The following is a 230,686-nucleotide window of genomic DNA, read 5'->3' as shown; positions in this document are numbered from 1 at the left end:
CAGAATCCTGTTCGTGCCCGGCGGCAAATCCGCTGCTGCTCCAATCACATGTCTTCCCATCTCTGAACGTCCTCCCTGCAGTTTGATTATAAATTGTACAGCTCTCTGGCATTTTCGAAAAATATCCGTCTGTGCATCGCTTCAGGCAGCTTTGGAAAAGCGTGCGTCGGCGAATCGAAATCCCAATGCGGATAATCGCTGGCAAACATCAGAATATGCTCGGCATCCATCATCTGCAGCATTTGAAGAAGCTCCTTGTCGTCGTCAGGACGCTCCAGCGGCTGGGAGGAGAGCCGTACATGATCCCGCAAATAATCGCTGGGGCGGCGCTTCATCCATGGCACTTCGAACCGCAGCGCCTTGTATTCGGCATTCAGACGCCAGATTAAGCCGGGCAGCCATGAGACGCCGCCCTCTGTCAGGACGATCTTGAAGTTCGGAAATCTCTCGAATACGCCCTCCGTCAGAAAGCTGACGAGATGGGCTTGAAAGCCCAGGGACAGGCAGGTATGCCATTCGATATAATGAGTCGGATATCCGGGGGTAGGCTGAATATTAATGCCCATTCCGTCCGTACCCGGATGGATGGCGAACGGTAGGCCGTGGCGTGCGCACGCCTCATAAATCGGATAATACTGCCGCTGGCCGAACGGCGCCCGCGCACCGGAATCAGTCATGACCTGGACAAAATGCGGATGACCTGCCCAGCGCTCGATTTCCCGTGCCGCCGCCTGCGGGTCCTGGTGATTGACTGTAATCGAGCCTTTGAATACGCCGTCATGATTGTATTTGCTAAGCCAGGTATCGGCCAGCCAGTCATTATAAGCAGCCGCGATAGCGGTTCCAAAATCAGGGTCAGGCTGCAGGTTGCAAAAAGCCCGCGGCAGCAGAATGGCATGTGCGTGACCATATTTATCGATTAACTGCTCCCGCAGGAAATCGGGATCCGATCCCGTTGGGCCCCCCTGCGGCGGGGTAGCGTCCAGGCGGGCGCCATGTACAGGATTGCCGAAGAAACCGCGCGTGCTTCCATGATAGCGGTCCCTCCATGGCTGGGCCATGTAAGAACGAATCTCTTCTGTATTTCTGGGAGAAGGATGTACGTCACAATCAATCACGCCATACTTCTTGTTCTCTGTCCTCTTCGTCACACCGGTCTCTACCTGCTGCTCCATTGAATTCCCAACCTCCTGATCAAAATAGGGTTCATCCACAATCTTGCAAGCGTGTACCAACAAAATGAATCACAACGAATACCATTGCCTTGCGTTCTCGAACAGCATCTTCGATTCCCACTCGGCCGGCAAGCGCGGCAGCGAGGCTTCAGGCGATACGAAGTCGCTTTCCGGATAATCGGAGGAAAACATCAGCAGATTATGCGCATCCATCATGTCCAGCACCGCGAGCAAATCCTCGTCCTTTTCAGGCCGCTCCAATGGCTGCGTCGTGAACCGGACATGATCCCGCACATATTCCGAAGGCGCCTTCATCACCCAGGGCACCTCCGTACGAAGCCCCTTCCACTCCTGATCCAGCCTCCACAGCAAAGCCGGCAGCCAGGTGACTCCTCCCTCGGCAATGACGATCTTTAGCTTCGGGAAGCGTTCGAAGATACCTTCCGTCAGCAGGCTGACCAGATGGGACTGTACCGCAAAGCTGAAACCCGTGTAATATTCCGTGTAATGCGCGGGATACCCGATCCATACGGGCTTGTTGACACCAATGGACTCTCCTCCGGGATGGATCGCCACCGGCAGTCCATTCCGCTCTGCCGCTTCAAAGATCGGGTGATACTGCCTTTGTCCGAACGGTGCCATCGCGCCGGTGTCCATCTGGATCTGAACGAAATGCGGATGATCCGCCCAACGGTCGATTTCCCTGGCCGCCGCCGCGGGGTCCCGGTGGTTGATGACAATGGAGCCTTTAAATACGCCGTCTGCATTGTACTCACCCAGCCAGGTATCGGCCAGCCAGCTGTTGTATGCGGTTGCAACCGCGCTTGAGTAGTCCGGATCATGATCCGCCGTCAGATGCGCCTGTGTCATGATAATAGCCCGGTAGATGCCCATCCGGTCAATCAGCTGGCTCCTCAGAAACTCGGGATCGCTGCCCGCAGCGCCTCCCCCCGGGGGCATCTTATCGACAGGCGGGTTTGGGTTCTTGTAGTAAGTGTTTTTACGGATGCTGAATCGGTGCTTCCATGGCTGCTCCAGATACGCTTTGATCTCGTCCGCGCTGCGCGGACAGACATGGACGTCGCAATCGATCAATTTCAACGGGCTGCTGCTCATAGCTGGTTCTCCCTCCTTCACTTGCCTACAAGCGATAAAGCTCACGGGCATTTTCATGATAAATGCGGCTCCGCAACGGTTCAGGCAGCTTCGGGAACGCAAGCCGCGGGCTGTCGAAATCCCAATGCGGGTAATCGCTGGAGAACATCAGTATATGCTCGGCGTCCATGAGCTCCAGCATCTTCAGCAAATGGCGGTCCTGTTCCGGCCGTTCAATCGGCTGCGAGGTGATGCGCACATGATCGCGTATATACTCGCTTGGTTTCCTGCTCAGCCAGGGAAGCTCCTTCTTGAAGCGCCCATACTGCGTGTCGAGGCGCCAAAGCAAGGTTGGAAGCCAGGACACGCCGCCTTCGACCAATACGACTTTCAATTCCGGGAAGCGTTCGAACACGCCTTCTACCAGCATACTGACAAGATGCGTCTGATAGGACAGAACATGCAAAGTGCTCCATTCGATATAATGCGTCGGATACCCCGATGAGGGGATGGAGGTGATGCCGGTTCCGTCAGCGCCCGCATGCATGGCAAACGGCAGACCCTGCCGCTGGCACGCTTCATAGATAGGATCGAACTGCCGCTGCCCGTATGCGGCTGCCGATGCGGAATCGGTGACAACCTGCACGAAATGCGGGTGGCCCGCCCATCGATCGATTTCCCTCGCGGCTCCGGCCGGATCTTGAGTCGAGACACAGATCGATCCCTTAAACACATGATCATGATTGTAGGCATCAAGCCAGGTCTCGGCAATCCAGCCGTTCCATGCCGCCGCAAGCGCAGTGGCGAATTCGGGATTCGGCTGCGGATTGGTGAACGGTCGCTGGATCAGAATCAAATGATCCATCCCATATTCGTCAACCAGCTGCTTCCGCAGAAAATCCGGGTCCGAGCCGACTGGCAGTCCGCTTGGCGGATTGGCATCCGTCCGGTTGACATAGGTGGGATGTCCGTACAGATCCCGTCCGCTCATGGCAAAGCGGTCCTGCCATCCGGGTGCAATATGCCTGCGGATTTGATCGGGATGCTGCGGTGAAACATGTACATCACAATCGATTATTCCCTGCTTCTTCGGAGAAACGGTCTCTGGCGCGGAAGGCTCATGAGCGGTTTGCTGATTCATACCGGTACGTCCCTTCTTCCTTCATTGATCAGCCTTTATTGTTCTCTTTGGCGTATTCAGCGGCATATTCGTCAAGTATATTTTGTCCGCCGCTCTTTAACCATTTATCCACTTCCTGCTTAAATCCTGCTTCATCCAGCTCGCCGAGAATAAATTTAATCTTCGCATCATCGATAATTTTGGTTAACTGCGCTCCTTTTTCCGTCATGGTTTGCGAGATTAACGCAATTGCCGGGTCCTGCACGGATATGCTCGCCATATCGGCATAGGTCTCGTTCACCTTCGTATCCAGCGGGGAATTGCCCGTCAAATCGGCATTCTCGCTGTCGAGCCTGAGAAACTTGAGCGGTTCGACCTCTTTATTATACAGCACTTCATCAATGCTGACGTTCTTGCCGTTCTCAACCTTGTAATGGACACCCTCGATGCCCCACTTCAGCAGCGTTACCACTTCCGGAGTCTGCATCTTTTCGAAGAAGGCAAGAATATCCCGCAGCTGCGCCTCCGTCTTCACGCTTGTTTTGGAAAACATATATCTGGCGTTGTAGCCGAGCGCGGCGAGCAGCCGTTCTCCCTTGGGGCCCTGGATGCGATAAGCGATGTCGATCTCCGCCTCCGGCGTATGGGTTCTGATATCGAGCTGGCGCTCGGCGGAGTTGAAGTTGGCCTCAAAATACATCCCCGCTATGCCCTTCCTGATCAAGTCGACCTTCTGCGCCGTTTGAGTCAGCACAAAATCCGTATTCATCACTTTATCGTCATACATGCGTTTGAAGAATTTCAAGGCTTCCACATATTCCGGGGTCATAAAATCTGTCGTGAATTTGCCGCTCTCTTCCCTGTTGAACTTGTTGGGCGCTCCGTACCAGGCAAGCACAATATTCAAACCGGCAAGCGAAGTATCCGTGGCAAACCCGATCGTGTCGTCCTTGCCATTCCCGTCAGGATCACCCGTTTGAAACGCTTTGGCCATCTGATAGACATCCTCGATCGTCTTCGGCTCCGAAAGCCCCAGATTCTTCATCCAGTCCTTGCGGTAAATGACCGTATCAACCCCAATGGGCTGCGGGCGCGGAAGGCCGTAATCCTTTCCGTCGATCTTCAAATTATGATAAGCCAGCGGATCGATCTTGCTCAGCAGGGGATAATCCTTCAACAGGGGTCCGATCTCCCAAAACATCCCGCTTCGCGCGCTGCTGACGATGGTTGCATTCATCGGCTGGCTGACGAACATCGCCATCGGCATATCCCCTGATGTGACGGACACATTCAGCTTTTCGGAATAAGCGGAGCTTGGAATCCAAGTGATATCCAGCTCAGTGTTTGTCAGCTCCTGCAGCTTCTTGAATACAGCTGCGTCGGGCTTGGGCGGTTCGGCCGCGTAATAGATGACCATCATGCTGATCTTCGTCGGGCCTTTCTCTCCGGCGGGCTGGTTCCCCTCCGCAGGCGCATTGCCGTTCCCGCTTGAACAGCCTGCAATCATCATCGTGACAGCCAGCATGAACAAACAAATACTCCTCATGAATTTTCGTGGCATACGAACAACCTCCCTAATTGATATGCGTAAAGATGATGCCGTCCGCAAGCAACGTCATCCTTTTACCGAGCCTAACATGACGCCTTTGGCAAAATGCTTCTGCAAAAACGGATACACGCACAAAATAGGAACTGTGGCTACGACAATGACAGCCGTCTTGACGGTATCCGGAAGCGTATACATGACATTGGTCGTCGCGACCGAATCCCCAATCCCTCCCTGAGAGAGAAGGACGATCTGCCTGAGCAGCACCTGTATCGGCCATTTGGACGAATCGTTGACATACAAAATCGCCTGAAAAAAGGAATTCCAATGCGCTACGGCATAGAAGAGAGAAAAGGTGGTCAGCGCCGGCATCGACAGCGGAATGACAATCCGGAATAAAATGCCGTAATCATGGCAGCCATCTATTTTGGCCGATTCCTCCAGGCTTTCGGGCAGCTGCTGAAAGAAGTTCTTGAGCACGATCAGATTAAAGGCGCTGATGGCTGTAGGAATGATCAGTGACCAGTATGAATTCAGCAGCCCCAGCCATTTGACGATCAGGAAGGTCGGAACTATCCCGCCCCCGAACAGCATGGTGAAGGTCACAAGAAACAGGATGGTGCTGCGCAAGGGAAGGTCCTTGCGGGCAAGCGGGTAAGCCATAAGCGATGTCAATAGAATATTGACAAACGTGCCGACCACGGTAATCAGAATGGTGTTGATCAGGCTGGTGAACACCGTATCGGTGGAAAATATATACCGGAAGGCGTCCAGCGAGAAATCAACCGGGAATAAGACGAATTTGCGGTCAATGATGGCGTTCTCGTCCGAGAACGAAACCGCCAATACATGAATAAACGGGATGATCGTAATCAGGGAGATGAGAATCAACAGCGTCTGGTTCGCGGCATTAAACAGCCGGCTGCTCCAGTTCTTGTTTTCGATCAACTGCGGCGACCTCCTTTCGACAGGCAGCGGGAAGATTAATAAATGCCTTCTTCACCAAACTTCTTGGCGGCATAATTGGCGCCAATGACGAGAATCAAAGCAATCAAAGATTTGAACAAGCCGACAGCCGTGCTGTAGCTGAACTGCCCTTGAACGATGCCGTACGTATACACATAAGTATCGAAGACTTCTGCCACCTCCCGATTCATCGCATTCATCATCAGGAAGATTTGCTCGAAGCCGGAGTCCATGAAATTCCCAAGCCTCAGAATAAGCAGAATCACAATGGTGCTGCGTATGCAGGGCAGGGTGATATGCCATAGCTGGCGCATCCTGCCCGCCCCGTCGATCCTTGACGCCTCGTAGAGCTGAGGGTCAACTCCGGCAAGAGCGGCCAGAAAGATAATCGTTCCCCATCCTGTTTCGCGCCAGATCACCTCCAATATAATTAGAGAACGAAACCAGTCGGAGCTGGCGAGAAAATTGATTTTGTTCCAGCCCATGGAGGCAATCAGCTCATTCACAATTCCCGCCTCGGGTGTCAATAAAATGTATACGATTCCAGAAATAACGACCCATGACATGAAATGGGGAATGTAAATCAGACTTTGCACCCAGCGCTTGAGAATCTGATTCCTCAGCTCATTCAGCATCAAAGCAATCAGAATCGGCAGCGGAAAGAAGAAAAACAGATTATACAGGGCAAGCAGAATCGTATTGCGGAACAGCAGCATGAAATCGGGATCATTGAAGAAGTTGACAAAATGCTTGAATCCGACCCACTTGCTGCCCGTTACGCCGAGGAATGCGATATAGTCCTGGAAGGCGATGACCATCCCCCACATCGGCAAATACTTGAAGATCAGAAAATAGATCAACCCCGGCAGAATCATGGTGTAAAGCCAAAAATACTTCTTAAAGGCAGCGAGCTTTCTTCCGGTAGTACGCTGCGGTCCCCCGCCGTAAACAGCTGCAGCTTGCGAGGATAAATTGGCGGCTTCGTTCTTCAATACGGGTCCCCCTTTCTAATGAACAGCTGGGCTTTGCTTGAAGGAAGAATTTGGTCCATCATAGTCAATATGCCAAATTATCGTCAATAATCATCTGGTAACCTGTTTGGCAGGACCGGCTAAAAAAGCCGCTGGCGGCTTTAATGGGGCAAAAATATGTTTTTTCCTTCACATTGATCGAGTTGATGTGAAAATAAACGTACGACAAATATCCCTGTATCCGAAAGATACAGGGACCATTTATTTTATTAAATTGTCATCTTGATCTCATGTCCCGTCGGCCCAGCAAGGAACGTAGTTATGCCAAGCCCAGCGGAAGCCTATGTTCCCAGATACTTTATTTTTCATCCAGCTTTTTTATGAATGGTTTCCCGGTACAGCCCCATCGGCACCCAACGTGACGGTATCCTTCTGCTTCGCCGAAGCATAGGCTGCAAGCGCAACCTCAATGGCGCGCATCCCGTCAACGCCGGTCACGGAAGCCTGCTTGCGCCCTTCTCCGATTCCGGTTATGAAATCCTCGACAAGGCCTGTATCCATGTCGTCACCCCAGAATGCATGCTTAAAGCCGTTATTATCCGAGAATACGTTGATTTTCTGGTTCATTGCATCGAGGGAAAGCGTGCCTACCGTACCAACGATCTCCAGTGTGACATCCCCCCAGGTGGGGTAGCTGCGATTGCGGTTCCAGCTGCAATCAAGCGTCGCAAATATGCCGTTATTGAAGGTCATAGTAATGATTCCGGTATCGTCAATCGGCGTATCGTATACGAGATTGTCAATTTCAGCATAGACCTCTGTGATCTCTGCACCGGTAAACCAGCGCATGATATCAACGACATGAACGGTATGATCGATAACGGCGCCGCCGCCGGACAAGGCAGGGTCGATGAACCAGCCGCCGGGATTCTGTCCCCGGTTGGTGCCCTTCATGGCAATAATGTCACCCAAGCTGCCGGAGTCGACAATCTCCTTGGCCCGCCGGACTGACGTGCTGAATCGGACCGGGAAGGCCGTCTGGAGCATGACGCCATTCTCCTCACAGACCGCAATCATCTCGCGGGCATCCTCCAGTGTGGTGGCAATCGGCTTCTCGCACATGACGTGAATACCGGCTGCAGCCGCCGACACCACATGCTCCTTGTGACGGATATTCTCCGAAGTTACGATAACGCCGTCCAGCCCCTGCTTCAGAAGCTGCTTGTAATCGGAATAATAGACAGTCCCGAACTCGGCCGCGTATTTCTCGCCGCGCTCCCTATTGTCATCTGCAATCCCCGCCAGATTGACACCCTCTATGCCTTTAAGGGCGTGTGCGTAGCTGTAGGCATGCATATGGGCGAAGCTGATAATCCCTATCTTCATCGTGAACCCTCCCCGTTCCGGATGTTGATTGCCGACTCAGCACCAAGCTTAACCGGTTTGCCTGATTTCATGGATTCGATAGCTGCAAGCGCGATTTCCATCGCCTTGAAGGCATCCTCGGCCGACACACGCGGCTCGTCGTTGTTCGCAATACAAGCCAGGAAATGCTTCAATTCTTTATAATAAGGACTTTCTTTGACAGGGCTTTCCGGCACGGCAACGCCACCGATGCCTTCCTTAGCCACGCGGCTTAAAGCGATAATTGGCTTATCCCTTGAGCTGTCATAGTCGATGACGCCTGTTTTGCCCGCCAGTTCGAACTTCATCGCGAAGCCGTCATGGGCCCAGGACCCCTCAACATGGGCGATTGTGCCGTTCTTAAACCGCAGCGTTACGAGCGAATAATCCAGCTTATCCGGCGCTGTGGGATAAAGGCCCTTCGCGTATACCCGCTCAACCTCGCCAAAATACCATCGCAGAATATCAAAATCATGAATGATCAAATCAAGCGTCAATCCTCCGCTGAAAGAGAAATCGTTATACCAGTTGTTCCAACCCGCAGGGAAGCCGCCGCCCCTGCTCGTCCGGGCTACGGCCACAGGACCGACGGTGCCTGCATCGAGCAATTCCTTGGCCCTTTCATATTCATGGAAAAAGCGCAGCACATGGCCGACGAACAGTCTGACGCCCTTGCCCTTGCAGTAGTCGATCATCTCTCGCGCAGACTCGAGCGTACCCGACAGCGGCTTCTCACAGATGACATGCTTGCCTGCATCCGCCGCTTTCATCACATATTCTTTATGGAGAAAAGTAGGCAGGCAAACGTCAATAACATCAACCTTGTCCAAGTGATTGAGCGCCTCTTCCAGTGAAGGGAATACCCTGGTACCGACACGTGCTGCAAGCTCCTCGCCTCTCTGCGGCCTTATTTCCACGATACCGGCAAGCGTTACGCTCTGCATCTGCGAGTAACAAATCGCATGGTTGCCGCCCATGGAGCCCGCCCCGATTAATAATATATGCATCATTGCCCTTGTCTCCTTTATGGTCAGATGAGACTGCTTTTCCAGCAGTAGATAGGATTTTATCCTTTAATACCGCTCATGGCAATCCCTTCAATGAAATAACGCTGGAAGAATATAAATATCAGGATAATGGGGATGGTTGCCATTACGGCCGCGGCCATCAGCAGCGGATAATCCGTTGAATGCTGTCCTTGAAACGTTGAGATTCCTATCGAGAGCACCCGCATTTCATCCTGACTGGTCATAATCAGCGGCCACTGCAGATCATTCCAGGAGTTCAGAATCGTGAAGATCGCCAGTGATACGAGTGCCGACGTTGACAGCGGCAGATAGACTCTGCTGTAAATACCGAAATAGCTGCAGCCGTCAATCTTCGCAGCTTCTTCCAGCTCGCGGGGAAGACCCATGAAGAACTGGCGCAGCAGGAAGGTACCGAAGGCGCTGAAGATGCCTGGAATAATCAGCACGTAGAAGCTGTCCAGCCAGTTCAAATTGCGCATGATAACAAAGCTTGGAATCATGATAACCTGGGAAGGAATCATGAGAACCGACAGCATGATAACGAAAATGACGGATTTGCCGGGGAATCTCATGCAGGCGAACGCATAGGCGGCCAGAGAGCACAATACGAGCTGGCCAGCGGTTCTTCCAGTCGTCATCAGAAAGGTATTGAGATAATAGCGGCCAAAGTTCACCTTATCCATGACGTTCGCGTAATTTTCGATATGCAATTTGAAAGGGAACCATACCGGAGGAACCTGCATGGATTCCGCAAACGATTTGACTGAAGTGGAGATCATCCATAGAAAAGGGAGTATCATGAACACCGCACCGATGATTAGCACAATATGAACGGCCAAATGTCCGGAACGCCGGGGTTTGGCTTGGGATTGAACAGCCGTTTGGGCCAGAGCCATTTCGATCCCCTCCTTTATTGGTAATGAACCCATTTCTTCTGAAGATACATCTGGACAATGGTGAAAATCAGAATGACAAAAAACAGGATGAATGCTTCAGCAGATGCGTAACCCATGTTGAAAAACTTGAAGCCGTTCTCCCATATGCTATAGACGATCGTCCGCGTGGAATCGAGCATGGAATCGTTCTTTCCAACAAGAATAAAGATCAGATCGAATACCTGAAACGAGTTGATAAACGAAATGACCGTGACGAAGAAGAGACTCGGTCCGAGCAGCGGGATGGTAATACGGAAGAATTGATACACCTTGCTGGCTCCATCAAGAGAGGCCGCTTCGTAGTAAGAGGCGGAGATGCCCTGCAGGCCCGCAAGCAGAATAACGGCGCTGTATCCGATTCCGCTCCATACACTGATCATGATAATCGAGAATAATGCGATCTTATCATCGAACAGCCAGTTCGGCTGCGGAAGATGCAGGCTGCCGAGCACATAGTTAATCAGTCCGTACTCCGAGTTGTACAGCCATTTCCAGACCATGCCGACGGCAATCGGCATGGTGATGACAGGGATGAAATAAATCGTACGATAGGCGATCATGCCGCGGATCTGCGAATTCAGCAATGCGGCGAGAACAACCGCAAAGGCACAGGTAAGCGGTACAGTCCCGATCGTATACAGCAGCGTATTCAGCATTGCTCGCAGGAACACCTCATCATGCGCAAGCGCCGTGAAGTTATCGATTCCGATAAACACCGGCGTCGACAATCCGTCCCACTGCGTGAAGGACAGATAGAGCGATACCAGAGAGGGCGCAATATAGAAGATGCCAAGTCCCAGCACAACCGGTGCAATGAATAAATACGCCCACATGGCTTCATGTAACGCCAGTCCGGAGAATCCGCGCTTCCGGCGCATGCTTTCCCGCACGTGGCCCTTTGCCTGCGCGTCCAATTCCATCATGCAATCGCCACCTTTCCGTTTGTGGTGAAACAGGTGAAAAGAGAGGTCCTTTCACCTGTCCGACAGCAGTATCATTGTTTCTTTTCTTCGGAGAGAATCTTGTCCATACCCTGACCGATGGCCTTCAACGCGTCTGCCATGGATTTCTTGCCGAGGAAAGCATCCTGGATTTCCTTGGTTTCAATTGCCTGCCACTCGGCTGTTTTCTCCGATACGGGATAAGGCACACCGAAGGTCAGGGAGTCGACGAATACCTTAAGGTCCAGGGAAGGAATCGACTTCAACCAGCCTTCTTCCGTTCCCTTGAGAGCGGGGATACTGAAGCCGGAATCGGCAAGATTCGTATTTCCTTCTTTACCGGTCAGGACTTTAATGAGATCCCATGCATCCGATTCATTCTTGGTGTTATTGTTGATGGTCCAGCTTAGACCGTGCACGATGGAAGCCTTTTGTTTGCCGGCGGGCAGTGCAGCAACCGCCAGCTTGTCGCCAAGCAGCTCGTAAAGCTCGGGACCATTAACGGACAGCCCCGGGTACATAGCCGCCTTGCCGGATCCGAAGAGCTGGATGGCCTCCGTCTCCAATTGCTGCTGTTGGTTCGGCGAGTAACCGTTCTTCATGAAGCTGTCCATCCATTCAAAGGCGGATAGGGCTTCGGGCGTATCAAAGCCGGATTTGGTTTTGTCGGGATTCAGCACATAACCTCCTGCCTGGGAGATAAAGTTGTAGTAACCGTTCTGGCTGGAGGCAGGTGCGATAAAGCCGTAAATGCCGTTCGCTTTATCCGTCAGCTTCGGGGCGTTCTCCGTAATAGTGTCCCATGTCCAGGTTTCATCTGGATATTTGACTCCTGCTTTGTCGAAGATTTCTTTGTTGTAATAGAGGCCTACGGAATCCAGGAAGTAAGGAACGCCATAAAGATCGCCGCTGTACGTGTATAGATCTACCAGTGCAGGCGTGTAAACGGAAGTATCGAAACTATCTTTTTCGATCAAAGGCTTCAAGTCTTTAATAAGGCCGGCGGAGGCATAGGCATAGATGTTCGGACCATTCATCCAGAAGACATCGGGGCCGCCCTTGCCAGCCAGACTGGTTTTCAGCTTTGTCCAATAATCGGCAAATGGCGTATATGTCACTTTGACGTCGACATTAGGATGGTCTTTCTTATAGAGGGCGATAGTCTTGTCGATGAAGCCTTTGGCATTCTCATCCCACAGTGCAACGTTAAGCGTCTTTTTGCCATCGGTTCCACTGGAACTGCCGCTGGAGCCGTTACCGCTGCAGGCAGCAAGAATAGAACCCGCCATCACAAGCATGACCAATAAAGAAATTGCTTTCTTACTCATTTGAATACCTCCTATAAAATAGAATTAAGGCAGTTGAAAGCTAATGAGAAAAAAAGTTGCTGCACCCGATGTATGCCGGATTTTCACCTCCTTAAAAAGGATGAAATCATATCTTTATCCTCCCATTGGATTAAGTGGGTGGTTGTAAACAAATAACGAGCAAATACTTCACTTCGATTGCGGAAGAATGTAATTGATCCTAAAATAATTTCATTATTCGGAAAACTAAGAAAATGGCAGCTTGCCGTCACATTTATGCCAGCCGGGATTCTATCGTCGCATCATGAAGAGCTTAGCTGAATTATATGCCTTTCAGGAAATTCATGTCAATATATTTTACATAAATACCCTTATAAGCTTTTTTTTAAGATATAGTTCACATATAATTGACATTGAAAACTTCTGTTTCTATCCTGAAGTTCTGCCAGGTTTCGTAGGTAAATGTCATGTATATGGTCTGGACGGGAGTCAAGCCATTGAATATTTTCCCTTTAACATGCTAATAGATAGGATACAAACGATAGAAAAAGTAAAAAAGATACGGGAACTCTATGGAGTAAGATAAGCAGACAAATTATGAAACAGCATAAGTTAATCCATTCATTGGATTATGTATTTAAAAAAAATAAAGCGCTTGCAAGATATTTTATCGGCAATTCCCTCTATTGTCAATATTTTGATTTCCATCCAGTTTCAATTTGTTATTGCCGATATTCTTCCCTATCGGCTACTATTGGCTGTAACACGAATGCAGCATTTTCACTATACACTCATATTCCGGAGGTACTGCCATTGAAGAAAATCCGAACGGGCGATTTAAAACTAATTCAGGAATTGAATCGCTTTATTATCCTGAATATGATTCGGGAGCATGGCCCGATCTCGAGAAGCGAGATTGCCAAACGTAATAAGATCAGCCCGACTACCGTTGCTTCGGCAGTTCAGGAGCTGATCAAGGAAGGCTTCGTGAACGAGATCGGCGTCGGCGTGTCCAACGGAGGGAGAAAACCAATTCTTCTCACCTTCTCGCCTGACAATCATTTTATGATATGCGTATCGATTGCGAACTCGCAAATTGAGGTTGCCAAGATGAATCTGGCCTTCAAAATTATCGAAAAACAAACGATGCCAAGCCGGGAGCTTCAAGGTGATAAGGTGATCTCGGCAATGCATGAAATGATTGACCGTGTAATCGCAAACATCCCCGATATGCAAAAATGCATTGGTCTTTCCGTCGTTACACCGGGCATTGTCGACAAGGGTACTGGAGTTATTCATTATAATGCTAAATTGAGTCTGATGAACGTTCATCTTAAAGCCTCTCTGGAGGAACGTTACAGACTCAAGGTGTGGGTGGAGAATGACACGAATGCCACTGTGCTCGCGGAGAAAAAAACAGGAAAATATGGCGGAGCCCGTGACCTGTTGTATATAACCATCGGTGATGGAGTCGGTGCGGGTATTATTCTTAACGATACATTGCTTAGCGGAGCGCGCGGTGGCGCCGGGGAATTTGGTCATACCAGCGTGGACCGGAGCGGAATCCGATGCGAATGCGGCAATGTCGGCTGCCTTGAGAATTACGTGAGCTGGCCAGCGGTATACTGGAGGATCGTGACGTCGATATCAAGGGGGAGGGCAACGTCAATGATGGAGATGGCAGGCGGCGACCGCAATGCCATTACACCTGTCATCTTCAATCAGGCGCTTGATGCCGGGGATGCTCTGGCATCCGATATCGCTGACGAAATCACGGGTTATTTGGGTGCAGGTATCGTTAATCTCGTAAACCTGCTCAACCCCGAGGTAATCATTACCGGCGGCGAGCTGATCGATAATTCCGGTGTCCTGTTCGAAAAGCTCAAGGCCTATGTATCCAAGCACGCGCTTTATGCACTTTCGGACAAGCTTCAAATCTGCACTTCTTCCCTCGGCCAGGAAGCCAAGCTGATTGCTGCTGCCTCCGTTCTTCTGCAGGATGTGTTTCATTTTTCACTCGCAGAGTAAACAAGGAAGATTGCCAAAGGTTGGTTCAGCAGTCTTCCTTGTTTGCAGACAATGATATTCTACCCCCAGGCTGCCACGGCAGCCTGTTTCCCGATTAAGAATCGTGAATCCTGATTGTTTATAACGCCTGGCCGCTATACGCAAAAAGATGGTCGGGAGCTCCCGCAGTCGATACGGATCCAGAGGGCTCTCACAGCAATCTTCCGTCCCGGCCGCCTCCTGTTCCTGAATAAGGAATTCCCGCTTCCCAATCGCGGGCGCCAGCCGGAACTTCAAAGTCATCGACGGGGAACGTGACCCGGCATCCGGTCCGGGCGGACAGATATGCCCCTTCGACGATTTCCAGCGCGGCCAGCGAGCTGTCCGCCAAGGTGAAATCGGACTTGCCAGCAGCGATCAAATCCGCCATATTCTCCAGATGAAGCTGATGTCCCGTTACCGGAAACTCATGGGGCTCAATCAGCTCCCCGGCAGGATGCTCATGGTTGAGGAGCCAATAGCCGTTTTCCCAGCCCCAGAATTCGATCAGTCCATGCGTACCGACAAGCCGGAACAATGTCTCTTTGCCTTCACGGGCCACGAGCACATCATCGCCTGTGTTCATCACAACACGGATGCCGCTGCGCGTCTGCGCATAAGTAATTGCAGCTGTCTCCACCTGCATGCCGTCCCGGTAAGTGCGTGTGGAGGTGTCGCATTGGCCCATCACCCAGTCCATCGGCTCGTTGCCAGTCAGCTTGACGAAGAAATTGAGCCAATGAATTCCGGCGTTGATTATATCCCATTTGGCATTCTGGATTTCCACCAGCTTAAGGGCTCCGATCTCCCCTTTCTGCACCCGCTCGATAATCGCAACTGGCGTCGCCTTCGCCAGCAGCCCATGCGGCACCGCGACAGGAAGTCTCCGGGACTTGATTGCCTCGAGAATCCGGCGGCCCGAAGCCGCCGTGTGGCCGAGCGGCTTTTCAACCAGAATCCCTCTTAACGGCAGCATGGCCAGCGCATCCATCGCAACCTCTTCATGGGAGGGCGGGAATGTGCTGACACAGACGATATCCGTTTTGCATGCTTCGAACATCTCCTTGTGATTCGTGAACGTAAGAATTCCCGGATACTTCTCCTTCAACCGCTCGCAGACATCCGGCCTCAGATCGGCCGCCGCCTTGAGCTCGAATCTGTCCGACGATTCCAGCGCCTTCATACTCAGCTGTCCGCCCTGCCCCCCTCCGACAACAGACGCAGTTAATTTATTCATGTTTGTCCTGCTCCCTTCCCAATTACCAGATTGGTATCATCCATTTCTAATAAATCAGAACCTCCGCTATTGCTCCTTCTGTTTACGGTAATCACCCGGCGACACCGATGTCACTTTTTTGAAAGCCCGCGTAAAGGAAATGACGCTCTGATAGCCGGCTTTTCCCGCGATGGACTGGATCGGTTCGGGCGTAGTCCGAAGCAGCTGCTTGGCATATTCAATCCGCAGGCGGATCAAGAAATCCATGAAGCCTTCACCGAACTTTTCTTTGAACAATTGGCTGAGGTATTTCGGATTCAAGCCGAACTCTTCTTTGAGACGCTCAAGGGAAAGATCCGGATTGGTGAAATTCATTTCTATATATACCCGCATCTCCAGCAGAAGATGATGATGATTGTTCGCGCTGTGGGCGCTGCCAATCTTCTCTCCGATCTCATATAAAATACTGAAGAACGGAAGCTGGATATCCTGCAGCGTCTCTGCCGTATCGAGTACATCCGTAAGGAGCGACATTCCCTTGTCTCTCCATGGCTTCTGATATTCCGGAGATAGCTCGCTGATTGTTCTGTCCAGCTGGAAAATCAGATAGTTCAGCAGGCTGATCACATCATCCGCCGACAAGTGATCAGAATGGAAATCATCAAAAAGCTGCTTGAAGGTCTGGCCCCATCCGGCCGCGCCAATTCGAAAGTCCTGGGCCAGCGAGCGGATCGGCTGCAAATAGGAGAACAGCTCGGCACCCTGCCTGACATTCGTTTCCGCAAGCAGAATGACCGTGCCCAGCCCTCTGAAAAATTTGGTTTTGAGCGCCTGGAGCGCTTCCTGGTACGATTCCGCGATTTGATCATGATGACTCACCATAGCGCCCATGCCTACCGTAACGGTTAAGGGCAGATGATGGGTCACCCACTCGAGGAATTCCCCGCAGGCCTGCCGGGTTCTCTCCGTGCCCGCATGCTCGGACTGGAGCACGATGCAGATCAGCCTTTTGCCGGATACCCATTCACTCCAGCAGGACAAGGAATAATTATAGAAGATCTCGGTGGCGCTGTTATGAATGGCGTATTTAAACAGAAATTGATCCCGTTTGGTAAAGCTGTGGTTGAATACGGCATAGTTGTCGATCTCAATGGCGAGCACCTGGGCTCCCTGGAGCGCCTCCGGCAGATTGTACTTGGCCATCTCGTCAGCCCATTCGTCTTCACGGATGTGGCGGATCCCTTCAATCACTTCATATAGAAAATGTTTCTTGCGGAGTGTAATCTCTTCTTCCTGCTGCTTCTCCATTATTGTGGAACGTTTCTTTAAATCTTCAATGGCGGATTCGATCAGCATAAACTCATTGGTTCCTGTTTTGATCGGCTTGCCGGTGCCAAGAGATTGGATTTGGGATACGACATTCTCCAGCGGCCGGTAATTGCGCCGGGTTACATAGACAATCGCAACGAGCCCGAGAATGACCGTAATCGCACCCAGGATAATCCAGAATTTCGATGCCTCGAAAGCAAATTTGCTAAAAGCGCCGTTCACCAATCCGCTGCGGAATGTCCAATTCAGATAGTCGGACCTGGTTTCCGACAACATCTGGTGATCATTCAGATTGCCGCCGTTCCCAAGGATGTCCGTATCGTCGGCGCCGGTGACGGACACGAAGCTGACCTCTGGGTTATAGGTTTGCTCCACCAGTGAGCGCAGCGTATCCACCTTCACATTGGCGACGACGAGACAACGCTCTCCAAGAGGAGTAAAATAGCTTCTTGCCAGTGTAACCATATTTTTCGGCGTGGACTGGGCAAACTCCTGGTAGCTGTGGGGAGATGTCCATTTCATGGAGCCTGTGGACTGCTCCATCTCACGAATGTACGCGTTTTCCGGGAAATCATCCTGACGGAACATATATCGCTCCGTCAGAACGATTTCATCCTGGGAGCGGACCAGATAAATCGAATCAACAAGGGGATTCTGCCTTTTGAACGTCTCGATTTCCTTCAGCATGTCCTTATTCAGCACCACATTCTGCTTGCTCTTCGACTGAAAGAACAGATTCAATACCTTATTGTTGAGCGTAAAGTCAACAAGCGCATAATCGATTCCATTGAGCGAATTCTCGACTTTATTCATCGCCAGCAGATTCAACACATGGTTCGCCTTTACTGCATCCCTCTTCGATTGCGCGCCCAGTTCCTGAAAAAAGATAAAAAACAGGAAGGATGAGATGAAGAGAAGGATCGGCAAATACGATAAGAGCATGCGGTAATACCAGGGTCGTTTCATCGGCGCACCTCATAAGGGAATGAATGCGGATAACGAGTCTGTCGCGCGGCAGACCCGTTATCTCTATTTTTTGCTGTTATGATTTATACTGCTCATCATATGCTTTTTGATTGGCCTCGATATATTTCTCCAGTCCGAGACCATCGAAGCCTTTCACGTAGTCGTCCCAGCTTTTATCCAGATCCTTATTGCCCGTAATAAATTGAAGCGCATTCGTGCTGATATAGCTCATGATATCGGTCTTCATCTGTGCAATATTCTGCGCTTCCTCAGGATTGTACCAAATCGCTTGCGGGAAGGTCTCCTTCGGCTTGAACGGCACGAGCTTGTCGGTCTGAAGGGCGAGATATTTCTCGAAACCGTCCGGCTTGGTGATATCCTGCCCCTGAACGTTGGCATTGAAGAGATCGGCAGGCGTATACTTCAAGTTGTTATCCCAGGTTACGCTGCGTTTATCCTTGCGCGTGTAAGCCTCGATTCCTTGATAAATGGCGGGGTTGCCGTCAATTCCCTTCTCATCCGGCTTGGCGTCGAACCAGCCGATATCCTTGGGACCGTACATGGAATCAAGCGCGCCTTCCTGCGAGTAGAAGTAATCCACGATTTTGATGGCGGCAATCTGCTGCTCTTCACTGGCAATATTCGTGACCGCAAACTGCGCGTCACCGACACTTCCGCCAAAATAACCGGTGAGCTGAACGCCGCCCGGCCCCTTGATCGGAGGAACGACTTCATACTGCGTCCATCTGGCGTCATCCGTTATGGTAGGAACGCAGCACCCGCCGGTGAACGCGCCTAAAATTATCGTGTCGGGATTGTCTGCCACCTTCTGCAGGCCTTCCAAATTCTGCGTATACGCCTGCGGGTCGATCAAGCCTTCCTGGTAAAGCTTCCTGACATAGGCCAAGCCTTCTTTCCACTCCGGCTTGTTGGCGGAGATATCCACGACTCCATCATTGAGGGTCAGGAAGTTCTCATCCGTCGCATAGATGAATGCATTCATCAGGTAATAGGTAGGCTCGCCATGCCACCACTTCGTGGCACCCGTAAGCGGGATTTCGTCTTGGAGCCCATTGCCGTTCGGGTCCTGCTCTTGAAACGCTTTCAATACCTTGTACAGCTCATCGGTTGTCGTCGGCATTTGCAGATTCAGTTTCTGAAGCCACTCTTTATTGATATACATTTTCTGCGAGTAATCGCAGTGGTAGCATTCCTCGAGTCCCGGCAAAGCATAGATATTTCCGTCCGGAGCGGTCACGCCCTTAAGCAGATAAGGCGATTTCTCGAATGCGGCCTGGATGTTAGGTCCATACTGCTCAATCAGCTTGTTTAACGGAAGCAGGATACCGCTTTGGCCATACTTGATTTGATCGTTCTGGTTAAATTGGCCTCCGAAGAAAATCGGCGGGTAGTTGCCGCTGGCCAGCAGCACATTTTGTTTCTCTAGCACCGCATCGGCCGGCGCAAGGGTCCAATTGATATCCACATTGAATTTTTCCGCAATCAGCTTCGTCAAGTCATTATCATCATAATCCTGAATGGCGGAGGACTGCAATGTAAACGCGGGAAGCGAAATCCTGCCCTCTGCAGAAGCCGGAGCGTTGCCTCCTGTGTCCTCGCCGGTGCCGGCTCCTGAATTTGAGCATGCGCTTAAGACCAGAATGGCAGCCAGTAACAATCCGAATATTTTGGTCATGAACTGTAACCCTCCCTCTCAAATTAACCCTTCAAAGAGCCGATCATCATGCCTTTGACGAAATATTTCTGGATAAACGGATAGAAGATCAGGACGGGCAGGCTTGCCACTACAATCAGCGCATATTTAAGCAGTGCCGCGATCTCCTGCAGAGCCATCATGCGTTCGGGATCAGCAATTATCTTCCCGGGCTGCGTGTTCAGAATCAGAATATTCCGCAGAATCAGCTGGAGCGGAAACAAATGATCCGAATTCAGATAGATCATCGCATCGAAATAGGCGTTCCAGTTATTTACCCCGTAAATCAGGACGAGCACGGCAAGAATGGGCTTCGCAAGAGGCAGCACAATGCGCCGGAATATGCCGATTTCACTGCATCCATCCAGTTCAGCGGCTTCATATAGTTCATCCGGAACGCTCGTCTGGAAGAAGGTCCGGGCGACGATAACCTGGAACACCGCAAGCGCTCCCGGAAGAATAAGCGCCCATCTCGTATCGAGTATGCCAAGTGACTTGACAACCAGGTACGTCGGGATCAGGCCGCCGCCGAAAAACATGGTGAACACCAGCAAGCCCGTGATCAGTCCCCTTCCATAAAGCTGCTTGCGTGCCAGCGGATAAGCGACCATGACGGTCAGGGAAACCTGAAACAGCAAACCGGCTATGGTGTAAAAAATAGAATTCAGATAACCCGTCAGCAGCTGTGAGCTTGCAAAGATCGCTTTGTACGCGGCAAGTGTGGGCTCAACCGGGAAAATGGAGACCCTTCCGGCAACAACCGCATTGGAATCGCTGAACGATGAGCTGAGAACATTGAGCAGCGGATAAGCAATAATAATCAGAATCAGAATCAACACGGCATAGATAAGTCCCAGAAAGATCCGGTCAGACGGGCTTTCCTTGATTTTAATGCCAGACATCGATGCGCCTCCCTTCACCATCTACCATAAACTGTGCTCCGAGAACCGCCGGGCGATCCAGTTAACCAGAATAAGAAGAATGAATGTAATGACCGAGTTGAAAACGCCGATTGCCGTGGAATAGCTGTAATTGGCATTCATTAATCCTACTTTGTAGACGTAGGTTGCGATCACTTCCGAGCCTGGAAGATTAAGCGAGTTTTGCAGCAGATATGTCTTCTCGAAACCGACATTCAGCACATCCCCCGTACTGAGAATCAGGAGGACGATGATCGCCGGCATGATCCCCGGAATATCCACATGAAGCATTTTTTTGAAACGCGACGCCCCATCCACTCTCGCCGCCTCATACAGATCGGGATTGATGCCCGATAGTGCCGCCAGGTAGATAATGGAGGCATAGCCCATATGCTGCCACATATCCGTGAGGGCATAGACATATTTGAAATCCTGGGCCAGCCCCAAATAATTGACCGCCTTCATGCCAAGCAGCTTGAACAGCTTGCCAATCTCTCCCGTTGGCGCAAGGAAGAGCAGAATCATGCCGGACATGACGACCGTTGAGATAAAATGGGGGGCATATGTGACCATTTGAACGGTTTTCTTGAAAAAACCGGTCCGGATTTCATTCAGAAATAAGGCCAGGATAATCGGTGCCGGAAAATTGAACAGCAAGGTGACCAGGCTGATCTGCATGGTGTTCCTCAGAATCGGCCAGAAATTGGGGGAACCAAAGAACTGCTGAAAGTGCTGCAGCCCTACCCAATCGCTCCCCCACATCCCCTTGGCGATATTGTAGTTTTTGAAAGCGATTTGTACGCCCAGCATGGGAATATATTTGAAGATGATAATATAAGCCAGCGGCAAAAGCACAAGCAGATATAGCTGCCAGTACCTCGCAAGCCTTTTCTGGATCAGATTGGTCTTCCCGGTGCCGGGATTAACGGCGGTGATGCCGGCATGGTCCGCATTTGCTGCCATCGCTGCTCCTCCCCTCGAAGAATTTCTTGTGCGGCCTGCCTAGCGAAGCGCCTCTTGCATATATCTTCCATTCTGGACAGCGGCCCTGTCCGGATCTGCTTCCGCCTGTCCGGATTCTTCTTCAACCATAATCCAGCCGTCATACCCGATCTCTCTCAGGAAAGACGTGATTCCGGGATGGTCAATAACGCCCTCTCCCATGGCCCGCCACTGCCTGCCCCGGGAAATATCCTTGAAATGCACATGGCGGATCAGAGAAGCATGTGCGCGGAATACGTCCAATACCTCCATTCCGCCATTGGCAATATGACCGGAATCCGGACAATATCCCACATAGCGGGTATCCAGGCCGGCAAACATGACCGCATAATCCGCTTCCGTGATAAAGACCGAGCTAGGCGGAGAATTGGGATGGAACGCGCAGATAATTCCTCTGCCGCTGGCCCGTTTGGCCACAGCGTTGATGCACTGGAGCGCATTATGGCGCCGTTCGTCGAGGTTGGAGCGGTCAGTGCCGGGAAGCTGAACGAGAATGAGTTTGGCCTGCGGAAAATGGTCCAAATAATCAAGCAGCCTCTCCGTCTCCGCTGCTTCCTCCTCCGTCTCTTCGGGGTGAAGCCAGGGAAGCGCCAGCGTGAGAGCCGCGAGCTTAAGCCCTCTGTTCCCCAATGCCTCTTGAAGCAGCCCCGGGTCCTCATAGAACGAACCGAGCATACAGACCTCCGCTTCGACTCCGCTGAAGCCGGATTTCTGGATGGTATCCAAAATCTCGGCGAATGAATTCTTGTATCTGTCATACGACATCTGCCAGGTATAGGTCTGGCATCCGAATTGAACCGGCATCTTATCCCGCCTCCCTGATACGTTCCCGGATGAAGGCTATTGCCTGCCTTCCCCACTCTTCCACTTCCGCATTAAAGCAAAAGTCCACGCACCACCATTCCATAGTCTCAATGGCAGGCTTCAGTTCAGCGAGGATTTCGGGGAAGTAAATCAGGCCTGCGCCGAAGGCGGCATGCGTACTGGTCTCATCGTCATGCAGAGTGCCGTCCGAGTCGATCAGGTGAAAATGTCCGATATGGCCTTTCAATAACCGGGCATATTCGGCTATCCCGCCGGGAAGAAGCTCCTTCGCTCCAGCGTGCCTGGCTCCAACTGTGCCGCTCATATAAGCATGACTCGTGTCAAACAGGACCTTGAAGGCCGGGTGATCCACCATCTCCACCAGCCGCCTGACTTCGCTTGGCTTGTTCAACCAGAAGCCGGGCTCGAATTCCCAGACGATCCGCATGCCCGCTTCCTCTGCTAGTGCCCCCGAATCACGCCATGTCCCGGCAAGCCGCTGAAACCGCTCCTCATATTCCCGCTCGTCAAGAGTACCGGGAGGGCTGACCGTATCGACCCGGATGGTCGAAATCCCCAAATCTCCGGAGAAATCAATATAGCTCTTCAAACGCTCAAGGTATGACTCTCTCGAGACAAGCGCCGGGGAAACCTTGGTAAAATCGGGCGCATAGCCGGAGATACCCAATCCGCAAGCTTCGATTTCATCGAGCAGTTCAAGCCGGCTCCCGCGGGTGGGGTGACTCTCAGGTGTCGGATGGGGAGCGAAGCCGTTGATTTCCACGCCGTCGAAGCCGGCTTCTCGGGCATACTGCAGAATTCTGCTGAACGGCCAGGGCGACGACGCGAACGGTCCGAACGCGAATGCCCATGAGCCGATTGATAGTTTGGGATGCAAGAGCTTAACCTCCTTTGCCGTTATACTTTGTGCTTGAGAAGAAATGCCAGCGTGGTCCGGTTGAATTCGTCCAGCTTCTCCCAGTGGTGGGTGTGGCCGGCGCCTGCGAATACGGCGAGCTCGGCGCCGGGAATGCCCGATGCAATCGCTGCGGAATAATGAAGCGGTGTGAACAGGTCGATATCACCCGAAGTGACCAGCACGGGAGCCTCAATCGCATGCAGGCGGTCCCGGGTGTCGTGGGCGATACAAGCGTCGCATTGGGCCTGAAACGAGTGAAGCGGCATGGGATTGGGATCGGTCAAGCCCGCCTTCTCTCTTTGCAGCAGATCGTAAAGCCTGTTATTATGCCACTCAGGCGTAAAGATCCAAAGCTGCAGCAGACGATTGAAAGCGACCGGATCGCAAGCGGCCCGAAGCGAGCGGAAGGCTTCGAAGATCCGTCGGGTGTAGACGTCGCAACGGTCCCAGGATGCGATAAGCGTAAGCGAGCGAATTCTGCCAGGCTCGAGCAGAGCCAGCTCCTGGGCAATTCCGCTGCCCATCGAAATGCCGGATACATGCGCTTTCCCGATCTGCAGCGCCTTCATCAGACCGGCGGTATCCTCCGCCATCATCCGGGTACTGTATGGACCTTCCGGATTGCCGGACCGGCCTGCCCCGCGGTTATCCACGAGGATGCAGCGGAAATGGCGTTCGTAAGCCTTCACATGATCCTCCCAGACCGATCCGTCCGCACCCAGGCCCATAAGCAGAATCAGCGGCTCGCCGCTTCCCCGCTCCTCGTAATGCATATCGATGCCATTCGTTCTCACGCTGGGCATAACCGTTCACCTCGCTTTCAATTGATTGCGGATAAAGTCAATTCCGAGTCTTGCCGCGTCATCGTTATGCTCGGAGAAGGAGCGCCACAGATGCAGTCTGGAGATCAATCCGGGCACGGTCATCCCGAATGCTTCAATCGTCAGCCAGCCATCGTATCCAATCTGTTCAAGCGCCTGGAAGACCTCCGGTCTGATGGCGTGACCGCTCCCGGGTACACCGCGGTTGTTCTCCGATATATGGACATGTTTGATCGACGGCCCCGTGTTTCGCCAGGCTTCGGCTACGTCATTCTCTTCGATATTGCCGTGATGGGTATCCGCCAGCAAGCCTACATTCGGAAGACCCACCTCACGGACGAACCGGGCTCCCTCCGCCATTGTATTGACCAGATACATTTCAAAACGGTTAAGCGGCTCCAGGGCGAGCGTAATCCCAAGGGAATCGGCATACTCGCCGGCTTCCCGCAGCGTCTCCACTGCGAAGCCCCATTCGTCCTTCTCCGGAGTGCGTCCGGTAAAGCGTCCGAGCCCTTGAAACAGAGGGCCGCACATCAAATCCGCACCGGCGGCTTTCGTATGATCGATGCTTCGCTTCAAGGCATCCACAGCAGCCTGCCTGAGTGGCGCAGCCCGGCTTGCCGGATCGGCCTCTGCCGCATCCAGAGCGGAGATCGTGGTCCGCTTCAAGTCCAGCTCATCCAGCGCTGCACCCAATGCGATGGCGGTCTCATCAGTCAATCCGTCGACCGGGATTTCGACGCCGTCGAAGCCCCATTCCTTGATTTGGCGAAATAATGCGGCATGCCGGACCGCATCGGGTGAATCTGTCCACAGCAGCAAATTGACGCCGATTTTCATCGAATCACTCCCAGGGCTTCAGGATGATTTTGCCGTTAAGCTGGGAAGCCGACACTTCGAAGGCTTCCTGGATATTGCTCATCGGAATGACATGGGTAATGAATGTATCCAGCAGCGGCGAGTTTTGAATCACCTGCATGATTTTCGGGAAATGATTGATGTTGTAGTGCCAGGAGCCCGTTAGGGAAATGCCCTTGCGAATCAGGTCGGGACTGATCCGGATCGGTGTCTCCGCCCCGCATTCCCCGACAAAGCAGACCTGGCCCATTCTCTTGACGGCGTCGATCTGCAGGCGGTGCGCCGCGACAACGCCGGAGCATTCAATTCCACAATCAGGCCCTCTGCCGCCGGTTAACGCTTTAATCTTCTGCACAGCTTCAGGATCGCGCGGATCGATAATGTGATCGACGCCCAGTTCTCTGGCCAGATTGATCCGGTATTCCTGCATTTCAACGGCAATGGCGGTCGCCCCGCGGTACTTGGCGTTCAGGACAGAACCCAAGCCTACCGGACCAAGCCCCGTTATCAATACCGTTGTGAACGCATCCACACCCATGCGCTCGAACGCGCCGTGAGACGGGCCCAGCCCGCAGCAGGCGAGACTTGCCTTTTCGTAAGAAACGCCGTCCGGGATTTTGGGCAGCAGCGCGGAAGGCTTGGCGATATACTGGCTCATGGTTGCCGCATGGACATCCAGATTATGCTCGCAATGAATGTAATCCCCCTGCACGCAAAGCCCGCATTCTCCGCATGGATACTGCGGCATGACGACGACACGGTCGCCCGGCTTCACCGTACTCCCCGGAGCTGCCTGAACGACCTCGCCCGCAGCTTCGTGGCCAAGACAATCGCTCTCATGCCCATGCACGAAGCTCTTGTACTCGGCGCACATCGGCGCGGCGTGAATTTTGACCAGCGCCCACCCCTCACGGAGCTCAGGCATTTCCTTATCCACCAGTACCGCTTGCCTTTCACTTATGATTGCCGCTTGTTTCATCTTTGCTCACTCCCCCTCATGTCGGTTAGGTTCATCGCGTGTTATCGTTTGGCCGAAGAGCTCCCGCTTCTCCCCGTACTTGAATGTGAGTCCGAGCTTCTTTGCTTTGCCGAAAATATAGTCCAATGCAGCAGGGAGCTCATCTTCGCTTAAATGCTCGATCATGAGCGGCGGCTCCTGCGGCAGCCTGCTCAGCTGCGTTAAATATTCATCATAATCCAATGTCCCGTTTCCCAAATACGTTTCCGTGATCTGAGTTGTGGCATGATGGACCAGGTTGGTGTCTTTGGCATGGCAGCTGACGATGTAAGGGCCAAGCTTTTCGAAGCATCCGCGGATAAAATCTCCATTGTAATAAACTCTTCTCGGGTCGGAGGTCATATTAACCGGATCCAGATGAACGGCAAATGCGTCGCGGTTAATTTCTTTCATCATCCGCAAGTACAAATCCGGATTATCCGGCAGCACGTAGGACTCCGTCTCCAGAACCAGCTTGGTCCGGCGGGGCTGCACTTCATCGATGATGCGCTGGATCACCCGAATGTTATGCTCAATGTTCGCCTCCGCGAAATTGTCCTTGTGGCTCATTACGCATCCCATATTGTTGTAGCTGCCCCCGTGCATGACACAGCAAACCGTTTCCATTTCCTCCGCCTCACGGAGGCGGGTCATGATTTCGGCAATGTTCTTCTCCTGTCTGGCAATATCGGGATCGGAAATATTGATGCAATACGCACCTAACTCCGCCAGCACGATATCCGCCTCTCTAAACGCCTGTTTGTACTCTTCCCGTTCGTTACCGTCTGCAATGTAGCTGCAGTATGCGGCGGAATAGCCCAGCCGCTGGTGAATCTTCACAAGCCTGGCCGGATCTCTTTCTTCATGCTTGAAGATTGGACCGCCTAATCGCATTCGCTCATCCCCAGTCCTATATATCGTTGTAACCGCTTGCAGATTGAGTATAGTGGGAAGCTCCGCATAAAAACAATTATCAATTTTCTGTTTCGAATCTATTAGTCAAAACCTTGCCGCGCAAGGCTTTCCCCTGGCAAACAAACCGATTTCCGCCGCTTAACAATTTGGCAAAAATATCCCTGGAGCTCGAGCAGGGTCCGGCAGCAGCAGATCATTTTCGGAAATGGAGGCAGCCCGGTTTCTTTGTAACGGTCAGCGTATTATGTCTGTCGAGGTCTGAAACCAAGTGCAAGTGGAAATGTTGTATATAGGGTATGAGGTATCTGCGTCTGCATTTTTGGTATCCGCAGCCTCTAAGAAGATTGTCAAGGAGTGAGCGGGAATTGCCGGCAAGCATTGAAGTTATTTTAAGAACCATCCTCACCGTTGTTATCGTCATCGTGATAGCCCGGGTCGTGGGGAAACAGGCCATTTCCCAGATGGGCTCTTATGATTTTGCCTTTGTCATTATATTGGGATCGATTGCGGGCAACCTGGCCTTCAACCTCAAAATAGGCACATGGTATTTTGTTGTTTCCTTGATCACATTTGGCGCAGCGTCCTTTCTGCTGTCATTATGGATCATCAAATCAAGAACTGTAAGAAAATGGATATCCGGACAACCGACCGTTGTCATTGAGCGAGGTAAGATTCTCGAACAAAATCTGAAAAAAATCTATTATTCATTGGACACGTTGAGCCAGGAATTAAGACTGAAGGATATCTTCAATATCGAGGAGGTGGAGTACGCGGTCCTTGAATTGAACGGGGAGCTGTCCGTCCTGAAGAAGCCGGAATTCCGCCAGGTTGTCCAAAAGGATTTATCCCTTGCTCCACAGCCGACTGCAAACTTCCCCATTGAATTGATTATGGATGGGGAACTGATCGGGCAGAACCTGAAGGAGAATGACTTAAAGGCATGGCTGGATCAGGAGCTGAAGAAGCGTAAGCTGAAAATCCCCGATATTTTCTATGCCGTGAAGAGCTCTAGCGGAAATTTCTATTGGGATGTCTATCGGGACGGTATTAAGAATCCTGTTGATACAGAGTAGCCTATGCATCCGGCTGCGGTTCCTGCAAGACTTGGCCCGAACAAGCCCATTTTCGAAAATATTGTCACGAATCGCTTCCAGGGTAATATCTTATATAGTCAAATGACTATTTTTTGGAGGTTATCTTAATGGATCGTGGATTTTTTCCTGGTGGTGGTTTTGGTGGAGGCTTTGGCCGTCGTCCTTTCTTTCGTCCGTTTCCTCATCCCTTTTTCCCTGGACGTTCCCTGTTTCCGTTCTTCTTCCTGTCTCCGTTCATCTTTCCTTTCTTCAGGGACGGTAACCCGGATGACATGTTGTTCGCGCAGCACCAGGCTCAGCCTGGAGACACATTAGCCGCTGTCGGCCACAAATACAACATGCCTCATTCCATTATGGAGGAAGCCAACCCGCATATTACCAATCCTAACCAATTGCAGGCCGGCGAAATGGTGAATATCCCCCGCATCTCCCATATGGTTTGTCAGAAGACCTACAATGAGATGCCGACTCCCATGAATCAAGGCTAGTATTCGGATCCGCTGAAAATGTCAAACAAGACCTTGCCGCCAAGTCTTGTTTGACATGATTCAGGGATCAAATGCTCCGAGCACCGGTTCTAGCAATGCTCGCGGGGAACGAAACCGGTATAGACGGATTTGCCGTCCTTGGCTATCAGCGGACCGTTATTAAACACATGGCCTGTTTTCGGATTCTTCGCGCCGTCAACCGAGTATTGGACGACATAGGCTTTACGGGTTGCGCTGCTGAGATTGGGCCTGCTGCGGTGGAACAATAGGGAATGGAACACCACCATGCTGCCCTTCTTCAATTCGACCGGTTCGCCTTCAATATCGCCATAGTAGCAAATCCAGCCGAGATCTGTTTTGATATGGGGCACAAAGCCTTTCTTATGCGTACCCGGCTGTATCCAGATGCAGCCGTTCTCAATCGTCGCGTCATCGAGCGCAAGCCAGCAGGTTACATAATGAACGGGATCGGTCGGGACGTACCCGTTGTCCTGATGCCAGGGAAAATCTTTGTCGGCTTCCGGCCTTTTGTAGACGGATTGATCCCAGTACAGCTTCGTGTCAGGCCCGAGAATCGTTGTTGTAATATCGACGAACCGTTGATCGGCTGTGAAGCGCTGCAGCTCAGGGCGGAGAAAATTGATATTTCCATTAAAGTTGATCTTGCCTGCCACATTGATAAAGTCCTGCCCCTTCTCGAGCAGCGCCTTCTCCGATTCCGCATCGAGCTCATCGATAATGCCGCGGATCTCATCCATTTCATTACCGGAGAATAATTGGTCGAAAATGATAAAGCCTTTCTCCTCGTACTGCTTCATCTGCTCTTCCGTAATGCTGACGGTCCTGCCTGGATCGACTGATGCCATTGCGCGCTCGCTCCCTTGTCATGGATAGAATTTGTTTCATGTCCTCATTATCCCCCCCTGCCTCTTTGTTCTCAATGAAGCGGTTCCGCCTCTTCTTGTATTTTTTCCTCCTTTTACATGCCTCCCCCGCCCGTAGTCCCGTATGGATTCTCCGCCTGCAAACTGCGGACGGATTCACGGTACTCGCCGGGCTGTACCCCATATGCGCGCTTGAACTGTCTGGACAAATATGATGCGTCTGTCATTCCGCATTGCGATGCGATGGATTCAAGCGTGGCTTCGGTCCGTTCCAGCAGCTGCCTGGACCGTTTCAATCTCATGTCGCGGAGCATCTGCATCGGCGTCAAGCCATACTGCTGCCCGAAAGCCTTATCCAGATAATTGGGACTGAGACGTACCACCGCGGCCAGCTCCTCGCGCCCGAGCTTCTCATGCAGCCGGTGCGTCATCAGCCCGATGAGCCGGCCGAACCGGTCCCTCACGGAATCGTAAGCCTCGGGACGCTCCGGACAGCCGGCCCGCTCCCAGCCGGCCAGAATCAACTCTGTCAGCTGCAGCATGCAGGAAGACAGCTTCAGCTCCCAGAACGCCTGATCCTTCTTGTCCCAGATCTGCTGAATCCGGTGGAACAGCGCTTCGAACCGCCCGGGATCGGACAGGGTGATGACCGGCGCAATCCGGGACAACTGCAGCAGATCCAAATGATGCGAACAGAAAACAGCGGCCTGCATCCACAAATGAGTCCCTTTTGTCTCCGCCTTCTCCGAAAACGGCAGATCGGGCGGATGGAGCATCACATCTCCCGCGCGTGCCGGATACGATTCGGCTCCTGTTCCCGTGATGACGCCGCCTTCCTTGATATAACTGATGATCCAATTGGGAAATTGGCGGTCAATCAAATCCAGACTCGAATAAGAGGCGGTATTGACGGAATAAAGCTTCACAGACCAGGGTCCCTGCAGCCATTCCATCTGCTTCATGGACATTGCAAATCAGCTCCATTCTACACCGCCTGCTGAAAGAGGCGGGTACTCCCGTCCATAAATGGTTTTTATTCGTTCAATGAATGATAAATATGTTCAGTATACCTGGTAATGGCTTCATCATAATCCGGATACTTATATCCGAGACTTTCCCCCACGGCTTTTGAGTATTTTCTGAACAACCCGTAACAAGTGAATAAAGACTTCCACATGTTTTGGCAGCCGTTCCCGGAATAAGTGGACAGCAAAGCTTCCCAATCTTCTTTGGGAAGATAACGGTCAATAAATTTATAGTTTTTCCCCACGCTGAAGGAGTAACCTTGCTCCGAACCGATTTGCCAGGACATCATTCTTAACAAATTAGGCCGGGCAATCCCGTTTAAGTGGTCAATGGCAAAAAGGATTTCTTTTCGCGCCAAACCTTTTACAACGTAAGTCGAAACCATCCAGAATTCATTACAGCAATCATCAAATTCTCTTGCGGTGGGCTTCTTGATCCAATATTGACGGTCACTTACGGGCGGCGCTCCCATTTGGACGACACCATCCTTATCAAGCAGAACCTCTGCTAAACCGTCGCCATTGGTAAAATAACCCTCGGCTTCGTTTATTGGAATCAGGGTCAGATCTAATTTGTTGCCGTCTTCAAAAAGAATGATATACGAAAACCAATTGCCTAATTCTGCGGGAAAAAGCTCCATATCCTCGGGTTTTTGCATCATGGCGCGATTTCCGAATATATTCAGCCATTGATCATCTTCTTTGAAAGCTTCCATATCCGTCACAAAATATGAAATATCATAATCCTGGAAGGTATCGAGTGGAATGTTTTTGTTCGTACGCGATCCTTCCAGCGTCACCAGTCGGATTCTGTTATCATTCGCAGCATAATCAACAAGCATATTCATCATTTCTTGTTCACTTCTCATTGCATTCACCCTCCATCGATGACCGAACTTCAATAAAGGCCGTCCTCGTGCTTCCCGATAAATTCATCCTTCGTCAGTCCGAACAAAATGACATCCAGGTATTGGCCGTTTGAATAGATGGCCTGCCTCCGTATGCCTTCCTGCGAGCAGCCCAGCTTCGTCATCATTTTGATTGAAGCTTCGTTTCCCTGAAGCACATAATCGTTGAATTTATTCAGCCTCCGTTCGAGAAAGGCATACCGCAGAAGAATGATCAACGCCCTCGTGCCGTAGCCTTTGCCGCGGTGATCCCGGTCAATCTGGATGCCGATACTGAATGTCCCGTTTCGCTCGTCGATGCTGTTCAGGTTGATGCCGCCAACATTTTCATTGTTCAAGGTTTCAATCGTAAACATGATGCGTTGATTGTCCGGGGAGAAATCGGCGTTGGAATCCGCGAATTTCCTAGCCTCGGCAATCGTCGGCGGCAGCTCGACGGCACACTCAATCAGACGCCTGGCCCTGGTATCAAACCGGTTGATATAATGCCCTTCCCAGTCTTCAGGCTCTATGCCGCGCAATCTGATTTCCTCATCCTGCCAAAAATAACCTTCATATTGTATTTCCCGCATGGCTTCCTCCGATCATGGATCGTAAATGTAATTTTGTGATTTATACAAAATTCAATATTGAATTTGCAAACCCTGCTTCCCTTTTATGGATAGGTGGATGGATTAAGGGCAATAAAAGAGGATAGGAAAGTAAAATATCAACAAATAAAGGAGCTTGTTTACATCATGTCTATGGGTCCTGCACCGTCCCGTTCAAAGGATAAAACATATGCGGCACGTTCTGCCCGTAATTTATGGTCAGGTGTTTTATTCGGTTTTGGCATTGTCGCTTTTATGGATGAGACTGTATTTCATCAACTCCTCCACTGGCATCATTTTTACGATAAATCGACGACGGGGGCCGGTCTGGTTTCAGACGGTTTCTTTCATGCATTCAGCTGGTTCGCAACGATTGCCTCTTTGTTTATGCTGGCCGATCTCAGGCGGCATCAAGCCTTGCGGGCCAAACGCTGGTGGGGCGGCGTGTTCCTGGGTGCGGGGATTTTCCAACTCTATGATGGACTGATTCAGCACAAACTTATGAAACTGCATCAAATCCGGTATAACGTTGACATTGCTCCTTACGATTTGACATGGAACATCATTGCCGCGCTGTTGATAGTAACCGGCATTCTGCTTATTGTCCGAACAAGAAACACCTCCCATGCTCCGGAGGGATGATGCTAATATGTACAATATGATCAAACATCATGAGCAAAGCGGAGATTTTTCGTATAAACCGATGCTCTTCGCCTTGATTTTTTTCGCCATTACGATCCTGTATATCGGAGCTGTTGTTGTTTCCAATCGCCATTATCGCAAATGGCCGAGGTACCGTACTTATTGCTGGTGTGCGGGTGTATGGTGTGCAGCATTGGCTATTACCGGACCTTTGGCTGATCGCGGGCATACGGATTTTACGGCACATATGTCGGGTCATCTGCTGCTGGGCATGCTGGCTCCCCTGCTTATGGTACTGGCCGCTCCCGCTGCATTGGTATTGCGTTCTATAAAAATATCGTCAGCCCGGCGGTTCTCCCGTATAATGAAAAGCCGGTTTATGCATTTTTTTATGCATCCTTTTACTGCTTCCCTCCTCGACATTGGAGGACTATGGGTGCTTTATACAACCGGCTTGTACGAGGCCATGCATAAAAATATGCTTATTAATATAGCCGTACATTTCCATGTTTTTCTGGCCGGTTATCTGTTTACCGCGTCGATTATTTATATGAATCCCGTTTCGCATCGTTTCAGCTTTAAATACCGGGCAGCCGTGCTGATTATGGCGTTTGCCGGACATAGTATACTATCGAAAATCATATATGCTTCCCCTCAGGAGGGAGTGCCGATTGAGCAGGTCAAAACGGGCGCGCAATTCATGTATTTCGGCGGCGACGCCATCGAATTGCTGATGATCACGATTTTTTGCTATCAGTGGTATAAAGGAGCCGTTCTCCGAAATCAATGAAATGGCTGCCCTGTCCGCCCGCAGCAATGGCTGCCGGCAAGAAATCTCCGGCAGCCATCAGAAGGCTCTGTTAAGCTTGTGTTCTCGCATGGAATCATAGCCTGGAATGGACAATACGGCTGGAGCTTCCCTTTACTCGTCCATTTTCACAACCGATTTGATAAAGCCTTCCGGCTTCGTTCTTATCGCTTCGAAGGCTTGATCGACCTCGTCCAACCCGTAAACATGGGTAACCAAATCCCTCATGTTCAGCTTGCCGCCAGCAATAAGCTTGAGTCCCGCTTCCATCTGCCTGATCAGGACGTGGTCCCTGCGTTCATGCGCATTAATAACGCTAATTGCCTTCCAATTCCATAATTCCATATTCACATTGCGCATTCCGCCATGCCCCTGATGATAGCCAACAACGGAGAGCACCCCATGTACGGCTGTCATGTCTCCCGCCAGCTGCAGACCGCCCTGCGATCCCGTAGCTTCAACTACTACCTGAACGCCCTTGATGCCTTGCCCCATATGGCCCCACTCTGTCACTTTATGTTCCGCTTTTACATGCTGCGGCATATAGATCTCGTCGGCACCGAAGCGTTTGGCATGCTCCAAACTTTCCTCGCGCATATCCACGGCCATAATACGGCCTGCGCCCTTCAAACGCATGAGCTGCAGGAAACCAAGCCCCATATAGCCGGCACCGACCAGAGCAGCGTCGTCTCCCAGCGCTACCGGGGTACGATCGGCTCCGCTCATCAGACAGGCAAGGGGCTCTCCCAGCGCTTCAAGATCATCCAGCACCTCTGGCACCTTGACAATCTTCCTGTAGTCTGCCTTCGCATATTGGGCAAAAGCGTTCTGAATCAGTCCGGTTACGCGGTCGCCCGCCTTGAAGCCCTGAACCAGAATGCCCGTCTTCTCAACGATGCCCACCGGTTCATGGCCAAAGACGGTCCGGTGTCCCGAAGACTTGATCCGGCCAGATTCGTCCATCCACGGATGGAGCTCGGAAGCGCATACGCCGCAGTACCTGATGCGGATCAGCACCTCTTCGTCGCCTATGGCAGGAACAGCTACATCCATAACCTCGCTTTTCTGCGGCCCCAACATCACACTGGCTTTCATCGTCATCGAATGACCTCATTTCCGCATATGCTTCGTTGACTACTTATTGACTGTTTTTCATCAATGCATCACAAATCATTTTAAAGATCGTTAAATCCTCCTTGTAATCCTCCGGTGTCGTCTTAACCGCCTTGCCTTCAGTCACAACCTTGTAAAATTCCTCAAGCTCCACCGTATACGGGTCCTTGAAGGTTGGACGGTGGACGGACTCCTGAAACTCCTCCCCTATGGTCTCGGTAATCTCCAGAGTAGTGGGAAGATGTCGGATATACGGCGTATCGTATTGAACTTTGATCTGCTTCGATTGTCCGAAGACCTCGATATGGGCGTCAAATCTCCTTTGATGATCCACGCCCGTCTCGAACGTGGCATGGTAGCCTTCGTATTCAAATGTGGCGGTTATATAATATCCGTCATTCCAATGGGAGGCGGAGATCACACGCCTGGGCATGCCGAGCAGCTCGCGCATCGCCGAGAGATCATGGCTGTTCAGGCCGCATAATAACCGGTACGAATTTTTAACCTTCTGCGGCGCGTCCGGGAGCACCTCGTCGACCATCCGTTTTGCGCGCGCGCTGCGGTCTTCCATGGCCTCGCCCGGTATATCCTGAAATCGCTGCACAACGCTGGACTGCTCAATAATGAGACGGTTCTGCCCGATAATATCGCGGACCTTTGCATACTGGATCGTACCCAGCGTCGGGATCTCCTCCAGCGCCTTGGTGAAAGCGGGGGCATAGCGGCGCATATAGCCGACCATCACCTGAACGCCTGCTTCATCTCTCGCCTGTATGAGCGCATCCGCATCCGATGGGGTCAGCGTCATCGGCTTTTCGATCAGAACATGCTTATGGTTTCTGACAGCGGCAATGGCGCATTCCGCGTGGTATTCATCGCTGTTCAGGACGAATACGGCGTCCAGATCCTCCTGCCGCACAAGCTCGGCGGCATCCAGATACAGATTGGCCACGCCGTAATGGTCGCCTGCCCATGCCAGCAGCGATGGCGAGATATCGCATAATGCCGATATTTCGTAGCGGTCGCATAATGATTTCAGGATAGGAAGATGAATGATTTGGGCGACCTCTCCGAGTCCGATCAATCCGACTTTGACTTTTTTCATTGCGGCATCTCCTCGTTTTTTATTCCCATGGCTTCAAAATGATTTTGCCGCTCATTTGAGAGACGGATTGGGTAAAGGCGTCCTCGATATGGCTCATCGGAAATTCGTGTGTAATCAGCTTGTCGACCAGCGGCGATGTCTGAATGACCCGCATCAGCTTGGGAAAATCGTTCAGATTGTAATGCCAGGAGCCGATCAAATGAATCCCTTTGCGGAGCAGGTCATTGCTTATGATTACAGGTGTTTCCTTGTGGCTTTCTCCGACAAAGGCTACTTTCCCCTTGTTCCTTACGGCGTCTATGCAAAGTCTGTGGGCCGGAACAGCGCCGGAGCAATCCAGTGCCGCGTCAGGACCGCGGCCGCCGCAGAGCGCTTTGATTTTACCTGCGGCATCAGGATCGGCAGGGTCGATAATGGCTTCCACGCCCAGCTCCTTCGCCAGCGCGATCCGGTACTCATTTGATTCCACCGCGATAACCCGGGCTCCCCGGAATCTGGCATTGATTACAGCCCCCAGCCCAACGGGACCGAGCCCCGTAATGAGGAGCGTGTCATATGCCGTCAGCCCCAGTATCTGCATGGCTCCGAAGGATGCGCCCAGACCGCAGCATGCAAGCGACGCCTTCTCGTAGGATACGTCATCGGGTATTTTCTGCAGCAGGAATGCAGGCTTGAGCACGTATTGCGCCATCGTCGCATCCTTCATCTCATTGCGCTCGCAGTGGATGTAATCGCCCGACAGGCATAATGGGCATTTGCCGCAGCCATCGAGCGGCATAGCCACTACACGGTCGCCCACTTTAAGCGGTCCTGGACGGGCGATCTCCACCACTTCCCCTGCGGCTTCATGCCCCAGGCAGTCCCGTGGGGTGCCATCCAGGAAGTGCTTGAATTCCGTGCACATCGGAGCCACATGAATTTTCACAAGAACCTGGTTGCCTGCCGGCTTAGGGATAGCAACCTCCGATAATGCGGCCTTGCGTTCACCGGTAATAACGACTTGCTTCATGGACGGGTCCCCCAATGCTAATTAGATGAAAGGATTCAAGACACGGTCAACCGCTTGTTTTGTTTTCACTGCCGCTGCCCGGGCACCAAGCAGGGGCAGATCGTCGCTGAACGTCTCGACGGACACATAGCTGTCGTAGCCAATTTCCTTCAGAGCGGACAGCATGCCGCCCAGGTCGATAATGCCCTCCCCCGGCAGAAGCCGCTGATCATCCATCTGCTCGTCTGCCGGAAGGTCCGGAGCGTCGTTAATATGAACCAGCACGATCTGGTCCGCGTCAAGCGCCAATATATCCTCTCTCGTTGCCTTGGAGGTGAACCAATGGAAGCTGTCGAACAGCAGTCCGACATTAGGCTGGTCAATGGCTCCAATCAGCTCGAGCGCCCCGGGAATCGTATGAATAAATTCATGCTTCATAGTCCGGAGCGTCTTCGGTCCCACCCATTCTATGCCAAACCGTATGCCATACACATTCAATATCTTGGCGCACTCGCGGAGCCTTCTGATGAATCTGCTTGTGTATTCGGCAACAGGCTCGTCCGTCGCCGGATACAGCCATGTGCAGCAGCGTGTAACCCCCATGCGCCGCGCCAAATCCGCCATGGCCGGGAGCTCACGCAATTGCTCCTGAAATATGCCTTCGTCCTTGCGGAATTCAACGGGCAATTCAAAGGAGCCCAGCGTTAATTTCCTCTCCTCCAGCAGCTGGATGGCCGCATCGACCGACTTCTCTTTTGCCATCAGGGCAAAAGGCGCGATGTAATAATCGAGCGATGGAAAGCCTGCTGTGCAAGCCGCGTCCAGGAATTCCAGGAAAGGCACGTTTCTGCCGGTTGTCACCGGATTCAATGCCGGGATCATGCTTGCGACCTCCTTTATTGGTTATTTTATCAAGCAGCCAGCCTCTGCTGTCTGATGCTGCAGCAATCCCCCGGCTTTCAGGGAAACGCTTACAAGCAAGTGCGGGCCGCTTCCATAAATATATCCCGGGCGGCTCTGCTGCGTCTTCGTTCTGATTGATCTTTTTTGTTCTATTCTGATCCGTTCCTAGGGAAAACTATCTGGGAATAATGATCTTGCGGTGCAGCTTCCGGTACTGGGCCGGCGAGGAGCCGAAGTACTCCTTGAACCGGTGATAGAAATGACTGAGATTCTCAAAGCCGACCTCCATGCTGACGCTGATAATGGGGTCATCCGTATGAACGAGAAGGTTGGCGGAATACTGCAGCCTCATCTCATTGATCCACTCCGTGGCGGTTCGTCCGTAATGCTTCTTGATCATTCTGCTCAGATGCTCGGGAGATTTGGGGGAAATTTCGTATAATCTGCTTAATCCCACGGTAAAATGCTCCTTGTTCTTCATCATTCTTTGCAGATTTTCCAGCCAATCGGGAATGGAGGATACGGCTTGAAGCGGGTATTGCGAAATATACCGGACGAATATTTCTGCCAGCAGCGCTCTGACCTCTGTCTTGATTTTCAGCTTCTCGTCGGACGGGATGAGCGTCAGTACCTGAAATCTCTCTTTTACCCCGTCGATTTCATTCTTGTCGACAAAGGTGCTTGGCGGATCCTCAGCTGACAGCAGGCTGTCGGCATCAAACCCGTCTCCAAGATATTGAGCCAGCGCCTCCATGGTGGAGGAGGTAAAAGCCAGATTGAGCAGCTCTCCTTCGGAATCCCCGTCGTTTTCATAGAAATGAACGTCGTGGGGACGGATAAATACAAGCGTTCCCTCGCGCAGCAGCACCCTTTTCTCATTAATCTGATGATACAGCGAGCCCTTCGTGATCAGGAAAAATTCATAAAAGTCATGAGTATGCTTGCCTGTCACGGTCTTCAGCGATTTGTGATAGGCATAATGCGCTTCTGTTCCATTATCCAGCAAGTCTTTTTCGAGCAGTCTGATCATGGGGCATCGTCTCCCTGCAGCGAGGTTGAATATCAATATAGAATATTTTTCAAAGCAGCATGCCTTTGCTTGTTGTAAACGGTTACCTGCTATTTTACCAGAACATTTAGGGGATAGGAATCATAAGAATAGAAACGCCAGCCAGACTTGCGGAGGACGGCATTTTTCTCCAGCTTTTATCAAAATGAAACAAAATCATCTCAATATACAGGAAGAACGAAAGGCATTGTTTTTTTATAATTATGGTAGTTTCACCACTAACGACAAGGAGGGATATATCATGGCAGCGTTAACGAACGAGGAAATTGCTTTTTATCGCGAGAATGGCTATTATCTTTACAAAAAAAGCCTGTTCCCTGTTGAAAAAATGAGCAAATTAACAGAGATTTTCGAAGATCAGCTGGCCTTGAAGGGCGATAAATTGTCGGATGAGCTGGATACCCCGCATTTTCGCGATGAGCGTCTGTTGGACTTTTTATTAAGCAAGGAAGCTCTTGATCTTGTTGAAGGGCTTATCGGACCGGACATTATTTTATGGTCCAGCCATTTTATTTGCAAGGATGCCTTCACAGGACGACAAACCCCTTGGCATGAAGACTCGGCCTATTGGGAAGGTCGCTTCGACAAGTACGATGACATTGCCACCATCTGGCTTGCACTGGACCGCAGCAGCAAGGAAAATGGGTGTATGAGAGTTATCCCGGGCACGCATCATAACGGATTTTCGGAATATGAAAGCGTCGATAAGAAAATAAATACATTCCATGCCCAAATCAAAAATCTGGACGAGTCCAAGGCCGTTTATTTCGAGCTGGAAAAGGGCGAATGCTCCATCCATGATTCCCGCATCATTCACGGAGCTGCGGCCAATAAAAGTCCGTACCGCCGATGCGGTTATACGATGCGGTATATTTCAGCTTCAACGAAAATAAACCCGGAACGAAATCAGGGCTGGAAGTTTTGGCTCGCCCGCGGAAGGAACATTGCCGGAAACCCTTGTGAGAATGTTTAAGTTCAGTGGGAAGCCTTGCGGCGCATTCGTGGGATAGGCGAATAAACAACCAGGCGGGAGCGGCAATCAGGTGATCACCTGGTTGCCGCTCCCGCTTATTATTTTTCTATTCTTATTTATTCGCTTCAAAAGCCTTCTGGTATATTTGCATATACTGGTCCACGTTCAGGTCCTTGATCCCCTTCACATAGCCATCCCAGTCCTTATCGAGATTTTTCTTGCCGATAATGAATTGAACCGCATTCTGCTTGATGTAGTTGTCGATAACGGTAGACAATTCCGAAACGGTCTGCGCATCCTCCGGATCGATAAACAGGTCGGGCAGCTTCTCATCGGCTTTCGGCTCATGCCCGGCGTATTTCTGATTTTCCTGGTACAGGCGCGTTTCGTTGCCGTCCTGCGTCATTGTGTCCTGTGAAACAGCCTGACCGAGGTACAAGTCCTTGCTCATATAATAAAAACCGTTTTCCCACAGCGCTTTGGTCGGCGCATCCCAGTCGTCAGAGGCCGGGGTCGTATCGAAGACAGCCGGTTTGCCGTTGATCCCCTGCTGCCCCTCTTTGCCATTGACCCACGAGTTGACACCGAGGAACGCATCCAAGGCGCCCTCCTGGGAATACAAATAATCAGCAATTTGGATGGCGGCGACCTGCTGGTCTGCCGATGCTTTGTCCGTAATCGTAAACGCGCCGTTAGGCACCCTGTCTTCCGTATACGTTGCGAATTGGGCGCCGCCGGGTCCCTTAAGAGGCGGAACGGCCACATATTGGTTCCAGCGCTGGTCCGCTGCCTCGCCGAAGATCGTCATCACATCGCCGTTCCACAGATTCGCGTAGCTTCCCAGGACGATATCATTCTCGTTCATGGCGAGCTGCTGAATGCCGCTCATGTTCTGGGTAAAGGCCTGCTGATCGATCAGCCCTTCTGAATATAATTTCTGCAGGTATGCAAGTCCTTCTTTCCACTCCGGATTATCCGCCACCAGGTCGACTTTCCCACCGGCAACCTCCAGATAATTGGATGGATCCGTATACACAAACGCGTTCATCAGGAAAAGCAGGATGTTGCCGTATTCATTGCCTGTTTCCGAATACCCGCTCAGTGGAATTTCATCCGCTTTCCCGTTGCCGTTCGGATCATTGTTCTTGAAAGCGGATAATACCTTCTCAAAATCGTCCGTTGTCGTCGGCAGCTCCATATTCACCTTTTTCAGCCATTCTTCATTGATCCACATTTTTGCAGGATACATGCAGTGGGAGCAGCCATCAAGGCCCGGCAAAGCATAAATATTGCCGTCAGGAGCGGTAATGCTGTCTTTCAGCCAAGGGTTCTCGTCGAATGCCTTCTGGATATTCGGCGCGTATTTGTCGATCAGGTCATTCAGCGGAACAAACACGCCCAATTTGCCGTATTTCAGCTGGTCGACTTTGGAGAAATCGCCGCCGATGAAGGCTGAAGGATAATCGCCGCTTGCCAGCAGCAGGTTCTGCTTATCCTTGGCCCCGTCCGTGGGGGCGGTTTGGAAATTGATTTTAATGCCGAGCTTCTTCTCTATTTTTTGCGTCAGCGCATTATCATTAAAGCTTTCAATACGCGGCCCCTGGCTCGAAAATGCGGTGACCTCGACTTCCTGCCCTGCCGACTCTCCATCCGTCTGCTCGCCTGATGGATTCCCTGCATTATTCTCTGTGTTCTTGCTGCAGCCCGCGAGCACGATAATCAAGGCCATCCATACGAACATCCATTTAGGCAGATTTTGCTTCATTCAGAATCGCTCCCTTTTTCTATTTTTTTATACTTCACTAAACTATCCTTTCAAGGAACCGATCATCATCCCTTTGACAAAATGCTTCTGGATAAAAGGGTAAAAGGCCAGGATCGGAACGCTCGATACAACAATCAGGGCATATTTCAATAAATCGCTGAGTCCCTGCATCTTCCGCATCCGGTACACGACAGACGGTGACAGATTGGACGTCTCATTCATGACCAGAATATTGCGAAGCACCAATTGCAGAGGATAGAGTTTGGAGGATTGCAGATAAATCAGGGCGTCAAAATAGGAGTTCCAGTTCGAAACCGCATACATCAGAATCAATACGGCGATAATCGGTTTGGACAAGGGCAGCACCACACGCCACAAAAATCCGGAATCGCTGCAGCCATCCAATTGGGCGCTTTCATAGATTTCATCCGGGATTGTGGTTTTGAAGAAGGTGACTGCGATAATGACCTGCCAGACGAATAGGGCCTTCGGAATAATAAGCGCCCAGCGGGTATCCAGAATTCCCAATTCCTTGACGATCAGATAGGAAGGAATAAGTCCCCCCTCGAAGAACATGGTCAGCAGTATGGCCATCATGAGAAAGGTTCTCCCGACGAACTCCTTCCTGGAGAGTGGAAAAGCGAGCAAAATCGTCAGCGTTACCTGGACAAGCGTTCCGACTACGGTGTAGAAAAGCGTGTTGCCAAAGCCAATATAAATCTGCTTGTTGGAAAAAAGCGTTTTATAGGCAACAAGCGTCGGGTTTACCGGAAAAATCGTCACTTTGCCCTGGATCACATCCTGCGAGCTGCTGAAGGATGCGGCTACAATATGAAGCAAAGGATACAGAACCACGATCAATATGAACGCTAAAATCACGTACAATACAGCCATAAAAAACCGGTCGCCTGGCGATTCACGAATAACATGACGTTTTATCATCTGGCATTTTCCTTTCGATGCGTAATTACCATAGACTGTTATTCGAAACCCTGCGGGAAACCCAATTCACCGCAACCAATAAAATGAAATTAACAACCGAATTAAAAATGCCTATGGCTGTGCCAAAGCTGTAATTGGCATTCACAAGTCCGACTTGATAGACATAGGTCGCGATCACTTGAGAACCCGGCTGATTGATTGGATTCTGGAGCAATAATATTTTTTCGAATCCGACGCCGGTCAGCTCGCCGATCTGCAAAATCAGAAGTATGGTGATGACAAGAGCGATTCCCGGAATATCGATATGCAGGATTTTCTTCAGCCTGGAAGCGCCGTCAATTTTTGCAGCCTCATACAGCTCCGGATTAATTCCGGCCAGGGCGGCCAAATAGATGATCGAGGCATAACCGGCATTTTGCCATACCTCGGACAGCGCATAAACATATTTGAAGCCGACGGTGCTTGCCAAATAGTTGACCGGATCGAATCCGAAAAACTGCAGAATATTCGGAATCATCCCGTTTCGGGGATCCAGGAACAAAATAATCATCCCGGCCATGACGACGACGGAAATAAAATGCGGCGCAAGCGTGATGGTCTGACTGAACCGCTTGAAAAGTCCATCCCGTATTTCGTTCAAAATCAATGCCAGAACGATCGGAGCCGGAAACGTAAAGATCAAGGTTGTGACGCTGATATTAATGGTGTTGCCAAATATATCCCAGAAGAGCGGAGAATTGAAAAAGCTGATGAAATAATGCAGGCCTACCCATTCGCTTCCCCACATGCCATCCCGGACGTTGTAGTCGCGAAAGGCCATCTGCATGCCCACAATGGGGAGATATTTAAAAATAATAATGTACAGCACGGGCGGAAAGACCAGGACATAAAAGTGCCAGTGCTTTCTCATCAATCGTAAGTTATTCAAGGACCCATTCCCCCCTTATTCCCGGAACGTTTCAAAACAGGATGGTGCATTTGATAAAACATGGCGCAATTCAAAATGAGAGCCGGCAATCGTTGCGATCCATATTGAATACGCTTTCAATAACGGCAGGCTTGTCATTCTCTACGGGCATCCTCCCCTTCGAACTCTCATTTGATAAATGTCGGATTGCTTTCATTCTATAATCTTTCTAATTAAAATTCTTCTATAACTTTGATGCAACTTATGGTATTTTGATATCTCTGTTCAGGTACGCAAGGCCAATAAATGAATAAAGAAAGTTAAGCTCTGTTAGGTGGATGTACATCCCTTTATTCCGCAAATGACATAGTATAAAAATATATGGGAGTTTTGGCCAGTTCTGGATCCGAATCAAGGACAGGAATGGAATCTTAATTCTAGGAGTCATCAAGATCCTTTAGGGAGGTGCCCTGAAATTGAAGTCCAAAATCTTCACTCCGAAAAGAACAGGAAAAAATAAGGTTTTCATCATGACGCCAATCGCAGACAGGATGCCTTCAGCGCAAAAGGTACTTCCCATTTCTCACAAATGGAAAGATGATCATAGCTCCGTTACCACTCATCCTGGAAAGAAAAAAAAAGAACGCAAAAAAGCTATTGCAAAAAGGAAGAAAAGAAATTCTGCAGGTACATCATGCCCAAGGCTGTCAGGAAAATCACGATCATCCAAAGCCTCCGGAACCTCAAAAGTCAGCTGGACTTCCGGCCCAGCCAAACATCAGGGACTTCCTGGACTTCAAGGATCTTCTGGGCCTCAGGGACTTCAAGGACCCCGGGGACTTCAGGGACTTCAGGGACTTCAGGGACTTCAGGGACTTCAGGGACTTCAGGGACTTCAGGGACTTCGAGGACTTCAAGGACCTTCGGGGCTTCAGGGGTCTCCTGGGCTTCAAGGACCTCCTGGACTTCAGGGTCCGCCAGGACTTCAAGGGCCGCCTGGACCTCAAGGGGCAACCGGGCCCCAGGGACCTCCCGGGTCGGGAACTATTCCAGGTGTCACGATAACTCCGCTCGTTGAACGATATTTTTATATTGTGCAGACGGATACTGGTCTTCCAGTGATTTTTCCAGCCACTCTGTTCACAAACGACAATCAGGAGCCCGTGACGGCATTTGTTGAAGCGGGTCAAAATGGCTACGCTAACCTCTACATCAACGGCCTCATCCAGGAAAGCAGTATGTATAATGCAAACCAAATAGATTTGCGTATAGAAGCGGATAATCAGACAATTTTTGCAGGTACGCCCATCCTTCTTGAAATCATTCGGTTCTTTGCCCGGATAATCTCTTAAAATCAAGTAGTCCTCCCTCATCATTAGAACTTCCTTAAATTCTAACTCTGACATTTATTGATAGAGGTGATGAAGGAGGTGATATTGATGCCAATTACAAAACCATTTATGGCGGCAAGAAGATTCAGTGCCACAATAGGAGACGGAACCGGGGTAGGCGCAGCCTACAATATTCTGGCAACGGCCACTATTGATGACAAAGGAGTTGCTGCAACAGCTTTCCCAACTGCACCGGCCTATTACAATCTTTACATCAATGCGCAGATTCAAACAGCTGATACTTCAAGCGTTACCGTTACTGCGATCACCATTCCTGGCGGTGATGCGCTTAATCCTGGAACACCTGTAGTAATCGAATTTGTTGTAAATTAATCTTTTGTGATGACCTGATGCCGACAATTCTTGCTTCCCGGGATTGTCGGCATTATCATTTCTAATGCAGAAAGGAAGCGGAACATACAGGTTCCGGGCCAAAGATACGATAGCCGCGCAAAAGCCAAGGTGTTTTTCAGCTTGACCCTCCGGTTGAGGTTACGGAGTTTCTGTTGGTTGGGATATCCTTTTTATTCGATCGCGGTGTCTTCAAATGGTCCGATGAGGAAATAGCAAAGAAGTATAAAGCTCTGGGAAAGATTGTAGACTCTCTGCTGGGAGGAAAGAATATTATCTCGGTATCAGCATTCCTGGGGAACACCAATCACGGATAGAATATTGCTTGCAGCCGATGGCAAAAATCAACAAACAGGAGGGCTTGATTGCCTCCCTCCTGTTTGCCGATGCCTTATGCGCTATTCTAGCGAGCCTTATTCAGCTGCACTTGTCCGCGCAGCGCCGCCATACATTCCGGACCCGCGTCGATGCTGCCAAGCGGCCATCCCGAATCGCCGTAGCCGCCATGAAAATCCGCTCCGCCGGTGACTATCAAGCCATGCTCGGCAGCAGCGTGAAGCGCCCTGCCCCGGTCCTCCACGTTGTGCGATGGATGATAGACCTCGATGCCCTGCAGGCCGCAGTCAACCCAGCCGGGGATTGCCTCGAAATTGCCCAGCTGGCCCGGATGAGCGAGCACTGGCACCCCGCCCGCCTCCAGCACGGCGCGGATTGCGTCCCGCGCATCGACGTAGCGCATCGGCATATAAGCAATGCCGGGCTCGCCCCGCTCGCCGCGGGAGAACAGCTTGCGGTACAGGTCGCCGAACAGCTCGTCCGCATAGCCCAGATCCACCAGCGCATTCATAATATGCTGTTTGTAGACGGACGAGCCGTCCGCCGCATAACGGCGGACGCCCTCCCACGTGATGCGGTAGCCCGCAGCGGCCAGCCTTTGCGTCATCTCCTGGGACAGCCGGCTGCGCAGCTCCACGGTCGGAGCGCACAGCTGATTGAGCGAAGAATGCTCCGGCCGGACGAACAGGCCGAGAATATGAGCCCGCCGCTTGCGGTCGAAGTCGTAGGCGGATATTTCAATGCCCGGCACGATTTCCACGCCAAGCTCCGCGCCAAGACGAAGCGCGGCCGGAACCGCGGCCGTCGTATCATGGTCGGTGATCGCGAGTGTCGCGACCCCCGCTTCCGCAGCCTGCCGGACCACTTCCTCCACGGAATAAGTATTATCCGAGGCGTTGGTGTGGCAGTGCAGGTCCGTTATACCCGTCGTTGCCTTTATCATAAGCGAATCACAGTCTCCTTTTCAGCCGATTGCCGTATTGCGGTCCGGCATTTGCTCCGCCTGGGGCAGCAGCCGCTCCACCCGTCCGATCAGCTGCGGCCATTCCTGTTCATACACTTCGCGCACCTCATGCATCAGGAAGCCCTTGAAGTACGGAGCCAGATGCGACGCAATTTCACGGAACGGCACCTCGCCGCTGCCGATCGGCATATGCATATCGCCGCGGCCATGCGGAATCAGATCATACTGGTTCTTCTCCAGCGAGAAATTCGGCTCTCCGAAGTTGTCGTGGACATGCAGATGGAATACGTAAGGCGCCATCGCCTCAAGCTCCTTCTGCCGGTCAAGCCCATACATCCGTTCTGCCAGCAGCAGATGTCCCGTGTCCAATGTAAGACCGACGCTGGCATGATCGATAAGCTTCATCTGCTCAGCCAGCAGTGCAGGCCGCACCGCATAGCAATAATGCGGGCAATCCAGATACGGCCGCATATTCTCCATCCCGATTCTCACGCCGTTCGAGCGGGCCAGATCGCCGGCTATCCGCAGCTCCTCCCGCTCCCGCTCCAGCAGCAGCTCCTGCTCCCCCGCTGTATAAGCCGGCCATTCATGCCGGTATACCAGCTCTTCCTCGCCGACAAACCGGGCGGGATGGTAGGCCATCGCCGAAGCTCCCAGAGCGCCGCTGATCTCAATCGCAGCATGCAGCACCTGCCGCTCCTTGAGCAGTTCGCCCCTGCGGAACAAATTAATTTCGAACGGGGCATGGGTTGTAACCTGCAGGGAGAATTGCCTGAACAGCCGGACATAACGGTCCAATCTGTCTGTATTGAGCCGGCCGTTGACGATAATGTTCATTCCATGAATGGGCACCTCAACGGCCCCGAAGCCGAGCTCCTGAATTTTCGCCAGCTTTGCCTCCAAGCGGTCCGGAGCGTTCACCGTATCATTGGACAGCAGGCTGACGCCCATCGCTTCTATATGCATCTTCATGCACTTCCTTCCCTACAGTGAAGAGACTGCCAGTCCCTGGCGATAAGACATCTGACACACAATATTGCCCTCGACAAACACCTTCTCAATCATCGGACGGTCGCGATGCAGGCCGACAAGCAGAATATCCGCCGACTTGCCCGGCTCAAGCGATCCGGTCCGGTTGTCGATGCCAAGCGCGACGGCCGGGTTGCGCGATACCAGATTGACGGCGTAAGGCAGCTCATAGCCCAGGCTGTGAAGCAGAAAGACCGACTGCAGCAGCGACGGCGGATAATAGTCCGAGCACAGCATATCGACCACGCCTTCACGGATCGCATCAAGTGCCGACAGATTGTTGCTGTGGGAGCGGCCAAGCAGTACATTAGGCGCTCCCATGACAACATGCAGGCCGCGGCGCTTCGCTTCCACCGCTACTTCCAGCGTGATCGGGAACTCGCTGATCGTCGCGCCCCAGCCTGCAACGCGGTCCAGCTTCTCCAGCGTGTCGTCATCGTGGGAAGCGAGCGGAATACCCTGGCTGCGGGCCAAATCAGCCAGCCGCTGCAAATCCGCAGGATCGGCTTTGGGGAATTTTTTTCTCTCCTCCAGCTGGCGGAGCACTTCCTCCTCGGTCTTGTTCTGCTTGCCCATGATATATTTGACCTGAATGTCAGGCTGGCGGTATTGCCCCTGACCAGGCGTATGATCCATGAAGGACAGCTGCTCGATCTCCCCATTGTTCAGAAACTCCTCTACGAAGGGAACACCGGCCAGATTCGTCATTTCGTAGCGCACGTGGATGCAGTGCCGGAGCATATGCTTCTCCTCGCGCAGCTCGCGTATATTACGGATATATTGCTGGACGCTGGCATTCTTCCGCGCTTCGTTATTGCGCTCGTCGCCCCATAGGCTGAACGAATGGTAAATCGTCGTCACGCCTTGTCCGGCCAGCTTGCGTTCCAGCTCATAAAATGAGATGTCTACGGGCAGACAGCTCGTCGGACGGGGAAAAATTTCATGCTCGATAGCATCGCTGTGCGAGTCAATCATGCCCGGAAGCACCCACAGCCCCGTGGCGTCGACATCGCCCGGAAGCGGCAGACCTCCCGAGCCGGCACGCACCTCGGTGATCGTATCGTCCTCGATTGTGATGGTGCCTCCATGAATGACACCCTGCGGCGTCACGATGTTTCCGCCGTAAATCCGTTGCGTTCGCTTCATTGCCAGATCTCCTCTCCAGTGTCAGTCGGTTCACGTACGGCTCGCCGTAACGGCAAGGGCATAAAACTCCACCCTGTCCGCCTGGGCAGCGGGGCTTCTACTCCGCCCCGGCAGCCGCGGTTACCGCATCCGGCACGGCGTCATCGCCAGCGGAGCGGCTAATATCCAGAATGTCATCGGCCACCTGCTCCATAACATCCCAATCGTGAAAAATACCGACCATCGTCGTGCCTTCCTGCTTCATCGCCTGCAGCATCTCTATGACCGCCGTAGTGGTCTCGCGGTCAAGAGAAGCGGTCGGCTCGTCGAGGATCATCAGCCGCGGCCGGACGATAAACGCCCGCGCCAGATTGACCCGCTGCTGCTCGCCGCCGCTGAAGGTGGCGGGAAAAGCCTGCCACAGCTTCTGCGGAATGCGAAGCCGTTCCAGCATCTGCTCCGCTTCCTTGCGGGCATCGGTCTGCGACCATCCAAGAGGAAGCAGCTTCTCCGCGACCACGTCAAGCGCGGGAACGCGGGGAATGACCTTGAGAAATTGCGAGACATAGCCAAGCTCCCGCTCGCGCAGCCGGATCATTGTGCGGTCGTCGGCCTGCGCCAGATCGATGCGGCCTTCCTGCAGCGAGTCGTACCAGATTTGGCCGGAGCTTGGAACATATGTGCGGTATATGCATTTGAGAATCGTTGATTTGCCGACGCCGCTCGGACCGGCAATGCCTAGAAAACGGCTCTGGCGGACATTGAACGACAATTCCCGGATCGGATAGACCTTGCCGACTTGCGAGACGTGAAGCTCGAAGGACTTGGTCAGGTTGATAACCTCCAGCATCTGTGATGCCCTCCCTTACAGCAAGGAATGAACCAGCAGCTGCGTGTACGGATGCTGCGGGTCCTCCAAAATTTGATCAGTCAAGCCCATCTCGATCATTCTTCCCTGACGCAGCACCATCGTCCGGTCCGCCAGCATGCGGATAACGCCCAGATCATGCGAGACGACAATCATCGCGACCTTCAGCTCGCGGCGCAGGCTGCGGATCAGATCGAGCACGCGCGCCTGAACGGACAGGTCGAGTCCCGTTGTTACTTCATCAAGCAGCAGCAATGGCGGGTTATTCGCCAGCGCCTTGGAAATCTGCACGCGCTGCTGCATCCCGCCGCTGAAATGCTTCGGCGGCTCGTCCATCCGGCCAAGCGGAATTTCCACCCGTCCAAGCAGCTCGGCAGCCCGCTCGCGAATTTTGCCGACGTGGAAATAGTCGGCGGCAAACAGCTTCTCGGCGATATTGCCGGAGCTGGAGTAGTTCATGCGCAGCCCGAGATAAGGGTTCTGATAGACCATGCCCATAACGTGGTTGCGGATATAACGCTTCTGCTGCGCCGATTCAGTCAGCAGATTGGCTTCCCCGCGCTTATAGGAATCCACGAACATCTCCCCGGATGTCGCATCCTCATCGAAGTAGAGGCTGCGCACCATCGTGCTCTTGCCCGAGCCGCTCTCTCCGACAACCCCGAGAATTTCTCCCGGATACAGGTCGAAATTAAGATCGATGCAGGCCATGACCGAGCCGCAATGCTCGCAGCGGTTGCTCTTGTCTTCAGGGCCTGCGTCCCTGCAGCGGTCACAGCCGCTTCCGAAACGTTTATTCATATTCCGCACCCGCAGCATCGGCCGCTCACTGGCGGCGGCGATTGCATCAGTGTCCTGATTCATTTCAAGCGTGGATGGAAGCGGCATGGGATCCCCCTCTTTCTATCGTTTTCCGGCAAAATGCCGTATCCGAGCATTGGTGCAGAATCTGCCCTGTCGCGCCGTCCGTCACCTCGTCGAGGAAGGAATGAACGCTGCCGCAGCGGCAGCATGCTTTGCCCGCGAAGCTCTCGACCTCGAACGGATAGTCCTCGAACTGCAGCGGTACGACATTCGTATAAGGCGGCACGGCATAAATCTTCTTCTCCCGGCCCGCTCCGAGCAAAGTCAGATGCTCGGCCTGGTGCAGCTTCGGATTGTCCCAGCGTGGAATCGGGCTCGGGGCCATAATGTAGCGGTCATGCACGAGTACGGGATAATCGGCGCCGAGCGTAATGCTGCCCCACTTGACGACGCTCTCGTACAGCGTCAGCCAGATCGCGCTGTAATCCATCTCCGCATGCAGCCTGCGGGTGAGCTGCTCCTTCCGCTCCACCTTGCGCAGCGGCTCCGGCTGCGGCACCTGCAGCACCAGCACCTGACCGTTCTTCAGCTTCTCCTCGGGTACACGGTGGCGCGATTGAATGAGCGTCGCCTCCTCCGTATCCTCGGTTGTTGCGATATCGCTCGTATCCTCGATCAATTTGCGTATGCTGACGGCGTTGACGCTGTCGTCGTTGCCTTGATCAATAACCTTGACGGTATCGCCCCGGCCGATCAACGACAGCGTCAGCTGCAGCCCGCCGGTGCCCCAGCCCCGGCCGATCGGCAGCTCGCGGGATGCGAACGGCACCTGGTAGCCGGGAATGGCGACTGCCTTCAGCGTCTTGCGGCGGATTTCGCGCTTCGAGCCTTCGTCCAGAAAAGCAAAATTATACTTCGACGGCTGCTTTATGCTCTGTTTGTCCATCTTTGACCTCCGTACTCTTCGTTGACGTTGGATTCTCATTCTGAGCCTTTCGGATCCGGTCCAGCGACGACTGGAAGGTGATGTAATGCGGAAGCTTCAGATGCGATACGAAGCCAGTTGATTCCAGGCTGTCGATATGCGTAAGGACGAATTCCTCGTCCTGCGTCGGCGAGGTGCCTTCCGTCTCCAGACTGCGCTCCAGAATCGACATGGAGATCGCCTTCAGCTCGTTTTGTCCCAGAACCAGCCCGTAGCCCATCACAAAATGAATCTCGCCCGTCTCTGCGTTTTGCTTGAAGGAATTGATCGACTCGACCTCGGTTACCATCATTTCGCCCAGATACAGGCTGTCATCCGGATCGCCTGCCCCATATGGATGGGCAATTGTCACCTCGGCGTAACCGACGCGCAGCTCGCCGATCGTCGGATGCACCGCGCCATAACCGCGCATCGAGCTGTAAGCGAGCGCCGTCATCGCCCCCGTCTCGCCGCGGGCCAGCATCTGCAGCCTCGCCGAGCGCGTAGCAGGAAGGATCACCTTCCGCCTCGTAATATCGAATGGCTCGCTGTCGCGACGCTCCTTCATCTCCGGCATCAGCCCCTGCTCGCGGAGCAGATCGGCGACCTTGCGGAAGGTCGGCACCTCGGTCAGACGTTCTCTGGTCTCCGATTGCACGAAATCCTCGAGAAACGCTTGAATATCCTCGCTGCTCTCCTGCCGCAGCGTGAAATTAAGCAGCCGGTGCGTATAATCGTAGGTCGGTCCAAGCACCTGTCCGCCGGGCAAATCCCGGAACGACGAGGAAATACGGCGGATAATCCGCATCTCCGACGTGTCCGTCACACGCGACACATGATTGCGCGCCAGGGTGGAGCGGTACGCCCTGAGCAGAAATACCGCCTCGGCGGGATCGCCTTCCGCCTGCTTTAGCGCAAGCGCCGCGTATTCCGGCGCATACAGACCGGCTTCGCCCATGATCCGGTCGATCAAGAGGCGCATCTGCTTCTCAATCATGCCGAGAGTCAGCGCGGTCTCCGATTCCTTCAGCCGGTAATAATGATTCAACTCGTTTGCTTTCTCGATTGCTTCTCTTCCGCCCGTTACGGCAACATAAGCCATGCGGTCTCAACCTCCCATATCGGAACTTTCCTTATCTGACTTTCGTCGTCCGCGGCAGCGCGGCAAGCTTGCCCGATTCCGTGTACAGCACCACGTCGGCTCCAAGCGGGTACTCGGCATTCCACAGCCGGCGCTGCTCCAGCCACTCTGCTGCAAGCCCGGCGGCAAGCATCTTCCGTTCTCCCGGCACACCAGGTCCGGACAGCGTAAGCATCTGCATATCGGCGGCATGCCCGGTTCCCTCATCCTCTGCCAGTTCATCCACCTGCAGAAACAGTGTAGCTCCATGCTCCGGCTCCAGAAGCGTGCCGAGCATGACATGGGCTGTCCAGTCAGGCAGCGCGCCGCGTCCGTCAGCGAATAGATAATCCGCTTCAGCTGGCAGCACCGCCCTTGCAAAAGTATGCATGCGGATAAAAGCGCTCGATTGCTGCGCATCGTCATTGTCCACCGCGAAGCGAACCTCGCTGTCCAGCAATGTCAGCGCGAGCGCAGCGATCATGCGGCTGCCGGGCTTCAGCTCCGCCTCGCCGGCCGTCAGCCGGGCGGCCTTCTTCACCTTGCCGGGTTCGGCAAATGCATCCAGCAGCTCGCGGTACAGCTGCTGCGTATCATGAACGGGATCGAACAGCGTCTCATTTTGCGCGGTCATACGATTCCTCCATCGTCTCAAATTGCACCTTCGTAGCCATGGCCAGCTCCTGCTCGCGCAGCCTGCGGTCCAATAGCGCCCGCTCCTCTTCCAGCAGCAGCGCCTCCCATCCTTCCGTTTCCGGCAGCTGCCTGTTGAACGCCGCGTCCACGATCGCCAGATAATAAGCCAGCTCAGGGCGGTCGCCCATCAGAATTCCGTAGCCGAACGTACCCTCGATCGACACCGTGCATTCCGTCACCAGCACCTCTGTCAGATAAAACGGCTCCTGCGAGACCGAATCCCGCGCCTTGGCCAGCACCAGACTGTTCTCCGGCGTCTTCACGACGGCAACCGCGTAGCGCTCCTCCACGTACTTAGCCAGCTTCTCCGGCAGCAGCGCCGAGCCCTCAATCAAAATGCGGGTAATTTGCGATTTTTTCATGCCTGCTCCCCACTTTCCTACTTGACGTTCAGTTTCATCCGATTGCTCAGCCATTCCACGCTGAATACCATCACGAAGATGACCAGCGCCGCAAAAAAGGTTTTGTCGAATTCGTACATCCGCATCGCATTGGCGATTTCAAAGCCGATCCCGCCGGCTCCCACCGCTCCAAGAATCGTCGACTCCCCGATATCGATTTCCAGCCGGAACACGCTCCACGCCACGAACGAAGTCGCAACGCTCGGCAGAATGCCCTGGGCGATGATTTGCAGCTTCCCCGCTCCGGTCGCCTCAAGCGCCTCGATGACGCCGGGATTGACCTCTTCGATTGACTGCGCGAACATTTTCACCAGCATTCCGACCGCATGGGTCCCGATTGCCAGAATGCCCGGGAGCGGTCCCATGCCAACGGCGACGATATACAGGAGCGCCCAGACCAGCGTCGGAATCGCCCGGATGAGCGAGGCCGCGCCCTTGACCGCCCACGCTGTGCGCGGCGACACATTGGCCGCTGCGGCAAAAGACAGGAAGAAAGCCAGAACGACTGCGAGCGCCGTACCGACCAGCGCAATCTCCAGCGACTCCAACGCCGCTGCGAGTACATAATTCCAGTCTGCCGCGTTGGGCGGGAACATCTGGCCAAGAAGCGAGAACAGCTTGCCCGTCCCATGCATCAGCAGCGAGTAGTCGAAATTCATCTGCACCAGGCAGAAGACGAAGAACACTGCGCCGAACACTGCCGCCGCCACCAGCACGGGATCGCGTTTCTTGCGCGTTGGCTTGCTTTCCTGCTGTGAAGCCAGCCGTCCTTCCCGCTCCAGCAGCTTCGGTCCTGTCACATATTCCGTATTCATATGATCCTCTCCCTGATTTTACTGGTCACAAATTCCGTACCGGCCACAAGAAGCAGCACCAGGATGATAGCCAGACTCACTTCCTTGAACTGAAACAGCTTCAGTCCCTTCTGTATGACAAAGCCCAGTCCGCCGCCCCCAACCATGCCGATGATCGTCGAGGACCGCACGTTAAGCTCCAGCTTGTACAGCGACCAGGCGATGAAACCGGGAAAAAACTGCGGAAATACCGCCTGCGACAGCACTTGAAAATACGAGGCGCCCGTCGCGCGCACCGCCTCCACCTGGCCCATATCGATCTCTTCCAGGATTTCCGCGTAGGCCCGCGTCAGCGTGCCGATAGCCGTAATAATAAGCGCCATTGTGCCGACGAGCGTACCGAGCCCGTAGGCGGCGACAAGCACGATGGCCCAGATCAAAGTCGGAATATTGCGCATGACCGAGGCGAAAGCCCGCGTCGCCACCTGAATGCCGCGATGCGGCGAAGTCGTCTGCGCAGCCAGAAAAGCGAGCACAAGCGAGATGACCGCACCGATAACCATGCCGATATAGCTCATATATATCGTATCGAGCGCAGGACCGAGCAGCTCATGCAGTGTCGAAAGATCGGGCGGTAAAAAGTCGTTGAAAACGAACTTGAACATTTCGCCGATCCCTTCGAACAGCGTAAACGCCGTAAAATGGGTGCGCACGGCCGAGCCGATCACAAGCGCCAGACCAATAGCGATGGCTATCAGCGTCTGCAGCTTCTTTTGGCGTCTAAGCTCGAGCAAGCGCTTCTCCATCCTGCTCCCTCCGATCCGGCGCAGCGCCGTAAATGCGGTGAATCACATCCTCCGTCAGTGCGGAAGGAGCACCGTCGAACACGACCTCGCCCTTGTGGATGCCGATAATTCTTGTCGCGTAATCGCGGGCGATCTCTACCTGATGGAGATTTACGATACAGGTGATGCCGTCCTCCCGGCAAATCGCGCTCAGATGCTCCATGATCGTCTTGGACGTCACCGGATCAAGGCTTGCAATCGGCTCGTCGGCCAATATAAGCTGCGGCTTCTGCGACAGCGCCCGGGCGATGCCGACCCGCTGCTGCTGTCCGCCGCTAAGCTCGTCGGCCCGCTTGTAGATCTGCTGCGACAGGCCGAGCCGGTGCAAAATCGCTTTGGCATCCTCCACGTCCTTCCTGGAGAAAAGGCCGAGCGATCCGCTGACCGCGTTCATATAGCCGAGCCGTCCGTGCAGCACATTGCGCAGCACCGTAACCCGCTCGATCAGATTGTAGCCTTGAAAGATCATTCCCGTCTGGCGCCGCAAATTGCGCACCTGCCGGCGGGTTGCCCCGGCGGCGTCGATATCCTGGAACCGGATCGCGCCCCCGCTTGGCTTGACCAGCCGGTTGATGCAGCGCAGCAGCGTGCTTTTGCCCGCGCCGCTTGGACCGATAATGGCCACGAACTCTCCACTGCTTACGGAGAAGCTGACGCTCTTCAGCGCGGCCGTTCCGTCCGCATATACCTTGCTCAGCTCTTTGATTTCCAGTAAAGAAGACATTCTTTCGCACACCGCCCTTTTTTAAAAGCCCAGATCGATCAAGACGTCAAATCTGAACCTTTTTAAAGTGAGACTAACCTCGCCGCCAGGCAAAACCTCATTCTATTTCAGCAGCTCTTCGGGGCTCATATTCAGCGCCTTTGCCGTATCCTTGACAACCTGGTAGTCCGAGTCATCCACCGGGAAATAGGCAGTGGTGTTGCTGTCCTTGAAGAAATCCGGATTCTGTTTGTCATAGCCGAACACAAAGTCTTTGATCTTCTGCACCAGATCAGCCGGCAGATCGCCGCGATACGCAAGCGGAGAGCCTGGAATCGGATCGGATGTCCCGATGACGCGGTAATCCGTCGCCTTGACCAAGCCTGCGTCGACAACGCGTTGAATACAGGTATCGCATACGCCGGCGCCATCGGCTTGTCCTTTGGCAATGGCAATAATCGATTTGTCGTGACCACCGGAGAACGATACATTGGAGAAATAGGACTCAACCTGATCATTGGTAATGCCAAGCTCTTTAATCATCATCATCCGCGGGAACAAATGGCCCGAGGTCGATGCCGCGTCGGCAAACAGGAACGTCTTGCCTTTCAGATCCGCGATTGACTTTGCCGGGGAGTTAGCGGGAACCACGATCTGGCTGTGATAAAACGCTGATTCCTTGCTGAGAGCCTTCACGGCGAATGGAATCGCGCCGCTGCGCTCGGCGGCAATGATGTACGAGAACGGGCCGAATCCGGCGATATCGATTTTTTTCGTGCGCATCGCTTCAATAACCGCCGTGTAATCCTCGCCCACATACAGCTCCGTCTTGATGCCTAGCGCTTTGCCCATATCCTCGGCAAACTGCTTGTTGCCCCGCGACAATTTGCCTTCTTCCTCGCCGGGGAGCACGCCCAGACGAAGTACCTCCGGCCAGTCCTTCTTGCTGTCTTCTGCAGCAGGCGCCGCGTTCTGACCGCCGCTGTTTGCAGCATCTGCCGTGGAATCGGCCTTGCCGCAGCCGGCTATCATCAATAAAATGGACATAATCGTCAGAATAGTCAGAAAAATATTCGTATAACGCTTTTTCACTTTATAAGCACCTCCGAATTTTTGGACCAATCCTTACTCTTCAAACTGTATCGATACCTTGCATAAATCGCCGCGATATTTGGCGGAGGTCAATTCGACCCGGCGGCCGTGCTGATCTCTCATGACGCTTTCGATATGAAGGATGCTTGTGTTGGGCGAAATTTGCAGCATGCCTGCTTCAGCCAAGGTCGGGTTCCCCGAACGGAATGAGGAGCAGATGCGGAAGAGCTGCATGCCATACTGCTGCTCCAGCAAGTAATACAAAGAAGTCATATTGGCGAGCGTCTCCAGCAGCTCCGGGAAATAAGCGGCCGGCAGCCATGTTTCATTCCATGACAGCGGCACATCGTCCGCAAGCCGCAATATTTGCAAGCGGTATACCGGATCACCCTCCTGCAGATCAAGTCCCTCGGCAACAACCGCCGGTGCTGCCATCCATTCGCGGTTCAGCAGCTGCGCTTCCGGACGGCGGCCAAGCTGGCGGATAACGTCAGAGAAGCGCATCGCCGGAGTAATCGTATATTGAATGTCCAGCGGTTTCTCGCACAGGAAGTAGCCTTTTCCCTGATGAGGACGCAGGACTCCGGTATGAACGAGCAGATCAAGCGACTGGCGGATCGTATAACGGTTGGCGCGGAATCTCTTGCAGAGCACCTGCTCGGAAGGCATCCTTCCCTCTTCGCGGTATTGGCCGGCCTGAATTTCCGCGAACAGCCTGTCGGCAATGATCTGGTATTCGGGAACCTGCTGCTTAACGAATCGTTGCATGATTGGCGTTTCACCTCCTTTTGATACGACTTGTTTCATTGAACCTAACTTGTAAACATCATGTGAATGTTAAATGTTTATATCGTTTTTATGAAGATGCATATTTTCCGAGAAATTGTTCGAGGTCATAAAAGTCGGCAAAGCGCTCCTCCAGCTGTTCTCTGGTCCAGTCCCACCAGGCGATTCGCTCCAATTTTTCAACAATTTCCTTCGGAAAACGCTCGCGGATAGGCTTGGCGGGAACACCCGCAACAATTGTGAACGCCGGTACATCTTTCGTCACAACCGCCCCCGATCCGACCACTGCGCCATTGCCGATGGTGACGCCGGGCATGATCGTGGCGCCGTGGCCGATCCACACATCATGGCCAATATGGACAGGATGCGAGCGGCGCCAGTCGAAGAACTGCTCGTCGTCCGTCTCGGCGAAGCCGTAGGAAACGCGGCGGTAGGTCGCATGGTGCAGCGTGACGCGCCACATCGGATGGTTGCCCGGATTGATGCAGACATGGGAGGCGATATTGCAGAATTTGCCGATCTTCGCGTAATGGATAATCGCCTCATCTACGCAGTAGCTGTAGTCATCCATCGTGCTCTCCATCATGCGGCTTCTGGCGCCGACAGCTGTCCACTCTCCCAGACGGCTGCGCTGGACGACCGCTGTCTCATCGATAACCGGCTCCGGGGACAATGGCTTGCGCTTTCGCGCTTCTTGATTAATGTAAGTAAGCGTCATAGCTGTTTCTCTCCTCTCATTCCGTCCTGTAATCAAGCTTATCTTGTCGATATGTAGCGCGTGTTAAGGTTTGCTTAAGTTCGTGTAAGGGTCTATGAAAATGGAAAAGACTGCTTCTTCCTTTTTCGGGGAGAAGGGTACGGCATTCTCCCGCTCTGAACATCATTATTTTCGAAACAAAAGACGCGGACCACAGGGGATCCGCGTCTTTTGCCAACTGTCATGTCCAATCTCTGTGTTCCTGTCTGGTTAACCGGATCAATGGCCGTCAAATTTGATCACCATCAAATCCTCATCCCAATATTGACCCTTCCATTTTGAGGCGTTCCTTTCCGTTCCGTATGTAGCAAATCCTATTGATTCATACATCCTTTTTGCCTGCGTATTGGATGAATTCACGGTTAAATTAACTTGCTCCAGACCGTCGCAATTTTTCGCCTTTCTGAGTAGTTCGTTCAACAAAGCCTTGCCGATTCCTTGCCCGCGATATTCAGGCGAGACATACATCGCGTAAACATTTCCCTTATGAGCTGTTTTTATATGGCTTTCCCGCACAAAGGTGACTACCCCGATCAGATCGTGATTCTTAAATGCGCCCAACGTAAATATGCTATCCGCTGCCTGAAGCCTTTGCCGGGTTTGTTCAATGGGTCTTTCTCCCTCGATTTCATATGTGGTTAAAAATGATTCCGGACTTTCCACTAAGGAATTGAGCCGCAGCTCACGGTAGATCTCTGCATCTGCTGGTTCCAGCACCCGAATTTCCATTATCCATAACTCCCTCACCATGTTGTTTGCAACCATTATACAGCATGAATTGGCGTTTTAATCGAAATTTGGAGCCGTTTAATCTGAATGTAAGGATTCCGGGTAAAAATATACGGAAATGGAAATGCTAAATTTTAGGAAAGGTGGGAACGGCATGATTATTCTGAAAAATATTCACAAGGTATACGACGATGATTTTCAAGCCCTCAAAAATATTAATCTGGAGTTTCAAAAAGGAGAAATTTCGGTCCTGATCGGTCCGAGCGGCTGCGGCAAATCGACGACGATGAAGCTGATCAACCGCCTCATCTCCCCTTCCAGCGGCTCGGTGCTGATCAACGGGCAGGATGTTAAGGAAATTGATCCCGTGCAGCTGCGCCGCAGTATCGGATATGTCATCCAGAGCATCGGGCTGTTCCCGCATATGACGATAGGCAGGAATGTTGCCGTCGTCCCCCGGCTGAATAAATGGGACACCGCCAGAATCAACCGGCGTGTGGATGAGCTTCTTGGGCTTGTCGGGCTGCCGCCGGAAATGTACCGGGAACGCTACCCGTCGGAGCTGAGCGGCGGGCAGCAGCAGCGGATCGGCGTTATCCGCGCGCTCGCTGCCGATCCCGACGTCATTCTGATGGATGAGCCGTTCAGCGCGCTCGACCCGATCAGCCGCGAGCAGCTGCAGGACGAGCTTATCCGGCTCCAGCAGGAGCTGCACAAGACGATTATCTTTGTCACGCATGATATGGACGAAGCGATTAAAATAGCCGATACCATCGTACTTATGAAGGATGGCGAAGTGGTTCAGACCGGCAAGCCGGAAGCCATTCTCCGCCATCCGGCGAACGACTTCGTCCGTTCCTTCATCGGCCAAAAGCGGCTCCATGCCGAAAGTATGAATGATATCCCGCTCGTCGACGAGGTGATGGTCACAAGACCGGTGACGGCGCTGCCCAAACGAGGGCTGGCCGAAGCCATCGCAATGATGGAACGGCGCAGGGTTGACTCCCTCTTTATCGTGGACAGGGATAACCGGCTGCAGGGCATTGTCTCCATTTACCGCGTGCTCGATCAATACGGCGAGGAGAACAAGACGGTGTCCGATGTCATGCAGCCGGTGCTGTACTCTGTCCGTACGGGAACTCCGCTGCCCGCTGCCGTCGAGCTGCTCAGCCGTCACCAGCTGTCCAACCTCGCGGTAGTCGACGATAACAACCGTTTGGCGGGTCTGATCACAAGGGGCAGCGTCGTTCGCCATCTGGCTGACGGCTATCTTCAGGAAGCAGCCGAATCGCCGGTAGAGGAGGTATAACAGGTGAACGACTTGATCGCTTTTTTCGATGAGAGATGGGCTCAAATTGCCACTGCCTTACAGGAGCATCTGACTATTTCGGCGCTTGCCGTCGTCCTGGGAAGTGTGGTCGCCATACCGCTCGGCATCGTGCTTGTTTATAACAGGATTTCGTGGATCAACAGCATCGTTTTCTTTATCGCCAACATTCTGCAGACGGTGCCAAGCCTGGCCCTGCTGGCCATCCTGATCCCGCTGATGGGCATCGGTACGAAGCCGGCGGTCTTTGCCCTGCTGCTTTATGCGATCATGCCGATTCTCCGCAACACCTATGACGGGTTTCATTCGGTCGATCCAAACGTCCTCGAATCGGCCCGGGGGATGGGCTATGGCACGCTTCAGCGCGTTTTGAGCATTCAACTGCCGTTGTCGCTGCCTTACATCATGTCGGGAATCCGGGTAACGACGGTATATATCATCAGCTGGGCAACGCTCGCCACCCTTATCGGCGCCGGCGGGCTCGGCCAGCTGATCGTATCGGGCCTCGGCGTCAACAAACCGGAGCTGATCGTGACCGGTGCGCTTGGGGCAATCCTGCTCGCGCTCGTCGCCGATGTGCTGCTGGGGCTATTGGAGAAATGGCTGACGAAGCGCTACCGGTCAACAGGGCGGATAACGGTGTGAAGGGAGTATGGCAAATGAGAATAGCAAGAGCGTCCGCAGCCTTGGCCTGCCTGCTTCTTCTGGGTACGCTGGCAAGCGCGTGCACAAGCCGCAATACGGTCGTTATCGGCGCGCAGACCTATTCGGAAGCCAAGATCCTGGCGGAGATGTATAAGGCGCTAATTGAAGACCGCACTGATCTCAGTGCTGAGGTCATACCCGATTTGGCAGCGAGCCCTGTCGTCATACAGGCGATGAAACGAAACGAGCTGCAGATGGCTACTTTGTACACGGGGGAAATTTTCAATAATCATTTTCCGATCGAGCAGACAAAGGACCGCGCGAAGGTCCTGGAGCAGGCCAAGCAGGGTTTTGACAAATATTTTCATTTCAAGTGGCTCGATCCCCTCGGGTTCGAAAACACTTATGCGTTTACTGTCTCCAAAAAGCTGGCCGATGAGAACGGTTATGAGAAAATATCCGACGTCGGCCCGGATGCCTCCAAACTCCGTCTCGGCGTCGACACCACATGGCTGGAGCGCGACGAGGACGGCTACGGAAGCTTTACCAGAACCTACGGTTTCAAGTTCGGGAGTACTTTCCCAATGGAGCAAAGTCTCGTTTATCAGGCGGCAGCGAATAATCAGGTTGACATCGTCCTGGCGTATTCCACCGATCCGCATCTGAAATATTACAACCTGCAGACGCTTGCGGACGACAAGCAGTTTTTCCCGCCGTACGACGCATCAACCATTATGCGCAATGATTTGGCCGAAAAGCATCCTGACGTGGTTGAAGCCGTGTCCGTTCTGATCGGCACCCTCAGCGTGGAGAAGATGATCGATTTGAACTACCAGATGGACATCGAGAAAAAAAGCGAACGCGAAGTCGCGCTGGCATACCTGAAACAGACCGGTCTGCTGAAATAGGGGGGAACTGACATGGAAGACAACCACTTGACCATCGTCGATCTGCTTGATTATATGGGACGCAACATCGGCTTGCTGTGGGAATATCTGCTTCAGCATATCAGCATGGTGCTTACAGGGGTAGGGCTCGCTTTCGTCGTCGGCGTTCCGCTCGGCGTGTTATGCGCGGGAAACGAGATTCTGGCGAGAATTGTACTTACGATAACCAAAGTTCTTCAGGTTCTGCCCAGTCTGGCGATGCTTGTGCTCCTGATGCTTTGGCTAGGCCTGGGATCGGATACCGTCATCGTGGGCTTGTTCCTCTATTCGCTCAACCCGATCGTGCGCAATACTTACGTGGGCATGAAGCAGGTCAATCCGAGCTATGTGGAAGCCGGACAGGGCGTCGGCATGAGCGCCTTGCAAATCCTGCTCAAAGTACGGCTGCCGCTCTCGCTCGCTTATATCATGAGCGGACTCCGAATTGCCGCAGTCATCGCCATCGGGGTCGTGACCATCGCGCCGCTGATCGGCGGCGAAGGCTTGGGACGCGAAATATATGCCGGCCTTAACGGCCAAAATCCGCTGCGGATATTCGCCGGAGCGATACCTGCCGCTCTGCTTGCCATTGTGGCGGACATCATTCTCGGCATACTGCAGAGGAAGCTTCGCCTGGAGAACCGGCTGTCGGGAAAATAACGAAATTGGAATTCCGGGAATTCCTGAAACAAACAAAACGAGCCGGGGACTAACTCCGAAAGGCTCGTTTTGTTTGGCATGTTCAGCCTGTACTATATAAAGTTAGTACGACTCGAAGCAGACCCGTTTCCTTAAGATATTCCTAAAAAAACAGGAAGAATGAATATCAAACGGGGAAGAACAAAATTTGCGGAAATTCCATTAACATTGCCTGCCGTACATGGGTACTATGATTTCTTACGGAACTGAGAAGCAGTTTCCGTATTTTCCCGGACTTATTTCAGAAATTTGGAGAACAGCTGGCTGATTCGCTGCGCGAAATCGTCAAGACTAAGGTTCGCCTGATCCAGTCTGGCATATCCGTTCTTGATCGCATCAAGCAGCCAGGCCGGAATTTTCTTGCCTTCAAAGCCTGAATAACAGACGCGGTATGCCCACACCAGGTGCTCCCAGCGCTTGTCGTCACCCTCCAGTACGTATTCGGACACGTCCAGCACTTTACCGCGCCCGTTCTGCAGGATGACATTTTTCAAATGAATGTCGCGCGGATTCAACCCGCGGCGGCGCACCTCCGCGCGCGCCTCCTCCACATCCTGAATAACTTGCTCCGGCACCGGAATGCCCTGCAGCAGACAATCCTGCAGCGTGACGCCCGGTTCATGGCTGATCACCAGGTAGTTCCGGCCCTCCCCGTAATACTGGGGAAAATAGGGGATCCCCTCCAGCCGTTCGTATACATGCCTCTCGGCCGCTTTCTTCTCAAGCGCCAGATCCGAGTACACTTTATATGCAAATCCCGGCGCAGGCTCAAACGTGAATACTGCCGCATCCGTTCCTACCCCAATGCAGTGTAGGCCTTCCGAATAGCCGGAAATAACGACCATATCATTCCGCTCGCTTCCGGTCACCGTTATACATTGAAGCGGATCATCCGCCTTCATCCAATCCGGACTCATCTTAAGGATTACCCCCTTGAATACATGCAGCGGTTGAAGTTATCGTCCATTTTGGGCGTATACTTTCGAAACCACTCGTCTTTTATTTCGTAAAGTGTAAGAAGAAACGGCTTCGCCGTCCTCTGGCGGCATCGTTAGTTTCTTCCCCAAAAATATCAGAAAGGATAAGATACCTTTTATACCTGCTGATATTTCAAGAAGAAACGGCTTTCGCCGTCCTTTGACGGCCGAAGCAAGTTTCCTCACTTCAAAAAAATATAGCCAAAGTAGACAGAAGCTTATACTTTGTTATATTTTACAAAAACCAAAGGAGGAATGAGAAATGCTCAGGCGTTTGCTTAGTAAAATCTTTGGTTCCGTTCACCATTCCAGACACAACCAACACTATAACAGCAGCAGTGGAACGAACCGCCATGGCGGCCGCTCCTACTCATCCGGTCACCAATCTGGTTACGGACACAAAAATCAGGGTCAAGGCTATTACAAAAACAGATACAAAAGATCCAGCTCCTGATGCAAAGCCGCGCTAAGCGGCTTTTTTTCTAGCCTTATAGAATGTATAAGTTTCACGACGGCGCAGCCGTTTCATCTTGTGTCATCAACGAGTCATCCAATTCCCGCACAAACGCTTGGGCATCCGCATAGGGCTGATCGATTTGGAGCAGCTTACGGATCATCTGCTTGGTCTTTGCCGATATGCTCAGCTCCTCCTCCCATCCGGCTGCAGAATCCTTGTCCGGTTCGTCCGGTTCATAGGCGGAATACAGCATAAAGAGCAAAAAATGGCCTATGGCGTACAGATCGCTCGTCACATCGGTGGTTCTTCTCAGCCTTGTTTCCTCATCCGCTCCGGGCTCCACACGGGACGGCTCCAACAAGCGCGAGGCCAGACCAAAATCAATGAGGCGGATCTGTTCCCCCTGCAGCATGACGTTGGGAATCCGGATGTCCAGATGGACAATTCCTTTCCCGTGAATAAAGCACACAATCTCCATCAATCTGCGAATGAAGCCAAGCGCCTCGCTTTCCCGGAAGACCGCTCCCTTCTCAAAAATCAAATCTTCCACAGTCCGTCCCTTCACATATTCGGTCACCATATACAGCCGCCTGTTATGGACGAATGATGACAGGCAGCCCGGAATGGCCGGATGCCTCAGCTGTCCCATAATCTCAATCTCGCGGCGCAGGAGCTCCCGGCCCAATTGCCCCTTGCTCGGTCTGGCTTGCTTGACTGCAATCTCCTCACCCGACTCCACATCATGACACAAGTAGGTCAACCCATAGCTTCCCATCCCGAGAAATCGGCAAATCCGATATTTGCCTCCGTGAAGCAGCTTCCCTTCCCGTTCGGGATGGTCGATCCAAGCTTCATATAAGCCCTTAAAGGTTCCCAACACGTTTGCCGTGCCTCCTTCACACAAAGCAATACGTAGCGGCGGCACGCAGGTTGCGGATGGAAGCACAACAAGCCGAATTTCCCTTGGAGCAGGAAAATTCGGCTTGCCAGTGTCATTTATCTCCATAAAAGCTGGTTCATTCCCCGGATCTTAAATTTGTTACCGGAACAGGGGAATATTCGAGGTAATCAAAGGATGTTCTGCAGCCATTGCCCGCAGGTGACTGCGCCGCTACTCCAACCTTGATTTCGGCCGGAGCATCCATATAGAAATATCTGACCAGAGTCCAGTAGTTTCCATCTGTTGAATAGGAGAAGGCAAAGCAGTTTCCGAACCGGGTAGCTCTTAGATATGGCTTCTTCACGCTTACTGTCTCCGAATTGCAGTCATCCGAAGTACCTTTCGTCACTACACTTACCATGGTCGGAATTTTATTGGGATATTCAAAACACAGCTTTGCCCAGTTTTGGTCATCGACCATGAACATGATGCATGCGGAATCGAAATCTTCAATCATGTCTACCTCGACCCGGGTCGATACTGTAAAATCGCCCTTCAGAACGGTGTAAAGGTAAGGAGCCGATTCCCTCGCATTTCCTCCCTTCGGGTCGCGGAAGAAATCTGCCAGAGGCGGTGCGATTATTGTCAGCTTGCCGTCACCGTCAAATCCCCAGGATTCAGGTTTATTAATCCAGTGAAAGCTTGCTGCTGATTGCTCACCCTGTTGATTTTCAAAAAGATTCATTATTATACCTCCTCATTTTTGCAAAGCTTCCGAAATAGCCTCAACCGAACGCTTGAACGTGAGCGCTTTCTCCGGATCATGAAACAGCGGGGCGCCTGCAAACAGCTGAATACCCCATGATGGCACCTCCGAAGCCGCAGCATCCGTCAGGCTCTCTGGATAATCCAAGGCATCCAGAATCAGCTGAACCTTGCGTTGTGCCGGGACGAATCCGGCCGACTGCTCGAGCCACCAGCGCCCCCAGCCCGGACTGCGGCCGCTTTTTGAACAATAAATAAGCGGGGTATACACATCAATAGCTTCTGCCAGCCATTCATAATGCTGAGCGAATATTCTGGTCAGGGCGCCATTGAATTCATCAGGGGTCCATGGACACATATACGCACCCACTACGCAATCCGGATTAGCGGTTTTGATCAGATTTGAATAATGAAGCGCCAGTCCGGCAATCTTACGGCATTTATAATTCTTCCATTCCTCCGGATAGCCGGTCAATATTTCTTCCGGTGTACGGGCGTCAACATCTGCAAAATGACAGAAATCGGCAATACAGTCCCGGCAAAAGCAGCTTTCCTGCAGATCGGGCTGGGATGTTTCGAACCAGCCTGCATAGGTCAAGTAATCGAGCCATATACCTCTAGGTTTGAATTGCTTCATGCCGGCCAACAGCTGCTCTTCGATTTCGTCCAAATAGTCCTTTTGCGATAAACAGATCCCCTGGACCAACCGGCCGTATCGAATGGGTTTTCCGTCTACCCCGATAGGAATGAGCTTGGGATGCTCTTCAAAATCGGCGCGGAACGTTTTGAATTCTACGCAGGCTTCCAATTTCTGCTCCGCACAGGCTGCGAAGGATTCTTCATTAAATCCGTGAAACCATCTGGCGTTGACACCATAATCTTTAATGTTGGCGGGCAGCTGCCCGCTTCCATATGGGCCGAACAATAAGGGTACCGACATCTCGCATTCTCCTCGCCGCACATATTCTTCCATCCCTACTTGTTATACCATGATCAGGCAGGCTGATACCATAATTTCATAGATCGCTTCATGGATTACCAGGATGCTTCACCCATTAACCTCTTGCTCTCAACCTAACATCCACAGCACGAACCCTGGTTTCAATGCTATCCCATCGGTCCATACAATGATGCACAATCATTTCCAAATCATTCTCATTCTGGGCTTCTTCCGTATTCCGATAGAGGATATTCATTAACCAGTTGGCCAAATTCCGGAGATGATGGCGGTAGGAGTAGAAACGTAATAAGTCAAGGTTTACTGTCATCTGTTGACCGAGATGCCGTTCATAAGCGGCCAGGAAAACATCGAACTCCTCACCAATGTAGCCAATCAGATCCAATTCCGGCGGGGCCAGGATGGCGGATTCCCAATCAAGAAAATAAAGCCTGTTATCATGACGGATCAAATTGCCTCCCCAAATGTCACCGTGGCATAACACCATTGCTTTGGTCTCCGATACTGTCATGCCCCGAAGTTCACGAACGAGCTTCAACAGGGCAAGAATTTGCTCTTTCCTGGGCAATACCTGCGCTCTTGTATCCCGTTTAATAGAGCTGTCTGCGATTTGGATGCTTTCAAGCGCTGCAAGACACTTCTCAAGTTCAGACGCGAAGGAAATATCGAATGTTTCGGTCAACAGCATGGAATGGTCGATGTAAGGCGTAATCCGGTGAATGGCAGCCAATGACTCCGCAATCACTTCCAGGATCTCTTTCGAGAACGGATATGACTCTGCCAATGTCTCCCCCTCGATGAAATTAAACAATACCACCGTAAAATTGGACAGCGTTGTTTTAAAATCACCGTTTAATGTTTGGATCGGATAAGTAAGATTGGTGAAAAGCTTCTGTTCATATATGCTCCAAGTCAGCGGCAGATAGTAATCCAGCCGATCCATACCTGCCTTTTGCCGGTCATGATGATGATCAAACAGTTTCATATAATACCGTTGTCCGTCCGCACAGGTGATCCCGTACGAGTATGCCGAATCCCCTGCGGGAATAAAATCGATCCTTTCAATTTCAATGCCGTACTCTTTGTTCAGGTGAATCATAAGAACGCTGTCTTCGATCTGGTATTTGACCTCCAAATTTTTCACTCCCTCAAGTGATATATTGGATTCCGGTACGACAAAGGCTGCCGGGAACAATCATCAGCAGCCTTCCGGGTTGTCTATTAATCTCTTGCAGCTGTCGGTAGATGCTATCACCTATGGGGCAATCACACCATCTCTTATGTATTCCTGCATGAAAGTGCCAAAATTATACTTGGGCGAGTAGCCCAGCTCCTGTTTTTCCTTGGACAAATCGGGAATCCGGATTTCGGATGGCAGCTGTAAATGGTAAGCTTCAATGATCTTTTTGGTGCCGGGGTAAAGCCTGTCCCACACCTCCAACGGAGATTCCGGGTAGGCTTCCACATCATCCTCGGTAAAACGATCCTCACGGACAATGCGGTATGCTCCGAAAGCCGCCGTACCTTCCACAGCCAAGGCAACAGCCGCGATCACATCCCGGCGATCAACGCCGCCATGCAGCAATCGTTCGCCATAATGCCGGATATCCGGATAAGGCGTGAAGTCTGCAGGACGCAGCATGATAACTTCAATGCCATGGGATTCATGATAGAACCGGCATAGCTGCTCGCCGATTTTTTTGGTGTAGGCATAGAAATCGTCCCCGTAGAAGGACATGCTCGAAAGCCATACGACGCGCCGGACTTTATTGCGGACAGCCGATTGGAACATTTGGAACGTGCCCGTAATATTCAGATCATAGAACTCCTGCTCGGAGTGCTTCCCCATATGGATGCCATGAAAGGCAGGGGTATGAATGATGACGTCCATCCCTTCAGAGGCTTGATCCAATGCGCCGATCTGACGGACATCAGCCCGGTGGAAAGGGAGCGGCGTGTCAACGGCTACAACATCGGACAAGGTGATTTCATGCTTCCGGTCCAATTGCCCGATTACGCCGGAGGCTACACTGCCGGAAGCTCCGGTAATCAAGATTTTCATGCTCTCATCCTCCTGTTTCCTAATCGTTCAACTGACAACACACATAATTTTAGTGTACCACATTTGCATGTTGATGCGGCTCGCCAGCCTTTCTTTATTCACTTTCCCGCTGAATGCCATTAATCACGAAAAGCACCCTCAACTCCACCATAATAGTGGTTTTGAAGGTGCTTTTCTCTTGCGCAGCATGGTCCCTGCGGCCAATTAAGGCCTAGAAATTATTGCTTCGCCTCTTCCCCTGCTTCCCATCTTGCTATCTCTTCGCGAACCAGCGGTGCGACCTTGGTTCCCAGCAGTTCTATGGCTCTCATGACTTGCTCATGCGGCATGGTGCCAACCGGCACATGCAGCAGGAAGCGGGTTACGCCCACCTGCTTGCGCAGATGAATGATTTTTCGGGCTACCGTCTCCGGATCGCCTACGTACAGCGCTCCTTCGAAGCTGCGTGCGGAATCGAAGCTTGAGCGGTCGTATGGTCCCCATCCGCGCTCCTTCCCCAGCGCGTTCATCGTCTGCCGGGTGGAAGGATAAAATTGGTCTGCCGCAAGCTCGGTGCTCTCCGCAATGAATCCATGCGAGTGTGACGCGACCGGCAGCAGCGATGCGTCGTGGCCTGCGTGCGCAGCCGCCTTTTTATAAAGCTCCACAAGCGGCGCAAATTGTACGGGGCTGCCTCCAATGATAGCCAGAACGAGGGGCAGTCCAAGCAGCCCTGCGCGTATCACCGATTCCGAATTGCCCCCGCTGCCAATCCATACTGGCAATGGATTCTGAACGGGCCGCGGATAGACGCCCAGATTCTGAATGGCCGGCCGATGCCCGCCTTTCCAGGTAACTTTCTCAGATTCCCGTATCTTTAATAGTAACTCCAGCTTCTCATCAAACAGCTCATCGTAATGATCCAAATCATATCCGAACAGCGGGAAGGATTCGATAAAAGAACCTCTGCCTGCCATAATCTCTGCCCGTCCATTCGAGATTCCGTCAAGTGTGGCAAAATCCTGAAACACGCGCACCGGATCTGCGGAAGAAAGCACGGTGACCGCACTGGTCAGCCGTATCCGTTTGGTTTGCGGCGCAGCCGCAGCCAGTACGATGGCAGGAGAAGACGCGGCATAATCCTTGCGGTGATGCTCGCCCACGCCAAATACATCCAGCCCGACCTGATCCGCGAGTACAATTTCCTCGACGACTTCTCGCAATCGCTGCGCGTGGCTGATCACCTCTCCGGTCTCCACGTCCGGCGTTGTTTCTACAAAAGTGCTGATCCCAATCTCCACTTACAATACCTCCTAATCAATGTTCCATTCTTACCGGCAGCTTTGTAAGCAGACTTATGTCCAACAACCGCTATCTATATTTTGATCGGTCACGGTGTTTTTTTCAAGTTCCCAGCTGTTGACCGCCGCAGCGGGTGAACCGCGATAATGAGTGTATTTATTTCCTCCCTCCTTCATGCACTCATCCGGTAAAGTATGGCTAAAACCATTTCTGTCCATAAACTTACTTAATTGTAGTATTGTATAATTAGTAAGTCAATTACTTAATATAACTAAGTAATGATAAGTACATTTGAATTCAGTTGAGGTCAAAGCCAGCGTTTGGCGCACTCGCAGCGGGAGCGGAACTGACGTCATGCGAACGTTAAAAACCAGTCATTCGCTCCGGTAATGGTCCCCCGCTCCGCTTCTTTTTTTGTCTTGTTTGCGTTTGCCCCTCATAATGCGATACCTGATCAACAACAGCGCAACCGCAAGGGCAGCCGATCCGATAAAGATGAACTTTAAATAGTGTTCAACGATACGAAATATATATCCCCACTGATCCCCAAAAAAGTAGCCGATTGAAAAAAACACAATGACCCAAAGAGCGTCTCCGGTATATCCATATATCCATACCTTGCGATATGGCACCCGTATAATGCCGATAAAATATCCAACAAACTGCCGGACTCCGGGAATGAAGAAACTGACCAGCAGCAATCGGTCCCCATATTTGTCATAGTAGCGTCGCGTCCTCTCGACAAGCTCCGGCTTGAGAAAAAGCCATCTTCCGTAACGCTCGATTAGAGGCATACCTGCCTTGTACCCAATCATGTACGTGATGGTGACCCCTATAATGGATCCAGCCAAAGCCATCGCAATAGCCGGTCCCCCCTGCAGCACTCCTTTATAAGATAAGTAACCGGTATAGGTTAAGGTGCTGTTTCCCGGCGGGATAGGAAGCGCGATAAAATCCAACGGCAGGCCAAGGAGCAGGACCAGATATCCATACTGCGCAAACAACTGTTCAACTACCCCGATCAGGCTCATGAGAATTCTCCTTCTTGTGCTGCGAAGTCCCGTAAGCCGAGACAAGCTTGTTTTGCGGTAAAATCAAATAAAAAAGTGCAAGAATAGCAAGCAAAGCAGCGCTAATGCTGATGGCGGCGGCATTCGTATACTGACTGGCGATCCATCCCCCGATGACCGGGCCGATCATAATGCCGAGCCCTTCAATCCCGGAAAGAACTCCCCAACCTGTACCTTTCTGATCATCCGGGACAAGGTACGACAGCACCGCATTCCAGGCCGGAAGCACCGCTGAATAAGACAAGCCCAACATAAATGCAAGCAGCATCGTTAACGCAGGCGGCGGCATGGATACGGCAAGTAAAACCAATATGGCCGTAAGCGATACGAAGCCCGCGACCAGCATTTGCTTATGTCCCCATCGATCGGCCAGTTTCCCCATGGGAACGAGAAACAGCATCGCGCCGGCTCCGCCAAGCATCAGCATGAGAGAATATTGCGGCTGGCTTAAACCGAGATGGTCAGCGGCAAAGCCGGGCATTATCGGAAGCAGCAGTCCCGCAGCGGTCATCTGAAGGATCATGCCAGGCAGCAGCCATTTCAACTGAACGAGCTTCTTCCGTAGTCCTGCTGCCTGATCGGCAAAGCTGACGTTCAGGAGGTGAAACGGGGTTGCTCGGTTAATCGCAAACGATGCGATACAGCCGACGGCGAGAAGCGCAAGCATCAGCCGGAACGCCGGTTCGAAGCCATAATCGAATGTGAGATTGATTGTGACCGGACCCAGTCCCATACAGGCCAGCCAAATCGTGTAGATCGCACCCATCTGGGCCGCGCGCTCCGTCATTCGGATTTTTTCCATGCAAATAAGCCAGATGGGCGACGCCCCCATTCCAAGCATAACGGACCCGGCAACCAGCCACCAGACATGCGGACTGAAGAACACGGCAGCTAGCCCCGTCAGCATCAGGACAAAAGTAGCGGGCAGCAGCCAACGCAGCGAAAACCTGTCTAGCAAATATCCTGCAATCGCCTTAATCAACGTATCTGCTGCATAATGAAGCGAGACGGCGAGACCGACCAAAGCAACGGTATGCCCTGACTGATTGACTGCAAAATTGGGCAGGAACGAGAACAAGAAAGCGCTTCGAACAAATTCTGTGCAGAAAAGAACCGTGAACAGCGTCAGAGTAGAAAGCTTGAACGCGCTCCTCCCGCTCATCATCTTCCACTCCTTCTTAATGAGCTTGCCTCGGGAAACAAATGTCTGACAATGTGGTCCGCAGCCGCATCCTGTCTTGCCGAGAGCAGCCCGTTCCTCATGGACTGTTTCATGGACTCAGAGGAAATCATCGTTTGGATCTGCAAGATCAAATCGTGAATCGTAAAGGATACGACTGCCGCTCCTCTGCGCTGCAAATAAAGGGCATTCTCCTTCTCCTGCCCCAGAAACGGCTTTAATATAAAGATCGGGACCCCGGCCTGAATCGTCTCGGATAGTGTAACGCCACCAGCTTTCGTGACGATGCAGCATGCGCTCTTCATCAGCACATGCAATTGATCGGTAAAACCGAATACATATACTCTTGCATCATCCGCCCAAACTTCCGCAAGCTTCCGTCGCCAACCCTCCTGTCGGCCGCAAATAACTTGAATGCGGACGTTTGACAAGAATAGCAGCTTCCCGATCAGATTCATGAGCGAACGCAATGTGCCGCAAACATTAGCCATGAGCAGAATGACATTCTCGTCTGTTGCTTTGCCGGAACCGATAACTGCCGCATCGTGAAACGATTCCCGGACCGGAATTCCAGTAACGGCAATATAGCTCTCAGGGACACCCTGCCTGACCAGCCTCTCTTTCACGTCGCTGGCAGCCACAAAATAATGGTCCGGCCTGGAGAACAGCCATCTGAGGTGAACGTCAAAGTCCGTGATGACAACAGCTGTCCGGGGACGGATTGCGGATACATCTTCCCTGATTGGCAAACTGCCGAATGGGAATGTATAGATGAGCACATCCGGTTTGTACTGGTGAATGATCTTCATGAGCCTAACGCCGCCAAGACTGTTCATCCAGGCTGCGATCCTTCCTTTGAGGGGAAGCCGATTGGTCAAATAGTAGGACCATCCGTAATACGGAATTCCAAGGCTGGCTGCATACTGGCTTTGCCGGTACAGATAACGGATGAGCTTGTTCAGCACAGGATAAGCTTCCCGGAACAAGTCGATAATCTCCACCTGGTTATAACCATGGTGAACAAAGCTTTGCTTCAATACCTTGGACACTTGATGGTGGCCTTCGCCGTAATCGGCCGTTAAAATTAAAATATGTTGTTCCTGCCTCATTGCGGTCACCTCTTTCATTCGTCAAGCCCTATCATCCAGACGAACGAATTGCAAGTTGTATAACTTAAGCACATTGCTGCAAGAAGGAAGCGTCTTTCTTCCAGAGTATTGCGCTGCATATTCAAATTTGATGAAGTCAGTTTGCCCGGCTTGGTGATCAATACGTCTCTGCCGCCATCGCGGTATTCGTCAAAAATCTACTGCTTCATGAAATTTCAACTATTCATGAACCAGGCAACCAGCAGCGCGGTTATAAACCCGACCAGCCCTCCTGCCACACAATCAATCGGGTAATGATAGCCCCAATAAACCCGGGATATTGCAACTAATAAAGCCAGACCAATCAAGACAAGCATAACCGCAGGCGATGAAGCCAGTATAAAAGGTGTAACAAGAGCGAAAATGGCGGTTGTATGGCCGGATGGAAAGGAATAGTCCTTGAGAGGGAATTTGCCTACCTTCACATGTTCCAGCTTGCGAAAAGGCCGGGCTCTGCGCACCTTTTTCTTAATAAGGACGGCAACTATATGGCTAACGGCCAAGGCAATCAAACTTTGCAGCCCGGCTCCGTTGAACTCACCCGCAGCGAACCATGCCAGGGAAACTGCGCAAATAATAGTAAACAAAGCTCCGCCCAAATGGGTAATCCATCCGAACAACCGATCCAGGGCCCGACTGCTTAGCCGCTGGTTGCACCAGAAGAACATCGTTTGATCAAACCGCCTTATCCACTGCATGCTGTTTCCCGTCTCCGTCCCCTGCTTTATCGATCGGTTGGTTCTTGTCATTCATCTTCCTCCGTTCACGCAGCTTCCGTATCAAGAACCATCCAGCCGCTATGAGTATTCCAACTGCCACCAGCGTGATCGTGAGAACGCGATCAACCATGTGCTCTGCCGCACGGCCATACATATAGAAAAGAAACCCGACTGCATAAAACTTCACTGACCGTCCAATCGCTGCATAACTGAGCAGCTTCCATAACGGATAATTCATGCATCCCGATAAAATCGTGAATATTTTAAACGGGATCGGAGTAAAAGATCCGATCAATATTGCAGCCTCGCCACGGCGGGAAAATAATTCGGCTGCCGAGTCCAGCCATTTTTTCTTCATCACCCTGCCCAGAACATGCTTTCCCGACACTTTGCCGATCCCATAACCGATTGGCGTCCCAAGCAGGCTTCCGGCAAAACCAAGGGTAGCGAGCCATAAAGCCGATTCCGGCTGCATGGCGCTTAGAGAAAGTTGAAGGAAGAACGCCGGGATTGGAAAAATAATCGCATCCAGCATGGCATGAATGAAAAGTCCCGTCGCTCCGAAATTCTGTAAAAAGTCCATGATTTTATCCATGATGCTTATCCCCGCCCTCGTATCAGAAGCGTGATGAAAATAGGTTGCCTACGGCAATATATTCACCATACTTTTAGTGTCTGTCGTTGTAATCCAATTAACAGGAGCTCGCTTCGGGTAAACCTATCTCATCTTGAATGGGCAACCTCTTCACCGCCGTAAATCGGTTCTTGAGCGATGCGCGGGAATGAATCAGCATCATCGGTATCAGTTGTTCGGTCTTTCGGCCAATCCGCTTCTTGCCCTCAGGGTGCATAACGGATAACAATAATCGAAGATAGACGGTTGTGATTCTCTGGAACAAATCGGATTTCATGGGTTGTTGTTCAAAACCAAGACCATGTGTCAAACCACGGTGAAGAAGCGTAATTCCGATTAACGCTTTAACTTCATTGAACTCCGGCTGACTTGCAAACGCATCACTAATTTGCTGCATGGATTTCCGTGCAAGCCGGGCCGTCATGAGCGCCGCGCGGTCCGAGCCTTCGGATTTGATCAGAGTCAGGATCGCTTTATTATTGAGATGGAGTTCCCCAACCCAATTTCCTTTATGGATGATGGTGGAGTCCGCACATACGATACTCTCTCCGTGATGCTTCTTAATCATTACTTTGCAAATTCCAAAGTGCGATGTATGCGAGCTGCGGAAATTTGAAATCCATTCGAACCCTCTTTCCCACATCATCCAGGCAGTCTGCAAAGAGGATTTGCGTAAACGTAGCAACATGAATACCAACCTTCCCTCATTCTTATTTTAAAATAGTAAGAAAGTATAAATTTCGGCCTATACTTTGCTTATAATTCACCGGAATGAAACGCGCCCCCCGCCAAAAGACGGCGACAGCCGTTAAACCTTGATTGACTTATTTATTTGAAATCGTCTAGAAGAGCATACTCTTTCTATTCGAAATCCTTTTTTTGTTAATTTCATGATAGATGATTTATTAGGAAGCGCAAACAGACTGAGGTACTGAATGGTGCCCCGTCTGGAGACGGAGTCTGGTACGCCGAATGACCGGATTGCGCAGTTGGAACCGCTATATCTTGCGCAATGGAAAATTTGTAGTCTTGGTCTACGATACACTGGAACAAGATGATCCCCTGAAGCGACTCCGACAAGTGGAGTACGCCGCCTATCTTGAGAAACGTACGCACGGAGGGAACAAACCTAACTTCGCTTCCGCCGGAATCCCAACATGTGCCTGCAGTGTCTCGAACAACGTATTTGTTCGTTAATTGGGCAAACGCAGAAAAAAAGCAGCTGCCCCGCGGCACGCTGCTTCCTATCGCGTATTAAATTATGTACGTCTGTCCGTCCTTCGGCCACTCCACTTCTCCAGAAAAAATTTGCTTTGCGGCCTGAACGCAGGGCTCCGCGATTTGGGCGGATCCATGAAGCAGCAGCAGCTTGCCGACCTTGGCCTCTTCCGCGATCGTAGCCGCATCGATAGCACCGGAATGCAAGTAGTCATTTTTATCCGGGTTTGCGGCAATGGGTCCGAGCGCCGATTCGTGAATAAGCAGGGCGCTTCCTCTTACATGTTCGATAATCGGCGGATGGAACGCCGTATCGCCGGTAAAAGAGAACATCCGTCCACTCTTCTTATCCAGGAAGCGGTAGCATAAACCCTGAACAGGGTGAGCGGTCGGGCATGTATCGAGCCTGAAGTTCTCCTCTTCGTAGGCTTCTCCCGGCGCGAGCGGGATCAAGACCGGAGAGAGATTGGCCCAGCCATAGCGTTCGGCATGCAGAAAATCGATCGCCCGTCTCACGATAAGTTGCAAATCTTCCGCCGGTCCGATGATTTTGAGCTCTTCCAGCGGTCTGCCGCGCATCAGATAATAAAACAGCAGGGACGGCAGCGACATGTAGTGATCATGATGAAAATGCGTAAAAATCAGATACTCCAGCTGCAGCGGGTCATGGCCTCTGCTTCGCAGGTTGTCGATAACCGACCAGCCGGTATCGACCAGATACTTGTCGTTGATCAGAAAGGTCGGCGAGTCCCCGCCAACCTCGGGAACAGCACCGGAAGTGCCAAAAAAAGTAATCTTGGTCTGCTCATCGTGCATCATCATTAATTCCCCTCCGTCACAGGATGATTCTCATAAGATCATGAGCCACTTGAACTTCGCCTGGGTGCCCCGCCCCGACGATTCGCTGCAGCTCTTCCGTCTTCAAATCCCACTCATGGTGGATATGGGTGATGAGCAGATTGGAAATTTGCTGTTCTTTCAGGAAATGATTCAGCTTCTCCGGATGAATATGCCCAAACTCATGAATGACCAGATCGGCATCATGCAGGACGTGAACCAGATCCTGGGAGGACAATATATCCCCGCTGACGACTATTTTTTTGTTGTCCATATGAATCACCAGGCCGTATGCGACTGGAGCAATTTCATTGCCATGCTTATCATCTATTTTTCTCCAGGCTTCCTGAGCGAGATGCTTCGTTTTGAAAAAATTGATTTTCAGCCCGTCGCGCTCAAACAGCGTATCCTCATTATATTCGACCGCCTCAAGCTGATAAGGATAAATGTCCTGAGGGATGATGAATATGTTCTGCAGCAATTTCACTTTGCGTATCGTGCCTTCGGGGCCGTAAACCGGCAGATGCTCCGACCGGTGCGTCAGCTGCAGATCCTGAAGCAGCATCGGCAGGCCGCTTGCATGATCGGGGTGCCAGTGCGTCAGAAACACCGCTTCGATATTTTTCGGATCTTCTCCCATTTTCTTCAGCAGCATGCTCACCGGGCAGCCGCAATCGATCACATACAGCCGTCCGTCCTTCTTGATCGCCATGCTGAAATGATGGCGGTTGGCTGTCGACACCCCCGCGCTTGTACCCAATATCAATAATTCCGGCATGGCCTCCACCACTTTCGTCGGTATTTTGCTGGACGTTACGAGTCTGAGCTAAAGATTTTCACCCCGCATGATCCTTAGATTAGTTAACATCCAATCAAAAGTCAATGCATTTTATGATATATAAGAGTCAAATATTTTCATTTATTGATCATAAATAATCATTTTTTCAAAAAATTCATTTTTCCCTCGATGATTTGGCATAAATCAGTTGAATTTCATCATGGCAATGGTATATTTAATTAATCTGTTGTAAATTCGGTAACAATCAATCGTTTTGAAATCCATTTATTGAATTAGGAGCAGCCACGAAATGAAAACAAGAACCAGACATACAGAAATCATCGGGATTTTGAAGCATGAGCCGTTCAAAACCATTGAAGAGCTGTGCAGCGAGCTGAGCGTTTCACCTGCAACCGTGCGCCGCGACTTGACGATACTGGAACAATCCGGTGATATCGTTCGAATCAATGGAGGGGCGATCTATAAAAAAAAGGCGGAAGACGGCCGTCTGGAAGAAAAAAAGCCTCCCCTGCCCTTCCTGAACGAAAAAATCCGGATCGCCAGGGCTGCAGCAGAGATGGTTAAGGATGGCGACACCATCTTTATGGACGCAGGCTCGACCAATCGGCAAATCGCCGAGCATCTTGTAGGAAAGACCAATATAACCGTTATAACGAACAGCCTGGAGATCGCCTACAAGCTGCATTCCGTTAAAAATAAGAAGGACGTTTCCGTCGTGATTTGCGGAGGGACGCTTGGCGAGACGAATATGGACAGCATTGTGGGTCCTGTCGCCGAAAAAATGATCTCGATGTTCCGCGCCAATATTTGTTTCATTGGCACATCCGGCATCGACATCAAACAGGGCGTTACCGATGCCTATCTCTCGACGGCACGGATCAAGGAAAACATGATTGAACACTCCAATAAAGTGCATCTCGTTGCCGATCACAGCAAATTCGGGGTTATTACTGCCGCGTTTGTCTGCAGCATCGATAAAATCGGCCATATTATTACCGACAATTCGGCGCCTGAGGAAGACGTCCGGACTCTCAGGAGCAGAGGCATTTCGGTGACGCTTGTCTGATTGCATGATACGGTTTTCCTGCGCTTTGCGAGCCCGGTCGGGCTCTTTTTATTTGCGGTTTTTCTTGCGCAGCCAACCTGATATAGAGCTTGACCCGAGCCTGCTTGCGAAAATCGCAGCCCGGGTCAAAGCCTTAATTACGCAATCATATGGATATCAAAATGAGATGATGATCAAGGCGTATTCGGCCAGGACGCTGTATCCTTAATGCTGCTGAATACAGCCGACACCGATTTACCGGCTTCCGCGGCTGAGACGAACACACCGGCATTCAGCTCCGTACCGGCTTCATGCCATGCCCAGAAGTTAGCCGTGGTATCCTGTGTTTCGCCGGACTTGGTCGTGACGTTCAACGTCCAGTTGATTCCGTCTGAAGAAGTATACGTCCGTATCAGATTTAATGCCGGTTGACGTTCGACTTTGAGCCAAATCGGCCCCGTGACCGCCTTGTTCAGTACCTCCTCCGACCAAGGCCCGCCTTTGCGGTACTGGGCGATGAGTTGCCCATTGCGAACGAATAGTGCCGCATACACATCATCAACCCCGGTACCCTGCCGTATCATGACACCTGCGATGCCTTTCGCCGGATTGTCAGCATTGACCGATTCAAGCTTGGCCGAGATGGAGAAGGCGCCTGTCAAATCATTCCGATAGACGTAGCGCAAGCCATCCGGTGTTGTTGCGAAGCTATCCCCGCCCCCGGTTACTGTGTATTCGCCGCTGTTCACGAAAGTCGTTCCGGGCACAGCGGCGGCTGTCCCGATATCTATGCTGGACACCGTGCCGCCAATATCCGCTTCCGGTACAGCCTGTACTGCCGCAGAATGCGCCGATTCGTTGCCGCTTTGATCCACGGCGGTTATGGTCAAGGCATACGTCGTACCATTAGCAAGCCCGGCAGCTGTATAACCGGTTGCTGTTAACGGGCTGGCATTCTTTTTGACACCATTAACATACACATTATATCCCTCTAGATCGCTCTCGCTGCTCGCATTCCAGCTCAGCGTGATTTGGGAATCTCCAGCATCTGCCGTAAGTCCGGTCGGTACCGCCGGAGGTGTCGTATCTCCGGGGTCTCCCCCATCAACAGCGATAAGCGGAATAATGGAAGCCGCATTATGGGCAATATTGGCGATAACAAATTCATTTTGTACATTCCAGGAGTCGGAATAACGGTACAGAGCAGGATAACTTCCAAGTGCCGGAAACCATTTCTCACGGCGCGCGTTGTTCCATGGGTCATTAGCGAAATATGCCGGGAAATTGCCCTGCTGCAGGTCGCTGTTGGGAATACCCGGAATCATCTCGCTCCATCCGCCGTTGCCCAAGGAATATTGCGCATAATTGTACTGGGATATTTCATGCACCAGCCAGCGCGGCCTGTGCCCAGGGTCGCCCATTCCGCTTATGAAAGACTCGCTGAGCGGATTGGAGCCGAGCAGATAATTCCACGTCGTCGCGATTTGGTTTTTATATTTCTGCAGCCGGCTGACACCATAAGCCACACTCATGGGAAAAGCAACTTGACTGCCTGAAAAATACCATCCTACGCTCGTATACGTGGAATCCACCATCGGCACTCCGTATGGAGCCTGATTGTTCGCACTCATGATCGTATCAGCCCATTCCAGAATGGCATTGTAAGCGTTCTGGCGGACAGCGCCGCTCAAATTGGAATCGTTGTACAACCCAAGAAAAGCAACTAACCACGGTCCTTGATTATCCCAGGACCAACGTTTTTGTTCAGCGCCGAGATTAGCGGGAAGCTCGCTGTTGATCCATGCCAAATATTTGCTCTCTCCGGTTATTTTGTGCAGATTGGAAGCAGCAAACAGCATTTCATCGGACCAGGTGTGAATACCGGCGGTATAGACGTCATAACCCAGATTGTTGTTCCAGAATGCGTTGTCGTTTGCATGATTTTCAAAAGCCCCAAAGGCCTTCAAGGCCGCTTGTTTATAACCTTCCAGCTTGGCAGCGGGATAATATTCATGCAGCAGCGGAGTGTTGTAGGCCATAGCCAGGGCACCTGCAGCGTACAACGTTTCGGCTTTCAACGGACCTTCGGTTGCGGAGAAGAACACCCGGCCCGTCGCGCCTTCAGGAGCTAAGCCCTGTTCATATCCCCCGCCTGCCGGACGCAGGAAACGCGGGAGTGCGCCTTCTTTGGAGGTGTTCATGACGGCTTTTCTCAAATAATCCAATTCGTACACGAGCTCATCCAGGAAGTCCGGAGCGCCATTGTCCGATTCCGGAATTTCCAGAGATTCGCCAAGCGTTTCGATCTGATCAGGAAATAATTGGGCCGCCGCAAGCAGCGTGCTGGAAGTTGTCGCTACATTGATGGGATATTTGCCGCGGTCTCCTGCGTCCATATGACCGCCTACCAGATCGACACGCTGCCCCGTTGCCTGGTCGACAGCATCGTCCAGATGCGCAGCAGGACGGGTCCAATGGGTGACAGCCGGATCGTCCAAGCCATGGTCGCCGTCACGCTGCATGGTCAAACCGCGGATTAGGGTGTAACCGATATTGTCCGAATAGATGGTGCTGCTGATCTCAAAAGGAAAAGACACGCCTACACCCGGAATATACAGATGGAAGGTTCCTTCCTGTTGAAAATCAGAGAAATCCATTTCATACACATCGCTTTTGGACCATTTTTCCTGGGCGGCTGTTTTCTTCAACTCAATGTCACCGCTGTATACAGAACTGCCGTTTTGTTCATTGATGATCTGAAACGGGATCGCGTCATTGAAGGAAATGGAGCCTTGACCGGTCCACCAGGACATATAGGCTACCTTCGGGCTTCCATCTCCATAACCGACCTGGTTGACATGAATAACCGGATTCGGTTCAGACAAGTCAAAATCGGCCGGCATACCAGGGACATTAACCACAGCAGGATTTACCGTTACATTGTAGGAATGGCCTTCCTTTAAATTCGATCCGCTTGGCATCTGCAAATAGATCCGGTAGATCATGTTCAGACGCGGCGTGTCTGTAGTGGACAGATAAGGGGCATCCTCGGGGTAGTAACGATTCTGGACGGCAGCCGGGTGTATCGCGGATGAAAAATCAGGGTCGGTGCTGCTGCTGATCGAATAATAAGCGGTATTGGATACATTGGAGCTGTTATACTCTTTCTCACGCAGGTAAACTTCAATCCACTGCGAATTCATGATGGTTGCCTGGGAGCTTACCAAATCCGGCTGCGTCATTGCCTGCTCCTGCAAAGCCATGGCATTAAGAGGCACGGTTGTTGCCCCTACTGCAAGCACAACCAGGAAAATAACAGGTCTTCTTAATGAGTTCAATAACCGGTTAATCAACATTCACGATTCCTCCCGCTATAAATGAATTTTCTCACCAATCGAGTTCTTCCCCATACCTTCTTTCTTTTCCTCAAGGTGTCACATCCGAATAAAATGATCGATATCAATCACAACCTTCCATTTTTTATAATAAATGCTGAATTCCGAGTAGAATATATCAAACAAAACAATTAAGTTCAATAATAATGATTGAATTTACAATATCTAATAATCTTCTCTAACAGTTTTTGATCCAGTTTGATCATTAAGCGCAAAAAAAGCCCGCATTTATGCGGACTTTCATTAAACTCTGTATATGTTCAGCTGTTATTGGGGTCCGGGCGCCCTCCAAAAATAGGATCAATATAAATCTGGAACAGCTTGCTTCTGATTTCCTCCGCCGAATAGTTGCGATGCTGCCGGTGAAACAGATAAACATCCGGTCGAAGCGTCGCCATGATGGAGTCCGCCATATAAACGGGATCAAGCTGTTTTTCGCCGTCCGTCTCGATATACTCCTGAAACAAGCCATGGATGACTGAATGCATCAATTCATAATGCAGGGTATGAAAGGTCACGTTCTGCCGTTCCTCGGAAGTCGGCGCTTGTATGGCGGCCAGCACATGGGAATTTTCCTGAAGTGATATAAGGTGATATTCCAGAATAACCTCCAGTCGCACCCGAAGAGATTCATCGTTGTTCTCCTTAAGGTAACCTACCATCTTCTCATGATTGCGAATGCATTGCTCCTCTGATCAAATCCAGGCACAGCTCGCATTTATGGGCATAGCTCCGGTACAAGGTGCCTTGTCCTACTCCTGCCTCCCTTGCGATTTGCCGCATGCTGACATTTTCGACTCCATGTTCGGCAAACAGCTTAGACCCTTCTGCAAGATCAGCTGCCTGCGTTCCCGGGCATCCCTTCGTTCTACACGCTCCTTACGTTCCAGCAATCGCGAGCACCTCATTCCCGCACAATAGTATTGGTTCATGACCGTTCTTTCGTCCATTCACAAGAATCATCAGTTTTCCCCCTGCTCTTATCGTACAGCTGAAATTCTATTGCATCATACTCATTAATTTCTCTTGGTTAACCGACTGAAGATCAGGTGTATAAACAGTCAGCATCAGATCTGGCTCCTCCGCTACAAGGAAGCTGTTATACTCCAGTGTCAGCAGGCCCGCTGCAGCTCCTTCTTATTATACAAAATATCTCCTGGTATAAAACATGACCCCACCTCATGATGGACAAGGCGGCTGATACGGCCGATCCAAAAACGGAAAGCCCATGGTTAGCTGGACTCTTCTTGTCAGCTTGCCAGCAAAAAAGCAGCCGATTTGGCTGCTTTTATCGTATCTGTTTTATTCAAGTCTTCAAGTCAAATAAAACGATGCTCCCGGAAAGCAGCAGCCTGCCCATGGATTATACCCTTGTCGTCAATAAGATTCCACACAGTCGCCTGCATGATGTAGAATCTCCGGCCATTGCTGGAAATCCGGATTCCCGTGTAATTGTCGACATAGCCATTTTCACTGACGGCTTTAAGAAAGCTTGCCCGCTCCTCGCGCTCCATCGGCTCTGCAGTCAGTCTCGACGGGGTGATTGTAAACATGTCCCAGTCCATCTCCCACAGCTCCTGTGCCGCCAGGTTGCCGAAATTCAAGATTGGATCGGTCTCCAGCCCATGGGACAATATCACGAACGGCCCATTATACAGCTGATCGAATTCCTTGCCGGATTCGGGTGCTTTGTCCAGGAGAGATTTGCCCGTTAATCTCTCATAGCTGTCCATGATTAACCGAGCATGCTCATTCGTTGCTCCAACACCGGTATATTGCGTCATTATTATGTCCTCCCTATCCTTGCCGGTATTTGCTCAAAAAAGATTTAATATTCAAGACAAGCCTAACTCATGAACCAATGACCAGAATACAGGATTTAACGACATCGAATCTATTTCATCCCGCAGAATCAAATGTTTTATCATTTCCGGTGGTGAATAGCCCAGCGGCCTGCTCTTTAACGTGTCAATCCGATTGACATTAGGAGGAACAGTTACTATTAAAGCCCTTCACGTGACTTGTTAATCCAATTAATGAGCCACGCATTACCCCTGGATTTTTCCTCTGCAATATCCAGGTATCGTCGGGCCTTTACTTTGTCGAACGGCTTCATCTCACGCCCAAGCTGCATCCAGAGTCTTGCGTTATCCTTATCAGCCTTGAGTGCTCTTTGCATAAGAATCAGGTTTCGTTTAGTTTTTTGCATGGTATCTGTAACATCAGGATCATAGCCATCATGCAGCAGATGTATGTCCGATTTCATCTTTCGGATCTGCCCGGTATCAACATACTCATGAATCGGATCGATGTACCGCAACCCAGCCGGAAAAATCCGGAGATATGCATCCTCGTAAGTCGATGTAATCCGCCCTCCAACTGTGTTGTCATAGACGATGTATAAAGCTGCCCGATCTCCAGTCCGATCCATTCGTTCGGTGTAGGCTCTTGGTTTATCCCGGTGCTCCAGTGGCAAATAATCGTCTGCATCCACTACGAATACCCAGTCATGTGATACCAGAGAGAGAGAGAGAAGTTTCTTGCGGCGGAAAAATCCTCGATCCATTTGTAATGAAAAAGCCTGACATTTTCATGCTGTTCGGCAAAGGATCGTGCAATGTCCGTTGTCCGGTCGGTCGATCCGGTGTCCACAATAATAATTTCATCGACAGCGTCTATAATACTTTCAAGCGCCCTTAATAGGCAGCGCTCAGAATCCCTGACGATCATTGCTGCAGATATGCCCATTCTAAGCCCCCCATTTTAGCCAATCATCTAGCATGGCCTAGTTTATGTTAATGACTTGAGTCCTATTTTTTTATAAACCTCGCCAGCCACGAGGACAGCAGGTTTTCGTTTGAATCAGAATGATTTTCATGAATTGAACTGAATCAAATTTTATAACAATCTTACCATATGCTGGACGCGATGCACAGATTGGCGCTGTACTGCCGCCCCCGAGATTTACGAATAACAACAATATACTCTGTAGTGGTTATGAATGGCTCTATGTTTACGGAATCCAGATCTTGACGGTCTGTTGCCTGCTTCTCCTGCATCATAACCATCGAGAAATGCATTTAGCGGCCGCTATTTGGCACATCGGGTACTTCTATAATTGCGAGGCTTAGTTTGAATTCACTTGGAGCGTTTACAACTAGTGATATCAGGAACTTCAATAAATAGTGGCTACTCTTTTTTCACTGGCATTAAAAATGCGCCCCTTAGATTTCATCGGATAACCCATGGGATTAATCCAATATCTATTCTAAGGGGTGCACTTGTCAGTAGATAAGGAGCAGAGCCTTCCAGGTGCGCCATTTTGTCCGGGTAACGTTATATCTGATTCTATCCAATCAATGGAGCCGCTTGTCCTAAACTTCCTTCTACTTCATTGCCTTCCCTCCGCCAATATTCGATTCCGCCGAGCATCTCTTTGACTTTAAAACCAAGTCCGGAGAGGCGGGCAGCGGCTTTTGTCCCGCCATTGCAAGCAGGACTCCAGCAATAGACAACAATCACCAGATCTCTGGAAAAAGATGCGGTTGTCTCTTCATTGATTTGGTTGGAAGGAAGATTGATGGCACCCGGAATATGGCATTCCTCATAAGCCTTGGTGCTGCGGACATCGATCAGCCGGAAGCCGTTAATGCCAAGCTGTAAATCATGGCGGACATCTGCTACGTCCGTTTCGACCGATAGCTTGTTCATAAAATGCCGATGAGCATCCTCCGGCAAAGCAGCGGGCGTTTCAAGTATAAGAGATACATGGGGGGTATTATTCATATTCGTTGCCTCCGTCAGGGATTTGCATTCAAGCCGGCGAATGACTTGAATTAACTATAGCACAGCCCCTGCAAATGGAGTTATCGATAGAAATCGAAATCATAGTTCAATGATTTTGATAATTGGTTCCGAAAATAATTTCCAGAAACCCGAGAAAAGCTTTGGATTTCCACTTTTTTTTGGAGTAAACAAGCTGTGAATAGAATTTAAAATCCGGATGGACAAATGGGATGGCCGCAACCTGACCCTTCTGAATCTCTTCAACAACCACGACACGAGGCAGCAAAGCAATTCCAAGTCCATAAATGACGCACTGCTTGATCGCCTCCAAATTACCAAACTCGTAGGATAATGTATAATTTACCTGATTGCTTTTTAACGTTTTGAGCAGCAATGCCCGATACGTACAGCCATCTTCGGTCAAAATCAAAGATTCGCTTTCGAAATCTTGAACCTGAATTTCGCTATTACCGGCAAGCCTGTGGGTTGGAGCAACAATTACGACCAGTTCCTCTTCTCTCAGGATGCTGCTGTGAAGCTCGGGATCGGCAAAAGGCGGATCCATAATAATTCCGATGTCCAGAGCGCCTTCTTTTACGGCTTCAATAATAAAGGGCTCGTTTGCCGGTTGAATCGTCACACTGATTCCGGGATATTGCTGGCGGTACGATTGAAGATGGGGAGGAAGAACATAAGCTGCCAACGTTTCGATCGTTCCAATGGAGAGTGTCCCTCTGGATTGTTGTGAAACAACTTCCTTTGATTCCTCGTGAAGTCTTAATATATCGTTCACATACAACAGAAGAGCCTCTCCGGCAATCGTCAGCTTCATATTTCGTCCGAATCGCTCTACCAGAACCGTCCCATAGGTTTCCTCAAGCTTCTGGATCTGCATCGTAATGCTCGATTGGGCGTATCCCAATACTTCGGCGGCGCGTGTATAACTTCCCCATTTTGCTACCTCGCGAAAGGTTTTCAGATACGTAAATTCCAACAGCAATCACCCTTCCATGCAGCTTTTAACGTAATTAGATAATACCATTGATAGATATCCATGGTGCAATACCTGTTTTGTAAGAGTCTCTCCCGCATCGCAATTGCCGTTTTGAGAGAAGCAAAAAGCTGCCTCGCGGCAGCCTCAATTGACTCACACTATATCCGTTGAAGTAACAACAAGGGCAGCTGCTGAGCGTTACGTTAAATCATACTACAATCCCGCCATTTGAAAATGATGCTGCAGAATCAAGTTTAAAGAGATTATTTTCTTTTGGTCCGGAACTTCTTCTTATTTGTTGGAACTCCACTGGTGCAGCAGCAGGCATCCTGATCATTGCTTGTATCCGTATCCGTATCCGTATCTGTATCCGTATCTGCATCCGAATTCTCTTCATCGGAACCGGAATTCGAAGATGTAGAAAGGTTTTTGACATTTCCAAAAACGACCGTTCCTTCGTTCTTAACGATTATCACCAGCCCAATATGACAACTCATGGCAGTATCAGCGTCCTTTTCATAATATCATCAGATAATATATATATGAAAAGCATGTTTCATGCGCCATGGCTGATTCAGGAGTTACAAGAGCCCTTTTTTAATAGATATATATATGGAAGACAAAGTTTACCCTCTAATTTGCTCATATTTCTTAAGAAAATCAAGCCTTAGCCGTTTCTTCTTGTTTCAAACAGCACTTCCTAGCAGTCTTCTTCCCATTTGCCAAATGACCACACTGGTTCCCCACAGGATCAAGGCAGAGCCCAGGCCAACCACAGACATAAATGCACGGATCTGATGATCTCCCAGCATCACGTTCACCGGCACAAACAGCCAGGTTCCAATAGCGAGCAAGCATAGAAGTGCGCCTGTAACATGATAGAGTCTGACCTTGAAAAGAGAAGCCAACGGGAAGAAATGAACACCGACAATAATGGCTGTTACAAGAGGTATAAGTTCCGTGTGATGCATATTACTGCAGATGGCTGCCGAAATCCCTATTGCCGCACCCTCGGCGGCGAAAATAATATTAAACCAGATCCCTACGCGCTTGCCTCTCCTGGAATCACCTTTCATAACTTGAATGGTTAGTTTCCACGAGGCGCGTATCAACGAACCGCCGCCAACGCAGAGCACGATGCCTACGGTTACGGCAGCGGCTAACAGCACCAAAGACATTCCCCATCCTTGCAGCCCCATAATTCCCGTGTACGCCCAGAGTGTGCCAAAAACCGCCATAAATAGAACGCCCGATGCAGTTCCGCGTACTGCGGCTCCGGGAATGGTACTTGATGCTTGTGTCATAATTGAAAATCTCCCTTCGGTTTAAGTGTTTCCCGCAAAATTTCATAATGCTTGCGGTGCCTCTCTACTGACTTCATCTTACCGAAACAAGCATCACGCCGGTATTCATGAATGTAATGTCTTGCGGATGACAAATGTCATATAACGAAAGCCTTCGGTGAAGAGCCGAATTGAAGCTGACGGAACCGCTGGGCGTTTGTAGCATATGATGGAATATCAAGCGGTTGAAGAAGGAGTGAAGAATAATGCCCGTTGTAATTGGAATTTCCAATATTAATAGCGTAAGCTCCAGTTCTGTTGTTCAATACGGCGATGCTGTTCAATTGTCCCCATCCAGTACATCAAAGTCATATGCTGGTTCCGGCGCATTTTTAACTGGCTGTGTGGCCATATCCAATAACGCCCTAAGCGCCACGAACACGAATGACCCTGATGTTATAGACAACTCACAGAGCGAAATAGCAAGCGGTGTAAATTAGTTTGAACTGCATTTAGATCCCCAAGAAGAAATGGCTGAAGCTGTCCCTTGGCGGCAAAGTTAGTTTCTTCCCATAAAATATCAGAAAAGATGAAGACAAATTTATCCTTTCTGATATTTCAAGAAAGTCTGATATTATTCGGGCTTTTTTTTGTTGCACATCAAATACCCCATCAGCGGAATGGTCAAGAACCTATTCAGCGGACAATGAAAAACCTCCTGGACAGCAAAATGACGCCGGTACGGAACCGGCGTCATCCCTTCAATCGGTGGATTCTATATCTCGCAGGGAGCAGGCGCTCCTTCATACGTTGTAACGCCGTCTCTGACGACCTTGCAATATCCCGGTCTCATATGAACATCAACGAGCTGTCCCCGGTAACGGTAGCCTGTTATCGAAATGCTTCCTTCTTGAGAAGGCTGCGGGAACACGGTGAGCGTTCCGTCAGGCTTGGGCGTCAAGCCGGCCATACCGAATAAAATGGCTTCAGCTCCGCCCAGCCCTGCGATGACGTTCGCACGCTTGTGACCCGGCACGGCAGGACGGTCGCAATAATGCTCCTGAGGGTAATAGGGCAGATGCCGCCCCATCCAGAACAATCTTTTCAGCACATCCCAAGCCAGCTCAGGCTTGCAGATTTCCCACAAAGTAAGGGCAAGAACGGTGCTTTCTCCGGTATAGCTGCCTCCGCCGGACCAATCCGGATCATTCAGCTCGTAATGAACCGTATCCTCTGCCGATATGCTGCTTACGCCGTACGGCGCCAGAAACGCTCCATCGCGCAGATGAGTCAGCAGTGCGTCTGCCATATTTTCGGTGCATGCCCCCATTCTTAGCGTATCGTAAGCCTGGATCGAATATACTTCTTCCATATGTCCATCCGGATACCGGCAGAGGAACCAGCCGATTTTCTCATCCCACAGATGCTCCTTGATCGAGCTGCGGATCCGTTCCGCTTTTTCACGCCACTGGGCGGCCTCGCTATTATCCAGGTCCAGCCCTTCCGCCAGATCGGCTAACCGGTCATAGCACCACGCCCGTTCGGCATTGGGACTGGAGACCACATGCTCGTGTGCGGCGCTTCTCATTTCCAGCAAATTATGCTGCTTTCCGTAATCCAGCAGTTCATTCCAGACAGGGAGCCTTTCTTCGTCATCCAGCAGCAGCTTCCGCAGCACATCATAGAGCTCATGTCCCTCTCCATGCTGCTGCAAATTGCTCCATACCAAATTGAAGAACGACCAGAGACTGTACGCATACGGGACATCCCTGCCCTGGCCGTCAGGTGAAAATCTTGAATGCCGGGCAATCCCGCTATTAGCCATAAGCCTCGCAAACTCCAGCAATTTATCGCTTCCCAGCATCATCGCCAGCGTCCTGCCGGCATATCCTCCGGCATCCCATGGATAGCAGCAGATCCCGGCTCCCTCTATGCCCGACACGACCGGAAACGGCTGCATGGCAAATTCCGGATGCTCCCACATGCAGACCAGGCCGCTCACCAGCGAACGGCGGTAATAATCCTCAAGCCCGGGAATATCGCTGGTGAGCCGGGGGATGGATCCGCACATTCGATCGATGCGTTCCTGCCATACCGATTCCGTTCTCCGCTCCCACCGGGAGAGATCGTCGGGAGCAGCGCATGCTTCGCCGCAGGCCGACAATACGACCGCCAGCCGGAAGACGGCCTCTTGTCCGGGAAGCAGGGATGACGGTTGTATTTCTTCATTAAATAATGTCATTCGCACCTGCTCATTTTCCCAAATCCCCGTATCGACTGGCTGGACAGGCTCACCTGGGGAAGGATGACCATAATCCCAATCGCCAAGCGGCTGATAGCCGAGACGGCCGGGCACAAGCTTCGGCTTGACGCTCACTTCTATACTTCGATCGGTACGATTGCCGATCCTCACCGTCATCATAAATCCCGGCCGGTCCGCCAGCGGGACCAGAGAACTGTGCGCAGACAGCGATATTAACCGGCCGTCGACAAAGTAGTGATAGGTTCCGGTACGCTCAATCCGATCGGGACGCCACTGCGCGCCCGAATATAGAAAGCCGCAGTCCCCTTTTCCCCGATTTCCCGTATCGCTGACGAGATGGGCGTCCGCTTCAAAATCCAGCAGCAGCTCCACATCGCCAGCCGCAAACGGAGGCGAATATAAGCCTTTAATTCCCGTTACGGTATTCGCCATGGGAGCGACGGTGCTGTAACCGCTGCAAACCCATATATGATTCTCCGGAGCCAGGCTGGCCCGCAGGTCAAAAGCAAAGTCATTTAATTGATAATTCATCATGTCACCTTTCCATTTCGTATGAATGTTCGCAATCGTTGTGTACCTATACACCGAACTAGCCTTTCACCGCTCCTACCGTCAATCCTTTTACAAAATATTTTTGCAGGAACGGATAAACGAATATGATCGGACCGATACCGATGATAGCCATCGCCATCCGCACCGTTTCTGTAGGCACCTTCGCCAGCTCTCCTCCGGCTACCGAGGCATCCACCATGCCGGAATTCAAATACTGGATCTGTGTAATTACTTTGTACATCAGGTACTGCAGGCTGACCAGTTTGTCGTCGTTAATGAACACCATGCTCGTATACCAGTCGTTCCAATAGGCCAAGGTCTGGAAAAGACCAATCGTCGCCATAACCGGCAGGGACAAGGGAAGAATAATTCTGGCATAGATTCTGAATTCCCCCGCGCCGTCGATTTTGGCCGATTCGATGAGCGAATCCGGTATTGTATTCATGAAGAAAATACGCATAATGATGATATTAAAAGGCGCGACGAGCAGCGGAATAATCAGCGCCGCCAACGTGTCCTTCAATCCGGCAGCAGAGTACGTCAGGTACCAGGGAACAAGTCCGCCGTGGAAGAGCATGGTGAAAAAAACGAAAAACGCCAGGAAGTTGCGGTAAGGCATATCTTTTCGGGAAATCGGATAAGCGAACAAGGAAGTAACAATCAGGCTGATCACCGTGCCGATGACGGTCACGAGGATCGAAATTCCGTATCCGCGGACGATCTTCTCCGCATCCTTGAACAAGTACTCATATGCATACAGGGTGAAATCTTTTGGAATGATATTATAGCCGAATTCCACAATGGACCGTTCGTCCGTAAAAGATACGGACACCACCAGCAGCAGCGGAAACAAACAAGCGAGGCTGATTAACCAGAACATAACGTTCAGCGCCACATTCGAGCCTGTCGAGATTTTGTTGCTGTAATTGTACGATTGCGATTCATTGACGCGCCCTGCGGCTTCATGACTGTTGGTAGACATTCTCTTGTTCCTCCTAAAAGCTTGTGATCTAATAGCAGATAGCGAAGCGGGCGGAAGACGTTTCCGCATGCGCAGCCTGATCTATTTCAGCGGAATTTAAAACATCGCGTTTTCTTTGCTGATTCGACGTACCGCCATGTTGGTCGCAAAGACGATGATCAAGCCCACGATTGACTGGTAGAATCCGGCGGCTGCCGACATCCCTACATTTCCGGTCAGCAGGAAGGACCGGTAGACAAAGGTATCGATGACATTGGTCGTCGGATAAAGCGGTCCGGAGTTGAGCGGAACCTGGAAGAACAATCCGAAATCCGCATTGAAGATCCGGCCGACCTGCAGAATGACCATGACGATAATAACCGGAAGCATGAGCGGAATTGTGATTTTCTTGATCTGCTGCCATTTTGAAGCGCCATCAATGACGGCTGCCTCATAATATTCATGATCGATTGCGACAATTGCGGCAAGATAGACGACCATGGTGTAGCCGACGTTTTTCCACAGATTCACAAGCGGTAAAATGTAGACCCAATATTTGGGCTCGCTGTACCAGGAGATGGAATCAAACCCGAGCGGTTCGAGGATCGCTTTGTTGAGAAAGCCGAAGCCTCCGCCAATAAAGGCATATACCAGATAGCTGACGACGACGAACGAAAGGAAGTAGGGAAACAGCAGGCTGCTTTGAAAAAACTTGGCCATTTTGCGGTTCCTTAATTCATTCAGCGCGATCGCCAGGAAAATGGCGACTGCCGTGTTCAGGAAGATGAATACCGCATTGTACAGAACCGTATTGCGGGTCGCGTTCCAGGCGTCTTCCGTCTGAAACAGGTATTTGAAGTTCTCCAATCCGACCCATGGACTCCCCAATATGCCGCCGTCGAAATTATAGTTCTTGAAGGCGACAATGACCCCGAACATCGGTATATAATTGTTGAAAATCAATATTGCCGCTGCAGGAAGCAGCATCAGAAATAAAGCGCGGTATCGGAAGATTCTAAACAGAAAATTGCGTCTCATGCAGTCAAGCCCTCTCCTCTTTTTATATGTTGTACTTTCATTTTATAATTCAAGGTCAGCTTCTTGAATAAAACAATCTATGAAAGCTTTAAAATATCTATTGCCTTTCCGGGCATGCAAAAACAAGCATCCCAAACCGGCTATTGGCTGCCGGCCTGAGATGCTTGCTTGTTCAATGGAGCATTATTTTATTTGGCTGCCATGAATGCGTCAACCTGTTTTTGTTTCTCGGCCAGCACTTTATCCGAACCGGCTTTTTTCATTTTATCGAGGAAAACCGGAAGATCTTTGGCCGGGTCCATGACACCAGTCGTCAATCCGTCAATATAAGCTTCGAAAATATTAACGATAGCCGACTCTTCATTTTTTACAGGCTCCGCATCGTAGCTGAAGCCAAGCAGCGCCGACTGCGTTGCAGAGTCATTGAATGCCTGGAATTTCTCCCATTTTTGCGGGTCTTCATTATCCCACAGATAATTAAGGAACTGGTTGCCGAACATATAGTTGATACCCGGTGAATAACCGCTTCCTCCTGCCTGTACGCCATCAGGCAGTTTAATAATATTGTCGCTGGACTTCACATAGTGCTTGCCTTCAACGCCGTTAACCAGTGTATTTACCAGCTTCGCGTCCGTATGCAGCAGGTTGATGAGCATCATGGCGCGTTCGGGATTTTTGGATGTCCGGGAAATCGCGGTCATCGATCCGTTAAGGTCGCCATTGGTCGTATAAGGAGGGGTGAGCTCTACCTGTACAAGCTCATGTCCGAAGCTCGTGCTGAGCTCTGCAGCTTTGCCCGGCTTGAGCTGCTGCCACTGCGCGAACACTTTGCCTGCTTTATTCGCTGCTGCGGCGTCCTTCTTCGTAGCAGGGTCCTCCTGGAAGAATCCTTTTTGGTTCCAGCTGCGCATAAGGTTCAGTAAATCCTTCATTTCAGGCGTTTCAAACTGATTGATGATCTTCGCATTGGTGTCGCCGATCATTATTGCGCCCGGGACCTGGTTATTGCCGACAGGTTCAATCGGAAGATCGCCGACAACGTTGCGGTTGGCCCAGAACGGCGTTACATCCGGTTCATTTTCTTTGATCGTTTGGAGCATCGGCTCAAGGTCGGCAAATGTTTTGATTGTAGTCAAATCAAATTTGTATTTGTCGACCATCGATTTATTCAGAACGATGCCGAACTGGCTGGCAAGCTCTTTTTCAACCGGAATCGCATAATTTTTTCCTTTTACAGCCGTGCCCGTCAAATAAAACGGATTGATTTGCTTTTTCGTTTCCGGCGCGTACTGATCAATCAGGTCGTTCAGTTCAAGGAACGCTCCTTTGGCCACATTACCGCTGAAATTATCCCATCCTGCTGTAAACATCAGATCAAACGGTTCGCCGGAGGATACCATCAGGTTGATTTTCTGAGCCCAGCTGCCCCAGTCGATCGCATGAATTTTGACCGTTGCGTTGATTTTGTCTTTCAGCTGATTGTTTAATTCCTCTTCAACTGCTGCTGTGTCTTTTTGCTCGGTGCCCGGGTAATAGATCGACAGCTCTACCGGCTCCAGTGCCGGCTTCTCCGGTTCAGCCGCTGGCGCATTAGCATTATTCTGCGTATTGTCGCTTGGCGTATTGCTTTGTCCGCTCTCTTCCGCATTGCTGCCTGACTTGCCATTCTGCGAGCATCCTGCAAGCACCATCGTCAATACGATTACGAGAGCAAGCATACTGGTAAAAAGCCTTCTTCTTTGTTTCATTGGAACCCCTCCAGCTATGATGTAAATGATTACGGTTTCAGTATAGGTTGTTTTCCTCGGAAACTGAATTAAATAATCTATGACTACTTTTGATAATCTATTGTGTTTCGCCTAATGGCTGCCGTGGATCGAACTTGGGGTTCACATATTCGTTAAAGCTGATCAGATTTTTAGAGACGGCGTCGTCCAGCGAATGATTATATTGCCGCGACAGCTCCTCCAGAATTTCCTCCGGCGGACCAATCCCCTGCAAAATATCCCTGTACGCCTTCATGCGCAGCCCGTCGCCCAAATTTTTCGGTGAGAACGGAGTCTGCTCATTCTGCAAAATAAACTTCGGTTCCTTCGGATAAGGCGATTCTTCACGGCCGGGCAAAAATAGATCAAAGTTGTCCAGTGTCGGCTGGTACCCGGGGTCGTCGATAATTTCTTTCAAAACCGGTATCGTGTAGCCTTGCTTATACTGTGCGCCCATGAACGAGCTTGAATGGAGAAGCTTCCACAGATCAGCCGCCTCCTTCTCATGCTCCGTGTACGCATTGATGACGAACGGCGACTCCGGCGAGACCATCAGGGCTCCTTTTCCTTTATCCGACGCGGTCAATAACGGCGGCATCGCGATGCCGAGCGGAAAATTCATCGTTCTCATGCCGCTTAGAAGCGCGAAGTCGCGGTCGGTCACGAACATCATCCCGATATTCCCTTCCGAGAATTGGGTTAAAGCGGTGTCGCTCTGCAGCGATGTTTCCCCGGGAAACAAACCGCCTTCCTCTTTCATCGCCAGCATGGTTTGAAACCAGGACTCATAAACGGTGAAGTCGTAGCTTCCCTTGCTGAAATCATAATGATAGACGCCGCTGTACGTGCCCGCCATTTCCAGCGCCTTGCGGAATGCCCCGTCATCGCCAGCCGGGAGCGCAAAACCATACCTGCGGTATCCTGTTCCCGCCTTGGAAATTTGATTGGCATCGCTTCTCAATTGTTGTAAAGTAGTCGGGGGACTGTCCGGATTCAAACCCGCGCTCTTCAACAGCTCCTTATTGTAAATAAGCCGGAGCGTCATGATTTCCGATGGAATCGCATAGAAGTGGCTGTTCTCCCTTGTGTAATCCACTACCCATTTGGGGAATGGGTTCAGAAATTGGCTGTCTACGATAGTCGACAAATCGACCAGCCAGTTTTTGAAAATGTACGTTGCAAGCCACCCTGTATCGAGCTGAAACACATCCGGTCCTTCGCCTGAGGTCATCCGCATGTTCAGGATTTCGTCATACCGGTCGAGCGGAAGCTTCAATAGCTGGACGGTATAGCCGGGGTGAGCCGTATTGAATTGATTGATCAGGCTTTCCATCGGCTTCGTCTCCACATTTGATTGAACGGCAAGGGTAATCGTTTTGCTTTGCTCGTCCGCTCCTGCCTGATCTGCCGGCTGAACGGCGTTCTCCTTCTGTGAGCATCCGCTCGATAAGACAGCAGCCGTAATGACGGCAAGGAACCATTTCGATAATCGCATACGAAAGCTTTTGTTCATTTATTCGGTCCCTTCTTTTATAATATGGAGACAAGCAGACGGTAAAACGCTTTCAATCAGCATAAAATTGCTTATTTACTGACGAAGGAGGCATTACATATGTTCCGGAAATTGGCCGCCTATTATCCATTCTACCCGATCAGCTTGAAATACCGGCTGCTGCTGTACTTCCTGCTGCTGGTCATTCTTCCGACATCCATAATCTCCGTGACGATCTACAACGAATCCTACCAGACGATAACGGAAAACATCAAGGTATCCGTGCAAAAAAACTTGAACATGGTCGAAACGATGCTGCTCAAAAAATTCGAAGAGATGAACGGCATCGCCGATTCGATTTATCTGAATCCGGATATGACCGACATCCTTTCCGCCGAACGCCCCATCGATCAAGTCGGGATCTTGAATGAGCTGACCAACTTGAACAAAATCATCAACAGCTACGATTTGCCCAGAGATGACCAGCATCAATATATATCAAAGCTGTATATGATGGACAGGCCGGAATATTTGCAGTACAATTTCTCCCGGAATGTGTCCATCATCAGTCAAATCGAGACGGAGCAATGGTATGTCAAGCTGCCTCAAAAATCGCGTTATTCCATTATCGGACTTCATGCCAATTCACCCGCACAGCCCAATGTGTACACGATCATGCTGGCCAAGCGGCTGTTCGGCCTGAACAATGCGATCATTCCCTACGTCGGCCTGCTTACCATTGAAGACGACGTAGACGATTTCAACCATATACTCGACCAGCTGAAGCCATCGGTCAATAGCTCGGTGCTTATCATCGACAGCAAGGGCAGCGTCGTCGTAAGTCCCGATATGTCGCAGTTGAACCGCAACCTGTCCTCCGAGCCGTATATCCGCAAGCTGATGAACGATAAGCTTGGCCAGCAGTCCGAATCCTTCGAAGAGCAGATGGACGGCAAGACAATGCTCGTCTCCTACCGGCATATCGGAGAGTTCGACTGGACGGTCGTATCCATATCCCCCATCAACGACTTGAACGGCAAGCTTGTCTCATTCCGCAAGGTGATGTATGTCGTATTGGCGCTGTGCATGATTCTGGCCTTTCTGATCGCCCTGCTGCTGTCCAATAACATCACGAGTCCGATCCGCAAATTTATCAAATCGATGTCCTATGCGCAGGAAGGCAATTTCGATCTGCAAATCCAATATTCGCGAAAGGATGAATTCACCTACTTATTCAGTCAATATAACAAGATGATAAAGCAAATCAAGGAACTGATCAATAAATTGTACGTAAGCGAGGTCAAGAAGAAGGAAGCGGAGCTGCAGGCGCTGCAGGCGCAGATCAATCCGCATTTCCTCTACAATACGCTGGACTCGATCAATTGGATCGCGCTGCGTCACAAGGTGCCGGAAATCAGCCAGATGGTCACCTCCCTCTCCGATTTCTTCCGTTACAGCTTGAGCAAAGGGCGCAATGTCATCCGTGTCGAGGATGAATTCCGCCAGGTGGAGAGCTACTTGTCGATTCAGCAGGTGCGCTTCAAGGAGCGTCTGGAATATTCGATCGAGGTGGAGCCGGAGGTGTACGGCCATTATGCCGTCAAGCTGATTTTGCAGCCTCTTGTTGAGAACTCTCTCCTTCACGGCATTGAGAGAAGGCGCGGGAAAGGCATGATTGCCATTAAAGCCCGCAAGTCGGAGAATTGGATCATCATCGAAATCAGCGACAACGGCATTGGAGCGGATGTCGATGCGCTGAATGCCATGCTTGAAGACGACGGAAAAAGAAGCGGCAGCTCATTCGGCATGATTAATGTGAACCGCCGGATTAAACAGCTGTTCGGCGCGGAATCGGGGATTCATTACAGCCGTCATGAGGGTCCGGGAGTGACCGTCACGGTCAGGTTTCCGTGTCTGACGACATTGGAGGGAATAGTGGAAGATGCTGAAGATGATTATAGCGGATGACGAATACAATGTGAGAGAAGGCTTGAAGGAAGTCGTTCCATGGGATGAGATGGGCATCGAAATCGCGGCAGTCGCCGCCGACGGCCAGGAAGCGTTCGATCTGTGCCTGGAGCTGAAGCCGGACATTCTGCTCACCGATATCCGCATGCCGATGATCGACGGTCTCGAGGCGGCGCTGAAGCTGAAGGACCTGGGCGATCCGGTCCGGATTATTATTATCAGCGGGGCGCAGGATTTTAATTATGCGCAGACCGCTCTCAACCTGAAGGCGGACGGATATATCCTGAAGCCGATCAAAATTCCCGAGCTGCAGGAGACGGTCAGCAAAGTCGTCGCCTCCATTGCGGCCGAGCGCAGCCGGGAGGAGCTTGCCATTCGCCTCAAGCGTCAGCTGCAGGAAAATATGCCTGCGCTGCGGGAGAAATTCTTCGCTAATCTGATGCTTGGCATGTACAAGAGCGAGCTGGAGGTGCTTGACAAGCTGAATTTTTTCGAGCTTCCTCTTGATTTGTCCGGCATGCGCTGTGTGGCGGCATTCCAAATCGACGAATACGGGAAGGCCATCGAGCGGTACAACGAGGAAAACAGGCAGCTGCTGAGCTTCTCCATCAACAACATCATGGAGGAAATCGTCAACCGGCATGATGCGGGGATTGCATTCTGCATGAACGAGAATGAGTTTGTCGTCCTGTTCGATCCGGTCGCCCCCGGCACCAGCCGGCATCTCGATATCTGCCAGGAGATGATCGGTTCCATCAACGAATATTTGAAAATTCCCATATCCGCAGGGATTGGCGAGCCTGTGCGCAGCATGCTTGAACTGCACTATTCGTACCGCGAAGCCCGCTCGGCCATCGAATACAAATTTTTTACCGGCAAAAATTCAATTCTGCAAATCAGCGATTTCAAATCCAACCGTTTCGTCGTGGAATATCCCAAGCTGTACGACGACCAGAACAAGCTCATCAATGCCATGAAGCTGGGCAACCGGGAAGAGGCGACTCTTAAGGTGAACGATATTTTCGACTCTGTATGCGCAGACCGCAATTGCCCTGTCGGATATGTACAAAGCGTATGTATCGAGCTGATTAATATGGCTTCCAAATCGTTCTACGAAATGGGCGAAAGCATCGAGCTGGCCGGGGCCGACTTCTCCGCCAGATTCGGCGAGGTTTATGCGAAACGCGATGTTTCGGAGCTGCGTGCGATGCTGCTGTCGCTGTTCGGGGAATTGACCGGTTATTTTGCCGCCAAGCATAACCAGAAGAACAGCCACATGATCAATAAAATTAAAGCCATCATCTCGCAAAATTATATGGAAAACATTACGATTGCGCGGTTATCGGAGGAGGTCTTCCTGTCTCCGAACTATATCAGCCTGATCTTCAAGCAGGAGACCGGTGAAAACATTACGGAATATGTGATGAAGGTGCGGATGGAAGCGGCCAAGGAGCTGATGAAGTCGCCAGATCTGAAAATCCTGGAAATCGCCGAAATGGTCGGCTATGAGAATGCGACTTATTTCAGCACCGTGTTCAAGAAATATACCGGTATGCATCCGCAGAAATACCGGACGCTTATTCAGTCGCCTTAGAAGAGAAAATTCAAGGGCCGGCTGCGCGTACGGAAGCTGCTTCCAATGGCTGTTGTCACCAGTTTTGCTCAAAGCGAAAAAGGCCGGGTGTCGAATTGATCGACACCCGGCCTTTCCTTGTTAATTATTTACAATGCGGATATCATCGACGTATGGATCATAATAGCCGCCTGTAACGGTTGAAGCATAGAATCCTATGCCCTTGACCCGATTCCACTGGAAAGGCATGGATGTCGGCAGGCCTGTCGCGCTGTCATAGTAAACGCCCATATCCGGAAATGCGGAGAACGGAATCGTCACTTCCACCCATTTGTTGCCGTAATCGGCTGCTGTCAAATAATTGGAAAGCGGCACCCTGCTCTCCACCAGCTTCCCGTTATTGTCGCTTGTAAGCTCAACCGACAAGCTTTCGACTTTTCGCTTCGTGTACACCCAGAAATGAATTCCCGCTGTATTTTCGAGCGATGTATAGTCCATGAGAACCGATTTGGAAGCCGAATTTGTAAAATTAATGCCGACAAGCGAAGGATCGAAGCCTGCCGTAAATTTCAATCTCAGCGACTTGGTTCCTTCCGCCGGGGTAAATACGGTGCTGCTGTCGATCGCGTATCCCGAATTCATCGAATATCCGCCTTGGGCGGTCCCCAGAACGCCGGAGATGAGAAAGCTGTCGTCAAACACCGGACGGATCAGATCGCCGGGTTGAACGGAGGATTGACGGGTTGGCAGGCTTCCGATCGGCGCGTATTCCAGCTCGATTTCATGCCAGGCGTCGGCTGGAAGGTTCAGCTCTCCCGGTGTCGTCATGGCCAGCTGCTCATAGCCTGTCTCGCCCCGCGGACGCGTCCGTTTGATATACCAGGCCTTGGTGCCGGTAGACGCTTTAAGCTGCTTCAGCTTGATTTGCGGGCCGGTAATTTCATTATTCGCCGCATCCAGAGCTGTTCTGCTGACGATCAGCTTCTGGGCATCCGGGAAATCGTTCCCGTCGTTCGAAACCATGATCACCGTGGCGGACCCGCTGCTGCCTGTAATTTGCAGCCGGTTTAACAGCGCGGGGGGCTGGCTGTCCAGCAATCCGCTGAACGCTTCCGCCTGCGGCGCAGCGATAGTCAGCTGTTTGCGCTGCGTATTCTTGACGATTTGCCCCGTATCGGAAACAAGCGGGTTCGCAGGAGCAGTTGTCATATAAGGAGCCGTGGGCTGAGAGGCTGGAACAGGGCCAAAGGTCCGCCGGAAGCTGTTTATATTTTGCCATCCCGGCTTGATGGAATATTTGGGCGTCATCAGCGAATTATAGTCTGTCGCCCCCGTCGGATCATCCACATAAATCGTCTTTGGATTTGTGCTTTTTGCAGTCAAGCCCTGCTTGAACAGGATGCCCGATGTGCGCAGATGATCCAGATTCATGCCGTCCGATTGCATTTCGCCGACCATATCGCCAAGGACATTGGGCTGGCGCTCCTCCCACATCGACCATCCGTCCTTGCCGAGCATGCGGTCGCCGTGCTCCCATGCGAACCAATCGACGCCGCTCCAATCGTTAAACGATCCGTATGCACTGGCAGCCAGTAAAAGCATGCTCCGGTACGGCGCATTGACAGGCAGGCTGGCTGCCGCTTCCTGCTGGTTGATTTCACCGATAAAAAACGGCTTGCCTGCTATTGTGGATTTGGTAAATGAATTGAATACATCGTCGAAATCCTTCACAATCAGCGGGTTGACATAATTGTGGTCCTCAATCAAATCCGATACGCCGGCCTGCATCTTCTGAAAGCTTTCTCCCCGCCACAGATTGGAGAAGATCATCGGCTTCTGGACATTCAAGCCTGTCACATAGCTTTTGATCCGGTTAAAATAATTCTGATCGAGCTCCCGCAGGAAATCGCCGCGTGCAAGCTTCTGCGCTGTCGCCGTCGGGGCATAAAAGTCGCATGGCGCAACGCCGTGAGCCGCGGTATAAGCCGCCCACTTCGTATTCAGAATCGTTTTCCAGTATGAAACGGCCGGAAACGCCGTACTCTCGAACTTGTTGCCGGCAGTGACGCCGTATTCCGATGAGGTCTCATTCATCGTCTCCAGATAAAGCACCTGCGGATCGCTGCCATAAGCAATGCCCGTATAGGGATTGACATGCGTCAGCAAATTCCCCGCAAACTCCTCCATGAGCCGCGCCGCACGCTCGTCAATCATCGGAAGAAGGCGCACCAGATCGACGTTGCTCGGCATCTTGTTCAGAGCATCCATGGCCGCCATCCAATCCGTACGGTCCTGGGAGGTGGTTTGCATAATGTCCACATCGCCTGGCAGATACTTTCTGGATGAATCCAGGCTCAGCTGAATATAGATGCCGCGGGCGCGCAGCTGCGCATTAAGATAATCGAACCGGTCCCAGGCTTCCAGGTTCGGGTCACGCGTATTCGTGGTATACGTCGTCAGGGCGCCGATTTTGGAAATCGGGTTCCAGTCCAGACTGTTTCTCATCAGATGATGAAGCCGGACGACGTTAATTCCGAGGGAATCCAGATTGGCCGCCAGATGGTCCGCCTGTTCGTGGGTCGGGTAGGTCGATACCAGATTCATCCCCCAGAAGCGTACCGGATCTCCGGCATCTGTCACCATATGCTCCCCTTGAACAGTGACCGGCTTGATAGTCGAGGTAATAAAACGGATATTATCGACGCTGGGGTCATAGTACCCGCTCGCAGTCGTATCCGCGAAGAAATTCAATCCCCGTACTTGGCTCCAGTCAAACGCTGCGGAGGTGGACAGATGGGTAACGGGATCATAATAAAAGCCGGTATCGGAAAAGTCCTGGAACGGGATGACGATCCGCGTCCATTTGTCCGCATAGTCGCCGCTCTTCAAATATTTTGAAACCGGAAGCCGCGTTTCGATCAGATTCCCGCTGCTGTCGCTGACGAGTCCGACCGAGAAGCCCGGCACCCTGGGAGACGCTTTCGGGTTCACCCAGAACTCCAGCCCCCCGGTGATTTTCATTTGCGGCGTTACAGCGAATGTGTCCGCCGTTGAATCAGGCTTGATAAACCGTAAGCCGACAATATCGCGGTCAAAGCCCGCAGTAAATTTCAAGCGCAGAGCATATGGCGCACTGTGAAACGTCGTTGTGCTGTTCGACACCGACTGGGCATTCTCGAAGCCGGCTGCAGCCGTCAAATAAAATAAATCGTTGCCCGCCTGCGTGCTGTAAATATCCCGCAGCGTGTCAGACGGACCATCGGCATGCGACGGCTGTACATCCAGTAAGCCGAGTGCACTTAAGAACAGAACGACAGCCGCGCCGATCCACGCTAACCTGATACGTTTTCGCTTTTTCATTAAACTTCCTCCCATTTCTTTTAGAATCGAATACCTCACTGCCCTGCCCCATGCCAATCCGGTAATCCGCTTCATCGCCTCCTTTCAGAAAAAAACGGGCAAGTTGTTGTCTATCTTAACCCCGGTTTTTGCGGGCAAGAGACCACTCCACTCTCAACTTTGTCAAGTGACCAAGCCTCCCCGTCACAAGCTTTATTGTATCCGCTTACAACAAAGGGTAAATAAAATAATCTACGGCGACATTTCATTTTCTATCGGCTATCGGGCAAAAGCAGCCAGGCCGGGTGTATTTAAACCACATGCTCTGGAAGATCCGGGTTTCTCCTGCACAATCCGACGAAAAATTAAACAATCCCGCTTTTTCTACCATGCAGGCTGTATTATTTATTATGATAGGAAGAGAACATCCAAGGAGAATAAACATGCCCCTACTAAACTTGAAATGGCTCAAGAAGCTGCAGATTACGCCCAAGGTGTTTCTTATCACATTCGTTTGCTTCGAGTCTCTCATTTTGCTGCTGGGCTATTCCTATCACAAATATTCCTCAGCCATCCTCGTCGATTCACAAATGAACTATGCCGTGCAGATGGTGCAAAAAGCGGACAGCTACCTGGAAATGAATATGCAGCATATCCGCACCAACCTGCTTACAATCGCCCACGATACCAGGTTTGCCGAAGCGCAGTACGAGCAAATCAATCAATGGCTGAACGGCAATCTGATCCATTTCATTCCGAACGTAAGCAATATTCACGTCATGTCCGGCCGGGAGGTCCAGGCCAGCACATCGCTAAACAGCTGGGAGCTGCCTAAAAATGCGTATTTAATGAAACAGCTTGAACAGATGACGGAATTCAACCGCATCTACTGGATCGGGCCGTACTTCTCCAACGTCTCCCGGCATACGCTGACTGCTGCGCTGGCCATTCCTTCCGCCGCAGGAAATCATGATATCCTCATGTTCGACGTCGATCTGGACAGCCTGTACCAGGCGCTGCTTCCAACCGACACCCCGTCCGCGAGCGGCGAGCTGGTACTGCTGGACAGCCAGCGCAGCCCGGTCTTCGGCAGGAAGCCGTACATGCAGTATGATTACCGGGCGCACAGCTTCGCGCTGAGCGGCATCGATCCGGCTTTGTTCCAGCAGGATTGGATTCAGACCGAGACGGAGGATGCGGCAGAACGGGAGATTATTATTACTCGTGGACTGAACGACATTACCGGCTGGCAAATTGTCTGGATCATGAACAAAAGCGATCTGCTGAAGCCCCTCGATTATTCCGTCCGGCTCTCCTGGTGGCTGGCGCTTGCTTCCCTGCTGCTCTCGACTGCTCTTTCGTTTTTCATCTCCAGCTTCATCAGCCGTCCGATCCGCAGGATCGCCGCCTCGATCAACGAGGTAAGCTCTGGCAACCTTAACGCCGAGGTGCGCTTGAACCGCCAGGACGAGATCGGGTTTCTGGCCATGCATTTCAATAAAATGACCAATAAAATCGGCGATCTCATCGATGAATTGAAGGAAACGGAGGAACAGAAGAAACAATCCGATTTCAAGGCGCTGCATATGCAAATTAAACCGCATTTCCTGTACAATACGTTGAACACGATCAGCATGATGGGCAGGCAGGGAAAGTCCGAGCAGATGGACCGGATGATCTCTGCTTTGACGAATCAATTGCATTATACGCTTGATGCGTCTCCGGCTCCTGTCACCTTGCGGGAAGAATTGAATGCGGCCCGGAACTACGTCCAGCTTATGAAAAGCCGCTATCCCGGCCAATTCGAATTCGACATGGATATCGATCCGCTGTCGCTTGACCGGCAATTGCCCAAATTCATTTTGCAGCCCCTCGTTGAAAATGCCATCTTCCACGGCCTCGTTCCAAATAAAAGTGAAGGCCTGCTGTTTATCAGCACCTCCCTTGAGGACCATTATTGGGAGCTGCTCATCGAGGATGACGGCGTTGGCATGAACGTACAATCGCTGAACGAGCTGACGGCCCGCATACACTACCGCGGGCGTGAGGAACAGACGGGCGAACATATCGGTCTGACCAATGTACATGAGCGGCTTCGGCTAATGTTCGGGGCAGAATACCGCATTGAAATAAACAGCGAGGAGCACCGGGGGACCCGTATCACCATCAAATTGCCGAACGGCCCTTAGCAGCATACCCATTTGATATGAAAAAGGAGAGGCTCCTGCATGAAACGAATCATTCTTGTCGACGATGAGCCAATCGCAAGACAGCACGTGAGGGAAAGCTTTCCATGGACGGATTGGGGCTATGAAATCGTTGGAGAAGCCGGGAACGGGGCCGAGGCGCTTGAATTATGCGGCGGCCTGAAGCCCGATATGGCACTAATCGATATCACGATGCCTGTCATGGACGGTCTCACGCTGCTTGACCATATGGCCGCTTCGTTCCCGGATACAAAATGCATCATCCTCACTGCGCACCGGGATTTCTCCTATGCGCAAAGAGCCGTACAGAAGGGAGCCTTCGGTTATATATTGAAGTCGCCGATCGATCCGGCTGAGACGATGGCTGCATTGGAGCGCGCCTCCATGGAACTGGAGAAGGAGCGCAGATGGGTTGTCGCATTGGACCGCGAAAGGCGGCTGGTCGAGTCGAGCCGGTACCCGCTGCGCAGACATTTTTTCCAGCAGCTGCTCACCTCCGTGCTGACCCAGGAGCAGGAAATTATCCAGCGCAGCAGCGCGATCGGAATTTCGCTTGCGGCCGATCATTTCCTGATGATTGTGTGCCAGGCCGATCCGCTGCCCCTGTTTGTCGCCAAATATCCCGAGAACGACCAGTCGCTTGTAGAATACAGCATGCTGGAGATTGTGCGCGAATCGCTGCTTCCGCTGCTGCCCGGGCAGTTCGAAATCATTCCCGCCTTTTTCGGCCGCTTCGTTATCCTGATTACCTTTACCGGTCCAGTGACAAGCCAGGATTATTACAAGCAGCTGTGCCGGCAGATCGAGATCCGGCTGGAGGAGCCGCTGTCGAATTATTTGAAGCTGCAGCTTGCAAGTGCCGCCAGTCCGCCTTTCAGAGAGCTGCACAAGCTGAAAGCCGTCTATCAGAAGACCGCCAGGCTGATTATCTACCGGTTCTATCACGAACGTCCGCGCATCATTCATGCGGAGGATTGTTTCCCGTTTCAGCCTTTGTCACGCGAAGACGCCGTATGGCTGAACGGGCTGGCCGCACAAACCGCGTCCGATCCGAATCCGAAAACGCTCCAGCGGTTTCTGAATAAAGCGAAAACCTTTTTTCTGCAGATGAAGCAGCAGCCGGGCGATGTTACCGATTGGCTTACAGAGCTGAAGACGATTTTTGTGAATGACAGCCATCTTCCGCCATGGCCGGACTTCCGGGAAGCGGGCAGCTTATTCGACGCCATCCAGAGGCTTGACGGCTGGTTTCAGCGGATGCTGCGCATCCAGAGCAGCAAGCTCTCCATTCGTCCCGAGATTGCCCGCGCCATGCAGTACATTCATCTGCATCTGCAGGATGAATTGTCGCTGGACACAATTGCGCGTGAGGTGGAGCTCAGCCCATCCCACCTCGGCCATCTGTTCAAGAAGGAGGTCGGCACTTCGGTGATCGATTATGTGCTGGAGCAGCGGATCGAATTAGCCAAGAGATATCTGGAAGAAGCCCGGTTCCGCAATTACGAATTGGCAGAGAAGGTCGGCTTCCGCCATTATTCCTATTTTTCCACCATGTTCAAGAAAATGACAGGAATGGGACCGAATGAATACCGGCGCTCGGTGAAAACCTCCATCCTCCCCCCTGCATACGACAAAGAGAAAGGGTGACTCCCGTCACCCTTTCTCCCTCTTCAAGCGATTTATTGGCCGCTGTCCGTGCTTTTGATAAATTCATTCATCTCCTTCACATAGTCCCCGCCGCCGTTGTCATACCATCCGGCAAGCAGCTTATCGAATTCATCGACCGGCGTTTGGCCAAGGACAATCTTCATGATCGTCTGATCCCAAACTTTTTTGTAATCCATATAATCCGGCTTCTTCGCTGCCTCCGGCGTGAAATCCAGATTTTTGGACAATACGACAGATTCGACCGATTTGTTCAGCCAAGGCGTGCTCATGTCGATAATGTCCTGAGGCGTCGTGAGCGAGAAGTAGATTTCCGTGTCGCCCGCGCGACGCATCGTATTGCGCCGGATCGGCGCTTCTTCCTTGTCTTCAGCCGCTGTCAGCTTGTCACCCTGCTTGTTGTAGTCAACGCCCTCGTAACCGATCAGCATCGTCGGATAGACATCATCCTTTAAATAATAGTTCAGCACATCGATTACCTTTTGCGGATTTTTCGCATTTTTGGTCAATCCCCAGAAGCCCCACAGGCCTACTCCGTATCCGGCTCCTCCTACTTTGCCGTCTTTCTCGTTCTTCACGAACAAATAGGTGATGTCCGCATCCGGATTAACCTTCTTGAGATCGCCTGCATGCCATTCATAATGACCGGCGAAGCCGGACATTACACCTGTAATACCCCGGATGAACCGCTCCCGCGCCGTTGTTGAATTATTGACGGCGGAATCCGGATCGAGCAGTCCGTCCTTGTTCAGCTGCGCGGTATAAGCCAGCGATTTCTTGTAGGCGTCGCTGCTGCGGTCGTACATCGCGTCCATATATTCGAAATCGCCTCCCTCCGACTTCTGCCAGCCAATCTCGCCAAACTGGCTCGTCAGAATAGGCTGCAGCACCTTGTTCGGATCGGCGAACGCCGCATAACCATACGTATCGTCCTTGCCGTTGCCATCGGGATCGTTCTTCGTGAATTTCGTCAAAATTTCCGTAAACTGGTCAATTGTAATTTCCGAATTGTCAGGAATGGCAAAGCCGATATTTTTTAGCCAATCCTTGCGCACCCAATATGCGTCATTACGGATTACCGTCGTTCTTGGAATGCCGTAAATCTTCTCGTCCTGCTGCACTTTGAGCGCATTCCAGGACACATCGTAGGTATATTTCATCAGGCTTTCCTCATTTTTAATGTAATCGTTCACAGGCACGATCAGGCCGTCCCGGACTGCATTAAGGAAGCTTTGATCATTGGCGGCCGGGAAATAGACCAGATCCGGGTAATCTCCGGACGCCAGCATAAGCTGCACCCTTTCCTGGTATCCGGTAACCGGCGGGATATCAAATTCCAGCTCCACATTCAGATCCTTCTGAACCTGCTCCACCCATTTCTTGTCCGTAGCCGACAGGTTTGCCTGCTCATGATTCGCCATGATTTTGATCTTGACCGGCTCCTCCTTGCCGCTTCCCGTTTCCGTCGGGCCGCTGCTTCCCGAAGTGCCGCCTTCATTCGTTCCGTTCCCGCCTTTTCCGTTGCCGCTTCCGCTGCAGGCCGCCGTAAACAGGAGTACCGCCGCGATGAGCGCAAGCAGTGTTCCCCTCATGGTCTTGTTCATTTTCATTACCCCTCTCCTGATTGAAAAAAATATATAAGAACACTCCTGTCGGAGTCATTCTAACCCTTCACGGATCCGAGCATAATGCCTTTGACGAAATATTTTTGCACAAAGGGATAGACGCACAGAATCGGAATCATGACCACCATCAGCGTTGCATATTTGAGCGTTTCCGGCACGACCGCGTTCCGCCCGGCCTCTGCCATATTCCCGCCCCCGGAAATCTCCTGCATCCGCGTTCCTTCGATAATTTCACGCAGGAAAAGCATCAGGGGCCAATTCTCCACACTCCGTATATAAATAATGCCGTTAAAAAAATTGTTCCAGTAGCCGACCGCGGCAAACAGGCATAATGTGGCAATAATCGGCTTGGACAGCGGGACAACAATCCGGAACAGAATGTACGGATCGGACGCGCCGTCGATTCTGGCCGCCTCCTCCAGCTCCTCGGGCAGGCTTTCCATGAAGTTTTTCATCAGAATAAGACTGAAGCCCGACAGCAGCAGCGGCAGAATGAGCGCCAGCAGCGTATCGATCAACCCAAGCTCCCGGAACAGGTAGAAGTTCGGGATAATCCCGCCGTTGAACAGCATGGTGAAGATAACGATCAGCAGAAATGCATTGCGGCCCTTCAGATGCTTTTTCGATAAGGGATAAGCCGTAATGATATACAGAAGCATCCCGAGCGCCACGCCGCTGATCGTAACAATAATGGTGTTCATATAGCTGCTCAGCAGGATTGGATGCGACAATATTTGTTCGTATGCGGAGAAATTAAGCTGATGCGGCCAGACCATCATCGGATTCTCGACAAAGGCGTTGTAAGAGCTGAGCGAAACAGCTGCCACATTAACGAAGGGATACAGCATGATAATGCAAACCATAACCAGCAGCGTATAATTTGCGCCATCGAACCATTCAAGACGTCTGAGTCTGTGCATTGAATTCCCACCTACCATATCTGATTTCCGAATATTCGCGCGATCCGGTTCGCAATGATGATCAGCACAAATCCGACCAGTGATTTGAACAAGCCGACCGCAGCCGCAAACGACAATCTGCCGTCGATCAGGCCGATCCGGTACGTATAGGTTTCGAAGACATCGGCCACATCGTACGTCAGCGGATTATACAGCAGGAAGACCTGCTCGAACCCATTGTCGAGAATATTGCCGATCCGCAAAATAAGCAGCACGATAATCGTGGTCACAATGCCCGGCAGCGTGATGAACCGGATCTGCTGCAGCCGGCCTGCGCCATCCATCCTGGCCGATTCGTACAGCGTCGGATCGATTCCCGTCATGGCCGCCAAGTATATGATTGTGCCCCAGCCGATCCCTTTCCACACCTCCGCCGAAATGATGATCGAACGAAAATAAGCAGGGTCCAGCAGAAAGTTGACCGGTTCCATATCCAATGACTTGATCACGTAATTGACCATCCCGGTCGATGGGGACAGGAAGTTGACGATCATCCCCGCGAGTACGACCCAGGAGATGAAATGCGGCAGGTACATGATCGTCTGGGATACGCGCTTGAACACCATACCCCTGACTTCGTTCAGCATAACCGCCAGAATGATCGGCGCGGGAAATTCCCAGAGCAGCTGGTACACGCTGAGCAGCAGCGAGTTCCGCAGCACTTTATAGAAGTCTTTGGCCTGGAATAAATATTCGAAATGCCCGAATCCGACCCAGGGACTGTCCCAAATCCCTCTGACGAGGCTTAATTCCTTGAAAGCAATGACAATGCCAAGCATAGGCACGTATTTGAATACCAGCAAATATAAAAAACCGGGGATCAGAAATATGTACAGCCATTTATTGCGAATCATATACTTCTTCAGTGAATCCCGCCTGAGCGAGCGCGGCTTCTCCTTCATAACGCTTTCGACGCTTGCCTGCATGGGCCGCACCAGCCTTTCCATCTTTCTTAATCGTCCTCGAAGACAAGATCCGATGCCGTGTTGTCATCAAGCCTGTACCTTGTACGGACGTCTTCATAACGATTGCGCCGCAGCTTCACAAAAGCGCAGTCCGCCGGCCGATAACCCGTTCAGCACAAGAAACATGCTGCATATTTTTGACCGTTCAATACGCACGCCACGTACATATCGGCGCGCGCCGAATTGACATACATGTACGGGGGTATCCTGCTCCATCTTGCCTCCAAATGTCTGCGGTCAAACTTCATAATTCTGCTTTGCCGATGCTCTTTCCTGTGGCTACGTGCTCAGTATAAACGGTGCGGCAGACGCGGAGCCATTCATAATACGACGAAAAGTTTCGTTATACGGCGAAGCGGCAGGTTCATGTACTCCCTTCATGCTCCTATGTGCATACCTATATGTACCGATTACAAATGGCTATCTGCTATCCGCAGCCGCCTTTCCAGTCGTACCGCCCAAAGCAGAAACCAGACACAAGCACCCAGCCAAGGCAGTGGTTAAAGACTTCCTTGGCCATTTCCATTTTCCTTCCATCCTTTAGATGGAATACGAATCATGTTCACGACCCCGGGAGGTGGTCACTCTCGGCAATACGCTCACAGCAAATAAACCTTGGCGCGCATGGCGTCAAGGTTTACAATTGGCAACGCCATCAAGCGGCCTGCCAGGGCTGTTCATCATTCCAAATATACGCGAATACTCCTGAGGATAACTTCCGATGGCTCATTAACTTGAGCCACATAACGCAGCCGTTTCTATATCGAACATCTCATCAACACAAAAGGAATCTGATGCTCATCAGCGCCGCTTTCAAATAATTCTTCCTGCCGGAACCCGGCCTTCTCATAGGCTTTAATGGCTCGCTCGTTAAAAGCCACGACTACCAGCTGAAATTTCGAGGTTTCAAATTGTCTGCTCATAAATTGAACGCTTTGCGCAAGAAAATCGCTTCCGAGTCCCTTTCCGGTTCGATCGGGGCGTAAACCCAATCCGATATCAAGCCTGTCCGGATCATTATAAATCCCTGCCGCATACCCGCCCGGTACACGTGCGGAATGGCCGCAGCAAGCAAAACCAATCAATGGATTGAACGTATCCATGTCCTTTGCGCAAAAATAATCACCGTTCATTAATTCCCCTATGCATTCCTCACTTGCATCCATACTATAGATGGAGTACGGATGCGGATAGGTCCAGTCCGATATGATTTCAGCCGTCTGCCGGGTCATGGGAACAAAATTATACATGGATAATTACCGGGATAACAGAGATTTATAAAGTTTGATGACGCTCAAATGCATCCCCTCATGATACAGATTGAAGTTGAGAAATTGCTGCGGCGTTTCCAGGGTCATGCCGGAAGACGTCGTGTAAGGCGGAACAATCTTCTCGGACAGGCGGTCTCCCAACACCTCGCGAATCCGTTTCTGCTGCTCTTTCAGCAAAGCTTCCAGCTCGGGAAGTGTCGGAACGCTTGCGTCAGCCGGAGTGTTTAACGGTGAAGTGCCATATTCGAACTGCTCTTTGAACCCTTCGGGCAAATGCTGCGGAAGCCTCATGTGTTGAAAGGCGAACCGCTCCAGGACCACATAGATATGGCCCAAATTCCAGCGGATCGTATTCCGGAATCCTCCAGGAACCAGGTCTGCGGTCTCCTCCGTGACTCCCTCCATTAATTTCAAGGTTTGGCCCCGAACGAATGCCAGCTGGCTGAACAAGAAATTTTCCATCTTTATCACTCCTGATTTTTATTATTTTTATACAATTTATACCATATAATATTCAAATACATCATCTTCTCCTACTTATGCCAGTTACATTTCAGCAAAATGATTCTGAATCGCTCCTGCGGCATGAAGCTCTGCCCGACTGGCGTAAACTCACATAGTTAATGAATTCACCCACGAAATTAGCCTTCTCCTGACATATGATGCATAAACGAATGCCTTTAAAGCTGTTATGGATGGTTGAAGGAGGAGAACCGTGTCCCTGAGGAAAAAAAGGAAACCTTCAAGAAAACCAAAACCCGGCCGTGCAAGGAATAAGAAGATAAAGCGAAACGGATCAAGAAAGAAGAAAGCGGCGGTACGCAATCGGCTTCTCAAGAGAAGAAAGCCACGTCGGATGAGAAGGAATCGGGCTGGTAAGCCTGAGAGGAAAAAACTGCTGAACATCCTGTACATCGTCCATTCCTTTTATCCCGAATCCTATACAGGAACCGAAAAATTCGTCTTCAATATGGCCAGATCGATGCAAAGCAAGGGGCATCGTGTTAAAGTTGTCGCCTACAGTAAGGGTGCTCTGGAGAGCTACCCGCATGCTGTCGGTGAAGTGGTTTACCGGGAGTATGACCATGAAGGGATACCTGTTCTTGCTTATCGTCATAAGCATATGGACCCTGCCGATACTTTCGAGACCGGCAATCCGGATTTAACTTTATTCGCGAGAAAAATGATTGAAACGGAAAAGCCCGACCTTATTCATTTCGGACATCCGATGCGGGCAATGGAATTCATGCAAACCAGCGCGCTTCTCGGGATCAAATATGTGATCACCTTAACCGACTTTTGGTTCATATGTCCCAAGAGCACTTTGCTGCAAACGAGCAACGCGCTATGCCCGGGTCCCGAAATGGGCGAGAACTGCCGCATCCACTGCCTGCTTCCTGATGTTCAGCAGCGGCTTGGCACCCACATCCCGCTGCTGCGATCAGCCGGCAGAATTATCTCCCCCTCCGCATCCTTGGCCAGCCTGTTTCAAAACAGCTTGCCGGATCTTAACGTGGAGGTGCTGAATCATGGGATGAAATATGAAACCATCCGTGCCAATGAACGGGTATACCAGGCCGGCGACCCGCTTACTTTATTTTACGGTGGATCTCTCAGCCCCCATAAAGGCGTTCACCTGATTCTCGAAGCTATGTCCATGATTCCGACTGATCGGCTCAAATTGAAGATCTATGGATCCGGACCTTCAGATTATACCGAACTGCTTGAGCAGGCCGCTGCTGCGGACGACCGCGCCGCCTTATGCGGACTTTATTCGGAACAGGATATCCAGCAGCTCTATCAGGAAGTGGATATCGCCGTTGTTCCATCGATCTGGTATGAGAATTATCCGCTGGCCCTTCATGAAGCCCTTGCAAGCCGGGTACCGGCTCTGGTATCCGATATAGGAGGCATGGCTGAGAAAGTGAAGGACGGTATCAACGGCTTCACATTCCGTGTCGGGGATGCCGGCCACCTTGCTGAACGCATACTCGAAATACTGGATAACCCTTTGTTATTGAATGAATTTAAAGCCAATATGAAACAGGTTCAAATTCCTGCGATTGAACAGGAAGCTGAAGCATACGAACGCATCTATTATTCGCTTGTCCGCAGCATGGTTAAAACGAAGCGGCGTAAGAGATAACATCAATCAAAGCCTGCCGCTTCCGGAAGGCTTTGATTGATGGCTTGACCTGCTAGATGGCCCAGTTCCCGTTCCGGAAGATTGGCTCTCGGGCGCCATCCTGCGTCACACCGTCAATATTCATTGCCGGTGATCCGATCATGAAGTCTTCATGAGTCAGGCTTCTGTTCGCTCCATGAGCGAGAAGCTCCTCCGGCGACATGGCGGTGCCGCCATTGATGTTAACGGGATATGCCTGACCCAGCGCCAGATGGCAGGAGGCGTTCTCGTCAAACAACGTATTAAAGAAGATCACATTGGAATTGGAGATAGGTGAGTCATGAGGAACCAGAGCGATTTCACCCAAATGCCTTGCCCCTTCATCCGTGTTCAACAGATTGGACAGCGCCTCGTAACCCTGCTCAGCGGAATAATCGATGACTTTGCCGTCTTTGAAGGTTAAGGAAAAACCGTTGATCACCTGACCGTTGTAATTTAACGGCTTCGTGCTGCGAACAGTCCCGTTCACTCCATCCCTATGGGGCATCGTGAATACCTCTTCGGTCGGCATATTCGGGTTGAAGAAGACACCCTTCGCGTTCGCTTTGGAACCCCCGAGCCAGATATGGCCTTCCGGCAGATCAACGGTCAGGCTCGTTCCCGGCGCTTCGTACTGAAGCTGTCTGTAGCGCTTGCCGTTCAGCAATTCAACCATTTGAAGCAGCTTCGCATTATGCTCCTTCCACGCTTGAATCGGATCCTCCAAGTCGATGCGGGTAGCATCGATAATCAGTTTCCACAGCTTCTGAACGGCCTCTTCCGGCGTATTGTCCGGGAATACTTTGGCCGCCCATTCCGGTGTCGCATAGGAAATGAGCGACCAGGCATTGGTATGATTCATCAGAAAACCGCGGTAGCCGCTGAGAGCAGCAGATGCTGCCTTGGACGCTGCCGCGACCCGGGCCGGCTCTACATCATTCAGCAGGTTCGGATTCGGAGAGTAGATCTGGATGAACGCTGCGCCGTTCTCCGCGAATTCTTCCCAAGCCTTGGCGCGCCACATCGGATATTCCGTGAGAGCCTCCTCCGGCGCTTGCTTGTACTTAATGCGGGACAGCTCCTCATCGTTATATTCCACATGCACGTTTTTTGCTCCCGCATCATAAGCCTTAGATGCGATAAGACGTACAAGCGGAGCGGCGGTAATCGGCGCCATGACGACAACCGTCTGCCCCTGCTGAACATTGACGCCGACGCTGACCGCAAGCGCCGCGTATTTCTCTAATTGCTGTTGTGTAGGATACATATAAACCGATCCGCCTCCATTTTGATATTATGTAACTTTCTTTGCCTTGCCAGGATGAGCTGCAGGGGAGTCCTAACGTTTTACGTGGGCGTAAGGAGCTTTATCCGATACAAGATTTAGAGCGATGCCATGCTCCAGAAAAGCCTTCAGACCGCATAGAACGATCGTAAACCCTTCCGTTGAATCCAAGGCTTGTTTTACGATATCATCGCCATCTCCCTCAAACCCTGTGTTTGTAATCGTGACGAAAGTTTCGTTCTCTGACTGAGGAGTAAAAATCCACTCGGCCGCGGTGCCTCCGAAGTCGATGAGAATCCGCTTGTTTTCCTTGATTTCTTTGACATCCACGTCAGTCGAAGCACCATACATCTCCCAGACCCACTGCACGCGTTTTCCCGCTTCCAGTCTCCCGCTGCCCTTGGTGAACCAAAACCTTGAAGTAATCGCCGGGTCGATAAATGCTTCAAACACCTCTTCAACCGGTTTTCTAATTAGCATTTCGGCCTTTACAGCCGGTACGTGATTCAAGGTTGTCATTATCATTTCCCCTTTCGAATTACAAGTTTTTTCTATCATAACATAGCATACCAACTCCAAAAAGACCTCCGCTTGAATCCTCGTTCAGCGAAGGCCTCTCTCCGTTCAACTGCTACACCAGCTCTCTTCTGATCACCTCTGCGATATCGTTCGCGTATGCCTCCACCTGATTCTTGTCCGGTCCTTCAACCATTACCCGAACCAGAGATTCCGTCCCCGAAGGACGAACCAGCACACGGCCATTGTCGCCCAGCTCCGTCTCTACCTTGCGGATCGCTTCCCTCACCGCGAGGCTGCCTTTCAGCCTGCTTTTGTCCGCTGCTTGAACATTCACGAGTATTTGCGGATATTTGCGCATGATTCCTTTCAATTCGCTGAGCTTGCGTCTGGTCTGAACGATCGTCTCCATCAAATGCAGGGCGGTTAGCATCCCGTCACCGGTTGTACTATGGTCCAGGAAAATGACATGTCCGGATTGCTCTCCGCCCAGATTGTAGCCGCCCCTTCGCATCTCTTCCATGACGTAGCGGTCGCCCACGGCTGTTTGCTTGCCTTTCAGTCCAGCTTTATCCAGGCCTTTGAGGAATCCCAAATTACTCATTACGGTCGTTACAATGGTGCTGTGATTCAGCTTGCCGGCTTCGTTCAAAGCACTCCCAAGAATACTGAGAATAAAATCCCCATCCAACACTTCGCCCTTATCATCTATAGTGACCAGTCGGTCGGCGTCTCCGTCAAAGGACAGTCCAAGATCAGCATTGCAGCTCAACACAACCGCCTGCAGCACCTCCGGATGAGTGGAGCCGCAATTCTCATTGATGTTATATCCATCCGGGCTTGCACCGATTGTGACAATCTCCGCCCCCAGTTCTCTGAACAGCTGCGGAGCGATCTCAAATGCAGCTCCGTTTGCACAATCCAGGACCACCCGCAAACCCTCGAACCGGCTTCCGATCGTCATCCTCAAGTAGTCGCCATACTGCCACTTCGCCTCAGGAAGCTCTGTTGCTCTGCCGATTGCCCTGCCTGTCGGACGCGGCAGCTCATCTGCCGCTGCGTCCATCAGACGCTCGATCTCAAGCTCCGTCTCGTCGGACAGCTTATAGCCATCGCCCGTAAAGTACTTGATCCCGTTATCCTGAAAAGGATTATGTGAAGCGGATACCATAATGCCTGCATCGGCTTTCAGCTGCCGCGTTAAATACGCCACACCCGGTGATGTAATGACGCCCAATTTGACCACGTCCACCCCAATGGACAGCAGTCCCGCAGTTAATGCAGCCTCCAGCATATGCCCGGAAATCCGGGTATCAAGCCCAATGACGACCTTCGGCGCGCTGGATTGCTTCGTCAGCACATAACCGCCGCAGCGGCCTATTTTAAAAGCCAACTCCGGGGTTAACACCCCGTTCGCCACAAACCGCACCCCGTCTGTTCCAAAATATTTTCCCATATTTGAATTCTCCTCTTTCATATCCTGAAGGATTGGAATAATGTTGTTCACTGTCTGCCCGCCAGGTTCTAAGGTTAAAAGGTATTCCCGGAATGAAGCCCCCGGTCATTTTGTTCAACCTATCATAGTGCAGCCAGTCTCTTCGTTCAATGGAGAAAGAATCATAACATAATGATAATATGAGGATATTATTGGGATTAGACGGAAGCCGGACGCCGGAATTAGTGAAAATACAAAAGAGATGACTCCTGAAACGCCCGGAAAGTCATCTCTATAAGTCTTCTCTTTGTCCTGATTGATCCGTTTTGTTTATGATCCGGTCATTGTCAGCAGCTTATAGATGACATTGGCTGCTTCAGCCCGGGTGGTGAACATGCCGGGAGCGAATTTTCCACCCCCGATTCCGTTCATGAGGCCGGAGCTGACTGCTGTACGGACATCCTTGGCCGCCCAGAGAGAGACGGAACCGGAATCGTCAAAAGATGACATCGTGTCACTTGTGACTTTGCCTGATCCGTATTCAAAAGCGCGAACGATCATGACGGCTATTTCTTCGCGGGTGATGCGTTCATTTGGGGCGAAAACCTCAGCAGATCTGCCTTGAATCAGCTTCGCATCGTAGGCGGCCGCAATTTCTTGCGCATACCACGCCTTATCGTCAACATCAACGAATGATACGGGGGTTGCCGGCTTCAAGCCAAGCGCGCGCGACAAAAGCGCCGCAAATTCCGCCCGGGACACCTCGATGCCCGGACCAAACTTCGTTGCTGAAACACCATTCACCACATGCTTGGCAGACAGCGTCCGGACCGCATTGAAGGCCCAATGGGCTGCAGGCAGGTCTTGGAATGCTTTATCGTATTCAAGCACGGCATAAGTGCTGAAATGGCTCAGCTTCACCTTGATCACTTTGCCGGCCCCGTCGACAGTTCCTCCTGCATATTCCCAGACTTTGTCGTTCTCGTTCAATAAATAAACGCCCAGCGTGCTTTCGTCCGCTTCGTCATCGTAAGGCAAGACCAGCTCAACCGGTTGTTCAAACACGGCAAGCTTTCTCGCTGCCCCGTCCTTCGTGACAATCGACAAGCCAAAATGATAGATTGTCCCGGCTGCTTTCAACGTTCCCATGCCTTCTTCCGTTCCGGCAAGCAAAGAAACTGCCTCCTCCTGCGAAGCCTGCTCAATCGTTATCGATATAGCGGCATCGCTTAACTCGCCGCCGCCGACCAGCTTCGTCAGCTCTTTCAGCACAACCGGGTCAATTGCGAGGGAGAACATCCCGCTTCTCAGCTCAAGCTTCTTTATTCCCGCGATGTCTGCAGTATTGGCCGGAAGCAATATTTCCTTGATTCCGTCTGCAATCTTGACAACGGTGCTGCCCTCTTCATCCGGCTTCATGCTTGCCTCTGTTACAGCTTGCTGATGTGCTTCATCTGATTGACCGCTTTTACCGTCAGCGGTAATTTCACTGCTAACCGGCGGCCTTGGAGGCGGATTTTGTTCGCCATTGCTGCCGTCGCTGCTGCCATTGCCGATGTTATTTCCGCTGCCGTCCGGGCTGCCTTGGCTATTGTCATTGCCTGCACCATCCTCATTGCTGTTACTACCGCTGGATCCATCGTTCCCGCTGTTGCTGCCGCTGGTCTCATCGTTCCCGCTGCTGCTTCCGTTATTGCCGCTGGTTCCTTCGTTTCCGTTGCTGCTGCCGTTACTGCCGCTGGATCCTTCGTTCCCGCTGCTGCTGCCGTTATCACCGCTGCTTCCATCGTTCCCGTTCCCATTGCCAATCGCGTCAACCGCTGCCGCAAGTTCCGTGTCCGGCGTATAATTCGAGGCTGCAAAACGGGAATCCACCAGGCGGATGCCTGTCAATTGAATCCGGTCGTTTCCGGGTGCCTTCGCTCTCAAAGTCACGTGGCCCAGATGGACGCTGCCGTTCTCTCCAGCCGACTTTCCAATTTTCGCAAAAGCAAATGTAACGATGCCGTCTGCCTGCAACTCCTTGAGCGGCGTTGCCTTGTAGCCGGCAAGGTCCGTGGTGGCCGCGACAAACTCCCACATCGCAGGGTCATATTCGAGCGTAAATTCGTACGCGATCAAGCCGCTTGCCCCGTCTACGTCGATATCGACTATCTTATTCCCGCCCACTGGTGTCAAATTCGTATCATCGCTTGTCAATGAAAACATCGGTGTAACCGCCGCTTGTGCGGATTGCGGATGCCATAGCGGAATTAGAACCAGCAGTAATAGAACCCCTATCATTTTACCTGTCATCCTTCACAACCTCCATAAAATGAAAGGGAGGGACGGCCCATGTCGCATCGAACCGCCCGCCCTCCCTGCCGCCAATATGACTAATCCAATATTTTACTTGCCAGCGCGGCCAAATCAATGACGTCAATCACGCCATCCTGATTGATATCCGCACCTTTATATGCATCCCAGTCAGGATCTGTCGATTGTTTGCCGTAATAGCCGATAAGTCTGCCCAGATCACCGACGCTGAAGCTTCCGTCTCCATTCAGATCTCCCAGCTGAATCACCGATTGGGCGAAAACGCCGACAGCTGCTTGAAGCGTCTCTACAGCCTGATCTACCTGCTGCTGATCGGCAGCAGCGCTTTCCTTGACAGACTGCGCTGCTTGGATTGCCGTCTGCAGCGCAGACTTGGCGCTTGCCGGATATTGGCCCGGCTGCGTTCCTTCAACGGCAGCTGCGAATGTGCTTTGCGCCGCCGTAATCAGCTCTGTCAGTATGGATTTGTCGGTTGTAGCAACATGAACAGAAAGCGCTGCCGCCTGAACCTGTGCTTCGGTTCCTTCGATATCGGAGATCACATTGTCCGTAATCGACAGGGTTGAATCGGCCGGCTCGGCAAGCGGTTTGGCTTTTAGGCTGAACGACAGCAGATCGCCATCTCCGCTTACCGCATCGGCAGCTTCGGGTCCGGCCAATATGAGATGGACAACTCCCGGAGCTTGAGTTTGGCCGATAACGCTGAATCCATCCTTCAATTCATTCACCGAAACGAACTCAAATACGTCAGGATTGTAGAGAAGCTTCAAATCTTCTGCAACAATCCGGCCCGCAACATCAGCAAGTCCGAACGTCAGCTCATAGGGCTGCCCTGCGGCAGCGGTCGGCTGTCCGGTCAATGTGGCTGATGCCGACAACTGCCCTTCCTCCGGATCAGTATCCGTAACGCCATAGGTGTACGTTACCTTATTGATCGTGCTGGTCCAATTGTCGCAGGCCGGGTCCCCGTAAGGGAATTCAATTTTCAAATATTTGATGCCGCCAGCCAGGCTGTCTGCCTTGATGCTGAGCGTATCATAACCCGACGAGGTGCTCAGGAAGGCCGGACTTACCGGAATATTGGTGAAATTCGTCCCATCGGCTGAGCCGTATACGGCAAAATCCACGGTTGCAGGCAATCCGGTCCAGGCGGTTACGTTAACATCGAACGAGCGGATGTCGCCATCCGGAGACTTGTAAACGATGTATTCCGGCTCCAGACTGTCGTCATTGGTGTGAATAATCCGGGTGCCGTCGCCGGCGTATTTGTCCAGCTGCCCGCCAAGCGAATTCCCGATATGTCCCGATTTGGCGTGAAGCTTGGACAAGTCTCCCGCTTCATCCGTAAATACCGCTGTCTCACCTTCTTCAGGCGGTACTGTCGTATCCCCGAAATACTTAAAGGAAGTATGGAGCAGTTGTTCCTTCCAGTTTTCCAGACCAGGGAATTCGATTTTCAGGTATCTGGTTCCCGCTGCCAGACCGCTGGCCGTATTGCTGAAGACGGAATATCCGTTTGCCCCGCCCGTGAGCGTGGTTTTCGTTGTTATTTTCGCAAAATTCTCGCCATCGGCCGAGCCGTAAATGGTGAATTGCGGTGTGCCCGAGAACAATCCCGTTGTAATATCGAAGGAATAGATGTCTCCGACCGGCGATTGATAGACAACATATTCCGGACTTGTTACGACGTCGTTGCTATGCGTCATTCTGCCGGAATCGTCGGCAAAATTCTCCGGGTGCCCGCTGGAATTAACGATATGCTCCGATTTTGCGAACAGCTTGGACAAGTCTTGCGCCGTATCCGTAAACGCCGTCAGCCCATCCGGTTCCGGATCCGTCTCATCCGGCAGAGAAAGACTCAGGTTGTGGTTCAACAAGTTTCCGAAGCCGGACGTATCTCTCCAGTTATCTCCTGTTCCATTCCACATCATCTGGCTTTCGCGGTTTCCGGCGTTATGACCGTCATCGTCGTTGACGCCCACATCCAGCCCCAGCGTAATATCGCGGGCCGGCGCAACCGCCAGACTGGACCAGGGAATAGCCATCTCCACCGTATAGCCTCCGGCGATATCTTTTTGTGCAAATTGAATATTCGCCAGATCGCCGATTATGGAAAGCTGGGTATCATGCCAGCCTAACGTGATCTGGTGATCCTTCGCATCATAAGCCGTGCCTTGATTATGGTCGGCATCCAGGTAGACCTCCACCGAATCGTCCTGGTAGCTGAGCGCCGAATCATTATGGAGGTCTGCATCCAGCACCTCAACGCCGACATACAGATTCTGAGTATCGCTGAGCGTACCGAATCTGACGCTGTTGTTGGACGGGCCGGTAATCGCTTTGGTTACCTGGCTTCTAAGCGCCCAATACGGTTCGTCAAGCGCGCCGTCCACCGTCAATGCGCCGGAGGGCTCCAGAGCAACAGCCGTATTCTTGCCGTCGTTCAAATAAAGGCTTCCGAATGCGGCGGTGCTGCGCCAGTTGTCCCCGTTGCCGCGCCACATTAATTGACTTTCGCGGGAACCGTTATTGTGGCCGTCATCGTCGTTATATGCGGCGTCGAAACCAATTACTGTATTGGCTGCAGGCGGTTCAATGCCCATGCCGCTCCAGGGGATGGCCATCTCCACCGTAAATCCGCCTTCGATATCATGCTGGGCGTACTGGATTCCGGCGATACCGCCGCCCACAGAGAGCTGCTGGTCATGCCAGCCCAAGGTGATTTGATGATCATCCGTACCGTACACCGCACTCCTGCTGTTATCGCCATCGACATATATTTCCACGGAATCGTCCTGATGGGTTTGTGCCGGGTCCGAATCGTTGACCAGATTGGCGTCCAGCACCTTCACTGCCACGTACAGCTTATCGGCATCCCACATTGTTCCGAACGTAATATTGTTGTCGGAGGTGCCGGTAATCCTTCTTTCCACCCGGTTATCGATGCTCCAGCCCGATTCCGTCAGCTCCCCGTCAATCGCGGGGGCAGCCGCCGTTTGGTCGGCAGTCGTCACTCCCGGAGACAGCGAGCCGTCCTCGACAGGATTGGAAGTCACGTTTACGACGGATTGCGATACGTTTCCGGCAGGATCCTTTGCCGCAACGGTAATCGCGTTCACTCCTTTAACGACCGGTACAACGGCAGTAAATGTACGGTCAGGCTTCAGTGTGACAGCAACTCCGTTAACGGTGACCGCGGCATCTTCATTTACGCTGCCGTTCAATACATAGCTGGTGCCTGTTGTCTCTCCGTCGGAAGGTACGCTCAACACCGGAGCATCGGGATCATACATCACCACGATTGTCGCAGGTACAGCCTGTTGGCCATAATCGTTGTAAGCCGACGCCGTAACGGTATTCTCGCCGACGCTCAAATTCAATTGTCTGCTGAACAGAGGCTGTGCCGAAGGATCGCCGGACTCCTCTGAAGTATTGGTATATACAATTTGCATGCTGTCTATATGGGGATCATAGTAAGCGGCTGCCGAGCTGGAAAGCCCGAATCCCTTGATCCGGCTCCACGCGACCGGCAGATCGGTGGCCTCGTTCGTTGCGGCATTGATATGCGGGGCCGCATCAAAATCGGAGAGCGGAACCGTCACTTTCACCCACTTCGCCCCGTAATCGGCCGCCGCGATATAATTCGACAGCGGAACTCTGGATTCCACAACCGTCCCGTTATTATCCGACTGCACAACCGCGGACAAGCTGTCCTCCCGGTTTTTGGTGTAAATCCAGAATTGAAGTCCGGCATCGGACGAACTGGCGGAGAAGTTCTCCAATGCGGCGCGGTTCGCAGCATCGACAAAATTGAATCCGACGCGGGCAAATCCCGGCGATAGCTTCAATCGCAATGATCTGGCTCCTTCGGCAGGCGCAAAGGTGGCGCTGTTGTCCCAAACGACCTGCGCGTTGGTGGTGAAGCCGCCTTGAGCGCTTGTGAGTCCGGTTGTCGTGGAGACATAATTGTCATCAATGATGGCCCGGATAATATCTCCTGCCTGATGGCCGCTCTCATGCCCGCCTGTGACAGGGTAGGTTGCTTCTGTCACCGTCTCGCCGTTATGCTGCTGCTTGATCGTTACCGCGGCGGAGCCGTTCGTCCTGCCCGAAACGGTAAAGGGGGTCTCCCTGACGTAAGTCAGGCTATCCTGATCCAGCGTCAGGCCCAAATAAGCCGGGTCATGCCGGATGATCAGCTGCACTGGGTCGCCTTCATTTCCGAGTTCATCCGTGGCGACTGCCGTAATCGTATTGCTGCCAGGCTGCAGGGCAACCGTCGTGCTGAAGCTCAGATCGGCCGCAATAGCTGCCGGCTGCCCGTTGATCAGCAGTGTACCTGCTTCATCCAGGCGGCCGGAAACCGTAAACTGCGAACTGCGCACCGCGTAATCGGCATCAGGCGTGGATGTACTGGCCGATTGATCGAACGTAATATGCGGTGGTGAAGTATCCGAATTGGTGGTCACGATAACGGATACGCTTTTCGCCGGCAGATTGATTGCCGAAGCCGTTCCGTTCTGGATATTTCTCAGACCGGCAAGCTTCATATCCTGTCCGAGCGGGATATCCGAGGTGAGCTGATGAACGCTTGCGGTTGTTCCAGTCAGACCCTTCACATTCACCGTCTTGGATTCACCAGTCGGGTTAACGAGCATGGCAACAGTGGAATCGCCGTCCACAAAAGCGACCGCATCCATCCATACCGCATCCGACGTAGTGAGTCCGGAAGCAGGATCTGCGCTGACCCGTCTTACTTTGGAGCCGACGGGAACATTATTGAAAACATTGCTCAGCGCATAGAATGCTTTCGATTTCGTTACGGTATATCCGTCTCCGTCAAGCAGCACCTCGCCGACATCGGTCGGATGCCGTCCGTTGGCCCAGCCCAGCCACCAGAACCAGTAATTGTTCCCGATCAGCGCCATATCGCCGGCAAGACGCTGGGCAGCGTTGATCGCCATATCCATTTCGGATATGCCGCTTATCAGCGTGCTGTACTCCGTTTGCCATTTATCCTTCTCCGGGAAAAGATCAACAACCTGCTTATAGGCCTGGTACACGCCGTCGTTATCGTAGCCTTTGGCAAAATAACTGTGCGATGCCAGCCCGTCAATGGCCTCATTCAATTCCGGATCCTGATTGAGCGCAGAAAAATTCTGACCGATCAGCAGCTCATTCTCGTGATAGGCTGCACCCTCCGGACCGAGAATTTGAACGTCGGCGAGTCCGGCTGCATCCAGCTTGGAGCGCAGCAGCTTGGCTACGCGCTGGTACTGGGTTCCGTTGTCGCCTCCCCAGTAGCACCACTCGCTGATGATTTGCGACAAGGGCTCATTCTGAAAGCTTATCGCTTTGGGCACACTTGCTCCCTTATCCGTCAGCCAATGAATCGCATCGACAAGATAAGTGGTGTATGCGCTTTCTTTATCAGTACGAAGCCTCACATGCTCGCTGCCTGTCCACCCGTTTACAGTCGGAAGCGTTTTCATTCCAATCGGAGGAGACCAGACCGAGATGATATAATCATGCATTCCTTTTGTTTCGCCGACATGGACGAGATCATAAATTTCCTGCATTTTCGCATCGATCAAATTCCCGTTTCCGTCGCCGGTAACGGCGGGGATCATTACCCTGAACATCGTGGCTCCCAAATCATTGAACAGCGCCTGCTGCGCTCCGGTCTTATCAATAAAACTCCGGTTCCAGTCCGCTCGGTTCCAGGACGGGAATATCCCCCACCCCTTAACTGTCTGCTGATCGACATCCGAAATGTTGACGTCGTATACTGGCTGTGCCGCGTCTGCACTGGCATGCCGGAAAGGTACGAGCGACAACAATATCGCGATTGAGATCGCCATACTGACCGTCTTCATTAACGTCTTCTTCATGAACATTCTTCCCCCGTTTCCTGCAAATGGTCTGACAACTATCATTGTAGATGCTTCGTTGTCCGCAAAACATAAAATAATCTATGCCGACGTTCAAATTTCTCTCTATTTTCATAGAATGCTATTCTTGGTGAAGGCAATCGAATATAAAAAAAGGCCATTCCAGTATAAGATTGAAAAAATTGGAGGTCATCCGTTCCAGGAGGATATGAAAAAGACCTTAGAGCGGTGAAGCGCTCTAAGGTCAATCAAATGTTTTTTTGCGTTTACGCCTTTAATATAGCCTCTATCGAACCGAGAACATCGGCCGACAAGACAACATCGGAAGCGGCGCAGTTCTCAATGACCTGCTCGGGGCGACTCGCACCCACAAGCGCGCTGGCCACATTGTCCTGCTGCAAGATCCAGGCAAGCGCCAATTGGGAAATCTTGATGCCAAGCTCGCCTGCGATTTTTTCCAGCTCCTCGACCTGGATCAGCTGGCTTTCCTTGAGGCGTTCCTCGCCCCAGCTTTTGCTGGCCGCGCGGCTATCGGATGGAATGGATTGCCCTCTCCGGTATTTGCCCGTAAGTACGCCTTGAGCCAGTGGTGAGAAAACGACCTGGCTGATCCCTTTTTCAATACCGGTCGGGATGACTTCCTTTTCAATGTAACGGTTGAACATATTGTATATCGGCTGGTTGACGACGATCCGGTCCAGCAGGTATTTGTCGGCAATAGCCAGAGCTTCGACCATCTGCGCCGCCGTCCATTCGCTTACGCCTACATACAGTACTTTACCTTGTGTAACCAGGTCGTCCAACGCGCGAAGCGTTTCTTCCAGCGGAGTTTCGGTATCAAATCTATGGCAATAATAGAGATCCACATAATCGGTTTGCAGGCGTTTCAAGCTGGCGTGGCATTGCTCAAAGATATGCTTGCGGGATAATCCGCGGTCATTCGGGCCATCGCCCATCTGCCCAAATACTTTCGTAGCCAGCACATAGGATTCGCGCGGATAAGCTTTAAGCACTTCGCCCATGACCTTTTCCGCTTCGCCGCGTTCATACACATTGGCGGTATCAAAGAAATTTACACCGAGATCATAAGCTTGTTCGATCGATCGAATTGATTTTTCATTTTCCACATATCCGCCGTAAGTCATCCAGCTGCCGAGGCTTATCTCGCTTACCTTTAACCCGCTTTTCCCCAATTTCCGGTATTTCAAGAAAAACACCTCCAGATAATTTTCGAATCCTTTTGCATAGTATCCATCCCTCGATAGTATAGAATAGAATCCTGCTTCTGGTAAGTACTGAAATGCTTTAGCGTAAGTTACCTAAAGGTTAGTGAGAACGCATTCAGACTAGTTTTCAGGCGCAAGGGCTTTCCAGTAATCCCATGCTTGCAGGTACTCCTTCAGGTCATGCGGATGGTGTTTCAAACAGACTCCGATACGGCAATAAAGCTGGATAATCACCTCTTCAATAAGGCCCGATCTTTCTATTTGTCTATGATTCAGCAGCTCGAATGCAGGCAGCAGAGTCTCCAGGTTCAAATCATCCGGCGAGGAGCAAAAAGCAAAAATAAAATCATAGATTACAGGTCCGGCAATCGGGGATGGATCGATAACCCCAGTCAATGCATTCCTATGAAACACGAAATTATGCACGCCACAATCACCGTGAAGCAGGAACCGTTGTCCATCCTCACCTTCCGCAATATTCCCAACCAAAGCCTTCACTTGATTATAATCCTCAATCGGCAGCAGGTTTCCAATAGCAGTCCGGGCATATTCCACGCCTTTATCTATAAAATCCCGCCAGGTCAAACAAGGATCCTCCAGCCAGAAGCCCCATCCTTTCATTTGCAGATTGTTCTCATAATGATTAAGTAGACCGTTGATTAATATTGTCAGCCAGTTTAATTTTGCTCCTCTTTCATAATGCGTCGTACCCTCGATGTAGGTATAGACAATATAGTCTTTAGCAGGATCGGTGTAGAGAAGTTTAGGAAGCAGCGGGCTGCTCCGGTAGGTTTGGAATAATTGTTCAACCGGGATGATTTGCTGTGGAAGATCAAGCTTCAACACATATTTAGTCACCTTATTTGCTGTGAGCATATAGACAAGCCCCTCCGTTGTTCCAGCCACAATGTTGGCAGCATAGAGAGTGTTATCTATCACACCCTTTTTAATGAGATCACTGATGATGCCAGAGGTATCTTTCATTGGGTCTCCTTATTCCGCATTTATTGGAGCCTGCAGCTGATCATTTGTTTATTCCAGAATGCGATAATTATTTTTGATATAGTTATAGCCCGAATACAGGGTAAGGATTAACGCGGCGTACATAAGGATCTGGTCTATGGGAATGTCTGTGAAAAAGCTGAATGGACGGTTATTCAACAATACAGCTGCAATGGCTGCGACTTGAAATACCATCTTTATTTTCCCGTATTGATCCGCCTGCAGAGCGATCTTCCGGGAGGAGGCCACAATCCGGATTCCGTTAATTATAATCTCCCTCGCTATAATCGCAAACGCAATCCAGGAATAAACCAGATGCTGGCTGACCATCAGGATCAAAGCTGCCGAGATGAGCAGCTTGTCCGCCAAAGGATCCAATAGCTTTCCGAGGTTGGTGATCTGATTATATTTTCTGGCAATATGCCCATCCAGCTTATCCGTTGCCGAGGCGAGTATAAATACGGCTGAGGCATAATATAACCCATAGGAATCAATATGCTGGATGAAATCCGCTTTTTGGGCAAGCCAATCCGGATACAAGGGAAAAAACAAGATAAAAACAGGAATTAATAAAATTCTGGCAATCGTAATTTTATTGGCTGTATTCATAGGATTCCTCCTTGGAGCGCTTATTTGCAAATGGGTGTCAAATCAGTGTTCAATCATGCGTTCTTCCGTTGAAATCATGAATGGCGGATCTAATTTCCTGTATTTTACCACATGCAGGTTTTAAAATGTATTCCATACCTGTCGTCGGATTCCTGCGCCATCCCTTCAAAATAAAACAATTGACTTCTGTCCATTACACTAATATTATTATAAATAAATATATTTTAAATAACATTACCGATATGGAGGAGAGTTTTAGGATGGATACTTTATCAATCGTACTGCAGATCGTTCTGGCATTGGGTTTTCTCATGTTTGGTTTTATGAAATTTGGTTCGAAGCAAATGGTGGATGAATTCGCACGCTATCAGCTGTCGTCCGGATTCCGTGTATTTACGGGGCTGGTTGAGGTTGCAGGCGCGGCGCTGATGATTATCGGCATCTGGTACGATCAGATCGCTGCGATAGGCGGACTGGTTCTGGCCGTCACGATGATCGGTGCAATTATTACCCATCTGCGCGTTAAGGATCCTGCGTCCAAAACAGGAATGCCCATTATTTTGCTCATTCTCGCACTTGTGGTATTATTTTTAAATTGGGGTGCTTTATTCGGCTAATCGAAGCTTAATTTGCCCCTTTAGCTCCTGGCAGAGGCGGTGTACGAAATGAATCAAAGCGGTAAGCAAACTGAGCTTGACCTGCGGTTGCTTCGGGTATTAATGAATTCATCAAAATCCTTGTTCGAATTAATAAAGTCTGACGTCAACAACTATGGTCTTGATCTCGATACGTTTCAAATACTGGAATTTCTTTATAATAAAGGCCCTCATCCCATTCAAAAAATAGGCGAGAAGTTCGCAATTCCAAGCGGCAGTGTAACTTATGTAGTCGATAAGCTTGAGAAAAAAGGCCTCATCCGCAGAGAGCCAAGTCCATGTGACCGAAGAGTCATCATTGCCAAGCTGACGGATGCCGGGCAGTCTCTATTCGATGATATCTTTCCCAGACATACAGATTCAATTGCCAACGTGTTCTCGGTCTTGACGGGTGAGGAAAAACATCAGCTGACCGAATTGCTGAAAAAAATGGGCCTTAACGCCGCGGATAAGCTATCCGGATAGCAGGCAGCTGCTATCAGGATTCCTGTCATGACCGATGAACCCGTATATTGTCCTTTTTACCGGTGCTATTGCCGAAAAATGCCGGGCAGGACGGAAGCTCGCGGATGCGCGCTCTTCGTCCTGCCCGGCATTTTGTATCTCATCGTACAATTCCGATATGCTGCTTGCCTTCGCTTATTTCACTCCAATCCGCGCCAGCCGGCGCCAACCGCTGTCTCTTCCCACTTGCTGCGAATAGACTGGAACTGATTCTCCGGCAATTCCCCCCGCCTGGCAAGAGCTGCATTCACAGCCCACCGTGCAGGATTGACGGTACCGACAATAGCGGTATGAACGCCGGGTACAGACAGCGTGAACCGAAGCGCGGCTCCAATGGATTCCTGCTCATCCGCTTCGAGAAAGTCATAGTCCAGCTGCCGCATCCGCTCCCAGTAGGCGTGAAGATACGGATTATCCGGCTGATTGGCGAATTTCCATACGGCATTGGCAATCGGCCTTTTGGCGGTAACGCCGAGACCGCGTTTCAACGCTTCCGGAATGGTCAGCTGGACCGCTTCCTGATCTGCGATATTGACCGAGGTCATGAGCGAGTCAAACGCGCCGCACTTGACGGCATACAAAGCGGCATCCTGGTCTCCGCTGTAGCCCATATACCTGATTTTCCCTTTCTCCTTTGCCCGCTGCAGCACTTCGATCACTTCACCGCTGCGCAGCAGCTCCTCCGAGCAGGTATGCAGATGGATCAAATCGATGTAGTCTGTCCGCAGACGCCGAAGGCTCCGGTCAATGCTGAGCTCCAGCAGCTTCGGGTCCCAATGCGGGAGGTCGAAGCCGCTGCTGTGGCCGCATTTTGTAAACAAGTAATAATCCCCGCGCCTGTGCGACACCGCGCTGCCAATAAGCTCTTCGCTGTTATTGTAGCATTCCGCCGTATCGATCACGTTCAAGCCCGAATCGAGCGCGATGCCCAGCAGCTTCCCCACCTGTTCGACGGTTGCTCCAGGCGATCCCCGCTCAGGACCGCCCAGCCCGCCGATCTCGCCGCCGCCGAATCCGAGCACGCTGACGTCCATGTCCGTATTGCCGTATCTTCTCTTCTCCATGACGGATTCACCCCTCTTCCATGCCGATATATGCGATCAACAAGAAGAAACGGCTTCGCCGTCCTATGGCGGCAAAGCTAGTTTCTTCCCTCCGAAATAGAAGCAAAGTACAGAGGAATTTTAACCTTTCTTATATTTGCAAAACACCTTACTTGTCGTTTTCCAGCAGCTCCAGCACGACTTTCAAATCCTCATTGGCATCGATATATGCATATCTGCCCCCGGTATACTCGCCTTTTTGCAGAAGCGGCATATTATTTCTCTCCAGCACAAGTATCTTTTCCTTCATTCCTTCCACCACAAAAGCAATATGATGAACGCCTTCCCCGTTCTGATCCAGGTCGTTCCTCCACGTGCTCGGCTCAAGATCCGGCTGAATCAGCTCAAGCTCAAGGGATGGACCCACCTTGAAAAAACAAAGTCTCGACCGGGCCTGCGACGGTTTGCCCAAGTACTCCGTCTGCGCTTCCTCATACGTCCCTGTTGTAACGAAACGGGGTTCGATTCCCAGAAATTTGGAATAGGCCGCTGCCGTCTTCTCGATATCATGCACCAGAATACCGATTTGTGTCACCGTGTTTGTTCCGATAAGTGGATTTCCCATAATAAGCTCAGTCTCCTTTTATTGGTCTTATTCAAGATCCGATGATTAATAAGCGCCAAAATCCGGTGAATCCAAAAACTTTCAGACGCTTGCCCGTCAATGGACTTATGATTGCGCGCCGGGCTTGATATTGAGAATGACGCCAAGCTCCTTCACGCTGTCCATAAACGTATAGTTGCCCCCCGGGTATTCGCCGTAATGTCTGATCGGGACGCCCTTGCGGGCAAAATATTCGATGACCTTCTCCCGGTCGCTGACCGTAAACCCGATATGGTGCACCCCTTCGCCGTTCGTCTCCAGAAATTCCTTCCAGGAGCTTGGTTCATCGTCAGGCTCGGTCAGCTCAAGCACGATTTGACCCAAATCAATGACGGCCAATTTAGCGCGGGTCTTGGTCGGGTTGCCTCTATACTGCGTGTGCGATTCTTCCTCCGGCAGCGTGCTGAAAATTTGCGGCACCTCTATGCCGAACAGCTCGGCATAGTTGGCGGCTGTCCGCTCGATATCCTTCACGACCAGCGCAATCTGGCATACGGCATCTTTATTGATGATTCCCATGTCAATTCCTCCTCGTCTTGCAGTGCTCCATACTTGATAGTCCGATAACGTGCGCTGTGCCGCTTCAATAGAATGGCTTGTTTCCCTTGACTAGCACCACTCCGGCACTTCCGGGTTGGCGTACTCCCGGTAGCGATCCTTCACTTTGCCTGCCTCCACATCTCCCAGATGCAGATAGATGCGCTGCCGGAACCCGAGCGAATCGCCCGATGGAAGGGTATGGCCGCCCCAGAAATGAAAGTTTGAGGGTGTGAATGCACCCGCATCCCGCACAAACCATTTGGTCGAGAACGCCCGGTAATCCGGGTGGACCATTATGGCGATTCCGCCGTTGAAAAATCCTTTGTCCGGTATGCCGTTATTCCAGGACACATTGAGAATGCTGCCGCTGTAATCCACCCAATCCGCCTCGGTGCCGAAAATCTCCCCTTCGCCTTTCTTGCCGGTCGAGGAAGTTATAGTACCCGACAGGAAGGCGCACATTTGCTCATTGACACGGATGAAAGGAAATCCGCCCTCCTTGGTCGGCCCGAATACGACCGTACCGTCGGTTGCAAGGAGCTCGCTGTGCACATCGACATACCGCTGCTCCGGAGGAAGATTGAAGATACGCATCGTCCTGACCTCCTGCAGCAGCCGCTCGCCTTTATTGGACAGCCAGTCAATGCAGACTGACAGCTGACCGAATACCGGCCCTCCCGTCAGATGCAGGAAACGGCTGTGGGATTGCCTGCCTTCCTTGGCAAATTCATGGTAGGCCTGGTGGCCGTTCACCTGGTCATGGCCCCACCACAAGCCATGATGATGCAGATGATCGTCGGGAGCGTCCTGAATCAGCGTCTTCGCATGTGGTCCGATCATCGGGTAGAAATAAGGCTTCATCATATCCCGGGAATACAGATACCGCGTAAATAATTTGCCTTCGATCCGCACCATGACCCTGGCATTCTCCGGCTGATGGTCCAGATAGACGCCTTTTTTCCGGGATAGGGGCTCATCCGCGTCATCCGGCTCCTCATGCCGTTCAAGCTGGAAGAGATGCCCGTCTGTTCCCGCATCCGGGACATTCTGCACCAATACAAACAGAGAGCGGCGCGGCGTCAGCGTCTCCGCATTTCCGTCGAGGCCGAAGCCTGACAGCTGGCAGGGGAGCGAGAAGCCGCCTGCGCTTGCAACGGCTGAGAGCGCTCCTCCTTCACCCTGCCATTGCAGCAGCTTCTCATAATCGTTCTCTTCCAGAGGAATTTCCAATACGGTCGGCTGCATCGCAAGCTCCGCGCCGCTCAGTACAAACCGGTATTCCAGTCCGGATTCGGTCGTGCCGTTCACGGGATTCATTTGTAAAGTCCCTCCTTGTCTCATCGATTGGTTCCGTTATGCGCGGCCATCGCCTGATTGGGCATAATCGCTGCCGAGTGTGATCGCATTCTGCGCGAACCCGGTTACTGAATTTTTCTTCTCATAATAATGCGGCGCATTGGCCAGAATGCCTTCCCTTGTATAGAACAGGCTGTCCGGACCAAGCGGCAGGGAAACCGTCTGGCCTGTCGATGCCGCCTGATAAATCGCCGTAATCAGCTCCAGCGTTTTCCGCCCTTCATGCCCGTCAACCAGCACTTCATGCGTCCCGTTCCCGATTGCCGTAAAGATGTTGTCGATCTGACCTGCGTGACCTCTGTAAGCAAGCTCCGGTATCGCCTGGTAGAACCGTTCGATCTGCTGCTCGAGCTCTTCGTTTCTCACCGGGAATCCGTTCTCCTTTGACAACGAGGCATACAGCTTCCACGGCGCCGACACCCGGGCCTTCTCCGTCTGGAAAATCAGCTGCTGCTCCTGTCCGTGATGCACGACGGAGCTGGTGATTTGTCCCAGTGCCCCGTTCGGATAGGTGAGGATGGCGATCGACAGATCCTCCACCTCGGCATTGTCATGGGAGGTATTGCTCATGACGGCCTGTACCTTCTCCGGCATCCCCATCATCCACTGGAACATGTCGATGTGATGAACCGCATGGTTGAGTGTGCAGCCGCCGCCCTCCTTCTCCCACGTCCCTCTCCACCATAGATCGTAATAGACGTAACCTCTCCACCAATACGATTCGATCTGCGCATGCACGACCTTGCCCAGCATTCCCGAATCCAGCACCTGCTTCAGCTTCTGTATGGAATCATTGAAGCGGTTCTGGCCGACGACAGACAGAATCTTCCCGGATTTCCGGGCCGCCTCAAGCATCCGGTCGCATTCCTCCAGCGACGAAGCCATCGGCTTCTCCACCAGAACATGCTTGCCGGCTTCAAGCGCATCTATCGTAATGTCGGCATGGGTATACGGCGGCGTGCAGATTGAAACCATGTCGATATCCGGGCTTTTCAGCAGCTCCTTGTAATCGCTCTCAACTCTGCAAACAAGACCGTACTTTTCTCCAAGCGCCTGCGCTTTTTGAGGATAGATATCGCTTAAAGCAACGATCTCACAGCGGTCGCCAAGCGATATATAAGCCTTCAAATGTGTCTCGGCTATCCCGCCAACTCCGATTACGGCTATGCGAATCATCAGCTCAACCCCCTTTTCTTGTCAATATTTGCTTGATTAAAAAACGTATTCTCCCTTATGTGTTAATTATAAAGAAGTCAGGCATGATTACTCGCCAGTCCTTGTTTGATTATGGACATAATTTGCTGTATCAGGAACGTAAAATGCACAAAAACTCCATATCCGGCATGGCAGAGGAAGCTGTTCAAGCTTTCGGATATGGAGGTCGGAGCCCGGTTAATGATATAAGGTTTTGCGCAGATGGGAAGGTGAGTATCCCTTGGCCAGCCGGAAAAAACGGTTGAAGGTTCTGACGCTGTTGAAGCCGCACTCATACGCAATTTCGGCAATCGGCATTTCGTCGCTGATAATCATGTCCTTCGCTTTATTGATCCTGAGTATGTTCTGATAGGTTTTGAGATTCATTCCCATAACCTTATTGAATATCCGCGAATAATAATACGGACTGACGTTCATTTTACCGGCGATTTCATCCAGCGATATATGGTTCATGTAGTTTTCTTCAATAAATAGGAGTGAATCCTTGATCAGCTGAATGCTGGGAGAGCTTTGCTCCAATTTCAGATCGCCATCCTGTCTGGGTAGATGCCTGAGAAAAAGGCCGCACAGCTCCAGAAACTTCCCCTGGATATAAAGCTTGTAGTAATCCTCCTGCCGCGTCACTTCATTATAGAGACAATGAAAGAGCGCCGCGATCTCATCGTACAGCTTCTGACCCTGGTCTCCCGTTTGCAAAATGGACTTTTTCTCGATAAACGGGCATAACATATTTTTTTGCCAGGTCCCCTGATTGTCGATGCTGTCGGGTAAGAATTTGATCAGAATGACGGAGTTAGCGCTTTCAGAAGTATAATAATGCATGCTGTTGCTGCCGCAAATGGCGATATCCCCTGCGTGCAGAGTCCGTCTCTCCGTATCGATTCCCACTTGAAGCGAGCCTTCCAGAACCAGCATGAATTCGACATCGACATGCCAGTGCGCCAGAAAATTTAAGTTTTGCATCTTGATGGCATTCAAAGGAATTAATTCGTAGCTGCTTTGATTTTCATAGATTGCTTTCATACACCCTCATCCTCAGTAAACAATTTGGATTTGCTTTACCAAAAAATGATCATGCGTGCATTCCACTGTTGAAAATCTCTGACGGCGGGAGAAAAAAGCCTGGCTGACGGTTATAGCGCCGGCTCTTCAGCGGCCAATGCCCGCTTGCCGGCCTCCAGTGTACGCAGTATGAGCTCCGTATCGTAAACACAGCCTCCCCAGGTTCCTCCGCTGACAGACTGAAGCGCCGCCCACAGCCTGGTATCGTCCGGCAGATCCGGGTCCTCCGCAAGCCCGGGATGCGGGGTTCTGGAGGCAAGCTCGGCTGCCCCCTGTTCGGGCGTTCCGGGATTTTCGGCGCTGCCAACCATATGAATGGACGCCTCAAGATTTTGCAAATCGACCCGGATATCGATCCAGTCGCCATCTCTCAATTTGCCGACCGGACCGCCCGCCAGCGCCTCGGGACCGATGTGGCCGATGCATGCGCCGGTGGATACGCCTGAGAAACGGGCATCCGTCAGCAGCGACACCTGATTCCCGTAGGAAAGATGCTTCAGCGCCGAGGTCAGCTGGTAGGTCTCTTCCATACCCGTTCCCAGCGGGCCCCGTCCGATCAGCGCCAGCACGTCTCCAGCCTCAATGCCGCCCGTCTTGATCGCCCGGATGGCCGCCCGTTCCGTCGTGAATACTTTGGCTCTTCCGATATGCCGGAAGACGCCGTTGCCGTCCACCACAGACGGATCGATTGCCGCAGACTTGATCACGGAGCCTTCCGGAGCGAGGTTGCCGGTCGGGAATGTCACCGTCGACATCATGCCGGCAGCGCGCGCCCGCTCTGGAGTATAAATGACGGTGTCGGGGTCGATTCCCTCCGACTCGAGCAGGTAGCGCCTCATCCTGGCGCGCCTCTCCGATGTCTCCCACCAGTCGAGCACCGCTCCGAGCGTCTGTCCCGTAACCGTGAGCACCTGCTCATCCAGCAGTCCGAGCTTGCGCAGATGCAGCATAACCTCGGGCACTCCGCCTGCCAGAAACACCATGACGGTCGGATGATATACCGGCCCGTTAGGCAGTACGCTCACGAGGCGCGGTACGGCACGGTTCACCTCCGCCCAATCTTCTGCGGTCGGCACCGTGAGCCCTGCGGCATGGGCAATTGCCGGAACGTGCAGCAGCAGGTTCGTCGAGCCGCCGAACGCCGCGTGTACGACCATCGCGTTGCGGATGGCGGCATCCGTCAATATCGCTGCGGAGGTCAGCCCCGCCTCCGCGAGATGCAGCGCGGCCCGCGCCGACTGGCGGGCCATCTCCAGCCAGACCGGCTGCCCGGACGGGGCAAGCGCCGCATGCGGTACGGTCAAGCCAAGCGCCTCGGCAACGACCTGGGCCGTTCCGGCCGTGCCGAGAAACTGGCAGCCGCCGCCTGGTGTGGCGCATGCCCTGCAGCCGAGATCGGCCGCTTCCGCCAGCGACAGCTCCCCGTTCGAATAACGGGCGCCGATCGTCTGGATTTTACCGGCATCCTCGCCATTCTCCGGCGGCAGCGTCACGCCGCCTGGCACCACAACAACCGGGAGCCCGCGCATCCCGGCCAAGGCAATCATCGACGCCGGCAATCCCTTGTCGCAGGTGGCGACACCGACCACCGCCGATCTTGTCGGCAGCGAGCGAATCAGCCGCCGCATGACAATCGCCGCATCGTTGCGGTACGGCAGCGAGTCGAACATGCCGCTCGTCCCCTGGGAGCGCCCGTCGCAGGGATCGCTGACATAGCCTGCGAACGGAATGCCGCCAGCGGCGGTAATTTCATCCGCGGCCTCCTTCATTAAGAGGCCGACCTCCCAATGTCCGGTATGGTAACCAAGCGCCGCCGGCGTCCCGTCTTCATTGCGGATACCGCCCTGCGTGCCGAGTATCAGCACCTGCTTGCCGAGCAGCCGGGACGGGCTCCAGCCCATCCCGACATTTTGCGTCCAGCCGAACAGATCGCCGCTCGGCGATTCCCGGAGCAGCTCAGGGGTCAGCGGCAGCGAGCCTGCCGGTCCCGGAGCATGAGTCTGCACGCGAAAATGCTGCTTCTGATCGCCCATTATATGTGCAAAATTTGAATCCACAGCCATTCTTCATTCCCCCTATGGCCTTATTACGGCTTGATAAACACCGTCTTGATTGAGGTGAAAAATTCAATTGCCGCTTGCCCCTGCTCTCTGGAATGCGAGCTCGACTGCTTCATGCCGCCGAACGGAGCCTGCAGCTCCACGCCAGCCGTCTCGGCATTGACCCGGACAAGCCCCGCGTCCATCTCCTGGACGAAGTTCAGGATGTTGCCGATATCCCGTGTATAAATGGAAGCGCTGAGCCCAAAGTCCGTATCATTCGCAAGGTCAACCGCAGACACGAAATCAGCCGCTTCGATAAGCGTCAGCACTGGACCGAAGATTTCTTCCTGGGCGATCGCCATCCGGCTGGTCACCCGGTCAAATACGGCCGGAGTGACATAGAAGCCGTCCGCCAGTCCGGCTTCATCCGGGCGGTCTCCGCCGTACAGCAGCACAGCTCCCTCTTCCTTGCCCTTCTTGATATAGGAAAGAACAGTTTCGAGCTGCTTCTCGTTCGCGCATGGTCCAAGCCATGTGGAAGCATCCATGCCGTCCCCGACCTTGAGCGATTTGACCTTCTCCAGCAGCTTCTCCTTGAAGGCTTCGTACACGTCGCGAACCACAATCACACGGCTTGTTGCCGTACATTTCTGCCCGGTGGAGCGAAGCCCGCCGCTGATTGTCGCTTCCACAGCCAGATCGAGATCGGCATCCGCGGCGATGATGATCGGATTCTTACCGCCCATCTCCAGCTGATATTTGGCGCCTCTCTTCAGTGCGGATTGGCCGACCTGCTTGCCGACTTCGTTGGACCCGGTGAACGTTAGGCCGTGGATGCCGGGATGGGAGGCAATGCCCTGCCCGATCGTACCGCCGCTGCCGACGACCATATTCAGCACACCCGCAGGAAATCCCGCGTCATGGAAGCATTCCGCGATCTTCGAAGCGGTCACCGCCGTCTCGGTTGCAGGCTTCCATACAACCGAATTGCCGTAGATCAGCGCCGGGGCGATCTTCCAGACGGGAATAGCCACCGGGAAGTTCCACGGCGAGATAACACCCACGACTCCGAGCGGCATGCGTGTCGTGAACATGAATGCATCCGCGTCGGTCGAAGGAATGACGTCGCCGATCTTCCGCATCCCCTCTCCGGCGTAATAGCGGAGTATCGCCACGCCGCGCGCCGTCTCGCCTTTCGCCTCGGGGAATGTCTTGCCCATCTCCCGCGACATCGTCTCCCCGATCTCGTCAAGCCGGCTCTCCATGATATCCGCGGCTTTGAACAGCAACGCTCCCCGCTGTGATCCTGCGAGCTTTCTCCATGGCCGCTTGGCTGCTTGGGCCGCTTCCACAGCTTCATTCAGATCCGCGGTCTGCGAATCGGGCACATATCCGACGACTTCGCTCTTCCGTGCAGGATTAATGCTGGCTTGACTTCCGCCGCCGACAGACGGTTTCCATTGTCCGTTAATATAATTGCCAATATTCTTTGCGTCTTGATTGGAGCTCATCGTATCCATCTCCTCGAATCATAGTTTTAGGATAAAAGTATGAAGATCATTTAGGATAACATATTAAGACGCGGCGATTGCCGTATTCACAAGCGTACCGATGCCTGTAATCTCAATTTCAATCCTGTCGCCGGCAGCCAGCGTAAACTGGTTAGGCGGGACGATGCAAGTGCCCGTCAGCAGAACGGTTCCGTCGAACAGCACATTGTCCTTGGCCAAATATCCAACCAGTTCATCAAGCCTGCGCTTCAGTTGGCCCGTGCTTGCCGATTCCTCGACGACCTTGGCCCCATCCCGGTAAATCCGGCATGTAAGGGTCAGATTGTAGGGATCCGGCAGCGTTTCAACAAGACGTATCGCCGGGCCGATGGAGCAGGATTGGCGCCATATTTTCGCCTGCGGCAAATAAAGCGGGTTCTCGCCTTCGATGTCGCGGCAGCTCATATCATTGCCGGCCGTATACCCGACAATCCGTCCGCCGCTGTCCAGCACAAGAGCAAGCTCAGGCTCAGGCACCTGCCAGGATGAGTCGCTCCGCAGGCATACATTGTCCCCCGGCCCAACCGTCCGCGCGGCCGTCGACTTCATAAACAGCTCCGGCCGCTCCGCGTCATACACTTTATCGTAGAATGTTGACGCATCCATCCGCCCGCCAGTCGCTTCATAATTGCGCGCTTCCTTGCTCCGCTCGTAAGTGACGCCGGCTGCCCATACCTCCGGAGCCTCGATCGGCACAATCAGCTCCAGAGAGGCGAATTCCACATTCAGCGGCGAAGCTCCCGCAATATTCCGGTTTACCGCTTCGGATAACCCTGCCCCCTCCCGGTCCGCCCGGCGAACCAATGCCATAAAATCAGGGTCCGGCAAAGGGTACACTTTATTCTCGTCTGTCACAGCGGCAAGCGCCGGAACTCCTTCTTTCATAAAACGGATGATTCTCATACATCCAGCTCCTTTGTTTTATATTATAAAACTCGATTCTATAGTATAGGGAAAATAGTTCCTTCCTGATGACTTCGCCAATGAATTCCCCTGAATCGAATTGCAAGCAAACAACCGTCAAAAATCTCAAGAATCATATGAAGCGTTTTCAGAAAAGATACCGGCTATCATAAATCTCTTCCAACCCCGCAAGATGCTCCTACACATGCGATGTCTAGGAGCGGTAACCCAGCTGAACCGAGATCTGCCTGGCTTCTTCCAGCAAAAGGGCGACGAATTCCGACAGCTTCGCCTCATCAACATGAGATACAAGCGTGGAGATGCTTAGAGATGCAACGGCGTGGCCGCTGTGGTCGAATACCGGAACTGCGGCGCAGCGTACGCCCGGCTCATTCTCTTCGCGGTCGTACCCGATCCCTTCCTCCTTCACCTTGGCGATTTCCGCCATGAAAGCTTCCTCATCCACGATCGTGAGAGGCGTGTGCCGGTTGAAGGAATATCCCTTCATCAGTTTGGCCAGTATGCCCGGCGGCTGGAAGGCCGCAAGAACTTTGCCGACTGCGCTGCTGTGAAGCGGAACCCTGCGTCCGATCCGGGAATAACGAATCACCGCTTTCTCGCCTTCCACCTTGTCGATATAAACCCCTTCCGCTCTGTCCAGCACGACCAGATGGGCGGTTTGCCCCGTCAGCTCCGACAGTCTGATCAGATGCGGCCTTGCCGTTCCGCGAATATCCAGACCCTGCAGCACCAGCTGCCCCTTCTCTACAAGCCTCATACCCAGCCGGTATTTGCCCGATTCCTCATCCTGGTCGATATAATCATGCAGCTTCAAGGTCTTGAGCAGAGAATGAACGGTACTTTTGTGCAGGTTGATCTGTTCGCTGATTTCGGTGATTTTCAATTCCTTGTTCTGATCGTCAAACAAATCGATAATTTTCAATGCACGGTCCAGAGCCTGAATGATGGGCACAATGATCAGCCTTTTCTTGTGTACTATATTATAAAACTCGATTCTATAATATAATTTAATCTTAGCAGAGGATACCGGCTGGCGTCCAGCCTGAACACGCAAATTTAATTTTATATTTAGCTTGCCGGATCGATAAGGAATCATGAAAATTTGACAAAATGATCCTTCATGCAACCGCAGCCCATTCATCTAAGGGGATAAATAAAACCAGGGACAGTATGCAAACCTGATGCAACTTCAAGCTCAGGTTCATTTTCAAATGGACATAAAGACAGCTTATAAGCATAAGGGATTTGCTATGTAAAAGGGGAAACCAAAATAAAAAGCTCCTGTCTATCAAAGCGCAGGTGCAATCGTATACGTCCGCCAAAGCTCCATAAGCTGGTTCTCATGACCTGAACGGACTTCTTACAGCGCGCGCTTGGAACAAGAATCACTAATGCATGTTCATCGCCCTCCGGTTACGCGTATTGCTTCTCCGGTTGCGTAGCTATTGGCTTTTGAGCCGAGGTAAACAATAAGATTAGCGGCATCCTCCGGCATGCCTAACCGTTTGGCAGGAATGGTCTGCGCATGATTGTTCAGAACCTCCTCAGGAAAAACCGAAGAATTCGTTTCCGTTAAAGTAAAACCCGGCATCACAACATTCGAATAAATCCCCTCCTCCGCAAGCTCAAGCGATAATGATTTGCTGAAGCCAAACAGTGCGGATTTACTGGCTGTATATGCGGTTCCGCCCGCCATGCCATCCTCGGCTAGATTTGACGACACATGGACAAGTCTGCCCCATCCCCTGTTTCTCATATAAGGGAGAACCGCTTTAGTCACGAGGTAGGTTCCTTTCAGATTCTGTTCGATTACCGAGAACCAGCTATCTGTCACTGTATGCTCAAACGGTTGAAATTTCGGTGCCGCTCCTCCCCAGAAAACCGCGTTATTGACCAATACATCGATTCCGCCAAACTCTTCTCCCACACCTTCTATCGCCTTCTGGATGCTTTCGCTGTTATCCAGCTTTAAAATTACAGCCTGGCAGGAAAGTCCCTGCGCCCGCAATTCTTCAACTGTCTGCGAGGCTGCTTTATAATCATGAGCGTATGTGATGATAACATGGGCCTGTTCCGCTGCAAACTGCTTCGCTGCTGCCTTGCCGATTCCTTTGGAACCTCCCGTCACTACCACTATTTTGTCCTTTAATCCCATATTCATTGCGTTCATCTCCTATCGATTATAGTATTAAATAGACCGATCTACATAATTATTGCAAAAATGAATGCATCCGCAATCATCTTTTCCAGGCTTTATGGTTACTCCACGTCCCGTGTATGCTCGAGAAGGATTCTAATTTCCCGCGCAATCTGCATAAGCGGCTCCGAGCTTCTGTTAATGCGGCATAATATGATCGCTCCGTCGATCGAGGCTGTAATAAACGTAGAGATTTGCGCAGCACGGGATGCGGAAAATCCATGCTCCAGCAGCATATCCTCATATGCAGATTTCCATGAATCATAAGTTCTTTTGCACGTTTCCCGTAATTTTTCGCTGATATGGGAGGTTTCTAACGCTACGGATGCAATGGACCCGGCAATTACACAATCGGAATCGTCAAATTTTTTGGCCAGAAAAAGAAAGATGGCGTAAACACCCTCCGTGAGTGAGCCGGCGTTATCGAGGATTCTTCGCGTTTGTTCGGCAACTCCCTGCCCAAGCTTATCGATGGCTTCGGATACAAGTTCTTCTTTGCCATTAGGAAAATGATGATACAGGGATCCTCTTGGTGCCCCGCCTTCCTTAATGATTTGATTCAGCCCTGTGCCGTGATAGCCGTGCATTTCAATCAAACGCGTTGTCGCTTCGATAAAACGTTCGCGTGCGGATTTGTCCATGGATTCATTCTTCCTCCAATTATGAAGATCGGTCTACATTGAAAATATACGATCGGCCGCTGAATGTCAACACCGAGATAATTTTCTCTGGACTTGGGCATTATGTTCTTGCGAATATTTATATTGATGACAAGCCCTGTCACTATTAACAGCTACAATAAGAACAGGTTCAGCTGAGCTTGCAGGAGCAAGCTTGTTGAATAATAAAAATCAAGAATCCAAGGAGCTGTTTTATTCATGACATTGCAATTTATCCCTTATTTGATGATGGACGGAAATGCTGAGGAAGCCATTCAATATTATGCACATACGTTGAATGCCAAAGTCCTGTTCAAGCAGACAGTTGGCGAAGGACCGGATAACCCTGATTCCCCGTATTCGGAAGACGAAAAGAAACGCATCGCCCATTCAGTCCTGAAGGTCGGAGAAACGGACTTTTATGTCGCTGACCTTCTGCCGGGCCTGTCGCCTGGAGGCGGTAATCAGATTACCATTTGTTTGACGACGGAAGACAAGGATCAGGCAAAACAGGTTTATGGTTCCCTGCAGCAGGAAGGTCATGTGATTATGCCGCTGCAGGAAGTCTATTTTAGCCCAGCATATGGGATGGTAACGGACAAATTCGGCATCACCTTCCAGATTTTTACGAAGCGGCAGCAGTAATTTCTTACTGACGATTCACCGCGGCGTTCAATGCGCGGCGTATCGGGCGGATATACAAAGAGGCTCCCTCACGGACATTTCTTGTCCGGGGAGCCTTTTTGCTGTACCAGTGGAACAGCCCCTTGTTTTGAAAAGCGACTGAACCATGCTTCCCTTACATCTTCAATCCAAAGTGAATCGATTCATTATTCATCGACGCTGCCAATCTCTCTCTCAGCTGGATCAGCCATTCCGGCTCGTTCTCCCACTTCTCCGCACCGGATCTTAGAATGCGCGCGTATCCATATAAGTTGGCAAAACGTCTGCAAGCCGGCATCAAAGACTCCATATCCGCGGAGATATCGAATTTGGTGCGGTATCCGTCCATGAAGCATTTTTTCGCATGTTCAAAACCTTCAACCGGAATATAGTCCTGAAGACTATGAAGCGTCTGCTCAATATCCATCGCATACCAATGGTACATCGCATCATCAAAATCGATGACATTGCAGGACTTCGTCTCTTCATCGTAAAATACATTATCGTATTCAAAATCATAATGAATAAGCCCATAATTCCGATCCGATACGGGGATAGCAGAAAAATAATTCCGCAGCAGCCTTGTTTCCGCAAGAGCGGCTGTCTCGTGCGGGAAATCCGATAGAATTTCCTCAATCCAATCGAGCACATCACGGTAGGACCATCTCTTATGCCCGTCAGGCACATATTGACTGGAGAGCTGGTGCAATTGTCCCAATGCCTGGCCATGGCTGATAATAATATCGTCTCCGAAATCGGTCCTGTTCAGCTGCACGCCAGCTACACGCTTGAATACGGAAGCATAAAACACACCCCATGGAGTATTTGCCTCTACCAGCTCCTCTCCATTCCTGGAGGCAACCGCCTCCAGAACGCCATAGCTGTTGGCCTTCAGGTAAGCAATAAACGCAAGCTCAGCCCGAATATTGCCTTTATCCTTCTCCGTTTTTGGAGCAAATCTTAAGAGCCGGGTCTTGCCTTCCCATGAGAAAGGATAAATGGCATTTGAAGATATCCGGTAATACTTGAACATATCCGTAGATTCGCGATCGAATTCCCAATTTTTCAACAGCATTTCCGCTGCATGCACATTATCGAAAAGATATTTCAACTTCAGCAATATTCTCAGCTCCCCATCATTTTGCCAACAAAATCGTCTTTTCCGGTTACAGCAATTTTTGCGCGCAAAAAGACCGCAAGGCAAAGCCTGCGGTCCGTTATCATCAGCAGTGCTGTCCTTATACGAGAGCAGACCCAATCTGGTCTGCCCGCATTATTCAGTTAAGGTTCACCTTTATAATATCAGTCATCCTGTTAGCCCGGCGTTTCATGCCGCTCACTCCCTTCCATAAAAAACGAGTCTTTTTCATCCTACCTCAGTATTCGGGTAGAAGCAATTACTAAATTTTCAAACGGAGCTCATCCTTCCCGCCGACGCGTTCGTCAATAGGCGTGCGTCAATAAAACCATTCTGATAGTTTAAAAAAACCAGTCCGAACACGATAACGTGTCAGACTGGCTTCGCATTTCAAGTTTTATTGTGCAGTCTCCAGGAGAAACTCCTTAATCACAGATGTAATCATCCCGTGGTCCTCGTCACCGGGCAGCCCCGATACCGAGATGGTGCCGATAATGCCTTCATCCTTCAGAATAAGCGGGAAAGCGCCGCCTTCAGCCTTATAAACATCCGGGTCGAGGCCCGAGGCTTCCACCGTGGATCCGGTCGATTTCAGAAACACATGCATATAATACGAGCTGTGGCCGAAATGGCGGACGACGTTGTTTTTCCATGACACCCAGCTGTCATTGTTCGAGGAGGTGCCGTCCAGCCTGCTGTAGAATAACAGCTCGCCGTCTTTTCGAATATCGACAATGAGGGATTTGTTTTCCCTTATCGCCTTTTCGATAATCCTGCTCCCAACCTTGTAGGCGGTATCATTCGTGAACGCGGAGAACACAAGCTCAGCTTCCTGCTGCAATAAGGTTTGTAATAAAGTATCGTATTGTTCCAAAGGGGCACCTTCCGTTTCTGGTATATTGGTGTTTCCTGTTTGTCATTATACACGCAAAAGACCGTTTTAACGAGTGAAATCGGGAGCATTTCAGCCTTCCTTCCACTGCCTGCTAACGGGCTCCCGGTTCATTCCCCATCCTTCTGAAGAACGTGCTCAGCTCGCGTCTGTGCGTATAGACGAGCAGCAGGAAATTACCCAGCCAGCACCACATGACCGGAGCGGGAAAGTCCCTTATATATAAATAGGGGAAAGCCAGCAGCATGCCGAATACGACCTGGAAGCTGTCGGCCTCCGAGGATGTCGGCCTTCCTTTGCTGATTGTTCTGGCTATGATCAGCAGTACGGCCAGGATGATGGCATAAACCAGGGAGAATTCGAATTGGGTCAAACCGCTCCAAACGCCGAATGTGACCGCAATCGCCTTGCCTCCCCTGCCCTTAAGAAAGGGAGAGAACGCATGTCCCAGAATGGGAGCCGCGGCAATGGGAACAATCCGGAAACCCTGCACAGCCGCACTCCCCATCAGGAGGGCAATGGGCAGATACCCTTTCAGGAAATCAAGCGCTACACCCGCGGCTCCTAGCCGATAGCCCGAAGACTGCCACAGATTCAGCGCTCCCGGATTTCCGTCGCCAATTTCTTTCAGGTTCTTGCGGGCTGCAAGGCCCAGCCAGTAGGAGAACATCAGAGATCCCGATATAAAAGCGACGGCCGTCCACCATAGGGTCATTCATCCATTCTCCTTCCCACCTTGATGTGTCTGCCTTTCCAGGCGACCTTGCCGTGGAAGACAACCCTGTAAACCGAATAGAGCATAACGAATAGAAAGAAAAAACCGGATATGGCATGAAGCACCGGCATTACTTTGCCGAAGCGGCCGACATGTCTGACGAAGTAAAAGATTTGCAGCATGTACAGCAAGTAACCGATCAGCATCGGAAGCCCCCATAATGTGTGCCACATGAACAAGGCTGCCTCCGAAACGATCAGCCCCGCAACCCAAACGGCGGTCAACGTGATCGTTCCAGCCTTCAGGGCGGATGTGCTTAGGGCGGCTCCCTTCGCAAAACCCTCGATTTCATGCCGAATGCCCCCCGGATACATCCGGAATGAAACCAGGCCGGATCCGATAAAATTGACGACGGGAATTCCTGCTTGTGCATACCGGGCTCCCAGATTCAAATCGTCCAGCAGCTCAGACTTCACGCTCTGATGGCCTCCAATCTTCTCATAATCCTCCCTTGCGGTCAGGATGCAGGAGCCGTACAGACCTTTCCTCGGGTTTGTATTCTCAAACGGCGACATAAATGCAAAGACGCCCAAAATATTTGTAATCATCGCCAGCTTCTCATAAAATTTCACGGTATAGTGGTAAGGGACTACGGAAATAACGCCGCCTGCCTGCTCCCTTGCATGTAATAAGGATTCCAGCGCTTTCGGCTCCAGCCGGATATCCGCGTCAAGAAACGCGATCAGATTGCCTGATGCCTGCTGATAACCGTTCCAGACAGCCCAGTTCTTGCCTGTCCATCCCTCCGGCAGCTCGGAGTTCCGTATGACCTTTACCCCATAGCTTTCGGCTATTGCTCTCGTGCGGTCATGCGAGAAATCATCCACGACGATAATCTCATACGGCAGGCAGGTCTGACTTCGAAGTGAATCAAGAAGATGCGGCAAATTCGCTGCTTCATTCCGCGCCGGAATGATGATGGAAAGCCTTCCGCGCGCAGACAACTCCCCCCGTCCGCCTGGAATCGTGATACTCCGGAACAGCCAGAAGCCCGACAAGAGTCCGATTACAACTAAGAATATTATCCCCATTTACGCGGCTTCCTCCATTTGAACAACATATAGTTTAATATATGTCTATAGGCCCAAAACCAAAACCAAAAAAAGAAAACCTGGAATGATAAAAACAAGGTGAACTCAACCATTCGATGTAGAGGCGATGCGTGGATATTGCCGATTCTGTACAAAAGATTGTACCACTCTCGATTGTCATTCACTACTAAATTGTTTATATTAAGAAAGCATAAAACGGGAGTGAGCAGAGAATGTGGAAACGGTTTCTCAGGAGAAGAAGAAGCGTGATTCTTACGTGGATGTTCTCCTATTTGGCCATATTAACAGTACCTGTTTTGATTAGTATATTCGTTTATTACGAATCCCAGGAAACATTGAAGAGTGAAATTCATCGGGCAAACAATGTTTTATTGAAGGAAGTCAGGGAAGTTATCGATAACCAGGTCCAGAACGCAGAGCGGCTGACAACAGAGCTTACCTGGAATGTCCGCATCCGGGGATTTATGTATTCAAATTTGTACAAAACACCGGAAGGTCTGGATTCGGGCCTCTATGACCTGCACCAAACCGCCAAAGAAATATCGATCTACCAGTCGCTCTATCCTTCAATCAGAGATTATTACGTCTACTGGAAGGAGAACGATCTCGTATTCCAGCCCGGCGTTTACCGTAACAGCCGGCTGGCTTATGAGACCATTCACGGGAATGAGAAGATATCCTATGAGATATGGCTGAATCTGCTGCAGGAAAAGAATACAGGTCGTTTCGTCAAAATGGAGAATAAAGATCCTTCCGCCAGCACGCTTGCTTACATTCATTCCTTCCCCAGCGACAGATTGGGAAGCTCGCCGGGGGCAGCGGTTGTACTGCTTGACACCTCGCAGCTGATGCAGACAATCCGGAATGTCCAGGATTTCAGCAGCGGACAAGTATTGGTTCTGAATCAGAATAAACAGGTTCTTGTTTCTACGGAGCAAAACAGCAATCCCTTATACGTATCGGATCTGGCTCTCACAGGCGATTCCGGTTCTTACTTCGGCAATTACGAAGGAAAGCGATCCGAGTTCATGTATATCAAATCTCGAAATTCAGAGCTGGTCTATGTTACCGTGGTGCCTGGCTTTCTGTTCTGGAAGAAGGCCGATTATTTGCGGAATATTACGTATATCGGCATGCTTGTCAGCGTGATTGGCGGGCTGCTGCTCACGATTGTTTTCCTGTTCAGGAACTACAGTCCGATCCAGCGGCTGCTGAGGATGCTGAAAATCCCGGAGAAAATGTCTCCGCTGCTTGCCGGCGATGAGTTCCTGCATATTCAGCATGCCATATCGAACACCTTGAACGAAAAAGGCAGGATTGAAATCAGGATGACCCAGCAATCCTATATGCTGCGCGCGAATGTTTTGGCCCGCATGTTCAAGAACAAGCTGGATAATCAGCTTCCTCTCGATGAATCGCTTGCCGCGTTCGACATTCACTTTCAATCCGACCATTTTGCCGTGATCCTCTTCTATATGGATTATGAGAAGTTTATTGAGCATCTGGAAGGAATTCCAAGCTTGAACAAGCCGAAGCTGATGCAATTTATCGTGACCAATATCGTGGAGGAGCTGGCGGGAGAGAAGCATCAGGGATTTGTTTGCGAAATTGATGACAGTATGGCTTGCCTGATTAATTTCACTCCGGGCGGCTCCGAGCGTCTGCAGGAGGACATTCGCATGCTGGCTGAACAGGCGCGGCAATTCCTGAGAGATCATTTCAACATCCATACCATCGCTTCGATAAGCGGGATCGCCGATTCCATTGAAGGAATCTCTCAGGCTTACAGGGAGGCCGTCGACACCATGGAATATATGATTGTAGTCGGCAATCGGGAGCTCGTCATTTATGACGAGCTCCACCGGGAAGAGCAGGAGCAGATCCAACTGAGCTATTATTATCCGATACAGGTGGAACAGCAGCTCATTAATCACCTCAAGGCAGGAGACGCAGAGAAAGCCCTGTACATCATTCAGGATATCATTTCCAAAAACATGGAGCAGTCCAAGATATCGGTTTATTTGATTAAATGCCTGATGTTTAACTTGATCAGCACACTGATCAAGACGATCGGAGAAATCGGTGATGTGGAAGAAAACGGCTTCCTGAATAGTACAAGCCGAATCACGGCGTTGATGAACTGCGAATCGATTAAGGACATGGAGGTCCAATTGTCGATTGTCGTCCATGATGTTTGTGCCTATATGCTGTCCAAGCGGGAGCAGCAGCAGAAATCCTCACGCAATCAGGCTCTTGAGCAGCGCAGCTCCGATATCGTGGCTTTCATCGCGGACAATTACAAGAATGCCAATTTGAATATCTCCATGATTGGCGAACACTTCGGGATGACCCCGACCTATCTGTCAAAGCTGTTCAAGGATCAGACAGGAAAAGGCCTGCTGGACACGATCAATCATGTGAGAATGGATCATGCCAAGTCTCTGCTTCGGGATCAACAACATACCATCAAGCATGTGTCCTCGCAGGCGGGATTCCATGATATCAACACCTTCATTCGTACATTCAAGAAGTTCGAGGGCGTCACTCCCGGACAGTATCAAAAGAATTTATAGCATGGCTCAGAGGCTTTTTAGCCTCTTTTTTGTTCCTTTTTACCGGTATTTGATATTTTGCAGATGGAATTCGGGATATTAGGGATGTCAAATGCGATATTGAAGATCCCATTCTATCTGTTGACGATTCCCGGCAGCGGGTTAGAGCGGGATAATAAGTCGTGAGGCGCCTCGAACACATCAGAAAATAAATCGGGAGGTTACAAGCAATTATGAGTTCAATACGTTCACACAGAATCAAACTCGTTTCAATGGCTTCTATCGCCATCATGCTCTTCATTATAATGACGGGCTGCTCCGGCAATAAGGAAGACGCTAATTCTTCGAACGGCAGCAGTCCGGACACGGCCTCTCCTGACCAGACAGAAACGGCGGACCAGGCGGGAACCGCGGCCTATCCTCTAAAAACAGGCAAAACGCTGACTTACTGGGCCGAATACGGCTCCACAAAAGCGACCATCGACGAGGTTCCATTCTTCCAGGAGTGGCAGAAGCGCACAGGTGTGCCGCTCAAATTCATCAGCCCCCCTGCAGGCCAATCCAAGGATGCGCTTAATATTCTGCTCGCATCCGGCGATCTGCCCGACATGATTGAATACGACTGGTTTAATTTCCCTGGCGGACCGGAAAAGGCGATTGCGGAGGGCTATATCCTCAAATTGAATGATATTATCGATCAATATGCGCCGAATCTGAAGAAATATCTCCAGGATCATCCCGATATTGACAAAATGGTAAAAACCGATAGCGGGAGCTACTATACCTTCCCGTTCCTGCGCGGCGACCCATTGCTGCAGGTCTATCAAGGACCCATTATCCGTGAGGATTGGCTCAACGAGCTTGGTCTGCAGGTACCGGTAACGATGGACGACTGGTATAACGTGCTAAAAGCCTTCAAGGAGAAGAAAGGCGCAGCCGCCCCGCTCTCATTTGATTACAATTTCCTTGATAATGGGGCATTCGTAGGCGCATTCGGCACAACCCAGGGCTGGTTCCAGGAGAACGGCGTCGTGAAGTTCGGCCCCATGCAGCCCGGGTACAAGGAATTTCTGAGCACCTTCCACAAATGGTATGCCGAGGGACTCCTTGACAAGAATATTGCCAATGTGGATGGAAAGGCATTGGACGCCAACATCACGACGGGAGCTTCTGGCGCCACCATTCACAACTCGGGGAGCGGCATCGGCAAATGGACGCCGCTGCTGGAAGAGAAGGACCCCAAAGCCAAGCTGATAGCCGCTCCCTATCCGGTTATCCATAAAGGCGATGTACCGATGTTCGGGCAAAAAGACCCCCAATATACAACCGGGACGAATGTCGCGATTACCTCCAAAACAGAAAACGCAGAGCTCGCAGCCCGTTTGCTGGACTGGGGCTACGGTGATGAAGGACATATGTATTTCAACTTCGGCCAGGAAGGCGTCAGCTATGAAATGAAGGACGGCGACCCCATTTACACGGACCTGCTGTTGAAAAATCCGGACAAACTGTCTCCCTCGCAGGCCATGTCCCTGTATATCCGCGCCAATTACGGCGGTCCTTTCGTGCAGGATTTACGGTATAACCTGCAGTATCTGAATCTTCCCCAGCAGCAATCCGCTCTTGAAACCTGGGCTAAAACAGATGTGGACAAATACAAGCTTCCGCTCGTTACGCCAACGCCGGAGGAAGCCTCCGAGCTTGCGCAAATTATGAATGACGTTGATACGCTTGTGGATGAGATGGCATTGAAAATAATTTTGGGCAATGAACCGGTTGATGCTTACGACGGCTATATGGATAAACTGAAAACGCTCAAAATTGATCGGGCCATGGAAATCCAGCAGGCCGCTCTTGATCGCTACAATAAGCGCTAAACTGCAAATGATTACGGAGGGGCGGGTGGATTTGATGCCTCCCCCTCCTCCATTATGGAAGGAGATTTATGAATAAATCTACATTCAGCGGAAGATTTGTCAGGGATTTTCTCGTCAACCGATACCTGTATGTGATGATGCTGCCGGTTATTGCCTATTATGCCGTGTTTCATTATGCTCCCATGTACGGCGTACTGATCGCCTTCAAGGATTATTCGCCAATGAAAGGCATTATGGGCAGCGAATGGGTAGGCTTGGCACATTTCAAAGCCTTTTTCGACAGCTATTATTTCCTGCGTGTATTGAAGAATACTATTGTTATCAGCGTATATTCGCTTATCTTTGAATTTCCCGCTCCAATACTATTGGCCTTGATGATTAACGAGATTCGCAGCAAAGCCTATAAGAAAATAGTTCAATCGGTTACTTATATGCCTTATTTTATTTCCATGATCGTGATCGCGGGATTGATCCGCGATTTTACAGACAGCAGAGGAGTTATCAACACCATCTATATGTTTTTTGGCGGGGACGGAACTGCGATGCTGCAGCATCCTGATTTGTTCCGCCCGATTTATATCCTGTCGGAGATCTGGCAGAAGGTAGGATGGGAGTCGATTATTTATCTTGCCGCTCTGATGGGCATTGACCAGGAGCAGTACGAAGCTGCGCGGATTGACGGGGCTGGACGATTGAAGCAAATCTGGTATGTAACCCTTCCAGGCATTTTACCGACGATTGTGATTCTGTTCATCCTGCGGATGGGGAATTTGCTTAATGTGGGATTCGAGAAAATCATTTTGCTCTATAATCCGGTTATTTATGAAAATGCCGATGTGATCTCCTCTTTCGTTTACCGCAAAGGACTGCTCGAATTTAGCTGGAGCTACAGCACCGCAGTCGGCGTATTCAATTCCATCATCAATCTGATGCTGCTCGTGATGGCCAACTGGATCAGCCGGAGAGTCAGCAATAACAGCCTGTGGTAGCCCATTCAATTATGAGCATTGGCTGCATGTTAAGGAGGGAATCACCGCTTTGAAAACTACCCCGTCGGAGAGAATGCTTCTCGGCGTCATCTATTGCCTGCTGTTCATCTTGATGATCATCACCCTGTATCCGCTCCTGCATGTTATATTCGCATCCTTCAGCAATCCGAATGAAATTATTGCGCATAGAGGCGCGCTGTGGAAGCCGCTTGGCTTCAGCCTGGAGGCGTACAAGCTCGTATTCGCCAACCCTAGCATCTATATTGGCTACAGGAATACACTATTTATCGTCGTGATAGGCGTTTCCTTGAACCTGTTCGTAACAGCGCTCGGCGCTTATGTCTTGTCCCGGAAGAATGTCATGTGGAACGCATGGTTCATGATGATGATTACCTTTACCATGTTCTTCAGCGGAGGACTTGTCCCCTTATATCTGGTCGTAAAAGGTGTAGGTCTGACGAATACCCTATGGTCGACCATACTGCCGTTCGCCATCTCGACCTTTAATCTGATCATCATGCGGACCTCATTCAAATCCATACCGGACAGTCTGGAGGAATCCGCGAAGATCGACGGAGCCAATCATTTTATCATATTGTTCCGGATTATTATCCCGCTTTCCCTGCCTGTCATTGCGGTTATGGGACTTTATTATGCGGTGGAAAAATGGAATGGCTGGTTCTACGCTTCGATCTTCATTCAGGATCATAATCTGTATCCGCTGCAGATATTCCTTAGAGAGATTCTGATTCTAAGCTCAACGGACAACATGTCGTCGGGCTCTGCGGTTGGCGAGCAGTTTCAGGTCGGTGCAACGATTAAATACGCAACGATCATGGTAGCCACTTTCCCGATCCTGTGCATTTACCCCTTCATTCAACGTTTTTTTGTGAAGGGCGTCATGATTGGAGCTCTGAAAGGCTAACAGGATAGAGATAGATTAGCCAAACAAGGGATCAATGTATAAGCTGATCAGCTTATGCTTGATCTCTTCTTTTGTATAACCGCGTTCGTTTCGCATAAAAAGAAATAATTCAGGATTCAGGGATGCCAGAATCATATCCGCAATAAAAACGGCATCTTTAGCGGTTTCTTTGGCTGGTTCGGTTTCAAGGATCAAATCATGAAAGGCTTTATGCATATTGATGTATAAGTCCGATTGATAATAAAGCGTTTGCCGTTCTTCACAGGTCGGGGCTTGTATGGAAACCAGCCAATCGGAATGGCTTTCGATGAAATTCAAAGCAATCTCCAGCGCCATAGTGATACGTTCCTTCAATGGAAGATCCTTATTATCCAGATAATTCTGAATGTCCTCGCATACATCCTCGCTGCTTTCCTTCATCAGATCCTGGCAAATCTCACCTTTATGGGCATAACGGCGGTAAAGAGTCCCCTGGCCGATTCCGGCCGATTTTGCGATTTGGTGCATGGTAACGCCATCAACGCCAAATTCAGCGAACAGCAGCTGCGCTTTCTGTAAAATAATGCGCCGATGCTCGATCGCGTCTTTTCGCTCTTTTCGGACTTTCATATATTCAACACCTCTTTTTCCAAAAGTGCATGACAAAATCAATTGACAAGTGGACATTTGTCCGGTATATTGAAATCAATTAAACGGACAAATGTCCGAATATTGATAAACAGGTTTGTACCGCTGTATAGCCGTATTGTACTCTCGAGGACTACCGGGGTCAAGAGAGTCGTACTCACTGCTGCGGATACACGCCATTTATAATCTATTGTTAAATAACAGGAGGTTGGATATGTCAGCTGGACCGGCAAAAGATTTGACGAATGTCAAGCCGCAAACGATCAAAGAAATCATAGTGCCTCTCATTACCATTATTCTGGGGTTGTTCATGGTCGTACTCGATGGATCAGCCGTGAACGTAGCGCTCCCCAAGCTTTCAACGGCCTTTGACTCCTCGCTTAATACGCTGCAGTGGACGGTAACGGGTTATGTTCTTGCCAATGCAGCCGTGATTCCGCTCGCCGGATGGCTGTCGGACCGGTTTGGGGCGAAGCAGATTTTCCTTTTCTCGGTTGGCTTCTTCACCCTTGGTTCCCTGCTCTGCGCGATTGCGACAGATCCTACCCAATTAATCATTTACCGCATTATTCAAGGGGTAGGCGGCGGTATGGTTATGCCGATCGCATTCGCGTTCATCTATAAGCTCTCCCCTCCCGCCAAAGTCGGCGCCGTGATGGGGATCATGGGCATTCCTGTGCTGCTGGCCCCTGCTCTTGGTCCGTTATTGGCCGGTTGGCTGGTCGACTACGCGACATGGCAGTGGATATTCATCATTAATATCCCGATTGGAATCCTGGCTACGATTATAGGCATCCGTTCTCTGCCGAGCATTGAACGTCAAGCGGTGAAAGGACTGGATATTTGGGGGATGCTGCTCGCTCCGATCGCTTTTGCCGGATTGTCTTACGGGGTCAGCGAGGGCGTTCACGGCTGGTCCTCGACAAAAACGGTGACGGGACTGACAATCGGCATTATCGCCCTGGTGTTGTTTGTCATTGTCGAGCTTCGCCATAAGCAGCCGATCCTCGAGCTGAGGGTTTTCAAATCCATGGATTTCAGCAAAGCGATCGTCATTCAATGGATATCGCAAATCGCCCTGTTCGGCTCCATGTTCATCGTTCCCCTGTTCCTGCAGCAGGCCCAGAACTACAGCGCGTTTGACACCGGCCTGATCATGCTGCCGCAGGCGTTGGCGGCTGCGATATTCATGCCGATCAGCGGCGCTCTGTTCGATAAAATCGGAGCCCGGCCGTTAGTTATGGCAGGCATGGCTTTTGTCACTGTCGCCACCTTTATGCTGACCCGGCTCTCCGCAGCTGACGGGGTATCGACTTTAATTCTTCCGCTCGCCCTGCTGGGAGCCGGAATGGGACTTTCCCTGATGCCGCTTAATACGCACTTGATCCAGGCGTCGCCGCCAAATCTGGTTGGCCGCGTCACGTCGCTCACCAATGCCGCCCAACAAGTGATGAACTCGTTCGCGGTCGCCGGTTTGATGACGATTCTTACCAGCAACATGAAAACATTTATGCCTGCGGACGGCAAGCCGACCATTGAGACATGGACCGATTCGTTCTCCGGCACCTTTAAAGTGCTGGTGTACATCGCAATTGTCGGCGTAGTCTTGGGAATCATGCTTAAGAAGCCCAAGAAGGCAGCCGGGGAAGAAGCCAGTGCCGAACAGCTGGAAGCAAGCAAAATGTTTATCTGATTGCTGTTCACATAAAAGGGATGCCGCTGGATTTATTCAGCCGGTGTCCCTTTACCTGTTTATGCCGGTACTTGTGATAAAATAGAAACGTACGGCAAACAATAGATGGGAGGCTTTGGGCGGATGATACGGTTCTTTGTTTTGGTTGGTTTTGTTTTGATGTTCTCTCACATACATACGCAAGGGGATCTGAATAAGTATATTAATACGAAGTATGCCTACTTGTCCGTCAGTGCAATCGTTCTGCTTTCAGTGCTCAGTTTATTCGAATTCATCCGTTTCTACCGCCATGAAAAAGCGATTGAAAAAAGAAAAGCCGACGCTCAGACACTTGAGCACAGCCATAAGGATGAACAGGTTGGCGGTCCTGTCCATGAACACGGGATCGGGCATGATCATACGCATGAACACGGCGGTGAACAGGGGCATGGACACGATCATGGCCATTCCCATGGCGGCACTTCCAGACTAATAAGAACCGTGACGTATTTGATCCTGCTTTTCCCTGTTATTACGGGCTTTTTTCTGCCGGTCCAGGTCCTGGATTCAAGCTTTGTCAAAGCCAAGGGCTTCTCTTTTCCCCAGATCGAAGCATCCGTGAACAGCCCTGGAGAGCATCAGTTTCTAAGGCCCAATACCAGCGTTTTCTATGGGGCCGAAGGATATAAAGAGGTGAAGAATGCGGAGCTGTCCGAGTTTATTGACCGCGACGAGGTCATTCTGGGGGACGAGGAATACCTGAAAGGAATAGAAGCCATTTATAATTACCCCGGCGCTTTTTTGGGCAAAACCGTCGCCTTCGACGGTTTTGCCTATCAAGGGGAACAGGTTAATGAGAATCAGTTCTTCGTCTTTCGTTTCGGATTCATACATTGTGCAGCCGATTCCGGCGTGTTCGGGATGCTGGTCGAATTCCCCGATGGCACGGAATTAAAAAACGATGACTGGGTTCATGTCAGAGGCAAGCTTACCTGGCAGTTTTATCAGCCGTTCAAACAAACGATTCCTGTCCTGACTGTAAGCCGGTGGGAGCCGATCTCAGCTCCGGACGATCCATATGTATATCGAACCTTCTGATTGTTCCGGCGAGTCACGCTCGTATGACCGTGCCGCCCTCGCAAGTGCACGGGTCCAGTTCCTGCCATTTCAACTTGGCTTGGAACTGGACCCGTTGTTCATAATCTTCCATTAGCCTCCGGCAGCTTCGGTGGGAATCGGCACTTTAATATATACTGCCGTTCCAAGCCCCTTCTTGCTGTTGATCCGAATCCCGTATTCATCGCCGTAAACCAGGCCGATACGCTTGTTGGTATTGGTAAGCCCAATCCGGGAAACCGAGTCTTCGTCCATAGCCAGCCGTCCGCGAAGCATCGCCAGCTTCTCTTCATCCATTCCCACGCCATTATCGATCACCGCCATCTCCAGGTGATTCAATTCCCTCCTGACCTTGATTTTGATCCTGCAGAAAGCTTCCTTCTCCTTGATCCCATGGTAGATGCTGTTCTCCACCAACGGCTGAAACAGCAGCTTCATCACACGGAAATCCCCCACGCCGGGATCAACTTCCCACATAATGTCAAATTTATCTTCATATCGGAATTTCTGTATTTCTATATAATGGCTCAAATTCTCAAGCTCCGTATCAATCGTCACCGTCTCCTGCGGGTCCGTCAGCGAATAACGCAGGATTTGGGATAAATGATCAATGATCGAATTGGCCTGGTTCGGCCTTCCAGTCAGCGCAATCGTCTCCCAATTTAAGGTCTCCAGCGTGTTAAACAAAAAATGGGGATTGATCTGCGACTGCAGCGCAATCATCTGCGCAGCCTGAAGCTTGTACCTTCTCTCCGAGAGCTGCACCTTCAGATAGCTTTGCTCCAGGAAGGTTTTTACGATTTTATGGACGATGAGCCCGTATTCATCCGTATAACGCGGCACGGTTGAAGGCAGCGGCCTCTCGTTCTCGGCAAGCTGTATAATGCGGATGATGCCCGATATCTGGCGATAGTTGCGCCTCGTCATGGTTAAGGCGAAGGTGAACCCGATAACGACCGAGAGCACGAGCAGCGCCACCGTCAATTTAATGATCAGGACTGGCACCTGGTACAAGGCGCTTTGCGGTACTATGGAGATATAGTTCCAGCCGTAACGGTCGGATTGCAGCTTGGAGACCATGTAGGAATCCTGATCGGTCGCAACCGTCAGGGACGGCTGTGCCGAATCGGCAATGGTCTCTCGCAGCGCTGCGTCTCCCAAATAATCGCCTGTTCCATCGCTGAACACGACGCGGTTGTCGCTGTCCATGACCAATACGCTTTGTTCCTTCATGGTGGACAAGGCTTTCATCTGCTGCTCGATATAGTCCGGTTTGATATTCAGGACGAGCACCCCGTTCGGAGCGTCGATGCGCCGAAAGATGGAGATGATCCGTTTGGGGCTGTCCTCAAACGAATACGGGGTTACTTCACGTGTCTCGATCCACTGCGAGACGTCGGAAGCTTTATGAAGATAGCTGTTGTACCACCCGGTATCATAGAAATTCGTGAACGTGGATAGGCCGTCCTTGGAAGACAGGAACCGGCCATTCCCATTGGACAAATACAGATAGAAGGAATCGATATACGGCCTTGCATCGGCCGGAGCGCTCATAAAGCTGTCGATAATATCGAAGGCGATCAGCTCCTGCGGATTAAGCGAACGATTGCGGAGTATGGAGCCCACTGCCTGAAGCACCTTGCTGCTGTTCCCGTACACCAGACTCATGGGATCCGATTCGCCAAGAATCAGCTCCACATTCTCCTTGGTCTGGCGGAGCAGGTTCTGCGAGCTGTTGTTCAGATTCGATTTGATATACGTCTGGGTTACCCCCACTGTAAGCGCCCCCATCAGAATCAAGGCAAACAGCAGCGGCAGCATGAAGGTTATCAGATGCTTGTAGAAGAATTTGGTCTTCATAACGGATGATCGCGGTATTCACGGGGGCTCTTGCCGTAATACTGCTTGAACGCCCTGGAGAAATTCTTCGCATTATCGTATCCCACGATCAGCGCAACCTCATAGGAGCGGTTGTTGTAATCCCGCAGCAGCTCGGCCGCCTTGCGCATTTTGATGGAAAGCACATAATCGGAAAAATTGACAGAGGTCCACTTCTTGAAGTATTTGCTCAAATAGTGCTTGTTCATGTGAAACGCCTCTGACATGCTCTCCAGAGAAGCGTCGGCATAATGGTCGGCGACATACTGCTCGATCGCTGCAATTTTCTTCTCGTGGTAGCCTTTATCCTCGGGATCCGCTTTATCTGCGGATGAATCGGACGTGATAATTCCTGCACCTGCACCGGAAACCTCCGCCGTCTCTGCGTCAAGATCGGTACGGATGAGCTCGAAAAGTCCGGCAATCTCCTTGTATTGCGTCGGTTTGACCAGATACTGCCTGACGCCGTACTCAAGCGCCTTCCGCGCATATTCGAATTCCTTATGCCCTGTGAGAAAGACGACTTTGGCCCCGTGCCTGCGTTCATGAAGCGCTTTCGCCAGCTCTATGCCTGTCATGCGGGGCATGACGATATCCGTGAGAATGACGTCCACATGATGCTTGTCCACATAATCAAGCGCCTGAAGTCCGTTCGCGGCTTCCGACACCACGTCAAAACCGATTTCATGCCAGGGAAAGAAGGTTCTGAGCCCATTGCGGATTTTGGTTTCGTCGTCGACGATCAACAGCTTGTACATATGCCTGACCCCTCCAGTCTTGATCGAACGAATACTTTCTATTATAGGGGATATGACAGCGCTGACAACCCAATCCCATCAATTGGGGCTAAAAGACAAAAGAAGCGTCTTTTTTGGGAGGAAAGGTGCATGATAACGGTTAAATGATGAAACCTTTTGACAAACCTGAGGGATTTAAACGCTTTCAGATCCTTGTTACTATATTACTTGCAAAGGCTTACAACTATGAACAGGGGGAAACAAAAATGAAAAAACGGGCAGGCTGGATGCGCATGGCAATCCTGCTGAGCGCTGCTGCGGTCCTATTCGCCGGCTGCAGCTCAGCAAACACAGGGAACAATGCTTCATCCGGGACAGAAAATGCAGGTTCAGGCGATAGCGGCAAGAAGGTGGCGCTCCGCTTCTCCTGGTGGGGAGACGAAACGAGACATCAGGCGACATTGGCTGCAATCAAGCTGTACCAGGAAGCCAATCCCAACGTGACGATCGAAGCTGAATACGGCGGGTTTGACGGCTACGAGCAGAAAATCAAAACGCAGCTGGCAGGCGGCACGGCTCCGGATATCATGCAGCTCGATACCCCATGGCTCGCCGAGCTGAACAAAAGCGGCAAGCTGCTCGTCGATTTCAGTCAGGAGAAATCCATTGATCTCAGCAAATTCGACGCTGCTTTTCTGAAGGACTTCGTGACCGTTAACGATCAGACGATTGGACTGCCGATGGGCATCAACGGACGCGCGCTTCTGATGAACAAGACGCTTGCCGACAAGTTTGGCATTTCGCTGGACCAGCCCTTTACCTGGGATTCCCTGCTTGAGGCGGCCCGTAAAGTCAGGGAGCAGGATAAAAAGTATTATTTGCTGAACGCAGACTCCGGTATCGTGCAAATGATGTTTCAATCGATTCTGAGACAGCGCACCAACGCTCCGATGGTCAAGGATGACAACACGCTCTCCTTCAACAGAGAGCAGGCGATTGAAGGCTTCCAATGGCTTCTTGACGCATACGATGCCGGGGTATTCCAGCCTTACGGCGAAAGCCAGCTGTTCTATGCGAAGCTTGAGCAAAATCCGAAATGGATCAACCAGGAATTTCTCGGAATTGAAGCCTGGAGCAGTGAAATCACCAAGTATGCGGGAGTGCTGCCTGAAGAGGCGGAATCGCAATCGGTCAGCCCTCCTGTTTTTGACGATGCCTTGACCGGGGCATCCCTTGTCCGTCCTTCGCAAGTCGTGAGTGTGAACAAGGAATCCAGAAATACGGAAGAAGCCGTCAAATTCGTCAACTGGCTGCTGACCGATAAAGAGGCTGCGGTGGTGCTTGGCGATACACGCGCCGTACCTGCCGTGGAATCATCCCGACTGGCCATCGTCGAGGCGAAAAAACTCGATCCGGACGTTTCCACGGCTGTCGAGGTGGCTTCATCCCATCCGGCGACACCGGATAACGTCATTTCGCAAAATTCGCAGCTCAGTGAAGTGCTGAAGGATGTCCTGCAGAAGGTTGCTTTCAAAACGCTGACCCCGGACAAGGCAGCGGATGAGCTGATCGAACGCCTGAACGAGAAAATCGCCGAAGTCTCATAATCTGTGGTTATCGCCGCAATGCCGCTCCGGGACAGTGGCATTGCGCTTTCATAACGAACACCCGAGGTGGAGAGAAATGCAAACTGTAAACAGACAAAAACGTATATCAGGGAAATACAAAGGCTTGCTGTATATCAGCCCCTGGATCATCGGTTTCCTTATTTTTCAGCTCTACCCTTTCTTTGCTTCCATGTATTATTCCTTTACATCGTTTGATTTGATGAGCGCGCCCAAATGGATCGGGTTCGATAATTACATCACTATGTTCACAAAAGATGATATGTTCAGGCAGTCGCTGAAGGTGACGCTCATATACAGTCTGATCGCCGTTCCCTTGAAGGTATCCTTCGCCCTGCTCGTCGCCGTTATCCTGAACGTCAAGATGAGAGGCGTTCATTTCTTCCGGACGGTCTATTACCTGCCTTCCATCCTCGGCGGCAGCGTTGCCGTCGCCGTGCTTTGGCGTTTTCTGTTCATGAAGGAAGGCATCGTGAACCAGATGATATCCTATGTCGGAATACCGGCAATCGACTGGCTGGGCAATCCGCATATCGCGTTATTCACCATTTCGACGCTGGCCGTCTGGCAGTTCGGGTCTTCAATGGTCCTGTTCCTCGCAGGATTGAAGCAGGTGCCGGGCGAGCTTTACGAAGTGGGACGGGTGGATGGCGCTTCAAGGATCAGGATGTTCTTCTCCGTCACACTGCCCTTGCTGACGCCGATCCTGCTGTTCAATCTGATTATGCAGACCGTGAACGCTTTCCAGGAATTCACCGGCGCATTCGTTATTCTGCCGGACGGCGGACCGCTGAAGTCCACCTATCTCTATGGCATGAAGCTGTACGATGAAGGCTTCAAGTTTCTGAAAATGGGCTATGCTTCCGCCCTATCCTGGATTTTGTTTCTTATCATTTTCGCCATTACCGCCCTTGTCATCAAATCATCCAGCTATTGGACGCATTATGAAGACGGAGGTGACCGCAAATGAAAACAGGTGTCCTGCCACGGCAAACGGTTTTGTTTCTTTTCATGTGCCTGTTCGGTTTAGTGATGGTCTATCCGCTCATATGGCTGGTCGGAGCTTCGCTCAAATCCAATCAGGAAATCTTCGGCTCGCTGAGCTTGTGGACAAGCCACGCACAGTGGGATTCCTACCGGAAGGGTTGGATGGGCGCCGGCCAGTATACCTTTACGCTATATTTTATCAACACCTTGAAGCTCGTGATTCCCACGGTTCTGCTGACCGTAGTCTCAAGCACAATCGTCGGGTACGGCTTTGCGAGGTTCAATTTTCCGCTGAAGAAGCTGTTCTTCACGCTGATGATCTCGACGCTGATGCTTCCCCAGGCCGTTCTCGTCATTCCGCGATATATCCTGTTTAAGAATCTCGACTGGCTGAACAGCTATTATCCGTTTATCGTTCCGGCGGCACTCGCGACGAATGCCTTCTTCGTCTTCATGATACTGCAGTTTCTTCGCGGGCTCCCGCGCGAGCTTGACGAATCGGCCAAAATGGACGGTGCCGGCACTTTTGTCATTCTGGTCCGGATTCTCGTTCCGCTTGCCAAACCCGCTCTGGTCTCGGCTGCTATCTTCGAATTCATCTGGACCTGGAATGACTTCTTCAACTCCTTGATCTACATTACCAGCGTCAAAAAATATACCGTTGCGCTGGCGCTCAGAATGGCGCTCGACAATTCCAGCAGCGCCCCCTGGAATCAGGTGCTCGCCATGTCGGTCGTTGCGATTCTGCCCTGCATTCTCGTCTTCTTCCTGGCCCAGAAATACTTTGTGGAAGGCATTGCCACGACGGGCATCAAGGGTTAGAGAGCTCAGATTAAGCTACAAGCAAAGAGCATCGCTCCCCCATTCGGGGCGGCGATGCTCTTTGCTTTGCTCCAAAACCGGTTATTCCCTGATCGCTTTCTCATGATGAAGCCTTCTGATTTTCTTCCTGATCCTGATTCCCAGTCCCAGCAGCAGAATTCCCATTATGGCCAGCATACAGCCAAGCACGAGATTCAGAATGAATAAACGGCCGGATTGGTTAAGTCCAATTATGATTTCCACCAAACACACTGCAAACTCTGCCAACGCCAATGTTGTCCAAAATGTATTTATTTTCTCGTAGTGCTTTATTTTTGATCCAATATCGGTGTACAGCTCAAATTCGCCCTCGGCCGCTTTTTTGCGGAGATAGATCCAGCGGGTATAGGAAGCCACATGCTCGATCCCGTTCTCCTCCAGAAAAGCAATATACTCACCACTCTCGGGATGAGCGGGGAGATTATCCAAAAACTCAATCCGGTACACATATTCGTTCTTCGGAGTTTCCTCAAAGACATATTTGCACCAGGAATACCCCGTAAGCGCCCATCCCTTTGCGGCCATTTCATTCAGCCACTGCTCTTCCTTCTCGTGATCCCAAAAGGCTTTGCGTACAATATGTTCCATTATTGCTCCTCCCCTGCTATCTGTTCTCCGTTCATGAGCAGTTCTCTAAGTCTGGCTATTTCATCCCGAACCATTAATTTCCCCAGGTCAGTAATGACATACTGTTTCTTGCGGGAGTCTTTCTCGTTGTCGAGGAGTGTGATCCATTTCTTCTCGGACAAGGTATTAATCGCACCATACAGCGTACCGGCACCAAGATTGACCCGTGCATGACTTAAATCCTTTACGTTCTGCATAATCCCGTACCCATGCATGGGTGTGTACAGAGACAGCAAAATATAGAACACAGCTTCAGTTAAAGCGCCTCTTTCAGTGCTTTCCGGCAATGCGGCCACCTCCATCTATTACGGTTGCCAATATATCGGCTTACGTAGTAATTGTATCGTATGCCGATATAGTCGTCAAGCGCAAAAAAAACACGGTTGTATGCTACAACCGCGTCCCGGGAAAACTTAGTTCCGCTTTTTCTAATGTCACTCATGGGAAGAAAATGGCTAAAGCTTGGTCTTGATTGCGAGCAAAGCATCCACCGGCGCATGGCTGCTGCCGAATGCCCGCATAAAGGCCAGGTTTTCCGGGCCATGGAACTGCTTCATAATAATCACATCATAACCGAGACTATCCAGCTCCTCCGGCTCCCAGCCGCTGTGGTGCGCCTGATAAATTTCCCCGTTCATTCCGTAATGGTCCACATCATCCTGAGGGAAGTAGCCTCTGGGCGTAAACACAATCACATGATGCCTGGCAATTACATCTGCGCTATGCAGCAGCTCCAGGCCTTCCTGTTTCGTGAAATGCTCAATCGAGTCGATGAACGAAACCGCCGATACAGAATCGGGTACGAACAGCCGGGACATCTGATGCGCGTCGGCGTTTAGCGGAATTACATGACTTGCGTTATATTGGCGGTTCATCAAATAAGGCCGGTGGATATCCATCGCCACAATATGATTGAAATTCATATATTCGAGCAATGTGCAAAGGCCGCTGCCCACATCAAGCAAACTGTCCCGGTAAATTATTCTTTTGTTCAAAAGCGTCATAAAGTCCCGCTCGTACGTCTCCAGAATCATGGTTATCCCCTCCAAGTTATCTAACGGTATCCTGTAAACATATTTTATGAAGCAAAAAAGAATTAGAGACGGCGCTTGTACGCTGAAACACCGTTTTGCCAACAAAAAAAGAGCCTTTCTCTGCAGAAGGGCTCCTCTTCCATGCGGTTTAACAAAAGCATCCTGACGATTTACAAATGGGACCCTCCGCTGGCGTCTATCAGCTGCCCGGTAACCCAGCGGCTGTCCGGGGAAGCCAGAAAAGCAGCAATATCCGCGATATCTCCTGGCTGCCCCCATCTTCCAAAGACCGAATAATCCGCACCGAATTTCTCTCCCGCAGGATCCTGCAGCACCGCGGCATTCATATCCGTGGCAACGAAGCCGGGACGGATGGCATTGATCGTTATTCCGCGCGGTCCAAGCTGGTTGGACAATGCGAGCGTCAGCGCATTAATGGCTCCCTTGGTCATACTGTATACAGCAAGAGCCGGCAGGGAAATTCTTGTCACAGCGGATGACAGATTGATAACGCGTCCCTCATCCCGCAATCGCGGGAGCGCCTGCTGGATCAGGAAGAACGGCGCTTTTACATTGACTCTCATTATTTCGTCGTAGGCGGCTTCCGTTGTCTCCTCAATCGCTGCAGACAGACCGATACCCGCATTGTTGACCAGAATGTCAAGCTGAGTAACGCCCCTTCGTTCCTTCAACGCTTCATCCAGCTTCTCGAACAGAATCTTATATCCATTGGAAAATGAAAGATTCGCCCCAATCGCGAACGCTGAGCCTCCGCTTTGCTCGATCCTGCGGACAACCTCTTCCGCAGCATCCTGGTTCTTGCCATAATGAACGGCCACTAATGCGCCTTCCTCCGCCAGCCTTGCCGCAACGGCACGCCCGATCCCCCGGCTTGCGCCTGTAACCAATGCTACCTTGCCGCTCAATTTACTCATAGTTTCCCAGCTCCTCTTATGTGTAACAAGTGCGCACCTGTCTGACTACAGTTATAACACGAGGCGGGTATTGCCATGTTGCTCTCTCATTCAGGCTGGAGCTGACACGGACGTTAAGCATACGCTGCGGAATCCCGGTCAGTTCATCGGCAGGACGATCGAGCTCGCCAGTGACTCGCTGACGCCGCCGGCAATCGCCTCTGCGATCACATATGCGACAGGAAAACCGGTTGAATATGCCCCCATTCCAATCGAAGTTCTTCGCGGGCAGAGCGAAACGCTTGCCCAGATCTACGAGTGGCTGAACGGGGGCGGTCATGTAGTCGATTTGCCGGCCTTGCGGCAGACATATCCCGGACTTACCAGCTTCGACGCTTGGCTCGAGAAGAAAGGCAAGGAGAGATTCATGGAACTGGCCGCTGAATAAATGGATAGGGCTGCCGCCAACAGCCTTGTCTTTCGAGGATGTCCCCGTTTACCTCTGCTCGACCCGTATTCTAAATTCCCCGCAGCATCCAATACTATTGGGAAAAAAACCGAAATAGTTCATCTATTCTGCCTTTCATCTGCGGAAACCGGCTGGATTGTGCCGTCCACAATGACAGAGAGGATGGCGTCAGCCATCTGTTCCTTGGCGATCCTGACCGGTTCCTGCCCCCACTGGATGGCCGCCCCAAAAATCGCCCAATTGACGACCTGCACCCTTGCTTCCAATCGCGCAAGCTCCTGTGGATCGCCATCACGATGCTGCTTGATCAGCTGGAAAAGGTAATTCTTCAGTTCTTCCTTAATAGTCCGTTCGAGGAGAAGTGCCGGGAAACGCGATGAAGGCTGCTGATGCCGGTATTTGCCCTCAAAACAGCTCAAAACGGTCAAAATAATAATCTGCAGCGTTCTCTTGTCCCAATGCGGATCGGGCGGAAGCGCATCTGTCAGCATTTTTCCAAAATTGTCACGTACGATCTCATTCAACAGCATGTATTTATCTGTATAGTGAATGTAGAATGTGCCCCGATTGACGTTGGCGCGGTCGGCAATATCCTGTATGGTCACCGCAGCAAAACCCTTTTCGCGCATAATTTCTACAAAACCAGTCCTTATCAGCTGACAAGTCCGCTGTATGCGGCGATCCTCGCCTTTTCTTGTGACTGCCATCACGCACGCCCCTTTCTTCCAAATCCTTCCTATATGTTCTGGACAAATCCCGCTTTCTGAACAAAATAGACCGGATGTTAATTATACAACAGATATAAGGATTTGATTATTGTCCCCGCTGTTATAGAGCTCTACTATCATAGTATCTCGACTAACCATAATCCGAAAGGGGAACACAATATGAAAGCCTCTATGGCCCATTCCAGCGAAATCAGTCAAAAATATTCAGCTGCCTTTGAAGCGCTGGGTGAGATAGCCGAGTCATACCATGCATTTGGGCGATCATCAGATGCGAGACATCTCCTGCAAACTTCACTTCAAGTGGCAGCAGCAGATGAAGCGCGCCCGCAGCGGCTAAAACTGCTGCTGAAGCAAGGTAAAATTCTCGCGATCGAGTATGTGTATACGAACTCAGATTCCGAGCTGATGTTTTCAACGCTGCTTGAATCAAGGCAACTCGCTGAGGAGGCGAATGATCGTCAGGGATTAGCGGATGCCTTAAGCTTGCTCGGGATGGCCCATTATTTTGTTGATCTAAACTCCAGCTCCACCATAAACAGTTCCTCAGGAAAATACAATGAAGCCCTTGCCAACCAACAGCAGGCTTTGGAGCTGCGGGAAGCATTGGGCGATACGCGGGGAATAAGCGAGTCCACTTTTCTCATCGGTACCGTCTATGAACGCCGGCAGCAGCTGCAAGCAGCATTGGAACATTATGAGAAGGCTTACCGGATTGCCGAGCAGTTCAACCATACCTATGAAAAAATAGAGCCTTCCCGCCACTTGGCGTATCATGCTTTGAGCCAAGGTATCCTGGAGCAGGCGCTCCAATATGCTTTGCAAGCTTTGACCTTGCGTGAGGAAGCCGGTTTTAGGCCCTACCAGCCTCTCGATCATCTGCTGGTAAGTGACATATATCTGAAACAAGGAGATATCGAGCGCGCTTTAAAGCACGCGACCCAGGCATCTGTCCTCGCCCAAGAAATGGGATATAAAAGAGCGATCGCTTCTTCTTTGCTGACAATTGGAGATATCCTGGCCCTCCAGCATGAACAGGATCAAGCGATTGCCCATTATAAACAAGCGCTTCTGCTTGCGAAGGAGCTTCGGCTTCCACTCGGCATCTCAAGAGCGAAAGAACGGCTTGAAAGTATCGCTAAATTGTAGAGGAAGCATAAGAATACAAAAAAAACAGACGTTCCCTCAACCGGCTTACGCCCCGGGAACGCCTGTTATTCGCCTTTAAGTGCCGATTCTCATCTTATTCGTTCAGCAAGCGGTAAATCATTTGCGCGGCTTCGGCGCGTGTCGAGCTGCCCTGTGGAACAAACTCTCCAGCCGCACGTCCTTGAACCAGACCGAGCGAAGCTGCTTCTTTCACATAGCCCAGAGCCCACGTGGAAATCGAAGCCTCATCCTTGAACGATTCGACCGCTCCTCCCGCAGGCTTACCATTCAGCGTTTCATAACTCCGCATTGCAAGTGTCACCATCTCCTCGCGGGTAATGTTGGCGCCTGGAGCGAACTTCGCTTCGCTGACGCCTTGAACGATGCCCGCTTTGAAGGCGGCGGCGACATCAGCGGCGTACCATGCATCCGCCGGAACGTCTTCAAATGCCGATGAGCCTTCCTCCGTCAGTCCGAGCGCCCGCACAAGCAGTGCGGTAAATTCGGCGCGGGTCACATTGCGGCCCGGTTCGAATTTGGTGTCGCTGATGCCGGTAACGATTTGCTTGGCAAACAGCTCCTTGATGACTTCGGAAGCCCAGTGGCTGTCTGGAACGTCAGAGAATCTTTTGTTGATCTCCAGCACCGCATAGGAGCTGAAATGTGTGATTTGGGCAGCGAATTCGCCATTTTCGTATGTGCCTCCGATGAACTCTGGCAATCCGCTGTCCGGCAGATAAAAGATGGAAGCCAGCTTCGGATTGACCGAAGCGTCAACAGCCAACCGGATGGTCAACGGCTCATTGAATTCATGGATATCGTAGCTGCTGCCATCCGCTGCAATCCACTGAAGCGTAAGCTCGTAAGCGGAGCCGGCAATTGTGGTATCCGCCCCGAATTTGGCCGGATCGGCTGCTGCCGCAGGATTGATCGTCAGGAGGAATGAGCCGTCTTTTAATTGCGCCTCAGTCAACTGGCCCTTCAGCTGCGTGAAGGAAGCAGCCGGAATTTCCAGCTTCGCCTTGCCAGCAACCACGTTCAGCAGCGTCTTCCCAAGCAAATCCGCTGTGTCGGCGGGCAGCTTGAGTGCTGTTGCGGAACCTGTCAGCTCAACAGTTGCTTTGCCTTCTCCGTCACCCTTTAATTGATCCGCAGTTACGGTTACGGGATCAACTGCCGGTGTCGTTGGTCCTGTCGGACCGGAAGGACCTGTCGGACCGGTTCCGCCTCCACTGTCCGGATTGGGATTGGAAATGCTCCCCAATCCCACCTCGACAGAAGTCGTAAAATTATTTGCAACCGATGAGGTCGAAAGATTCGAATCAATGAGCTGGATCTCTTTGAGATTGAGCTCGGCATCACCTTCATTCACCGCTGTGAATGTGAACGTTGCCAGATCGACCGAACCGCTGTCGCCTGTCCCGCTTCCAGTCTTGGTATGGGCAAACACGACATGGGTCCCGCCTGTTTCCGATACGGTGGCCGGAGCGCTGAAGCCGACCACGGTCGATGTCTCGCTGCCCTGCTTGAATGCCAGCAGACTGGAGTTGAAATAAAGATGAAGTTCATAAGCATATACATCCTGGAGGCCCGTTCCCCTTACGGTAACCGTAACTTCCTCACCTTTTTTCAAGGCGCTCTTGGAGGCTTCCACGGAAAAGGACTGGGAGTTGGCCGCAGCCATCGCGAATTGCGGCAGCATGAGGGCTATCGCCAGGCATATTGTTGTAATCAGGATCAGTCTTTTACGCGCCATATACAGGTTCTTCCTTTCTCTTATAGGTGAACAGGCGGCAAGCTCTGACGAGGATGACGATAAAGGGCTGCTGATCAACCGTTTCTGTCCTCCATCGTCCCTTCCTTTTGAATCGGATTACCGCTGCGATGCCGGGATTAATTGACAGGCAGCGAAGGTACGCTTGCCGGCACTACACGATTGTGCGTCGCCTGCTCATAAGAGTAACCAAGCTTGATCAGTTCGCCTTCCGCGTAAGGACGGCCAAGAAGTTCAATGCCAATCGGAGTGCCGCTTGGAACGAAGCCAGCCGGTATGCTGATCGCCGGGAAGCCGGAGAATGGACTCAGACGGTTCGCACTGCCTGCGTTTGAGCCTGTAGGGCCAGAAGTCGACGGATACAGCAGTGCGTCCAAATCATTGTCAGCCATAACTTTAAGCAGGTTTTGCTGGGTGGTTTGCGGCCTGAACAACACAATATCCTTATACTCCGGCGTGAACAGCTCCTGAATATTATTTCTCGTATTCAAAGTAACTGCCAGAGAAGACAAGAAATCCGTACGGGATGCAATAATGTCCGAAAGAGTATGATAACGGACGGCGGGGTCAGCCTTGTTGGCCAGATAGTCATTCAGCTGAAACTTGAATTCGAATCCGCTGAGACTTGGATAATCCATAATCTTGTCGATTTCCGGTATGGTTACATCAACAACTGTCGCACCCTGCGCTCTCATATCTTCAGCTGCTTGATCGAGCAGGTTTAACACTGCCTCGTTGCTGCCCGTTATCGCTTTGTCTCTGATAAGTCCGATGTGGGCGCCTTTTAGTCCGTCCTTCACCAGATATTGGGTATAGCTGGCCGGTTTTTTGCCAATGCTGGCCGCTGTTGCGATATCTGCCGGATCATAGCCGCTGACCGCATCAAGCATAATGGCGGCATCGGATACCGTTCTGGCCATTGGTCCGCCAACATCCTGCGTCAAGGCGAGTGGAATAATCCCGTCGCGGCTGGTCAGCCCGATCGTAGGTCTGATGCCGACTATACTGTTATAGGAGGATGGAATCCGAATCGAGCCGCCCGTGTCCGTACCGAGACCGGCAACCCCGAAGTTCGAAGCAAGGGACGCTCCCGTGCCTCCGCTGGATCCGCCCGGATTTTTGGTCAAATCGTATGGATTTTTTGTTTGACCGCCCAGGGAGCTATTCGTATCGGTGTTAATGGCAAATTCGCTCAGGTTGGCTTTGGCCAGTATAATCGCTCCGGCTGCCTTCAGCTTCTGAATCATGAAAGCGTCGGTTTGCGTTTGATTGTCCTTTAAGCAGGTACAGCCGGCGCTCGTAGGCATGCCTGTCGTATCGTAATTATCCTTCACGATAATCGGAATACCGTGCAGCAGGCCTCTTGGGCCGCTTGTCTTGCGCTCCTCATCCAGAGCTGCCGCCGTTGTCAGCGCATCCGCATTTATGGTGATCAGCGAATTAATAGTCGGGCCCTGCTTGTCGTAAGCAGCGATCCGGTCCAGATACATCTGCACCAGCTGCACCGAGGTCAGCTTGCCTGCCGCTATAGCATTCTGGATGCTCATAATATCGGCTTCCATCAGCTGGAACGACTTGCCGCTGTCATAAAGAACAATTTTGCCGAGGGCAGCCAGGTCAGGCAGATCGATCGTGCCGGTATGGTTGTAATCCGCCGACGAGACCAGCGCCCAGTTCTGGTCCTGCGAAGCGATGCCGAAATTTTTGATCAGAATAGAAAGATCTCCTACGTCGATCGCGCTGTTGCCGTTCAGGTCGCCTGGAGCGGTGCCGGAAATCCGCAAGGCAAGGGCTTGCTCAGGAGTCTGCACTGTACCCCTGTCCGAGAGTCCAAGCTCTACAAAACCGGTGATTCCGCTGATGTCGGTAGCTGCTTTCGCTTTGAAAGTCAGCGAGAGCACAGCGCCGGTTTGAGTCAGGCTGCCAGCCGTATCCGTCGCCACGATCGTAACCTTGCCGGCTTCCTTGTTCTCGCCGGCAATGCTTACTGCAGGGTTTGCAGATGCCGCCTGTATGTAATCAAATAAAGTTTGGTCATATTCAAAAATAAATTTCCCTGCTGTCGCATCACCTGCAGCGCCTGTCAAGGATACATTCACATTAAAGTTCTCATTGACTACGGTTGCAGTCGGACCGGACAGTTGAACGGCTGCTGAAACCTCAGGGGAAACGACTGGAACGATGTCCTCGGCGTAAGCGCTGCGGGCTCCGAACGGAGCACTGAAAATCGCAGCTGCCAACGAGACGCTGAGCAGAAGCGGGCTTGCATATTTAGAAAAGGGTTTAATCATGGCTTCCTCCTTGGTTGTACGTCAACCTCATTTAATGTAATAAAAAATAACGTTTTTCAAGTTCGACAAATCAATCCGGAACAACTCTTTTAAACCGCCCCTATTATGTCATGTTTTCTACCATCTCCTTTTATATTGTCATAATATATCACATAAATTATATGATGTATATGAGATTTTTTAATAGAGAAGAATTTTAAAAATCCGTTTAAATTCGCCACATACAACCGTTTTCATCAATTTCCATTCATTCGATTCCTCTAAATATAGTCTATATAATTTTAGATCATGTTATTTTATATAACATAAAGAAAAAAGCCTCAATATCATCTCGTTTCTCCAGTTCAAATATAATAAAAGAGCGTTTTCATCTATTTTCGGGATCACTTGAATGACTGGTAATTTGGAAGCGGACAGCCATATGCCGTTTTTATCCCGGCGATGGCAAATTACCCCAAACAAATAAGCCCCCGGCAGTCCGGAGGCTCATTTGTTTGGGGTATGGCTCGCCGAGCTTGTCTCAGCGTCACAACCAGGTTTATTTCTCGTGTATCGATATACGGCGCTGCACAGAAGGCCTCGTTTCCGCCGGGATAATAACGGGAGCGTATCCTTCGACTTGTAAAATCTTTTCTGTGAGCCGTCCGCGAAGCTCCCGGGTAATACGGTCATAAGAGTCGAACCCGATCAAATTGGTCAATTCGTAAGGATCCGCTTCAAGATCATACAGAAACTGTTCCACATAGGTATCCGAGGCACTGTCCTCCCACCCGTCCTTGTCAGGAGCGGATACGCTGTATTTCCAGCGTGGGGTGCGCAGCGCACGCCCCACCTGCGACTCGCTGATCTGCACAAAAACATCATCCGGCCGTTCTTCCTCGACCTTCCTGATTGCCGGAAGTATGGACGAGCCCTGCATAGAAGCCGGTATCGGGATGTCTGCTGCATCCAGCAGCGTCGGCGGAAGATCGATGAGACTGACCAGCCGCTGCACCTGCCCGCCTCCTTTAAATCCGGGACCGGTGATAGCCGTCGGCACCCGGATTGAGCTGTCATGGCAGGAGCGCTTATATTCGCTGTTTCTCGTTTTGAAATGGCAGCCATGATCGGAGGTGAACAGAACAACGGTATTGTCGGACAGCCCCAGACTCCGAAGGGTATCCGTCAATCGGCCAAAAGCTTCATCCAGACGCTTGACCATGCCGTAGTAGCCGCCCAGATGCTGGGGAGCGCTTCCTCCCAATGCGGTCAAGTCCGGCGGAGTCCATTTGCCTGTATATTGGCTCTCATAGCCGATCGGCGCCGGATAATTGTCCAGATGATTCTGGTGGTGCGGCTCTATATAAGACAAGAATAAAAAGAACGGATCCTCCTGATGCTTGTCGATATAACGTATGGCGGCATCCGTTATCGCATCCACCCGGTATCCCGGAAGCTTGACCGGTTCGTTGTCATTGTTGTACATGACGGTGTCATACGAATCTGAAGTAAATTCCAGCAGGTTGGATGCCAGCCAATAATCATAGCCTCCCCGCTTCCCCGCAGGAACGGGCTCTTCATCAGCCAGATGCCATTTGCCAATATACCCTGTGCGGTAACCGGAGCCGGAGAAGTAATGAGCCAGCGTCCGACTGTCCTCCGGAAGCGGAATTGAATTCCGGTAGCAGCCGGTCGATGTGGCGTATTTACCGGTCTGCAGAGATGACCGGGCCGGTGCGCACACAGGCTGGCATGTAAAGGAATTGGCGATATGCGTTCCTTCCTGCGCCATGCGGTCAAAGTTGGGCGTAAGACCCAGCGGATTGCCATGCACGCCTGTTGTATCCCAGCGCTGTTGGTCTGTGAAGAAAACAATAACATTTGGACGGGTTTGTTTGCTCATAGTCAGCTGCTCCTTTGGCCCGGTGGCCTGTTATGACAATCCCGAAGCTTCTTTTGTCGTATCCCTGACAATTAATCTTGTCGGCAGTGTCGTCTGGATTTTCTTATAGGTTTTCTGCCGGAGCAATTGATCGAAAGCCGTTACTGCGGTTTGGCCGATGCTGTAAATCGGCTGATGCACCGTAGTCATCGGAGGATTCATGAGGGGCGATACCGCATAATCCCCGAAGCCCGCCAGAGAGATCCCGTCCGGCACCCGGATCCCCAGCTTTTGCAGCTGACTGCTGACAGCCAATGTTCCCCTGTATGTCGTGCAGAATATAGCCGTCGGCCCGGCTTCCTGCAGCATATGTTTGACGGTTTGCAGCTGGTCCTCACGGGGATCAAGCTCCTGTATCCAATTCGGATCAACCTGCAGGCCTTCTGCCAGCATTGCCTCCTGGTAGCCATTGACCCGATCCCTGTCGCAGGGATGAAGGATCGGGGCATGGAACAAAGCAATGCGCTTATGCCCAAGCCGGATGAGATGCCGCACCGCTTCCCGGCAGCCGCCGACATTGTCGATATCCACCCAGGTAATATTGGAGTCCGGATACGATGCGGCAAGCACGACATGCGGAATGCCGAATTGGACGAGGGAGTCGGGCAATCCGGACTTGAGCGGCGGGTTGATAACCAATAGCCCCTGCAGGCCGGCCGAACGGCAAAAGTGCGCGATATCCTTGGATTCATGCAGTGCTTTGCCTGCGTAAGGGATTAGGGTCAAATGCATATCCAGCGAATATGCGGTCTCCATAATTCCGTTCATCAATTCTCCCATATATTCAGGAAAGGAAATAGCGGGAGTTATAATACCGATGGTATCCTGGCGGTTCGTGACCACAGTAGGCCGAAATCCGTGCTCATTCATGAATTGGATGACCTTATCGCGGGTTTCTGTATTCACATCCGGCTTGTTGTTCAGAATCCGGGAAACGGTGGAGACGGACACCCCGCAATTTTCTGCGATTTTTTTGATATTCAATACGGCTTAACCCCCCGGCAAATGACCTTCTGCTTGCAGAATCCGCTGCTGTTCCCGCTGAAATTCATGAGCCCTGTCGTCTTCGAGCTCCGGCGTGCAGATGCGCCGCAGCTCGCTCTCAAGCTCAGCCGCTTTGCCGGGATGTTCGCCATACATATTATAGAGCTCATCCGGATCGTCGCGAAGCTGGAAAAGCTGATTGGGCGCATCGATGTTGAAGATCAGCTTCCAGTCCCCTTTACGGAGCATATATCCCCCTCCGCGGGTTCCGTGCCCATGATATTCCGAGAAGACGACTCTCTCGCAGTCCTCCGCAGGAATCGTCTGCAGAGGCTGACCGGACCAATTGTCCGGTCTGTCCGCCTTGGCGGCGTAGAATAAGGAAGCCTGGATATCGTGGGAATCTACCGGCGTTGTCACCCGTTCTCCTTTGACGAAGTCGGGACCTGCCGCAATGCACGGAATTCGCACGGAATCCTCAAACAGCGAGCATTTCCACCACATGCCGAACTTACCGAGCATCTCCCCGTGATCCGAGGTGTAGATGACATTCGTATTGTCATTCCAGCCGCCCTCCTGCATGGCATCCATAAGCCTGCCAAGCTGCCGGTCTATAAAGCTGACATTGCCAAGATACCCTCTTCGCAGTCCGCGCACCTGCTCTTCTGTGAACAGATCAGTCTGGAAGTGATCCCGCAGATCCTGGGCATATGGATGCCTGGCGCTGTCCTCATCCTTGCTGTAGCGCGGCAAATCCCCGCCTTCGGGATACAGATCCCAGAACTCCTGCGTATTCCATTGGGGAAAATGAGGGTTCAACAGATTGATCGTCAAGCTCCAGGGCTGCTTCAAGGCAGGCGCGTCATGCTTCAGCCAATCCAGCGCAGCATTCATCACTTTCAGATCGTCGTCAAAGGCTGTCTCCTTGATGCCGAAGCCCTGTGCCCGTTCTGCGGCATCCCCGCGGATGGCGAGCGGGCGGCGGACAAAGTTGGTATCGCCGGGCTGCTTCACGTCCTTGCTGTAATGTATTTCCGAGAAACCGAGATTTTCTGCCCGGTCATACACATGCGTTTTGCCGAAGTGAACCGTGTAGACGCCCTGTTCCTTCAACACTTCTCCATATGTCGGAAAATCGGACCGAAGCCCGACGTTGCAGTTGCTGTAAGCCTGCAGCTCATGCACGCGCCTGCCGGACATGAACGCGGATCTGCTCGGAGAGCATAACGGTGATGGGCAGTAGGCATTCTCATACAACGTGCCCTCCCTGACCAAGCGCTCCAGATTCGGCGTACGGAGAAAGCTGTGGCCGTAAACGGACGAATAAAAAGGGTTATGCTCATCCGAGATCAATAGGATGCTGTTGCTCATTTTCCGATCCCCTCCAGCTTGTCATCATTTCAAAGCTTTATAGTCATCTGCCGTGTAATCTTTGGCAAGATCCCAATTCGGGAATGCAAAATCATTCAATCCCACATTGACGCCGGATGCCTTCACTTTGTCGACCGCATCGCCAAGTCCTTTGTTCAATTTATCGGTATAAGCCTTTAATTGAGCCTGCGGGTCTGTCTGGGCACCCGACAGCAAGGACTGGAGAATATCATTAAATCCCGGTTTGATCTTCGGCTGATCGATGGATCCAAGCTCCACGATGACCTGGGCCGTCAGCGGATTTCTCACTGCATAATCAGGCCTTACCTTGAGCAGGTCCTTATGAAGCTGAATGAAGGTATCGAACTCCGGATATGGATACAATGACGCGTTATTATTGATGCTCTCGATCGGGGTGAGCGCCACGCCGCTGTTCAAATATTTCTCGTAAAACATCGGACCCGTGAATCCATTCTCCAGAAAGGTTCCGACTTCTTTGGCATTCTTGGTTGAAGCCGAAATCATATAGCCCGTAGGATTGGCCGGCACATAATAGTAAGTCGGTTTGCTGCCGCCTGGAGTCGGGACCGCCGCCAGACCGAACTTCGCATCCGGTGTATCCCGTTTGACCAGCCACATGCGGGCCCGGCTGTCAATCAGGAAAGCCGCTTTATTTTGCCCGAACAGGGTCGCTGCTTCCGCCCCCTTCATCGTATAAGAGGAAGGCAGAATGCTGCCGTCCTGCTTCAGCTTTTGAAGAAGATTGAAGGAATCCAGCGTCGCTTTGCCATCATAAGCATATTTTCCGGACTTATAGTTAAATCCGCCCGACTCCTCCGGGGCTACACCAGCAGCAAAAGCATTGACAAAATTCGTGACGCCGGACTCTCCGCCGCCAAAGACGAATCCGAACACGTCGCCTTTGCCTTTGTCCGTTACCGTCTTGGCCATTGCCGTCAGCTCGTCCCAGGTTGCAGGCGGTTTCTCCGGGTCCAGGCCGGCCTGACTCAGTACGTCCTTGTTGTAGTACAGAATATAGTTCAGCTGCGGGCCGGTAAGCGGCCAGCTGTAGGTTTTGCCGTCAATGACATTCACGCCCTCGGCGAAGCTTCCCGGAACAAAATTGTCCTTCCACGTATCCGACACCAGCCCGTCAAAAGGCATCGCTTGCCCATTGGCTACGAAGGTACGGATATCGGAGCCGGACGGCGTCTGGAAAATATCAGGCATATCGTTGGACGTAATCGCGGCTTGTATCGCTGTATTATATTCGGCGGCCGGCATGTAACGTCCTTCCACCCTGATCTTTCCTTTGTATTTTTCATTGAACTCCGCAATCATGCGTTGGCCAGGGCTTTCGTCGCCCTTCAGAAAATCGCTTAAGCCCCATACCGAGATCACTTTTTCTCCGCCGTCTCCGGCCGCCGCAGCATTATTCGGCGCATTCTCCGGCGCATTCTTCGAGCAGCCTGCCAATAGGAGCATGACCGTTCCCAATGCAAGGGCCAATATCGATTTCCACTTATATTTTCTCATGTTCGTTGTTCCTCCATCTAAAATTTATTAACGGCGCCGTAAGAAAGCAGACTTTCGCGTGTGCAAACGCTGAGCCACCGCTCCATCAAGCCTTTACGGCCCCTGAGACACCTTCGATAAAATAACGCTGCAGCAGCAGGAACACAACGAGGATGGGAACAAGGGAAATGCTGGCCGCCGCCGCCATTCCTGTCCAGTCCATCGAATTTTCACCGACGAACTGGAACATCCCGACCCCAAGCGTTCGCAGCTCAGGCTTCCCGAGTGTGAATACAAGCGGAATCAGAAAAGCATTCCATGTGAACATAAACTGCATAATAGCCGTTGTTGCGATGATTGGCTTGGACAGCGGCAGCAGGATCTGGGCAAAGGTCCGGAAGAAACCACTGCCGTCGACCTCAGCCGACTCATGCAGCTCCTTGGGCAGTCCGCGAAAGTATGCGACAAACAGCAGGATGAACAGCACATGGGCTCCGCCAACCTCGCCCAGAATGACACCCCATAGGGTATTATTCAATCCAAGCTGATTAATGAGGGTATAGATCGGAATGATCGTGTAGCCCTGCGGCATAAACATCGTTGCGGTAATCGCGGACATGAATATCAAACGCCCCCTGAAGCGGTAGCGTCCGACCGCGTAGCCGGTCATAGAGCAAACAGCGACCACAATCACGACGACCGCGACCGTAATCAGCACGGTGTTCCAGAAATAAACGGAGAATTGGGCCGTGTCCCAGGCGCGCTTATAGTTTCCGAATTGGAAGTGTTCCGGCCATAATGAAATTCCGGAGCTGATATACTCGGTGTTGGTTTTGAATGAAGCCAGGATCATCCACAGGAAGGGGTAAATCCACACGATGCCGAGGCCAATCAGCAGCAAATGAGCCAACAGGATCAGCGGCGACCGCTTTTTCATTTTTTTTGTCATATTGGTCTCCTCCATCTATACGCTGCCGTTTCTGCGGCCTCCGGTCAGCTTGACGAACAGCCCCAAAGCGAGCGATATGATCATAACCACAATGCCGTAGAGAACGCCGGCAGCCGATGCGAAGCCGACCCTGGCTTCTCCTGAACCCGAGAAGGCATACCGGTAAATATAAACATCCACCATATCCGTCTTGAATGCGGGACCGCCGTCCGTCATCGCTTTGACCAGATCAAATACATGAAGGGCATTGACGGCCGACATAAGCAAAATGACGCTTCCGACCGGCAGCAGCAGCGGAACTGTAATGTAACGGAGCATTTGAAGAGGGCCTGCCCCGTCGATTTTGGCCGCTTCGAACACATCCTTCGGCAGCGATTGAATGGCGGCGAGCCAGTAGATCAGCTTCATTCCGAAGCTTTTCCAGATGCCGACCAGTACGACTATAAAAAAGGCGGTATCGATGGAGCCGAGAAAGTCTACCGGAGCGCTCAACAGCCCAAGCCGCATCAGAACCTCGTTGACAAGTCCCTTGTACGCTCCGAATATAAAACGCATGACCAAACCGACCACAGCCGTTGTCGTTACTACCGGCAGAAAATAAATCACCCGGTAAACCGTCTTCCCTTTGATCCACTGCGCATTAAGCAGCAAAGCCATCAATAACGCCAGAGGCACCTGAATGACAACAACATACAGCATAAAGCTCAGGCTGTTGCCGAACGCATTCCAGAAAATAGGGTCATACAAGGTTTCCTTGAAGTTGTCCAGACCCACATAATCATCCAGCCTGCCGAAGCCGCTCCAGTCGAAGAAGGCATACACATAACTCATAATGATTGGATACAAGGTGAACAACAAAAACAGAACAAGCTGCGGCGCTATAAACAGCAAACACCATAACTGCTTGCGAGTCTGGTAATGAATCCTCATTCTCTTACCCCTGCCGTTCCCCCCGCTCGCTGCATTGTCCATACCACGACTCCTTTCCATCGATGCATTACTTAGGATATAGGGCCACATTTGAAACTATTCCGGTACAGTACCGAAAAAAAACAAAAGAGACTACGCTTATAATAATCACGTGTCTCCGGCGGTCCGGTAAACAGAATATTAAATTATACCAAGTTGAATACTATGAATTGATTATAGCAACATGGTCCGAGGGAGTCAACCATGACTTATTACCCTATTTCTCCGCACCAATATCGTATTTGTGCAGGAGTCCGTCTGTGATCGGACGGTTGGTTTCCAGATATAGATTCACCCATGCGAGCATTTGCATATCGTTTGGCGGTACGGCTATGGCGATGGGATCGGTCTGGTCTTTAATCAGCATGAGCTGAAGCTCAATGGAGTATTTGGGGTTGCTCTCTATTAATCGCTTCAACTGCAATTCATCATAGAAGATTGCATCTATTTCACCCTGAAGCGCTCCATCCATGGATTTGGGAGGTGTTTCATACTGGTGAATCTCTGCTTTAGGAAGCCATTCCTTGGCAAACCCGACATAGGAGGTTCCCGAGATAACGCCTATTTTCAGCGGAGCGGTTTGAAGCAAAGTCAGCAAATTCTGGTTTGAGCCGCCCAGCTGCGCCGCCTTCAGCCGGTTGATAAGCAGTCCCTGGCGCAGGGTAACATACGGTTGTGAGAAGAGTACCTTCTTCGCACGGGATAACGTGGCGCTCAGCTTCGAAACGGCAATGTCCGCTTCCCCCGACGCCACCTGATTCACAACCTCATCGAAGGATTGGGCGGTTCGCAGAAATTCAACCTCTACCCCGAACTTGGCGGCAATGTCCGTTGCCATATCCACATCGCTGCCCGTAAGCTTGCCGTCGGCATCGACATAGAAGAAGGGCTCCCGATCCGTGGAGACCATCGCTACACGCAGCTTTCCACGCTCATAGATTTTCTTCATTCCCGGGGCATAGTACGCCAGTTCCTCTTGCGAAACCTCAACCTTCACGGCAGCAGCCGGCCGGGGACCGGCGGATTCCATTCCGCTCTTTGGCCCTGCGCCTGCTTGGGGATTCTGCTGGCTGCCGCAAGCTGTCATTAAACAGATAACCAACATCCCCAACAGCGGAATCAACATTTTGTTCATCGCTCATCCAGTCCTCCCGTTCTATGACAATCATCGCTCCCGCACTGGTTGCCATGCCTATGCCGGCAATCAAGAATAGTTTCTCCATCAGATGAATGTATCGGTACCGTGACCTACATGCAGGTTCTGTCCGCTTACCAAGTGTGATTTTGTCTGAAACAGCATATCGATTGAAGCCGATACCAGCTCTTTCAGCCCGGGGAGCAATGGCTTTAAGGCGTGAATTTCCAGGCGCTGCTTTAATTCCTTGCTGTTCAAGCTTTCTTCCGGGGCGTAATAACCCAATGTAACGGCGTTGACGGCAATACGGAAAGGCGAAAACTCTTTGGCAAGAGATTTCATTAGAGCAAGCTTGCCAAGGTTGTTAATCGGAGAGGACGGGTAACCGTCATAATATAACGCATCCGCCATAAGGGGAAATACGATATGTCCCTGTTTGTTCTTGGCCATTTGCGCTGCGCTGCTGCGGCTGAACAGGAAAATATCGCGAAATAAATCGGCCGTATAGGTACCCAGGGCAAGCGGCTCGGCCTCAAACAATTCCTCTTCATTGAGCGTGTCCACCCCGTGAATCAAGTAATCCAGACTGCCCATACGGGAAACAGCCTGATCGATCATAACAGATGCTTCATTCGCATGGCCGTAAACGATATAAAGCTGTTTTCTGCAATCCGCAGAAATATCGGCAAGACACTCATCGGCATCCTGCCTTTTGGTAAATTGCAGGCATACCTGATACTCTCTCTCAAGCAGACACTCGAGAATCAGGCGATTGATTCTATGGCTTCCCTGAGTTATAAAAATGGTTCTGGTCATCGCAGGAATCCCCCGTCCGCCTTCAATACTTGCCCGGATATGTATTCCGATTGACCTGAAGCCAAAAACAAGATCGCATCCGCAATCTCTTCGACCGTGCCCATGCGCCCCATGTTGGTATGATTGATGAAATTTTCCATTTTCCCTGAAGGCACCAACGCCGTCATTTCCGTTTCAATCATGCCTGGAGCGATCGCATTGATTCGGATGCCTTCCCGGCCGTAGCGCCTGGCCAGCATTTTGGTCAAGCCGATAACGGCCCCCTTGGAAGCCGCATAATTCGTCTGCGCCTCCCGCCCGTAGATGCCTGACACCGATACAACATTGACGATCCTACCGCTTTGCTGCTGCAGCATGACGGGAATCGTTTCCGAAGCGCACAGCAGGGTTCCATTGAAATTCGTACGAAACACGTCGTCCCAATCAGAGATTGGCATCATCACCGCCAAGCTGTCGCGCACGATTCCCGCATTGTTGACCAAAATATCAATACGGCCAAACTCCCGCACCACTTCGAGAATGAGTTCACGTACAAAGCCCGGATCGTCAACGGAGCCTTGAACCATCCTCAGCGGCACTCCATTTCCGTTCCACTTGCCGAGCAATTGCTGCGCCAGGTCCACATTCGCGGCATATACGCCAATCACCGCCGCTCCCTCCGCCGCGAAGCGTTCGAATGCCGCTCTGCCGATTCCCCGCGTGGCACCTGTCACAATTGCTACCTGATTACGCAGCTTCATGCTTTCTCACGAAGGCGGTTGTCGATAAAAGCGGCAATGGTATTGACGCATCTCAAGTGAACTTTCAGGTCGTCGATGGGAATGCCTTCAACCTTCACGCCGTAAACGACTTCCATACCAACCATCACCTCAAACGCCTCGATCGAATCCAGTCCGAGCCCGTCGCCAAAAAGCTCCATCTCGTCATCGATATCCTCTGCCGTGATGTCTTCCATTTCCAGACGCTCGATAATCAGCTTCCGTTTGACCACGTCTTTGATCTGTTCCAAAGTATAAGCCTGCTCGTTCATTTGTTCTCCTCCTCTTTAATCCGGCCGATCACCGCTGCAGCCGTATTTCCATTGATCGCTATACTGACGGTCAGGAAGTAATCACGCTTCTGTCCCTGGATCCCAAGCTGAGAGCCGGCATGGATCCACTGCGCTGCTGTACTGACCGGGGTGAGCGAACTGATCGATTCGCCGTAACCGGTCTTCTCGTTCAAGCAGGTTACCGGAGTCCCGCACCCGGCGAACAGCTCTTCAATGATGCGCATTTGTTCTTCCAATTCGCCCGGCCTCCCGGCGGAATCGATCAGAACCCCATCGATCTGCCCCAGCCGCAAACCGGAATTCCGGATGGCATCGGTCATGGATCGGGCCAAATCGCCAAATGCCATCCCGCCGCCCAGCATTTCCGCATAGACGCGTTTCCCCTCTTGCTGCGCTGTATCCAGGTCGCATAAAGCCAGGCACAGGCTGCCTTCAGTCATGTGAAACCGGCTTTCCGCAAGCCCCTTGGCCCTATCGATTTTATCCGACAGCTCGGAAAACTCATCGCCTGCGGCGACCAACACCCGGTCATGAACACCGTCGCGAAGAATGCCGCAGCCATAAATCAATGCCATAAGCCCCTCCGTGCCGCCGGTGCTGAGCGAGCTGCTGAAGCCTTTCAACTTCATCTTCTCGGCCGTCTTGCCGGATATTGAATTGATAACGGTATGGGGAAAATAGATGCTGCTGGCCAGCTCCGGTCCGCTGCCGAACACGCTGCCCAGAAATTTGCCGATGCTCTCCGTGCTGCCCCGTGAAGTTCCGTATATGAATCCGGTATCTTGTCCGGCGGCAGCTTCGCGGCTCCACCCCGCATCATCCAGCGCCAGGCTGACTGCTCCTATGCTGAACTGGGAGAGGCGGTTCATTCTTCTCTCATACAAGCCTTTATCAAAATCCTTCAGCTGGAATGACGAGGCTCCTGCCCTGCCGTCTGCGCCTTCCCCGATAACCTCGCCGATTCCCACGACCGCTATTCTTCGTAAAGGACGGTCCGTTTCGATCCGCTTCGGCTCGTTCTCCGAATAGCGGGTCTTGGCGACGATCGCAGCATTATGTCCGCCAAAAGCGGAATTATTGTTTAACAGATAATCCGGTCTTCCCGCCATCATATCATTGGCTACGATGCGGATGTCTTCACAGCCCGGCCGCGGCTTGTCATAATGCAAAGCAGCGGGAAGCAAATGATGATGAATGGCATACAAGGAAGTGGTGAACTCGATAGCTGCAGCTGCTCCCAGATTATGGCCAAAGTACGCTTTGCTGGAACTAAGCGGAATTTCACCGAGCTTGTCGCCGAATGCGGCCCGCAAACCGGAAATCTCAGCGTGATCGTTGGCTTGCGTACCGGTGCCGTGAGCATTGATATAGCCGATTGCGGACGGATCAATTCCGCTGTTAGCCAGGGCCATGTTCACCGCGATTTGAATTCCCTTCCCCTCAGGGTCAGGCGTTGTCTCGTGATACGCGTCGTTGCTTAGGCCGTATCCGCAAATCTCCGCATAAATCGTTGCTCCCCGCAAAATAGCCATATCCAGCGGTTCAAGCACAACAAAAGCCGCTCCTTCCCCCAAGCTAAGACCAAACCGGCTTGCGAAAGGCGATGCCGGCTGCGGATTCAAGGCGCGCAGCACATTGAATCCGGCATAAACGGAATGGGACATCGGATCGGAGCCGCCCGCCAGCATCACATCGGCATGTCCCCATCGAATCATATCGTAGGCGTAGCCGATCGCGTTGCCGCTTGCCGCACATGCGGTATTCATCGTAACGACCGGCCCCGTCGCCTGAAAATATCGCGCAACATCGTCACCCTGCTGATAGAAAGGGTAGCGGGCCGTTCTTGCCACGTCCAGCTCCGCAACCGTCCACTGCTCTTCGAGTGAAACAATACCGCCATTGCAGGTGCCCAGCGCGACACCGGTCCGCTCCGCCCCATTGCCGCCAGTGACGATTCCGCTGCCCCGCATTGCATTCCGGGCGGCGACAATGGCGTACTGCGCGCAAAGATCAACCTGCTGCTGCTCGGATGCCGAGAAGTAATCATCCGGGTTATAATCCCGGATTTCCGCTCCGATCCGGCTGTGAAATTTATCGGTAGGAAAACGCTGCATCTCTCCGATGCCTGTTCTTCCTTCCTTCATGGAAGCAAAAACCTGCTCAAAGCTGCTGCCCAGAGCACAGAGAATCCCCATTCCCGTTACCGCAACGCGCTGTCTCCCCTTGGTCACTTAATCGTTCCTCCCTGATGTGCAAGTGTGATGCAGACTGCTCTTTTTTCAACGATCCGGCATGCATACGGAGCCAGCCGGCGATCCAGCATTTTCAGCATGGCAGGGGTCTCGACATTGACGGCAAATTTCGCAAACGGAATCTGCCGCTCCAGTTGAAGCAGGACGGATTGCGCCATCAGAATAAAGGCGCAGCCATATAACCGGTAGGGCTCCTGAACATAGACACTGTCATACAGAATCGTATCTTCGGCAATCCGGTACGTCATGCACCATCCCGAGATTTCTTCTCCTGCCATCATGGCGAGACTATTGCTTTCTTCCAATTGCAGATTTGGTTTGAAAGGCGATAGAAACCGCGGAAAGCCGCCGCCTTCTCTTAATCTGTTTTTGGCTCCGCTGTCCAGCTCGCGCCATAATAAAGACTGCAGTCCTTGCGGCAGTTCAATCTTCTTCAGCCACGGAGCGTCGGCGATGCGGGTATCGACCGTGTATACCTTTCCTTCCAATGCGGGAGGAGACCCGTTATTACGCTGTAAAAAAGCTTCCACAGCAGGCTTCATCCGGTTCCCCGCATAATACACAAAACGGATCCGCGTAGCTCCTGCACGAAGCAGAAGCTTTTCCGTTTGGCGCAGAAGAGCGGCGCCGATTCCCATTCTGCGGTAATTCGGCTTTACAAACAGAGAGACGACTTCGGCTGTACCGCTTCCCGGCTGGCGGTAAATAACGATTAATCCGGCAGCTTCCGCCCCCTCCGCCATCTCTGCTCCGATTGCGGTATAGCTTGGATGTTCTTGCGAATCACGCAGCAGCGGGAGCACATATTGGTACGTTAATGGCCCATATGCAGCGGCATCGCCGGCTTCCAGCTGTTTCACTTTGTAGCGGTTCTCCATCCAGCCGCTCATGATGCAGTACCGCTGCTGCCCAGTGGCAGCGGATCATAGTCGGCTGCTTCCGTCTGGCTGTCTTCCGCTTTATCCACAATCAGAACCGCCGCCATACTATTGAGATGAATGTTGGCCGTTGTCAGAATGGGATCGATAATGGGGTTGACAGCCATCAGCAGAATAATACCCGTGCTGGAGGGGAGGTTCAGAGGATCGGCAATCAGCGAAATCATCGCAATCGCCACGATACCGGGGGTCCCGGCTCCGGCAACTGCAGCAAGCACCGCTCCGGCCATGATGATGAACAAATCCTGCAATCCCAGCGTAACCCCATACAATTGGGCGATAAAGATAATGCCCAGTGAATACACCACCACCATGCTGTACCGGCACAGGACAACCCCAAGCGGAACGACCAAATTGACCGAGTCGGAGTCAAGCTTGAACTGCTTGCGCAGCGAATCGAGTGCGGAGGGCATGGTTGCGATACTGTTTTGCGTGCCGAAAGCAATAATCAGCGTTTCCTTCATGCCTTTCAGCGCCCGGATTAAAGAAATTTTCAGCTTCGCCGCCATGATCCAGCCGCTTGCAATCATGAGAACAAGCGCTACCGTATAGGCGAGTGCGATGAACTTCACCATAGCCAGCAAGAGATCTGCCCCTGTGCTTGCGATCTGCCCCGCCATAATGCATAGCAGCCCGAACGGCAGCACATACATCGACCAGGAGATAATCCGTTGAAAGACTTTAAACATCAAATCCACGAGAGAGAGAAAATGTTCGCCTGTATGAACGGACAGCAAACCGAGCGCGATGCCCACCACCACGGAAAAAAACAGGATTTGCAGGCTGTTGCCCTGAGTCAGCGCAATAAATATATTATCCGGGATCAGTTTGAATATAAAATCCATCAAACCGTTGGCAGAGGCCGTGTCTGCTTGATCTGCGGAGGAAGATTCGTTATCCAGAACAATCGTGCCAAGCACCGTTTTACTGCCGGCAGAAATGCCTTCGCCCGGCTTGCCGAGCAGTCCTGCCGTAATTCCCAGCACACTGACTGCAAGCATCCCAACGATAAAAACAAGCAGCATTTTATTCAATACCTTATTCGAGCCTGTCGACATAAACAATCTGCCTACACTGGACACAATGGCCGTGACCATGATCGGAATGACGCACATTTTAAGAAATGACAAATACAATCCACCGTACGGGACAAGCTGTTCTGCCAGCTGAGGCTGATAAATCCCGATCATGACCCCTGCCGCGATGCTTCCTACTATCGTCCAAATCGATTTTAACCACCGCATACGGATAACACACCCACTATATTTTTATTAGGCACGATGAATAGCTTGCAGGAGAAAAATCACAAGAAGAACCTCAAAAATCTGAGGTTCTCTCCGCATATCAAGTGACGCTTCACAACAATATTAAGACAAGATCATGGGAATTGTTGCGATTAACCCTATCGCATTCCCGGCTTCGCCTTCAGCAGATTGGTTAGAGCCTGAATTGCCGCTCAGCCCTGTAGCCAAGCCGTCAAAGAAATCAGTGGCTCCCTGTTTGCTTCCGCCGGCAACGCTGTCGAGCTCGGCTTCCGTTAATTCACTGTCAGCCAGTTGAACTTTGGGCAGAATAATGCTCAAGGAATAGCTGGATTGGTCAAGCACGCCGATTTTGAAGCTTGACGGCACTTCAAGACCTGTTTCCTGCTTAATCGCCTCGTGAATGTTCGTCACGCATAAATTTCTATATTCCAGGTCGGCAGCGGCTCTTGCGCCTACTTTGCTTACTGCTTCTTCTACTGCTTCTTTACTCCATGCCATGTATGATTCCTCCGATTGGAAAGTTTGGATTAGCTGCCGATGATGAGATAAGGAGATGCCACGATTTGACCAATGATATTGCCGGCAACGCCTTCGGAGTTGTTCGCATAAGTATTATCGGCGCCCATAATTGAAGCGGCTCCGCCTGCAAGTCCTTCGAAGAAATCGGTAGCTCCGTCTTTGCTTCCGCCTGCAACGCTGTCGAGTTCGCCTTCCGTTAATTCATTGTCTGCCAGTTGAACTTTAGGCAGGACAATGCTCAAGGAATAGCTGGATTGGTCAAGCACGCCGATTTTGAAGCTAGACGGCACTTCAAGGCCTGTTTCCTGCTGAATGGCTTCGTGAATGTTGGTCACGCATAAATTTCTGTACTCCAGATCGGTAGCTGCTCTTGCGCCCACCTTGTTTACCGCTTCTGCTACTGCTTCTTTACTCCATGCCATGATTGTTTCCTCCTGTAAAATATGATATTTATCATGACTCGTTATGATAACGAGAGATGAACTACGCAAGCTGCCGTTTGGCCAATTCGACGAACAATCCGTCCTGTTTCATTAAATCGCTGTAAGACCCCGCTTGAACGATCCGCCCTTTTTCCAGAACGAAGATGCGGTCGGCGTTCATAATGGTGCTGAGCCTGTGGGCAATGACCACCCGTGTAGCGTGCAGCTTCTCCAGGCTTTGGCTGACGATCGTCTGCGTGCGGTTGTCCAGGGCGCTGGTCGCCTCGTCGAACAGGATGATTTTCGGTCTTCTGGCAATCGCCCGGGCAATAAGCAGACGCTGGCGCTGCCCGCCGGATAACGTGCTGCCGCCTTCGGATATTACCGTATGCATGCCCATGGGCATTTGGCGGATATCCTCATCGAAACCGGCCATTCGCGCCGATTCCCAGGCTTCCTCCATCGTCAGGTTCGCAGAACCGATAATATTGGAATAAATATCGCCGGCGGTCACCTTGCCATTCTGCAGAACAACGCCGAACTGACTCCGCACGGAGCGGACATCCAGTGTTTTGAGATCATGCCCGTCAAAATAAAGCGATCCGGACTCCGGCTTCTCAAAACCGAGCAGCAGCCTCAGAAGCGTTGATTTCCCGCAGCCTGATGCGCCAACCAGCGCAATGAATTCGCCCGGGCGGATTTGGAGCGACAGATCATTGAGAATCCAGGGCTGATCCATTCTATAGCGAAAGCGAATATGTCTGACTTCAATAGCGCCTGTCAGTTCGCCTGGATCTTCCAATGCCTCGTGTACTTCGGGAACCGTCTGGAGAATCGGTTTGGCTCTTTCATATTGCGGAACAATACTCAGAATCGAGACAACCGCCGTCGACATTGCAATCATCGCCCCCAGAAAAGCCGAGAAAGCGGAGAAAAAAGCGATGAACTTGCCGGGACTCATTGCACCCCCGCCGGAAGCCATAATATAGAATAATGTCATCGAAGTAATAACCGGAAAAAAAGCGTTGAATACCGCATGCAGATTCGTCAATGTCTTGGCTTGGAACGCGGTTTCTTTTAACTCCCCGAACTGTTTGGCCCACAGGAAAAATGCCCGTTTCTCGGCCGCCGCCATGCGGAATTTGCTGATGCCGTTAATGATTTGCAGAACCGTCGTTGAAATTTTCCCCTGAACCGCCAGCAACACCCGCTGCCGCTTGACCTGCAGAATTCCGACTCCAAGCGTAACGGCCATCGATATCAGGACCATAACCGTGGCCACAAGAGCCAATTTGACATTGTAATAAAATAATAAAAGCAGATTAAAGGAGGAGAATATGCCGGAAAATATCGCCGTCAGCGCCACACCCGATACCGCTTGACGTATCGTATTGATGCTGTTTGCCCGCAAAGCCAAATCGCCGGAGGAATAATCCCTGAAGAAGGAAACAGGCAGATTGAGCAGGCGATCCCATACCGCCGCCTGTATGGATCCCCCCATCTTCCCTTCGATTCTGAGCATCGCCATAGAGCGCGTCAATTCGAACAAGGACATGGAGAGGATGACCGACAGCAGGATCAACCCCATCTGCAGAAGCAGGCCTTTCTCCGAAGCCGGAATAATCGAATCGAACAGGATGCCGTTGGCTATGGGAACCAGCATGCCGAGCAATCCTCCGGCAATCCCCATGAACACCATGATATATAAGTCCCGTTTGATCGTTTTGTGTGAGCCGAATTTGATAATATCCATAACGGAGAGCGGTTTGGTTGGCAGCGGTCGATAGAACATAAACGCGACCGGTGCGATATTGCGGGCAAGATCTTCCGTTACGGTCTGTTCCGAGCCGTCCGCCGAATTGACAAGAATATAGGTCGACGCATTCTTCTGAATCAGAGCAACGGGCTGTTTGTTTTCCTCCAAATAGGCAAGCAGGGGTCCGTTATCGCTGCGCCACCAATCATCCTTCAGCATTACCTGGCGGGAACGAAATCCGGAGCTTTTTGCAATATGGCCCACAGGGTCGCGCAGCTTATGCAGACTCTTTCCAGCAACCGGCTTTACTGCCATGCCGAGCGATTCGCCGACAATCTTGCAGGCGATATACAGCAGGTCGGTGGAGGAGCCCGTTTCAGCGGCTGCTTTTTTTCGGGATGCTCCTGTAACGGCTGCCAAACGGTTCAAAGCCGAATCCATGACGGCATGATCATTTTCCGTTTTCCGTTTCAGACGGTCGTACTCGACTTTTCCCTCTGACCTGCGATTATCAAGCAGACAACGGTAGAGCAATCGATGAAATTCGGATAATCCGCGCCATTCGGCATCCTTATTCAGCCATTCAGCCGTGCCGTATGCGGAAATTACGGATGGTTCGGCGGCCGAGATCCAGCTGATGGAGGACAAAGGCATAGTCATCCCCGGCTGCACGACGGCAAATCTTTCATCATCCATCCAATGGAGTTTTCCGGCATGCATTTCAATCCACAGCACTTTGGCCGAACGAAAGACAGCTCCCTCGGCAGCTGCCAGCTGACTGACCGCTTCAAGCTCGATAAAATTTGTTGCGTTGTTGAGCCTTCTCAGGGCGGAGGACCAGTCCTGGACCCACTTATCAATCGAATCCGCCATTGCCATGTGAACAGAATGATCGGAATTCGCTTGAAGAAATAAGGACATGTCCATGCGGATCAGCTGCGTTCCGGACAACCCGGCAATGAGCATGCCTGCGGATGCTTCCGCAACGTCTTCATGGAAACCAAAGATGAATCGCCCTGCTTGCAGGCTGAACAAAAATTGCGGCTGCCGGGTTACTGCACCGCCTTGCAGGGCAACGGCAAAAATATCCGCAGATCCGCTCATAATGAGCCAAAGCGACGTTTCATCCGTAACGATGAGCGGTTTGTTGCCTTCAAGCTCGATCCATTCCCCATTTTTTATAAACCATTGCTCCAAGATATCGTTATCCGTCCGATCCATATGCATTCACCCCCTCCGGCTTTAGTGGTCCTGTATCAGTCTGGCATAGGCGCCGTTTTTCAGCAGTAAGTCATGGTGGGTGCCGCGTTCGGCCACTTTTCCCCGCTGCATCAAAATAATTTCATCCGCATCGCGGATGGTGCTCAGCCGGTGCGCGACAATAATACAGGTACAGCCTCTTCTTCTGAAGCTGGTATCCACGATTTGTTCCGTCTTCGGATCCAACGCGCTTGTCGCTTCGTCCAGTACAAGAACCGAAGGATTGCCGGAGAGCGCTCTGGCAATTTCCAGACGCTGCCGCTGTCCGCCGCTGAAATTACCGCCGCCCTCGGCAAGCACGTGATCGTAACCGGCGCTCCGCGAGCTGATATCATCATCAATACAGGCATCCTTGGCGGCACGGACAATATCCGTCTCCGGTATCGTCAAATCCCACAGCGATAAATTATCCTTGATGGTGCCTTCAAACATATGAATATCCTGATCGACTACCGCAAGCGAGTTGCTGATTAATGTGCGCGATAATTCATCGCGATTGATTCCATCAAACAGAATTTCTCCCGACCATGGCGCATAAACGCCGGCAATCAATTTGGCGATTGTCGATTTCCCGCTGCCCGATCCCCCTACAAGGGCAACACGCGAGCCAGGCTTCAGCTGCAGGCTGAAGTTCTCAATCAACGCCCCCTCCAGCTTGTTGTAACCGAAGGTTACATTGCGCAATTCAACAAACCCTGCCAGCTTGGCATTCTTCGGCTGCGCTTCTTCCTCATCCGAGGGATAAAGCTCGGCCGCTGCTGCGATCTGTCTGTCCACATCATGGTTTAATACATCATCAAGCCGCTTGAGTCCGCCTTCCGCTTCCTGAAGGGAGCTGCCGAGCTGGACCATCTTATTGACCGGTTCAATGAAGCTGGCCGTCAAGCTTTGGAAGGCTACCAGCATACCGATCGTCATGACGCCATCCATGACCTGATAACCGCCGACCGCCAGAATGACCGCGGAGCTTATGCCGGATAACAAAGCGGGCAAGGCGCTCAGCATACCGGAGGAGACGCCGAGCTGCTGCTGCGAATTCAGGAGCTTCGTCTGGTAGCCGGACCATTTTGCGAAAAAATCGGATTCGGAACCGCTTGATTTCAACGTTTCGATCATTTGCAGACCACTCATCGTAACGCCCTGCATTTTGCCGCCTTCCTGAAGCAGACGCATATTCTGATCGACTCTTTGCCTGGCAACGAAGCGCAGAAAAACCACGTTTATCAGAGCCGTTGCAACAGCCAGCAGGGTCAGGATGATGCTGTACTGGAACATCAGGATCAAATAAAAGACAATCATTACGGAATTCAATGCGGCGACCGCCAGATCGCCGGACAGCAGCTGTGCCACCCGGTCGTTGATCATCACCCGCGAACCAATCTCTCCGCTGAAGCGCTGCGAGAAGAATCCCATCGGAAGCCTCAGCACATGCCAGAAAAAAGCGCTGGACGTGCTAAGCGAAAATTTCGTTTCGAGCCGCAGCAGGTAATATCTCTGCAGCCAGGTCAGCGCCGCCCGGACGAATGCCGTAATGGCCATTCCGACCAGCAGCGGGATCAGCCAGCTTTGATTATTTCCGAGCAGTATATTATCGATGAACATTTTGGTGAAAGTGGGAATGACAAGTCCCGGAATGATTAGGAAAAGTCCCGCCAGAATGACATAAAGCAGCGCCGTTTCCGAGCCTTTCAGCCGTTTCTTGAGAGACCCGGCAATACCCGTTTTCTCGCCATGGCGCTTGTATTCGGGTGACGGCTCAAAGCTTAGAACAATGCCGGTATAGGATTTATCGAATTCCTCATAAGTGACAACCCGCGGTCCCGAAACCGGATCATTCAGAAAAACCCGGTTCTCCTTGAAGCCCTCGAGCACAAGGAAGTGATTGAAGTTCCAATGAATAATCATCGGCCCCTTCATGCTGCGGAGCGCCTCCGGCTCCTTCTTCAGCCCTCTTGCCGTCAGCCCGTATTTCCTTGCCGCTTTCAGCACATTGCTGGCTTTGCTCCCGTCCCTTGAAACACCGCATTCCACACGCAGCTCCTCCAGAGGAACATAGCTTCGGTAATAGCCAAGAATAATCGCTAAAGCTGCCGCACCGCATTCCACCGCTTCCATCTGCAGAACGGTCGGCGTTTTGACGCGTTTGGGTGCACTCACCTTTGGCTCAACTCCATCTCTTACTTAATCTGGGGTATTACGGATGTAATCGGTTTTTGCCGTTTTATCGTTATGGATCCCGAGGTAAAGGTACCGCTGTCTATCAGCTGCGGCGGACCTTTGGGCGTAGACCATTTGTAGCCGCTTATTGTTGACGGGTCCGGTACGAGATCGACCAGAACCTCAAGCAGCGCGGAGCCTCTTCCCGCAAGCTCCTGAACCAGCGCTTCGTTCCCGAGAGTGAGCAGCATGGTCTGCGCCGTTACCGGGAATTCCGAAACTGACGTTACGCGTCCAATCAAAAAGCCGTATTCCTCCTTATTTACGGAGCTGGGAGAAATATCCACCGTCATCCCTGGAATAATGGTCTTCCCTTCCTGGATCGGAACATACATGACTGTCTTCAAATCCTTGGCCAGCTCCTCGCCTGATTCGACCGTAATGATCGGTAATCCAACGCCGATTGAAGCGCCCTTCTTGACTTTTACTTCCAGGACCCGTCCTGTATAAGCACTTACGACTCTCGATTCGTTGAAGTAGGCCGTCTTGAGCGCCGCTAACCCGTTCCGGATCTTGTTTATTTGCTCCTCTAATTCCGCTGACGGCGTACGCTGATTGGCCAGCTCGGCAGCCTTGAGGCTCTCTGCCAGCTGCTCAAGCTGCTGTACCATGGCCGGTTGTTCGATTCTTGCTATGACGTCACCCTTATGTACGTAATCATTCTCCACCACGCGAATATCGGTAATGGGGCCGCTCGACGAGGAATAGATATTTTGCAGCCCTCCTGGCCGGATTAAGACGCCTTGTGCCTGCATCTTGGTATTCAACGTTCCGTAAAATCCCCAAACTATCGCGGAGACCAGCAGCAATCCGAGGGCGCTCAAAGCGAGCCAGCCCTTTGGCGAAGTCACCTTCATTAAAGTGTCGAGCTGCTCGGGCGAAGATAATCTTTCTATGGATACCTTGCGAAAAACGTCATTGTTCATTCCCGGGTTGCTCCTTTATTTCAGGTATTCGAACTGTCCTTGTTTAACCTGTTTCATCACAATGTGCATATCATTCACATCACCGTTCGCGTCAAACGATCTATCACCGGACACGCCCGGCCATGTTTCCTGTTCTCGTAAAGCAGCTGCAATATCGGCAGGCTTGCGTGAATCAGCCTTCGTCATGGCAGCGGCCAGAAGATGCAGAGAGTCATAGGCTTGCGCCGCATATTTATTCGGCTCTGCCCCGAACCTGCTTTTATAGCTTTCAACAAAATCACGAATCTTGGGATCCGTATCATTGGGGTTAAAGATAGATGCGACAACGACCCCTTCTACAGCTTTTTCACCTATTTCAATCAAGCTGTCCGAATCCAGGGCATCCCCGCCCATTACCGGCAGATTCAATCCTGCTTTGCGAAGCTCCAGAATGAAATTCGCTCCATCCGGCATCGCTTCCGCCACAAAGACGGCATCGCATCCCAAGGCGTTCCATTTATTGACCAGCCTGCGGAGATCATCGATGTCCTTATAGTCAGAGACACGATCTATGATTTGGATATCGCTTATTTTGGCACTGTCTTCAAAAGAATTGGCCAAGCCGCGGCCGTACTCGTCATTCGCGTAAAAGACAGCAATGTTCTTATACATTTTGGAGTTGGCGTAATCCGCCATCTCTGCGCCGATTTGTGTATCATTCGGAATCAAGCGGAAAATATGGCTGCCCCCGCCCTCTGTCAGCTTCGGTGAAGTCGACGTTGGCGCAAGAAACAATACGCCTGCTTGTTCATAGACCTTGGAAGCCGGGACCGTCACAGCCGAGCTGCGGTCGCCGATAACAGCTGTCACATTCAAATCATTGGAGAAGTTTTGGGCAATGGTCAGACCGTCCGTAACGGAAGATAGATCATCCTTTTGCTCCAGCTTTATTTTTGAGCCTATTACCCCGGTTTGATTGATTTCCTCCAGAGCCAATTCAAGCCCCTCTTTAAATCCGTCGTTCCGGTCGGCAAAAGGCCACGCCGCGCCGACTACAATTTCACCCGATGATTTGCCCAGCTTCATTTCTCTATCTGCGCTCATACTCATGGAACTTCCGCACCCTGCTAACAGCAAAAACAGGCATGAAGCCAAGATGATCATTCTCAATCTCATTTGTGTATAGCTCCCGTATCATAGTTTAGTCGTGATATTATGTCAGTTATTGTATAAATTACAGACGCTGGATTCAAAGTAACACGGCATTAAGTCAGGAATGTGTCGAATCTCAAAAACGATGTCGATCAACGGGTAGAGAACCGGGACCAAGTCCTCTTTCAGCTCATGCAGAGGCAACCATAGCGGTACTAAGGAACCCGGGTAAATGTCGAACTGCGCTGATCTGGTTAGTTTTTACTATCCCGACAGAGACCAGGATGACAACCAACTTAAGTCTACCAGCGGCCAATAAAAGAATAATGAAAGATTTTAGCAAAAAAAAGCCCGAAACCGCGCAGCATCAGGCCTTTTCGGTTTCTGAGAAAGATAGAAATTATTTTTCGCAGAAAATATTCATGGCAGAAGATAGGAAATAAGGACCAGTTCCTTGGATGGATAACATCCTGTCAATAATCCGAGCTTTACCTCGTCTGAACATGCCCGGCTCTTCCTTTTCCGCCGCCGGACTATGGATTGACAATTCAAACGGCCCAATCTATCCTTTTAAACAGGCAGGTCACGGATTGCTTGCCGGTCATTAGGAGGACTCCTATGCTGGATAGTCAAATGCTCAAGAATCAAAGTAAATACAGGGCAAGCTTTAACCGGTTAGCGGAGCTTGTATTTGGGATTCATTTTGAGGAATGGTACCGGAGGGGATATTGGGGGGATCGGTATATTTGTCACTCCATACTCCACGACAACGGTGAGATCATTGCGAATGTATCAGTCAACAGGATGGATTTGGTTCTCAATGGGGTCAATAAGAAAGGCATTCAGATTGGTACCGTCATGACTCATCCGGATTTTCGGGGGAAAGGTCTATCCAGCCGGTTAATGAGGTATGTGCTGTCGTTATACGAAAATAATTGCGATGTTCTGTATCTGTTTGCAAACAGATCTGTCCTCGACTTTTACCCGGGATTTGGCTTCACGCCAATGGCAGAATCACAGTTCCTCCTGCAGCTGGACGGCCCGCCGGCAAAGGATGGCTCACTTCTTAAACTGGATTGTTCACGGAAGGAAGATACCGCATTAATAAAACGCTTGCTCGACTGCAGGATTCCGGTTTCCCGGAAATTTGGCGTCATAAATGACGAGGGGCTATTCATGTTTTATGCATTGAATGTTTTCGCCGGGCATTTATATTACTCTCCAGAGGATGATGCCGTTCTCGTATTCGAGCATAAAGGCGAAGCGCTGCATCTATATGATATTGTCAGCTCTGATATCATCGACTTTGACCGGCTGCTTTCCCGGATTTCCAATCCGGATACCAGAGAGATCCGCTTTCATTTCGTGCCTGAACGGTTAACCGCGAAAGCGGTATTGACACCCATGGATGAAACGGAAGATATTCTATTCGTAAAGCCTGTCTCTGCTTTCGATAATATGAAGGATTTCTGCGCGCCCAAATTATCTCATGCCTAAAAGAGGCTCCGGCAATGCGGCTGCCTGGTTGAAAGGCAGCCTTTGTCAGGTCGTTCATAATCAAGCTTCCAGCCTGATTACCGTTGATGCTGTTTCAACTCCATTCAAGGTCAGCGTAATCCGGTGCTCGCCCGGATAATGACGGCGGGTCGTCAGATCCGCCCAGCGGTGCTTCCTGGCGCCTGCAAGCTTTGTACCTCCCGGCACCACTTTGTCGGACAGCAGGAATAGCTTGCGGGATGTATGTCCTCCTGCCTTCACGAAGTCGATTCCGTATTCCATGCGAATACGCACCGGTTCGCCCGGCCGGATATGAAGCTCGTAGCTCAGCTCGCAGCTTCCGCCGATCGGCAGCGCATCCGGCTCCGCCGACAAGGAGGCATAGGTTGTCAGCGCCGACTCTTCTCCCGCTTCCGCATAGCCGAACAGCGCCATGATCTCGGGATCGGCTTTGCGGATCAAATTACGGCAGGCATGCCTGATGATCCAGTCCGTATCCGGATGGACTCCCTGCCAGCGGCGGGCCGTATCCAGCACGATTGAAGGGTGATCCTTGGCGATGTCATTCAGATTGTTGGCGACGCTCTTGCGCACATACAGCGAAGGGTCTGCCTTCAGCTGCTCCAGCACGGGGAGCAATGGAGCAGGGTCCCGTTTGAAAAGCGGCAGCGCCTGTCCCCACGGCAGCCTGGGGCGGCTGCCTTCGCTGGCAAGCCGCCGGACATGAGCGTTCGGATGCCTGGACCATTCCTCCATCTGGCGCATCATCCGCTTCGGCTCACGCAAAATAAACGACCGAACGGCGAACTCCGCCGAGGACTTCGAAGTAAAGCGCTCCAACGCCTCCATAGACAAACCCCAATGCTTCTCTGACTGGCCGTACACTTCCACGAAATCAGGAAAAAATAAATAAGGGAAGCCGACGCAGGCCGCGTCAATCGCATACAAAACGTCGAGCGCGTCCTCGTACCGTGGCGGCAGATATGTTCCGAGCACCGTGGAGATCCGCCTGATCCGCTCCTTCAGCTTTAAATCATCCCAGCCATCCTCCATGACCGCCGCGACGAATGCCTCCGTATTGAATGCCTTATAAACAGCATGCACTTTCTCGCCGAATTGACGCAGAAATTGTTCATGATACATATCTTTTAAAGGTTCTGCCATTCTCTCTCTCCTCCTGGTTATAACCCTTCCACGATGATTCCGCGATAATCGCCGCCTTTAAACCGGTGCTTGCGCGCCTCGCTGATGCGATATTCTAGACAGCGTATCATATTAAATATGCCAACTGTCTGTCATATTTATTTAGCGGATCAAACTTTTGAATATCGCAATTCCCTGCATATGCTCATCACAGGGCATTCGCGGATTGACATAAGCAAAGAAACAGGACCATAATGTATGCATAGTATAGGCATCGGATATCCTTCAGCTGTTACCGCCAATGTCATTTTATAAGGAGGTTCATTGTAATGGACGAACAAACCGGCACGAACAACAACTGCAAGGAGAGCGCCGGCTCCAGTATTTGCGAAGTTCTGCAGATCCTGGGTGCCAAATGGGCTTTCCTTGTTCTTGAAGAACTGCTGAAAGGACCGCAGCGATTCAACCAGCTTCAGCGGAATGTATCCATCGTCAAGACCCAATCCCTTACGGATACGCTCCGCCACCTCGTGAATAACGGTCTTGTCCTCCGCAAGGTCTTTCCTACTGTACCTGTCACAGTGGAATATTCTCTGACGGAGAAGGGCAAGGATTTTCAAACCGCATTGCTGGAAATGGACAAATGGGTCCAAAAATGGGGCAATCCGGCATTAGCAGGCCAGACTTCCGTCCAATCCTCATAATCGCATAGCGCCAGATCATAACAAGTTTAACCGCCAGGGCTCTTAGCCCTTGGCGGTTATTTGTCTTGGATGCGCAATTTGCAACTTACTATACAATAGGTTAGTTGGTCCAAATAAATGGATTACATCCAAATGATTTGCGTTCTTACTTAATGGAATCAGCTTGATTATAATTCGATTAAGCCGCTTAGCCGGACGCGGCCAAGCGCTTTTATAATCGCAATGGGCTCCAAAAAGAAAGAAGCCCAGGAAAACGGAAAGGAATGGTTGTTTATGAACCGAATTGTCATTTACATTTTAATGATAGCCGTCTTCTTCACGGCTACTTCAGAATTGGTCGTGGCGGGCATTCTGAATGTGCTGGCTGAAGAGATGCATATCTCTGTCGCACTTGCCGGACAGCTCATAACCGCCTATTCGCTTGCATTCGCGATAGGAACTCCGGTTATTGTGTCTCTGACGGCGCGAATGGGCCGGAAAAAATTGCTGCTTATTGCCTTATCCGTCTTCATTATCGGCAATCTCGTCTCGTTCGCCAGCTCCGGCTTCATCCTGCTGATGGCTGCCCGCATGATATTGGGCATGAGCTCCGGCGTATTGATGGTAGCCGCCTTCAGCGCTGCAGCCAAGATGGTGCCTCCCGAGAAAATCGGCAGCGCGATCGGCACCATTATTCTCGGCTTCAGCAGCGCCATGATTCTTGGCGTGCCCGTAGGGATTGCGCTGACCGGTATGTTCAGCTGGCAGACAATCTTTCTATTCCTCGCCGCCGGCAGTCTCATCATTCTGATTGGCATGGCCCTCCTGCTGCCGGAGATAGAAGGCGATGCTCCCGCAGCATTCAAGCAGCAGTTCGCGGTGCTTGCGAATCCGGTCATTTTGTCGGCGCTGCTGCTCGTCCTGTTCAGGGAAATCGGCAACTCCGTCATGTTTACGTATGTAACCTCTTTTCTCGGAACAATCCTGCAGCGCAGCGCTTCGGATATCGGATTCATCATGCTCACCTTCGGAATTGCCGGTGCTTTGGGTTCACGGCTGGGCGGCTCCGCTATTGATAAATGGGGAAGCGTAAGGATCATCTTCATCAGCTTGACCGGTCATGTCCTGACTCTGGCTTTGCTGCCGCTGGCCGTTCATTCATTTCCTCTTGCCATGATGCTCCTTTCCCTGTGGGTGATGTCCATGTTTATTATGGGCCCTGCTACTCAGACCTACTTCATCGAGAAGGCCCCGCAATCGGCCAATCTCATCATCAGCCTGAACACCTCCGTGACGCAGGTCGGTTTGGCAGCCGGTGCGGGAGTCGGCGGTATGGCTGTCACCTTGAATTCGACCGTCTTGTACAATCCGTGGGTCGCCAGCATTGCGCTGCTTTTGTCCTTCGCCGCAGCCGCCGTTTCTTTCCGAAAGAGCAGGAAGCCCCAGGCTGTCGCAGCCTGAGGAGAAAAATGCGATATGCAATATAATATTCCTTGTGTTGATTCATCCCATTCTTATATCATTCAGCGGACAGCATATATTGTGTCGATCCGACATATTCACGGAATGAGCGAATCCTTTCATTCTCGAATTCAAAAACAATCGTCAGCTCATTGCTGTAGGGTGCGCCGTTCAACGTTCCTTCCGAGCTGAATACCACGATCCCATGATTGGCATCCTCGAGCTCCAGCAAGGACGTTAACCGGACAGCCAAGGCTTCACGCTCTATAAGTACCAATTCTTCAAATCGTTTCTTGCCGTACTGCATGCCCTTCCATTCGACGAAGGGCATTGGAACGGCGAAGCGCAAATCATCGGAAGCCATCAAAAGAAATTCTGTCAGCGATCCCTCCTCGATTGCATGGCGAAAAGCTTGAAAAGCCCTGCTGCTTCGGGTAACTCCAAATTTTTCCTGTCGGTCAGTCATCGTAAATTCCCGCTTTCTGGTTACCGTTTTTTGTTTCATCAGTGACTGTACCATGTGAACTGGACAGCTCATGTCCTGTTTAGAGAAAACAAGAAAAAAAACCGGACTCCCTTCATTATAAAAGGGAATCCGGTCTTCTGGTTTCAGCTTCTCGGCGGATTCAGAATCAATTCGTTCATGGGACTTGAATCGGGAATTTGGCGGGTGTTGTAGATCGACAATTTTTGATTAACCGCTTCAAATGCCCTGTCCAGCTCCAGCTGTCTTCGCTGAAGCTCCAGCTTATGATTTTCCAATATCGCTTTTCTTTCCGGTATCGTCTCCTCGCCCATGATTGCAAGATCGACAATCCGTTTCAAGGCCGCTACCGTCATCCCCGTCGCACGGAAGCATGTCATCAGGTTTATCCAGTCCAGGTCTTTTTGTTCGAACAGCCGGTTCCCGTACTGATCCCTTTGTATAAAAGGAAGCAGCCCTTCTTTCTCATAATAACGGATCGTATGAGGAGGAAGCTCAAGCCGTTCGGAGGCTTCTTTGATTGAAAATGACAACTCTCCACACCTCCCTGATCATCAGAAATGATTCCTCGAGCTTTAACCATACACCTTAAAGTGGACTTTAAAGCAAGCATTATTTATCATGCTGCTTTTACGCTTCAGATATACAGGTTCTGGCTTTAATGCTAGAAACCAGGGCGATGCTCCTATTTTCAGTGCAATAGTTCTTTTTCCTTCAGGGTCGGAGTCGGCGTCAGCACATCACCCGTGAAGGGTTCGATTGGCTGCCCGTTTTGCACTTTTTTCGGCCAGTCATGGTTGGACAGCGCCGCTTTGGCAAGCGAAATCAGATCGGAGCCCTTCTCCAGCATCTTCGCTGCATCAGCAGGCTGATCGAGTCCGCCGTTGGCAATGACAGCAGTATTGCCGTATTTCTTCGCCAGCTCGGCAAGCGTAGGACCAGACTCCCCGAAAGCAGGGTCCAATGCGCGGTATTCATACGTATGGATGTAATCGGCTTTGGCTGCTCCGATGCTTTCAAAAATAACTCTTGCATCCTCTTCCCCATGCTCCCACTTGTACGTAAAATTATTTACTTTCGCTTGCGAAATGCGGACACCGACAACAAAATCTTCGCCTGTTGCTGCTTTGACAGCTTCTATAGTTTCAATAAGAAACCGGAGGCGATTCTCCAGGGATCCGCCGTATTCGTCCGTCCGCTGATTCGTGTATCCGGTCAAAAACTGGTCCGGCAGACAACCGCTCGCAGAATGAATTTCCACGCCGTCGAAGCCGGCTTTCTCCGCATTCGAAGCAGCTTTCGCAAAGTTCCCGATCAGCTCCTTGATTTCTTCAATATCTAAAGCCCTGGCAGTCGGAAATTCGCCTCCCTTGCCATAAAGCGGACTTCTCTCACCCTCCGGCTTCAAAGCGGAAGGAGCAACCGTTTGTCCACTGTTAGGATTCTCTTGGGACAGCGCACCGGCATGGGCAAGCTGCAAAATGATTTTCCCTCCTTGTGCATGAACCGCTTCCGTAACGCCCTTCCAAGCCTGGATATGCGAATCCTTCGTAATACCCGGCTGGTTCAGCAGTCCTTGACTGAAGGTGTCATCCATGTAGCCGGATTCCGTAATAACAAGTCCAAAATCGCCAGAGGCGAAGCGGGCATAATAACGGGCCATATTTTCCGTTGCCCTGCCGTCGGACTCTGCGGACCCCCTTGTCATGGGCGCAAGAACCACCCTGTTTTTAAGCGTGAGGCGGCCTAATTGATACGTGGACAAGATTTTGGGAAAAGTAGTCATGACGAACAGCTCCTCTAGTATGGTTATTAGAATTTTTATTGACTGCGAAGTCAATAATTGAACAAAAAATTTTTGACTACGAAGTCAAAAATCAGACAAAAAAAATTAGTTTTTAATTAAATCGAATGCCGTGTTCAGCACCATTTCGATCTGATCCGCAGGCGCGCCTGTTTTCTCTAGTATTCGGATGCCGCGCAAAGTATTGGTCAGGTAGGCCGCTAATTCCTGACTTGTAAACCGGTTCGTGATTTCTCCTGCGGCTTGTCCGTTTCGAATGACCTCCTCAAGAACAAGCCGTACTTCACTGAACATAAGATCGAACTCATTCGCAACTTCCCGATCATCCATGCCAAACTCCATAGCAGAGTTAACCATGAGACAGCCTTTATGAGCCTCCTCGCTTGAGGAACAAAGCGATGCTGACTGCAGAGCGTCCAGAATACGGGTAGGCGAACCGCCTTGGTCGATCATTTCTCTAAGCTGCGAGAGGCTTTGGGTCCGATAAAGAGCGAGTGCCTTTAAAAAAAGCGAGCGTTTGTCCTCAAATACGCCATAAAGACTCTGTTTCTTCACATTGGTTTTGTTCGTCAGATCCTCGAAAGAGGTCGCTTTATAGCCTTTGGTCCAAAAAACCTCCATCGACTGACTCAAAACCTTATCAACGTCAAATTCTCTTGGTCTGCTCATGACGTGATCCTATCACATTCTTGACTATGTAGTCAATATCTAAATTTCAGCTTATAAAAAGCCGACCTCAAAGGCCGGCTTACAATTATTTCAGTTCAATTAACGAATATCGCATTTGTTATGGATAAAATGTATTTGGTTTTGAAGCCGGTTTAACGTTTCCTTTTCCTCGGTTGAGTGTTCGCTGCTGCTCTTGGACATCAATTGTTCCAATTCCTGCTTTAATTGATGCAGATCCTCGCCTGCATTCGAGCAATCATAGTTGCTTTCCAGCTGATTAAGCAAGTGGAGTCCCCCTTCCCGGTCTATTTGTCTCCGCCTTTTTTGTCTTTGTTTCCCTTTTTATCGGATGTGCGGGTTGTTGTGTTTTGTGCGGCATGCCCTTGTTGTTTAGCCATTACAGATCCCTCCCTTCATATCTGCCCCGGTTATTTTCCGAAGATTGAGTTCTTTTTATTCACCTGAGCTTTAGACCTCAATAATAATCGGGAGGATCATGGGTCTTCTCTTGGTTTGGGCAAATATAAACCTTCCCATGGAATCACGCAAAGTTTGTTTCATAATGCTCCACCTGCTTATATTTTCTTCCTTGAGCTTATCAATGGTCGTAAGTACGAGCTGGTTAATGTCCTGCATGAGCTTCTCGGAATCCCGAACATAAACAAATCCCCTGCTTATGATATCCGGACCAGAGAGAATATGCCCTTCTGTTTTACTGAGCGTTATCACGATGACAAGAATGCCATCGGCGGAGAGCTGCTTTCTGTCCCGCAGTACAATATTTCCGATGTCGCCAATTCCTAATCCGTCAACAAGAAGATTCCCGGCTGGTATTTTTCCGGTTTTATGTGCCGCATTCCCCCGAAATTCAACAAGATCCCCATTGTTAACAATAAAGATGTTCTCGCGGTCAACACCTACAGATTCGGCAAGAAGCCGATGCTGATACAGCATCCGGAATTCACCGTGAACCGGGATAAAATATTTGGGCTTCATTAATGTCAGCATGAGCTTCAACTCTTCCTGGCTGCCATGCCCGGATACATGCATGCCTGTCGCACTCCCTGAGCCATAGATGACATTCGCCCCGAGCAAGTATAGATTATCAATAATGCGCGCAACGTTACGTTCATTTCCTGGAATCGCCGTTGCCGCAATAATAACCGTATCACCGGGCATGACCTCGATTTCCCGATGGGTCGAACTGGCTAATCGTGAAAGAACAGCCATCGGTTCGCCTTGGCTGCCCGTACACAGAACGGCAATGTTCCCGGGCGGGAAGCGGTCTGTATCCGCTGCCTCTATCAATAAACCTTCCGGAATATTCAAGTACCCCAGTTCATTCGCCACCGTCGTCACATTCACCATACTGCGGCCCAGCAGGACTAGCTTCCGGCCTGTATTAATGCAAGCTTCTATAATTTGCTGGACGCGGTGCACATTGGAGGCAAAGGTGGAGATAAATACCTTTTGCTCGGCTTTACTGAAGGCTTCTGTAATATGTTCCCCAACCAGACGCTCAGATGGAGTGAATCCGGGGCGCTCGGCATTCGTGCTTTCAGACAGTAACACCAACACGCCATTATTGCCTATCTCCGCCATCCGATGAAGATCAGGATATTGTTTATTCACAGGAGACATATCGAATTTGAAATCGCCGGTGTGCACCATCGTTCCTTCAGGTGTATGAAAAGCAATACCCAGGCAATCGGGTATGCTGTGATTGGTGTTGAAGAAGGAAGCCTGGATGCTTCCCAAATCCAGTCTGGATTGCGCGTCAATGATGTTGAGACGGGCTTCATTCAGAATCCCGTATTCCTTTAGTTTCACTTCGATAAGGCCAACGGTCAGCTTCGTAGCGTAAACCGGAATATTAAGCTGCTTCAGCAAATAAGGAATTCCGCCAATATGATCCTCATGCCCGTGTGTTACGACTAATGCCCGTACCTTATCCTTGTTTGCGAGCAAATACGTTACATCCGGTACGATCAGGTCAATGCCCAAGAAGCTCTCATCCGGAAATTTGGAGCCGCAATCGATGGCAATAATATCATCATCATATTGCAGTATGTACATATTTTTCCCGATTTCGTTGACACCGCCTAATGCGGCTATAGTTAATTTATTAATGGTACTATTCATGGTTGAACCTCCTCACATTGCTGTCATTTATTATGGTTCGGGGCAGATGCAACTATCCGCCGCCCGGTTATAATTCTTCCAAATGGATTTTACTAAATAAAAAGCGCCCGGTATGCATCTGCATATCCGAGCGCTCTTGGAAGCATTTATTGAAGGAGGGTTAGTGCAATGCCGCTTTGTTAGGTTCCGGCATTTGCGGCGTTCCGGCTGCCGGTGCGTACATATTCAGCATCTTTTGCATATCGGCAGCATCAAACTGCGGCACCTGGTAGTAGCCATGTTTGTTTTGATACATGAAAATCTCGTAGGACATTTCGATGAACTGCTGTATTTGAGATGCCAACACGCGGCGAACGACAGGATTTGTAACTTCTGCCGCTGACATGGTCAATAATGAAGCATGGGATTTAACCAGCCCCTGCATATAATCGCATATGCCTGCATCCTTTACGTCAGCAAGGGATTGATTCGGTTTTGTCGGCTGGGTCTGTTTGATGCCGTATACCGGCTGTGTTACTTGTTTGATCATGTAAGTAGCTGTTTTCTGGCTTGGCTCCTGTCCGGTCTTAAAGCATTCGGCCGTCAGATTGTACTGGGAGAGCATGAAATTATACTGCCGGTCCAGAATGTCCAAAAGCTCCTGATCCTGAACGAATTGCCTGAAAATCATGAACTGATCCAACGTATTGACGGCACAGGACAACACCTGATGCACATCAAGCAGTTCATGACCTCCATGATTCATGTTTAATCCGTTCTGCGAACGATTATTTGATGGTATTTGCTGCTGCATCGTCATATTCTCCTTTGGTGTAAAAACATTTTGGGCAACCTACTTTAATATGCAGGGTTGAGGGAGAATTTATGCAACTGATGCAGTTTGCAAGCAAAGCGCCGGCCTCTGATTCAGGTTATAATTCCTCGATTTCGACCGTAATGACGTTATCCGTCAGCTTCACCAGATTGTATACATCGGTAACATAATGTTTATGGGTTGCGGATAGAATCAAACCGATTTGCCGGTTGCCGGATTCAAGATCCTTGAGTTTAATCTCACGGATATCCACGCCTTTTTTTCCTGTCAGCTCACGTTCACTTTCGAGATTTTTAATGATTTGCGTCAAATCGCAGGTCGGATTCACGATAAGCTTGACGGAAATATCCTTTTGACTTAATTTTTCAGGTCCGATGCGCCGGATCAGGAAGGGCAATACGTTAACCGCAAGGATAATAATCAGAACAGAATAGGAAGCCTCCCAATAAAATCCTGCCCCAACCGCTATGCCGATTCCGGATGCCGCCCAAATCATCGCCGCGGAGGTCAATCCCGAGATTACATCATTGTTTCTTCTTAGAATAACGCCTGCGCCAAGGAAACCGACCCCGCTGACAATTTGAGCTGCTAACCGCATGGGATCACGATTTGTCGTGAGGAGATCACCGAACTTTTCGATCGACTCAATGGAGATCACCGTAACCAGGCAGCTGGCCACTGATATGACCATACAGGTTTTCAAGCCAAGGGGCTTATGCTTTAACTGACGGTCAATGCCAATCAGCAACCCCAGAAATAAGGCAAAGGTTACTTTCAGAAAGAAATCTAAAGGAATAGTAACAGCAATCCCTCCTTTACAATTATTTCGGATAAAAGAAAATGACAGAGGGACTTTCCTGGCAACAGAATGTGCGATTGCGGCATCAACGTCCGACATAACCGGAATACTTCACTGGTTGTGTCGTTCATTCCAGGCAGGGCATCCAATCTATTTCCATTTTTTTGTATATCATTCCTTGAACTGCGGCTATAGTAGATTGTATGCGGAGGCAGTCCTTTAATTTCCACTAGCTGGTGTTTCCCGTCAATCTCCTCAGCGGCACGAATCCATCGACAGCTGACTGTATGCAAATAGAAACAGCAGAATGACCGCCCTTTCAAGCGGTCGTTCTGCTGCCTTGAAACCTATTGTACGGCGCAGGCACCTCTTACGAGTGAAAATCCTGTCCGTCCAGAACCTCTTTCACAAAGCCGGCGCGAATGACAAAATCACCGAAGTGCTCGCCTTTTTGCCTTTCGTTTGCATACCGCGTCACAATCGGCTGGAGAGTACCGAGAATCTCCTCTTCCCCGATGTTTTCCTTGTACAGCTTGTTCAGACGATTGCCTGTAAAGCCGCCCCCCAAATACATATTGTATTTGCCGGGTGCTTTGCCGATGAACGCGATTTCCGCAAGCATTGGCCTTGCGCATCCATTAGGGCAGCCGGTCATGCGGATGACGATTTCTTCGTCGCGCAGTCCAGCTTCCTCAAGCATCGGCTCCATTTTATCAATCAGCGAAGGAAGATATCGCTCCGATTCGGCCATTGCCAGTCCGCAGGTCGGCAGCGCCACGCAGGCCATGGAGCTTCTGCGCAGTGCGGAATGATGGGCTCCATCGGTAAGTCCGTACTCCTTGATCAAACCTTCGATTTTTTTCTTCTTATGGCTGGTTACATTGCCGATGATCAGATTCTGGTTCGGCGTAAGCCGGTAGTCGCCTGTATGAACCTTCGCGATTTCCCTTAAACCTGTCATCAGAGGATAGCCCGCTTCGTCTTTGACGCGGCCGTTCTGGACAAACAGGGTAAAATGCCATTTTCCGTTATTTCCCTTTACCCAGCCATAGCGGTCGCCATTGCTGTCAAAATGGTAAGGACGCGCTGCCTCAAGCTTCCAGCCCATCCGGTCGCTTAATTCATTAATAAACCATTCGATCCCGCGGTCGTCGATCGTATATTTGAAACGTGCATGCTTCCGGACCGCACGATCGCCGTAATCCCGTTGAATCATTACCGTTTTCTCGGCTACATCGATGATTTGCTCCGGTGTACAGAACCCGATCACTTTGGAAACCTGCGGATACGTTTTGGAATCGCCATGCGTCATTCCCATTCCGCCGCCTACCGACACATTAAAGCCCTTCAGCTTTCCATCTTCAATAATAGCGATAAAACCCAAATCCTGGGAAAACACATCAACGTCATTGGATGGAGGAACAGCCATACCAATTTTAAACTTGCGCGGCAGGTAAACCGGTCCGTAGATCGGCTCTACTTCTTCCCCGTCATTTTGGCTGTCCAGTATTTTCTCGCCATCAAGCCAAATTTCATGATAGGCTCTTGTCTTCGGATCAAGATGATTGCTGACTCTGCTGGCCCACTCGTACACCTCGGAATGAACCTCCGATTGGTACGGGTTCGGATTGCACATCACGTTGCGGTTGACGTCGCCGCACGCGGCAAGCGTCGTTAGCAGCGCATCGTTCACTTCCCGGATGGTCTGCTTCATATTCCACTTGATTACCCCGTGGAGCTGAAAGGACTGGCGTGTCGTCAGCCGGATCGTTCCATTGGCATTCTTCGTTGCGATGCGGTCCATCATCAGCCACTGCTCCGGTGTGACGACACCTCCGGCCGCGCGTACGCGCAGCATGAACTGATAGGCAGGCTCCAGCTTTTGTTTCTGCCGCTCATTGCGCAGATCCCGGTCATCCTGCATGTAGCTGCCATGGAATTTCATCAATCGGTTATCGTCTTCGGGAATGGAACCCGTAATGACATTTTCCAAAGTCTCTTCAAGGCTTCCCCGCAAATAATTGCTCCGGCGCTTGATGTCCTCAACATCGCTGTGCGGCGCATTCTGCGGGTGAAGAAGTTGATTTTGTGCCATACTTGCTATCTCCTCTCGCAATCTTCGGGGCGCATCCTAGTAAACATCCCGCTGATAACGTTTCTGCTGCTGCAATTGAATCAAATAATCGGAAGCTTCCTCAGGGCTCATGCCGCCCTCCTGCTCAAGAATAGTCGCCAGAGCCGCATGAACGTCATGGGCCATTTTCTTCTCGTCGCCGCAGACGTATATGCAAGCTCCCTTCTGGAGCCACTCATAGAATTCGCGGCTCTTCTCGAGCATGCGGTGCTGGACATACACTTTCTTGTCCGTATCCCGCGAGAACGCGACATCCAGCCGTGTCAGCACGCCGTCCTTGAGCCAGCGCTGCCATTCAATCTGATACAGGAAATCTGTGGAGAAATGCTGATCGCCATAGAACAACCAGGATTCCCCTTCAGCGCCCGTCTCTTCCCGTTCGCCCAGGAAGGCTCTGAACGGAGCGACGCCCGTACCCGGTCCAATCATAATGATTGGAGTAGCCGGATTCTCGGGAAGCTTGAAGTTCGAATTATGCTGAATGTAGACCGGAAGCGTATCGCCGGGCTGTACACGCTCCGCAAGCTGAACGGAGCAAACGCCGTAGCGGTCGCGGCCCTGTGCCTCGTAACGGACCGTCCGGACGGTAACATGCACTTCATCCGGGAAAGCTTTCGGACTGCTGGCAATCGAGTACAAGCGGCCGGGAATCTTCCGCAAATGGGATACCAACTCGCCCGCAGGCACACCCGCAAGGGAATAATCCTGCACCAGATCCAATAGATCCTTGTCGTTCAGATAAGCCCGAAGCTCCTGCTCGCGTCCCGCAGCCAGAAGCTCTCTCATCACGCTGCCTGAAGGCAAATTAGCCAGCTGCTCGAACAGCGGCTTCGTCAGAACGGTTATTTCAAAATGCCGGAGCAGTGCTTCACGCAATGACCGTGTCTCGCCGCTCTTGTTGATTGCCACGGATTCATCCGCATTCCAGCCCATGAATCCGATCAACTCGTCCACAAGGCGGGGATGGTTCTCCGGAAAGATGCCCAGGCTGTCGCCCGGTTCATACTGCAGATTTGATCCTTCAAGGGAGATCTCGAGATGTCGTGTTTCACGATCCGATCCGCGCCCGTTCAAATTCAGATTCTCAAGAACCTCGGCCTGGAATGGATTCGTCCTGGAGTATTCGGATTCCGATTCGGTTACGCTCACAACCGTCGCAGCTCCACTAGCTGCAGATGCAGGTGCTGCAGAAGCCGTGCTCAGGGATCCCAGAACATTACTGATCCATTCTGCAGCAGGCTCGTCAAAATCCACATCGCAGTCGACACGGGGGATAATTCGCTTGCCGCCCAGCTCTTCCAGACGCGCATCGAGATCCTTTCCTGTTTGACAGAAAAACTCATACGAGGTATCTCCCAAAGCAAGCACGGAGTAACGCAGATCCTCCAGCTGCGGCGCTCTCTTGCTGTGAAGGAATTCATAGAAAGAAATTGCGTTATCCGGCGGATCTCCTTCCCCATGGGTACTCACCAACAGAAGCAGGTCCTGGACCTTCTTCAGGTTATTCGGCTTGAAATCCGCCATGGAGGAGAGTGAGACCGTGAGGCCCTGCTCTTCCAGCTTCTTGGACAATTTCTTGGCAAGTCCATTGCAGTTCCCGGTTTGAGACCCGAAAAGCACGGTTACCTCCCTGGCGGCGACCGGCGCTGCAATCGCTGTCAAAGCTGCTGTCGGTACTGCTGCCGGCACCGCAACTGCTGCTGCTGTCTGAGAAGAAGCCGCCAGATAACCGCTCAGCCAGATCCGTTGTGATTCTGTCAGCGAAGGCAGCAATCGATTGAGCAGCTCTGCCTGTTCCTCATTAAAAGGACTGTTAAATACTTGAAATTCCACCCATTTCCACCCCGTTAGCATGCAATGATATTCTTATTATCGTATCTGAAGCAATTTTCGCTCTCTTGAACTTATCAGAGCGGGAAGACGTGGTCAACAAGAATGATCTTATAACTTCTATCAGCTATCCTGATAAAGCATGAATTTATGACAATTTCACCCTGAAATGTACACCGTTATCGCCTCTACTTGCCCCGCCAGTCTGAACGACCGACGCGTACACGCCGAATTTCAGGTTCATCTCTTCTTTCACTGTCTTTAGAATCCGGGCTTCCCGTTCGTAAGTGTCGGGATCAATGGTGATCACGGAACAACGCTCGCATTCTTGAGCGACCTCCAGAACGGCGCTCCCCACTGACAAATGTTTGCCTGTCAAGGATGCATCATCCCGGCAGCTTTCATCATTTAAGGAGATTATCAGATTGGCTCTGAACCGCCGCGGATCCAGCTCCTTGCCCAGCAGCTTCCCCAGCTTACGCAGAGTGCGGTCCGTGATGATTAAAATTCCGCCCGTGTCCAATGCCAGCAGTTCCCGGCTGTCCGGTTTATGACGAATCATGGATAATCCGGGTCTGGAGACGCTTTGGATCTCTTGCAGCAATTGGCCATCCCAGCTGAATTTACAGCCGTCGGGCGAGGTTATCCGCAATGGAGGAAATTCGTCCTGCGCGGTGCTTGCTGTAAATTTGCTTTGTATCCCAACAAAACGGAGAGCTGCCGTGCAGTGAAACTACCTGTCCCAGACTACCTTGGAATCATCAATAAAAGCATGGCTCCGATCGCCATACAATCCGTAAGCTGCAATATGCGTGTGATTCAGATGCTCGCCGGCCATCGATTTTACCGGATATCTTGTGATCTGTGTGACATGCCCGATAGACTGCCGGTTCATTTTTCTCGCCTCTCTCTGCTCGCGCGATCGTATATGCAAACCTCAGGAAACAATTATTTTCTCAACAATGCCGGCGATCCGCCGTTCACGGGTTTCCTGCGTTTTGGCATCCTCCACCTGCCTGACAAATTCTTTGCGTTTCGAGTATGACAAGGCATTGAAGACCTCCACCGCTCCGGTCTGGGCTGACAGCGCCGCTGTGAGATCATGCGGAACCTCGACGGTCCGAGGCTCCAAATCAAGCTCAAGGGTCACTTCTACCCTGTCGCCGGCAGCTACTCCCGCCGCTTCCCTGTGAACCGCGTTCAAGGGGAGAAAGAACTCACTGCCGTAAACCGCGACAGTACTGCGATAGGTATAGCCATTCAAACTGACTGTAACACTAGGTTTCATCTTCTTGCCAAGCGCAGCTACTGCTTCCGCAGGCACCTGAATTCCGGTAGCGTTCTTCCCTTCCGCTTTCATTATAATGGTGTTAAACGTTACAGCCATTCTGGATTGCCCCCGCATTCTGGTCATCGTGGAACGGTTGAACACGGAACAAAGCTAAAATCCAAACCCTATTTTGTCATTATTCGTGAATAATGGCGATTATCCTGTCCAGCGATATCGTATTGTAAAATTATTTGCCGCGAGGGCAGAGTTCGATTCTTCCCTCAATCCATAAGTTAAAAGGGAATGTCCCAGAAGCCATATCAATCTACAGCTTTCGGGATATCCCCTTGTTTGGCGGACTTGTTTGGCGAAGCGCTTGAAAAGGCATGCCGCTTGAAACCCTCTCAATCGTCAATGGCCTGGTATGCCGAGCTCCAGAAATCGAGGAGTACATTGGGGGGACCCGGATTATCCATCAACCGCTGGGTCAACAGGATCCCTATCAGCTCCTCCTTGGGATCCGAATATGCGGATGTGCCCGTGCTGCCATCCCAGCCGAATCTCCCGGGGACCCCGGCCAGATCATCGCGCCGGACAGAGACGCCGACACCGAAACCCCAACCGCTGCTGCTGCCCAAAAAAACATGGGCCTCCGCCTTCTGCTCCGGCGTCAGATGATCCATGGTCATCAGCTCGACCGAGGGGCGTGACAGGATGCGCATGCGTCCGCTGCTCCCCTTGTTCAGCATCATCCGGCAGAAGGCCAGATAATCGTCAGCGGTTGAGACAAGCCCTCCGCCTCCGGATGGAAAGACGGACGGCGACCTCCATAGACTGCTTTGCGGTTCGTCATGGACCATCAGCCCTCCCGTTTCACGATTGGTCATGTAGCTTGGGGGCAGCCTGTCCAGCACGCTATCCGGCACATGAAATCCGGTATCCTTCATTCCAAGCGGCTCGAAGATGCGTTCACGGGTGAAATCTTCCAGCGCCCGGCCAGCTGCCCGTGATATCAGGACGCCCAGAACATCGGATCCGGTGTGATACATCCAGGCTTCTCCCGGCTGATGGATCAGCGGCAGGCTGCCAAGACGCTTCATCCACTCATCCGGAGCGATGGATATCGGATTGGGCCCCGGAGCAAGTCCCGCTTCCGCAATCGCCTTCTGGATCGGGTACCTGCCGGGGGGAGCCATAACAGCTCCTATTCCCAATCTGAGGGTCAGCAGATCACGCAGGGTGATGGGCCTGCTCGCAGGAACAGTATCGTCAACCGGCCCCTCCAGGCGCTTGAGAACCCTGCGGTCAGCCAGTTCAGGCAGAAATTCATCAACCGCGTCGTCCAGCCTGAGCTTGCATTCCTCGACCAGAATCATGGCTGCTGCAGCTGTGACCGGTTTCGTCAACGAGGAGATGCGAAAGATCGTGTCGCGGCGCATCGGATCGCTCCCCCCGATCCCCTTCATTCCGATTGCTTCGACATGAAGCTCTCCCCGCCGGCTGACAAGCGTAACCATACCGGGCAGATCGCCCCGTTCCACATAGCCGGTCATGACGCCGCGCATGCGGCCGAGCCGCTCTTTCGATAATCCGCCATTGCTCATCGTTTGCTGCCCCCAATCTTTTACTGACATTTCCTGCTGTTCATTTTATCATAATGGCGAAGCACCCATTTCTCTTCAATTGCTGCCTTGGTCAACTGCAAGCTGCATCACCGGTTCTGTTGCATAGGCATTATTCAATTGCTTACAATATGAAAGGCAAATGAAGAACCGGCTTCGCTGCACTCCGGCAGCTGAAGCAGGCTGCTTTCCGTCAATCTAATAGAAATTTATAGACGCCAATCTTAAAAATGCTATAAGGTTATAAGATAGCCCAACAATAAATGCGAGGTGGAATTGATATGGATAAGGACACATTGGAATTATTCCGTACCCTGACCGAAATGCCGTCCGCTCCCGGCTTTGAGCGCGAGCTCAGGGAGTTTGTGCGGGGGGAACTGGGGAAATATACCGATGAGATTGTACAGGACCGGCTTGGGAGCATTTTCGGTGTGGTCCGCGGCGATTCGGAAGGCCCGGTTATTATGGTAGCCGGCCATATGGACGAGGTTGGTTTCATTATCAATGGCATCACCGACACCGGGATGCTCAAATTCCAGACGCTCGGCGGATGGTTCAGCCAGGTGCTGCCTGCCCAGCGGGTACAGGTCATTACTGACCGCGGTCCCATTGAAGGCGTAATCGGCACAACTCCTGTCCATCTGCTTAATGAAGCTGCGCGCGGGAAGCCGCTGGATGTCAAACAGATGTATATTGATATTGGTGCGGACGACCGGCAGGGTGCCGAGGACATCGGCATTCGGCTCGGACAGCCGGCGCTGCCTGTCTGCCCCTTTACCCCGCTCGCCAATCCGAAGAAGATCATGGCTAAAGCCTGGGACAACCGTTACGGCGTAGGGCTGGCCATAGAACTGCTCAAAGAACTTCGGGGAGCGAAGCTGCCCAATGTGCTGTACGCAGGAGCCACTGTGCAGGAGGAAGTGGGCGTACGCGGTGGGCGTACTTCTGCTCGGATGATCAAGCCAGATTTGTTCTTCGCTCTGGACGCCAGCGCCGCGAACGACATGACAGGCGACCGCCAGGCGTTCGGGCGGCTGGGTGCGGGAGCGCTGCTGCGCATCTTCGATCCCACGATGATTACGCATCGCGGAATGCTCGAATTTGTCCGCGATACGGCCTCCACCCACAGGATCCCCGTCCAGCCCTTCTTCTCCGCAGGCGGGACGGATGCCGGTCAAGTCCATGTGGAGGGAATCGGCATTCCTTCCGCTGTCATCGGCGTCTGCGCGCGGTATATCCATACCGCAGCTTCGATCCTCCATGTCGATGACTATGCCGCAGCGAAGGAATTGCTCGTCAAGCTGGTGCAGACCTGCGATGCGACTACTTTCCAAACCATACTGGAGCGTTCTTAAATCAAGACTTGTCCTCTCACGCATAACAAACAATACCCCTGGTTGAAGAACCGGGGGTCTCTTGTTGGTTATGCAGTCATTCTTTCCTTTCAAGTTCGTATCTGGACCCACAATTATTACATTTATTTCCATTTTTTCAATCACGGGCGAACAAGGCGAACAAGGCGATCCTGATTGCATCAACGAGATTCATCAGGCTTACAAAAACTTGTTGCGGTACTCAGTTGGCGTCAAGCCGTACTGCTTCTTGAAGGTTTCCCGGAAATGATCCTGGTCCGCATAGCCGATCCAGTCGCAGATTTCGTAGATTTTATTCGCGGGATCCTTAAGCAGCCGTGCCGCTTCTTCCATCCGAAGCCGGATAATCGTATGATTGATCGTCGTGCCTGTCACTTCCTTGACCAGCAGATTCAAATATTTGTCGCTTAAGCCAACCGCAGCCGCTACTTCCGAAAGCGCCAGCTCCTTGCGCGTATACCCTTCCTTCACGTAGCGGATTGCCTGTTCCACCAGCTTCTTCTTCTTGAGGCTGCCGGACCAGTCATCGGGAGACAGCGCCTCCGAGAGATTGGGCAGCGTTTCTTTCACCGCCTGCTCAGCCAGCGCCATTCCCCGGCGTTCTTCCCGCTCTTTGCGAAGCTCCTGCACCGTATTTGACATCACCCGTTCGATCTCGGCAGGATCGATCGGCTTCAGAATATATTCCAGCACCTGCAGCTTGATCGCCTGCCTCGCATGCTCGAATTCATTTAATCCGGACAAGATGATGCAGCGGATATCAGGCTTTCTCGCTTTTACAGCTTCAATCAGCTGCAGACCGTTCATCCTCGGCATCCCGATATCGGTCAGGAGCAGGTCCGGCTCCTCCCGTTCCAGCCAGATGAGAGCCTCCTCCCCGTTCTCGACGGCGCCGAGCAGCCTGATTCCGATACCCTCCCAGCGAATGGAGCGGATCAAAGCTTCGCGGACCGTTCTTACATCCTCTGCAATAAGCAGCTTGAACATGCCGATGCCTCCTATCATTGTAAAACCGGATCCGGGCGAAAGGGCATAACAGCTTCGACGCAGGTTCCTTCATTGACCTCCACATAACGCAAACCAAACGGTTTCCCGCAGTGCAGCTGGATTCTCCGATGAACATTCATGGTGCCGTATCCGGTTCCGCTTTCGCTTAATTTACCGCCGGCATCGCCGGCTGGCTGTTCCAGCAGAGCGTGGTTCATCCGCAGAGCATCGCAGCCCTTTCCGTTGTCTTCGACACGAAGTACGAGCGCTTTTCCTTCCAGTCGGGCTGAAATCGCAATCCGGCAATCGGCCGGCTGGTCGGCAAATCCATGAATGATGGCGTTCTCCGCCAGCGGCTGCAGGCATAGATGCACGATTGTCGCGGATAAAAGCTCATCCGGCACATTTACGGCAACCTGCAGATTATCCATCATCATCTGCTGGATATGAAGATAGGCTTCCACCTGCCTGATTTCATGCTCCACGGTGATCCAGGCCTGTCCCCGATTCAAGCCATAACGAAATACATTGGCGAGGGAGCGGACAATCCGGCTTGCTTCCACATCTCCCGCCATTATCGCCCGGCAGTTGATCAGATCCAGCGTATTGTACAGAAAATGGGGGTTGATCTGGGCATGCAGCAGCTCCAGCTGGAGCTGGCGGCGCTCCATCTCTTCGACAAACGATTTTTCGATCAAGCCGTGAATGGTCACAAGCATGGAAGCAAACTTCTGGTGAAGCTCATCCACTTCATAGATTCCCGAATTTTGATTGGGCAGCGGCTCTTTGAATTCCACGACCTCGGGACGCTGAACGGCGCTGACCAGCCTGGTGATCGGAACCGTGACCCGCACGACAATTCTGCGGAGCCAGAAGCCTGCAACAAGCAGCGCAGCAGCAGCGGTAGCTGCGCCGATAGCCGAGATCACAATGGTATACCGGCTGAAATGACTCTCCGGGACGACAGTCAGCAGCTTCCAGCCGTTCTCCAGCGTTTCGAACATGACCCGGTCCTTCTCCCCGTCCACCTTCGCGACAAGCGAGCCGCTTGCGCCTGTCAATGCCTGCACGTATGGAAGCCCGCTTACATTTTCAAGAAATTTGTAGCGCTCGCTGAAGATAACCCGGTCGCTTTCGTCCAGCAGCAAATGATACCCTTTCTCCAGCGGAGCATTATCGAACACGCTCTTGATGCTCCCGGTATCCGCGCCGATGATGATCGTCCCGATGCTGCGCCCGTCCTTGATGCTGCTCTTCTTTCTCGCAGAATAAATCATCGCGGCGTTGGCCTGGCCTGACTTCTGACCCCACCAGACGGTCCGCTGTTCTCCTTCACCCAGGCTGCGGTACCATGGCTCGCTTTGCAGATCCCCGGATTTGAATATCCCGGTCACCGGGTAGAAGTGATCCGTCGCCATCTCATAAAGTCCGACGCCCGGATCGAGCGCCAGGGAGACCACATAGGACTGCTGCGCGTCTCTGCGGGAACCGAAATCATTGAGAAGCGACAGCAGGGACAGATTTTGAAGATTGGACTGCAGCGCGAAGAAATCGCCTACCGCCTCGAAGGATTTCTCATAATTGTTTTCCAGCAGGCTTTCAATCGATTGGTTCGTGGAGACGAAAGCTGCCACGTTGTTCATCGTATCGAATTGATACCATACATTCCGGTAAACAAATTTCATCGACTGCTCCGCCATCTTGTGGGTATGGTCGTTCTGTACCCGTATAAGAATGTAGCTCGCCGCTGTTGCAAATAGCGCGATGAAGGTGACGATGAGTACAAAGATCGGAAGACTGAGCTTTGACAGCAAGCTCGAACTGCCGCTCCGCAATCGTTTCCTGTTGAGCATTGTCCCCTCCTTCTGCCTGACATCAGGCCATTTCCGGGAGAAGCCCATTCAGACGGCATTCAAGTCCGAGGGGCTCTCTCTGATAGCTATGGCTTCTGTAAAACTTCGATAAATCCCGCTGAGGCTTAATAATAGGCTTAACCGCAAGCAGGATGCCAGACCGATAGAACCCTTTCCGGCAATTCAACCTATGGGCTGATTAAATTGTACAAGGCTTGTGCGGCTTCCGCACGCGTTGAAATTCCTTTTGGTTCAAATAGGCCCTCGGCACGGCCGCGGATCAAATGGAGTTCTGCCGCTTCCTGCACATATTGTGCGGCCCAGGCCGAAATCTCGGAACTATCTGCGAACAGAGCTGGCATGGACGGCGACAGTTCCGCATCTGGAAGCAATTTGTGCGCCTTCATCAGCATAGTGACCATTTCTTCCCGTGTGATAAGGCCTTCCGGATCGAAGGCTCCGGCGCTCCTGCCTGTGACAATTCCGGCCTCATAAGCGATGGAAACCGCCCCTCTATACCAATCGTCCGCCGATACGTCGGCAAACGTCACTTCGCCCTGCTTCGACAGCTTCAATGCGTGGACCAGCATGGCCGTGAATTCGGAGCGCATTACGGGACGGCCAGGCTCGAACAACATGCCGCTTGTTCCTTGAACGATTTGTTTTGCGGCAAGCTCTTCAATCACATTGTAAGCCCAATGACCCGCTGAGAGGTCGGAGAAATCTCTCTTCACTTCCAGAACCGCATATTTGCTAAGATGATGAATTTGCGCGGTCAATCGGCCGCCGGCATATTCCCCGCCGATGTACTCGAGCCTGCCTTCATCAGAAATGAAATAAATACCCGCCAGCCTTGGATTTATGGAATCATCGACCTTAAGGCTCATCGTAACCGGCACATCCAACTGCGTGAGCTTTCCGGTCGTGCCGTCGGCTGCTGTGATGGTAAGGCTTATTTCATAGGTTTCGCCGCCCGGCTTGATGGACATATTAGGGTCCTGCTGTCGTTTTGCCATAATATCGTTCACCGCAGACGGCGTGAGCAGCTCCAGCTTCAGCGATATTACACTGCCCTCCAGCTTCTCCGCCGGGAGCTGGCCGGACAGCTTCCTGATCAGCTCGGACGGAATCTCAAGAACCAGATTATCCGTCTTCAATTCAAGCTTATTCTGCGCCAGCAGCTCGGCGGCATTTGCCGGCAGCTGGACTGCTGTTGTATCCGCCGGAACTTCCACTGTAACGATGCCTTCGGACAGATTTGTGAGCATATCCGGCAGTACAATTACAGTCCCGGCAGCCGGAGCAGCAGGCTCGGCCGGTGTAACTGCCGCTGGCGGCGGAAAGTAGATATAGGCATTCGTCACGGTTACCGTGCTTGCTGCGGTATAACCGCCATCTGCTGTCACGGCAGTAATAACGGCTGTGCCCGCTCCAAGCGCTGTTACATTTCCGCTGCTGTCCACAGCGGCTACAGCTGTGTTGTCCGATGACCAGGTCAGCGCCTTGTTCGCCGCGTCCGCCGGACTCACTGCTGCAAGCAGAGCTGCGGCTCCGCCCACCGTAAGTGACAGTGTGCCCGGATCAAGGGTAATGCCTGTTACGCGGACCTCTGCTGGCTCCGATACCGTTACTTCGCTGGCTGCTGCGAAGCCGCCATCTTGCGTTGTTGCCGTAATTACGGCTGTACCCGCTCCAAGCGCTGTTACATTTCCGCTGCTGTCCACTGCGGCTACAGCTGTGTTGTCCGACGACCAGGTCAGCGCCTTGTTCGTCGCGTCCGCCGGACTCACCGCTGCAAGCAGCGCTGCGGTTCCGCCCGCCGTAAGTGACAGTGTGCCCGGATCAAGGGTAATGCCCGTTATGCTGATTGGCTCCGCAGTTACAGTAACGGTGCTGACTGCCGTCATGGAACCGTCAGCCGTCGTTGCCGTAATGATTGCCGTTCCCGGCTCTACTGCCGTCACTTTGCCCGCAGGGTCGACGGTTGCGGCCGCCGTGTTATCCGAGCTCCATGTCACCGTTTGATTCGTCGCATCTGCCGGTTCGATGGCTGCTGTCAGATCAGCGCTCATACCGGGCGCCAATGAAAGCGTCGATGGACTCAGCGTAATGCCGGTGACTCCAATCGTTTGAGGGGTTACGGTCACCACGCAGGCTGCGGAGAAGCCTCCGTCTGCCGTTGTGACTGTAATGACCGCAGTACCCGGTCCTGCCGCCGTCACTTTGCCAGCCGCATCGACGGCTGCGACGGCGGCATTATCCGAATTCCACGTCACCGCTTGATTAGCCGCATCCAAGGGTTCAATAATAGCCGATAACGGGAATTCCTCTCCAGGCTTCAGCGCCAGCTCTGCGGAATCCAGAGAAACGCCGGCCACCGGTACCTGCGGGTCGTCATCTATGAAAGCAAACGAGTCATAGAAGGAGGTGTTCTTGGCATCAGCCGTCCCGTTGGTCCATTGGATAAAGTTATCTCTTCCGTTCTGGAAGTCCGCATCGTTAATGGCGATGTTAAAGCCTATGCTTCCGCCCAGCTCCGGGATCAAGTCCTTGACATGAGACGCTGGTATCTTGAACTCATACAGCGTTTTGCCTGCCGATTCATCACGAACCGCTTTGAAGGGAGTATGGCCGCTCACCTCGCCGCTTGGATTCGGCGGCGTCGAGTTAAAGATATTCGCAAGCAGCCTGCCGTCATCCGCCAGGGCAAAGCCCCATTCAACATCGTCGACTCCGTAAGGAGCCTCGCGGTTGCCCAGAGGATCCAAGGTCACCTGGACCGAATCGTTCTTCCACATATTCGCCGCATTCTCGGATTGCTTGTGCACGTTATCGCGAACCGCTACCGCAAAATAGAGGCCATCCTCCGCCCACTTGGCGTAAGCGGTCGCTTCCAGATTGGCGGGATCGTGGAATCCGCTCGCATTCTGGGCTTTCGTGCGCAGGTGGAACGGAAATGCATCCTGCCATTCGGCCAGACTGCCGTCGACCGTCACAGCTGACGCATGCTGTACCAGATTGAATTCAACCGGCATGAGCGAATCGTGAAAAATCATCTTGCCGCTTGCCGCTTCATCAACCTGCAGATCCACTGAATATTCATTGAACGCGGCTTGCGTATGGTACGTCCAATGGAAATCCATCCCGATGACATCGCCTTTCTTCAATCCGCTGAAAGCATCGGTCGTAACCGGCGCAAGCAGTGCCCCGTCCGGACCTTTAACGGTCACCCTGCCGGATTTGACAGCTGATGAGGTGCCGGTCAGCTGTACCGTCAGCACATCCAGCTCTTGAATCGTCTTCTTGACGGGGACGAGCCGGACTTGAAGGCCATCTTCGACCGTGAGCTGAACATCCTTCGTGTCGAATACGGCTCCCTCATGCATGATATCGAACCCGATATCGTATCTTCCCTTGATCGTGCCTTCCGGTACGAGCACAGGATAAGGGACATCCAGCGAGCCATGCGCAGGAAGCGTCAATTCACCCGGCGTTGGACCGGTCTGTGCAGCATCCCAGCCTTCCGGCAGCCCCGCCTCTATCGATACCTGCATGGGAGCATCCGTATCGTTAACGAGCGAAAGATTGAATGTATTGACATAACCCGCTTCTCCAGTTGCCTGCGTCGGTACGACGTTCACCATCACACCGATGAATTTGGGCGTCTCTGAAGCGGAAATCGCCTCGGCCGCACCGGCAAATTCCCGTGCCAGCAAATTATAGGTATAGCTGTTTGCGTAATCTCCCCGTGCAAATGCGTCTTCCGCCAATCTGCCGTACCGGTTCATTCGCAGCACTGCAGACGCGGTTACGGGCATAACATTGTATCCGCCTTTCTTGACATTGAATGAAGCTGTCGCGGCTTGCGCTGCTGCAGCATAATCCAGAATATTGGCCCCAGATCCTTCATAGGCGTAGGACAACGCGACGGATGCATATTCCGCCATATTATACAGCGTTTCCAATGCGACGTAGCCGGGAGCCGGTTCCAATGATCCGGCACCGATCTGGCCGGCGATCTGTTCCATCAGCGCATAAATATCCTTGATCCCCTGCTCCAACCCCGGAGCCGGGCGCTCCCCGGCAGCTGCCGCCGCAAGAGATGAATGGATACGGCCAAGTTCTGTCAGATCCGCGTCGATAAGCTGAGCGTTCTCCGGCGTCCGCAGCTGCGTAAGCCTGGCTGCGGCTTCCTGTTCTTTTCCTTGAAGAAGCGTGTCCGCTGAGTCGAATACAAAACCGGCAGGCGCTCCCGTAATATATACGGGTGAGCCGGATACCGTAAGCTGAACGCTGCCGCCCGCTCCCGTTACCGGAATCTCCACACCGTTAATATCCTTGACCTGCAGCCCCGCTGCTCCGAAAGGAAGCGTAATCTCGCTTGTCAGCGGCTTGACGGCCGGATTATCCTTGTGGTCGACCTTCTTCCAGGCCACAATGACCGGCTCGCCGTCATTAAGAAATACATGTACGGCCACATCCGGATTCCCGGTATCCATGGTTCCAATATAACGCGATTTATCCAGGGTGGTCATCAGATTATTGACGGCGGCGTAGGCAAGCTTCGGTCTGCCGTCGTTGTCCGTGATCCCCCAGAAGATATCATAGTACCTGTCATCCGTGCCATCGTTTTTGTAGTTGTAATATTCATAAGCCTTGACTTGATCTGTGATCAGGTAATTCAGGAAGGCGCGGACGACATAATCCCGCTGGGTTTCCTCCGTAACGGAGGGATATCCGGCATTGGCCGTCGGCCAGCCCCCCTCTGTCAAATAATAGTCCTTCCAGCCCCCGTAGGCGTTGACAAGATCCTTCACTCCGTCCATCATGCTCTGCAAATTGCCATCCGGCATGGAGTTGTAAACATACGGGTGATAGGAATACGCATCGGCATAATCATAGGAGCCAAGCTCCAATTCCTTCGGCAGCACGCTGCGCACGCTGGAGGTATGGTCACCGGCGAGCAGCATGGCGTCCGGGTCCGCCTTTTTCATATTCAGGTACGCGATCTTCTGCATCTGCACGAACTCCGCCGGAATATACGGCTTGGTGAAAATCTCGGGTTCGTTCGGCATCTCCCATTGACGGATCTTTCCTTTATAACGGCTGACGGTATTGTAAACGAAATCGCCCATCGCTTTCAGACCATCGGTCGTATTGACGGTACCTTCCTGATAGTACGGGTTTCTGTCAATGCCCAGCACTGTAATTTGATTAAATCCGTAGGAGAACAGCTTATCCAGCCTGGCATCGACATTCGTGTAATCGTACACCTTGTTTCCCGACGTATCCGTCACCTTGCGGTCTGCCTCCTCCCAGGTAATGCCTGAGCGGTGATGACGGGCTCCAAGCTTGCGCGCACCGTCGATAATATCGTCTTTCCAATTGAGCGCATAATGCGTATTGAGACCGAATTTGCTCTCGTTGTCGAGATCAAGGCCCTGAACCTCTGCGGATTTTTTCACAACGGCGAGGCGCATTTTTTTCGCTTTGTCAGGCTGCGCCACCCCGTCTACGGCAAATTCGGCAGACACCTCATAGGTGCCAATATCATGCAATGCAGGGTCAAAAGGAAACTCATCCGCATTCTTCGCATACTTGGCCACGGTATAGGTTTTGGTTCCCGAAGCAACAGCAGCCTTGTCTCCATCTGCCCTGCGTACGGTATAATCCATCCGGAACTCACGCGCCTTGGCGCCTGCATCCAATGCCAGCGATAGTCCCGGTGATTCCTCTTGCGTGTAGATGCCGGCGTAATTGCCGGAGGGCTGAAGATCCAATACATAAGGCGCAGGTATCGGTTCGATGGAGAAATTATCAATCATCAGATTGATTCCGCCTACCACATTCCATTGAAAATAACCTTTCTGCAGGGCCAGCGGATCGGAATCGTCCCCGCTCGCCACCTCTGCGCCGTCAATAAACAGCTCATGCGTGATGCCGCTGATTCGCAGCGCATAATCATGCCAGTCGTCAAGCAGCGACTTTACATGGTTGGCGATGTAGTAGTTGCCTCCAAGCGTCGTTTTTCTCATCAGAAAATACTTGGAGTTATGCGTAGCCCATTCCATCGCATTGTTGTTCATATCGTCTACGGCGCGGTATCGAAAGCGCCATGTGTTCTGTACCGCCGTACTCGTCCGTTCATATTTCGCCTTGAATTTGACGACGAAATTATCTGCGTTCAGGTACATGGGAAGGTTCAGCTTGGCGCTGCCCGATTCATTCAGATTAAATACTTTGCCGCCGCCATCCGGCAGCTGAATCACTTTTGTGCTGCCTCCGGTCGTCCAGCCTGAGGGAGGCGAACCGGCCGTCTCGGCCTCAAAATCATTCACATAAGGCTGGATCTCATCAACGACGACGGCAGCCTCCCCGGACAGCGGATAGCGGGCTGTGCGGCCGTCCTCATCATGCGCGGAAATATAATAGCGGATAAGTCCCGCCCGGTTCGTTCCCGGAATAACTGCCATAAAAGAAGCGCTTCCATTTCCTTCCGCTTCAATAACTTGAGCAGGCGCATCCTCCCCGTAACCATAGTAGACCGATGCCGTCACGGAGGAAGTGCTCTCCCCCAGTGTGAAGGAAACAGGCAGGTTCGTATTGTATGGCACACTGGCAACCGGTGTATGATTGATAGTGAACGTGTTCGGAGTGGCAATCGTTCTGACCTCCACATCGCCGACACTCAAATTGACAGCGCCACTGACGCTTTTCAGAGAGAAGCCAACTCCGCCGGCCGTGAGATCGGAATCAGTGAAAACGGTTACGGGTGTCCCGTCGATAACAAGCTTGAATTCGGCACCGTTAACCTCCAATTCGTATTGATGCGAATCCCCCATGTTGAAGCTCGGCAGCACGGTCCTGATATCAAATTGCCTTCCTACCTGCACATTGGTTGAGGAATTGGCAAACTTCCAGAATTCAACCGATTTGGCATTTTTGAATTCCAGAAAATAATAATTCGTACTGGAGCTGTACCTGAACAGCGTACGGAAGCGGTCGGACCGGGCGTCAAACGACAGGGTATAATCCTGGGTGCTGTATGGCAGCGCTGATGCCTTCACGACCGCACGCTGCGGAGCCCCGGTCGATGTCGTTGTGCCGATCATGCGGGCTTCGGCGCCGCTGCCCTGCGTCTGCCAGGCCGTACTGCCGAACATATCCCATTTGCCGAGCCCGCCGGCAAAGCTGTCCTCAAACAGCACTGTCGAATTCTGCGCTCCCGCCGGTGCGGGAAACAACTGCAGCAGCATAACTGCAATCAACAATAAGCTTATATTTCTGACCCTCATGACCATTCATGTATCCCTCCGAAAATGGCAATATAGCCCCCGCCAATACAGTTCACCTGCATTGGCGGGGGTTTTTAAAAGTTCGGTGATGAACCGGAGGAGCAGTCGGAAATAGTCTGGAGAAGCGTAAGCTGAAAGCTTTCGTAAGAAAGCTGCTTCGGAAGCCTACACTTACAACCTTTATACCCCGAATTTGCCATTTAAAGATATCCAAATTCAAAAATTCAGGGGTACAACAGCGATTGGAAGACGTTTCCGCATGCGCAGCCACTCTTTCTCACCGGGGCTTAAAAGACTAGCCGGCTTTACTTGCCCGATTTCTTCTGGAAGGATTCCTCGAGCTCCGCAAGAATTTGCGTACCGCCCTGGGTTTTCCATTTTTCCACGAATTCATCGAATTTCTTGATGTCACCGCCCATGATGATTTGCGTAAATACGGCGTCGCGCATCGTGTTCAGTTCAACCAGCTTGGCGATTTTCGTTGGCGAATCCAGATAGTTGGATGCGTCCGTGATCTGGTAAGGATTGTTGATGGCTACACCCAGCGCCTCGGAGAAGCGAAGCGGGAGAGACTCCAGATAACGCGGCCAGCCGTTTAATCCAGGTGCGAAGGTGTAGGCTTGTGCGCCCCGGAAATTGCCGTTCTTATCCTGCTGTGTCTTGGGATCGACCAGCTCGGTTACCGTTACGTTCTTCATCTTGCCATCTACAATCGTGTAATCCTCGCCTTCGATTCCCCAAACTGTCAGCATCTGATTTTCCGGGGACAAGGATTCTTCAATAATGGACAGCACTTTCTTCGGATCCTTGGTCTTCGCGCTGATCGCGCTCATTTGAGAGAAAGGAGCACCCGATGGAGCAACCGCCTTGCCGTCTGCTCCGACAAGCGATCCAGTCAGCGTGAGATACTTGAATGGCTGCTCGGCCTGGTTTTCCAGCTTGCCGTCGGCAGCCAGCTTGCCGCTTTTAATCAGCTCGTTCGTCTCGATCTGCATATCGTAATCATTTGGCGTTGACCACCAGCCCATGTAGGAGAACAGCTTGCCGCTGTACAGCTTCGCACGCAGCTGCTCTTCCTTGATGGTTGCGAACTCCTTGTCAATCAGGCCTTCCGCATACATTTTTTGCAGGAATAACAGCGCTTCCCTCATTCTTGGATCAATATCATAATTGCTGAACTTGCCATCCTGCTCGGTGAAATATCCAGGTGTTACGCTGAATGCGCCAAAAATATTGTCAAAGGAGTTGTTGGCATATTTCTGTTGCCCGATCTGAGCCGTATAGCCTCCAAGCGGAGTTACATCCGGCTTTGCCTCTTTGATTTTCTTAAGCAGGTTGTAATACTCATCAAGCGTTTTCGGCACAGTGGCGCCTACTTCTTTCAGATAATCCGTACGCATGGCCAGATCCCAACGGTAACCCGCGCCCGGTCCGCCTTGATAAGGAATCCCGTAGATCTTGCCGTTTACTTTCGCCTGCTCGAAAATTTCCATCGGCACTTCCTTCAAAATATTCGGCGTATCCGTAGGGTTGATCATATCGGTAAGGTCGACAAATGCGCCCTGCTGCGCATATTTTTGGAAGTCATCGGCAAAATCGATACGGGTGACATCCGGAATGTCGCCGCTGGACATTTTCAGATTCAGCTTGGTTTTATACTGCTGAACATCCACCATTTCAGGAATAATTTTGATATTAAGCTTCTTCTCGATCGCTTGCTTGATAACATCCTTCGATGGGTCGTACGGCAGGGAAATATCCTGGCCTTTCAGCCATTTGAGCTCGTAAGGCTGTGAATCCGCTGTGGCTTCAGGTTTATCTGTGGTTTCCGTTGCTGCCGCCGGTGTTGTTGTATTGGCCGGCTGATCATTCGTTCCTCCATTTGCCCCGTTATTGTTGCTGCCGCACCCTGAAATTGCCAGAGTTCCGATCATTACGGCTGCAAGTACTCCGAATGACCATTTTTTCTTCTGCTTTGACATGAGCAATAATCCCCCTTCAAAATATCTGATCTATATTTACCCTGGAGAAGCCGTTCGAAAAGTCCAACCCTGTCATAGGTGAATTCACTTTTTGAGCATGCGTCTTTTAGGGGTAAACCGATGGTTATGGACGTTCTTTCGTCTACCCTTTGACCGAGCCGATCAGCATACCCTGTTCAAAATACTTCTGGATGAACGGGTAGATGATCACCATCGGCAGAGCGACGATAATGATGGCGGCCATCTGGATGCCGATGGTTGGCGGCGGTTTGGAGCCTGCCGCTTCGAGCAGCTCCGGCGGAAGACTGGAGCTTGCGATTATGGTCCGCAGCACGAGCTGTACCGGCGCTTTATGCCAATCCGTGACATACAGCAGGGCATTGAAGAAATCGTTCCAGTAGGTCACCAGGTAAAGCAGTCCGACGGAAGCGATAACCGGCATCGAAAGCGGGAGCACAATCTGCCACAGGATTCTGAATTCAGAAGCCCCGTCAATGGAGGCGGACTCCTTCAAGCTCTCGGGAATGCCCTCGAAAAATGATTTCATAATGATCATATTGAAGGCGCTGTAGGCCATGACGAGAATGAGAACGTAATCGGAGTTGAGCAGCCCCAGATTTTTGATGGTCAGATAGGTGGGAATCATCCCGCCCTTGAACAGCATGGTGAATACAAAGAACAAAATAATGATCCGCCGTCCGGGCAGCTTCTTGTCCGCCAGCGCATAGGCCGCGGTAGCGGTGAGAAGCAAAGCCAACAGGACGCCGCCCAGCGTGTTGCGGAGAGTGATTCCGTAAGCGCCGTAAATCAGGGATCCTTTGCTCAGCAGGTACTCGTAATATTCGAAGCTGATCGAAGCCGGAAACAGGATCAGTCCGTCCTTTTCGCTGAAGATATGATAAGGCGTAATCGATACGGTCAGGACATACCAGAATGGAATAATAATGATCAAGGTCAAGATGGTGAGCACGATATAGTTGGTTGTGACGAAGGCGGTCTCGCCTCTCGTGAGCTTCATAGTCCGCTTCCCCTTCTTTAGAAAATGCCGGAATCATTGATCCGCTTGGCAAGATGATTGGCGATGAGCACCATTGCAAGGCCGATAACGCCTTTGATGACATCTGCCGCTGCCGCCAGACTGAGGTTGAACTGTTCAATACCAACCCGGTAAATATAGGTATCGAGGATATCCCCCACTTCGAATACCATCGGGTTGTACAGATTGATAACCTGATCCAGCCCTGCGCTCATGATGTATCCGACTCTCAGGATGAAGATGACTACGATGGTCCCCGTAATTCCCGGCAGCGTGACATGGATGATTCGTTGAAACCTCGTCGCACCGTCCACAATAGCCGCTTCATAAACCTCCGGGTTAAGCCCGGCAATCGCAGCCATGTAGATGATAGCGGCCCAGCCCATCTCTTTCATCGCATCCGTGACGACGAGAATGGTCCGGAAATAACCGGGTTCAACAAGCAGATAGGCCGGCTCCCCGCCGAACCATTCAATGATCTTGTTGATGATTCCCGTTTCAGGCGAGAGAAGTACGGTAATGATGCCTCCATACACAACCCATGACACGAATCTTGGCAAGTAAACGGCGGTCTGCAAAGTCTTCTTGAACCATCTGGTCCGGATTTCGTTCAGTGAAAGCGCCAGCAAAATCGGACAAATGAATCCGCTTATCATCTTGTACAGACTGATGAGCAGGGTGTTCACGAAGGCATTGCGGAACATCTCGGATTCGAAGAGCATCCGGAAATATTTCAGCCCCGCCCACTCGCTTCCGGAGAAGCCTTGAATCACGTTGTAATCCATAAAGGCGATGCTAATCCCGTAAAGGGGAAGGTAATCAAATATGAAAACCCATACAAAAGCGGGCAGCAGCAGGATATAAAGCAATTTGAACTTCCAGATCCTTATCAGCTGCCTCTTGAGAGGCGCCTCTCCTTTCTTCTTGGCAGTTACAGCAGTTGCCAGTTCCATCTTTCCCTCCTCCGATCCTTCTCTCTCTGTCCGCTTTCCTTCAAGAAAGTGCTTACATCAGTAAGCTTACTTGATATCCGGGGAGTGGAAAACCGGAGCAAAGTACAATTATACCCGGGAAAAGTCGCATTGGACGGCCAAATGGCTGAAGGCCATGGAATAGCAAAGCCCGACCGCCGCACTGCGCGATCGGGCTTTGCTTTATTAGTCCGGTGAAACATGTTGGCTGCGCATGCGAAAACGTCTTTCGATCGCTGTTGCACCCTGAATTTTTTTAATTTGGATACCGCTGGTGCAAAGCGATCAACAATAGATACCGTTGATCACTTTGCACCGCTATCTGTTAAATTCGGGGTACAAAGGCGAGCGCTTCGCTTCTCCAGACTGTTTCCGCCTGCTCCGCCAGTCAATCACCGGACTATTAAAGCTGTGCTAGCTGATTGGATTCACTTTCACGTCGTCGATATTCACCGTAACGGCTGGCCCTACGCTTTTGATGGAGAAGCCGACTCCGCCGAGCGTTACATCGGAGTCCGTGAAGGCAGCCGCCAGGGCGCCGTCAATCAGGAGATTGAATACATTTCCGTCGACTTCGACGGTATAATCATGCCAGACGTTCAGATCGAAGCCCGGTATGGCCGCACTGATGTCCACCAAAGCTCCAACCTGCAGAGGAGTCGATGAATTGGGATATTTCCACATCTCTACTTCCTTCGTATTTTTGAATTCCAGGAAGTAATAGCTGGTGCCTGACGTATAACGGAACATCGTCCGGTAGCGGTCTCCCTTGGCTTTATAATTCAGGCTGTAGTTCTGGGAGGAATAAGGAAGCAAGGATGACTTCACTACTGCACGCTGAGGGGAGCCCGCCGTCGTCGTTCCGCTCAATTCCCCGTTTTGCACCTGCCAGGCGGTCGTGCCGAACAAGTCCCAATTGCCCAGTCCGCCGGCAAAGATGTCCTCATACAGAGGCTGCAGCGTGACTGTTACGATGCTGGCTGCCGTGAAGCCGCCATCTGCCGTCACAGCCGTAATAACAGCCGTTCCCGGCGCGATTGCCGATACTTTGCCGGTCGGGTCAACGGTGGCGACCGCCGGATTGTCCGAGCTCCAGCTCACCGTTTGATTCGATGCGTCCGCAGGCGCAAAAAGAGCCGTCAGATTCGTGCTTGTGCCTGATCCCATGGAGAGCGTCTCCTTGTTGAGAGTTATGCCGGTTACAGGAATATTGGCTTGCGTTATCAGCTCCGCATCATCAAACCAGACCGTTCCCGTTCCTTTCAGTCTCAAGCCAAGACTGATCCTGGCCGCGTCGGCAGGCGCCGCAGCGGTTACCACGATTTGTGTCCAGCCGCTTGTTCCTTTCAGGCTGCCTGATGAATACGTACTGCCGGTGACAGTCGTCCCGTCGCTCTTATAGTAGGTGATGTCCGCAGTCGCCCCATCGGTCTGGTTGACGCTATCGGTCTTGGCCCATGCCCGGAGCGTATAGGCCGCTCCCGGATCAACATTGATCATATTGCTGCCTGACAAACTCCAGCTGCCGTTGTCTGCAGCATTTGCGCTGCTG

At 51.5% G+C, this 230,686-nt stretch carries 198 protein-coding genes and 1 pseudogene (2 of these 199 running past the window's edge); 38 read left to right on the top strand and 161 right to left on the bottom strand.

All coding sequences use genetic code 11. From position 1 onward, the window contains the following. The 12 genes from AC0YOB_RS03720 to AC0YOB_RS03665 all read right to left on the bottom strand — a co-directional run. Positions 1-60, bottom strand: partial view of a Rieske (2Fe-2S) protein gene (locus tag AC0YOB_RS03720; RefSeq protein WP_475791607.1) — the 5' portion only. The gene continues 360 nt to the left of window position 1, outside the view; only the first 60 of its 420 coding nucleotides appear in the window; the start codon lies at positions 58-60; its stop codon lies off the left edge, out of view. Positions 61-86: 26 nt separating this feature from the next. Next, complete coding sequence (locus tag AC0YOB_RS03715) at positions 87-1,175, bottom strand: amidohydrolase family protein (RefSeq protein ID WP_475766455.1); 1,089 nt, start codon at positions 1,173-1,175, stop codon at positions 87-89. Positions 1,176-1,244: 69 nt separating this feature from the next. After that, positions 1,245-2,291: an amidohydrolase family protein gene (locus AC0YOB_RS03710; protein WP_475791606.1), complete on the bottom strand. Its 1,047-nt coding sequence runs from the start codon at positions 2,289-2,291 to the stop codon at positions 1,245-1,247. Between the two features lie 25 nt (positions 2,292-2,316). Continuing rightward, entirely contained in the window at positions 2,317-3,411 is a 1,095-nt protein-coding gene (locus AC0YOB_RS03705) for an amidohydrolase family protein (protein WP_475791605.1), read from the bottom strand. A 28-nt stretch (positions 3,412-3,439) separates the two neighbouring features. Continuing rightward, a complete protein-coding gene (locus AC0YOB_RS03700; RefSeq protein ID WP_475791604.1) occupies positions 3,440-4,951 on the bottom strand; it encodes an extracellular solute-binding protein in 1,512 nt (503 codons plus the stop codon). A gap of 54 nt (positions 4,952-5,005) precedes the next feature. Beyond that, the gene (locus AC0YOB_RS03695) at positions 5,006-5,884 is read right to left on the bottom strand and encodes a carbohydrate ABC transporter permease (RefSeq protein ID WP_210045420.1); all 879 of its coding nucleotides are present in this window, start codon (positions 5,882-5,884) and stop codon (positions 5,006-5,008) included. 35 nt (positions 5,885-5,919) lie between these two features. After that, on the bottom strand, positions 5,920-6,777 hold the full coding sequence (locus AC0YOB_RS03690) for an ABC transporter permease (RefSeq protein ID WP_210045458.1): 858 nt from the start codon (positions 6,775-6,777) through the stop codon (positions 5,920-5,922). Positions 6,778-7,251: 474 nt separating this feature from the next. Beyond that, positions 7,252-8,259 carry a Gfo/Idh/MocA family protein gene (locus tag AC0YOB_RS03685; RefSeq protein WP_475791603.1) on the bottom strand — a complete coding sequence of 336 codons (1,008 nt, stop codon included), beginning with the start codon at positions 8,257-8,259 and terminating at the stop codon, positions 7,252-7,254. Beyond that, positions 8,256-9,287 carry a Gfo/Idh/MocA family protein gene (locus AC0YOB_RS03680; RefSeq protein WP_475791602.1) on the bottom strand — a complete coding sequence of 344 codons (1,032 nt, stop codon included), beginning with the start codon at positions 9,285-9,287 and terminating at the stop codon, positions 8,256-8,258. Before AC0YOB_RS03680 ends, AC0YOB_RS03685 begins: the two co-directional genes overlap by 4 nt. Before the next feature lie 56 nt (positions 9,288-9,343). Further along, positions 9,344-10,201, bottom strand: coding sequence for a carbohydrate ABC transporter permease (locus AC0YOB_RS03675; protein WP_475791601.1), 858 nt, complete (start codon positions 10,199-10,201; stop codon positions 9,344-9,346). Positions 10,202-10,215: 14 nt separating this feature from the next. After that, positions 10,216-11,160 carry a carbohydrate ABC transporter permease gene (locus AC0YOB_RS03670; protein ID WP_475792296.1) on the bottom strand — a complete coding sequence of 315 codons (945 nt, stop codon included), beginning with the start codon at positions 11,158-11,160 and terminating at the stop codon, positions 10,216-10,218. A 74-nt stretch (positions 11,161-11,234) separates the two neighbouring features. Then, positions 11,235-12,509 (bottom strand): ABC transporter substrate-binding protein, encoded by a 1,275-nt coding sequence (locus tag AC0YOB_RS03665; RefSeq protein WP_475791600.1) that lies wholly within the window; start codon positions 12,507-12,509, stop codon positions 11,235-11,237. Between the two features lie 792 nt (positions 12,510-13,301). Between AC0YOB_RS03665 and AC0YOB_RS03660 the strand changes: the two genes are divergently transcribed. Then, positions 13,302-14,516: an ROK family transcriptional regulator gene (locus tag AC0YOB_RS03660; RefSeq protein ID WP_475791599.1), complete on the top strand. Its 1,215-nt coding sequence runs from the start codon at positions 13,302-13,304 to the stop codon at positions 14,514-14,516. Positions 14,517-14,706: 190 nt separating this feature from the next. Here AC0YOB_RS03660 and AC0YOB_RS03655 read toward each other — a convergent pair whose 3' ends face one another. The 11 genes from AC0YOB_RS03655 to AC0YOB_RS03605 all read right to left on the bottom strand — a co-directional run bounded on the left by AC0YOB_RS03655 (position 14,707) and on the right by AC0YOB_RS03605 (position 26,974). Next, on the bottom strand, positions 14,707-15,771 hold the full coding sequence (locus AC0YOB_RS03655) for a Gfo/Idh/MocA family protein (RefSeq protein WP_475791598.1): 1,065 nt from the start codon (positions 15,769-15,771) through the stop codon (positions 14,707-14,709). A gap of 66 nt (positions 15,772-15,837) precedes the next feature. Then, entirely contained in the window at positions 15,838-18,045 is a 2,208-nt protein-coding gene (locus AC0YOB_RS03650; RefSeq protein ID WP_475791597.1) for a helix-turn-helix domain-containing protein, read from the bottom strand. A gap of 76 nt (positions 18,046-18,121) precedes the next feature. Beyond that, positions 18,122-19,741, bottom strand: coding sequence for a type 2 periplasmic-binding domain-containing protein (locus AC0YOB_RS03645; RefSeq protein ID WP_475791596.1), 1,620 nt, complete (start codon positions 19,739-19,741; stop codon positions 18,122-18,124). 23 nt (positions 19,742-19,764) lie between these two features. Then, positions 19,765-20,661 carry a carbohydrate ABC transporter permease gene (locus tag AC0YOB_RS03640; protein WP_475791595.1) on the bottom strand — a complete coding sequence of 299 codons (897 nt, stop codon included), beginning with the start codon at positions 20,659-20,661 and terminating at the stop codon, positions 19,765-19,767. Positions 20,662-20,682: 21 nt separating this feature from the next. Further along, a complete protein-coding gene (locus AC0YOB_RS03635) occupies positions 20,683-21,642 on the bottom strand; it encodes an ABC transporter permease (protein ID WP_475791594.1) in 960 nt (319 codons plus the stop codon). Positions 21,643-21,681: 39 nt separating this feature from the next. Next, complete coding sequence (locus AC0YOB_RS03630; protein ID WP_475791593.1) at positions 21,682-22,485, bottom strand: sugar phosphate isomerase/epimerase family protein; 804 nt, start codon at positions 22,483-22,485, stop codon at positions 21,682-21,684. A gap of 1 nt (position 22,486) precedes the next feature. Further along, positions 22,487-23,383, bottom strand: coding sequence for a sugar phosphate isomerase/epimerase family protein (locus AC0YOB_RS03625; RefSeq protein WP_475791592.1), 897 nt, complete (start codon positions 23,381-23,383; stop codon positions 22,487-22,489). 20 nt (positions 23,384-23,403) lie between these two features. Beyond that, complete coding sequence (locus AC0YOB_RS03620) at positions 23,404-24,207, bottom strand: alpha/beta fold hydrolase (RefSeq protein WP_475791591.1); 804 nt, start codon at positions 24,205-24,207, stop codon at positions 23,404-23,406. Positions 24,208-24,213: 6 nt separating this feature from the next. Next, positions 24,214-25,065: a sugar phosphate isomerase/epimerase family protein gene (locus tag AC0YOB_RS03615; protein WP_475791590.1), complete on the bottom strand. Its 852-nt coding sequence runs from the start codon at positions 25,063-25,065 to the stop codon at positions 24,214-24,216. A gap of 4 nt (positions 25,066-25,069) precedes the next feature. Then, a complete protein-coding gene (locus AC0YOB_RS03610; RefSeq protein WP_475791589.1) occupies positions 25,070-26,062 on the bottom strand; it encodes a zinc-dependent alcohol dehydrogenase in 993 nt (330 codons plus the stop codon). 6 nt (positions 26,063-26,068) lie between these two features. Then, entirely contained in the window at positions 26,069-26,974 is a 906-nt protein-coding gene (locus tag AC0YOB_RS03605) for a sugar phosphate isomerase/epimerase family protein (protein WP_475791588.1), read from the bottom strand. Between the two features lie 386 nt (positions 26,975-27,360). On the opposite strand from AC0YOB_RS03605, the gene AC0YOB_RS03600 reads away from it, so the two are divergent. Then, positions 27,361-28,068, top strand: a complete 708-nt coding sequence (locus AC0YOB_RS03600) for a DUF421 domain-containing protein (RefSeq protein ID WP_475791587.1) — start codon at positions 27,361-27,363, stop codon at positions 28,066-28,068. Between the two features lie 128 nt (positions 28,069-28,196). Continuing rightward, on the top strand, positions 28,197-28,577 hold the full coding sequence (locus AC0YOB_RS03595; RefSeq protein WP_475791586.1) for a LysM peptidoglycan-binding domain-containing protein: 381 nt from the start codon (positions 28,197-28,199) through the stop codon (positions 28,575-28,577). 89 nt (positions 28,578-28,666) lie between these two features. Here the strand turns inward: AC0YOB_RS03595 and AC0YOB_RS03590 are convergent, their stop codons facing one another. The 4 genes from AC0YOB_RS03590 to AC0YOB_RS03575 form a co-directional block, all read right to left on the bottom strand. Then, the gene (locus AC0YOB_RS03590; protein ID WP_475791585.1) at positions 28,667-29,443 is read right to left on the bottom strand and encodes a phytanoyl-CoA dioxygenase family protein; all 777 of its coding nucleotides are present in this window, start codon (positions 29,441-29,443) and stop codon (positions 28,667-28,669) included. A 113-nt stretch (positions 29,444-29,556) separates the two neighbouring features. After that, a complete protein-coding gene (locus AC0YOB_RS03585) occupies positions 29,557-30,429 on the bottom strand; it encodes a helix-turn-helix domain-containing protein (protein WP_475791584.1) in 873 nt (290 codons plus the stop codon). 65 nt (positions 30,430-30,494) lie between these two features. After that, positions 30,495-31,355 carry an aminoglycoside 6-adenylyltransferase gene (gene ant(6), locus AC0YOB_RS03580; protein ID WP_475791583.1) on the bottom strand — a complete coding sequence of 287 codons (861 nt, stop codon included), beginning with the start codon at positions 31,353-31,355 and terminating at the stop codon, positions 30,495-30,497. Between the two features lie 29 nt (positions 31,356-31,384). Beyond that, a complete protein-coding gene (locus AC0YOB_RS03575) occupies positions 31,385-31,966 on the bottom strand; it encodes a GNAT family N-acetyltransferase (RefSeq protein ID WP_475791582.1) in 582 nt (193 codons plus the stop codon). 171 nt (positions 31,967-32,137) lie between these two features. On the opposite strand from AC0YOB_RS03575, the gene AC0YOB_RS03570 reads away from it, so the two are divergent. Together AC0YOB_RS03570 and AC0YOB_RS03565 are read left to right on the top strand one after the other, a co-directional pair. Then, a complete protein-coding gene (locus AC0YOB_RS03570) occupies positions 32,138-32,626 on the top strand; it encodes a DUF2243 domain-containing protein (protein WP_475792295.1) in 489 nt (162 codons plus the stop codon). A 7-nt stretch (positions 32,627-32,633) separates the two neighbouring features. Then, positions 32,634-33,416 carry a cytochrome c oxidase assembly protein gene (locus AC0YOB_RS03565; protein ID WP_475791581.1) on the top strand — a complete coding sequence of 261 codons (783 nt, stop codon included), beginning with the start codon at positions 32,634-32,636 and terminating at the stop codon, positions 33,414-33,416. A gap of 132 nt (positions 33,417-33,548) precedes the next feature. On the opposite strand, the gene AC0YOB_RS03560 is transcribed toward AC0YOB_RS03565, so the two are convergent. The 5 genes from AC0YOB_RS03560 to AC0YOB_RS03540 all read right to left on the bottom strand — a co-directional run bounded on the left by AC0YOB_RS03560 (position 33,549) and on the right by AC0YOB_RS03540 (position 38,573). After that, complete coding sequence (locus AC0YOB_RS03560; protein WP_475791580.1) at positions 33,549-34,535, bottom strand: zinc-binding dehydrogenase; 987 nt, start codon at positions 34,533-34,535, stop codon at positions 33,549-33,551. Positions 34,536-34,572: 37 nt separating this feature from the next. Further along, complete coding sequence (locus tag AC0YOB_RS03555) at positions 34,573-35,652, bottom strand: Gfo/Idh/MocA family protein (protein WP_475791579.1); 1,080 nt, start codon at positions 35,650-35,652, stop codon at positions 34,573-34,575. Positions 35,653-35,671: 19 nt separating this feature from the next. After that, positions 35,672-36,661: a zinc-dependent alcohol dehydrogenase gene (locus AC0YOB_RS03550; RefSeq protein ID WP_475791578.1), complete on the bottom strand. Its 990-nt coding sequence runs from the start codon at positions 36,659-36,661 to the stop codon at positions 35,672-35,674. 21 nt (positions 36,662-36,682) lie between these two features. Continuing rightward, positions 36,683-37,522: a sugar phosphate isomerase/epimerase family protein gene (locus AC0YOB_RS03545; protein ID WP_475791577.1), complete on the bottom strand. Its 840-nt coding sequence runs from the start codon at positions 37,520-37,522 to the stop codon at positions 36,683-36,685. Positions 37,523-37,718: 196 nt separating this feature from the next. Further along, positions 37,719-38,573 carry a helix-turn-helix domain-containing protein gene (locus tag AC0YOB_RS03540; protein WP_475791576.1) on the bottom strand — a complete coding sequence of 285 codons (855 nt, stop codon included), beginning with the start codon at positions 38,571-38,573 and terminating at the stop codon, positions 37,719-37,721. Here AC0YOB_RS03540 and AC0YOB_RS03535 point away from each other — a divergent pair. Then, positions 38,572-39,585 carry a phytanoyl-CoA dioxygenase family protein gene (locus AC0YOB_RS03535; protein ID WP_475791575.1) on the top strand — a complete coding sequence of 338 codons (1,014 nt, stop codon included), beginning with the start codon at positions 38,572-38,574 and terminating at the stop codon, positions 39,583-39,585. The genes AC0YOB_RS03540 and AC0YOB_RS03535 overlap by 2 nt on opposite strands. A 112-nt stretch (positions 39,586-39,697) precedes the next feature. Here the strand turns inward: AC0YOB_RS03535 and AC0YOB_RS03530 are convergent, their stop codons facing one another. From AC0YOB_RS03530 to AC0YOB_RS03520, 3 genes are read right to left on the bottom strand one after another with little or no spacing between them, the layout of a single operon-like run. Then, positions 39,698-41,350, bottom strand: coding sequence for an extracellular solute-binding protein (locus AC0YOB_RS03530; RefSeq protein WP_475791574.1), 1,653 nt, complete (start codon positions 41,348-41,350; stop codon positions 39,698-39,700). Between the two features lie 42 nt (positions 41,351-41,392). Then, positions 41,393-42,292 (bottom strand): carbohydrate ABC transporter permease, encoded by a 900-nt coding sequence (locus AC0YOB_RS03525; RefSeq protein ID WP_475791573.1) that lies wholly within the window; start codon positions 42,290-42,292, stop codon positions 41,393-41,395. 25 nt (positions 42,293-42,317) lie between these two features. After that, positions 42,318-43,220, bottom strand: a complete 903-nt coding sequence (locus tag AC0YOB_RS03520) for an ABC transporter permease (RefSeq protein WP_475791572.1) — start codon at positions 43,218-43,220, stop codon at positions 42,318-42,320. Between the two features lie 576 nt (positions 43,221-43,796). Here AC0YOB_RS03520 and AC0YOB_RS03515 point away from each other — a divergent pair. The 3 genes from AC0YOB_RS03515 to AC0YOB_RS03505 all read left to right on the top strand — a co-directional run bounded on the left by AC0YOB_RS03515 (position 43,797) and on the right by AC0YOB_RS03505 (position 44,923). Continuing rightward, on the top strand, positions 43,797-44,264 hold the full coding sequence (locus AC0YOB_RS03515) for a hypothetical protein (protein ID WP_475791571.1): 468 nt from the start codon (positions 43,797-43,799) through the stop codon (positions 44,262-44,264). A gap of 29 nt (positions 44,265-44,293) precedes the next feature. Then, entirely contained in the window at positions 44,294-44,551 is a 258-nt protein-coding gene (locus AC0YOB_RS03510) for a DUF4183 domain-containing protein (protein ID WP_475791570.1), read from the top strand. Between the two features lie 87 nt (positions 44,552-44,638). Next, the gene (locus AC0YOB_RS03505; protein WP_475791569.1) at positions 44,639-44,923 is read left to right on the top strand and encodes a DUF4183 domain-containing protein; all 285 of its coding nucleotides are present in this window, start codon (positions 44,639-44,641) and stop codon (positions 44,921-44,923) included. Positions 44,924-45,344: 421 nt separating this feature from the next. Here the strand turns inward: AC0YOB_RS03505 and AC0YOB_RS03500 are convergent, their stop codons facing one another. The 16 genes from AC0YOB_RS03500 to AC0YOB_RS03425 all read right to left on the bottom strand — a co-directional run bounded on the left by AC0YOB_RS03500 (position 45,345) and on the right by AC0YOB_RS03425 (position 58,954). Then, entirely contained in the window at positions 45,345-46,220 is an 876-nt protein-coding gene (locus AC0YOB_RS03500) for a PHP domain-containing protein (RefSeq protein WP_475791568.1), read from the bottom strand. A gap of 21 nt (positions 46,221-46,241) precedes the next feature. Beyond that, on the bottom strand, positions 46,242-47,213 hold the full coding sequence (locus AC0YOB_RS03495; RefSeq protein WP_475791567.1) for a sugar phosphate isomerase/epimerase family protein: 972 nt from the start codon (positions 47,211-47,213) through the stop codon (positions 46,242-46,244). A gap of 12 nt (positions 47,214-47,225) precedes the next feature. Continuing rightward, entirely contained in the window at positions 47,226-48,416 is a 1,191-nt protein-coding gene (locus tag AC0YOB_RS03490; RefSeq protein ID WP_475785179.1) for an alpha-D-ribose 1-methylphosphonate 5-triphosphate diphosphatase, read from the bottom strand. A 97-nt stretch (positions 48,417-48,513) separates the two neighbouring features. After that, positions 48,514-49,245 carry a phosphonate C-P lyase system protein PhnL gene (gene phnL, locus AC0YOB_RS03485; protein ID WP_475791566.1) on the bottom strand — a complete coding sequence of 244 codons (732 nt, stop codon included), beginning with the start codon at positions 49,243-49,245 and terminating at the stop codon, positions 48,514-48,516. A gap of 15 nt (positions 49,246-49,260) precedes the next feature. Beyond that, positions 49,261-50,151, bottom strand: coding sequence for an ATP-binding cassette domain-containing protein (locus tag AC0YOB_RS03480; RefSeq protein WP_446686459.1), 891 nt, complete (start codon positions 50,149-50,151; stop codon positions 49,261-49,263). Next, positions 50,129-51,013 carry an alpha-D-ribose 1-methylphosphonate 5-phosphate C-P-lyase PhnJ gene (locus tag AC0YOB_RS03475; RefSeq protein WP_475791565.1) on the bottom strand — a complete coding sequence of 295 codons (885 nt, stop codon included), beginning with the start codon at positions 51,011-51,013 and terminating at the stop codon, positions 50,129-50,131. The genes AC0YOB_RS03480 and AC0YOB_RS03475 overlap by 23 nt, the downstream gene beginning before the upstream one ends. Then, a complete protein-coding gene (locus AC0YOB_RS03470) occupies positions 50,976-52,133 on the bottom strand; it encodes a carbon-phosphorus lyase complex subunit PhnI (RefSeq protein WP_475791564.1) in 1,158 nt (385 codons plus the stop codon). The genes AC0YOB_RS03475 and AC0YOB_RS03470 overlap by 38 nt, the downstream gene beginning before the upstream one ends. Before the next feature lie 31 nt (positions 52,134-52,164). After that, on the bottom strand, positions 52,165-52,785 hold the full coding sequence (gene phnH / locus AC0YOB_RS03465; protein WP_475791563.1) for a phosphonate C-P lyase system protein PhnH: 621 nt from the start codon (positions 52,783-52,785) through the stop codon (positions 52,165-52,167). Continuing rightward, positions 52,769-53,209, bottom strand: a complete 441-nt coding sequence (gene phnG, locus AC0YOB_RS03460; RefSeq protein WP_475791562.1) for a phosphonate C-P lyase system protein PhnG — start codon at positions 53,207-53,209, stop codon at positions 52,769-52,771. The genes phnH and phnG overlap by 17 nt, the downstream gene beginning before the upstream one ends. 17 nt (positions 53,210-53,226) lie before the next feature. Further along, on the bottom strand, positions 53,227-54,063 hold the full coding sequence (phnE, locus tag AC0YOB_RS03455) for a phosphonate ABC transporter, permease protein PhnE (protein WP_475766386.1): 837 nt from the start codon (positions 54,061-54,063) through the stop codon (positions 53,227-53,229). Next, entirely contained in the window at positions 54,060-54,848 is a 789-nt protein-coding gene (phnE, locus tag AC0YOB_RS03450) for a phosphonate ABC transporter, permease protein PhnE (protein WP_475791561.1), read from the bottom strand. The genes phnE (AC0YOB_RS03455) and phnE (AC0YOB_RS03450) overlap by 4 nt, the downstream gene beginning before the upstream one ends. Continuing rightward, complete coding sequence (gene phnC, locus AC0YOB_RS03445) at positions 54,823-55,611, bottom strand: phosphonate ABC transporter ATP-binding protein (RefSeq protein WP_475766383.1); 789 nt, start codon at positions 55,609-55,611, stop codon at positions 54,823-54,825. The genes phnE (AC0YOB_RS03450) and phnC overlap by 26 nt, the downstream gene beginning before the upstream one ends. A 102-nt stretch (positions 55,612-55,713) precedes the next feature. Beyond that, complete coding sequence (phnD, locus tag AC0YOB_RS03440) at positions 55,714-56,682, bottom strand: phosphate/phosphite/phosphonate ABC transporter substrate-binding protein (RefSeq protein ID WP_475791560.1); 969 nt, start codon at positions 56,680-56,682, stop codon at positions 55,714-55,716. A gap of 33 nt (positions 56,683-56,715) precedes the next feature. Next, a complete protein-coding gene (gene phnF, locus AC0YOB_RS03435) occupies positions 56,716-57,450 on the bottom strand; it encodes a phosphonate metabolism transcriptional regulator PhnF (RefSeq protein ID WP_475791559.1) in 735 nt (244 codons plus the stop codon). Positions 57,451-57,538: 88 nt separating this feature from the next. Next, positions 57,539-58,186: a DapH/DapD/GlmU-related protein gene (locus tag AC0YOB_RS03430; protein WP_210046421.1), complete on the bottom strand. Its 648-nt coding sequence runs from the start codon at positions 58,184-58,186 to the stop codon at positions 57,539-57,541. A gap of 258 nt (positions 58,187-58,444) precedes the next feature. Continuing rightward, positions 58,445-58,954, bottom strand: a complete 510-nt coding sequence (locus AC0YOB_RS03425) for an N-acetyltransferase family protein (protein ID WP_475791558.1) — start codon at positions 58,952-58,954, stop codon at positions 58,445-58,447. A gap of 154 nt (positions 58,955-59,108) precedes the next feature. On the opposite strand from AC0YOB_RS03425, the gene AC0YOB_RS03420 reads away from it, so the two are divergent. Genes AC0YOB_RS03420 through AC0YOB_RS03405 form a run of 4 tightly spaced genes read left to right on the top strand, consistent with a single transcriptional unit; the run spans position 59,109 to position 62,512 of the window. After that, positions 59,109-60,263 (top strand): ABC transporter ATP-binding protein, encoded by a 1,155-nt coding sequence (locus AC0YOB_RS03420; protein WP_475791557.1) that lies wholly within the window; start codon positions 59,109-59,111, stop codon positions 60,261-60,263. Positions 60,264-60,266: 3 nt separating this feature from the next. After that, complete coding sequence (locus AC0YOB_RS03415; RefSeq protein ID WP_475791556.1) at positions 60,267-60,926, top strand: ABC transporter permease; 660 nt, start codon at positions 60,267-60,269, stop codon at positions 60,924-60,926. A gap of 14 nt (positions 60,927-60,940) precedes the next feature. Then, positions 60,941-61,834 carry a glycine betaine ABC transporter substrate-binding protein gene (locus AC0YOB_RS03410; protein ID WP_475791555.1) on the top strand — a complete coding sequence of 298 codons (894 nt, stop codon included), beginning with the start codon at positions 60,941-60,943 and terminating at the stop codon, positions 61,832-61,834. A gap of 12 nt (positions 61,835-61,846) precedes the next feature. Further along, positions 61,847-62,512 (top strand): ABC transporter permease, encoded by a 666-nt coding sequence (locus AC0YOB_RS03405; RefSeq protein WP_475791554.1) that lies wholly within the window; start codon positions 61,847-61,849, stop codon positions 62,510-62,512. Between the two features lie 275 nt (positions 62,513-62,787). Here AC0YOB_RS03405 and AC0YOB_RS03400 read toward each other — a convergent pair whose 3' ends face one another. The 15 genes from AC0YOB_RS03400 to AC0YOB_RS03330 form a co-directional block, all read right to left on the bottom strand. Beyond that, positions 62,788-63,468: a serine/threonine protein kinase gene (locus AC0YOB_RS03400; RefSeq protein WP_475791553.1), complete on the bottom strand. Its 681-nt coding sequence runs from the start codon at positions 63,466-63,468 to the stop codon at positions 62,788-62,790. 566 nt (positions 63,469-64,034) lie between these two features. Next, a complete protein-coding gene (locus AC0YOB_RS03395; protein WP_475791552.1) occupies positions 64,035-64,865 on the bottom strand; it encodes a serine/threonine protein kinase in 831 nt (276 codons plus the stop codon). Between the two features lie 136 nt (positions 64,866-65,001). Next, positions 65,002-65,610, bottom strand: a complete 609-nt coding sequence (locus AC0YOB_RS03390) for a DUF1349 domain-containing protein (RefSeq protein ID WP_475791551.1) — start codon at positions 65,608-65,610, stop codon at positions 65,002-65,004. A 12-nt stretch (positions 65,611-65,622) separates the two neighbouring features. After that, entirely contained in the window at positions 65,623-66,570 is a 948-nt protein-coding gene (locus AC0YOB_RS03385; RefSeq protein WP_475791550.1) for a hypothetical protein, read from the bottom strand. 115 nt (positions 66,571-66,685) lie between these two features. Further along, a complete protein-coding gene (locus AC0YOB_RS03380; protein WP_475791549.1) occupies positions 66,686-67,723 on the bottom strand; it encodes a phosphotransferase family protein in 1,038 nt (345 codons plus the stop codon). 120 nt (positions 67,724-67,843) lie between these two features. After that, positions 67,844-68,650 carry an NAD-dependent epimerase/dehydratase family protein gene (locus AC0YOB_RS03375; protein ID WP_475791548.1) on the bottom strand — a complete coding sequence of 269 codons (807 nt, stop codon included), beginning with the start codon at positions 68,648-68,650 and terminating at the stop codon, positions 67,844-67,846. Between the two features lie 218 nt (positions 68,651-68,868). Continuing rightward, positions 68,869-69,930, bottom strand: a complete 1,062-nt coding sequence (locus AC0YOB_RS03370) for an LLM class flavin-dependent oxidoreductase (RefSeq protein WP_475791547.1) — start codon at positions 69,928-69,930, stop codon at positions 68,869-68,871. A 375-nt stretch (positions 69,931-70,305) separates the two neighbouring features. Next, on the bottom strand, positions 70,306-70,962 hold the full coding sequence (locus AC0YOB_RS03365; RefSeq protein WP_475791546.1) for a DedA family protein: 657 nt from the start codon (positions 70,960-70,962) through the stop codon (positions 70,306-70,308). Further along, positions 70,940-72,166, bottom strand: coding sequence for an MFS transporter (locus AC0YOB_RS03360; RefSeq protein ID WP_475791545.1), 1,227 nt, complete (start codon positions 72,164-72,166; stop codon positions 70,940-70,942). Before AC0YOB_RS03360 ends, AC0YOB_RS03365 begins: the two co-directional genes overlap by 23 nt. After that, entirely contained in the window at positions 72,163-73,290 is a 1,128-nt protein-coding gene (locus tag AC0YOB_RS03355; protein WP_475791544.1) for an MGDG synthase family glycosyltransferase, read from the bottom strand. The genes AC0YOB_RS03360 and AC0YOB_RS03355 overlap by 4 nt, the downstream gene beginning before the upstream one ends. A 215-nt stretch (positions 73,291-73,505) precedes the next feature. Next, complete coding sequence (locus tag AC0YOB_RS03350; protein ID WP_210046447.1) at positions 73,506-74,027, bottom strand: phosphatase PAP2 family protein; 522 nt, start codon at positions 74,025-74,027, stop codon at positions 73,506-73,508. After that, positions 74,005-74,631, bottom strand: coding sequence for a YqaA family protein (locus tag AC0YOB_RS03345; protein WP_475792294.1), 627 nt, complete (start codon positions 74,629-74,631; stop codon positions 74,005-74,007). The genes AC0YOB_RS03350 and AC0YOB_RS03345 overlap by 23 nt, the downstream gene beginning before the upstream one ends. Positions 74,632-74,740: 109 nt before the next feature. Next, positions 74,741-75,370 carry a YkoP family protein gene (locus AC0YOB_RS03340; RefSeq protein ID WP_475792293.1) on the bottom strand — a complete coding sequence of 210 codons (630 nt, stop codon included), beginning with the start codon at positions 75,368-75,370 and terminating at the stop codon, positions 74,741-74,743. Between the two features lie 566 nt (positions 75,371-75,936). Beyond that, positions 75,937-76,722 (bottom strand): MBL fold metallo-hydrolase, encoded by a 786-nt coding sequence (locus tag AC0YOB_RS03335; protein ID WP_475791543.1) that lies wholly within the window; start codon positions 76,720-76,722, stop codon positions 75,937-75,939. A gap of 13 nt (positions 76,723-76,735) precedes the next feature. Next, the gene (locus AC0YOB_RS03330) at positions 76,736-77,515 is read right to left on the bottom strand and encodes an MBL fold metallo-hydrolase (protein ID WP_475791542.1); all 780 of its coding nucleotides are present in this window, start codon (positions 77,513-77,515) and stop codon (positions 76,736-76,738) included. Positions 77,516-77,825: 310 nt separating this feature from the next. Here AC0YOB_RS03330 and AC0YOB_RS03325 point away from each other — a divergent pair, with 310 nt between their 5' ends. Next, positions 77,826-78,602 (top strand): DeoR/GlpR family DNA-binding transcription regulator, encoded by a 777-nt coding sequence (locus AC0YOB_RS03325; protein WP_475791541.1) that lies wholly within the window; start codon positions 77,826-77,828, stop codon positions 78,600-78,602. Between the two features lie 173 nt (positions 78,603-78,775). On the opposite strand, the gene AC0YOB_RS03320 is transcribed toward AC0YOB_RS03325, so the two are convergent. The 9 genes and pseudogenes from AC0YOB_RS03320 to AC0YOB_RS03280 form a co-directional block, all read right to left on the bottom strand. Then, complete coding sequence (locus tag AC0YOB_RS03320) at positions 78,776-81,937, bottom strand: glycoside hydrolase family 9 protein (protein ID WP_475791540.1); 3,162 nt, start codon at positions 81,935-81,937, stop codon at positions 78,776-78,778. 299 nt (positions 81,938-82,236) lie between these two features. Further along, on the bottom strand, positions 82,237-82,638 hold the full coding sequence (locus AC0YOB_RS03315; RefSeq protein ID WP_475791539.1) for a hypothetical protein: 402 nt from the start codon (positions 82,636-82,638) through the stop codon (positions 82,237-82,239). A gap of 4 nt (positions 82,639-82,642) precedes the next feature. Next, positions 82,643-82,795 (bottom strand): annotated as a pseudogene (locus tag AC0YOB_RS03310) (TetR/AcrR family transcriptional regulator); the annotation flags it as partial. A gap of 500 nt (positions 82,796-83,295) precedes the next feature. Further along, positions 83,296-83,760: an MEKHLA domain-containing protein gene (locus tag AC0YOB_RS03305; RefSeq protein WP_475791538.1), complete on the bottom strand. Its 465-nt coding sequence runs from the start codon at positions 83,758-83,760 to the stop codon at positions 83,296-83,298. 218 nt (positions 83,761-83,978) lie between these two features. Next, on the bottom strand, positions 83,979-84,470 hold the full coding sequence (locus tag AC0YOB_RS03300; RefSeq protein WP_475791537.1) for a glycosyltransferase family protein: 492 nt from the start codon (positions 84,468-84,470) through the stop codon (positions 83,979-83,981). Further along, positions 84,470-84,724: a glycosyltransferase gene (locus AC0YOB_RS03295; protein ID WP_475791536.1), complete on the bottom strand. Its 255-nt coding sequence runs from the start codon at positions 84,722-84,724 to the stop codon at positions 84,470-84,472. The genes AC0YOB_RS03300 and AC0YOB_RS03295 overlap by 1 nt, the downstream gene beginning before the upstream one ends. A gap of 600 nt (positions 84,725-85,324) precedes the next feature. Further along, positions 85,325-85,762, bottom strand: a complete 438-nt coding sequence (locus AC0YOB_RS03290) for a rhodanese-like domain-containing protein (RefSeq protein WP_475791535.1) — start codon at positions 85,760-85,762, stop codon at positions 85,325-85,327. Between the two features lie 106 nt (positions 85,763-85,868). After that, the gene (locus tag AC0YOB_RS03285; RefSeq protein ID WP_475791534.1) at positions 85,869-86,756 is read right to left on the bottom strand and encodes a LysR family transcriptional regulator; all 888 of its coding nucleotides are present in this window, start codon (positions 86,754-86,756) and stop codon (positions 85,869-85,871) included. 686 nt (positions 86,757-87,442) lie between these two features. Further along, positions 87,443-88,060, bottom strand: a complete 618-nt coding sequence (locus AC0YOB_RS03280; RefSeq protein WP_475791533.1) for a DUF7010 family protein — start codon at positions 88,058-88,060, stop codon at positions 87,443-87,445. A gap of 245 nt (positions 88,061-88,305) precedes the next feature. Between AC0YOB_RS03280 and AC0YOB_RS03275 the strand changes: the two genes are divergently transcribed. Further along, positions 88,306-88,539: a spore germination protein gene (locus AC0YOB_RS03275; RefSeq protein ID WP_210046460.1), complete on the top strand. Its 234-nt coding sequence runs from the start codon at positions 88,306-88,308 to the stop codon at positions 88,537-88,539. Positions 88,540-88,814: 275 nt separating this feature from the next. Here the strand turns inward: AC0YOB_RS03275 and AC0YOB_RS03270 are convergent, their stop codons facing one another. From AC0YOB_RS03270 to AC0YOB_RS03250, 5 genes are all read right to left on the bottom strand, one after another. Next, complete coding sequence (locus tag AC0YOB_RS03270; RefSeq protein ID WP_475791532.1) at positions 88,815-90,836, bottom strand: MGH1-like glycoside hydrolase domain-containing protein; 2,022 nt, start codon at positions 90,834-90,836, stop codon at positions 88,815-88,817. Between the two features lie 55 nt (positions 90,837-90,891). Continuing rightward, complete coding sequence (locus AC0YOB_RS03265; protein ID WP_210046462.1) at positions 90,892-91,836, bottom strand: carbohydrate ABC transporter permease; 945 nt, start codon at positions 91,834-91,836, stop codon at positions 90,892-90,894. A gap of 96 nt (positions 91,837-91,932) precedes the next feature. Beyond that, a complete protein-coding gene (locus AC0YOB_RS03260; RefSeq protein ID WP_210046463.1) occupies positions 91,933-92,853 on the bottom strand; it encodes an ABC transporter permease in 921 nt (306 codons plus the stop codon). Positions 92,854-93,041: 188 nt separating this feature from the next. Then, positions 93,042-94,601: an ABC transporter substrate-binding protein gene (locus AC0YOB_RS03255; protein WP_475791531.1), complete on the bottom strand. Its 1,560-nt coding sequence runs from the start codon at positions 94,599-94,601 to the stop codon at positions 93,042-93,044. Positions 94,602-94,698: 97 nt separating this feature from the next. Further along, on the bottom strand, positions 94,699-96,132 hold the full coding sequence (locus AC0YOB_RS03250; protein ID WP_475791530.1) for an ABC transporter substrate-binding protein: 1,434 nt from the start codon (positions 96,130-96,132) through the stop codon (positions 94,699-94,701). A gap of 99 nt (positions 96,133-96,231) precedes the next feature. Here AC0YOB_RS03250 and AC0YOB_RS03245 point away from each other — a divergent pair, with 99 nt between their 5' ends. Together AC0YOB_RS03245 and AC0YOB_RS03240 are read left to right on the top strand one after the other, a co-directional pair. Beyond that, on the top strand, positions 96,232-98,079 hold the full coding sequence (locus AC0YOB_RS03245; RefSeq protein ID WP_475791529.1) for a cache domain-containing sensor histidine kinase: 1,848 nt from the start codon (positions 96,232-96,234) through the stop codon (positions 98,077-98,079). Continuing rightward, positions 98,054-99,673, top strand: coding sequence for a response regulator (locus AC0YOB_RS03240; protein ID WP_475791528.1), 1,620 nt, complete (start codon positions 98,054-98,056; stop codon positions 99,671-99,673). The genes AC0YOB_RS03245 and AC0YOB_RS03240 overlap by 26 nt, the downstream gene beginning before the upstream one ends. Positions 99,674-99,793: 120 nt before the next feature. On the opposite strand, the gene AC0YOB_RS03235 is transcribed toward AC0YOB_RS03240, so the two are convergent. Continuing rightward, the gene (locus tag AC0YOB_RS03235; protein WP_475791527.1) at positions 99,794-103,012 is read right to left on the bottom strand and encodes a hypothetical protein; all 3,219 of its coding nucleotides are present in this window, start codon (positions 103,010-103,012) and stop codon (positions 99,794-99,796) included. 422 nt (positions 103,013-103,434) lie between these two features. Between AC0YOB_RS03235 and AC0YOB_RS03230 the strand changes: the two genes are divergently transcribed. After that, positions 103,435-105,180, top strand: coding sequence for a sensor histidine kinase (locus AC0YOB_RS03230; RefSeq protein WP_475791526.1), 1,746 nt, complete (start codon positions 103,435-103,437; stop codon positions 105,178-105,180). Between the two features lie 39 nt (positions 105,181-105,219). Beyond that, positions 105,220-106,845 carry a response regulator transcription factor gene (locus tag AC0YOB_RS03225; RefSeq protein ID WP_475791525.1) on the top strand — a complete coding sequence of 542 codons (1,626 nt, stop codon included), beginning with the start codon at positions 105,220-105,222 and terminating at the stop codon, positions 106,843-106,845. Between the two features lie 32 nt (positions 106,846-106,877). Here the strand turns inward: AC0YOB_RS03225 and AC0YOB_RS03220 are convergent, their stop codons facing one another. From AC0YOB_RS03220 to AC0YOB_RS03200, 5 genes are all read right to left on the bottom strand, one after another. Continuing rightward, positions 106,878-108,473 carry an extracellular solute-binding protein gene (locus AC0YOB_RS03220; RefSeq protein WP_475791524.1) on the bottom strand — a complete coding sequence of 532 codons (1,596 nt, stop codon included), beginning with the start codon at positions 108,471-108,473 and terminating at the stop codon, positions 106,878-106,880. Between the two features lie 53 nt (positions 108,474-108,526). Next, positions 108,527-109,408 carry a carbohydrate ABC transporter permease gene (locus AC0YOB_RS03215; RefSeq protein WP_475791523.1) on the bottom strand — a complete coding sequence of 294 codons (882 nt, stop codon included), beginning with the start codon at positions 109,406-109,408 and terminating at the stop codon, positions 108,527-108,529. Between the two features lie 11 nt (positions 109,409-109,419). After that, positions 109,420-110,394 carry an ABC transporter permease gene (locus tag AC0YOB_RS03210; protein WP_475791522.1) on the bottom strand — a complete coding sequence of 325 codons (975 nt, stop codon included), beginning with the start codon at positions 110,392-110,394 and terminating at the stop codon, positions 109,420-109,422. Positions 110,395-111,170: 776 nt separating this feature from the next. Next, a complete protein-coding gene (locus tag AC0YOB_RS03205) occupies positions 111,171-111,662 on the bottom strand; it encodes a GNAT family N-acetyltransferase (protein WP_475791521.1) in 492 nt (163 codons plus the stop codon). Positions 111,663-111,668: 6 nt separating this feature from the next. After that, on the bottom strand, positions 111,669-112,145 hold the full coding sequence (locus tag AC0YOB_RS03200; RefSeq protein ID WP_475791520.1) for a DinB family protein: 477 nt from the start codon (positions 112,143-112,145) through the stop codon (positions 111,669-111,671). Positions 112,146-112,539: 394 nt separating this feature from the next. Between AC0YOB_RS03200 and AC0YOB_RS03195 the strand changes: the two genes are divergently transcribed. Beyond that, positions 112,540-113,829 carry a glycosyltransferase gene (locus AC0YOB_RS03195; protein WP_475791519.1) on the top strand — a complete coding sequence of 430 codons (1,290 nt, stop codon included), beginning with the start codon at positions 112,540-112,542 and terminating at the stop codon, positions 113,827-113,829. A 52-nt stretch (positions 113,830-113,881) separates the two neighbouring features. On the opposite strand, the gene AC0YOB_RS03190 is transcribed toward AC0YOB_RS03195, so the two are convergent. The 8 genes from AC0YOB_RS03190 to pgsA all read right to left on the bottom strand — a co-directional run bounded on the left by AC0YOB_RS03190 (position 113,882) and on the right by pgsA (position 128,127). Beyond that, positions 113,882-115,114, bottom strand: coding sequence for an aminopeptidase (locus AC0YOB_RS03190; protein WP_475791518.1), 1,233 nt, complete (start codon positions 115,112-115,114; stop codon positions 113,882-113,884). 72 nt (positions 115,115-115,186) lie between these two features. Beyond that, a complete protein-coding gene (locus AC0YOB_RS03185) occupies positions 115,187-115,651 on the bottom strand; it encodes an SRPBCC family protein (RefSeq protein ID WP_475791517.1) in 465 nt (154 codons plus the stop codon). A 112-nt stretch (positions 115,652-115,763) separates the two neighbouring features. Next, complete coding sequence (glmM, locus tag AC0YOB_RS03180; RefSeq protein WP_475791516.1) at positions 115,764-117,104, bottom strand: phosphoglucosamine mutase; 1,341 nt, start codon at positions 117,102-117,104, stop codon at positions 115,764-115,766. 309 nt (positions 117,105-117,413) lie between these two features. Further along, positions 117,414-119,378: an S-layer homology domain-containing protein gene (locus AC0YOB_RS03175; RefSeq protein ID WP_475791515.1), complete on the bottom strand. Its 1,965-nt coding sequence runs from the start codon at positions 119,376-119,378 to the stop codon at positions 117,414-117,416. An 80-nt stretch (positions 119,379-119,458) separates the two neighbouring features. After that, entirely contained in the window at positions 119,459-125,290 is a 5,832-nt protein-coding gene (locus tag AC0YOB_RS03170) for a sugar-binding protein (RefSeq protein ID WP_475791514.1), read from the bottom strand. Between the two features lie 266 nt (positions 125,291-125,556). Further along, positions 125,557-126,498 (bottom strand): aldo/keto reductase family protein, encoded by a 942-nt coding sequence (locus AC0YOB_RS03165; RefSeq protein WP_475791513.1) that lies wholly within the window; start codon positions 126,496-126,498, stop codon positions 125,557-125,559. A gap of 138 nt (positions 126,499-126,636) precedes the next feature. Next, a complete protein-coding gene (locus tag AC0YOB_RS03160; RefSeq protein WP_475791512.1) occupies positions 126,637-127,500 on the bottom strand; it encodes a phosphotransferase in 864 nt (287 codons plus the stop codon). Between the two features lie 48 nt (positions 127,501-127,548). Beyond that, positions 127,549-128,127, bottom strand: a complete 579-nt coding sequence (gene pgsA / locus AC0YOB_RS03155; RefSeq protein ID WP_210043834.1) for a CDP-diacylglycerol--glycerol-3-phosphate 3-phosphatidyltransferase — start codon at positions 128,125-128,127, stop codon at positions 127,549-127,551. 260 nt (positions 128,128-128,387) lie between these two features. Here pgsA and AC0YOB_RS03150 point away from each other — a divergent pair, with 260 nt between their 5' ends. Then, positions 128,388-128,744, top strand: coding sequence for a DoxX family protein (locus AC0YOB_RS03150; protein WP_475791511.1), 357 nt, complete (start codon positions 128,388-128,390; stop codon positions 128,742-128,744). A 48-nt stretch (positions 128,745-128,792) separates the two neighbouring features. Further along, positions 128,793-129,248: a MarR family winged helix-turn-helix transcriptional regulator gene (locus tag AC0YOB_RS03145; protein WP_475791510.1), complete on the top strand. Its 456-nt coding sequence runs from the start codon at positions 128,793-128,795 to the stop codon at positions 129,246-129,248. Positions 129,249-129,427: 179 nt separating this feature from the next. Here the strand turns inward: AC0YOB_RS03145 and AC0YOB_RS03140 are convergent, their stop codons facing one another. From AC0YOB_RS03140 to AC0YOB_RS03085, 12 genes are all read right to left on the bottom strand, one after another. Beyond that, a complete protein-coding gene (locus AC0YOB_RS03140; RefSeq protein ID WP_475791509.1) occupies positions 129,428-130,351 on the bottom strand; it encodes an aldo/keto reductase in 924 nt (307 codons plus the stop codon). Between the two features lie 148 nt (positions 130,352-130,499). Further along, entirely contained in the window at positions 130,500-130,955 is a 456-nt protein-coding gene (locus AC0YOB_RS03135) for a VOC family protein (RefSeq protein WP_210043838.1), read from the bottom strand. Positions 130,956-131,060: 105 nt separating this feature from the next. Next, positions 131,061-131,513 carry a VOC family protein gene (locus AC0YOB_RS03130; protein WP_475785243.1) on the bottom strand — a complete coding sequence of 151 codons (453 nt, stop codon included), beginning with the start codon at positions 131,511-131,513 and terminating at the stop codon, positions 131,061-131,063. A gap of 90 nt (positions 131,514-131,603) precedes the next feature. Then, complete coding sequence (locus AC0YOB_RS03125) at positions 131,604-132,851, bottom strand: DUF6807 domain-containing protein (protein WP_475791508.1); 1,248 nt, start codon at positions 132,849-132,851, stop codon at positions 131,604-131,606. A 36-nt stretch (positions 132,852-132,887) separates the two neighbouring features. Beyond that, complete coding sequence (locus tag AC0YOB_RS03120) at positions 132,888-134,066, bottom strand: Gfo/Idh/MocA family protein (protein ID WP_475791507.1); 1,179 nt, start codon at positions 134,064-134,066, stop codon at positions 132,888-132,890. A gap of 216 nt (positions 134,067-134,282) precedes the next feature. Further along, entirely contained in the window at positions 134,283-135,128 is an 846-nt protein-coding gene (locus tag AC0YOB_RS03115; RefSeq protein WP_475791506.1) for an AraC family transcriptional regulator, read from the bottom strand. A gap of 110 nt (positions 135,129-135,238) precedes the next feature. Then, entirely contained in the window at positions 135,239-137,230 is a 1,992-nt protein-coding gene (locus tag AC0YOB_RS03110) for a YjhG/YagF family D-xylonate dehydratase (protein ID WP_475791505.1), read from the bottom strand. A 23-nt stretch (positions 137,231-137,253) separates the two neighbouring features. Beyond that, positions 137,254-138,720, bottom strand: a complete 1,467-nt coding sequence (gene gucD / locus AC0YOB_RS03105) for an alpha-ketoglutaric semialdehyde dehydrogenase GucD (RefSeq protein ID WP_475791504.1) — start codon at positions 138,718-138,720, stop codon at positions 137,254-137,256. 63 nt (positions 138,721-138,783) lie between these two features. Further along, positions 138,784-139,662: a fumarylacetoacetate hydrolase family protein gene (locus AC0YOB_RS03100; protein ID WP_475791503.1), complete on the bottom strand. Its 879-nt coding sequence runs from the start codon at positions 139,660-139,662 to the stop codon at positions 138,784-138,786. A 214-nt stretch (positions 139,663-139,876) separates the two neighbouring features. Continuing rightward, complete coding sequence (locus tag AC0YOB_RS03095) at positions 139,877-140,635, bottom strand: IclR family transcriptional regulator (RefSeq protein WP_475791502.1); 759 nt, start codon at positions 140,633-140,635, stop codon at positions 139,877-139,879. 447 nt (positions 140,636-141,082) lie between these two features. Next, positions 141,083-141,844 carry an SDR family NAD(P)-dependent oxidoreductase gene (locus tag AC0YOB_RS03090; RefSeq protein WP_475791501.1) on the bottom strand — a complete coding sequence of 254 codons (762 nt, stop codon included), beginning with the start codon at positions 141,842-141,844 and terminating at the stop codon, positions 141,083-141,085. 98 nt (positions 141,845-141,942) lie between these two features. Continuing rightward, on the bottom strand, positions 141,943-142,521 hold the full coding sequence (locus tag AC0YOB_RS03085; protein WP_475791500.1) for a TetR/AcrR family transcriptional regulator: 579 nt from the start codon (positions 142,519-142,521) through the stop codon (positions 141,943-141,945). 237 nt (positions 142,522-142,758) lie between these two features. On the opposite strand from AC0YOB_RS03085, the gene AC0YOB_RS03080 reads away from it, so the two are divergent. Then, positions 142,759-143,184, top strand: coding sequence for a VOC family protein (locus AC0YOB_RS03080; RefSeq protein WP_475791499.1), 426 nt, complete (start codon positions 142,759-142,761; stop codon positions 143,182-143,184). A gap of 154 nt (positions 143,185-143,338) precedes the next feature. Here the strand turns inward: AC0YOB_RS03080 and AC0YOB_RS03075 are convergent, their stop codons facing one another. The 4 genes from AC0YOB_RS03075 to AC0YOB_RS03060 form a co-directional block, all read right to left on the bottom strand. Then, positions 143,339-144,322 carry a phosphotransferase enzyme family protein gene (locus tag AC0YOB_RS03075; RefSeq protein ID WP_475791498.1) on the bottom strand — a complete coding sequence of 328 codons (984 nt, stop codon included), beginning with the start codon at positions 144,320-144,322 and terminating at the stop codon, positions 143,339-143,341. 415 nt (positions 144,323-144,737) lie between these two features. Beyond that, complete coding sequence (locus AC0YOB_RS03070; protein WP_475791497.1) at positions 144,738-145,214, bottom strand: heme-degrading domain-containing protein; 477 nt, start codon at positions 145,212-145,214, stop codon at positions 144,738-144,740. Positions 145,215-145,326: 112 nt separating this feature from the next. Beyond that, positions 145,327-145,947 carry a glycerol-3-phosphate acyltransferase gene (locus AC0YOB_RS03065; RefSeq protein WP_475791496.1) on the bottom strand — a complete coding sequence of 207 codons (621 nt, stop codon included), beginning with the start codon at positions 145,945-145,947 and terminating at the stop codon, positions 145,327-145,329. Further along, positions 145,944-147,038 carry a glycosyltransferase gene (locus AC0YOB_RS03060; RefSeq protein ID WP_475791495.1) on the bottom strand — a complete coding sequence of 365 codons (1,095 nt, stop codon included), beginning with the start codon at positions 147,036-147,038 and terminating at the stop codon, positions 145,944-145,946. The genes AC0YOB_RS03065 and AC0YOB_RS03060 overlap by 4 nt, the downstream gene beginning before the upstream one ends. 266 nt (positions 147,039-147,304) lie before the next feature. Between AC0YOB_RS03060 and AC0YOB_RS03055 the strand changes: the two genes are divergently transcribed. The 4 genes from AC0YOB_RS03055 to AC0YOB_RS03040 all read left to right on the top strand — a co-directional run bounded on the left by AC0YOB_RS03055 (position 147,305) and on the right by AC0YOB_RS03040 (position 153,402). Next, positions 147,305-149,632 carry a helix-turn-helix domain-containing protein gene (locus tag AC0YOB_RS03055; protein ID WP_475791494.1) on the top strand — a complete coding sequence of 776 codons (2,328 nt, stop codon included), beginning with the start codon at positions 147,305-147,307 and terminating at the stop codon, positions 149,630-149,632. Positions 149,633-149,844: 212 nt separating this feature from the next. Continuing rightward, positions 149,845-151,488 carry a type 2 periplasmic-binding domain-containing protein gene (locus tag AC0YOB_RS03050; protein WP_475791493.1) on the top strand — a complete coding sequence of 548 codons (1,644 nt, stop codon included), beginning with the start codon at positions 149,845-149,847 and terminating at the stop codon, positions 151,486-151,488. A gap of 68 nt (positions 151,489-151,556) precedes the next feature. Next, positions 151,557-152,477 carry an ABC transporter permease gene (locus tag AC0YOB_RS03045; RefSeq protein WP_475791492.1) on the top strand — a complete coding sequence of 307 codons (921 nt, stop codon included), beginning with the start codon at positions 151,557-151,559 and terminating at the stop codon, positions 152,475-152,477. Between the two features lie 73 nt (positions 152,478-152,550). Next, positions 152,551-153,402 (top strand): carbohydrate ABC transporter permease, encoded by an 852-nt coding sequence (locus AC0YOB_RS03040; protein WP_475792292.1) that lies wholly within the window; start codon positions 152,551-152,553, stop codon positions 153,400-153,402. A 15-nt stretch (positions 153,403-153,417) separates the two neighbouring features. Here AC0YOB_RS03040 and AC0YOB_RS03035 read toward each other — a convergent pair whose 3' ends face one another. Further along, positions 153,418-154,011 carry a TetR/AcrR family transcriptional regulator gene (locus tag AC0YOB_RS03035; RefSeq protein ID WP_475791491.1) on the bottom strand — a complete coding sequence of 198 codons (594 nt, stop codon included), beginning with the start codon at positions 154,009-154,011 and terminating at the stop codon, positions 153,418-153,420. A gap of 232 nt (positions 154,012-154,243) precedes the next feature. On the opposite strand from AC0YOB_RS03035, the gene AC0YOB_RS03030 reads away from it, so the two are divergent. Both AC0YOB_RS03030 and AC0YOB_RS03025 read left to right on the top strand, forming a co-directional pair. After that, entirely contained in the window at positions 154,244-155,722 is a 1,479-nt protein-coding gene (locus tag AC0YOB_RS03030) for an MDR family MFS transporter (RefSeq protein ID WP_475791490.1), read from the top strand. Positions 155,723-155,845: 123 nt separating this feature from the next. After that, complete coding sequence (locus AC0YOB_RS03025) at positions 155,846-156,799, top strand: TIGR03943 family putative permease subunit (RefSeq protein WP_475791489.1); 954 nt, start codon at positions 155,846-155,848, stop codon at positions 156,797-156,799. Between the two features lie 111 nt (positions 156,800-156,910). On the opposite strand, the gene AC0YOB_RS03020 is transcribed toward AC0YOB_RS03025, so the two are convergent. Together AC0YOB_RS03020 and AC0YOB_RS03015 are read right to left on the bottom strand one after the other, a co-directional pair. Then, positions 156,911-158,677 (bottom strand): sensor histidine kinase, encoded by a 1,767-nt coding sequence (locus AC0YOB_RS03020; protein WP_475791488.1) that lies wholly within the window; start codon positions 158,675-158,677, stop codon positions 156,911-156,913. Further along, on the bottom strand, positions 158,674-159,453 hold the full coding sequence (locus tag AC0YOB_RS03015) for a response regulator transcription factor (RefSeq protein ID WP_475791487.1): 780 nt from the start codon (positions 159,451-159,453) through the stop codon (positions 158,674-158,676). The genes AC0YOB_RS03020 and AC0YOB_RS03015 overlap by 4 nt, the downstream gene beginning before the upstream one ends. A gap of 245 nt (positions 159,454-159,698) precedes the next feature. Between AC0YOB_RS03015 and AC0YOB_RS03010 the strand changes: the two genes are divergently transcribed. The 3 genes from AC0YOB_RS03010 to AC0YOB_RS03000 all read left to right on the top strand — a co-directional run bounded on the left by AC0YOB_RS03010 (position 159,699) and on the right by AC0YOB_RS03000 (position 162,866). After that, positions 159,699-161,039, top strand: a complete 1,341-nt coding sequence (locus tag AC0YOB_RS03010; RefSeq protein ID WP_475791486.1) for an ABC transporter substrate-binding protein — start codon at positions 159,699-159,701, stop codon at positions 161,037-161,039. A gap of 76 nt (positions 161,040-161,115) precedes the next feature. Beyond that, entirely contained in the window at positions 161,116-162,027 is a 912-nt protein-coding gene (locus tag AC0YOB_RS03005; RefSeq protein ID WP_210043863.1) for a carbohydrate ABC transporter permease, read from the top strand. After that, entirely contained in the window at positions 162,024-162,866 is an 843-nt protein-coding gene (locus AC0YOB_RS03000) for a carbohydrate ABC transporter permease (RefSeq protein WP_210043864.1), read from the top strand. The genes AC0YOB_RS03005 and AC0YOB_RS03000 overlap by 4 nt, the downstream gene beginning before the upstream one ends. 81 nt (positions 162,867-162,947) lie before the next feature. Here the strand turns inward: AC0YOB_RS03000 and AC0YOB_RS02995 are convergent, their stop codons facing one another. The 4 genes from AC0YOB_RS02995 to AC0YOB_RS02980 form a co-directional block, all read right to left on the bottom strand. Further along, positions 162,948-163,493 carry a DUF2812 domain-containing protein gene (locus AC0YOB_RS02995; RefSeq protein WP_475791485.1) on the bottom strand — a complete coding sequence of 182 codons (546 nt, stop codon included), beginning with the start codon at positions 163,491-163,493 and terminating at the stop codon, positions 162,948-162,950. Beyond that, on the bottom strand, positions 163,493-163,819 hold the full coding sequence (locus AC0YOB_RS02990) for a PadR family transcriptional regulator (RefSeq protein ID WP_475791484.1): 327 nt from the start codon (positions 163,817-163,819) through the stop codon (positions 163,493-163,495). The genes AC0YOB_RS02995 and AC0YOB_RS02990 overlap by 1 nt, the downstream gene beginning before the upstream one ends. A 168-nt stretch (positions 163,820-163,987) precedes the next feature. Beyond that, on the bottom strand, positions 163,988-164,566 hold the full coding sequence (locus tag AC0YOB_RS02985; RefSeq protein WP_475791483.1) for a hypothetical protein: 579 nt from the start codon (positions 164,564-164,566) through the stop codon (positions 163,988-163,990). A 170-nt stretch (positions 164,567-164,736) separates the two neighbouring features. Continuing rightward, positions 164,737-165,501, bottom strand: coding sequence for an SDR family oxidoreductase (locus tag AC0YOB_RS02980; protein ID WP_475791482.1), 765 nt, complete (start codon positions 165,499-165,501; stop codon positions 164,737-164,739). A 70-nt stretch (positions 165,502-165,571) separates the two neighbouring features. Between AC0YOB_RS02980 and AC0YOB_RS02975 the strand changes: the two genes are divergently transcribed. Beyond that, positions 165,572-165,928, top strand: a complete 357-nt coding sequence (locus AC0YOB_RS02975; protein WP_475791481.1) for an NmrA family NAD(P)-binding protein — start codon at positions 165,572-165,574, stop codon at positions 165,926-165,928. Between the two features lie 119 nt (positions 165,929-166,047). On the opposite strand, the gene AC0YOB_RS02970 is transcribed toward AC0YOB_RS02975, so the two are convergent. Further along, positions 166,048-166,656: a TetR/AcrR family transcriptional regulator gene (locus AC0YOB_RS02970; RefSeq protein ID WP_475791480.1), complete on the bottom strand. Its 609-nt coding sequence runs from the start codon at positions 166,654-166,656 to the stop codon at positions 166,048-166,050. A 180-nt stretch (positions 166,657-166,836) separates the two neighbouring features. Between AC0YOB_RS02970 and AC0YOB_RS02965 the strand changes: the two genes are divergently transcribed. Beyond that, a complete protein-coding gene (locus AC0YOB_RS02965) occupies positions 166,837-167,823 on the top strand; it encodes a tetratricopeptide repeat protein (RefSeq protein ID WP_475791479.1) in 987 nt (328 codons plus the stop codon). Positions 167,824-167,917: 94 nt separating this feature from the next. Here AC0YOB_RS02965 and AC0YOB_RS02960 read toward each other — a convergent pair whose 3' ends face one another. From AC0YOB_RS02960 to AC0YOB_RS02860, 21 genes are all read right to left on the bottom strand, one after another. Beyond that, the gene (locus tag AC0YOB_RS02960) at positions 167,918-169,579 is read right to left on the bottom strand and encodes an S-layer homology domain-containing protein (RefSeq protein WP_475791478.1); all 1,662 of its coding nucleotides are present in this window, start codon (positions 169,577-169,579) and stop codon (positions 167,918-167,920) included. Positions 169,580-169,716: 137 nt separating this feature from the next. After that, on the bottom strand, positions 169,717-171,888 hold the full coding sequence (locus tag AC0YOB_RS02955) for an amidase family protein (protein WP_475791477.1): 2,172 nt from the start codon (positions 171,886-171,888) through the stop codon (positions 169,717-169,719). 538 nt (positions 171,889-172,426) lie between these two features. Then, a complete protein-coding gene (locus AC0YOB_RS02950; protein ID WP_475791476.1) occupies positions 172,427-173,770 on the bottom strand; it encodes a sulfatase family protein in 1,344 nt (447 codons plus the stop codon). A 30-nt stretch (positions 173,771-173,800) separates the two neighbouring features. Beyond that, positions 173,801-174,793 carry a LacI family DNA-binding transcriptional regulator gene (locus AC0YOB_RS02945; protein WP_475791475.1) on the bottom strand — a complete coding sequence of 331 codons (993 nt, stop codon included), beginning with the start codon at positions 174,791-174,793 and terminating at the stop codon, positions 173,801-173,803. A 6-nt stretch (positions 174,794-174,799) separates the two neighbouring features. Beyond that, positions 174,800-176,164 carry a sulfatase family protein gene (locus AC0YOB_RS02940; RefSeq protein ID WP_475791474.1) on the bottom strand — a complete coding sequence of 455 codons (1,365 nt, stop codon included), beginning with the start codon at positions 176,162-176,164 and terminating at the stop codon, positions 174,800-174,802. Positions 176,165-176,188: 24 nt separating this feature from the next. Then, positions 176,189-177,700, bottom strand: a complete 1,512-nt coding sequence (locus AC0YOB_RS02935; protein WP_210043878.1) for an ABC transporter substrate-binding protein — start codon at positions 177,698-177,700, stop codon at positions 176,189-176,191. Between the two features lie 85 nt (positions 177,701-177,785). Then, the gene (locus AC0YOB_RS02930; RefSeq protein WP_475785275.1) at positions 177,786-178,628 is read right to left on the bottom strand and encodes a carbohydrate ABC transporter permease; all 843 of its coding nucleotides are present in this window, start codon (positions 178,626-178,628) and stop codon (positions 177,786-177,788) included. Positions 178,629-178,643: 15 nt separating this feature from the next. Then, positions 178,644-179,600 (bottom strand): carbohydrate ABC transporter permease, encoded by a 957-nt coding sequence (locus AC0YOB_RS02925; protein ID WP_475791473.1) that lies wholly within the window; start codon positions 179,598-179,600, stop codon positions 178,644-178,646. A 214-nt stretch (positions 179,601-179,814) separates the two neighbouring features. Next, complete coding sequence (locus AC0YOB_RS02920; RefSeq protein WP_475791472.1) at positions 179,815-180,732, bottom strand: ABC transporter substrate-binding protein; 918 nt, start codon at positions 180,730-180,732, stop codon at positions 179,815-179,817. An 87-nt stretch (positions 180,733-180,819) separates the two neighbouring features. After that, a complete protein-coding gene (locus tag AC0YOB_RS02915; protein WP_475791471.1) occupies positions 180,820-181,548 on the bottom strand; it encodes an SDR family oxidoreductase in 729 nt (242 codons plus the stop codon). Then, positions 181,545-182,288 (bottom strand): SDR family NAD(P)-dependent oxidoreductase, encoded by a 744-nt coding sequence (locus AC0YOB_RS02910; RefSeq protein WP_475791470.1) that lies wholly within the window; start codon positions 182,286-182,288, stop codon positions 181,545-181,547. Before AC0YOB_RS02910 ends, AC0YOB_RS02915 begins: the two co-directional genes overlap by 4 nt. Continuing rightward, the gene (locus AC0YOB_RS02905) at positions 182,285-182,578 is read right to left on the bottom strand and encodes a phosphopantetheine-binding protein (protein WP_475791469.1); all 294 of its coding nucleotides are present in this window, start codon (positions 182,576-182,578) and stop codon (positions 182,285-182,287) included. The genes AC0YOB_RS02910 and AC0YOB_RS02905 overlap by 4 nt, the downstream gene beginning before the upstream one ends. Next, positions 182,575-184,830 carry a beta-ketoacyl synthase N-terminal-like domain-containing protein gene (locus AC0YOB_RS02900; RefSeq protein ID WP_475791468.1) on the bottom strand — a complete coding sequence of 752 codons (2,256 nt, stop codon included), beginning with the start codon at positions 184,828-184,830 and terminating at the stop codon, positions 182,575-182,577. Before AC0YOB_RS02900 ends, AC0YOB_RS02905 begins: the two co-directional genes overlap by 4 nt. After that, positions 184,827-185,741 (bottom strand): GNAT family N-acetyltransferase, encoded by a 915-nt coding sequence (locus AC0YOB_RS02895; protein ID WP_475791467.1) that lies wholly within the window; start codon positions 185,739-185,741, stop codon positions 184,827-184,829. The genes AC0YOB_RS02900 and AC0YOB_RS02895 overlap by 4 nt, the downstream gene beginning before the upstream one ends. Further along, positions 185,738-187,033: a dicarboxylate/amino acid:cation symporter gene (locus tag AC0YOB_RS02890; protein WP_475791466.1), complete on the bottom strand. Its 1,296-nt coding sequence runs from the start codon at positions 187,031-187,033 to the stop codon at positions 185,738-185,740. Before AC0YOB_RS02890 ends, AC0YOB_RS02895 begins: the two co-directional genes overlap by 4 nt. Positions 187,034-187,156: 123 nt before the next feature. After that, the gene (locus tag AC0YOB_RS02885) at positions 187,157-187,552 is read right to left on the bottom strand and encodes an NHLP leader peptide family RiPP precursor (protein ID WP_475791465.1); all 396 of its coding nucleotides are present in this window, start codon (positions 187,550-187,552) and stop codon (positions 187,157-187,159) included. A gap of 29 nt (positions 187,553-187,581) precedes the next feature. Beyond that, complete coding sequence (locus AC0YOB_RS02880; RefSeq protein WP_210043888.1) at positions 187,582-187,995, bottom strand: NHLP leader peptide family RiPP precursor; 414 nt, start codon at positions 187,993-187,995, stop codon at positions 187,582-187,584. Between the two features lie 61 nt (positions 187,996-188,056). Beyond that, on the bottom strand, positions 188,057-190,972 hold the full coding sequence (locus AC0YOB_RS02875) for an NHLP bacteriocin export ABC transporter permease/ATPase subunit (RefSeq protein ID WP_475791464.1): 2,916 nt from the start codon (positions 190,970-190,972) through the stop codon (positions 188,057-188,059). A gap of 21 nt (positions 190,973-190,993) precedes the next feature. Next, a complete protein-coding gene (locus AC0YOB_RS02870) occupies positions 190,994-193,168 on the bottom strand; it encodes an NHLP family bacteriocin export ABC transporter peptidase/permease/ATPase subunit (protein WP_475791463.1) in 2,175 nt (724 codons plus the stop codon). 20 nt (positions 193,169-193,188) lie between these two features. Continuing rightward, on the bottom strand, positions 193,189-194,154 hold the full coding sequence (locus tag AC0YOB_RS02865) for an NHLP bacteriocin system secretion protein (protein WP_475791462.1): 966 nt from the start codon (positions 194,152-194,154) through the stop codon (positions 193,189-193,191). Between the two features lie 15 nt (positions 194,155-194,169). Continuing rightward, complete coding sequence (locus AC0YOB_RS02860; RefSeq protein ID WP_475791461.1) at positions 194,170-195,243, bottom strand: ABC transporter substrate-binding protein; 1,074 nt, start codon at positions 195,241-195,243, stop codon at positions 194,170-194,172. Between the two features lie 660 nt (positions 195,244-195,903). Between AC0YOB_RS02860 and AC0YOB_RS02855 the strand changes: the two genes are divergently transcribed. Beyond that, positions 195,904-196,782 (top strand): GNAT family N-acetyltransferase, encoded by an 879-nt coding sequence (locus tag AC0YOB_RS02855; RefSeq protein WP_475791460.1) that lies wholly within the window; start codon positions 195,904-195,906, stop codon positions 196,780-196,782. Between the two features lie 60 nt (positions 196,783-196,842). On the opposite strand, the gene AC0YOB_RS02850 is transcribed toward AC0YOB_RS02855, so the two are convergent. Next, entirely contained in the window at positions 196,843-197,946 is a 1,104-nt protein-coding gene (locus AC0YOB_RS02850) for a DNA alkylation repair protein (protein ID WP_475791459.1), read from the bottom strand. Positions 197,947-198,254: 308 nt separating this feature from the next. On the opposite strand from AC0YOB_RS02850, the gene AC0YOB_RS02845 reads away from it, so the two are divergent. Both AC0YOB_RS02845 and AC0YOB_RS02840 read left to right on the top strand, forming a co-directional pair. Continuing rightward, positions 198,255-198,629 carry a winged helix-turn-helix transcriptional regulator gene (locus AC0YOB_RS02845; protein WP_210043895.1) on the top strand — a complete coding sequence of 125 codons (375 nt, stop codon included), beginning with the start codon at positions 198,255-198,257 and terminating at the stop codon, positions 198,627-198,629. Between the two features lie 273 nt (positions 198,630-198,902). After that, positions 198,903-200,069, top strand: a complete 1,167-nt coding sequence (locus AC0YOB_RS02840) for an MFS transporter (RefSeq protein ID WP_475791458.1) — start codon at positions 198,903-198,905, stop codon at positions 200,067-200,069. 58 nt (positions 200,070-200,127) lie between these two features. Here the strand turns inward: AC0YOB_RS02840 and AC0YOB_RS02835 are convergent, their stop codons facing one another. The 14 genes from AC0YOB_RS02835 to AC0YOB_RS02770 form a co-directional block, all read right to left on the bottom strand. Continuing rightward, positions 200,128-200,535, bottom strand: coding sequence for a nuclear transport factor 2 family protein (locus AC0YOB_RS02835; protein WP_475791457.1), 408 nt, complete (start codon positions 200,533-200,535; stop codon positions 200,128-200,130). 143 nt (positions 200,536-200,678) lie between these two features. After that, positions 200,679-201,086 (bottom strand): MerR family transcriptional regulator, encoded by a 408-nt coding sequence (locus AC0YOB_RS02830; RefSeq protein ID WP_475791456.1) that lies wholly within the window; start codon positions 201,084-201,086, stop codon positions 200,679-200,681. A 158-nt stretch (positions 201,087-201,244) separates the two neighbouring features. Beyond that, a complete protein-coding gene (locus tag AC0YOB_RS02825) occupies positions 201,245-202,339 on the bottom strand; it encodes an oxidoreductase (RefSeq protein WP_475791455.1) in 1,095 nt (364 codons plus the stop codon). 105 nt (positions 202,340-202,444) lie between these two features. Continuing rightward, the gene (locus tag AC0YOB_RS02820) at positions 202,445-203,026 is read right to left on the bottom strand and encodes a TetR/AcrR family transcriptional regulator (protein ID WP_475791454.1); all 582 of its coding nucleotides are present in this window, start codon (positions 203,024-203,026) and stop codon (positions 202,445-202,447) included. Positions 203,027-203,125: 99 nt separating this feature from the next. Next, the gene (locus tag AC0YOB_RS02815) at positions 203,126-203,311 is read right to left on the bottom strand and encodes a DUF2524 domain-containing protein (protein WP_379112647.1); all 186 of its coding nucleotides are present in this window, start codon (positions 203,309-203,311) and stop codon (positions 203,126-203,128) included. Positions 203,312-203,494: 183 nt separating this feature from the next. Further along, the gene (locus AC0YOB_RS02810) at positions 203,495-205,168 is read right to left on the bottom strand and encodes a ribonuclease J (protein ID WP_475791453.1); all 1,674 of its coding nucleotides are present in this window, start codon (positions 205,166-205,168) and stop codon (positions 203,495-203,497) included. 160 nt (positions 205,169-205,328) lie between these two features. After that, positions 205,329-205,961 (bottom strand): spore coat protein, encoded by a 633-nt coding sequence (locus AC0YOB_RS02805; RefSeq protein ID WP_475791452.1) that lies wholly within the window; start codon positions 205,959-205,961, stop codon positions 205,329-205,331. Positions 205,962-206,079: 118 nt separating this feature from the next. Next, the gene (locus AC0YOB_RS02800; RefSeq protein ID WP_210044044.1) at positions 206,080-206,778 is read right to left on the bottom strand and encodes an MgtC/SapB family protein; all 699 of its coding nucleotides are present in this window, start codon (positions 206,776-206,778) and stop codon (positions 206,080-206,082) included. 373 nt (positions 206,779-207,151) lie between these two features. Next, entirely contained in the window at positions 207,152-208,876 is a 1,725-nt protein-coding gene (gene cysI / locus AC0YOB_RS02795; protein WP_475791451.1) for an assimilatory sulfite reductase (NADPH) hemoprotein subunit, read from the bottom strand. A 36-nt stretch (positions 208,877-208,912) separates the two neighbouring features. Next, positions 208,913-210,748 carry an assimilatory sulfite reductase (NADPH) flavoprotein subunit gene (locus AC0YOB_RS02790; RefSeq protein WP_475791450.1) on the bottom strand — a complete coding sequence of 612 codons (1,836 nt, stop codon included), beginning with the start codon at positions 210,746-210,748 and terminating at the stop codon, positions 208,913-208,915. Positions 210,749-210,893: 145 nt separating this feature from the next. Then, positions 210,894-211,397, bottom strand: a complete 504-nt coding sequence (locus AC0YOB_RS02785) for an MOSC domain-containing protein (RefSeq protein WP_475791449.1) — start codon at positions 211,395-211,397, stop codon at positions 210,894-210,896. An 81-nt stretch (positions 211,398-211,478) separates the two neighbouring features. Then, positions 211,479-211,640 (bottom strand): MOSC N-terminal beta barrel domain-containing protein, encoded by a 162-nt coding sequence (locus AC0YOB_RS02780; protein WP_475791448.1) that lies wholly within the window; start codon positions 211,638-211,640, stop codon positions 211,479-211,481. Between the two features lie 42 nt (positions 211,641-211,682). Continuing rightward, a complete protein-coding gene (locus AC0YOB_RS02775; protein ID WP_475791447.1) occupies positions 211,683-212,132 on the bottom strand; it encodes a YdeI/OmpD-associated family protein in 450 nt (149 codons plus the stop codon). A 287-nt stretch (positions 212,133-212,419) separates the two neighbouring features. Further along, positions 212,420-213,619, bottom strand: coding sequence for a serine hydrolase domain-containing protein (locus tag AC0YOB_RS02770; protein WP_475791446.1), 1,200 nt, complete (start codon positions 213,617-213,619; stop codon positions 212,420-212,422). Positions 213,620-213,918: 299 nt separating this feature from the next. Here AC0YOB_RS02770 and AC0YOB_RS02765 point away from each other — a divergent pair, with 299 nt between their 5' ends. Beyond that, a complete protein-coding gene (locus AC0YOB_RS02765; protein ID WP_475791445.1) occupies positions 213,919-214,992 on the top strand; it encodes a M42 family metallopeptidase in 1,074 nt (357 codons plus the stop codon). A gap of 198 nt (positions 214,993-215,190) precedes the next feature. On the opposite strand, the gene AC0YOB_RS02760 is transcribed toward AC0YOB_RS02765, so the two are convergent. From AC0YOB_RS02760 to AC0YOB_RS02730, 7 genes are all read right to left on the bottom strand, one after another. Then, entirely contained in the window at positions 215,191-215,997 is an 807-nt protein-coding gene (locus AC0YOB_RS02760) for a response regulator transcription factor (protein ID WP_475791444.1), read from the bottom strand. Between the two features lie 14 nt (positions 215,998-216,011). Continuing rightward, positions 216,012-217,850 carry a cache domain-containing sensor histidine kinase gene (locus tag AC0YOB_RS02755; RefSeq protein ID WP_475791443.1) on the bottom strand — a complete coding sequence of 613 codons (1,839 nt, stop codon included), beginning with the start codon at positions 217,848-217,850 and terminating at the stop codon, positions 216,012-216,014. A 188-nt stretch (positions 217,851-218,038) separates the two neighbouring features. Next, the gene (locus AC0YOB_RS02750) at positions 218,039-225,151 is read right to left on the bottom strand and encodes an Ig-like domain-containing protein (protein ID WP_475791442.1); all 7,113 of its coding nucleotides are present in this window, start codon (positions 225,149-225,151) and stop codon (positions 218,039-218,041) included. A gap of 299 nt (positions 225,152-225,450) precedes the next feature. Continuing rightward, positions 225,451-227,127 (bottom strand): extracellular solute-binding protein, encoded by a 1,677-nt coding sequence (locus AC0YOB_RS02745; RefSeq protein ID WP_475791441.1) that lies wholly within the window; start codon positions 227,125-227,127, stop codon positions 225,451-225,453. A 142-nt stretch (positions 227,128-227,269) separates the two neighbouring features. Beyond that, a complete protein-coding gene (locus tag AC0YOB_RS02740; protein ID WP_475791440.1) occupies positions 227,270-228,145 on the bottom strand; it encodes a carbohydrate ABC transporter permease in 876 nt (291 codons plus the stop codon). Positions 228,146-228,162: 17 nt separating this feature from the next. Further along, positions 228,163-229,116, bottom strand: coding sequence for an ABC transporter permease (locus AC0YOB_RS02735; protein ID WP_475791439.1), 954 nt, complete (start codon positions 229,114-229,116; stop codon positions 228,163-228,165). Positions 229,117-229,548: 432 nt separating this feature from the next. Continuing rightward, positions 229,549-230,686, bottom strand: the end of a protein-coding gene (locus AC0YOB_RS02730) for an Ig-like domain-containing protein (RefSeq protein WP_475791438.1). The gene runs 3,203 nt beyond the window's last position; only the last 1,138 of its 4,341 coding nucleotides appear in the window; the start codon falls outside the window, past its right edge; it ends in the stop codon at positions 229,549-229,551.

Source organism: Paenibacillus sp. JT31N17 (genome assembly GCF_056269255.1).
Note: the sequence above shows the minus strand (reverse complement) of the source record. Positions and strands in the feature narration are given on the sequence as shown.

Bases quoted from the DNA above. Each gene is read 5' to 3' on its own strand.
- AC0YOB_RS03010 (WP_475791486.1), top strand. From the start codon at position 159,699: ATGAAAAAACGGGCAGGCTGGATGCGCATGGCAATCCTGCTGAGCGCT.
- AC0YOB_RS03360 (WP_475791545.1), bottom strand. From the start codon at position 72,166: ATGATGAGCGGGAGGAGCGCGTTCAAGCTTTCTACTCTGACGCTGTTC.
- AC0YOB_RS03040 (WP_475792292.1), top strand. From the start codon at position 152,551: ATGCTTCTCGGCGTCATCTATTGCCTGCTGTTCATCTTGATGATCATC.
- AC0YOB_RS03655 (WP_475791598.1), bottom strand. From the start codon at position 15,771: ATGAATAAATTAACTGCGTCTGTTGTCGGAGGGGGGCAGGGCGGACAG.
- AC0YOB_RS03150 (WP_475791511.1), top strand. From the start codon at position 128,388: ATGGATACTTTATCAATCGTACTGCAGATCGTTCTGGCATTGGGTTTT.
- AC0YOB_RS03550 (WP_475791578.1), bottom strand. From the start codon at position 36,661: ATGAAGCAAGTCGTTATTACCGGTGAACGCAAGGCCGCATTATCGGAG.
- AC0YOB_RS03255 (WP_475791531.1), bottom strand. From the start codon at position 94,601: ATGAAACAAAGAAGAAGGCTTTTTACCAGTATGCTTGCTCTCGTAATC.
- AC0YOB_RS03405 (WP_475791554.1), top strand. From the start codon at position 61,847: ATGGAAGACAACCACTTGACCATCGTCGATCTGCTTGATTATATGGGA.
- AC0YOB_RS02820 (WP_475791454.1), bottom strand. From the start codon at position 203,026: ATGAGCAGACCAAGAGAATTTGACGTTGATAAGGTTTTGAGTCAGTCG.
- AC0YOB_RS02930 (WP_475785275.1), bottom strand. From the start codon at position 178,628: ATGACAAAAAAAATGAAAAAGCGGTCGCCGCTGATCCTGTTGGCTCAT.
- phnE (WP_475791561.1), bottom strand. From the start codon at position 54,848: ATGGAGAAGCGCTTGCTCGAGCTTAGACGCCAAAAGAAGCTGCAGACG.
- AC0YOB_RS03110 (WP_475791505.1), bottom strand. From the start codon at position 137,230: ATGGCTGTGGATTCAAATTTTGCACATATAATGGGCGATCAGAAGCAG.
- AC0YOB_RS03570 (WP_475792295.1), top strand. From the start codon at position 32,138: ATGGGTCCTGCACCGTCCCGTTCAAAGGATAAAACATATGCGGCACGT.
- AC0YOB_RS03220 (WP_475791524.1), bottom strand. From the start codon at position 108,473: ATGAAAATGAACAAGACCATGAGGGGAACACTGCTTGCGCTCATCGCG.
- AC0YOB_RS03210 (WP_475791522.1), bottom strand. From the start codon at position 110,394: ATGGAAAGGCTGGTGCGGCCCATGCAGGCAAGCGTCGAAAGCGTTATG.
- AC0YOB_RS03515 (WP_475791571.1), top strand. From the start codon at position 43,797: ATGATCATAGCTCCGTTACCACTCATCCTGGAAAGAAAAAAAAAGAAC.
- AC0YOB_RS03195 (WP_475791519.1), top strand. From the start codon at position 112,540: ATGAGAAGGAATCGGGCTGGTAAGCCTGAGAGGAAAAAACTGCTGAAC.
- AC0YOB_RS03230 (WP_475791526.1), top strand. From the start codon at position 103,435: ATGCCCCTACTAAACTTGAAATGGCTCAAGAAGCTGCAGATTACGCCC.
- AC0YOB_RS02865 (WP_475791462.1), bottom strand. From the start codon at position 194,154: ATGAACAATGACGTTTTTCGCAAGGTATCCATAGAAAGATTATCTTCG.
- AC0YOB_RS03205 (WP_475791521.1), bottom strand. From the start codon at position 111,662: ATGTATAATTTTGTTCCCATGACCCGGCAGACGGCTGAAATCATATCG.
- AC0YOB_RS02775 (WP_475791447.1), bottom strand. From the start codon at position 212,132: ATGGCTGTAACGTTTAACACCATTATAATGAAAGCGGAAGGGAAGAAC.
- AC0YOB_RS02910 (WP_475791470.1), bottom strand. From the start codon at position 182,288: ATGAAGCTGCGTAATCAGGTAGCAATTGTGACAGGTGCCACGCGGGGA.
- AC0YOB_RS03665 (WP_475791600.1), bottom strand. From the start codon at position 12,509: ATGAGTAAGAAAGCAATTTCTTTATTGGTCATGCTTGTGATGGCGGGT.
- AC0YOB_RS02960 (WP_475791478.1), bottom strand. From the start codon at position 169,579: ATGGCGCGTAAAAGACTGATCCTGATTACAACAATATGCCTGGCGATA.
- AC0YOB_RS03000 (WP_210043864.1), top strand. From the start codon at position 162,024: ATGAAAACAGGTGTCCTGCCACGGCAAACGGTTTTGTTTCTTTTCATG.
- AC0YOB_RS02745 (WP_475791441.1), bottom strand. From the start codon at position 227,127: ATGTCAAAGCAGAAGAAAAAATGGTCATTCGGAGTACTTGCAGCCGTA.
- AC0YOB_RS03225 (WP_475791525.1), top strand. From the start codon at position 105,220: ATGAAACGAATCATTCTTGTCGACGATGAGCCAATCGCAAGACAGCAC.
- AC0YOB_RS03290 (WP_475791535.1), bottom strand. From the start codon at position 85,762: ATGAATAATACCCCCCATGTATCTCTTATACTTGAAACGCCCGCTGCT.
- AC0YOB_RS02890 (WP_475791466.1), bottom strand. From the start codon at position 187,033: ATGCGGTGGTTAAAATCGATTTGGACGATAGTAGGAAGCATCGCGGCA.
- AC0YOB_RS03200 (WP_475791520.1), bottom strand. From the start codon at position 112,145: ATGGAAAATTTCTTGTTCAGCCAGCTGGCATTCGTTCGGGGCCAAACC.
- AC0YOB_RS03495 (WP_475791567.1), bottom strand. From the start codon at position 47,213: ATGAAGATGCATATAGAAGCGATGGGCGTCAGCCTGCTGTCCAATGAT.
- AC0YOB_RS02915 (WP_475791471.1), bottom strand. From the start codon at position 181,548: ATGACCAGAACCATTTTTATAACTCAGGGAAGCCATAGAATCAATCGC.
- AC0YOB_RS03615 (WP_475791590.1), bottom strand. From the start codon at position 25,065: ATGAAAATCGGCGTCAATTTGCTGCTGTGGACAGATTCACCCGATGCG.
- AC0YOB_RS03605 (WP_475791588.1), bottom strand. From the start codon at position 26,974: ATGCGATTAGGCGGTCCAATCTTCAAGCATGAAGAAAGAGATCCGGCC.
- AC0YOB_RS03545 (WP_475791577.1), bottom strand. From the start codon at position 37,522: ATGATCCCGGCATTGAATCCGGTGACAACCGGCAGAAACGTGCCTTTC.
- cysI (WP_475791451.1), bottom strand. From the start codon at position 208,876: ATGGCACAAAATCAACTTCTTCACCCGCAGAATGCGCCGCACAGCGAT.
- AC0YOB_RS02940 (WP_475791474.1), bottom strand. From the start codon at position 176,164: ATGAGCAACAGCATCCTATTGATCTCGGATGAGCATAACCCTTTTTAT.
- AC0YOB_RS03670 (WP_475792296.1), bottom strand. From the start codon at position 11,160: ATGGAATTGGACGCGCAGGCAAAGGGCCACGTGCGGGAAAGCATGCGC.
- AC0YOB_RS03635 (WP_475791594.1), bottom strand. From the start codon at position 21,642: ATGGCAGCAAATGCGGACCATGCCGGCATCACCGCCGTTAATCCCGGC.
- AC0YOB_RS03315 (WP_475791539.1), bottom strand. From the start codon at position 82,638: ATGGTAGGTTACCTTAAGGAGAACAACGATGAATCTCTTCGGGTGCGA.
- AC0YOB_RS03425 (WP_475791558.1), bottom strand. From the start codon at position 58,954: ATGGAAATTCGGGTGCTGGAACCAGCAGATGCAGAGATCTACCGTGAG.
- AC0YOB_RS03020 (WP_475791488.1), bottom strand. From the start codon at position 158,677: ATGAAGACCAAATTCTTCTACAAGCATCTGATAACCTTCATGCTGCCG.
- AC0YOB_RS02955 (WP_475791477.1), bottom strand. From the start codon at position 171,888: ATGATTAAACCCTTTTCTAAATATGCAAGCCCGCTTCTGCTCAGCGTC.
- AC0YOB_RS03590 (WP_475791585.1), bottom strand. From the start codon at position 29,443: ATGGCATCAGTCGATCCAGGCAGGACCGTCAGCATTACGGAAGAGCAG.
- AC0YOB_RS03060 (WP_475791495.1), bottom strand. From the start codon at position 147,038: ATGGGGATAATATTCTTAGTTGTAATCGGACTCTTGTCGGGCTTCTGG.
- AC0YOB_RS03350 (WP_210046447.1), bottom strand. From the start codon at position 74,027: ATGCAGTGGATAAGGCGGTTTGATCAAACGATGTTCTTCTGGTGCAAC.
- phnC (WP_475766383.1), bottom strand. From the start codon at position 55,611: ATGTCTTCTTTACTGGAAATCAAAGAGCTGAGCAAGGTATATGCGGAC.
- AC0YOB_RS02740 (WP_475791440.1), bottom strand. From the start codon at position 228,145: ATGAAGCTCACGAGAGGCGAGACCGCCTTCGTCACAACCAACTATATC.
- AC0YOB_RS03160 (WP_475791512.1), bottom strand. From the start codon at position 127,500: ATGAAAGATACCTCTGGCATCATCAGTGATCTCATTAAAAAGGGTGTG.
- AC0YOB_RS02985 (WP_475791483.1), bottom strand. From the start codon at position 164,566: ATGATTCTGGAGACGTACGAGCGGGACTTTATGACGCTTTTGAACAAA.
- AC0YOB_RS03645 (WP_475791596.1), bottom strand. From the start codon at position 19,741: ATGACCAAAATATTCGGATTGTTACTGGCTGCCATTCTGGTCTTAAGC.
- AC0YOB_RS03030 (WP_475791490.1), top strand. From the start codon at position 154,244: ATGTCAGCTGGACCGGCAAAAGATTTGACGAATGTCAAGCCGCAAACG.
- AC0YOB_RS03345 (WP_475792294.1), bottom strand. From the start codon at position 74,631: ATGGACTTTTTACAGAATTTCGGAGCGACGGGACTTTTCATTCATGCC.
- AC0YOB_RS03120 (WP_475791507.1), bottom strand. From the start codon at position 134,066: ATGATTCGCATAGCCGTAATCGGAGTTGGCGGGATAGCCGAGACACAT.
- AC0YOB_RS03275 (WP_210046460.1), top strand. From the start codon at position 88,306: ATGCCCGTTGTAATTGGAATTTCCAATATTAATAGCGTAAGCTCCAGT.
- AC0YOB_RS03620 (WP_475791591.1), bottom strand. From the start codon at position 24,207: ATGCCCAGCGTGAGAACGAATGGCATCGATATGCATTACGAGGAGCGG.
- AC0YOB_RS03080 (WP_475791499.1), top strand. From the start codon at position 142,759: ATGACATTGCAATTTATCCCTTATTTGATGATGGACGGAAATGCTGAG.
- AC0YOB_RS02810 (WP_475791453.1), bottom strand. From the start codon at position 205,168: ATGAATAGTACCATTAATAAATTAACTATAGCCGCATTAGGCGGTGTC.
- AC0YOB_RS03595 (WP_475791586.1), top strand. From the start codon at position 28,197: ATGGATCGTGGATTTTTTCCTGGTGGTGGTTTTGGTGGAGGCTTTGGC.
- AC0YOB_RS03170 (WP_475791514.1), bottom strand. From the start codon at position 125,290: ATGAAGAAGACGTTAATGAAGACGGTCAGTATGGCGATCTCAATCGCG.
- AC0YOB_RS02995 (WP_475791485.1), bottom strand. From the start codon at position 163,493: ATGGAACATATTGTACGCAAAGCCTTTTGGGATCACGAGAAGGAAGAG.
- AC0YOB_RS03050 (WP_475791493.1), top strand. From the start codon at position 149,845: ATGAGTTCAATACGTTCACACAGAATCAAACTCGTTTCAATGGCTTCT.
- AC0YOB_RS03035 (WP_475791491.1), bottom strand. From the start codon at position 154,011: ATGAAAGTCCGAAAAGAGCGAAAAGACGCGATCGAGCATCGGCGCATT.
- AC0YOB_RS03280 (WP_475791533.1), bottom strand. From the start codon at position 88,060: ATGACACAAGCATCAAGTACCATTCCCGGAGCCGCAGTACGCGGAACT.
- AC0YOB_RS03240 (WP_475791528.1), top strand. From the start codon at position 98,054: ATGCTGAAGATGATTATAGCGGATGACGAATACAATGTGAGAGAAGGC.
- AC0YOB_RS03005 (WP_210043863.1), top strand. From the start codon at position 161,116: ATGCAAACTGTAAACAGACAAAAACGTATATCAGGGAAATACAAAGGC.
- AC0YOB_RS03470 (WP_475791564.1), bottom strand. From the start codon at position 52,133: ATGGCTTATGTTGCCGTAACGGGCGGAAGAGAAGCAATCGAGAAAGCA.
- AC0YOB_RS03390 (WP_475791551.1), bottom strand. From the start codon at position 65,610: ATGAATCTTTTTGAAAATCAACAGGGTGAGCAATCAGCAGCAAGCTTT.
- phnH (WP_475791563.1), bottom strand. From the start codon at position 52,785: ATGACCGCGCAAAATGAGACGCTGTTCGATCCCGTTCATGATACGCAG.
- glmM (WP_475791516.1), bottom strand. From the start codon at position 117,104: ATGGGAAAATATTTTGGAACAGACGGGGTGCGGTTTGTGGCGAACGGG.
- AC0YOB_RS02920 (WP_475791472.1), bottom strand. From the start codon at position 180,732: ATGAACAAAATGTTGATTCCGCTGTTGGGGATGTTGGTTATCTGTTTA.
- AC0YOB_RS03250 (WP_475791530.1), bottom strand. From the start codon at position 96,132: ATGAACAAAAGCTTTCGTATGCGATTATCGAAATGGTTCCTTGCCGTC.
- gucD (WP_475791504.1), bottom strand. From the start codon at position 138,720: ATGAGCTCCAATCAAGACGCAAAGAATATTGGCAATTATATTAACGGA.
- AC0YOB_RS03555 (WP_475791579.1), bottom strand. From the start codon at position 35,652: ATGAAAAAAGTCAAAGTCGGATTGATCGGACTCGGAGAGGTCGCCCAA.
- phnL (WP_475791566.1), bottom strand. From the start codon at position 49,245: ATGCTGGAGGTTATCAACCTGACCAAGTCCTTCGAGCTTCACGTCTCG.
- AC0YOB_RS03100 (WP_475791503.1), bottom strand. From the start codon at position 139,662: ATGAGAATCATCCGTTTTATGAAAGAAGGAGTTCCGGCGCTTGCCGCT.
- AC0YOB_RS03535 (WP_475791575.1), top strand. From the start codon at position 38,572: ATGGGGCATCGTCTCCCTGCAGCGAGGTTGAATATCAATATAGAATAT.
- AC0YOB_RS03685 (WP_475791603.1), bottom strand. From the start codon at position 8,259: ATGAAGATAGGGATTATCAGCTTCGCCCATATGCATGCCTACAGCTAC.
- AC0YOB_RS03715 (WP_475766455.1), bottom strand. From the start codon at position 1,175: ATGGAGCAGCAGGTAGAGACCGGTGTGACGAAGAGGACAGAGAACAAG.
- AC0YOB_RS02875 (WP_475791464.1), bottom strand. From the start codon at position 190,972: ATGGATCGGACGGATAACGATATCTTGGAGCAATGGTTTATAAAAAAT.
- AC0YOB_RS03375 (WP_475791548.1), bottom strand. From the start codon at position 68,650: ATGAAAATCTTGATTACCGGAGCTTCCGGCAGTGTAGCCTCCGGCGTA.
- AC0YOB_RS02965 (WP_475791479.1), top strand. From the start codon at position 166,837: ATGAAAGCCTCTATGGCCCATTCCAGCGAAATCAGTCAAAAATATTCA.
- AC0YOB_RS03630 (WP_475791593.1), bottom strand. From the start codon at position 22,485: ATGCCGGTTCAATTCGGATGCCAGACCTATACCTGGCAGATGTCGTAT.
- AC0YOB_RS03565 (WP_475791581.1), top strand. From the start codon at position 32,634: ATGTACAATATGATCAAACATCATGAGCAAAGCGGAGATTTTTCGTAT.
- AC0YOB_RS02885 (WP_475791465.1), bottom strand. From the start codon at position 187,552: ATGGCATGGAGTAAAGAAGCAGTAGAAGAAGCAGTAAGCAAAGTAGGC.
- AC0YOB_RS03325 (WP_475791541.1), top strand. From the start codon at position 77,826: ATGAAAACAAGAACCAGACATACAGAAATCATCGGGATTTTGAAGCAT.
- AC0YOB_RS03045 (WP_475791492.1), top strand. From the start codon at position 151,557: ATGAATAAATCTACATTCAGCGGAAGATTTGTCAGGGATTTTCTCGTC.
- AC0YOB_RS03130 (WP_475785243.1), bottom strand. From the start codon at position 131,513: ATGGGAATCATCAATAAAGATGCCGTATGCCAGATTGCGCTGGTCGTG.
- AC0YOB_RS03320 (WP_475791540.1), bottom strand. From the start codon at position 81,937: ATGTTGATTAACCGGTTATTGAACTCATTAAGAAGACCTGTTATTTTC.
- AC0YOB_RS03420 (WP_475791557.1), top strand. From the start codon at position 59,109: ATGATTATTCTGAAAAATATTCACAAGGTATACGACGATGATTTTCAA.
- AC0YOB_RS03680 (WP_475791602.1), bottom strand. From the start codon at position 9,287: ATGATGCATATATTATTAATCGGGGCGGGCTCCATGGGCGGCAACCAT.
- AC0YOB_RS03490 (WP_475785179.1), bottom strand. From the start codon at position 48,416: ATGAAGCGAACGCAACGGATTTACGGCGGAAACATCGTGACGCCGCAG.
- AC0YOB_RS03365 (WP_475791546.1), bottom strand. From the start codon at position 70,962: ATGAGCCTGATCGGGGTAGTTGAACAGTTGTTTGCGCAGTATGGATAT.
- AC0YOB_RS02935 (WP_210043878.1), bottom strand. From the start codon at position 177,700: ATGAGAAAATATAAGTGGAAATCGATATTGGCCCTTGCATTGGGAACG.
- AC0YOB_RS03385 (WP_475791550.1), bottom strand. From the start codon at position 66,570: ATGTCGGTACCCTTATTGTTCGGCCCATATGGAAGCGGGCAGCTGCCC.
- AC0YOB_RS03355 (WP_475791544.1), bottom strand. From the start codon at position 73,290: ATGAGGCAGGAACAACATATTTTAATTTTAACGGCCGATTACGGCGAA.
- AC0YOB_RS02770 (WP_475791446.1), bottom strand. From the start codon at position 213,619: ATGAGCAATGGCGGATTATCGAAAGAGCGGCTCGGCCGCATGCGCGGC.
- AC0YOB_RS03525 (WP_475791573.1), bottom strand. From the start codon at position 42,292: ATGATAAAACGTCATGTTATTCGTGAATCGCCAGGCGACCGGTTTTTT.
- AC0YOB_RS02925 (WP_475791473.1), bottom strand. From the start codon at position 179,600: ATGGACAATGCAGCGAGCGGGGGGAACGGCAGGGGTAAGAGAATGAGG.
- AC0YOB_RS02970 (WP_475791480.1), bottom strand. From the start codon at position 166,656: ATGGCAGTCACAAGAAAAGGCGAGGATCGCCGCATACAGCGGACTTGT.
- phnF (WP_475791559.1), bottom strand. From the start codon at position 57,450: ATGCAACGATTCGTTAAGCAGCAGGTTCCCGAATACCAGATCATTGCC.
- AC0YOB_RS02850 (WP_475791459.1), bottom strand. From the start codon at position 197,946: ATGGCAGAACCTTTAAAAGATATGTATCATGAACAATTTCTGCGTCAA.
- AC0YOB_RS03335 (WP_475791543.1), bottom strand. From the start codon at position 76,722: ATGATGATGCACGATGAGCAGACCAAGATTACTTTTTTTGGCACTTCC.
- AC0YOB_RS03410 (WP_475791555.1), top strand. From the start codon at position 60,941: ATGAGAATAGCAAGAGCGTCCGCAGCCTTGGCCTGCCTGCTTCTTCTG.
- AC0YOB_RS02835 (WP_475791457.1), bottom strand. From the start codon at position 200,535: ATGACTGACCGACAGGAAAAATTTGGAGTTACCCGAAGCAGCAGGGCT.
- AC0YOB_RS03340 (WP_475792293.1), bottom strand. From the start codon at position 75,370: ATGTTGCTACGTTTACGCAAATCCTCTTTGCAGACTGCCTGGATGATG.
- AC0YOB_RS03430 (WP_210046421.1), bottom strand. From the start codon at position 58,186: ATGACGCTTACTTACATTAATCAAGAAGCGCGAAAGCGCAAGCCATTG.
- phnG (WP_475791562.1), bottom strand. From the start codon at position 53,209: ATGAAAAAATCGCAAATTACCCGCATTTTGATTGAGGGCTCGGCGCTG.
- AC0YOB_RS02895 (WP_475791467.1), bottom strand. From the start codon at position 185,741: ATGAGCGGCTGGATGGAGAACCGCTACAAAGTGAAACAGCTGGAAGCC.
- AC0YOB_RS02840 (WP_475791458.1), top strand. From the start codon at position 198,903: ATGAACCGAATTGTCATTTACATTTTAATGATAGCCGTCTTCTTCACG.
- AC0YOB_RS03500 (WP_475791568.1), bottom strand. From the start codon at position 46,220: ATGATAAAGGCAACGACGGGTATAACGGACCTGCACTGCCACACCAAC.
- AC0YOB_RS03235 (WP_475791527.1), bottom strand. From the start codon at position 103,012: ATGAAAAAGCGAAAACGTATCAGGTTAGCGTGGATCGGCGCGGCTGTC.
- AC0YOB_RS03610 (WP_475791589.1), bottom strand. From the start codon at position 26,062: ATGAAACAAGCGGCAATCATAAGTGAAAGGCAAGCGGTACTGGTGGAT.
- AC0YOB_RS03690 (WP_210045458.1), bottom strand. From the start codon at position 6,777: ATGATTCTGCCGGGGTTGATCTATTTTCTGATCTTCAAGTATTTGCCG.
- AC0YOB_RS02845 (WP_210043895.1), top strand. From the start codon at position 198,255: ATGGACGAACAAACCGGCACGAACAACAACTGCAAGGAGAGCGCCGGC.
- AC0YOB_RS02825 (WP_475791455.1), bottom strand. From the start codon at position 202,339: ATGACTACTTTTCCCAAAATCTTGTCCACGTATCAATTAGGCCGCCTC.
- AC0YOB_RS03135 (WP_210043838.1), bottom strand. From the start codon at position 130,955: ATGGGAAATCCACTTATCGGAACAAACACGGTGACACAAATCGGTATT.
- AC0YOB_RS03025 (WP_475791489.1), top strand. From the start codon at position 155,846: ATGATACGGTTCTTTGTTTTGGTTGGTTTTGTTTTGATGTTCTCTCAC.
- AC0YOB_RS02860 (WP_475791461.1), bottom strand. From the start codon at position 195,243: ATGAGTATGAGCGCAGATAGAGAAATGAAGCTGGGCAAATCATCGGGT.
- AC0YOB_RS03140 (WP_475791509.1), bottom strand. From the start codon at position 130,351: ATGGAGAAGAGAAGATACGGCAATACGGACATGGACGTCAGCGTGCTC.
- AC0YOB_RS03090 (WP_475791501.1), bottom strand. From the start codon at position 141,844: ATGAATATGGGATTAAAGGACAAAATAGTGGTAGTGACGGGAGGTTCC.
- AC0YOB_RS02750 (WP_475791442.1), bottom strand. From the start codon at position 225,151: ATGGTCATGAGGGTCAGAAATATAAGCTTATTGTTGATTGCAGTTATG.
- AC0YOB_RS03265 (WP_210046462.1), bottom strand. From the start codon at position 91,836: ATGTCTACCAACAGTCATGAAGCCGCAGGGCGCGTCAATGAATCGCAA.
- AC0YOB_RS03245 (WP_475791529.1), top strand. From the start codon at position 96,232: ATGTTCCGGAAATTGGCCGCCTATTATCCATTCTACCCGATCAGCTTG.
- AC0YOB_RS03530 (WP_475791574.1), bottom strand. From the start codon at position 41,350: ATGAAGCAAAATCTGCCTAAATGGATGTTCGTATGGATGGCCTTGATT.
- AC0YOB_RS03085 (WP_475791500.1), bottom strand. From the start codon at position 142,521: ATGGACAAATCCGCACGCGAACGTTTTATCGAAGCGACAACGCGTTTG.
- AC0YOB_RS03650 (WP_475791597.1), bottom strand. From the start codon at position 18,045: ATGAAACGACCCTGGTATTACCGCATGCTCTTATCGTATTTGCCGATC.
- AC0YOB_RS03190 (WP_475791518.1), bottom strand. From the start codon at position 115,114: ATGTATCCTACACAACAGCAATTAGAGAAATACGCGGCGCTTGCGGTC.
- AC0YOB_RS03575 (WP_475791582.1), bottom strand. From the start codon at position 31,966: ATGCGGGAAATACAATATGAAGGTTATTTTTGGCAGGATGAGGAAATC.
- AC0YOB_RS03710 (WP_475791606.1), bottom strand. From the start codon at position 2,291: ATGAGCAGCAGCCCGTTGAAATTGATCGATTGCGACGTCCATGTCTGT.
- AC0YOB_RS03675 (WP_475791601.1), bottom strand. From the start codon at position 10,201: ATGGCTCTGGCCCAAACGGCTGTTCAATCCCAAGCCAAACCCCGGCGT.
- AC0YOB_RS03125 (WP_475791508.1), bottom strand. From the start codon at position 132,851: ATGAATCCCGTGAACGGCACGACCGAATCCGGACTGGAATACCGGTTT.
- AC0YOB_RS03640 (WP_475791595.1), bottom strand. From the start codon at position 20,661: ATGTCTGGCATTAAAATCAAGGAAAGCCCGTCTGACCGGATCTTTCTG.
- AC0YOB_RS02735 (WP_475791439.1), bottom strand. From the start codon at position 229,116: ATGGAACTGGCAACTGCTGTAACTGCCAAGAAGAAAGGAGAGGCGCCT.
- AC0YOB_RS03015 (WP_475791487.1), bottom strand. From the start codon at position 159,453: ATGTACAAGCTGTTGATCGTCGACGACGAAACCAAAATCCGCAATGGG.
- AC0YOB_RS03705 (WP_475791605.1), bottom strand. From the start codon at position 3,411: ATGAATCAGCAAACCGCTCATGAGCCTTCCGCGCCAGAGACCGTTTCT.
- AC0YOB_RS03175 (WP_475791515.1), bottom strand. From the start codon at position 119,378: ATGACAGGTAAAATGATAGGGGTTCTATTACTGCTGGTTCTAATTCCG.
- AC0YOB_RS03480 (WP_446686459.1), bottom strand. From the start codon at position 50,151: ATGCCGCTTCCATCCACGCTTGAAATGAATCAGGACACTGATGCAATC.
- AC0YOB_RS03540 (WP_475791576.1), bottom strand. From the start codon at position 38,573: ATGATCAGACTGCTCGAAAAAGACTTGCTGGATAATGGAACAGAAGCG.
- AC0YOB_RS03185 (WP_475791517.1), bottom strand. From the start codon at position 115,651: ATGACAACCTTGAATCACGTACCGGCTGTAAAGGCCGAAATGCTAATT.
- AC0YOB_RS03260 (WP_210046463.1), bottom strand. From the start codon at position 92,853: ATGAGACGCAATTTTCTGTTTAGAATCTTCCGATACCGCGCTTTATTT.
- AC0YOB_RS03400 (WP_475791553.1), bottom strand. From the start codon at position 63,468: ATGAGTCCGGATTGGATGAAGGCGGATGATCCGCTTCAATGTATAACG.
- pgsA (WP_210043834.1), bottom strand. From the start codon at position 128,127: ATGAATACAGCCAATAAAATTACGATTGCCAGAATTTTATTAATTCCT.
- AC0YOB_RS02805 (WP_475791452.1), bottom strand. From the start codon at position 205,961: ATGCAGCAGCAAATACCATCAAATAATCGTTCGCAGAACGGATTAAAC.
- AC0YOB_RS02950 (WP_475791476.1), bottom strand. From the start codon at position 173,770: ATGAGCAAACAAACCCGTCCAAATGTTATTGTTTTCTTCACAGACCAA.
- AC0YOB_RS02905 (WP_475791469.1), bottom strand. From the start codon at position 182,578: ATGAACGAGCAGGCTTATACTTTGGAACAGATCAAAGACGTGGTCAAA.
- AC0YOB_RS03560 (WP_475791580.1), bottom strand. From the start codon at position 34,535: ATGACGATGAAAGCCAGTGTGATGTTGGGGCCGCAGAAAAGCGAGGTT.
- AC0YOB_RS02760 (WP_475791444.1), bottom strand. From the start codon at position 215,997: ATGTTCAAGCTGCTTATTGCAGAGGATGTAAGAACGGTCCGCGAAGCT.
- AC0YOB_RS03305 (WP_475791538.1), bottom strand. From the start codon at position 83,760: ATGACGCAATATACCGGTGTTGGAGCAACGAATGAGCATGCTCGGTTA.
- AC0YOB_RS02755 (WP_475791443.1), bottom strand. From the start codon at position 217,850: ATGCTCAACAGGAAACGATTGCGGAGCGGCAGTTCGAGCTTGCTGTCA.
- AC0YOB_RS03115 (WP_475791506.1), bottom strand. From the start codon at position 135,128: ATGAAAGCAATCTATGAAAATCAAAGCAGCTACGAATTAATTCCTTTG.
- AC0YOB_RS02880 (WP_210043888.1), bottom strand. From the start codon at position 187,995: ATGGCATGGAGTAAAGAAGCAGTAGCAGAAGCGGTAAACAAGGTGGGC.
- AC0YOB_RS03215 (WP_475791523.1), bottom strand. From the start codon at position 109,408: ATGCACAGACTCAGACGTCTTGAATGGTTCGATGGCGCAAATTATACG.
- AC0YOB_RS03330 (WP_475791542.1), bottom strand. From the start codon at position 77,515: ATGCCGGAATTATTGATATTGGGTACAAGCGCGGGGGTGTCGACAGCC.
- AC0YOB_RS03700 (WP_475791604.1), bottom strand. From the start codon at position 4,951: ATGCCACGAAAATTCATGAGGAGTATTTGTTTGTTCATGCTGGCTGTC.
- AC0YOB_RS03145 (WP_475791510.1), top strand. From the start codon at position 128,793: ATGAATCAAAGCGGTAAGCAAACTGAGCTTGACCTGCGGTTGCTTCGG.
- AC0YOB_RS02980 (WP_475791482.1), bottom strand. From the start codon at position 165,501: ATGAGTAAATTGAGCGGCAAGGTAGCATTGGTTACAGGCGCAAGCCGG.
- AC0YOB_RS02765 (WP_475791445.1), top strand. From the start codon at position 213,919: ATGGATAAGGACACATTGGAATTATTCCGTACCCTGACCGAAATGCCG.
- AC0YOB_RS03295 (WP_475791536.1), bottom strand. From the start codon at position 84,724: ATGGGCATATCTGCAGCAATGATCGTCAGGGATTCTGAGCGCTGCCTA.
- AC0YOB_RS03065 (WP_475791496.1), bottom strand. From the start codon at position 145,947: ATGACCCTATGGTGGACGGCCGTCGCTTTTATATCGGGATCTCTGATG.
- AC0YOB_RS02855 (WP_475791460.1), top strand. From the start codon at position 195,904: ATGCTGGATAGTCAAATGCTCAAGAATCAAAGTAAATACAGGGCAAGC.
- phnE (WP_475766386.1), bottom strand. From the start codon at position 54,063: ATGAATACGGAATATGTGACAGGACCGAAGCTGCTGGAGCGGGAAGGA.
- AC0YOB_RS03585 (WP_475791584.1), bottom strand. From the start codon at position 30,429: ATGTCCATGAAGCAGATGGAATGGCTGCAGGGACCCTGGTCTGTGAAG.
- AC0YOB_RS02780 (WP_475791448.1), bottom strand. From the start codon at position 211,640: ATGAACCGGCAGTCTATCGGGCATGTCACACAGATCACAAGATATCCG.
- AC0YOB_RS03475 (WP_475791565.1), bottom strand. From the start codon at position 51,013: ATGGACAAACAGAGCATAAAGCAGCCGTCGAAGTATAATTTTGCTTTT.
- AC0YOB_RS03270 (WP_475791532.1), bottom strand. From the start codon at position 90,836: ATGATGAATTATCAATTAAATGACTTTGCTTTTGACCTGCGGGCCAGC.
- AC0YOB_RS03505 (WP_475791569.1), top strand. From the start codon at position 44,639: ATGCCAATTACAAAACCATTTATGGCGGCAAGAAGATTCAGTGCCACA.